Below are 230,686 nucleotides of genomic sequence, written 5' to 3' on the forward strand. Positions count from 1 at the left end.
TGACCTGCGCATATTGGTCGGCGTCGAGCAGCTGGTCGTTGGCGTTAATCGTGTAGGCCAGCTCAGGGCCGTCAAAAAATCCTTTGGGCGTGTTGACGTTCTGATTGTTGAGCGTCGTTCGCACGTCGTCGATATTGAGCCCATAGGCGGCGAGCGCGCGCGGATTGAGCTGAACCCGCACCGCGGGACGATTGCCGCCGCTGATCGCCACCTGACCCACGCCCGCCTGCTGCGAGATCTTCTGAGCGAGCCGCGTCTCGGCGAGGTCCTCGATATCGATGAGCGAAAGGGTCTTCGAGGTCAGCGCCAAGGTCAGAATCGGCGCATCGGCGGGATTGACCTTGGAATAAACGGGCGGCGTAGGCAGATCCGCCGGCAGCAGGTTATTGGCCGCATTGATCGCGGCCTGCACTTCCTGCTCGGCCACGTCGAGCGAGAGATCCAGACTGAACTGCAGCGTGATGATCGATGCCCCGGCGGAGCTCGTCGAGATCATCTGGTTGATCCCTGGCTGCTGACCGAGCTGCACCTCGAGCGGCGCGGTGACAGACGAGGTCATGACCTCGGGGCTCGCGCCAGGATAGAAGGTCTGCACCTGAATGGTCGGATAATCGACCTCGGGCAGCGTGGCGAGCGGCAAGAGGCGGTACGCCACGAGGCCCGTCAGCAGAATCGCCACCATGAGCAGGGAGGTGGCGACCGGCCGCATGATGAAGGGCTCGGAGACGTTCATCGATCCTCTGTCGGTTCGAGAGCTTTCTTACTGCGGCGCGACGACGCTCATGCCTTCGCGGAGTCGATCAGTGCCTTCGGTCACCACTCGATCCCCAGGGGAGAGGCCCGACGTCACCGCGGTAATGTCTTCTTCCGAAGGTCCTAGCACGAGCTTGCGCACGGAAACCTTGTTCTGCGCGTCGACCACCCAGGCGTAGGCGCCCGGGGCGCCCCGCTGCACGGCGGCGTTGGGAATTCTGACCACGTCGCGCAGGGTGCGAACGAGCAAGCGCGCATTGACGAATTGGCTTGGGAAGAGCTTGTTTTCCTTGTTCTCAAAGCTCGCGCGAAATTTCACCATGCCCGTCGTCGTGTCGACTTGGCTGTCGATGGCGTATAATTCGCCGACGCCGAGTTGATGAATATTGGCGCGATCGAAGGCGAAGACCGACAGCCGGCTTCCCGCATTCAATTGCGGCAGAATGTCGGGGACTTGGTCTTGGGGAAGCGGGAAGATCACAGTAATGGGCTGCAGCTGGGTGATGACCGCGAGCGTGCTGTTCGTGGTCGTCTGCACATAATTGCCTGGATCAACGAGGCGCAGGCCGACGCGTCCGTCAATGTGCGAAACGATATGGGCGTAAATCAGATTGAGCTTCTGCTGATCGATCAACGCCTGGTCGGTTTTGACCGAGCCCTCGTATTGCTTGACGAGAAAGACTTGGTCCTCCTCGGTCTGGCGGGCGATGGAGTTCTGCTTCAGGAGCGTCTGATAGCGGCCGAGATTGACCCTCGCCTGTTCGAGCAGGCCCTGGTCATGCGCGAGTTGCCCCTCATATTGCGCTAAGGCGATCTCATAAGGTCGTGGGTCGATCTGAGCCAGAAAGTCGCCCTTCTTGACGATCTGGCCCTCCTTGAACGCGACCTGCGTCAGCTGGCCGCTGATCTGGGTGACGACACTGACGGTCGCGAGCGGCGTCACTGTGCCGAGGCCAATGGCGAAAACCCTTACGTCGCCCTTGCCGATCGTGGCGACGCCCACCGATTGCGGCGGAGCGCCATGGCTTTGGTTTTTCGTCCCGCCCCAGTAACTCCACGCGAGATAGGCGAGGATCGCGAGCGCCGCTCCCGCGAGCGCGAGGCGAGCGTAAGTACGTCGCCTCTGAGCGGGTTGCTCGGTCTGGACATCGCTCGCATTTTCCGACGTCATCGTCTCCACGGGATTCCTCAGCGCTCAGACGCTTACGCTTCATCAAGTTGAGGTCGTCGCGTCAAGCGGCTCGCCCGCAAAATCTCTTACAACGCTGGAACAGATCAAGAGCGTCCGAAAAGTGTCCACGGCGCCATAATTCTGGGGAATTCTCTTGCCACGCCTTGAACCGTCAGCGCGCGGACGACAGCACTCGGCCGGCGGGCTCCAAGCCTCCTCGCCCTCGCTCGACCCGAGCCACGCGTCAATCTCCGCTCGGCTTCGGGACGTCCTTATGGGAAGACAGGGCATGGCCAAGCCAAACTCGCTACGGGGCGCCTCGGAGATTGTCGCGTGAAACACTCAGGATTCGCGCCCTTAGCGCTCGCTTTCGCGCTTTCAGGCTGCATGGTCGGCCCCGACTACGTCAAGCCTCCCGTTCTGACGCCGGAAAAATTCAAGGAGCTCAAGGGCAATCTGGTCAAGGGCTGGAAGCTCGCGGCGCCGCGCGAGAGCGTTGACGCCGGCCCTTGGTGGGCAGTCTACAAGGACCCGACGCTCGACGAGCTGGAAGAACAGGTCGCTCTCTCCAACCAAAATGTCGCCGCCGCGGTGGAGGCCTATGAGCAGGCGCGCACGCTCATTCGCGAGGCGCAGGCCACCCTCTTTCCGACTGTCACCGCCGGTTATGGCACAACGCGCCAATATACGGGCGCAGCGCTGTTCAACTCGGGATCCTCCACCACGACCGCGACTTCGGGCTCAGGCTCCACGAGCAGCACCACCACGACGACTCCGAGCACCACCGGGAACCGCGGCCGCGTAACCGCCACCTACACGGCGCAAGGCACGCTGACCTGGACCGTCGACATCTGGGGCCAGATCCGGCGGCAGATCGAGAGCAATATCGCGGGGGCGCAGGTGAGCGCGGCGAATCTCGCCAACGCCAAGCTCACTGCTCAAGCCGCCCTGGCCACGGCCTATTTCAATCTGCGGGCCGCTTATTCGCTCAGGGACATCCTTGAGCGGACCGCCGCCGAATACCAGCGGACGCTGGACATCACGCGCAATCAATACAAGGCCGGCACCGCGGCCGAGGCCGACGTGGTGGCCGCCGAGACCCAGCTGCTCGCGACGCAGGCCCAGGCGATCAACACCGGCGTCGCCATCGCACAGATGCAGCACGCCATAGCCATATTGATCGGCAAGCCGCCGGCGGATTTATCCCTGCCGCCGATGCGCCTCACGGGGTTCGTCCCCTCTTTCCCGGCGGACGTTCCCTCCGCGCTCCTGGAGCGGCGCCCAGATATCGCAGCGGCCGAGCGCACGATGCAGGAAGAAAACGCGCTGATCGGCGTGGCTGTGGCGGCCTATTATCCCAACATCACGCTCTCGGCGGATCTCGGCTTCACCGGCCATGTTCCGTTGCCGTTCAATCCCGCGCACGAGTTCTGGTCGCTGAGCGCCCTGGCGATGGAAACGGTGTTCGAAGGCGGCATACGCTCGGCGCAAGTCGATTCCGCCACCTCGACCTATCGGGAGAGCGTCGCGAATTATCGCCAGACCGTGCTGACGGCGTTCCAGCAAGTCGAGGATCAGCTCGCGGCGATTCGCATCCAAAGCAAGCAGCTCAAGGTGCAGCAGGAGGCCGTCACAGCGGCAAGAAAGGCGGTGACCTATTATTTGAACCAGTACCGCGCGGGCGTCGTCGCCTTCACCTCTGTCGTCGTCGCCGAGGCGTCGTTGCTTGCGACGGAGCAATCAGCCTTGACGACCCGGCAGGACCTCTTCCTCGCGAGCGTCGCGCTCATCGAGGCGCTGGGCGGCGGCTGGGACAAGTCGCAGTTGCCGGGAGAGTTTGGAGTGCAAACCGGCCCTTCGCTCTTCCCGCAGCGCTGACCGGCTCAAAACACCGTGTCTTACCTGACGATCTTTACGCCTTTCGCATCGTCGACGGCCGTGAGCGTCAATATGAAGCGCGCATTCCGCAGCGCAAGCTTCGTGACATTCCCCCAGTCGCCGTACGAACTCGCATCAAGATTGAAATGCTTTTGCTCGCCCGGCTGAATACCCCCCGGGACGGATAAATCGAAGTCCTGAGAGGCCAGAGGCACGGATCTTCCCGCGTCCTTCAGAACTCCGGTGAGGTAAATCTTGCTAATGGTGACGGCGCTCTTGTTTTTCACCGTAAAGGTAATGGTCGGCTGCTCCAGGCCGCCATAACTTTGAATAACGACATCACGAATCACGAATCTTGGATGTTCAACTTCGACTTGCTCAATCGTCGACGGAGAGGCCGTCTGCAGAGTATTGAACGAGGTTATATCAAAGGCGAAGGCGTCGGCAGACAAGCAAACGCACATAGCAAAAAGCGCGGCGACGCTCTTCGATCCCTTGGCAAAAAAATGAGAGCCGAATTTTCGCATGCAGCACGCTCCGATTTTTCAGAAAGGAGCGCGTTTGCTGCGTTCAGGCGATCTCGCCTGAGCGCAGCGCGATAGAGCCGCCTGTGAGAGCCGCCCGAATTTCCGAACCGCTGCAATATGGATCATGACCGCTGATGATAAGCTTCTGGCAGGCCGATTCAAGCCGTAACTTCTTTCAGCCAGGCCCGAGACCAGGCGCGCCGTCGGCCGCCTCGGCTGTCGCGTCATGCAGCGCTTATCGGGGCGTTTTGAGGAATTCCCCTCTTCAGGCCGCTTTCTACGAGGAACCCTTGCTCACGACGGTCACTTCGCGGGAAATCTTCTCCACGAAGCCCTCGGTCGGCTTGGCCAGCGCCTCGAGAAGATTGAAATAAAAATCGTTGAGCTGGCGGGCCCGGTCCCAATAGTCCCGCCGCGCTCCGTTCAGGAACTCGGTCTGCGCCTCGACCGCTTCGCCGAAGGACCTTACGCCAAGGATTTTACGGGCATAGACCTGCGCATCCTGAAAGGCCTTGCTCGAATAATTCTTTTGGCCCTCGGCCGCGACCTCGAACTCTCTGGTGAGCGCGGCGGGGACGGCGGTCGCCGCTTCAAAGCCTTCTCTGCTCAGCCTCTGCACTCTATCAACATAGTCGAACATGGCTTTTGCTCCTGGGTAGCCGCGCTTCGCCGCGGCGACGTTTCATAAAACGACGCTCGCGGCCGCGGAATGGAGGAAAGTACTTAATCGGCCGGTCTCATGGTCGGGACCGATGCGCTCAAGCGACTCATCGGCTGAAGGGTTCAGCCCCTTTGCGCCGCCGACAACCCGTCACGCTTGCCAAAGGCCCAGGTCGCCCGATTTCTTCCGCATCGAGGGCCAAGCGCCTTCCGCCGACAAGGGCGAGCATAGCGATGAAAGCCTCTTTGACGAACGCGGCGGCGATTGAGAAGGCGATGACCTCGCCGTCATCGGTCTTCGATCGGCCAGATGAGGTTGTCTCGTCCGACCTCCCCACGCCGCAAAAAATTGAAATTCTGCGTCGGTGGCAATTCGACGCGCATGCGCTCCAGCGCGCCACTGATGAAAACATGTCCGGCGGAAATCCCCCGATGCTCGACGAGATCAACGCCGCACTTACAATCGTCGATCCTTCCGGCGCGAGCGCGGGCGCCTTTCGGCGTGCGGCTCAGAAAGCCTGAGTCCAAACTTTGCGACCTTCGCGATTAGAATTCGCTCCTACGATCCGATCTTGTGCAATTTCTTGTCGCTCGAACAATTCCGTCCGAGCGGAAAAGGCGCTAGCATTTGCCGCGCCTTCTCCATCCTTATTGGCTGCCTCGGACCAGTATCTCGAGAAAGTAGCATTGTTCGCCCCGCAGCGCGAACTAGCTGTTGATGAGGGACCCCTAGCCCATGACCGTCCACGGCTTGAAGACCTCTCTCAGCGAATACGGGCCCAGCGAAACGATCACGCGGGTTCTGTCCGCCATCGAGAGGCTTGGGATGACAGTGCTCGCGCGGATTGATCACGCAGCGGCCGCGGCCGAGGTCGACTTGCCGCTACGATCGACCGAAGTCGTGCTATTCGGCAATCCAAAGACCGGCACGCCGCTAATGCAAGACGTCCAGACTATGGGCATCGATCTGCCGCTCAAGATTCTCGTCTGGCAGGACGAGCAGAATAGGACCTGGGTCGCCTACAACGATCCGTTCTGGCTGGCCAAACGGCACACGCTCGCAGAAGGGGCGGCGCCGATCCTCGAGAAGATGGCCCTGGCGCTGGCCAAGATCGTCGACGCAACGTCGCCTTCCCGATGCAATGAGCGAAAGAGCTGATATAACTCCGATCGCGCTAGCGCCAAATTGCGAAGGCAAAACCTCGATGGCGTTCCTTCCTTCGAAGCTTCCCTTGATTCAAGCGCCGATGGCAGGGGCGCAAGGATATGAGCTGACGATCGCCGTCTGCCGCGCCGGAGGGCTGGGCTCCCTGCCCGCCGCCATGCTTTCGGCGGATATGTTGCGCGAGCAAATCTCCTTCGTCAGAGCAAAGACGCAGGCCCCGTTCAATGTGAACTTTTTCTGCCACCTCGAGCCTGCGCCTGATCCCGCCGTCGAGGCGCGTTGGCGCGCTCGACTCGCCGGCTATTACGCCGAAGCCGGGCTCGATTCCTCCCGCGTTCGAGCGGGGCCGGCGCGCGCGCCTTTCGGCGAAGAGATGTGCGCCGTCGTCGAAGAGACGCGGCCTCCCGTCGTCAGCTTTCATTTTGGCTTGCCGCCTCCGGCGTTGCTCGCACGCGTGAAGGCGAGCGGCGCGCTGGTTCTTTCCACGGCCACGACGGTCGCCGAAGGACGATGGCTAGAGGAGCGCGGGGTCGACGGCGTCGTCGTGCAAGGGCGTGAGGCGGGCGGGCATCGCGGGATGTTTCTTTCCGACGACGTAGAGGCTCAACCCGCTCTCTTCTCACTCTTGCCGCAAGCGCGAGACGCGCTGCGCGTGCCGATCGTGGCGGCGGGAGGGATTGCCGATGGGCGCGGCGTTGCGGCGGCTTTTGCGCTTGGCGCCGATGCGGTCCAGATCGGAACCGCCTTTCTTCGCGCGCCGGAGGCGTCGACTTCGTCGGTTCATCGCGCGGCGCTCGCCTCGGCGACTGACTCTGCGACGCGTTTGACGAATGTCTTCACCGGACGCCCGGCGCGTGGGCTGGTCAATCGACTCATCTGCGATCTCGGGCCCATGTGCGGCGACGCGCCGCCCTTCCCTTTGGCGAGCGCCGCGCTCGCTCCTCTGCGCGAAGCGGCTGAAGGCCAGGCCAGCTGCGATTTTTCGCCGCTCTGGGCAGGCGAGGCCACGGCGCTGGCGAGAGAGGAGAAAGCGGAGGCGATCACGCGTCGAATATGGTCCGAGGCTCTTGCGGTCATGGCCAATCTTGGCGCCGCGGAAAAAGTCCCGGTGAACAGCGGTTTGGAGGAGGCTTCAGCGGCCGGCGCTTGATCCGCTCGCCGCCCGCGCTCATGGACCTTGGGCGATCGTAAGGAGGTCTCGAGGCTCGGCGCCGATCTCACATGGATAGAGAGCTGTCTTGTCGACGAGACGGAGATCGGATTGCAATCCGCGCGACGAAGCGCCTTTGGCTGCCGAACGTTTCGCAGATACTCGCTTCAGCGGGCACTGCGTGCAGGGGCAATGATGAATGGAGGCGAGGATCGTTCTGACGCCCGCGCGAATAACTGTGTTCCCTTTGTCGTTCTTCACTCGAATGAAGGTGTCCTCAGGGCGGTCGATCAAGAGCGCCAGAGCCTCGACCTGAGGCCAGCTCGCCTGTACATTGTAAAGCGTCACAACGTCCACCACAGCGGGCGTCTCGCCGCTCCGAACAATTTCCAACGTGAAAGCCGGCATCTCGCACTCCCGCTGTTTCGGAAGTCGCCACCGGCGAGATTGTGCATGGAAACGTCGATGTGTCATCGAGCGCTGCAACATGCCGTAGGCTTGAGCGGGCGGCCAAACCGGAAAACCGCTTCGCGCTTTCCGTGACATGCTTGAGGGCATAGGACGCCGCTTAAGCTCGCGGCGTCCCCACAGCGGGCGCAATTATTACCAATAGCGGCGGTAGGGGCGCCAGAAGCGATTGGGCGCGCAGCGCCCCCAACCGTTCAAGTGCCAACCCGGGCCACAACGCCAGCCGACCTGTTCAATTGGCGCGCCCTTGGCAGAGTCGGACGAAACGAGCGGCATGGCCTGAGAAGCCGTAACGCCGGCGACGGTGATCGCGGCCGCAGCGAGCAGTCTGGTCGTCAGTCTCATATGAATTTCTCCCTTGCCGCCGATTTCAAGCGGCCCGGGAGAGGTAACAATCGATTCATGAACCGATGCTGACCGCCGATGCGCCCGCGCCGGCCTCAGAGCATGTCACGGAAAAGTGCGAAGCGGTTTTCCGGTCATGACATGCTCCAACTTTTTGACTTGGCGCGATTCCTTATCGCTCGAACGATTCCGTTCGAGCGATAAGGAATCGCGCTAGCCAGGGCTAAATCGAAGCAGCCATTTCGTCTCACCCGGGAGAAAGGGAGCCGGGCGGCCCTGCGCCCAATCGCCATGCCCCGCATTGTAGTAAGGCGAGAGCGGATGCCCGCTTTGACCGGTCGGCATGTGGAAAACGCCCTTTTCCTCATGCCCTGGCGAAACGACGAAGCGCTCCGAAGCGCCAAAGCCCGGACCCGCGACGCGCGGCTGGTAAAGGTCGCCGGCGAGAGGCTCGTCGGGCGGATCGAGCCAGGCTCCCAACGCCGGGAGGGCCAAGGTCAGCGCATGCTTGATTCCCGCGCGACAAAACGAGCCCCAGGTGAAAGCGTCGAGCTTGCCGCCGGCCTCGGTCTCGATTTCCGAAAGCAGCTTTTCGAGAGCGGCGTCCATGACTTCGTCCCAACTCTTAAAGCCCGGCGGCACGAGACGCTCGGGCTTCTCGCTGATCAGTCGCCAGGCGGGCTCATCGGCCTGCGGCGTCGCGAAGCGGGCAGCGCCGGGTCTCGCCAAGGGCGTTGCGATGTCCGGCATTCCCGCCATGTAACGGGCATAGATCGACGAGATCAGTTGATGCCGAAAGCTGCGAACGAGGCGATAGCCGACGGAGTCGGGCGCAGCGCGGCCGCCCCAGTTTTCCACTTGCGGGATCAGATCGGCGTAACGGGGTTCATGTGTCCGAGCGCGCAGACGCTGCAGAAGGAGATCCCGCCAACGCTCCAGAACTCCGCCACGATCGTCGAGAGCGATTGCGAGGAGGTCCTGCTCGTCGAAACGCGGCTTGGCCAGGAGCGCGTCTCGAATCTGCCCGGCTCGAGCGCCGTGGGCATATGCGCCGCAGCCAAGCTTTTGTAGTGCTTCGCCGCCGACGACGCGGGCGTTCGCGGTCCAAACGCGCCCGCTTTCAGGGTTGAGGACGGTCGGCGTATCCTGCGTCGAAAGATAACCGCTCCAGCCCTTCTCGCCGTCCGCCCAGGATGCGGGCGTTCGTCCATCATGTCCGAAGCGGCGCGGAATGGGGCTCGTCACCGTCCAGCCGATCGCGCCATAGACGTCGCCGACGACGATATTTTGATGCGGGACGCCAAGCTCATGCGCGACGGCGAGCGCTTCACCCGCGCTTTGCGCGCGTTCCAAGGCCAGCGAGCCTTGGAGATTGACGGCGATCGGATCATGAGCGACCCAGCGATAGGCGAGCTTGCGGCCTTTGGAGTCCAATCCAATCACGGGCCCCCAGATGCTCTCCTCGACCGTCAGCTTTTCGGTCGCGGCGCACGTCGCGCAGAGGGTCTCCTCGAAGCGACGCAGCGGCTTGGGCCCGTCCGGCGTTTGATAACGGTCGGCGTCGCCATCGACCGCTTCAAGGATCACCACATCGCTCGTGTCCACCATGCTGTTCGTGAAACCCCACGCCACGCGGCCGTTGCTGCCGACGACAACGGTCGGCGCGCCGGGCAAGGTCACGCCGGTGATGTCGAGCGCCGGTTCTTCCGCCTTCAGGCGCGCGCGGTACCAGATATTGGGTTCGCGCAGACGCAGATGCATATCGTTTTCGACGATCGCCGCGCCGCTCCCGCTGAGCGCGCCGGCGACCGCGAAGCTATTGCTCCCCGGAACGGCTGGCGCTTCATCGACATCGCCGAAAGGCGCGACGTTCCTCGCGTGCTTCACTCCTTGCGAGGGAAAGGCCGGCGCCGGCAAAAAAGATCCGTCCATCGCAGCGTCGAAACTCGTGCCCCCCGGGAAAAGAAACTCCGCCATCGGCCGCCCGAGCGCTTCGATCGCGTCGCCGCGTCGGCGTTCGGTCAAGCCATCCGGCTCCTGCAGCGTCAGATACATGGCGTAGGCGACGAGGATCGAATCCTCCGTGCGCCAAGGCTGAGGGCCTTTAGCGAGCAGCAGATATTCGAAGGGCGGCGCCGCGAGATCGCCCAAACCTCGATTAACGCCTGCGACATAGGCGTCCAAGATCGCGCGCTCCTCCGGCGCTATTGTTTCCAGTCTGGCGACGGCGCGGTGGCGGAAGCGGTGGAGACGCGCGGCTCTGTCCGCCGGCAGCGCGGCCGGGCCGACGAGCTCCGCGAGTTCCCCGGCGGCGGAACGGCGCTGCAGGTCCATTTGGAAAAAGCGCTCTTGCGCGTGCAGATAGCCGAGCGCCCAGGCGAGATCGGCGCGCGACCGCCCGCTCAACGTCGGCGCGCCGCGGACGTCTCTCGCCACGCTTACGGGCGCGGAAAGACCCGGCGCTTTCACGTCGCCCTCTAAGCGCGGCAGGCTCAGCCGCAAGAGCATGGTCCCCGCCAGCGCCGCGACACAAATTAGGGCGGCGGAAATCGAGGCTAGCGCGATGAGCGCCTTTCGCGCCGCCAAAAGCCTGCGCATCGCTTCCCCTTTCCAGCTATCGCGGCCGATTTTTCGAGGCGTTTCTATGGCCGAGACGTTCGCTCAAATTGTTTTCGAATTGTCACGCACAAATGCTGTGCTGTCCATGCCCCGCTCCCGCTGAAGATGTGGATCGCAAAGAGAAGAGCGAACCGAATGACAATTGCCGCCAAGCCGCCTAAAAAAGAGGCCTCCTCGCCTGCAGACCAGCCGATCTCTCGTGACGATCCCGCGCGCTTCGTCAATCGCGAATTGTCCTGGCTCTCGTTTAATCGACGCGTCTTGGAAGAGGCGTCGAACGAGGCGCATCCGCTCCTCGAGCGCGTGAGGTTTTTGGCGATTTCCGCCTCCAATCTCGACGAGTTTTTCAACGTCCGCGTCTCGGGGGTCATCGAGCAGATCGAGCACGCTCAGACGACCCCGGGGATCGACGGGTTGACGCCTTCTGAGCTTCTCGCTCGGATACTCGAATCGACGGACGAAATGAATCGCGACCAAGAATCCGCCTGGCGAGTCCTGCGACAGAAGCTTGAACAGGTCGGAGTCAAGGTCATTGAGCGGTCTCTCTGGACAGAGGCGGATCTTGAAACGCTGGAGCCTCATTTCAGCAGCCGCATTTTTCCCGCAGTGACGCCGATCGCGATCAATCCGTCGCATCCCTTTCCCTTCATCCCGAACCTGGCTCTATCCCTGGCGACGCAGCTGCTTCGGCGCGAAGACGAACAAGCGCTCTTTGGCCTTGTTCGCATCCCGGGAAAATTTGCTCGCTACGTCCGGCTCGAGGACGGCTCCGAAGGCGTCACGCGTCTCGCGCGGGTCGAAGACGTCATCGCGCAGTTCCTCGATCGGTTGTTCCCGGGCTGCGACATTGGAGAAATCGGCCTTTTTCGTGTCGTGCGCGACCTCGACATCGAATTCGCGGACGCCGAGGTCGAGGATATTATCACCGAGTTCGAAGCCGCGCTCAAGGAACGGCGCCGAGGCAATGTCATCCGATTGGAGATCAGCGCCGCGACGCCTTCTGTTCTGCGCGGCTTCATCGCCTCTCAGGTCGAGATCTCGCCCAAAGGCGTCATCGTCGAGACGGAAAAACTGGCGCTGAGAGACCTTTCGCAGATTGTCGGAGTCGATCGGGCTGATCTGAAGTTCCAGCCTTACACGCCGCGCTCTCCCGAACGCATCAGCGAATTCGACGGAGACTGCTTCGCCGCCATCCGCGCGAAGGACATCATCATTCAGCATCCCTACGAATCGTTTGACGTGGTGCTTCACTTCCTGCGGCAGGCGGCGCGCGATCCGCGCGTGGTGTCCATCAAGCAGACGCTCTATCGGACATCGTCGGACAGCCCCATTGTTCATGCCTTGATGGAAGCGGCTGAGAATGGCAAGTCGGTGACCGCGCTTGTTGAGCTCAAGGCGCGTTTTGACGAGGAAGCCAATATTCGATGGGCTCGGGAGATGGAACGGGTTGGGATCCAGGTCGTTTTTGGATTCCCCGATCTGAAGACGCACGCCAAGCTCTGCATGGTCGTCCGGGAGGAGGAGAATGGCGCGGTTACGACCTACTGCCATATCGGCACAGGCAACTATCATCCCATCACGGCTCGCATCTACACCGATCTTTCGGCCTTCACGGTCGATCCCGCGGTTGGCCGCGATGTCGCCCGCATCTTTCACTTCATCACCGGCTCGGGCGTCTTGGCTCCCCTCGAGCGCCTATACATCTCGCCCGTGACGGCCAAACGCCGCCTGCTCGAGCATATCGAAGCGGAAGCGCAGCATGCGGCGGCAGGTCGTCCAGCGGCGATTTGGGCGAAGTGCAACTCACTTGCCGATCCAGAGATCATTGACGCCCTTTATAGCGCCAGCGCCGCGGGCGTCGCCGTCGAGCTCGTCATCAGGGGCATCTGCTGCTTGAGGCCGGGTGTGAAAGGGTTGTCCGAAAACATCAAAGTGAAGTCGATCGTCGGACGCTTCCTGGAGCATTCCCGCATCTACGCCTTCGGAGACGGCCACGGGCTGCCGCACAAGGACGCAGCGCTCTATATTTCCTCGGCCGACCTGATGCCGCGCAATCTGGACCGGCGTGTCGAAACGCTGTTTCGGATCACGAACGAGACTCTGCACGAGCAAGTCCTCGAGCAGGTGTTGCTCGCCAATCTCTTGGACAATGTCCAGAGTTGGCAAATTCTGGCGGACGGATCGGGCCGGCGGATCTCCGCCTCAACGGGCGAGGAGCCTTTCAGCGCCCAAAAATACTTCATGACAAATCCCAGTCTCTCCGGCCGCGGCGACGCCTTGCTCACATCCGCTCCGCAGCGGCTTGTCGCGCCGGAGGAGCGGAGTGAACCCCGGCCGACTTAGAAAATCTTGCATCCGGACGCTGATCGCGCGTTGAAGGGAGCCCTTCAACGCGCCGTCAATTTTCAGGCCCAACTGTTGAAAGGGCAGCGCATCAAATTCGAGTTGAAGTAGCGGGGATCGTCGGAGACTTCCTGAGCGACCCATTCCGGCAGCTCGAGGACCTCGTCTTCCGCGAGCAGTTCGACTTCCGCGACGATCAATCCGTCGTTCTCGCCGTGAAAGACATCGATCTCCCACAGCTTTTCGCCGAAGCGCCGCCGATATCTCGTTTTCTCGATAATCGCCGGTCCGCAGAGCATGTCGAGCAGGACCATCGCGTCCTCCCGAGGGATGCGATATTCGAACTCGAGCCGGGTGACGCCGCTCGTGGCGCCCTTTACCGTGAGAAACGCCTCATCGCCGGCGAGACGCACGCGCACGACGCAGGCCTCCGCTGAAGACAGATAGCCCTGACGGAACAGCGTCCCCTCGCCCTGCGGAGACCACAAGGAAGGGTCGACAAGAAATTTTCGCTCGATCTCGAGACCCATCTCTTCTCCGCACCTCACGCCCGAGGTCCTGGAGCATGTCCCGGAAAAGTGCGACGCGGTTTTCCGGTCAGGACATGCTCTGAGTTTTTGAATTTGCGCGATTCCTTATCGCTCGAACGATTCCGTGCGAGCGGGAAACGCGCCAGGCGTCGCTGTCGCGCAAGTGTCAACGTCCCGGGCTAGCCCCATTGCGGCGGCATGCCGAGAGCGCTGTAGCACCCGAGCCCGAGACGCCTCAATAATCCGCATTGTTCCGAGGTCTCACGCAGCCGTAATGAGCAAATACGACGCCATCGCGAACCTCCACGCGCCGAGCGCCTTGATCGGCGTCGAGATCATAGACGGCATCGGGATTTTGACGCTCAAGAATCGACGCAAGCTCAACGCGCTGCGCCGGGACATGATGCGGCGCCTCACCGAGAGCCTGGAAAGCTTCGCCGAGGACAAGATCCGCGTGGTCATCCTGCGCGCGGAAGCCGGCATGGACGTCTGGTCCTCAGGCCACGACATCACCGAATTGCCCCGGCCGGGGCAGGATCCCCTGCCCTACGCCGATCCGCTCGAGGAGACGCTGCGCGCGATCCGGGCTTACCCCGGCCCGGTGATCGCCATGGTGCACGGTTCGGTCTGGGGCGGCGCCTTCGACATGGTGCTGAGCTGCGACATCGTCATCGCCGACGAGTCTGCGAGCTTCGCCATCACTCCGGTCAATCTCGGCCTGCCTTACAACACCACTGGCCTGCTTCACTTCGTTGGCAGGCTGAGAGAAAATCTGGTGAAGGAGCTGTTCTTCACCGCAACGCCGATCGAAGCCAAAAAGGCGGCGGAATATGGCGTCATCAATCATCTCGTGCCCTCGGCGCAGCTCGAAACGCACACAATGGAGATCGCACGCCAGATGGCGTCGAAAGCGCCCCTGGCGATGGCCGCGATCAAGGAACAGTTGCGCGTGATCAGCGATTACCAGCCCATCGCAGCCCAGGTTTTCGAGCGCTTACAGGACTTGCGCCGCAAGGCTTATGAAAGCGCCGATTATCGCGAGGGGATCGCAGCCTTTTTGGAGAAGCGTCAGCCTGCTTTCAAAGGCGAGTGACGGCGAAGCGCTCGCCGCTGCCCTCACCGATAAAGCCAGAATCGAAGTTCACAGGCTTGTCGAACAATTCTTTCAATTCTGACTGACATGTTTCATATGCCTGTGCGTTTCTCGCCTTTCGGTCCCTCGCCAAGGATTCCTGCGGACTTCGCCGGCCCCGCCCTGCAGCCGCGCCGGAGCACGAAACCTTCGGCAATGGACTGGAATGACGGACACGGCCCGGGCGCGACGCGCAACTGACATCGCAAGCGCCGACCTTGCGCCGTCTTGCCGCATGCCGGACCAGGCCTCGAGGTCCAGGCCGAGCTTCGCCGCAACGATACCGTCACAAAACTCTTCAATAAGTGTATGACTCATCGCCGAAAACGGTTCCGGCGCGCGGCCGCAAACGCGGCGCCCGAGCGCAAGAGCTGAGGCCGCCTCGAGGCCCATACGGCCGTGAAGCACGGAAGGCGGTCCATCTTGACGCTCGAGCGCAACCCATCTCGTGAAGCCGAAGGGTTCCTGCGGCAGGTCGGCGTTTGGATCGCCGATCGTCTCATTCCAGAAAACCTGCCAAACTTCGTCGTCCCTGCGAAAGTCTTATGGGTGGGCCTGCCAACGCTCATGCTGGCGTCCTTCGTCCTCGAGCAAACCATCCAGGCCGCCACCGGCACGAACAGCGAATGGCATATCCAGACGTTTTTGTGCGCAATGGCGATCGCTCTAACTAATAACGTCGATAATCTGGGAGCCAGAATTGCGTATAGCATTCAGGGAACCCGGGTGAGCACGATTATAAATCTATGGATATCCATAATCACTTTCGTTGTTTCCTTTACGGCCGCCGCTTTTGGCGCTGAAGCAATCGGCTATCTTGGCGCAAGAGCCGCCTCGATGCTCGCCATGGGCTTTCTCGTGGCCATCGGCGTCTGGATGATCATACAGGCGCGCAAGCCAGCGTGGCGCGAGCAAAAGCCTTCAAACAGCGGATCGACGAATCTATTGGCGGTTTTGCTGAAACCGAACCGAGCCGACTTGGACAAGTCCAGACACATCGACTTCAAAGAAGGGACCGTCCTGGGGATCGCCCTTTCCATCAACAACATAGGAGGAGGCCTGAGCGGAGGGATTATCGGCGCCAATCCCTTCGTCGTGGCGCTTCTCTCTGCGCTCATCAGCTTCTCCGCCCTATGGGCGGGAAACTACATGGCTGAGGTCTTCGTCAGAAGGAACATCACCGAGAAAGCGGCGATCGTCGGGGGCGCTTTATTGATCGCGATAGGGATCAAGCAGGTGCTGTGAGTCGCCGTCCCGCGCCTCAGGACGGAGTTCGCGGCAGGCGGGGATAACGGCGTTCGAGATCGCCGACCAATCGGATGATCTGCCTCACACTGGCGCGAACCACTGGGGGCGGGTTTCGGCCGACCCAGCGGTTCAGCAGTTGCGGCCCGCCCGGCAGCAGCATCGCGCCCCCGGCGATGACGAAGGGGAAGCCGATAATACCGGGAAGGACGACGCCGAGCACGCCGACATAGACGAGCACCCATCCGGCGTCGCGCGGAAGTTCATCGATACGCAAATCAGCGGGCTGCTCCTGCTCGCCCTCGCATATAGCGGCGGAGGATCGGGCGCTCGCGGACGTCGCCGAAATCTTTGCTGTCATGCGGAAGGCTCCTTTGGGACGTCATGTCTCGCCTTGCCCCGCCGCGTCAACCTTTTCGAGCGCGATCAGAAAAAGCGGAAATCCGATTTTCGCGTCGAGAGCTCACTACTTTTTTGAAATCAATTCCGCTTTTCGCGCGGGCGCGTGTGCCTCAACGCAACGTGCTCAAGACCGGGACAAGCAGCTCACCCTTTCGATCAGGTGGCTGGCCTTTGGTCCGGCTTCAGCACGCCGCTATTCACCATTTCCTCGAGTTGCTCGAAAATCGCACGATCCTCGCCCTCCAGCACGTAGAAGATCTCGCGCAACTTCTTCTGCCGCCGATTGACCTCATAGCCGACATAGGCGACGCCGATAGCGAGCACGAGGCCCATGACCGCCTCGGTCCACCGTGTTTCGAACATTGATCGGCCTCCATAGGGTCAGGGTCGACGCCCGCGAATAGTCATTCTTCAGTCAGATGTTTATATCCCACTCCGCCGACGATCTCTATCGCCCCGGCGAGGCCCTGCCTGTGCAGATTCGCGCGCACCACTTTCTCCAGATCCTTTGCGGAACGGTTCATCTGCAAGAAGCGCGCGAACATCTGCAGCGCTCGCAACGCCTGGTCCTCTTGGCGCAGCAGGCCGAGATGGAGACGGAAGCCATGCACATGGTGGACCCGGCGCCGATGAATGGCTTGTAGGTCGTGCACGCTGATGATCGGGTCGTGGCCGATCAATCGGCTATGTCGACGCAGCAAAGCGATCGACTGGCCGCGGTCCAGAAAATAGACCTCTTCTTCGTCGTTGAATTCGCGAATGAGGTCTAGATTCTCTCGCAACGCCTTGCGCGCGACGGAGTTCCAGCCCGTGTCAATGACATAGATGCGAAACCGCGCATTCTTGACTTGGTTCCTCCGCGCGGTATCTGCCGCGGGCTGACTGGTTTGCCGAAACTGAGCTCCGTTCGCTTTGACGAACTGCAGGCCCTTCTCGGCCTTACCGAGCGCAGACTGCAGGCGCCCCGACACATCGCTGAAAATCTGCATCTCCGCTCTCCCTTTCGGCCGCGCGATCGCGAAGTCGGCTACGGATGTCGCGGGGCCTGCGCCGGCGCCGGCTTATTCGGCGGCGCGCGCAGTTTCCAATGCCTCTTCGATCGCCTCGCATTCCTTGCTGAAGAAGCCGCCCGCCTCAAGCTGCATCTCCATCAGGCGCCTTCGCTCCGCCTCGAGCGCGGCGACTTTCCGCATCGGCCGCACGCCATTCGCCAGAGCCCCCAGGGCCGCGATGTTATTGGTCAGGACGGACATCCCCACGCCGAATCCCAGGGTGAAAGCGCCGACGATGCAGAGGGCGTTCGGGACAAGGATCAGGATCCAGCTGGTCTGCACGTTGCGCTCAAGGTCTCGGGCGATGTCGAGCAGCTCACACAATTTGCCGAGCCCCGGCTCCATGAACACGACATGCGCCGTGTCGGTCGCGATCGAGGTGGCGCCGCGTAAGGAGATCGAGACATTGGCCTTCTTCAGCGCGATCGCGTCATTGACGCCATCGCCGATGAAGCAAACACTGCGGCCCTCTCGCTGAAGCTTTTCGACGTAATCGGCCTTTTCCGCCGGCAGGACCTGAGCGAAATAACGGTCCATGCCAAGTTGTTCGGCCAGCCTGCGGGTCGGCGCTTCCTGGTCGCCGGAAATGATCGCGATGTGCTTGACGCCGCGCGCCCGAAGTCCCGTGACAATCTGCGCCGCCTCCGGCCGCACCGAGGCGCGCAGCTCCAATGCGCCGCCCAGGACGTCGTCCACCGCCACCATAACCATGGTGTGCCCCTCACGATGGGCCTCGTCGAGCGCCGCCTCGACCTCCGGCGTCACCGCGACCCCTTCCGTCTCGAGGAAACGGCGGCTTCCGACGCGAATCCGGCGACCTTCGACCCCGACCGAGATCCCGAAGCCGACTTTGTATTGAGTCGCATCGGTCGAAGGTAGATCAATCCCCTCCTCCTCCGCCTTGTGCAAGAGCGCCAGCGCGATTGGATGATGGAACCGGCTCTCGGCCGCGGCCGCGAAGCGCAGAGCCTGCCGGGACGTGAAGCCATTGGCGCTGACGATGCGCCCGATTTCTGGCCGCTCCCGAGTCAACGTGCCGGTCTTGTCGAACAGCACCGTGTCCACGCCGCAGAGCAGATCTAGGGCGCGGCCGTCCTTCACGAGCACGCCGCGCTGTGCGCATAACGCTAATGTCGAGAGCATGGCCAGCGGCGCGGCCATGCGGATGCCTGTGCCCATGTCGCTATTGAGCACGGCGGTGGCGCCGTTCGGGCCGATGGTCGCCAGGGCGAGCGCGCCCGCAGCCAGCGTCGGGACGACCGCCTTGTCCGCAAGCCGCTCGCCTTCGTGTTGGGAGGCGAGCTTGTAGCCAGCGGTGTTGTTCAAAATTTGCGCGATTCTGGACGACGCCGTCTCTCCGCCGGACTTCTCGACGGCGACACGCATCGTGCCGCCGACGACGACGGTCGAGGCGAAGACCTGATCGCCAATCCCCTTCTCGGCAGGAGTCGCTTCACCGGTCAGCGCGTGCTGATCGATCATCGCCAGACCATCCACGATGACGCCGTCGACCGGCGTCACTTCTCCCGTGCGGACGATGATGACGTCGCCTTTCCGCAGCTTATCGATGGCGATCTCGATCTCTTGGTCGTTCTGCAGAAGCCAGGCGAAGCGCGGCTGCTTGCCGAAGGCGCCCAGCAGAGCTTTTTTTGAGTTGTCCTCGGTGCGGCGGACCAGATGCCGCCCGAAGCAGAGGCACCAGGACAGAATGGCGCCCGGGAGCACTTGCCCGGTCGCGAGGCACGAGCCGACGACGATAGAATCGAGCACGTCGACGCCGAGCCGGCGCTCCTCAGTCACGACTTTCCATGCGCCCTTGAAGCTCGGCAGCGCGGTGTAAGCAAACAGCGCGGCGGAAACAGGCGTCAAGGCCGGCGCCGCCAATTGCGCCAAGGCCGCGATTGGAACGGAGGCGGAGCAGATCATCAGCTCGCGGTCCAGCTTGTCGAGCTTTTTCGGGTGCGGCGTGCCGGCCAGCGCCTCATCGAGAATCTCGACGATCTGCGCGGCGCTGATCTGCCTTGGGTCGTACTCGATCTCGACGCGGCATTTCAGCGAGCAGGTTTCATAACGTTGCACGCCGAGCAAGCTCATCAGCTCGCGCTCGATCGCCTCGCACAAAACGCGCTTGCGGTACAGCACGGGATTGCTGAGACGGGCCGAACCAACGCGCGCGCGCTCCACGCGCCAGCCGGTTATGCGACCGCCGAAGCGGCGATAACGCACGATGCCCTTGCCATCGCGCGCTGTCGTCGAGGGCGACACGGCGAGGCGCTTACCCTCTTCCTGGTGTTGCGCCCGGCCGGAAAACAAGGCAGCGAGCCGAGCCAGCACGCTCTTGCGCCGATACCGCTTCTCGTTGAAGCACAAGTCGATAGAAGGCTTGTCGCCCGGGGCGATGACAGCCGCCTCGATCGCAGGAGTCAGCATCGCCGTCTGTAGAAAGCGTCTGCAGAAATCATTGTCCGGCGCGCCGAGAAATCCAGCGCTTTCGACTCGAATGACTCCAGCGCCGGGAAAGGAGACTTTCGGACCGGCCTTGCCGGCCGCTGGACCCGAATGCATCGGAACCTCTGTTCAGGCCATTATGAAACGACAGGGAGTGCCGGCCGTTTCATCCCGGCGTCGCGACGTCACGATCAGACTTCCGGCTTCAACGCCTTCTTCGCGGCGCGCCCGCCATCGCGGAAACCATGCATCACGGGGTTTTCTTTAGGCAAGGAGTGCGCCGCGAACACCGCAGCGTAAACGACTGCATAGGAGAGCACGTAGGAACTGCTATAAACGATGCGCGACGCTCCCCGAACGACCTGCGCCCCTCCTTTGACCACCGTTCGCCTGACCGTGGCGGCGTGCTCGGCGGCCTGATCAGCCGCGTCCGTCGCCGCGCCACGAAAAGCGTCGCCTACGGACTGAAGCTCATCGTTTGCGATATTCCCGGCGGTAGCGCCCATCTCTTGCTCCTCATAAAGTCAGAAGGACTCTCGTGATTCCCAGAATGGCGGCGTCTCGCGACAGTGGAATGACCTTCGACTTTTCCATTCGCCGAACGTCGCCGCCTGTGCGGCTCAACGACGCCGGAGGCGTCCGCGCGCCCAGCGGACGATTGCGATTGCCGCGCTGGAGAAGAAGGAAAATATCGCGCGCACCGTGCGCTTTACCCTAGCGGCGTGATCCGCGGCGGCAGCCGCCGCATCGCGCATGGCGTCGGATACGGGTTGCGTCTCATGGTCTGCGAAACCCTGGGCGACGGCTCCCATGTCAGCTCCTCATATGGTCTAAGAGATTGCAGAGACGACGATATGGCGGCTTTTCGCGACAGTCAAATGACCAAGCGGGCGATATGCGGCAAACTGCAGTGCTGGGCTCGAGATTCATTAAAATGACGGATCTGAATGGTAGCAGCTAACAGTGAGATGACGCGCGAGGGCGAAGCGCGCTGTTGAAAAGCCGCCGACTTACGCGCCAGCAGTTTACAGACGTTCGCCAGTGCAGACAAAGTGGGTCCTCAGCCGGCCTTGGGAGAATCGACTGTGGCGAACGCCGCTTTGATACGGATTGCGATGCCGCTCTTCTTTGTGCCGCTGTCGCTCGGTCTTCATCATTTTTCTCATGTCGCGCCCCAATGGGTGTTCCTCACCGGGCTCATAGCGATCGCGGCGCTGGCGGACTGGGTGCGCCGCGGCACCGAGGAAGTGGCGGGGCGCCTCGGCGGCGTCATCGGCAGCTTGCTCAATGTTAGCTTCGGCAACGCGGCCGAGCTCGTTTTGGCGCTGTTCGTGCTCGCGACCGCGCAGACCCGTGTCGTGCAGGCGCAGATCACAGGGTCGATCATCGGCACGACGCTGCTCTTCTTTGGAATCTCGACGCTTGTCGGCGGCTGGCGGCGCGAGCGGCAAAGCCTCGGCCAGCCGCAGGCGCATCTCCTGTCGACCCTGCTTCTCCTGGTGGCGGTGGTCCTCCTGCTTCCTGCGGCCTTCGAGATGACCCAGCGACAATCATCGTCGCGAGCGGATCTGTCGCAGCTTGATGAGCAGTTGAGCCTCTGCGTCTCGGTCGTCTTGCTGCTCCTCTACGCGGCTCATCTGGTCTATGTGCTGATCACTCACCGGGAAATCTTCGCAGACAAGCAGGCGACTGAAAATGGGGCGCAGTGGAGCCTAGCGCAGGGGCTCGCGGTCATGGCCGGCGGCGTATTCGTGATCGCCTTCGAGTCGGAGCTTGTGTCGGCGCATCTGGCGGAGACTGCCTCTGCTCTCGGTCTCTCCCCGACTTTCATTGGCGTCGTCCTGCTGGCGCTCATCGGCACCCTCTCGGATCTCCTCGCCGCCGTGAGTTTTGCCCGCCTCAACAGAATGGATATCGTGTTCGGCCTCTGCGTAGGCTCCGCAATCCAGATCACGCTTGTGGTCGCGCCCGTGCTGGTGCTGGCCTCCTGGGCGATCGGCAAACCGATGAATCTCGTGTTCGCCAGCCCGCTCGACCTGTTCTCGATCGCGAGCGCGGCGTTCATCGTTAGGGCCATCGCTTCCGACGGCGAGACCAATTGGTATGAGGGGCTGCTGCTGGTCGGGGCCTATGTGATGATCGCGCTGGCCTATTTTTTCCAGCAATAGCGGCGCGCCGAAGCAAAGAAATACGATTTCTGAAATCGAACCCCAAGCCATTCACGGAGCCAAGCTCGCGCCGACGGGGGACAGCTTGCGTCAGTCCCCCTCCGGAAATCGGAGCCGGCTGCGAGTAACTATTCTTCCGTCTTCAAATCATCGATGGCCGCACGCGCGCCGTCGCGAAAGCCATGCATCACCGGGTTCTCTTGGGGCAGAGAGTGAGCCACAAATACGATGGCGTAAACAACTCCGTATGAAAGCCAGTAGGAACCATTGTAAGCGAAGCGCGACACTCCGCGCACGGCGCGCGGAACAAGCTCGTTGGCATCGTCGTCCGCGACGGGCTGCGTATCATAGTCTGCGTAATTTTCCGAAGTGGCTCGCATCTTAGCGCCTCGCTGAGTTTGCACGACGACGAACCCTCTTCGGATAGTCCTGTTTCGCGACAACCAAATGAACGCAGGGCCAAAACCTGCCCCGACGCGACCCGCGGCCAGGCGCCCCGCAAGAAGTCGGCAACGCTCGTGATTTCTTGCGCTAACAGTCTATTTGAAGACCAGCGACAACCGACAGAAACCGCGAGAAGCCATGACCATCGTCCTCAACCACACCATCGTGCCCGCGCACAACAAGCGTGAGGCGGCGCGTTGGTTCGCGCAGACCATTGGGCTCCCTGCCCAAGAGTCGAATGGCCATTTTGCGCCGGTCCGCGTCAACGACACGCTCACGCTCTTGTTCGCGGATGAGGCCTCGTTCGACCAACGCCACTACGCCTTTCATGTGAGCGACGCCGAGTTCGATTCAATTTTGGATCGTGTCAAGGCGAAGAAGCTTCCCTTTGGGAGCGCCCCTTGGAGTTCCGACGACGGTAGGCTCAACGACTGGAACGGTGGACGCGGAGTCTATTTTCGAACTCCCGACGGCCATCTGCTCGAATTGATGACGGCGCCGCAGTGACAAATGTGACAGCGAAGGCGCCAAGCGACGCTGTCCTTACTCACCCGCGGATTAGAACGAGAACGCCCCTTCCCTCGCGCGAAGGCGGGATTCGGGCGCCGATCCTCGACCCGTGCTTGTGGTTCGTTCGGAAGCACAATTCAAATCAGCCCCCTGACGCCGACCGAAGAAAGGGTCCGCAAGATTGATCCCGGGGAGTCTAGTCGGCTTTGGACAAAAATCCGCAGAAGTTATTTTTGCACGAGAATCCCGCCCTTGCCGTTATTTCCCGGCCGCTATCGGCTTTGTCTCGGAAAAGTCCGTCTTTCGCTCCTAAAGGGCCATGTTTGGCTGGTTTTCTTACGCCCATTACCCAGCCACGTCGGTTCCTTAGGGCCTAGCCGGATTAATACATGAGACGCCTCGTCATCATTTCGAACAGAGTTGCAGATCCAGAATGCAGTCAGGCCCAGGGGGGGCTTGGGGTTTGCATCCTCGACTCTTTGCGTGAGCGCGGCGCGTTGTGGTTTGGCTGGAATGGCGAGATCGTCGCCGACGACGCGGAAATCAATGCGACGCGCACGCAATTTGACGCCCTGACGCTCGCGACCGCGCCGCTCACGGAACGGGACTACAGCGAATATTACCTTGGATTCGCCAACGCCGCTCTCTGGCCCGTTCACCACAATCGGCTCGATCTCGCCCGCTTTACTCAAGAAAGCGCCGACGGCTACCGGCGAGTCAATGATCGATTTGCTCAAATGCTGATACCGCTATTGCAGTCCGACGACCTCGTCTGGGTTCAAGACTATCATTTCATCGCGCTCGGAGCTCGGCTGCGCGCGCGCGGCGTCCTGACTCAAATTGGATTTTTCCTCCATATTCCCTTTCCGCCGCCGGACATACTGATGGCGATTCCAGAGCACGAGTGGTTACTCAAGGCGCTCTTCGAATATGACCTGGTCGGCTTTCAAACCAAAACCGATCTTGGAAACTTCTGCCGTTTCGCTTGTGATTTCATGGGCGGGGAGATGGTTTCGTCCGATGTGCTCCGCGTGGCGGACAAGGTTCTCTCGGTTGCCGTGTTCCCGGTCGGCATCGACGTCGACGCTTTTGCCGCAATGGCCAAAACTCCCGAGGCGAGCACACGCATCCTACGCTTGCACAGAGCGGGTGAGCCCCGCATCAACATCATCGGGGTGGATCGCCTGGATTACACAAAGGGCTTGCCGGATCGGTTGCGCTCATTCCGCCGCCTACTCGAGATCTACCCCCAGAACTGCAAGGCGGTGACATTGATGCAGATCGCGCCGCCGACCCGCCAAGAAGTGAGGGCCTATGCCGACATTCGCCATGAGCTCGAAGCGCTATCGGGCGAAATTAATGGAGAGTTCGGCGACTTTGACTGGACGCCCGTGCGATACATTCATCGCAGAGTCGCGCGCGAGACGCTTGCCGCGCTGTATCGCGGGAGCCATGTGGGATTGGTGACGCCCTTGCGGGACGGAATGAATCTTGTCGCCAAGGAGTATGTCGCCGCCCAGGATGAAGAGGACCCGGGGGTTTTGGTGCTGTCACGATTTGCGGGCGCCGCCGAAGACCTCGAAGAGGCCTTGATTGTCAATCCTTATGACGCCGATGAAGTGGCGCAGGCCATGCAGACGGCCATCCACATGCCGCGAGCGGAACGGATCCAGCGTCACAGCGCCCTGATGGCTCGGATTCGCGAGCGAGACGCCTGTAATTGGATGGAGCAATTCGTCGGCACGCTGGCGAACGCCGATCATTCGCTTGCGGCGCGCCAATAGAAGCCTCCGACATAGCAGCCAAGACATTGATGACTTCAATGGTCATCCGGTGAGCTGACGTCGAAGCCGCCGGGCGACTTGCCTAATGACCATATATGACAGTCATCTTCAAAGTGATCTCGCGTGGCGGCGGCTCGAAGGGCGCGCAAGCGCGAATCGTTTGCAGCGCAGTTTCGTCGAGCTTCGGAGAGCCGCTGCTCGTGACGAGCTTGAGCGAATCCGCGCGCAAGGCCCCTCCCTGGAGAATGGTGAAAGACACGATGGGCCACCCATGCAGGCCCACCCGTCTGCCGGCCTCTGGATAGGCGAGTTTGCTCTCGACCCTTTTGGTTAGAGCTTTGACGTAAGCCTTCAAGGGATCGATGAAATTTTCAATGCGCGAGCGAAGCTTATGGGCTTCCTGCTGCTGCTCGCTTCCCCGAATGTTCACAGAGCCCGGTGAATCGGGAGCGGGCTTCGCCGCCGCGGCCCTCTCCGGCTTTGCGCCGATTGCGGGACCCGCTTCTGTGGGCGTCTCATCGCTTTGACGCTTCTCGCCGGCCTGTGCGAGCTGCGTTTTTTGCGCGCTTGTCGCCGGCGAGGCGGAGGAGCCTGCGGTCTGCTCGGTCACCTTTTCTTCCGACTGATCATCGGCGATGACGCCCTTCAGATCCACGACAAGCGTCTCGTCGGAATCGTCCTCCTTCGCCGTCATCGCAATCATAAGCAGCAGGATGATGACCGCGTGGATGATGAGGGAGACGCCGAAGGCGCGCTCGATCGTGAGTTTCACGCTTCCCTCGCCTGCTCTTTGAACGCGTCGCTCATTTCGATGCGCCCTCGGTCTGAATTCCGACCTTCGATATCTTCAACCGCTTCAGCATGTCCGCGATATCGACGAAGCTCTGAAACCTTATGGAGCGATCGGCGCGAATGAGGATCGAGGTCTCGGGCGGCGAGTCCCTGAGCTTCTCCTCGAGCGCCTCCTTCGCGATGGGCCTGCCCTCAAAATAGATATCGCCGTTCGCGGGCAGCTCAATGATCTGATCCTTGCGCTTCTCGACCTCGATTTTCGCGACTTGCGGCAGCGACACCGGAATGCGTCCCGTGGAAATGAAGCTCGCCGTCGTCAGCACGATAGCAAGCAGCACAAGCATGATGTCCACGAAGGGAATGACGTTGATCGTCTCGAACGGCTTGTCATCCATGCGCGATCTCCCACGTCAGCATCAACACCTTTATCCTGCGCCATAAGAAGTTATAGGCGGTGACCGAAACGAGAGCGACGATAAGTCCGGCGGCTGTCGCCTTCAGCGCGAGCGCGAGGCTGCTCATGATGCGTCCGACGTCGGCAGTCGAGTCGACGCCCATGTTGTAGAACGCCAGCATGATGCCGAGCACGGTTCCGAGCAGCCCGATATAGGGCGCGTTGGCGGCCACCGAGGCGACCACGAACATCCGCTGCGTGAGCTCCAGCTCGAGCGCTTTCGCGCTCGCGAAGCTCTCAAGCTTCAACGAGCGAAAGAACGCCAGACGCTCGAGCAAAATGGCGACCACGACGACGCTCATGGTCGAAAGCAGACCAAGCACGCAAAAGTCGATGATCGCCGACACCCATTCCATTCTCATGGTTCAACTTTCCATCGTGACGACGCTTGCAAGCGGACTCGCTCCCCGCGTCGAGCATTCGTTTCACCGCGCCCGCGATCACGCCCGCGGCGCGCGCGCGTGTTGGATCAATCCCCGGGCCGCAACGGATCGCCAGCCCAGCGTGAGCCGCATCGGTCGCTTCCGTTAGCAAGAGGCAGGCCGGCTTCGTGATGCGCCTGTCAGCGCGCTTCCGGCGGCCCGAGCCTTCAAGCGAGCGACCAAAGCTCAGGCGTACCGCTATATACTTAATCATGCGTGCTCGATAAAGAGCCGATTTCGGCGCGAGAGATGAAAGAACACCGCTCCAATAGCCGCCAACGCAGAGCCTGTTGTAAACGTACAACACCGCATTGACAAATGCTACCCTGCTCAAGCTTTAGGCTAGACATGAAATGATACTGCGTCATATTAGTGTATAACAGCAATGGAAAGCACACATGAGTCGGCATAGCGATAAGGAGTCGGGGACCTTCCTAGGACATGGAGAGTCTCTACATAGCGCTCCCAATTTTGTCAGAAGTGCGGCAGAACCCTCTCGGGTCGGAATGATCTTGCTGAGCGGCTTATGCGCGCTTCTGCCAGGACGTCCGTCTCTTGCCGCGCCGCAGGGCGGCGTCGTCGTCTCTGGTCAGGCCAATATTTCTGCCAACGGGGCCACCACCACCATCAATCAATCTACCAATCAGGCGATCATCAACTGGCAGCTCTTTTCGATCGCGCCGAAAGAGACCGTCAATTTCAACCAGCCGGGCCCGACGTCGGTCACGCTCAATCGCGTCATCGGCAATGAGAAAAGCGTCATCGAGGGCGCGCTCAACGCCAATGGGCAGGTGTTCATCGTCAACTCGGCCGGAATCGTCTTCACCAAGAGCGCGCAGGTCAATGTCGGCGGCCTCGTGGCCTCGACGCTCGATATTTCGAACAACAACTTCATGGCCGGAAAATACCAGTTCTCCGGCAAGTCCACGGCTTCCGTCGTCAATCAGGGCAACATCCAAACGAGCCCCGGCGGCTATGTCGCACTGCTCGGCAACACGGTTTCCAATCAGGGAACGATCACGGCCACGCTGGGCACGGTCGCGATGGCCTCAGGCGAACAGGTCACGCTGAATATCGGCGGCAATGCGCTCGTCGAGGTGACGACGGACAAGGGCACGCTGAACGCGCTCGTCGAGAACAAGGGCGCGATCATCGCCGACGGCGGCAAGGTGGTCCTGACCGCGCGCGCAGCCGACGCGCTGCTCTCGGCGCAGGTCAACAACAGCGGCGTGATTCAGGCGCGGACCATGGCGGGGCTCATGGGCGAGCCGCCGCGCACCGGCTCGATCAAGCTCGTCGCCAACGGCGGCAAGGTGAAGGTCGCGGGGCGCCTCGACGCATCCGCGCCCAACGGCGGCAATGGCGGAACGATCGAGACAAGCGGCGCGAAGGTGACCGTGGCGGATAACGCGGTCGTCACGACCCAGGCGGCGAGCGGCAAGAAAGGCTTGTGGCTCATCGATCCCGACGGATTCACGATCGCCTCGAGCGGCGGCGACATCACGGGCGTGGCGCTTTCGTCGCAGCTCGACAGCACCAACGTCTCCATTCTTTCGACCTCGGGCAGCGGGACGGACGGCAACATCAACGTCAACGCGCCGGTGAGCTGGTCGGCTGACACGACGCTCGCGCTCAACGCCACCAACAACATCAACGTGAACGCGCCGATCACGGCGACAGGCGCTGGGGCGGGCCTCACGCTGAACTCGGGCATGGACGTCAATGTCAATGCCGTCGACGCGCTCAACGTCCCGACAATCGGGGGGGCGATCGGCCACGACTTCAATATCCAGCAGGCGCAGGACTGGACGACGCCACCGGACCTAACGGGGCTGACGGTGGCGAACAATTTCAATGTCAATGCCCCTGTGACATGGTCGACAGGCGCGCTGACTCTCGCAGCCGCGAATAACATCAACATCGGCGCGCCAGTCACGGCGACAGGAGCTGGAGCGGCTCTCACGCTGAACGCGGGCATGGACGTCAATGTCAATGCCGTCAACGCGCTCAACGTCCCGACAATCGGGGGGTTGGTCAACCACGACTTCAATATCGGGCAGGCGCAGGACTGGACGACGCTACCAAACCTGGCAGGGTTGACGGTGGCGAACAATTTCAATGTCAATGCCCCTGTGACATGGACGGGCGCGCTAACGCTCGCCGCCGCGAATAACGTCAACGTCAACGCTCCGTTGAGCTGGTCGGCCGGCACGCTGACGCTGAACGCCGGCAAGAGTGTCAACGTCAACGCCGTGATGACCGTAAGCGGCGCGGGGAATTTCGCCGCCAACTACGGCTATGTGCTCGATGGAAACGGCAATCCGACGACAACGCCGACCGCCGGCGCCAATGCCGACGGCTCTTCCTACGGGCTCTATACCGGTTTCGGCTGGAATGGCGGCTATGGCGGTCGGATCGATTTCTCCGGCAGCGGCGCCGTGGCGCTGAATGGCCAGAATTACACGGTCATCAGTTCCGAGGCAGGCCTCATCGCTTCGGGAAGCAATCTGTCGGGAAATTACGTGCTCGGCAGCGACGTCGCGATTTCGAGCCTAACAGAAATACCGCTGTTCACCGGTAATTTTAACGGCTTTGGACATTCGCTGCCGGTGTCGACGCAGTCGATCAACGCGCCGCTTTCGATCGCCACACTGCAGAACACCAATGTGGTGGTGAATTCTCAGGGCGACATCTCAATCAATGCGCCAGTGACCTCGGGCGCGGGCATGATCACGTTCAACGCCCGCAGCAACATCAACGTGAACGCGCCCATCACCGAGACAGGCGCCATCGCTCGTCTGATCTTCAACGCGCCCTACATGAGCGTCAACATAGGCGCGCCCATAACGATGAGCGGCAGCTCCGCGATCCTCACCCTGAACGCGGGCGTGTACGGCAACATCAACGCGGTCAACGCGCTCAACGTCCCGACGATCAACGGGACGGTCTTCGACCTCAACTTCCAGCAGGCGCAGGCCTGGACGACGCCCCCGAACCTGACGGGGCTGACGGTGAGGGGCGACGTCGCGGTCAACGCCCCTCTGGCATGGTCGACGGGCACGCTGAGGCTCGCCAGCGGAAACAACATCAATCTCGCAGCGCCGCTCAACGCGCCGAGCGCGGGCCTTATGCTGAACGCGGGCTACAGCGTCAATGTCAATGCGGCCAACGCGCTCAACGTCGCGACGATCGGCGGGTACATCCCCGTCAGCTTAACCATCCAGCAGGCGCAAGCCTGGACAACGCCACCGGATTTGACGGGGCTGACGATCAACGGCAATCTCATTGTCAACGCCCCTCTGACATGGTCGTCGGGCACGCTCGCGCTCGCCGCCGCGAAGTATATCACCCTCGCGGCGCCGCTCACCGCGACAGGCGCTGGGTCGACCCTCGCGTTGAACGCAGGCGCGGACGTCAATGTCTATTCGGCCAATGCGCTCAATGTCGCGACAATCGGCGGGACGATCGGCCACGACTTCAATATCGAGGCGGCGCAGGCCTGGACGACGGCGCCAAGCCTGACCGGGTTGACGGTGGCGAACAACGTCAATGTCGAAGCCCCCCTGACATGGTCGACAGGCGCGCTGACTCTCGCCGCCACGAATAACATCAATATTGCCGCGCCGATCACGGCGACAGGCGCTGGGACCAGCCTCGCGTTGAACGCGGGCGTGGACGTCAATGTCAATGCCGTCAACGCGCTCAACGTCGCGACGATCGGGGGATTGGTCAACCACGATTTCAATATCCAGCAGTCTCAGGCCTGGACGACGCCGCCGGTCCTGACGGGGCTGACGGTGGCGAACAATTTCAATGTCAATGCCCCTGTGACGTGGTCGACGGGGTCTCTGACGCTCGCCGCCACGAACAACGTCAACGTCAACACTCCGCTGAATTGGTCGACCGGCACGCTGACGCTGAACGCTGGCCAAAGCGTCTATGTCAACGGCGTGCTCACCGTGAGCGGCGCGGGGAATTTCGCCGCCAACTACGGCTATGTCCTCGATGGAAACGGCAACCCGACAACGACGCCGACCCCTGGCGTCAATCCGGATGGCTCGCCCTACGGGCTCTACACCGGCTTCGCCTCGACCGGCCAATACGCCGGTCGGATCGATTTCTCCGGCGCCGGCGCCGTGGCGCTGAACGGCCAGAATTACACAGTCATCAATTCCGATGCCGGCTTTAGCGCGCTGGGAAGCAATCCATCGGGAGATTACGTGCTCGGCAGCAACGTCGCGGTTGCGAGCCTGGCTCAGATACCGTTGTTCACTGGAGACTTCAACGGCTTCGGTCATAAGCTGTCGGTAGCGCCCGTGTCGACGCTGTCGATCGACGCGCCGCTTTCGATCGCCACGCTCAAGAACGCCAATGTGGTGTTGAATACCTCTGGCGACATCTCCATCAATGCGCCGGTCACCTCGGGCGCGGGCCTGCTCACCTTCAACGCCGGGGGCGCGATCAATCTCAACGCCTCGCTGCAAAGCGCGAGCGACAGCTTCGGCTCCTTCGCCTTCACCGGCAAGAGCATGGCGCTCGAGACAACGGCCAGCGTGAGCGGCGGAAACGTCTTCATCAACGCTCCCACAAGCTGGTCGTCGAACGCCGTCCTGACGCTCACGGCGACCGACAACATCAACGTGAACGCGCCAATCACGGCTACGGGCGCGACGGCCGGGCTCGTGCTGACTTCGGGGAACAACCCCAGCAGCTACATCAATATCAACGCGCCGATCGTGCTGACCGGCGCCAACGCGAGCCTCGCGCTGAACACCTATGTGCCCGTGTCCCCCGCCCCTGCCCAGCCCATCGAGAACTACAGCTTCGGGAAAGCAGGCGGGATCACGCTGAATGGCGCCAACCCGAGCCTGACGATCAACGGGAACAGCTATCAGATCATCAACACGCTGGCGCAGCTCGAAGCGATCTCTCCCAATGCGAGCTCGCCTGCGAACGGCTTCTACGCGCTCGGCAGCGACATCAACGCGGGAGGCGGCGTCGTCTTTTCCGGGCCGGTCATCAACGATCTCGAAGGAACGTTCGCTGGCTTCAACCACGTGATCCGATATCTCACGATCACCGACCCGACGTTCAGCAACTACGACGCGCTGATCGGCGTCGTCGGCCAAAACACCGGCCTTGCGGCAGTCGTTCGCGACGTCGGTCTCCAATACGTGAACGTGAGCTCCTTGAGCGCCGACACCACCATGGGTTCCTCGACCGCCGCGCTGGTCGCCGGGAATAACGGTACGATCAACAATACTTACGCCTGGGGCGGCTCGATCTCGGGTTACAGCGCGGGCGGCTTGGTGGCCACCAACACAGGAAACATCAACAATTCGTGGACCTTTCTCAACGTCACCGGCGTGTTCGATGCCGGCGGCCTCGCCGCCGTCAATAATCCAAACTTCCTCACGGCTGTGGGAGGCAACATCAACAATTCCTACGCCAACGGCCCCGTCACGGCGGTTGGCTCGACGACGGCCTCCGGAGGGCTGCAGGGCGCAGCCTACGCCGGAGGCCTGGTCGGCTACAACTCAGGCAACATCTCCAACTCGCACGCCACCGGCACCGTCACCGCCACGGACCTCATCGCCAGCATCGGCGGATTGGTGGGGGAGAACAATAATTCCTTCGGCCCGCCGGGCGAAGGGGTGATCTCGAACTCCTATGCGACGGGGAACGTCAACGTATTGGTGACCAATCAATATGCGGCCACTCAGGGCGTCGGCGGGCTCGTCGGCACGAATAACGGCGGTTACGTCACCGGGTCCCAGGCCAGCGGAAATATCACCGTGGCCGCCACGAATCCGGAAACCACCTTTGCGGCGGACGTCGGGGGGCTGGTCGGGCTCAATGAGTCCGGCTTCTTCGGCACAGGCGGCAACATCGATCATTCTTCCGCGGGGGGAAGTGTCACGGCCGTTGTCGGAAACACCTTCGGCGTCGGCGGCCTCGTCGGCGGCAACATCGATCCCTTCACGAGCATCACGACATCTTCCGCCACCGGAGCTGTGAATTCGAACTTTCCCAACTCTACCGGCGGCCTGATCGGCGGCGCCACTTCCGGAGCCAACTACGGCGGCAATAGCTGGAGCATTTCCGGCACGGGTCAAACAAGCGCCACCGGCAGCGGCCCTGGCGACGCTACGGCGGGCGCCACCGGCACCAATCCGTCGCAATCTAGCTCGTCGACGACGCAGAGCATCAGCACACCGATCAACCCATTCGTCGATCAGACTCAGGCCGCGAACGTCGTCTCAACCGTCGACACCAGCTATTCTGCGTCCACGCCGCCGCGACCCCGCGTCGCCGCCTCCGCGGGAACGGGCAAGACGTCCGCGCTTGCCGGCCCTTCCTTCTCGGACAGGGTCTCGAGCCCCACGAACCAAACCGAGGGCGAGCGGCTCCAGCGCAAGCAGGCGACCGACGCCGCGAACGCGCGCGCCAAAGCGGCTTCGCTCAGCGCGCCCCCCAGCCACTCGAAGCCGGAACCGGAGGCGAAGGAAGCGCCGCCGCCGCGCCGCCACGTCTTCACCCCGCCTCCCCCCGTCGCCAAGCCGAAAGGGGCCGGCTTCGGCGCGACGATCCACAGCATCGAGATCGAGGGCAAGCAGTACGAGCTTCATGAGAAGTCGGGAAGCAAGCCTCAGCCTCCCGAAAACAAGCCTCAAGCTCCGGAGAGCAAGCCTCAGGGCCCAGAGATCAAGACACAGGCTCCGGAAAGCAAGCCTCAGGCCCCAGAGACCAAGACCCAGGCTCCCAGCGATCACAAGTGAAGCGTAGCAAGATGAGCAACAGAATCGTCAATCTCGGCCCGGTGAGCTTGGCCGCCCTCGCCCTCGCAACGTCAGCACAGGCGCAATCGATCGGTCTTCCCTTTAACGCCGGCGACGCGCTTCGCCAATCCGAGCTGGCAAGACGGGAGGCGCCGCCCGCGCCGAAGCCTCAAGTCGTCCTTCCCCAATTCGCGGAGCCGCGCCTGTCGATCCCGGGGAATGAGAAGCTCTTCGTGCGTCGCTTCGAGGTCGACGCCCCGAGAGGACTGATCCCGCTCGACGAGACGCATGAGATTCTGGCGGGCTTTGAAAATCGCAAGCTCACGCTCAACGAGATTTACGACGCGGCCGACCAGATCACCAACCTCTACCGCAGCCACGGCTATATCGTCGCCAAGGCTTATGTTCCGCAGCAGGACGCTCGCTCCGGCACGCTGCGCATCAAGCTCCTCGTCGGCCAACGCGCGGCGGTGACCCTACAGAATAATTCGCTCGTCGACAGCGGGCTGCTGCAAGGCGTCATCGATCGCGCTATGGAGTCGTCGCCGTACCTCCATAGGGACGAGATCGAGCGCGCCATGCTGCTGATCTCCGACCTTCCCGGCGCGGGCGTTCCGCGCATCGCGGTGTCTCCAGGCAAGGAGCCGGAAACCTCGAACTTGAACTTCATCGCGCCCGAAGCGCCTCGCTACGAAGGCTACGTGCTGGGGGACAATTACGGCTATGCATACACGGGCCGCCTCAGGATGAGCGGCGCCGTGTCCGTGAACTCGCCCCTGGGCTGGGGAGATCGCCTGTCGCTCTTCGGATTGCTTACGGAAAACACCGAGCTCTCCAACTGGCGGGCCGCTTACTCCTTTCCTGTCGGGCTCGACGGGCTGCGGGCCGAAATCAGCGCTTTTCAAACGAGCTATGCGCTAGGCGGAATCTACAAGTCGTCCGAGGCGGCGGGCCTCGCCAACGGGGCTTCCGGCACTCTCACCTACGACCTAAAGCGGCAGCGCGACGACAGCATTTATCTCTTCTCGAACTTCACGCACAAATATCTCGACGACCTGATCCTCAAGACCTCGACGGCGTCACGCACCATCGACCTCGGAACCGTGGGCGTCACGCGCAACACCGTCGGCTCATTGTTCGACATGCCGCTCGTGACGCAAACGACCCTCTCCGCGACGACCGGCCATGTGAACTTCCCCGATCCGACGGAACGGGCGGCCAATGTCGCGGGCGTGAACACGGCCGGATCCTACGCCAGGCTCAATCTCAACTTCAATTCGACTCTCGCGTTCAACCCCTGGCTTTCGCTCTCGACGACTCTGCGCGCGCAAAAGTCGCTGGGCCGAAATCTCGACGCCAGCGAGAAGATCGAGGTGACCGGCTTCTATGGCGTGAAATCTTATGACGAAGGCGTCGCAGGCGACAGCGGCTACGTCTTCACGCCGGAGCTCAACTTCGCGCTGCCCAGCGTTGAAAATTACCGGCACTCGTTCGGTCTCTTCACCGACATCGGCGCGGCCTGGCTGCAAAACGGATGGTACACCACAACCCAGTATGCCTATTCGCCGGTGAGCGACGCCGGCGCCGGCTACTACGGGACCTATCAATTCGCGCCGCGGCAGTCGATCTTCCTCAAGGCGCAAGTCGCGCACACCTATGGCTCGGAAAACATCGCGCCGAGTTACGACAAGCGCACGAAGGCGTTGGTGCAGATCGGCATGAGCACCGCGTCGGCGCCGACCAGCGGTGGTCTCTTCACGGAGACTCCGTCGCCTGATTTTGGCGAGAAGCTCGCCGCATGGCTCCCGGACGGTCCGGCGGAGGAGACGCCTTCTCCTTCAAAGCTTCCGCCGCCGTCATCTCCGCTCGGCGTTTTCGGCGCCGACATGCCGGGGCGCGGCGCCTCGGTTTTCTCCATCCTCCCCTCTTTCTCCAATTTCTCGCACAACCAGATCGGGCGGCAGTACCTCTCGCCGACGCAAATCGCCGCGCAAACGGGCTGGTACTACAACCCGTGGATCAACGTGCGCACCGTTCCGATCGACATGGCCGTGCAGCAGCAATCGCTGACGCTGGCCTATGGCCTCACCGACACGCTTTCGGTCGTCATGGGCACGGGCTTCATCGAGAAGCACAGCCACATGGAGACGTTCAACGGCGCCGCCGTTCCCTTCCAACAATTCTCCAATCTCGTGCCGCGGGGCATGAGCTTTCCCTACTCTGACAGCCTCACGGATTCGTCGCTCTCAGGAATTTGGCGGTTCTACGAGGACCCGATCAATAAGCTTCAACTCAATGTCGGCATGTCCTTCCCGACAGGCAGCACCAACGAGCCCGGCACCCTTCTGCAGCCGAATGGCACCTACTCCACCACTCGAGCCTTCTACGGCATGGAGACCGGCACGGGCACTTTCGACATCATGCCGGGCATCGCCTACAAGGGCGTTCTGGACGACTGGTCGTGGGGCTTGTCCTATCGCGCGCGGCTTCCTCTCTTCCTCAATCCCGAAGGCTACGCATGGGGCGACCTGCACGAGTTCAGCGCCTGGGGCGGATATAGCTGGATCCCCGGTCTGACCACGACGCTGCGTCTCGTCGGGAGCATGCAAGGGTCGATCATCGGTCACGATCCTCAGGTCGCCGGCAAGGTGCAGACCGCCAATCCCGGTTCTTACGGCGGTCAGCGCGCTGAAATTTTCGGCGGCGCCACGATCTACGGCGCGCTGCTCGGATTGCCGGCCTATGAGATCGGGATCGAAGCCGGAGTTCCCGTCTATCAAAACCTCAACGGCCCGCAACTGGGCCGGAACTGGCAAGCGCAAATGGCCCTGCGCTACAAGGTCGGCAAGGAGGACCGCACGCGCCTGCCTTTCGGTCTCAGCGCTCTTTTCCCACCGCCCCCCGCGGACTCTCCGAGGCCGCTCTGGACGGGATTCTATGCCGGCTTTACCGGCGGCGCGAATTTCGGCGGTAACGAGACGCTCAACACCGTCCCCGGAACGACAACCGCGTACGCCACCTCTGAAGCCTATCGCTACATCGGCTACATAGCCACGGTCTCGAATTCCTCGCTCACGCTCCCGAATAACGGTTTTCTTGGGGGCGCGCAGATCGGCTATGATTGGCAGCTCGGACGATCCGCGGTCCTCGGCTTCGAGGCGGACGTCGACGGCGTCGTTGGCTCCAAGGGCATGGCGAACGAAGTCGTCAGCACAAGCAACTGGCCCTGGGCCGCCACCGGAGTAACCAACGGGTACAAGGCGCTCGATTATGTCGGCACGGTGCGGGCGCGGCTCGGCTTCCTCGCCACGCCAAAGCTGCTGCTTTACGGGACCGGCGGTCTCGCCATGGCCAATGTCCATCTGAACACGAGCGTCTATGTGCAGCCGACGATCGGGTCGATCGCCTACCCGGTGTATGGAGGCTCGCTCTATCAGGACTTGCGGGTCGGCTGGACCGGGGGCGTGGGCGCGGAGTGGATGTTCGCGCCACATTGGAGCGCCAAGGCCGAATATCTCTACTACGACACCGGGACGGCCTATCCCATCGGCGGCGTGCTGCTCCAGCAGACCAGCATTCTCGCGTTGAAGTCGGCCACAGCCCCGCAGCCATCCTATCACTTCGACGGCAACATCGCCCGCTTGGGCCTCTCCTATCACTTCAACGGCCGCCAGCCGCCGGAAGGGCTCGTGGTGAAGTCGGCCTCGGCCGAGAGCGAGGCGCCCGCTCCCCGCAAGACCCTGCATACCGCCGATTCCTGGACAAGCTTCTATGCCGGGTTGAACTTCGGCGGCGCCAAGACCTGGGGGAGCGGAGAGAACGGGTTGCTGCCTTACGCCGATCCCAACGGCGCTATCGGAACCAATCCGGCAAACTGGCCGATTCCGCAGGAGGTAAGCCTCAACCCGCCCCTGACGGTGAGCCCCAACAGCACGATGAGCAACCTCTTCTTTTTGCCGAGCGGAGCCCAGCGCGGAAGCGTCGCAGGTCTGATCGGAGGCGCTCAGATTGGATATAACTACCGTTTTGCGGGCGACTTCGTGCTTGGCGCGGAAGCCGATTTACAAGGCACGAGCGTGACGAGTGGGCAGAAAGGCGGACCCAGCTACATCTATCCCAGCCCCTACGGCATAGTCCAATATCAAGACACTCTCGGAGACCAATATGCCACGGCCGGCATCGCCGCTCCCCTGGCCAGCAGCAGCGGCGGCATTGCCCTGCCCTGGCTCGGCACGGCGCGCGGCCGGGCCGGCTATCTGCCGCTCTCCTCGCTGCTGGTTTACGGCACGGCGGGCCTCTCCTACGCCCAGGTCACCACCTACAGTTCCAGCGAAATCCGTGCGGGATGGACTGGGGGCGGCGGCCTCGAGTGGATGTTCCTCCCCGGTTGGTCGGCGAAGGCGGAGTATCTTTACGTCGATCTTGGCAAGGGAGGGGCCGCCGATCCGTGGTTTTGGGCCTCGGGCGACCGCCGCCACCCGCAGGCGAGCATCGCCCGAGCGGGCCTGAACTACCACTTCAACTTCGGCTCACCCGAGACCGTGGAAGCGAGATAGCAATGCGGCCGTCCGGCTCGGAGCGCTAGCCAGTCTGGCCTCTCCGTCAACAGGCGGCGCGCGCTCGGCGTCGCTTGCGCCGACGTCGAGCAGATCGGCTCGAGGGCAGAGAAGAATAAAATGCGCACTCATAAGCATTGACGCCAGAATAGGCGGCCACGAAAACCGCGCATGTTCCCATTTTTTCTCTTCTATAAACGTTGCATCAAAGCAACACGCTAAGCAAATAATTTTTATATCGTTGACAATATCCTTGCTTGAGCGCAGCATCAACTTGGACCGCCAAGGCTCGCGGAAGCCCTGTCCTGGCGGAACGGTCTCCCGCAGCCTGCGGTTCGGGAAGGCTTGGATCGAGCTGGGAAGGATAAAGCGATGATGGGGATACGGGTGTTTGGCGCGGCGACGTTGGCGGCGCTTTTTCTAGGCGCTCCGTCGGCGGACGCTGCGATCGTCGGCGTGACCTACACGGGGACGGTTTCCGCCGGCTTCGACCAAATTGGCCTCTTTGGCTCGCCGAACAGGGACCTCGTAGGCGATAGCTACCAGGTTACCTATACGTTCAACACAGTGATGGGGTCCTATTTCACCACCCCGACCGAGAGTTCCGCTTCGGGTGGAACCTCCGTGGGGACCTCCAGCCCTTCCCTCGGCGTGACGGTGACGATTAATGGCGTCAGCGTTTCCTCGAATCTCAATGGCTACTTCGATCAGATATACGGCTACAACGACGGATCTTCTTCCTCAGAGCAATATCATAGCACGTCTTATTCCAATGTGACGCCTGATGGCAAGAACGCTTTGAATTATGCAACAAATTACGTTTACGCCGCGAGTTTGGCGCTGCCTGCAAGCATCACGACACCTTATAACTATGATGTGCAGGCCAATGATAACCAAGCCGGAACGATCGCCTTTTCCACAAGCGACAATAGTGGCGCTCAAACATTGGATGCATGGGCCAGCGCTAATATTACGAATGTGGCGGAGACGCTCATCTCTCCCGGACCCAATCCCGGCGCCGGCCTCGCCGGTCTTGCGGCTCTCATGGTCGCCGGCTTTTATGTGAGGACCCGCCGCGCCTGAGCTCAATACGGCGCGAAGGTCCTTAGCTCACGCTGCGTTCAGGTGGAACCGCCTGAACGCAGAAAACGTGATCGACTCTAAAAGTTTAGAGCGCGATTTGCGCAAAAAACCGGTTCCCACTTTTTCGCATCGCGCTCTAGCCGCCGCCCCCGCTTTTTTCAGGCGCCGTATTTTGTGACGCGCCCAGCACGGGTGTAGCGGATCTGTCTTGCACGGTTGAGGAAGCCTCGAGAGGCGGGGCGCGCGCAGGCGCCATTTTCTTGCGCTTTCAAATGAAGTCGGTCGCGAAAAAACCGCCCTGGATCACGTTGCGCTCGGGCGGATCGCCCGAGCGCAGCAATATGATCGACGGGCGCCAGCGAGAGCGCGCGCAGAGAAAAACTCGCTCTCGATTTTCGAACCGCGCTCTAGCTCAGCGAATAGCAGTAGGATTTGATAATCGCCTGCCCCGTGGCGCTCTGCAGGAAGGTGAGGAAGTCGGCCAGCTCCGTTCCCGCGGCGGATGAGGTGATGGTGATCGCCCATTGCTTGATCGGACCGTTAACATAAGGGCCCGCAGCCGGGTAAGTATAATGGTATCCGGTGAAGGTTTTCACGCCGGAGGTGTTCGCCTTACAGATGGAGGATTGAGCGACGAATCCCGACTGATAGGCGCCGCTCTTGATCGCCGAATAGGTCAGGCTGATGTTGCTTTGCGTGTAAAGCCCTTCGGTCGGCGCTTGCACCAAGCAATTGGGGTTGCTTGTCCCGCTATTCGGGTCGGGACAGGCGGCTTTCGGGTCTCCGGAGCGAGGAAGGGACCAAGGCGAGTAGGCCAGAACCTGTTGCGCCGCGTAACCGTAAGGAGCTTTGGTCGGATCCGCGATGACGATGGACGGGCTAAAAGGAACCGTGGTGGGAAGGCCGCTCGCGACGCTTGCGAGCGTGGGCGACCACAATTCCAATACGCCGACGGCGTAAAGAAACGGCGAGCCCGAGCCGCAGCCATGAGTGGATGAAGGAACGCATGTTCCGGCCGCTCCGAGAGACGTCAGATAGGAAGAAGTGGTGAGAGCGTTCGCGCGCGTTGCGTCCGCCGACAGAAACAGGTCGTAGGCCGTTGTCTTGTTTTGGATCGCCGTCAGCAAGGTCGCAGAACTGTCCGCGGTGAAGGTGACATTGTAGCCCTTGCTCGGATAGGCCAATTTGAACTGTGCGATTAAGGCCGTCATCGCCCCGGTGAAATTTGCGGCGACAGCGACATTGATCGTAGACCCCGCCATTGCCGGACCACTCATGAAGGTCGCGGTCGCAAGCAGCGATATAGCCAATTTCTTGCATGTTTTCGTGGACATGAGCTTTTCCCTTATATCGTCCTGAAGAGCGACGGTTCATGAGCGTCGCGTCATTCTTTGCGCGAGACCTGCCGCGCAGCTCGTGCGGCCAGCGCGCGGGTCTCCGATCAGTTCGTCTTGAGGCAGCTCTGCGCCAAGTCGGTCTTGCCGCCGTTCAGCGTCAACGTCGCGCTCGTCGTCTTGTCGGTCACCGTCACGCCCGCCTGGCTCAAAAAGCTGATGAAGGCGTTCACGGCATTTTCCGCTTGCGCTGTCCGCGCGACGACCGCCCCATTCGAGAGTCGGTTGAGCTTGAGGCCGGTCCAGGCGATGGGAGTGATATAGTCGCGGCCAAGAACATATTCGTGGTGATAGCTGCCGCTCTCATAAACTTCCGCGCCCGTCACATTCGTGCAGATCTGCGACTTGCCGGTGAAGCCGTAGGCGGGGGTTCCGAAGCCGTATTCGACGGCGGACCACGATGAGAGCGCGTCGTCGGTCGTAATCGGAAGGCTTTTGGCGAGCAGGCGCGGCCAAGCCGCCTTCAGCGTCTCTACGGTCGCGAGTCCGTAAGGATCCAAGGTGACCGGATTGGGAACCGAAAATGCGCCGGGAAACCAAGGCAGGCCAGCCGACACGTCGATGCTGGCCGAATAAAGCTCAAGCGTGTCCGTGGCGATCCAGAACGGCGAGCCGCCCACCAAGCTTGCGTGCAGCCCAGCGAGCTGCGCCGGAACAAGCGGCGATTCCGCGATAAATACATCATAGGAACTGCTGGCGTTTCCACCCGCCGCCCCCGCCGCGACGACGGCGCCTTCGATAGTCGCGGCCGGCGCGCTAACCAGCGTCACCGTATAACAGTCCGCTGGACTATTTGGAGTATAATTCGCTGAATATACCAGACTGAAGTCTGAGGTGATATTCGATAGCGTATTTGTTGCGACTGGCGTTGCCGCCACCGTAATATTAGAGGTTGTCGCACAGGTCGCCGCCTGCGCTGAAGCACAAGCTTGGGCCAGCGCCCAGCCGCTGACCGCGAGTTTCAATAATGTATGCTTTGCCATCCACTTACCCCCTGCCTTATTCGTGAGTTTTATTACACACAACTGGATCAGACGCGCATTCGTCAATTTAGTTATTGCCGATCAACCGCGCCCGCCTTCAACTCTACGCCTCCATCACAGCAGACTGCTGCGATATGGAAATCGACCAACAAGGCGCTTAACACAACAGCGACTTTTGACATCACAAACATATTATTATGTAGCAACAACTGATGACCCATATAACCCATACGACATGCCCTCACGTAACTATATACTTTATGCACGTGTTTACGCATACGTCAATGCTAGTCTATGAATTATGTTTCAACATATCGCTGTGATATATGGCGCCATTGCCGTATTTTTTAGCAACCCGTTTGATTTAGCCATATTATATAACGTTTATATATATCGCACAAGGCCAGGCCAGCGCTCGCGCGGGGCGCTTCTTGCGCATCCCCTCAATCCATTGCGCGAGCGTCCCCGCCCGAACAGCGACAGATCAGGCGGTCATTGCGGAGCTTGTTTCGAGAGTCGTCGGCCAAGCGAAGCATCACATGGCCTTTGTGGCCGCGGGCGAATCGAGCGGCTTGAAACAGCTCGGTCGCGACGATCAGGCCGTCGCGCCCTCATCGGCTCAGAAAGCGAAGAAAAACCGCGCAGTCTTAGGATCAAACACTCTGGCGCATCAGCGCCCTCCGCTGGCGCGGCAAGCGACGTTTTATGCTTCAGGAACGGCAAGGGCTCTCGCGCTCTGCGCCCCTTCCCTGTGCCCCTCTGCCTCTATGGCCACCGGCGGCGACCTTGACGCGATCGCCCGCACGAGCGCGCAGACGGAATCCGGATGGAACGTTTTGTCCGCTCAAGCGTTGTCCTAAAGTAGTCGTTTGTGCAGCGGGACGTTCCATGGCCAATTCGGATAATCAGGGCGTTCGGAGTGCGGCGCAGGAAGAAATCAACTCCTTTCACGCGTGGATGAGCGAACTAGAACAATGTTTGTTCGGCCAGCCATCCCCTTTGAAGGCCAGGGGTAAGGACGCAGAAAAGCAGCATCAACGCCGTCCTTGGTCGGAGGCCAAGCTATTGCTGGCTTCATCATTGTCTCGACCATCAGGCTATCCGCGATCATCGCGGAAACGAGCGCCGATCAGAGCCAGCGCGGCGGCCGAAATCTCTCGCGCGGCGCTATCCATTCAGCCATGAGAGTGTTGAGCTGACGGCAAGGAGCATGCCCATAGTCCAGACTGCTGCGCCGGAACCCTCGCCGACATGCAGCTCATCGCTTTCGTAGCATCATGCTAAAAAACACCGTTGTCCTCAGCGCCAGTTCCTAGCACCCTCTAGGTAGAATGGGGTCTCGGCGCGCCGCCTGAAGGGCAGACGCGATATCCGTTTCTAATTTGGGGACACAGGTTACTCGCAGCGGTCCAGAGCCAGTCTCAGGGCTGCGCCGGCCATAGCGGCGTCCGCCGTCTCGGGAATGACGACCGTTCGATCCGGCGGAAGATCCGTCCAATATTCTGGCTTGTCGCGCTTATGCGGGTAGATGGAAGTCCTCCCTTCGGATCTTTTGGCCCGACACCACTCCATGCTCTTGTATGCTTCACGCTTGGTCCTATAGCCATAGCGACTCATAATATCCTGCTGCCAATCCCGATAGCATCGCATGTATCTCTCGGCCTTGAAGAATTCTGGCTCGTCTGGAGGCCAAATGAAACGGCTCCTGCCTAGGGCGTCCAGCAGCGCCCGCCCTAGCTCGGCGTCGGAGGCGTCCGGCGCGAGATAGATTACATAGCCGTCGTCTTCGCGCGCGATAAGGCTGTATCCGGACAACGGCTCGACGGAAATGAATCGTTCCGTCCGATGGATGTCGGCGCACTGCCTGGACGGCAAGATTCCTGTCCGGCTCATTCTCTGATCCTCGTGATCACAATCGAAACACCACGATCTCTGCCGTAGCGTTTCGCCCGTTGGAGATACTGCCACTGTGTTGGCGATGTATATTCGGAGATCGCGAGCTGAATTGTCTTCGAGCGGATGTCCGACGGATCTAAGTCAGCGCCCACGCGAGGCTCATAGTCCGCTGCAGCATCGACGTACCCCTTCAGTTTCTGGTAGATCCTCTCGGGCTTCTTGATGTAGCTCACGCTCAGCGTGTTCAGCGTCTTGGCGCTTATGGCTTCTTGAGTTGTCAGGTTAAAATGATCAAATGCCTTGGCGTTCGGCGCCAAATTTACAGCGTCAGGATTCTCTTTGCCGACATAGAGCTCCCAGCCCTCGCCCTGTTCCTTGACGCCTTTCCCCCAGACGATCCCAGCTTCACGATTGTTGACGACGCCGCCGATTCCTTCGATCTCTCTCGGCGCTTCGACGCGCGCGCCCGGCGTGCTTTCGAAGTTCGGCTTTGTCGACGGGCGGATGCGCGGCGGAAGATTGTCGAAAGCCCAGACCGCCCCGCCCACGTCCACCATCGACCGGGGCAACTCGCCCGCCCGGGCGATTCCGCCATTTATCGCGCCCTGGTAGAGGGTGAGGGCGGCAGAAAGAAGGTTCGCGTGCGCCGTCGCAGGCTTGTAGTCATAGTCGAGCCAGAATGACAGGCGATCCTGAAGAAAGGCGTATTCTGCAAGGGCGCGCTCCCGCTCGGCGGGCGAGAAGCTGCGACCTTCCCGCCCCAACCGATCGCCAAATTGGATAACCTCCTTCGCAAAATCGACCGGCCCCAGCTCGTCGTATTTTCTCTCGAACGCCTGCTCACGGGTGTCCGCTGCATCCCCCGACACGCCAGAGACGGCAAGCTTGGGCGGCCCACGCCGGTCCGCAGCGCTCTCCGCGGTCGCCGCACTCGCCGGCCCGGCGACTCCGCCGCTGGTCCAACGGCCATGCCAGTCCCTCGGCTCGTCAGGATCATATTTGGCCAGCTTTTTCTCCGCATTCGCGAGCCGCGCGGCCGCCTCCCGGCTCAGCTCCGGCGCCCGCGCCAGGACCGCAGCAATGTTGGCATGCGCGAAATCTCCTCGATTGAGCGCTTGAGCGATCAGCCCAAACTCGACTGCAGCCGGGTCGGATCCGCGCCGTAAGCCGCCTCGATCAACGAGGCGACCTCGGCAGCCGGCCTCGGTGCAAATCCCGCTTCTGTCTTGTAAAGCAGGGGCACGCCAGCAAGCGCCAGGCCCGCGGAAGTGCAGCTCAACCCCAATCCGCCGGGCATTCGTCAATCGGAAGGTTCTGATCATGCGAAAGTCCCAGATCCGAAATTCCTAGGCCTATATGTTCTTCTTTTGTTCCAAAGTCAAGAACAAAAGAAGAACATGTGCTCGGGCGGCTGTAGCTGGGACTCGCCCTTAAGGCTCCCGGAGCATGTGAGACGGGTCGGTGATGATCGTCGGGCACCGGCCGGAGGGGTTGACGCACGCGATCGCGAGGCGCGCATCATGGGCCACAGGAGGAGCGCCCTGCTGCGCACACTGGCCGCCTCAGAAGACGGGAAACCGGGGGGATCAACGCGCCAGTCTTGTTCAGAACTGGCGCGCCCAAGGGGATTCGAACCCCTGTTTTCGCCGTGAAAGGGCGACGTCCTAGGCCTCTAGACGATGGGCGCGGGCCGGCCGCGTTGGCGGCGAAGCGCGGCGATCTATAGAGGCGGCGCGTTCCCCTGACAAGCGTCGGCGCGCGGTCTTCGAGCGGAAGGTTTGCGCCCTGGCGTCCAAATGGCCTAAAGCCTGCTTCTCCTCTCGGGCGCGACGCGAAACAAGCAAACCGCTTTTTCGCTTAGGGCGCGCTCTTCCTTTCGATCACATTGCCTGCGTTCGAGCGGTTCCGCCTGAACGCAGCGGGATCCAGGGCCGGATCGGCTCCGAGCGCCATGATCACCATCGAAGCTCTCACCTATCGCCTCGGCGAACGGATTCTCTTCGACAAGGCTTCCGTCGCCTTGCCGCAGCGCGCGCGGGCGGGCTTCGTCGGGCGCAACGGCGCCGGCAAGACCACCCTGTTCCGAATCATCGCCGGCGAGATCGCCGCGGAAAGCGGCGTCATCTCGCTGCCGCCGCGCGCGCGTCTCGGGCGCGTCGAGCAGGAGGCGCCCGGCGGCCCCGAGCTCCTCATCGACTTCGTGCTCGCGGCCGACCGCGAGCGCGCCCGCCTCCTGGCGCGTGCGGAAGAAGCGAGCGACCCTGATGAGATCGGCGAAATCCACGCGAGGCTCTCCGATATCGAGGCCCATGCGGCCCCGGCGCGCGCCGCCGCCATCCTCGACGGGCTGGGCTTCGACGCCGAGGCGCAGCGCCGCCCGCTCGCCGAATTTTCGGGCGGCTGGCGCATGCGCGTCGCGCTCGCCGCCGTGCTGTTCTCGCGCCCGGATCTGCTGCTGCTCGACGAGCCCACAAATTATCTGGATCTCGAAGGGACCCTCTGGCTCGTCGATTATTTGTCCCGCTACCCCTCGAGCGCCATCGTCATCAGCCATGACCGCGATCTGCTCGACGCGGTGGCGACCCATATCATCCATCTCGACCGGGCGGGCCTGAGCCTCTATCGAGGCAATTATTCCGCCTTCGAGAAGCAGCGGCGAGAGGCGCAGGCCCTCGCCGCCAAAGCCGGGAAGAAAGACGAGGCGCGACGCAAGAGCCTGCAAGCCTTCGTCGATCGCTTTCGAGCCAAGGCGACAAAGGCGCGCCAAGCGCAATCTCGGCTGAAGCTTCTCGCGAAGCTGGAGCCGGCGGAGCCGATCGTCGACGCCGAGGTCCTGCCCATAGAGCTCCCCTCCCCCGAGCGGCCGCTGTCGCCGCCGATCGTCGCGCTCGAGAACGCCAGCGTCGGCTACGGCGAGCGCGTCGTATTGTCGCGCCTTACGCTCTCGCTCTCCGAGGACGACCGGATCGGACTTCTCGGCGCGAATGGCAACGGCAAGACGACCTTCGCGAAGCTCCTCGCCGGCAGGCTCGAGCCCTCCGCCGGAAAGGCGGTGCGGGCAGCCAAGCTGACTGTCGGCTTCTTCGCCCAACATCAGCTCGACGACCTCGATCTGGACGCCACGCCCTACGAAGTTTTCGCCCGCCTCATGCCGAGCGCGTCGCAAGCCAAGGCGCGCGCCGCCGCGGCGCGCTGCGGCTTTTCCGGCGCGCGCGCCGACACGAGGATCGAGCGCCTCTCGGGCGGAGAAAAGGCGCGGTTGCTCTTGGGGCTGGCCTCTTTCGAAGCGCCGCATCTCCTGATTCTCGACGAGCCGACCAACCATCTCGACATCGACAGCCGCGCGGCGCTCATCGAAGCCATCAACCAATACGAAGGCGCGGTCGTGCTGGTTTCCCACGATCGCCACCTGCTCGAAGCCTGCGCCGATCGGCTTTGGGTCGTCGGGAATGGCGGCGTTCGCGTCTTCGACGGCGATCTCGACGATTATGCGCGTCAGGCGCTCGCGCGGACGGGCGCCGACGCGCGGGAGCCGTCGAGCGCTGCGCCGCGGCGCGCCCAGGGGCAGGAGCCGCGCGCCGACCTTGGCGCCCTTCGCCGCCGTCTCGCCGCCGCGGAGGAAAAAGTCCAAAAACTTTCCGCTCTCATCGCGCGCGTCGACGCAAAGCTCGCCCATCCGGAGACCTTCGCCAAGAACCCGAAAGAGGCGGCGCAGCTTGCGGCCCAACGCTCCGAATTGGCTGACGCCTTGGCGGCGGCCGAGGAGCAGTGGCTAGAGGCCGCCGAGCGGCACGAGATCCAGCAAAAAGGTCCGCTCATCACGGGCGCATGAAGCGTCGACCGCGACGCTGCGTCCAGACGGATCTTTGGGCGTTCCCGCGGTCCTGACGGGCCATCCCGGGACCCGCTATACATCTGCTCGCGACTAAATCGACGAACGCGGCGATGAACGAAAAAACCGATCAATTTCTGTCTACTGGCTTCTCCGCGTCATTTCTTTGTCATCGAGCAAGTCCAATGATACAACGATACCTGTCCTTGAAATCCAAGGACTTATTAAAGGATCGGAGTTAGGTGCATGCACAAGCCGGCTGACGAGTCTCACGCGAACGTCGAAGATTTCGACACCGTGCCGGAGCATGATGTGGAAGAGGAACTGAGCCGCGAGGAGACCGACCTGGTCGCGACAATCGCGACTGTCGGCGTGGTCGGCGTCGGCGTTGCGGTGTTGGAAGCTGCGCTCCTGCCTGGCGTCGCGCTCGGCGTCGCCGCGATGCTCGCACCGAGATTTGTGCCCAAGATCGGCGAAGCGATTGGGCCGATGTTCAAGGAGACGGTGCGCAACGCCTACAAGCTCGGCCAGAAGACGAAGGAATTCGTCGCTGAGGCCAATGAGCACGTCCAGGACATCGTCGCCGAGGTCGACGCCGAGGCGAAGAGCAAGGCCGAAGCGCCGGCCAAGGACGCGGCTCCGATCACCTGACGCCGATGCAGGACAGGTCGGCCCAAGCCTTCCAGGCGGCGCAAGCCGTGAATCCGACGCCACTCCCGGCGGCGTCGGAAGAAGCCAAGACGCCGTCGCTGGCGGCGTCTGAAGATGCCGAGACGCAGCCGCTGGCTGCGCCTGAAAATACTGACACGCCACCCTTGGCGGCGATGCTAGAAGCCGAGACCTCAGCCGACGCGCCCTTCTCCGGATCGGTCGACGCCGAGAATGAAGGCGCCCTCGGCAAAAAGAAAAAGAAAAAGAAACTGAAGCTCGGCATGAAAATCGAGCATCAGACGGCCGGCCGGGTGCGCATGAAGATTGCCGCCGGCAAGGGCAATCCGGAGCTGTTGCAGCAGATCGGCGAGACGTTCGCGGGCATTCCCGGCATCCAGCGCGTCACCGCCAATCCGGCGACTGGCAGTCTCGTTTTGCGCTACGATCCCAGACAATATGAGAGCTTTCAGCGCCATTTGCGGGGTCGTATGGGCGAACCGTCGTCCGCGCCGCCGCCGACGCAACTCGACGAGCTCGCGAACAAGATCCAGAGAGAGGCGGAATATCTGTCCGAGCATTCGCACACGGCTCGGGTGGTCGTTCATATTTGCAAGCGCTTTGATCGCGAGATCAAGCTGCGCACGCATAACCTCCTGGACTTCAAGATTGGTCTTGCCTGCGTCGTCATGGCTCTCCCGCTCATCGAGCTTGGCGCCTCGGCGGCGACGCCGATATGGCTCACGCTCGGCGTGTTCTCGCTCAACCATTTCGTGGAGCTGCAGCGGCATCACGAGCTGGAAGAGAGAGTGGAGAACCAAGCGCCCGTGGTTATCAAGACCGCGAAGGATAAGACTCAGCCGCCCCCCGCTTGAGCGAGGAAAACCGCTTCCCATGCAGTTCGCAATTCGCCATTTCATGCCGGGGCGCGTGCGCGTCGCCATCCCGTCGCTTTGCTATGAGCGCGGGCTCGCCGAGGAGCTGCTGATGTGGCTGCGCGCGCAGAGCGCGGTCTACTCGGCGCGCATCAATTACGCCTGCGCCAGTCTCGTCGTCGAGTATGACGTGAAGCACGAGCCGATGTTCCGCATGCTGCTCGGACAGCTGCGGCTGATGTCGCTCGACGATGTCCGGGAATTGACGAAGCTCACCGCGACACACCTCGATCACGGCCAGCATCTGGCCAAGGATTTGATTGCAAAAGTCGAGCCCGCCGAGGAGCCGAAGCACCATCCGATGCTTCTGCCGACGGTGTCCCTTGGCCTCGCCTTTTTCGTCAACCCCTTTGCGACGGCGATCAACATTCCCCTGATGCTCTGGAACGGCTACCCGATCGCCGCCCGGGCCTTTCGCGTCGTCCGCGAAGAGCGTCGGCTCAACGTCGACTTCCTCGACACGCTGGCGATCCTCGCTTCTCTCGGACAGGGCAATTACGTCGCCGGCGCGCTCATCACCTGGCTCATCAAGCTCGGCGACTGGATCCGTGATCTAACCGCCTCTGGCTCGAAGCGCGCTATTGGCGATCTCCTCGAGTTCCAGTCGAAGACGGCCTGGATCCTGCGCGACGGCAGCGTCGTCTCGATCCCGGCGCGCGACGTGCAAGTCGGCGATCACGTGATCGTCTATCCGGGCGAGATGATCCCCGTCGACGGCGAGATCGTCGAGGGTCTCGCCATGATTGATCAGAAGACGATCACCGGCGAAGGCCTGCCGGTTGCGCGCAGCGTCGGCGAAGCCGCCTTTGCGGCGACGGTGACGCGCGAGGGCCAGATCACCATCAAGGCGACGCGCGTCGGCTCCGACACGACGGCGGGTCAGATCGTGCGACTCATCGACTCGGCGCCGATCGGCGACACGCGCATGCAAAACCACGCCGAAAAGCTGGCCGATCGGCTGGTCGCGCCGACGCTCGGGGTTGCGGTCGGAACCGCGGCGCTCACCGCCGATTTCAATCGCTTCCTGTCGCTCGTCATCGTCGACTATGGGACCGGCATCCGCGTCGCGGCGCCGACCGCCATGCTCTCCTCGATGACGCTCGCGGCGCGACGCGGCATCATCGTCAAGAGTGGGCGCCATATGGAGCGCTTGGCCGAGGCCGACACGATCCTTTTCGACAAAACCGGGACGCTGACGCGCGGACAACCGGAGGTGGTGGAGATCGTCTCCTACCAGCGCCGTATCGACGACCGACGACTGATCGGCCTCGCCGCGGCGGCGGAGAGCCGGCTCACGCATCCGGTCGCCGACGCGGTGCGCGCAAAAGCGGCGGATTGTCTTGCCGACGTGCCCCTTTGCCAGGAGCCGCGCTATCGTCTGGGACTCGGCGTCGAGGGCGAGGTCGACGGCCATTTCATCCATGTGGGCAGCGAGCGCTTCCTGCGCGAGAACGGAATCGCGGTTAAGAAGGCCGTGGGTGACCGCGTTCGCTTCCAGGACAAGGGCTGCTCCTGCCTCTATGTCGCGCTGGACGGCAAGCTTGCGGCGCTTCTGCCTTACGCCGACCAGATCCGTCCCGAGGCGGCGACGATCGTCGAGCGGCTTTATGCGCTCGGAATCAAGGACGCCATCATGATGACGGGCGACAACGCCGTCGTCGCGAAGGCCGTCGGCGAGCAGCTCGGCCTCACGCGCCAATACGCCGACATGATGCCTTCCGACAAGGCCGATATCGTTCGGCAGCTACAGCGCGAGGGACGCGTCGTCGCGATGGTCGGCGATGGGATCAACGACTCGCCCGCGCTGAGCTTCGCCGACGTCGGCATTGCGATGAAGCACGGCGCCGAGGTGACGCAAGAATCCGCCGATGTCGTGCTGATGGAGGATTCGCTCTGGAAGATGGTCGAGGCGGTGGAGATATCGCGCGGCTCCGTGAAGCTCATCAAGCAGAACTACGGCATCGTCGTCGCGCTCAACACGATCGCTTTGGGCCTCGCTCTTCCGAGCGGGCTGGTCAGTCCCTCCTTCACGGCGGTGCTCAGCAATGGCTCGGCGATCCTCGCCAGCGTCAACGGCATGCGGCCGTTGTTGAAAGGTCGATGAGCGCGCGCCCGCGCGAGTTCGCCCAAGAACACCTCCAACAGCTTGCGCGGGCGCAAGAGCTCCTCGCATCCTCGAGCTTTGCAGCGCGTATGTCCGATTACGCGGGCGCCCCGTTGCAGGGCGCGCTGAAGCTGGCCTCGCCCACACTCAGGAAAGGCGTGGACCAGGCGATCGAACACGCAATCCTCGCTTGCCTCAAGCTCGCGATCCGCTCCTTGAAGAACATCCCGCGGCGGCGCCCGCAGACGCGGCTGGCGTCGACCTGGGCCGGCGTCGCGGGCGGCTTCGCTGGACTGTTCGGCGCGGTGGCGCTCCCGCTCGAGCTGCCGTTGACGACAATCCTAATGCTGCGCGCGATCGCTGACATCGCCAGGCATCACGGGGAAGACCTCGAGAAGATGGAGGCGCGGCTCGCCTGTGTCGAGGTCTTCGCCTATGGCGCCGAGAAACGCTCCGACTTCGGCTACTATGCCTCGCGCGCGATGCTGGGGCGCCTCACGTCGGAGGCGGCGACGCTCCTCGCCCATCGCGGCGCAACCAATGTCTCGACGCCGGTGGTCACGGCGCTCTCTAAGGAAGTCGCCTCGCGCTTCGGCATCGTCGTCTATGAGAAGATCGCCGTCAGCGCCGTGCCGCTCGCCAGCGCCGCCAGCGCCGCGGCGATCAACGTCGCCTTCATGAATCATTTTCAAAAGATCGCGCACGGGCATTTCATGCTGCGGCGCCTCGAGCGGATTTATGGGACTGAGCGGGTGCGGGAAGAATTTGCGCTGTTGGAGGGGATGGAGGGAGGCTGAGAGCGCCTTTCTGGCAAAGCCGCCTCCCCTCCCCTTGCGTCTTCGCCCCGCCCTTTGGTATCGCTTAGCGCCCATCGCCAAAGCCAAGGCCTCGCCATGTCGGTCTTCTCGCTCTATTGGCGCGTTCTCGGCGAGCTGCGCGGCCATGCCAAGCTCGCCTATGGTCTCGTCGTCGCCAATCTCGTGCTTGCCGCGGCGCAATTCGCCGAGCCGATGCTCTTTGGCAAGATCATAGACCTGATGACGCACGAGCAGCCGAACGGCGCGCCCGTTGGCTTGCGAGAGATCTGGCCGACCGTCGCGGCCTGGGCGGGTTTCGGGCTCTTTTCGATCGTCGCCGCGATGGCGGTGGGGCTCAACGCCGACCGTCTGGCGCACCGCTGCCGGCTCGTCGTGATGGCGCGCTATTTTGATCACGTGCTGAATCTTCCCTTGAGCTTTCACGCCAACGTCCATTCCGGACGGCTGCTGCAATCGATGCTCGAAGGCGCGAGCGCGATGTTCAGCCTGTGGCTCTCCTTCTTTCGCGAGAACTGCGCTTCCTTCATAGCGCTGTTCATCCTGCTGCCGGCGACGCTCTTCTACAATTGGCGTCTGGCCAGTCTGCTCATCGTCATGGTCGGCATTTTTTATCTCGTCACCGCGCTGGTGCTGCGTCGCACCGATGCGCTGCAAGCGCTGGTTGAGCGTCACAACGCCGCGCTCGCGTCTCACGCCGGCGACGCCTTCGGCAACGTTCCCGTCGTGCAGAGCTTCACGCGCGTGCATAATGAATCGCAGGCGCTAAGGCGCATCAGCGACGATCTGCTCGCCGCGCAATTGCCGGTGCTCTCCTGGTGGGCAGTCGTGGTCGTGGCGAGCCGAGCCTCGGCAACGATGACCGTGCTCGCGATCTTCCTTTATGGCGCCCGTCTTCATTCGGAGGGCTTGGTCACTGTCGGCGAGATCGTGACCTTCATCAATTTCGCAACCATGCTGATCGGGCGGCTCGAGCAGGCGGTCGGCTTCGTCAACTTCCTGTTTGCGCAATCGGCGCGGCTGCGCGAATTCTACACGACGCTCGACACGCGCCCCATGGTGGACGATCACCCTAACGCCATCGATCCCGGCAGGCTTTTGGGCGCCGTCGCCTTCGAGGGCGTGAGCTATTCCTACGACGCCAAGCGCATGGCCGTAAGAAACGTGAGCTTTTCGGCAGAGCCCGGCGAAACGATCGCGCTGGTCGGCTCCACGGGCTCGGGAAAATCGACGACGCTCGGGCTCTTGCATCGCATCTTCGACCCGGTCGAAGGCCGCGTGACCATCGACGGGCGCGACATCCGCGACATCCAGCTCGACGCGCTTCGCCGGAACATCGGTGTCGTTTTCCAGGAACCGATGCTCTTCGCGCGCTCGATCGAGGAGAATCTGCGCATCGGCAAGACCGACGCCAGCTCGGCGGAGATCGAGGCCGCGCTGGAGCTGGCGCAGGCCAAAGATTTCGTCTCGCGTCAGAGCAACGGGCTCGAAACGGTCATCGGCGAGAGGGGACGCAGCCTCTCGGGCGGCGAGCGTCAGCGTCTTTCCATCGCGCGCGCCCTGCTCAAGGACCCGCCTATCATGGTCTTCGACGAAGCGACGAGCGCGCTCGACGCGACGACGGAGAGGCAGATTCAGAAGGCGCTCGCCGCGGCGACCAAGGGGCGCACGACATTCGTGATCGCGCATCGCCTCGCCACAGTGCGCAACGCCGACCGCATTCTCGTCTTCGACCATGGCGAGATCGTCGAGAGCGGGTCCTTCGACGATCTCGTGAAAAAGGGCGGTCGCTTCGCGACGCTGGCCGCGGCGCAGCTGCTCACGCCGGAGTCGGATCGCGCCGACAGCGGCGAAGGCGGCCGGGCGATCGCCACTCTGGGAGAGAGCCTTTAGATCACGCTGCATTCAGGCGGAATCGCCTGAATGCAGCGCGATCGGTTCTTGTCGCATACGCCGGATTTAGAGCATGTCACGGAAAAGTGCGAAGCGGTTTTCCGGTCATGCCATGCTCCAACTTTTTGACTTGGCGCGATTCCTTATCGCTCGAACGATTCCGTTCGAGCGGGAAACGCGCTAGCGCTGCACGATCACGCGCGTGCCCACACGGACGCGGTTGTAAAGATCGACGACGTCGTCATTCGTCATGCGGATGCAGCCAGAAGAAACCGCGTGACCGATCGTCTCCGGCTCGTTCGAGCCGTGAATGCGGTACTGCGTTCCGCCAAGATACATGGCGCGCGCGCCGAGCGGGTTGTTGATGCCGCCGGCCATGTGCCGCGGCAGATCGGGACGGCGCCTCAGCATCTGCGCCGGCGGAGTCCAGTCCGGCCAGGCGCGCTTCGCCGAGACGCTGCGCACGCCCGACCATTCGAAGCCCGGACGCCCGACGCCGACGCCATAACGGATCGCTTGTCCTCCGCCCAGCACATAATAGAGACGCCGCTCCGACGTGCTGATCACGATCGTGCCCGGGGCCTGTCCGCCGCCATAGCTGACCACCTCGCGTGGGACGGCGCTCGCCTGCGGGCGCCACTCCCCCGCCCCCGAAGAGGACAGGTTGCCGAAGAGGAAAGAGAAGGGATTGGAGTCCGCGACCGGCGGAGGCGGTGGCGCTCCCCGGTGGGTGCGCGCCAAGGCGTCGCCCCCGATAGCCGTCGCGCTAATGATGCAAAGCAATCCAAAGCCGAGCCGACGCATGTCCGCCCCCGTTCTTTCGAGAATAGCGAAACGCCGCGCGACGCAACAGATTCGGCGCCAACCGCGACAGCTGAGATTAATCTCTCAGCCCGATCCCGCGTGCAATAGCGTTAAGACGCAAGACGATATTTCTTCAGAGACTGTTGCAATTCCGCCACAGTCCTTGAGCCAAGAGGAAGAACGCAAATTCTGCAAGCGGCGGAAACCGGCTTGAGGCGATCGAGACGGGAGAAGCGGCCTCTGCGTTTATTGCGCCGCCTTGGCGCGCAACGCCTCGCCGATCGCAGCCAGCGCCGCATCGATCGCCGAAGCGTCGGGACCGCCTGCCTGCGCGAGATCGGGCCGCCCGCCGCCGCCTTTGCCGCCGAGCTTCTCGGCCGCGAGGCGAACGAAGTCGACGGCGCTGAAGCGGCCGGTCAGATCGTCGGTCACCCCGACGACGACGCCGACCTTGCCGTCAGGCGCGCTGTTGGCGATCGCGACGACGCCCGAGCCGATCGATTTCTTCGCTTCGTCGACGAGTCCCTTCAAGTCTTTCGACTCGACCCCGGTGACCGCGCGCGAGAAGAGCTTGATCCCGGCGACTTCGGTAATCGGCTGACTCGCCTCCCCGTCGCCGCCGCCCATGGCGAGCTTGCGCTTGGCGTCGGCGAGCTCGCGCTCCAGGCGTTTGCGATCATCGAGAAGCGCCGCGAGCCGCGCAGGCGCTTCTTCGGTCGGCGCGCGCATCAGGCTCGCGATCTCGGCGAGAGCCTTCGACTGAGCCACGAGACCGACGCGCGCGCCTTCCGCGGTGCGCGCCTCGATCCGCCGCACGCCTGAAGCGACGGCGCCTTCCGAGACGATGCTGAGAAGGCCGATGTCCCCCGTGCGCCGCACATGGGTGCCGCCGCAAAGCTCGATGGAGAACGCATGGCCGGACGTCGCCTCTTTTCGGCCCATGGCGACGACACGAACCTCGTCGCCGTATTTTTCGCCGAAGAGCGCGCGGGCGCCGGAGGCGATCGCCTCTTCCTGCGCCATCAGGCGCGTGTCGACCGACGCATTGTCCTGCACGATCTCATTAGCGAGCCGCTCGACTTCGGCAATCTCCTCGGGGGCCATTGGCTTTGGATGCGTAAAATCGAACCGCAGCCGATCCGGCGCCACGAGAGAGCCCTTCTGCTGCACGTGATCGCCGAGCACGCGCCGCAGCGCCTCATGCAGGATATGCGTCGCAGAGTGATTGGCGCGCGTCGCGCGACGCCGCTCATGGTCGACCTCGAGGACGAGAGTGACGCCCTCGGCGAGGCCCGCTTCGCCGGCTTCCTCGAGCACGCCCTCGTGGACGATCAGATCGCCGAGCTTCTTGTGCGTCGCCTCGACGCGAAACAGCAGTCCCGGCCCTTTGAGCTCGCCGGTGTCGCCGACCTGGCCGCCCGACTCGCCGTAAAATGGCGTTTGGTTGAGGATGACGGCGCCCCGTTCTCCCTTTTTCAGCGAGAAGGTCTCGACACCGTTCTTCAAGAGGGCCGTCACCGCGCCCTCGCTCTTCTCCGCATCGTAACCGAGAAATTCCGTCGCGCCGACGCGCTCCTTGAGCGCGAACCACACGGCCTCTGTCGCCGTCTCGCCGCTGCCGGCCCAGGCCTTGCGCGCCTCAGCGCGCTGGCGCGCCATGGCCGTGTCGAAGCCTTCCTTCTCGACGCCGATGCCGCGAGGCCGCAGCGCGTCCTCCGTCAGATCGAGCGGAAAGCCGTAGGTGTCGTAAAGCTTGAACGCTGTCTCGCCGGGCAGCCGATCGCCGGAAGCGAGCGACGCCGTTTCTTCGTCCAGGATCGCCAATCCGCGAGCAAGCGTCGTGCGGAAGCGCGTCTCCTCGGTCAGCAGCGTGTCGCTGATGAGCGACTCCGCCCGCTGCAGTTCGGGATAGGCGTGGCCCATTTCCTCGACGAGCGCCGGCACGAGCCGCCACATCAGCGGCTCCGCCGCCCCGAGCATTTGGGCATGACGCATGGCGCGGCGCATGATGCGACGCAAAACGTAACCGCGTCCTTCGTTCGAAGGCGTCACGCCGTCGGCGACGAGAAAGGAGGAGGTGCGGAGATGGTCGGCAATCACGCGGTGGCTCGCGGCTTGCGGACCGGTCGGCGAAACATGCGTGAGCTCTGCGACGGCCTCGATGAGCGCCACGAAGAGATCCGTCTCGAATACGGAGCCGACGCCTTGCATGAGCGCCGCCATGCGCTCGAGCCCCATGCCCGTGTCGATCGACGGGCGCGGCAAGGCGATGCGCTGCTCCGGCGTGACCTGATCATATTGCATGAAGACCAGGTTCCAGAACTCGATGAACCGGTCACCGTCCTCGTCGGGACTCCCGGGCGGGCCGCCGGCGAATTTCTCACCCTGATCGTAAAAGATCTCCGAGCACGGGCCGCAGGGGCCGGTCTCGCCCATGCTCCAAAAATTGTCGTGCGTCGGGATGCGGATGATCCGGTCTTCGGAAAAGCCCGCGATCTTTTTCCACAAATCGAAAGCTGCATCGTCATCGTGATAGACGGTCACGAGCAGACGGCTTTTGTCGAGCGCAAGCTCCTTGGAGACCAAACCCCAGGCGAGCTCGATCGCGCCCTCCTTGAAATAGTCGCCGAAGGAGAAGTTGCCGAGCATCTCGAAGAAGGTCAGATGCCGCGCGGTATAGCCGACGTTGTCGAGGTCGTTGTGCTTGCCCCCGGCCCGCACGCACTTCTGCGCGGTCGCCGCGCGCGGCCGGGCGCGCCTCTCGACGCCGGTAAAGACGCTCTTGAACTGCACCATGCCGGCGTTGGTGAACATCAAGGTCGGGTCGTTATGCGGCACCAACGGCGAGGAAGGCGCGATCTCGTGGTCGAAACGCGCGAAATAATCCAGGAAGAGCTTCCTGATGTGATTAACCGTTATGTGATTGACCAAGCTCATCGTCATCCTGGCTCGCTCGGCGCCCGCGGGCAGGCGCGGGGCCTCTCAGCCCCCTTCGGCTTGTTTGACGCCGCGATATGCCAGCTAGATGCGATTCAAGCAATGGCGAGCGAGCGGGCAAGGGCGAGCGAGCGGGTTTGACGCCGCGCTTGCGCTGGGCCCCGACCGGCGGGTGCTCGCCCGCGGAAGGTCACGCCTCGAGCCGAAGGGGCCGGCAGGAAGCCAGAGCGGCCTGGCGTTCTACGAAATCGACGATAATTGCGCCCCTCTCCCCACGCTCGTCGCCGGGTCGGCCGACGGGCGCCTCCACGGCGCAGCGGCTCTGATGGGAGCGGCGGGTGCGACGCCGCGCGCCCCACGAGCGGCCACGCCGCCGTCCCAGCATCATGCGCAGGGCGACGAGGAGATCCGCGGCCGAACGCGGCTCGGCGGCCTTCAACGCGGCCCTGATCGCCGCGACCATCGCGCGGCGCATTCTCGCCTTGCCGATGGTCGAGCTGCGATAATAGCGCGCCGCCAGGAACTCATGCTCCGGGCGCGGGCTGGCGCCGACGATCAGTTCCTTCGGAGTGAGTCCGCAGATCTGCGCACAACGCGAAAGCGGCGAAAGAGATTGCATTGTCGTCCCCATCCGGTCGTGGAAGCGAGAGTTCAGGGCCTCTCGCGTTCATGTCCCGGTTCTAGAGGAGCACCGCCTTGGCCGCTGTGCGGCCGCACACGCGTCGGATATCGAGCGCATTCCGCGAAAATGGACAGACCTTACGGGTTCTCGATCGCTGCATTCAGGCGAATCCGCCCCGACAAAGAAAAACGTGATCCGCTCTTTAGGCAAAGAAGCGACTCCTCGCGTCACGCCTTAATCCGTTCCGTCCAGCACACTTTGCACGCGTGAGCGCAAGGTCTCGGGGCGGGGCAGCACCAAGCCTCCCTTGGTCTTTTCCGCCAGCCCCTCGTCGATCATCGCCGTGAGCTCGCGGCTCACCTGCTCGCGCCTGCAGCCGATGCGCGCGGCCAGGTCCTGCTGGCGTGGCGGCGGGGATACGATCGATTGTCCGGCGGCGCCATGCCTCGGCGCGGAGAGTCGGAGCAGCTCGGCGTAAAGCCGATGGCGCAGGTCGAGCATGCTGTGCTCGACGAGGCGCATGTCGAGCTCGCGGACCCGTAGGGTGAGCAGCCGCAGCAGGCGCTGGCAGATACGCGGCTCGCTGAGCACGATCTCCATAAAAGCCGACGCGGGCAAGACGCAAAGCTCGGTGTTGGTGAGCGCCGTCACATTGGCGGAGCGCGTCAGGCCATCGATTGCCGCCATCTCGCCAAAACAACGGCCCGGTCCCAATTCGCACAGAATCATCTCGCGGCCGGCGGCGGTGCGGATCAGCACGCGGACCTCGCCATGCACAACGAAATAAACGTCACTGGTATCGTCGTCGAAGTCGAGCACGAGCTCGCCTTCTCCATAGCGTCGACGGACGCTGCTTCGCCCATAGATTTCGGCTTTTCGAAGCGGCAAGTCGTCGAAGAAAGGAATTCCCGCGAACGCCACCGTCAGCTCCTCCTCGAGCGCATCTTCGCAAAAAGTGACTGACCCCCGCGATCGGAATTCGCTCGAATATTTTGAACTGGCGCGATTTTCTGTCGCTCGAACGATTCTCCGCGCACAGCGAAGCCGGGGGACCCTACCGAAAAGCGATTCGTGGGACAAGCGGCGAGGCGTCACGGCTCAGGCTGAAACTGGCCGCCGCTCCGCTAGCTTCTGGAGCCTATGGGGGCGCGGCGTGCGGCGGCGCACGGCTTTTGGTCGAAATGTGAGCTTTAATGAGCTGGCGTGAGGCGAAGGAGGCAATCGCTCACGAAACGGGGGAGGCGGAAGATCATGTCGGCGTTATTTTTCCCAAGATTGGCGTTACGTCAGTTCACGATCGCCGGGGCGGCGAGGCTCGGTCTCCTGCTCTTCGCCGCGCAGGCTACGCTGTTTGAGGGAGTGATCCTCCAGTCGGCGGGGGACGTCGCCCACGCCAAGGCGGCGGTCTCCGCATCCGCCACGAAACAGTCGCAGGACCAGTCAGGGACGCAATGCCGCGAAGAAACGATCACGCTCGACGAAGGCTACGGCCTGCGCGGACAAGAGACGCAAGAGATTTGCGAGCGTTGAGGCCAATTCGAGACACGGACGGAAAAAGCCAAAAGCCCGCCGAAGCGGGCTTTTTGCTTTTGAGGGACAATTACGCCAGGGCTCAGCGATGCGCCTGACGGCGCAGAAAAGCTGGAATATCCAGGTGATCCTCCTCGACGTTACGGGCCGCCGGGGCAGGCCTTCTCCCTTGTAGATCGGCGTTGGCGCGCAGCGCGGCCGCGTTGGCTTGCGCGCTTACGCGCTTGGCGTATTCCGCGTGCGCCGGCGAAGGCTGCTGCGCCGGAGGCTGCTGGCTGCGAGGCGGACGCGGCGCGGCCGGCTCCGTGAGGCTGGCCTCATAGGCCTCTTCCTGACGGCTCGCGCCGAAAGCCGCGATTCTGTCGAAGAGCGAACGGCGCCGCGCCTCGGCAGGATTGGCCTCGCCGCGCGCCTGGCGGAGCTGCTCTTGCCCCGGACGCGGGAAGTCCTCGATCGTCGGCATGCGCGCGGGCCTCGGCGCGGACTCGGCCGCATAGTGATCATAGGCCTCTTCTCGCGCGGCGCGGGGCGCGGCTTCGCGAGCCGGCGCGACGAAAGCCGGAGGAGCCACCACGGCCTCCCTCTGCACTTCATAGGAGTAGTCGTCTTCCTCCTCGACGCCCGAGACCGGCTGCTCCTCAGCGAACTCGCCATAGGAATCATTGTGTGCCGGCGCGGCGGCGTAAGTCTCGGAGACAACGGGCGCGGCCACGGGCGTCACCGCCGCGCGAACCAGCGGCGACCCGGCGCGCTCCTGGGCGACTTTCTGGCTCTGCTGGGCGAGCTGCGCCCGGAGCCTCTCCACCGCCATCTCCGCCGCCCGCGCTTCGATCTCGCCGCCCTGAGCGGCATAGAACGACTCGTTGTCGATACCCGTCGCCACGACCGAGACGCGAATCACGCCCTCGAGCGAGGAGTCGAAGGTGGCCCCGAGGATGATGTTGGCGTCCTCGTCGACCTCCTGGCGAATGCGGCTCGCCGCTTCGTCGACTTCATAGAGCGTGAGGTCATGGCCGCCGGTGATCGAAATCAGGAGGCCATGCGCGCCCTTCATCGAGACTTCGTCGAGCAGCGGATTGGCGATCGCCGCCTCGGCCGAGAGAATAGCGCGGCGTTCTCCGGAGGCTTCGCCCGTGCCCATCATCGCCTTGCCCATGTTGCGCATGATCGAGCGCACGTCGGCGAAGTCGAGATTGATGAGGCCCTCCTTGACCATCAGATCGGTGACGGAGGCAACGCCCGAGAACAAAACCTGGTCGGCCATGGCGAAGGCGTCGGCGAAGGTCGTCTTCTCCGTGGCGATCCTGAAAAGGTTCTGGTTGGGGATCACGATCAATGTGTCGACGCATTTGGAGAGCTCGGAGATCCCGGTGTCGGCGATCCGCTTCCGGCGCTGGCCCTCGAAATCGAACGGTTTGGTGACGACGCCGACAGTGAGTATGCCCATCTCGCGAGCAATCATCGCGATCACGGGAGCTGCGCCGGTGCCAGTGCCGCCGCCCATACCGGCCGTGACGAAGCACATGTGCGAGCCGGCAAGATGCTCGCGAATTTCCTCACGCGCCTCTTCTGCTGCCGCCCGTCCGATCTCAGGCTGCGCCCCGGCGCCGAGGCCCTCGGTCACTTGCAAGCCCATCTGCACCACGCGGTCGGCGCGCGATGAGGTGAGCGCCTGCGCGTCCGTGTTGGCGACCAGGAAGTCGACCCCGGACAGGCCGGAGGTGATCATATTGTTGACCGCGTTGCAGCCGCCGCCGCCCACGCCGCAGACGATGATGCGCGGCTTTAGTTCGCGCAGCTCGGGAGCTTTCAGAGTGATGGTCATAACCTAGCCTTTCGATGCGCGGGAGAATTTCTCCCCTTTTACCGTGCTCGCCTTGCTTTTCTGTTGCCAACGAAGGGTCGGCGCACCCTTCGCGAAATCCTGCCGCGCTTTAGAAGCTGTCCTTGAGCCAGCGTCCGACGCGCGTGAAATATCCGTCCGTTCCCGTCGACCGAACGTCCACGCGCGGCGAGTGGAAATGTTCCCTTGCCGCCACTTGCGGATAGACGAGCAGACCGGCGGCGACGGCGAAGGCGGGGCCCGCCGCGGCCTCGGGCAGGCCCTCGAGCGCCAGCGGGTGCGCGAGGCGAACCTGGCCGCCAAGGATGCGCCGGACGGCCTCGGGAGCGCCTGCGAGCTGGCTCGCTCCGCCCGAGAGCACGATGCGCTTGCCGGCCGTCGAGCCGCGCCCGGACCGAGCCAGTCGATCCCGGAGCATTTCAAGGGTTTCCTCGAAACGGGGACGGATCACGCGCACGAGATGCGACTTCGGCGCGTGCGACGGCGTCTCGCTGCTCTCCCCCGCCTGGTCGTAGCTCAGGATCTCACGCTCGTCCGACGGCGAGGCGATCGCCGCGCCGTGGTGGCTTTTCAGGCGCTCCGCGTCCGAGAGGCGCATGTTCAACACGCGCGCGATGTCCATCGTGACGTGCCCTCCCCCGAGCGAGATCGAGTCGAGATGGACGAGCGCGCCGCCGGCGAACATGGCAAGCGAGGTCGCGCCCGCTCCCATTTCGATGAGCACCGCGCCAAGCTCAGCCTCGTCCGGCTCGAGCACGCCGAGGCCGGCCGCGTAGGGCGCGGCGACAATCGCCTCGACGCTGAGATGTCCGCGCTCGACGGCCGTGACGAGATTGCGTCCGGCCGTCCTGTCCGCGGACACCACATGCAGCTCCGCCCCCAGCTCGTCGCCGATCATGTGGCGCGGCTCACGCACGCTTACAGCTCCGTCCAGCGAGAAGGCGACGGGCAAGGAATGAACGACGAACCGTCCTGACGCCGTAGGCTGCGCCGCCGCGGCGTCGAGCGCGCTGCGCACGTCCGCCGCCTCGACCTCGCGGCCGTTCATCGGCGTCGTCGCCCAGAAGCGCTGCGAATCCAGCCGGCCGCCGGCGGCGGTGACGAGGATGCGATCCACCTGAATGCCGGCCATCCGCTCCGCCGCGTCGACGCATTGGCGGATGGCGAGCTCCGCCTCCTTCATGTCGACGATGAGGCCGGCCTTGACGCCGCGCGACCGCTGATGGCCGATGCCGAGGACCCGCGCGCGATGCGTGCGCCAGCCCTTCCCATCCCCGCGTAGCGGGTCGAGGCGCGCAATCAGGCAGACGACCTTGGAGGTGCCGACATCGAGCGCCGCCACCACCGCGCCGCGGCGCGGGGAGAGCGGCTTCAAGCTTCTTGTGAGGTCGCGGTTCATGTGTGCGCTCCCGCCTTCGGGGCCTTCCGCTTCGCAACCGCGTTCTCGCGGGTCTCGGCGCCCTGCTCCGTCAGGCGCACGGCGACGCGATCGGCGAGCCGCAGGTCGATCGAGCGCACGTCTTTGTCGAGAATGCGCGACTCGCGTTGCAAGCGAACGAGGACGCCAACGGCGGCGCCGGGATCGACTTCGGGAAGCTTGACCTCGACGCCGTTGGTCATGATCAGAGACCAGCGGCGACCCGACACCAGCGCGCCCGCCCTGACGCGCGTGGCGAGCTCGCCGAGATCGCGCAGAAGGGCCGTATATTCGGGAAGCCGCTTCTCGGCCCCGGGGCCGACCACGAAGGGAAGCCCGAGAAACCGCGGGTCGTTGAGATCGGCGATCGTCGTGCCGTCGGTGGAGATGACCTTGACTCTGCCCTCTCGCTGCCAGAGCGCCGCGGGCTGTCGCTCCTCGATGGCGATGACGAGACGGTTTGGATAGAGCTTGAGCACGCGCGCCGACTGAACGAGGGGGATCTGCAAGAGCCTGCGCCTCGTCTCGGCCGCGTCCAGAAACAAGAGAGAGCTGTGGGCGTCGAGCCCCGTCGCCGCTAGAATTTCGTTTTCGTGCAGGCGCAGCTCGCCCGAGATCGTCACCGAGTCGATCGGGAAGCCGAGAAGACGCGCCAGCGTGTCATACGGAGCGCCGTTGCGCGCGACGAATTCCCGATAGTCGCCGCTCTGAACCAGGCCCAGCGCGAGGGTCGCGCCAAAAGCAAAAATCAGTGCGAAAGAGCCCACTCCCGTCCGCGCCAGCAGATGAGTGCGGCGCTCGGTCCAGGTCGGGGCCGCGCGAGGCGTTTCGGGCGCGCGGGAGAAATTGGCGTCGGGAAAGGGCGCGTCGAGCGGGAGAGCGGACGCGAAGGCGAAGGAGCGAGAGTCATGCGGGCGGGCAAGCGAAAGCGGCGCGAAGAATCGCGCCCTTAACGATCGCAGGAAGCGTCCTCCACCATCCATTTCACCAGCTCGCCAAACGAAAGCCCCAGATACGCTGCCATTTCAGGCACGAGCGAGGTCTCGGTCATCCCAGGCTGGGTGTTGACTTCCAACACGACGAGTTCGCCCGATCCGTTGGGCCTGTCGTCGTAGCGAAAATCCGCGCGACTGACGCCGCGGCAGCCGAGCGCCCGATGAGCCTCGAGCGCCAACTCTTGAACGTTTTGGTAAACATTCGGTTTAAGATCGGCTGGAAGAATGTGTTTTGAGCCGCCCGCGGCGTATTTCGCTTCATAGTCGTACCAGCCGCCGCCTGCCGCGACGATCTCGATAACGTCCGTGGCCCTGTCGCCCATCACGGCGCAGGTCAATTCGCGCCCCGGGATGAACCGCTCCGCCAGCATCGTCTCGCCGTGGCTCCAGTCGGCCCGGGAAAGCTCTTGGGGCGGATGCTCCTGGTCCTCGCGAATGATGAAGACGCCGAAGGACGAGCCTTCCGCAACCGGCTTCAGCACATAAGGACGTGGCAGCGCGTGCTCCCGCGCGGCCTCGAGTCGGGTGAGCACGCGCCCCGCCGGCACGGGAACGCCGGCCGCCGCGAGAATGGTCTTGGCGATCTGCTTGTGCATAGCGGCGGCCGAGGCGAGCACGCCGGAATGCGTGTAGGGGATGCGCAGGAACTCAAGCACGCCCTGCATGGCCCCGTCCTCGCCGAAGCGCCCGTGCAGCGCGTTGAAGGCCGCGTCCGGCTTCAGCTCCGCCAGCCGTTGCGGCGCGTCGAGGCCGACGTCGAGGCGCGTGACCCGAAACCCCTCGCCTTCCAGCGCCCGCGCGCAGGCTTCGCCGGAGCGCAGGGAGACCTCGCGTTCGGCGGAGAGACCGCCCATCAGCACGACGACATGTTTGGTCAAGGAAGGAGCCTTTCGAGAATGGTTTTCGGCTGAGTAGAGAAGGATCAGGGGCTTGGCAATCGTCGCTTTCCTGCCGAGGCGAGCTGCCGGGCTCCGTTTTCGCTGCGCCCCATCCTGTCGAGAACGCATGTCAGGACGGCGACCGGTCACTTCCCGTTGAACACGTACGCACATCTGGAGTCGTGGCAGGATTTGCGGGATTCTTGTCATTGCCGACGGGGCTAGGCAGGCGCAAATTGCGGGAATGACGAAGTTGCTGCCTTATGCCGATTCCGATCAGGTGGAGCGCCTTATCCACTCCCCTAAAAAGGAATTGCTGCGACGACGGGTGGTTTTCCTCCTCTTCGAGGATATCGAGATCGTCGACCTCGCCGGTCCCCTCGACGTTTTCGGTTACGCCGACCGCTGGCTGCAAATCAACGGGCGGCTCAACGAACCCGGGTATGAGATAGTCCTCGTCGGACTGCGCGCCGGTCCCATCAAAACCGCTGGCGGCATGGAGATCGTTGCGCCCCAGGGCTTCGGTGACGAATTAGGCGAAATCGACACGCTGGTCGTGCCCGGGAGCCCCTGGATCGAGCGCGCCTGCGCCGAGCCGCTCCTGATCGACTGGCTGCAGAAGACGGCGCCGAGGGTACGCCGGCTTGTCTCCGTCTGCACAGGCGCTTTCCTGCTCGCTCGCGCGGGACTTCTCGAGAACCGCTTCGTCACCACCCATTGGATGTATTGCGACCGGCTGGCGACGCTCCATCCCTCGCTACGGATCGATCGCGATCGCATCTTCGTCCGCGACGGACATGTCTATACCTCCGGCGGCATCACCGCCGGCATCGATCTCGCGCTTTCGCTCGTCGAAGAGGATCTTGGCCGGGAAGCGCCCCGTTTTATCGCCGGTTTGATGGTCGTGTTCTTGCGAAGGCCCGGCGGACAGAACCAGTTCAGCATCTTTCTTCAGTCCGAGGCGCCCAACCGTCCCGACATTCGTGAGCTTCAGGCCTATATTTTGGCGAATCCTGCGGAGGATCACTCCGTGGAGCGGCTCGCGGCGCGTCTCAATATGAGTCCGCGGAACTTCGCGCGGCATTTTCAAGCAGAAGCCGGGATGACACCCGCGAAATTCGTCGAGAAAGCGCGCGTCGAGACGGCTCGCTGCAAGCTCGAACAAACCCATCTGTTGCTCGAAGCCATTGCGGCGGAGACGGGCTTTGGCACGCCCGAGCGGATGCAGCGCGCCTTCCAGCGATTGCTCAACGTCGGTCCACAAGACTACCGGGCGCGGTTTCAGTCGACCGCAATTAGAGGGAGAACCCCGCCATGAGAATCCTGTTTCTCACATCGGCGCGTAACAGCCTGAGTGAAAGGCTGCAGGCGCCAATGCGGTAGCCTTCCAGGGATTTTCAATGGCCGAGGTCCCTGTACTGAAATGATGCCGGGGATATTCGTCGAGCCGGCGCCTCGAGGCGGCGCGTAGTGAGCTCGAAAAAATCCGGCTGATACTCGACGCCATCGCGACGGAAACGGGCTCGGAGAGCGTCTGCTCATCCCGCCCGCAAGCTAACTGCGCGCGTTTTCGTCCACCGCAATCAGAGAAAGGAGAACGCCCCATGAAGATTCTGTTTCTCACGACGGCGCACAATAGCCTGAGCCAAAGGCTTCTGATCGAACTGACGGAACGAGGACACGAGGTCGCCGTGACGCTGGCCTCGAGCGACGAGGCCATGCTGAAAGGCGCGGCCGAGAACGAACCGGAGCTGATCATCGCGCCGATGCTCAAGGCGGCGATCCCGAAAGTTATCACCGACCAGCATCTCTGCCTCATCGTCCACCCCGGGATCAAAGGCGACCGCGGGCCGTCCTCGCTCGACTGGGCGATCAAGAACGGCGAGAGGGTCTGGGGCGCGACAGTATTAGAGGCCAGTGATGAATGGGACGCGGGGCCGATCTGGGCGACGCGGGAATTCAAGATGCCCACGCCCGCCGTCTCCAAGAGCCAGCTTTATCGCCAGGAGGTTACCGAAGCGGCCGTCGCGGCCGTGCTCGAAGCCGTGGAGAAGTTTCGGGCGACCGGATTTACGCCGGAGGTTCTCGATTACACGCGCCCCGATGTGCGCGGAACCTGGCGTTCCCCCATGCGCCAAGCTGATCGGGCCATCGATTGGAGCCAGGACTCGACGGAAGCGATCGTTACAAAGATCAACGCCGCCGACAGCGCGCCGGGCGTGCTCGACCGCTCTTTCGGCGCTGAGTTCTATCTCTATGACGCACACGTCGAAGATCGCTTGAAGGGCGCGCCGGGCGCGTTCCTCGCGCAGCGTAATGGCGCCATTTGCGTCGGGACAAAGGACGGCGCCGTGTGGATCACGCATATGAAGCTCAAGGACCGCGTCGATCGGAACGAGGCGGGCTGCGGCGTCCCCGATCCCGGCCCCGGCTGCGTCAATTGCGCGCTCGACATTTGCCCGGCCGCGCAAATCAAGCTCCCCGCGACGATGGCGCTCGGGCGCCGCGCGGCGAATGCGCCAAAAGCGCCCCTGCCGATCGACGCCGCGCCGGACTATCGCACCTTCCAGGAGATCCGCTACGTCGAGGACGGGAGCGTCGGCAGACTCCACTTCGAGTTTAGCAACGGCGCGATGAGCACGCGCCAGTGCTTCCGACTACGCGACGCCTTCCTCTATGCCCGCAGCCGACCGACGAAGATCATCGAGCTTGTCGGCGGCGCCGATTTCTTTTCCAATGGCATTCATCTCAACGTGATCGAGGCCTCGGATGATCCGGCGCTTGAATCCTGGCGAAACATCATTGCGATCGACGACGTCGTGCTCGAGATCCTCAATACGATGTCGCATCTCGTCGTCGCGGGCTTCTGCGGAAACGCCGGCGCGGGCGGGGCGATCCTGCCGCTTGCGGCGGATTACGTCTATGCGCGCGAAGGCGTCGTGTTCAACCCGCACTACAAAGGCATGGGCGGACTCTACGGTTCGGAATATTTGACCTATCTGCTGCCACGGCGGGTCGGCGCGGAACGCGCGCTGGAGCTCACCGAATGCCTGAAGCCGATGGGAACGCGCGACGCCAAACGCATCGGCTTCATCGACGACGCCTTTGGCGCAAGCGTCGCCGAGTTTCAAAAGCGCCTTGCCGAGAGATCGGCGGCGCTCGCGACGCGTCAGGACTTTTGGCTGATGCTGCGCGACAAGCACGAACGACGCCTCGCCGATGAGCGCGTGAAGCCGCTCGCCGCCTATCGCGCCGAGGAATTGGCCCAGATGCGCGAGAACTTCTGGGGACCCGATCCAGCCTATCATGCGGCGCGGCGGCGCTTCGTCTACAAAGGCGAGCCCCGGCGTATCGCGGTCAAGCCGTTGCAGAGCGCCGTCTCGCCCTCGCCAGGACTATTCGGCGAGTTGCGCCGGCGCGTCCGGGCCTTCGCCGGCAGGGGCGCGCTGTGAAGCGAATGCCGCAAAATTTGACAGACATTCGCGATCGGATTCGCTCCGAGCTTTTGATAAGGCGCGATTCCTTATCGCTCGAACGACGCCGCTCGAGCGGGAGGCGCACTAACCGCGTGATGCGAAAAAGCGGCAGCCCTTTGTCGCCGAGCACGCAGTCGGATGTCTTGAAAACGATCACGTTTTCCGCTTTCGCGGTCCCGCCAAACGCAACCCGGTCGCCGCGACGCGAACAGAGACCGATTGAGCGACGAACAGCGCTTTGAAGGCGACAAGAGGAGGGCCGAATCTTTACCGAGGATAAGGCTTCGGCTATAATGCGCTGAGGGAATAACCGCTGAGCTGTTTGCAATGCGTGAGATCCTTTGCATTGAGTGAGTTCGATTGAACGTTGCACAAGCGGCGCTTTTTTTCGCGCCCACAAAACAAAGCATTCTCGCCTGATTGGCTCGACCCCGTCAGAATTTTCGTCGATCAGGGGAAGCCTCTTGCAGGCCAAGCGCTCCGCGAACGGGGCGATTCTCAACAATGGGAGGCGCGAGCTTAGAAACCGCAGTAAGGAGCGTCGACATGCTCATCCGGCAGTCCCGAATCCCCTCGCCTTCGCTCGGTCTCGGAGAGAGCGCCTTTCAACTCCTCGAAGGGCGCGACGGAGTCTCGGTTAGGCTCGGTCCCTACGCGCATTTCTTCGACCGGCCCGGCCGGTCGGTCAGCAAATGGACGGGCGCGAAGACCACGCCCCGCCAAAGTCCGCATCCGCAGCCGCAGCGTTCGCGCATCATGCGCGAGCTCGCGCTTCTTGCGCGCCTGCTGTTTGGCGGAGGCGATGTCAGAATCAACATGATCGCGGCGCAAAATCAGCCGATTGAGGTCTTGCTCACGGCGGGCGACGGAAATGTTGTCGAATGCATCGACTTGCCGAGGCTCGCGCGGGAGGGCGCGCCGCCGCTGCTTTTTCTCCAGACGACCTATCTCTGCTCGTCGAGCAACGCTTTTTTTCGCTCAGTGCTGAGCGACGCTTCCACGGCGAGCTGGGCGCGCGCGCCCTATGTGTACAAGACCTATCGGCAGCAGAGCCTCGTGAAGCCCGCGATCCTCTGCCTCTCAGGCCGCACCAAAATCTTGCGCGAGCATCTTGAACCGGGTGAAAGGCGCGACTTCGCTCTCGGCAACATCATCGCCTTGACGAGCAACGTCGTTTCCGTGCTCAAGCCAAGCAATCGCTATTGGGTGGAGGAGTTCCGCTTCCCGGTCTATCGCGTCTTCGACGCAGCCGAGGAAGACTCGCGACAAATCTCATTTTCTTCCTTTTCGAGGCAGGACCGGCGACGCATGTTTAAGGAAGCGCGCGCCGCCGCGAAAACCCTGCTCGAGTCGATCCGGGCCCGCGAGGGCTTCTTCGTTTGCGAGGTCATGAACGCATCCGATAAGCCCGCCTATGTCTATGTGCAGCTCAATAGGAGCGATTTTTATGGCGGCTCGGGCCTGTTGGGCTACGCCGTCAGAATCGCTGCGATGTTCTTGCGCTCGTCGAGCTTCCTCACGGGCCGCTAGCGCGTGATCTAATTAAAGCGCGGTGCGCCGTTCGAGCGCCGCGGCGAGCGTGCCTTCATCGAGATAGTCGAGCTCGCCGCCGACCGGGACGCCATGGGCGAGACGCGTCGTCTTGACGCCCGTAGGGACTAACAGATCGGCGATGTAATGGGCGGTCGTCTGGCCGTCGACGGTCGCATTCACGGCGAGGATCACCTCGCGGATGTCGCCGCTCTGGGCCCGCTCGATCAGCTTGGGAAGATTGAGATCGTCGGGGCCGACGCCATCGAGCGGGGACAGCACGCCGCCGAGCACGTGATAAAGCGCGCGGAAAGGCTGCGCCCGCTCGAGCGCCCAGAGATCGGCCACGGTCTCGACGACAATGAGCGTCGAGGCGTCGCGTCGCGTATCGACACAAATCGCGCAAGGATCGCTCGTATCGATATTGCCGCAGCGCGAGCAGGTCACGATGCGCTCATAGGCGACGCGCATGGCCTCGCTCAGGGGACCGAGCAACTCCTCGCGTTTTCGCATGAGATGCAGCGCCACGCGGCGCGCGGAACGCGGACCCAATCCCGGCAGGCGCGCCAAAAGCTGGATCAGCCTTTCGATCTCGGGACCCGCGATGCGCTCAGCCATGGGTTCAGAACGGCAGCTTCATGCCGGGCGGCAACTGCAGACCACCGGTAATGGCCTTCATCTTCTCGGTCATCGCGGCTTCCGCCTTGGCCCGCGCCTGCGCATGCGCCGAGACGATCAGATCCTCGAGGATCTCGCCTTCCTCAGGCTTCAAGAGGCCTTTATCGATCGAGACCTTCTGCAACGCGCCCTTGGCCGTTAGCGTCACCTTCACGACGCCGCCGCCAGCCTCGCCTTCGACGAATGTCGTCTCGAGCTCAGCCTGCGCTTCCTGCATCTTCGCCTGCATGGCCTGCGCTTGCTTGATCATTCCCATGAAATCCATCGTCTTCTCCCCGTTATGCGCGTGCTCCCCAAACGGATCGTCCGGAAAGTCTCGCCTGAATGCGGTGCGATCTAGTCCTCGTCCGGCTCTGCCCCGTCTGCGTAAACGACCTCGGCTTCGGGCGCCGCCGGCATCGCCTCGTCAGCCCTGCCGCGCACGGCGACGATCTGCGCGCCGGGAAAGCAGGCGAGCGCCGCGGCGACGACCGGGTCCCGCTCGACGTCGCTGCGCCGCTCGTTCTCGCGCGCCTCGCGCTCTTCGTCGAGCGTGGGCTTTCCGCCTGACGCGACCGTCGAAACGACCCAGCGCTCGCCCGTCCAGGCCTGCAGCCGCTGCGTGAGGGTCTGCGGCAACTGCGGCGGCGCGCCAGGCGCGAGCGCGAATTCGAGCCGCAGCGGCTCGAAGCGGACGAGACGCACATATTGCTCGAGCTGCAATTTGAGCAGCATATCCCGCTTCTCGCCGGCGAGCGCGACAAGCGCGGGAAAGTCGCGCAAGACCGGCCCTCCGCTTGGCGCCGGCGCGGATTGCGGGACCGCGGCCACGCCCGCTCGTCTCGGCGGATTCGGCGCGATGGAGGGCGCGCCGCTCGCCGCAAAAGAAACGGGCGCGCCCCGTGACCCGGCGGGCGGTTGCGAGGCCTGCGGGGGCGGGCTGCCGCCTTGACCAAAGCCGAGCTTGCGCAAGGCTTCGTCCGGCGTCGGCAATTCCGCCGCATGGGCGAGCCGCACCAGAACCATGTCGGCCGCAGCATAGGGCGTCTGCGAAACGCGCAGCTCCTCGATCCCCTTGGCGAGGATCTGCCAGGCGCGCGAGAGCGCTGGCAAGGACAGCTCGCCCGCAAGCGCCGTCCCGCGGCGGCTCTCCTCCGGCGTCAGCGCGCTCGATTGCGCGGTCTGCGGCGCGACCTTGATGCGCGTTACGAGATGCGTGAACTCGGCGAGTTCGGTGAGCATTTGCGCGGGATCGGCGCCCGCGTTGTACTGATCCTCGAAGAGCTTCAGCGCGTCGGCGATGCTGCCGGCCATGACCGCCTCGAAAAGCTCGATCACGCAGGCGCGGTCAGCGACGCCCAGCATGGCGCGCAAATCGTCAGCCAGGATTTCGGCGCCCTCGCCCGCTGCGCCATGCGCCATCGCTTGATCGAGCAGCGAGAGCGCGTCGCGCACCGAGCCCTCGGCGGCGCGCGCGATGACCGCGAGCGCCGCCGGCTCGATCGTAACCTTTTCGAGCGCGCAGATCTTGCGCAGATGCTCGGCGAGAAGGGCCGCGTCGACGCGGCGCAGATCAAATCGCTGGCAGCGCGAGCGCACCGTCACCGGAACTTTCTCGATCTCGGTCGTCGCAAAGACGAATTTCACATGCTCGGGCGGCTCCTCCAGCGTCTTCAGCAGCCCGTTGAAGGCGGACTTCGAGAGCATGTGCACTTCGTCGATGATATAGACCTTCATGCGCGCCATGACGGGGCGATAGCGCGCATTGTCGATGATCTCGCGCACATCGTCGATGCTCGTGTGCGAGGCCGCGTCCATCTCGAGCACGTCCGGGTGGCGCGACTCTATGATCGCCTGACAATGGACGCCGATCTCGTCCATTTCGATCGTCGGACGGCTGACGGCGGGCCGGCCGTCTCGGGCTGGGAGCTCGTAGTTGAAGGCGCGCGCCAGGATGCGCGCGGTCGTCGTCTTGCCGACGCCGCGCACCCCGGTGAGGAGATAAGCCTGATGGATGCGCTCGAGCCTGAAGGCGTTCTCGAGCGTGCGCACCATCGGCTCCTGGCCGATGAGATCGGCGAAGCTCGACGGCCGATATTTGCGCGCGAGCACGCGATAGGCCGACGGCGCGGAAGGGGTTGGGAAGAGCCCGTCGTCCATCCGCTGCGCTTGAAGCCCGCTGGAGAAATGGCGCGCGCGGAGGCTGCTCAAGCCGGGAGATCGCGCGAAACGTGGGAGGTTGGACGAAGACCCGCCCGTTCTCGTTAGGGCTGCTTCCTTCCGGACCTGACCCGGTTGGCGAGTGGAACGTCCACCGCCAACCTCCCGAGGGCTATTTGGCAAATGCCGGCGGGCGGCGCAAGAGGCGAGAGGCCTGCCGAGCTGCGGCTTCGCCTCGCGGGTCTCCCTTCGCCAAGCGGGCGCCGTCCATGCGCCGCCAGCGCCGTCGCCATTCTCCTCGACAATTCGCCCTTGTCAGAGACGGCAAAGTGCGGGAAAGGTGCACCCGCACGGGAGGCCATTGCGACGAAGCCGCTTGCGCGGACCGTTCGACGCTCAAAAGCCCTTGCGCCTGTAGGAGGAATCTCCCGCTCGTCACCTTCGCGGCGCCGCCGCGAGCCATCGAGGCTCAACGCCAATTTTCTGATTTGGCTCAGGGATCGAGATGAAACTGCTTCTCTTCGCGAATACGGATTGGTATCTCTTCAATTTTCGCCGCTCGCTTGCGTCTAAGCTTCGCGAGGCGGGACATGAGGTGTTGCTGCTTTCGCCGCCCGGTCCTTATGTCGAGCAGCTTCGCGCGCTCGGCTTCGATTGGCGCGAAGCGCCCATGGAGCGGCGCAGCCTGAACCCGATGCGTGAAGCCGCGCTGCTGTTTTGGCTTTATCGTCTGCTCCGGGCAGAACGCCCCGATGTGATCCATTCCTTCACGATTAAATGCGTCGTTTACGGCGCGCTGGCCGGGCGGCTAGCGGGCGTCTCCCGCGTCAACGCGGTCGCCGGCATGGGCCATGTCTTCACCACCGACTCGCTCAAGACGCGTCTACTGCGCCCGCTCGTGCGCTCTTTGATGCGCGCGGCCCTAGGCGGCGATCGCGCCCGGCTGATCCTGCAAAATCCCGACGACATCAATCTCTTTCTCGGCGCCGGATTGGCCTCGCAAGAGCGCATACGGTTGATTCCGGGCTCCGGCGTGGATACCGAGCGCTTCAAGCCCCCGACGCAGCCACGCGCTCCTGACGAGCCGCCCTACGTATTGCTCGCATCGCGCATGCTCTGGGACAAAGGCATCAGGGAATTCGTCGAAGCGGCGCGCGCGCTCAAGGCTGAGGGTCGCAATATCCGCTTTGCTCTTGCGGGCACGCCGGACCCGGGCAATCCGACGGCGGTTCCCGAAGAGACCCTGATCGCATGGCGAGAGTCGGGCGTCGTGGAGTGGCTCGGGCATGTAAGCGACATGCCCGCCTTGTTCGCGAGGATCGACATCCTGGTTCTGCCGAGCTACCGCGAAGGCTTGCCCAAGGGCCTGATCGAGGCCGCCGCCTGCGCCCGAGCGCTCGTCGCGACCGATGTTCCCGGCTGCCGCGAAGTGATTAGTCACGGCGTCGACGGGTTGTTGGTGCCGGCCGGAGAATCGGAGCCACTGGCCCAGGCCATTGCGCAACTTCTTGACGATCCCGCGCTCGCCCGGCGCCTTGCCGAAGCGGCCAGAGCGAAAGCGCTCGCCGAGTTCGACGAGCGGAAGATCATCAACGCGACCGTTGCGGTCTACCACGAGGTTGCGACGCCGGCGCGGCTATAGAGGTCGACGCGAGATTCCGTTTCGAGCGCGATGCCCAACGCAACGCGATCTCGACACGGGTGGCGGCGCGTTCCGCTATAGGCCCAAAAAACAGGCTGAGGCGACCATCCGCCGCCTAACTTCCACCACAAGGAGCCGGCAAACGATCTTTCGTTGAGGTCATGCTGGCCGCAGGTTGGATTAGCACCGGCATATTCCGGGAAAAACCCGAGTTTTTCGGGGGATCATAGCTTAACATCGTTCGTCAAGGAGAAAGCGGCTATGCAGGTCGGCGTCGTCGGCTGCGGGAACTGGGGCGCCAAGCATGTTCGCGTGCTGAGCTCACTCCCCCAGGTCCGCCAAGTCGTGGCGATTGAACCGAACCCCCGGCGATTAGACGGCGTCATCTCCAGCTTTCCGCACGCGCAGGCGTTTCAGGACCTCGAGTCCGCTCTGCCGCACGTCAGCGCCCTCGTCATAGCAACGCCGCCGCCAACGCATTACGAGCTCGCGTCGACCGCGCTTCGACACGGCAAACATGTTCTTGTCGAAAAACCCATGACACAGTCGACGCACGAAGCCGTGCGGCTTCTCAACGAGGCGCGTCGGTTCAATTGCGTCTTGATGACGGGACACACGCTTCTCTTCAATCCAGCCGTCGATAAGCTCAGAAGCCACTTGTCAGACGGCAATCTCGGACAGATACGCAGCGTGCATGCGGCACAGTTCAGTCTGGAGCGGTTCTCAGCGCATGGCGCCGATGCGGTCTGGGATTTTGCGCCACACAGCATCTCCGTATTTAATCACCTGATCGGCTGTCTTCCGACGTCCGTTAGCGCATCGAACGCACACAGCAGCGAGCAGACCGAATCCGTTCAGGTAGAGCTTCGCTATGGAGAGATTGGGGCCTCCGGCTTCATTCACATTTCTCGCGGAGGGACTAAGAAAATTAGAACATTTACCGTGATCGGAAGCGAGAAATCGGTAGTTTATGATGACCTCGCCGCAAATCCTCTACAGATGTATCGTCAGGCCTCTATTCATGATCTTGAAATGGGAATTAAGCACGAACCCGAATTTGCTTTTTCAAAATTAGAATACGCAGAACCGCTTGTCGAAGAATTACGACACTTTCTCGCCACGATCAAGGATCGATCTGCGCCAAGGAGCTCAGGACGAGATGGTATGATTACCGTGGCGATTATTGAAGCCATAGATCGATCCCGGAAGGACAAAAGAGAGAGAGATATTTTCTATCCATTAGACCTTCATTCTGAAATATTTCCTATTGTCGATATCAAAGATTGCACCGTTCCCAGGAAGCAACAGTAATGCAAATTCCCTTTATAGACCTGAATAAGATTTACTCAGAATTGTCCGGAGAGCTTAACGAAGTCTGGAAATCGATATGCGCGTCCTCGAGCTTCATCGGGGGAAAGCATGTAGAAGACTTCGAAGCGGAATGGGCGGCGTTTTGTGGCGTGGATTATTGCGTGGGCGTGGATAGTGGAACGTCCGCTTTGGAACTCGCCCTGCGAGGCTTAGGAGTAGGCCGCGGCGACGAGGTCATTGTGCCGGCGTTCACTTTTGTCGGCACAGCCGAAGCGGTGGCTGCCGTCGGCGCCAAAGTCGTCTTCGCAGACGTGAATGCCGCGACGTTATTGATGGGCGCCGACGAAATCAGACAAGTCTTGTCCGAACGGACTGCGGCAGTGATTGTGGTTCATCTTTATGGCCAGCCAGCGGATATGGATGCGATCTCGGGCCTCGCGCAAGCGGCCGGCATCGCCGTCATTGAGGACGCGGCGCAGGCGCATGGGGCAAAATGGCGGGACAAGCCGGTGGGCAGTTGCTCCCACGCGGCTTGCTTCAGCTTCTACCCGACCAAGAATCTCGGAGCCTTCGGCGACGCCGGCGCCGTCGTGACAAGCGATTCTGCCTTGGCCGAAAGGATTCGCCTGTTCAGCAACCATGGCCGCCCCCGACAAAGCAATGATCTCCATGAGGTCATCGGCGGCACCCACCGGCTCGACGCCCTCCAAGCGGCGGTGCTATCTGTCAAGTTGAAGCGGTTGGACGCCTGGAATGCGGCGCGCGCGCAGGCCGCGGATCAATATAGGGAGCTGCTGTCCGGCCTACCCCTTCGCCCGGTTGGACTCGCTGACGGCGCTTGCAGCAGTCATCATTGCTTCGTAATCGAGAGCAGCTGCCGAGACGCCATACATCAGCATCTGGGTAGGGCGGGCATCGCCTCCAAGGTTTATTACCCAGTTCCTTGCCACCGACAAAAGGCGTTCCTTACAGAAGACGCTCCATCCCTGCCCTTTTCCGAGAACGCCGCGAAAAGAGTTCTTGCCTTGCCGCTTTTCCCGCATATTACGCAAAAGCAAGTCGAGAAGGTTGTGGGCGAAATCCACAGCGCGCTGGCCCACTCAGCGTCTATCTAACTAATGGATAAGATATAAATTTCGATAGGAGAGAAGGTTATGCCGGCAGAAGACACAAAATATCGAGAATTTGAGCCACAAACACCCGCAATAGCGTTTGAGGATAAACTATTTGGAATGGCGGCTGCGGTAAAGCGCCTCATGGATCTGACAATCGGATTAGCGTTATGCGTCATCGCTCTTCCAATTGTTGCTTTGATTGCGGCCGCGATCAAACTGGACTCGCCTGGCCCCGTATTCTTTCGTCAGGCGAGAATAGGTCTGCATTTTGAACCATTCATCATGGTCAAGTTTCGTTCATTGCATCACAATATGCCGGACCCGCATACTCACTACGAGATGCAGGAAGACGATCCAAGGATCACTCGGGTCGGCGCGCTCCTGCGGAACTCCAGTCTGGATGAGCTGCCCCAGCTTTGCAATGTGATCGCAGGCTCGATGAGCCTCGTGGGCCCTCGGCCGCTCGTCGAGTGGGAAAGCCGGGAGACGCTTCGCAGGCACGCGGCTCGATTCGAGGTCAAGCCCGGGATAACCGGTCTCTCTCAGATCACCGTGCGAAATTCAGTCGACCTCGATGCCCGATCGGACGTCGACGTTGAATATGTTCGCCGTTGGAGCCCCTTGCTCGACCTGGAGGTGCTTCTCAGAACGCCCGCCTATGTGTTTTCCCGAAAGGCGATCTATCCCGACGCATAACCAGGCGGCGTCCTCCCCCTACTTCACCTGCACGGAACCGAGATAAGCGACGATCGCCTCGACCTGCGAGGGGGTGAACTGGAAGGACGGCATCTGCTCGTTCTCATGGCCGACGATGATGCCTTCGGCCAGCGCCTCCTCGAGATTTTGCACGGGATATTTTTTGGAGAGCGTCCGAAACGGCGGCGATTTCGGATTGGGGCTCTCGCCTGTCGGACCGATCGCATGGCAGCGGCTGCAATTCGCCTTGACGATGGCCTCCCCTTCATCGAGGAGCGCATCCGCCGCGACGGCGGGGCCGGCGATGAGCAGCGGAAGAAGAAAGAAAAGTTGTGAAGCGCGCATCAGACGACCCTCGTCGGCTCAGCCCACCTGGCGGCCCGGAGCACGGGCTGAGCGAATCGAATGGAGGACTTTCGACGCGTCACCCTGCCCCAGCCTCGCGCCTTCGGCAATCCCCGCGCGCGGCGGCGGCTCACGCCAAAGCTGCCGCGTCCTTGATCGCCCGTCCGGAATCGGGCAGAACCTTTGCGGCCCGGCGCTCAGAGCGTATTCCGCAAAAGTTGATGGACTTTTGCGATCAGAATTCGCTCCAACGTTTGATCTGGCGCGATTTCTCATCGCTCGAACGATTCCGTTCGAGCGGAAAGCGCGCTAGCGGCCGTCCTGTTTTGACCTGCGAAAGAACGACATGAGCGAAATCCTGCGCGTCGGCGTCGCGGGCGTCGGCACAGTCGGCGCCGCCGTGGCGCGGTTGTTGAAGCGGCAAGCCAAGGCGCTCGCCTCGCGCACCGGACGCAAGATCGTCGTCACCGCCATTTCCGCCCGCGATGCGGGCAAGAAGCGCGACGCCGATCTTTCCGACGTCGAGTTCTTCGCGGACCCGGTCGCGCTCGCTTCCTCGAATAAGATCGACCTCTTCGTCGAGCTGATCGGCGGCGCGGAAGGCGCCGCGCGAAAAAGCGTCGAAGTGGCGCTTGCCGCCGGCAAGCCGGTCGTGACCGCGAACAAGGCGCTGCTCGCCGCACATGGGCTCGAGCTCGCCGCGCTCGCCGAAAAGAAACATGTCGCGCTCGCTTTCGAAGCCTCGGTCGCCGGCGGGATTCCCATCGTGAAGACGCTGCGCGAAGGACTGGCGGGCAATTCGATCGATCGCGTCTATGGCGTGTTGAACGGCACCTGCAACTATATCCTCTCGCGCATGGAGCTCGAGCGGCTCTCCTTCGAGGAATGTCTCAAGGAAGCGCAGCGCCTCGGTTATGCCGAGGCCGATCCCACTTTCGACATCGGCGGCTTCGACACCGCCCATAAGCTCGCGATCCTGACCTCGCTGGCGTTCGGCGTGACCATCGCCTCGGAAGCCATCGACATAGAGGGGATCGAGCGCGTGACGCTCGCCGACATCGAGGCGGCCGAGGAGCTCGGCTTTCGCATCAAGCTGCTGGGAGTGGCCCAACGCACCGCCGACGGCGTCGAGCAGCGCGTGCACCCGACGATGGTGCGCAAGACCACGTCGATCGCCCAGGCCATGGGCGTGCTGAACGCGGTGACGATCGACGCCGACGCGGTGCGCGAGCTGACGCTGGTCGGTCCCGGCGCCGGCGGCGAAGCCACGGCCTCGGCCGTCGTCGCCGACATCGCCGACATCGCGAAGGGCGTGCGCTCTGCGCCCTTCGGCCTGCCGACCGCGACGCTGGAAAAGCTCAAGCGCGCCCCGCTGCGGCAGCATGAGGGCGGCTATTACATCCGCCTCTCCGTCCCCGACGTCCCGGGCGCCTTCGCGAAAATCGCAACGCGCATGGCCGAGCGCGGCATTTCGCTCGAGAGCATCATGCAGCATAGCCCCCCCGACCAGGACGGGCCTCCTCTCGGCCGCCCAAAGGCCGCGCGCCGCGTCGAGAAGAAGGCGAAGCCGGGAGCTGCGGCAGTGGGCGTGATCCTCATCACCCATGCGACGAGCGAACATCTCGTGCGGGAGGCGCTCGACGACATCCTCGCAGACGGCACGATCGACGCGCCCGCGCAGGTCATCCGCATCGAGAGGGAGTGAGCGGCGCGAGATCAGGCTGCGTTTGAGCGGATCGCTCAGATAAGGTGATCTCGTGGCGACTTCCTTCGATCACCCCGCACAGGAAATGCAACGGGTCGCGGTGGGCAGCGCCTTCAGGCGCTTGGGGTCGATGGGTTCGCCGCACTTGACGCAGACGCCGTAGCTACCTTGCGAGATGCGCCGCAAGGCCTCGCGAATCTGCCCGACTTCCTGCAGCTTGGACTTTTCGATGCCCTCGAGGGCGTCCTGACCTTCTAGCTGGGTCGCCTGGTCCTCCCAGTCGGCCGGCAACAGGCCGTGCAGCTCGTTGTCGATTTCCGCAATCTGCCCGGTCAGCTCGATGAGTCGGCGTTCGAGCGTTTTCGCAATGTCGTCTTGAGTCGCCATTTGAGGTCGCATCCAGTGCCTGAGGCCTTGGGCGCCCGCCGCGCAGCGCGCCAGGCCTCCCGCTGATGCGGCGCGTCGCGCCGTTGCAGAGATATCACAATAAGGCCCTTGGAGGCGCATGCAAGTCGGCTTTGCTCGGCGCCCCCTGGACGGCGGCGCGACTTCCGCGTTCGGATCACGCTGCCTCGCCTGAAGGCGGCCGCTTCAAAAGCCGAGGTCGCGCATGCCGCGATTTCTCGCTTCGCGCTCTACCCCTTCTTATCCTCAAATCCGGGCGGCGCATGGCGCCAGGAATATCCCTTGGAAGCCTTGGCAAAGGCGTAGTCATACAGCGCCCGCATATAGGCCGTGTCGAACTCATAGGGGTGCGGGGCACGGAAATCCTCGCCGATATAGGCGAGGTTGAACGCTGCCTTGGAGCGCTGCGTCTGGAGATAAATCCGATAGAGGTCGCCGACGCCGTTATAGTTGATCATCGTCGAGACGGCCTTTTCGGCGATGGACAGCGTCAGCTTTTCAACGTCCGTCCATTCGGTGACGAGCCGCCCATTGCGAATGACATAGGCTACGACGTTGCGACGGTAGCCTTCCTTCCTGAGGACCGTGATCGTATTCAAGGACGGCGGCACGAGGAACGCCTGGCTCACCGCGCCGCCGTCGACGTGCATTTCCTGATAGGGCTTCCCCGCCGCCTCGACGTCGAACATGACGGGAGGGAACGCAGCGGGAATGGAGGCTGAGGCGAGAAGAATGTGGCGAACGAGGTCGATCGCCTCGGGCCGCCCGCTGGCTGCGATCGCGCCGATGTTCCAAATCACGGGCCGTCCGGCGTCCAAGTCCGTCGTCTGGATCAGCAGCAGGCGACCTTTCTCATATTCCGCGGCGATTCTCGCGAGCAACGGCTCATCGACGTAATGCGAGATGAGCTCATAGAGCGGGTGCGTGCTGGAGAGCGCGTCCTGCGCGAGCGCCGCCACGGGCAAGAAGCGCTTCTCGAAGACCTTTTCTGGGTCGATCGTCGTGTAGACCTCCGTGAGGGGGCCGTCATATTCGGGTCCGAGGAAGGCGAAGGGCGCGATCAGCGCGCCCGTGCTGACCCCCGTCACGAGCTTGAACTTCGGCCGGTCGCCGTGCGCCGTCCATCCGACGAGGAGACCCGCGCCGAAAGCGCCATTGTCGCCGCCGCCGGACAAGGACAGCAGATAGGCGGTTGGCAGCTCTCCGCCTTTTCGGGCGCCGGCTTGTCGCGCTTCGCGAAGCAGCGCGCGCTGCTGCTCCGCAGCCATGGCCTTGGGCTCGTCCATAAAAAATCGAGCGTTCGGCAGACCGAGAACGAGCGCTTCCGCGCGCTCGGCCGGCGGCACTGCATTGCGCCCATCGAGGCTCGAGCAGGCGATCAAAAGCGACGCCACAGCCAGGACCAAACCCCAGCCAAGGGACCTGCGCAGCGGCCGCGCCAACGCTATCGAACCCAACCCCATAACGCGCCCTTCACTCTACTCTTGCAATCCACTGTCGGCGCCGCGAATTTTGTCGCGCCGAAGCCTCAGAGCGACCGTCGACACATTTACCGCATCAGGGGCTTGAGCGCGAGCGCGGTCGACGCATGAGGCTGCGGCGCGATCCGCGCTGCGCAGGCTCAAACTACAAATAATCCCGGCCTTTCTGTGTTCCGCCGAGCTGCCCGGATGGCGGGCCGAATTCGACCCGAATTTTCGTTATTGTGAACAGAAGTTGAATTAAAGTTTCCCGGCTTCGGGCGATCCGGCCCTCCGGACAGTCAGACGCCGGGGAAAGCCGGCGCGGCGCAGCGCCGAGAATACCTGCGGCTCACTTCAGCCAACAGCCAGTGTCCCAAAGCGATGATTCAAACTCTATCGCCGCCCCTACGCGCGACGCTCTACGCGCTTCGCGGCGGATTCCTCGTCCGCCCCCTGGCGATCGTGCTGACGCTTGGCCTGGCCGGCGCCATGGTCTCGGACGTCGAAGAACGCCTCCCCGCCATCCGCACGCTCGTTCCCGGGATACTGTTTCCCTCGCGGGCGGACCCTCAGGTCGCGCAGGCCATTTTGACGGTCATCGCCACCTCCACCATGACCGTCGTGTCGATCGTCTTCGCCATCCTCTTGATGACGCTGACCTTGGCGTCGACGCAATTTTCCCCGCGCATTCTTGTGAGCTTCGTGCGGGACCGCGTGACGCAATGGACGCTGGGCGTCTTCCTCGGAACCTTTTCCTACTGTATCGCCGCCCTTCCCGCCGCAAGGAGCCTACCTACGCCGTTCGCGCCGGTCCTGACGGTGCTCGGCGCAATGCTGCTTGCCCCGGTTTGCGTGGGCATGCTGGTGTTTTTCATCTTCCACATCTCCAACGCCATCAGCGTCAATAACATCGTCGACCGACTCCGCCGTGAGACGGAGCTTGTCATCGACGAATTGATGCCAGAACGACGCCGGCCAGGGCAGCCTCGTGAATCGATTGGCATGTTTTCGGGAGAGCTCCACGAGGCGATCGCCAGTCGGGAATCGGGCTATATTCGTTTTGTCGACATCCCTAGGTTACGCACGCTCGCCAAAGAATACCGCATTTGTTTGCGCCTGGAGCGCCGTGTCGGACATTTTATTCCCGAAGGCGTCGCACTGATCCGCTTCACTCGCGGCGACCGGATCACCGATGAGCGCGCCCTCCAGCTTCTTTCCGCAATCGAGATCGGACCGACCCGCACGATGCAGCAGGACGTTGAGTTCGGCGTCGTGCAGATCGTCGACATTGCATTGCGCGCGATCTCACCTGCCGTGAATGATCCGACCACAGCGATCAGCTGCGTCGATCAGCTGAGCTCCATCCTAATCCGCTGGATCGAGCGAGAGCCGCCCCGCGGCTATTATTACGACCCGCCGCACATCTTGCGCATTGCCGTGCCCTGGATCGATGTGAACGGCCTGCTCGATCTCGCCTTCGAACAAATCCGTCACTACGCCGTCGCGGACGCGGGCGTCAGCTTGCGGCTCATGCGCGCGCTGGGCGATATCGCCGGCACAGTCATCGACCCCGCAATAAGAAGAATTCTTATCGAACGCGGGCGCCAATTGCTTTCCGGCTGCACGGGCAAGCTGCATGCAGGCGATCTAGAGCGATTGAGCCGGCGCCTTTCGCTGCTCGAATCCGGCCATGCGGTCGCGAATGAGCCAGGGGATTGAGGAACGCCTGCTTCGCGCGGGAAGCGAGGAATTCAAGGCGCTGCGAGATTGTTGTTAGAAAGGGCGCTTACTCTCGGGGAGTCCCACGAGATTGCGTCTCCAAGCGCCTCGGGCGCCGCCGATCAATCGCCGGATAGCAAGCTCGTTTTGCGCGTCGCCGATGAAAAGGAAGACGATGAGCCGAAGGAGGCCGACCAGCGTCATCGAGATGACCAGCAATTTTATCACGGCCACGGCGAGCATTTGCATTTCTCCGTCTTTCCCAACCGCTCTGCGCAGTCGCGCCGCTTTTGCGCTCGATGCGCGTAAAGATTCAATTCGGAACTTCGCCGCGAGCGAAGGCGTGACCATTCTGGAATGCGCGCAGCTCGATCACGCGGAGCCGCGTTCGCGAGGCCGAGAGCATGTCACGGAAAAGTGCGAAGCGGTTTTCCGGTCAGGACATGCTCTAAAGTTTTTGAGTGGGAGCGAGTCCTTTTCGATCGCGCGATTCCGCGCGATCGGGACGCGCTCTAGGCGCGCTTTTGATCTGGCTTGCGTGCGGCAGGCTCCCCTGGCGTGTTCTCGCGTTTCGATCGAACTCTCTGGGCTCCGCTCTGGATCGGGGCTCGAAGTCCGAAAAATCTGCGTCGCGCGAGGGTCTTTCTTCATTCCAGGTGGAGTCTTTGAAAATCGACCACGCGAACACGCAATATCCGGCGCTGAACATAAGGCAAGCGAAAGCTGCGACGGACGCGTGGCGCCCAAACAACCACAGCGCCACGCCAAGGATCACGAGTCCCCAAAGAACCGATATGAGCGAAAGGATCACTCTCGCCAGCCTATGGCCGTGCGTCTCGGAAGGGCTTTTCATCCCGGAAAACTCCTCTTCATCGCGCTCGGCCGCGCGCGCCGCGCAGCGCTCGCCCACGCTCGAGCTCACGCACGCAGTCCCAGATCGATCCGCTCCAAGACAGGCATCGACAATTGAGCGTGCGTTACGGGAATTCGACGCCGGGTCGTTCATCGGTCTTCTGTCGCTTGAACGGGAAGCCGCTAAAGCATCTAGCCAAACCGCGTAAGGATTCCATTCGTAACTGCGCTGCGGCGACGCGCGCGGCAAAATGCGTTCCGATATGAACGACGCTTCGGTCTTCCTCCTTGCCCGCCTTGTAAGAAGGCGCTTGCAATGTCTCGGACGCTCCGACTTTTGGCGCATGCCGCGGTTGCGGCGGCCTCGTCGCTCATTTACATTCATTGGTGGCTCCGCCCCCGCTGGCGGGTCGGAAGCCCTTCCTGCGCGAGCCTGTTGCGACAATGCCGATCTTGCCAATTCCCGTCGCGCTCGCGGCGTCCCTGCTTCTGGGCTATCTCTGCGGCTCCATTCCTTTCGGCCTGCTGCTGACGCGCGCGGCCGGAACCTCCGACCTGCGGACGATCGGCTCGGGCAATATCGGCGCGACCAATGTGTTGCGCACCGGCCGCAAGGACCTGGCGGCGGCGACTCTTCTGCTCGACGCCGCGAAGGGCGCGGCGGCCGTTCTGATCGGCGCCGCCCTCGCCCCAGGGGGCGGAGTCATTGCGGCGGCCGGCGCTTTCCTGGGCCACATCTTTCCGGTGTGGCTCAAGTTCAAAGGCGGCAAGGGCGTCGCGACCTTTCTCGGAGCGCTCTTCGCGCTGCACTGGCCGACCGGCCTCATCTTCTGCGCGATCTGGCTGACGGTCGCGGGGATTTGGCGCTATTCCTCGCTTTCGGCGCTGATTGCCTCGCTCCTTTCGCCGCTCGTGCTGTTCGGCTTCGGCCATGGCCAGGATGCGCTCATCCTCGCGCTGATGACGGCGCTCCTGTGGTGGAAGCATCGCGAGAACATCTCGCGTCTTCTCGCCGGCGCCGAGACGCGCATCGGGCAGAAAACGTGAGCGGACATCGAAGCCAAACGAGCCGCTTAACCGAGGCGCAGCTCGTCGACTGGCTTCGCCTCATTCGCAGCGAGAATATAGGGCCTCGCACGTTTCGCGAGCTCGTCAGCCGCTACGGCGGCGCGAGCGCGGCCTTAGAAGCGCTCCCCGAGCTCCTCGCGAGAAAGCTCAGAGGCCGGGAGATCAAGATCGCCTCGCGCGACGACGCGCTTCGCGAGATCGAGGCTTCGCGGGCGCAAGGCGTGCGCTTCATCGCCATATCCGATCTCGATTATCCCGCAACTCTTCGCGAGATCGACAGCGCGCCGCCGCTTCTCGCGCTGCGCGGCGACGCCACCGCATTGAGCCGACCGCTCGTCGCGATCGTCGGCGCGCGCAACGCCTCGGCTTCGGGTCTCTCCTTCGCCGAGCAGCTGGCGCGCGATCTCACGCGTGAGGATTACGGGATCGTGTCGGGCCTCGCGCGCGGCATCGACACGGCCGCGCATCGCGCAAGCCTGAAAGGCGGGGCCGTCACCGTTCTGGCCGGCGGCCACGCCCGGCCCTACCCGACCGAAAACCTCGGTCTTCTCGACGAAATCGTCGGGGCCGGCGGCGCCGCGGTCTCGGAAATGCCGCTTCAATGGGAGCCGCGCGGGCGGGATTTTCCTCGTCGCAACAGAATTGTCTCCGGCCTCGCGCAAGGCGTCGTCGTCGTCGAGGCGGCGCGCCGCTCGGGCTCGTTGATCACGGCGCGCTTCGCGGCCGAGCAGGGTCGCGAGGTATTCGCTGTGCCGGGCTCGCCGCAGGATCCGCGCGCCGAGGGGACGAACGATCTCTTGCGAGAAGGCGCGACATTGTGCGCTGAGGTTGAGGATGTGACGCGCGTGCTTGCCGCGCGAGTCGCCCGGTCGCCAGCGCACGCCGATCTCTTCAGCGAGAGCGCGCCGAGCGACGAGGCGGAGCCGCTGATCGACGAGCTGGATCTCTTTCCCTTTTCTATCCGGGATGCTTCGCCTGAGCCCGAGCCTTCCGCGCCCGCGCCGCAACCGGCCCGGGTCGAGCCCACGTTCATCGCGCCGGCGCCGAAAGCGCCAAAGGCGGAGGCTATCGATATCGAGGACGCCAAGGCGCGCGTGCTGGCGCTGCTCTCACCGGCGCCAGTGTCCCTCGATCAGCTCATCCGCGCTGTGGGCCTGCCTGCGCGCGACGTGCAAGGAGCGCTCGTCGATCTCGACCTCGAAGGCCGCATCGAGCGTCATGGCGCTGCGCTCGTGTCGCTGATCGCTCGGAAATGAGGCGCCGATCCGTTTGACCGGGCGCTCGTCGAAACCGTCGCCTTGCCCACGATATGCGCAGCAACTATCCGGCAAAGGCGAAAGCAGGATGATTCGCCGCCCACTGAAGCCCGCCCGGTTCGAAAGTCCACGCGCCAGCATCAGATGCTCAAGCTCCACAGTTAGTGACTGGCTCGCAACCGCGGCGTGGTTGATCGCCTGCAGCAGATCGATGCGTTCCTTTCGCAGCTCGATCATTCCGCGGCCGATAGAGAAAGTCTATAAAACCATCCGTCAACAGACTCGAATGATCCGTTCAACCCGTCGTAATACATGGCGCATCACCTATCGGCGCCGCCGGATAAAAGTAAGGTCCGATGAGGCTTTATGCGTCCGAGCTATTGCTTAACTCGAGCGATCTCGCTATGCGTAATTATACTTAACCCTGCACGGTCCTGAATGGACGCGCGCGACTGAAGCGGGGCAACTGTGACTGCGCCGTATTTCGATATCTTCCTTGAAAACGCGCCTGTGGCGGCGGCAATGTTCGACCGCGAAATGCGCTATATCGCGGCAAGCCGTCGCTGGCTGAACAGCTATGGCCTTCCAGGCGACGTTATTGGCAAGAGCCATTCTGAAGTCACGCCAGAGAACCCCGCGCGATGGAAAAAAGTCCACGAGCGCGTCCTCCGTGGCGAGACTGTAAGCGCGAAAGAAGATCGTTTCGATCGCAGTGATGGTTCCGTCATATGGGTGCGATGGGAAGCGAGGCCGTGGCGTTCCTCCGGAGATGATATCGGCGGCGTAATTGTTTTTGCGGAAGATATAACGAAATACGTGCAAGTGCGCGCTGACTTGATTGTGACGCAGCAGCGCCTCGTCGCGATCATGGAAGCAGCGCCGATCGGCATCGCCTTCTCGACGGACATCGGTTGTCAGCAGGTGACAAGAAACGCGGCGCTGCTTTCACAACTCGCAACGGCGCCGCGAGACAACGGGTCCGCTCCGACTCCGAGGGCCGCAGCCAGGCAATTGCGCTTCTTTCAAAATGGGAAGGAATTGAGCGCCAAGGAGCTTCCTCTTCAACGCGCCGTTTCCGAAAGAGCTCACATCGCGCCGATGGAGCTGGATGTTTTGCTCCCCACTGGCGGACGCAGCGTGCTGGAAGCGTCCGGCGCGCCGATCTTGGGAGAGGATGGCGAAGTCATCGGCGGCGTCGAGATCACCGTCGATGTTACCGATCGAAAGCGCGCGGAGACGGCCCTGCAAGACGTCGACCGCAGGAGAGACGAATTCCTTGCCACTCTGGCCCATGAGCTGCGCAATCCGCTCGCGCCGATCTGCAATGGCCTCGCCGCGATGAAGCGAGGGACAAAGACCGAGGAGGACGCAGTGCGCGTGATCGCCATGATGGAGCGTCAGAGCGAGCATCTCTTGCGCTTCGTCGACGACCTGCTCGAGGTTTCTCGAATCAAGCGCGGCAAGATCAAGCTGGTGAAGGACCGCGTGGACCTGGCGGGCGTCATCGGCGACGCTTATGACATGAACCGCGACCTGATCGGCGCAGCGGAACTGGAGCTTCGAATCGTCCTGCCCGACGAACCATTGTTGCTCGACGCCGATGCGGTCCGCCTCACTCAAGTTTTCGCCAATCTGCTCAATAACGCAGCCAGACATACCGACCGGGGAGGACGCATCGAAATCGTGGCGACGCGCGTGGACGAACATGCGGTGGTGAATGTCACCGACACCGGCGTCGGCATCGCCAAGGAGATGTTGCCCCACCTCTTTAGTCTTTACTCGCAGGCCAGCGACCTGCAAGGGCGGCCGGAGTTTGGCCTGGGAATCGGCTTGGCGCTCGCGCGCGGTCTCGTCGAGCTGCATCGAGGAAGTCTCGAGGCGCACAGCGAAGGCGAAGGGCGAGGCGCTCGCTTCATCGTGCGCTTACCCTGCCTGGCGAGAGTCAAGCCAAGCATTGCGCCGTTAAATGCCGCAGCTATCGGGGCGCAGACGTCGCGCCGCGTGCTCATCGTGGACGACGAGCCGGACGTGGCCGACAGTCTCGCCCTCCTGCTCTCGACATTCGGCGCAGATGTTCGTGTGGCTCGCGGAGGCGCTGAAGCGCTCATAACATGCGCCGAGTTTGCGCCTGAGCTCGTGTTCCTCGACATCGGCATGCCCGGCATGGACGGCTTCGAAACCGCGCGGCGCATGCGCGAGTCGCCGACGGGAATCCACGCGATGCTCGTCGCCTTGACCGGATGGGACGGAGAGGAAACACGCCGACGCGCGGTCGAAGTGGGCTTCGACCGGCATTTGAGGAAGCCCGCAGGCTCGCAGGAGCTCGAGGCTTTGCTTCACTGCGCTGCTCAGCCGCAGCAATAGTCAGTTCGTCGACCGATCGTCGCCGGCCGAAAAGCGCAGGCCGGCGACCTGGTTTCGATCGCCGAACAGCTTTCTCACTGACGACAAGCCGCACGCCCTCCCCCTCGCGGCGCACGGCGTGTAGACTGCGCCCAACGATTCGCGCAAGGAGCGAGCCCCGATGCGTCAGAAGCTTCTCATCAGCGCCTTATTGGTCTCTCTTCCAGGACTTGCGACGAGCGGCGCGGCATTCGCCGGGAATTACGAATTTCTGGCCGCTCCCCAGACGGATCTCAACCGTGTCTTCCGCCTCGACAAGACGACGGGAGAGGTCGGCGCCTGTCAATATGGCTTGAAAGAAGGATCGCCGATCGGCGTGACGCTCTGCTATCCCCCCGGGGATGGCGCCAAGGCCGGATCACCCGGGGAATTTGCCCTGGTCTCCTCGCACCATACGCAGGAAGGCGGCGTCTTCCGGGTCGATCTCAGGACCGGTCAGATGTCGATCTGTTACGTTTACAACGAGAGTTCGGTCGCCTGCACGGCGCCCGCCAAATAAGGCGAAGCTCAGGCGCTCGCGCCCACGGCCCGTTTGGCGTCCAGCGCCGTCAAGCCCGCAACCGCCATGGCGCCGAGGTCGGCAGCGAGTTGATCAACGAAAAGCGCGTCGACCTCGAGGCGTAGCGGCTGCTTCGACAAGGATTCGCAGTGCCGGATGAAAGGCGCAGCCTGTTGCGAGAGCCAGATCGCGGCGATCAGAATTTCCGCACGCGAGGCGTCAGCGGAGCGGAAGCGCCGAACGATGCGCTCGGCCTGAGCGAGGATCGGCAGCTTTTCCTCTGCGAGAAAGGTCGAGTAGATGCTCGTCGGCGACAGCGCCTCCCTCGCAAAAATGCGTAGGTAACGGCTCAGCTCGGCGTATCGCAGGAGCGGCGCCACTTGGTGGCGGATGAACAAACGAACGGCCTCCTCGCGCGGCGCGCGATCGATGACCTCGTCGTCGAGAAGCGAGGCTTCGCTCAAGGCCGCCAGCGCGAGAGACAACACCTCTCGATAGAGAGCCTCCTTGCCGCCGAAATGGTAGTGGATCGCGGCGAGATTGGCGCCGGCGCGACTCGTGATGTCGCGCACGCTCGCGAGTTCATAGCCGTTCTCGGCGAAGACGTCCGTCGCGTGGTGCAGCAACGCTTGGCGCGTGACGTTCGCCTGCGTCACGAAGGCTCTCTCTTGACGAAGGAGGTGATCCTGCTCGTCACTGCGGAGAAGCCGTTGGTCACGCCTTTGGAAACGCCGCTCACGACCGAAGCGCCGGGATTCCAGACATAGTCCTTGAACCTGTCAACGATGTGCGACGTGTAGGACGGCGAATGACCGGCCTCAGCCTGCTCAGGCGACGTTTCGCGATTCGGCAGGGCCGGCGAGGTCGCATGGACAGCAGCCGAAGCGGTCGCATCGACTGGTGGAGACGCTGGCTTCGCGGGCGCGGCGGCGGTCGCGTCGACCGGCGGCGATACTGGCTTCGCAGCGACAGGCTTGGCGGCGCCCCCAGAAGCCGGCCGCCCAGCGCCGCTGCCCGGCTGGCGCGGCCAAACGGGATCAGAATCTGTGGAAGGCTGAGCCGCAGCCCGCGCCTCCACGATGGGCGAGCGGGGCGAGGATTTGCCGACATGCCCCGAGGCGACGCGCTGCATGAATTGCGCGAGGTCCTCAGGAGGTTGATCGTTCTCAGCGAGCGGAGGCGGCGCGGCGGCGGGCGGCGCGCTTATCCCTGCGAGGTCGGAGCCATGCGAATAGACAACTGTCACCAACGCCGTCGCGAGCGACGAAACGACGATTTCCCGCAAAAACTTTACCGCCATGGATCAGCCCCTTGCCAGGAGAGCAACCGCTTCTGAGCGCGCTTCCGCAGGCGTTCGGAATCGCTTCAGCTTACCTTCGGATCGGCGCGATGTCCTATCGCCCCAATGATGCCGCTCGAGCGAAGGCGCGCGTGCACCGAGGCAGTCAAACGGTCGTTTGAACTTCCACGGATGTTGGGGCGAATTTATGGCTGCCGGCTTGCGTGCGGCTTTTCTTCCGGATCGCGTCGTTCCGGAGCCTGTGCGGTCTTCAGGCGGATTATCAGCGCGCCATGCACGAGAGCCAGGTCGAAGGCCGAAAAACGCGTCGGCTGGGGCCTAAAATTGCAGTCGCAGAGGGCCCACCGGCTGAGCGCGCGTTCGAGCCGATCGACCCGTTCTCTTTCCCCGTCGAGCAGACGGATGCGCTGACCGACGTCGGAGACTCGGGCAAGATGCGCATCGAGGCGCCGAAGATAGCTTCGGACGACGTAGCTCATGGACCTCGCGCCGGCCGGAAGAGAAGAGAGGCGATTCGATCCATGGCGGCCCGTGAGTGAGGGCGCGAAGTCTACGATGTTTTTTTACTACGTCAAGAAAAAAGATGTTTTAAAACATCATTCGGCCGATAATGCAGTTTACAAACACCCCAGGCAGCTGATTCTACCGCGGTTGCGGCGGCGAGCAACCCTTACGAGCCGCGCAGCGAGAAAGCCCCAATCGCTCGCCACGCGCGCGACGACGACGACCTCTCTCCCGCAGAAGCTAGCGACGCTGCGGTCCAGGCGCCCGCTCTAAAGATCAAGCATCACTTTTCGCACGCGGCCGATCACTGTCGGCGGTCCTTCAAGAAAGATCGTCTCATAGGCGGGATTGGTGGAGTAAGGCTCCAAGCGGTCGGGCCGCGTCATCCAGCGCTTGAATGTCGCCTCGTCCTCGTTGGGCGTCGTGAACACATAGAAGGCCCTGGGATGAAGGATCTTATCCGCGCGATCGACGATGATGATCGATCTGTCCGGCGCGATCATGTTCATCGAATCGCCGACGACTTCGAGCGCGATATAATCCCCGCGCGGCAAACCCGGCGCCAAGACCCGCCGCATCTCGGAGAAATTCTCGACGGCGCCCGCCTCCGCAAAACCCGTCGCCGCGACCGACGAGACGAGTGGAACATGCCAAGACACCATCGGCACGTTAGCGACGTCGGCGGCGAAGTCCTTTTCCTCGATGAGCCGCGGCCCAAGCCCCGTCGTGACCCAATACATGCGCAGGCCCAGCGCGTCACAGACGCGCTGTAAATTATCGACGCGCGGCCAGCGATGCGGGTTGCGCCGCAGTTGGCTCAAGAAGGTGCGCTCGAGCCCGGCCCGCCCGGACGCCTCGTTCTCGGTGATGTTCAACTCGGCAAGCCGTTCGGCAAGCCGGCGGACGATTTGATCGCGAGAAATATCCATGGCGCGATTTTAAAATTTTTCTCGCCGCATCAACAGTGGTTATAAAACCATTGACACGATGTTTATAAACATCATAATGGCCTCGCTCGTCTCCTCTTGGGGGCTTGCCCGCGCGAGCCCCCTCCTCGCTCGCGCGGCGACTGCGGCCGGTCGCGACTCCTCCACGACCGGCCGCTCTTTAGCTCTCGGGCAGCCGCGTCGGCTTGTCTTGCTTTGCAAAAACGAAAGGTCCGATATGGCGTTGACCTCGAAAGCCGCGCTCGGCCGTTATTCTCCCGCTCAAGGCCTCTCCGGTCCCGAGCTGCCCCGCGAGGGTCGACGCGCCGGCGGCAAGATCGAAATCGTCCACGGTCAGGAGATCGACCCCTTTTTCGCGGAAGGTCTGGATCTACCCTCTCGCGGACGAATGTCAGGCCCCCGTCGGCAGCGCGTCGCAATCAACACGCGCACCGACACTCTCGAATATGAGCACGGTCGCGGACGACTGACGCCTGCGGCCTACGCCACGGGTCGTTATATCGACGCCGTGCTCGAGGCCGCCAATGGCCGGCGCAGCTCAAGGGACTTTGGCGAACGCCATGACCAACAGCTTTCTCCGCTCGCGCTCCAGCACGCCATGGCTGCGCGCATCGACGCCGGCCGCGCCGCGGGAACGCTCAAGGAAGCCATGACGCGCGAGCTCGGCGCCGAGACAGCGCGCCTCGTCGTGCTGATCATCGGCGAGAGCTTGAGTTTCCGCGAGATCGCGCGAATGGACGCGCGCGTCGAGGGGAAGAACCGGGAAGCCGCTCCGAACGGCAAAGGCCGCGACTGTGAGCGCGCGGCGCGAAGGATCGGCGGCCTCTTTCGAACGGGGCTCGAGGATCTGGCCGTAGCCTGGGAGAAGAAAGGCTCGCCGGTTTGAAGGGCGGGGGCTCAACTGCAGGATTCCGCGACGCCAGAGGCTCGCATGAGAAGCATGGCGCTTCCCGAGAGAGACTCTCACTCCCGATGGTAGGGATGCCCCGCCAACATCGTCATCGCGCGATAGATTTGCTCTGCGGCAAGAATGCGCACGAGCTGATGCGGCAGCGTCATCTTTCCGAAGCTGTAGGCGACCGTCGCCCTCTCGCGCAGCGCCGCATCCAGCCCCTCGGAACCGCCGACCGCAAACCACAAATTCGTGCGGCCACGATCGCGCTCTCTCTGTATGAAGCCTGCAAAGCCCGCGCTGCTCGCGGCCTCGCCCCTTTCGTCGAAAACGGCGAAGGTGGCCCCTTCCGGCAGCGCCGTCAGCAGCGCCGCTCCCTCCTCGGCGATCCGCTGGGCTGCGGCGCGAGCGCGGCTTTCGGAAATCTCCTTTACCTCGAGCCCCTGTAGGCCGAGATTTCGAAGGTCCGCGATCCTCTGGGCGTAACGCTGGAAGAGCTCGCGCTCGGGGCCCGCTTTCAGCCGGCCGACGCAGAGGAGGCCGAGGCGCATCTAAAGAATTAAACCGAGCGCATTTCGCGCGGCCGGTCCCCGCCCCACATTTTCTCGAGATTGTAGAACTGGCGCACTTCCGGCCGGAAAATATGAACGATGAGGTCACCCGCATCGACCAGCACCCAATCGCATTGCGGCAGGCCCTCGACGCGCGGCGCCGAGTGACCCACAGCTTTGCAAGCTTTGATCACACGATCGGCAATCGCGCCGACATGAACGGTTGAGCGGCCAGTCGCGACAATCATCGCATCGGCGAGCGCAGTCTTGCCTTTGAGATCTATGAAGGCGCTGTCTTCGGCCTTGGAGTCCTCAAGACTGCGATGAATCGCGGCAAGCAATTCGTTGAAGGACGGCGTCGCCGACGCGCCTCGCGCTTCGGCTTCGCTCAAGGTCGAAACGGCAGGTTTGGTCAGCGTCGCAGCTCCCTCCGCAGGGCCCGCCCATGGCCAAGAAGATGGGGCGATTCTCTCACGATTGCAACTCCTGCGCCTTTTGCGCCGTAAAAGCGAAGCGGGGCAGCGAGGCGCTCAAGAAACGCCGCGCCGTGCCGGTGTGCGCCTCGGTCACGCGCGAGAAGCTGTATGAGGCGACAAGAACGATCGCCAACACAGCGAAGAGAATAACCCAGTTGGCGGGCGTTGCGGGCTGTAGCGCATAGGCCGGCCCCAGCGTCGAGTCGACGAGGGCTCGGCAGAGCACGAGGATCGGCATGTGAATGCTGTAAATTGAGAAGGAGAAATTCGCGAAAGCGTGATGGAACGGGCGCCGCAGCCAGTTCCACCCTTCCACCGGGCTGTGACGCGTGGTGAGCAAGAGATTCGAGAGCAGCAGAGTGGCGATGAGATCCGCGATATCCTGAAGCCAGGGATGCGCCTCGAGCACGGGCCCGCGCACGAGAAAGCGGAAAACGACGAGCGCCGCGACGTAGAGCGCAAGCGACGCCCAGCGCGAGGCGATCAACGGGCGGGCGGGCAAGCTCGCCAGCGCCCCGATGACCCAAAGCAGAAAGCCGAAGCGGAACCAGGGGGAGGCCATGGCGAGGTAAAGAAAGATCGCCAAGCCCAGCGCGAAACCGCCGTAACGCAAAGGCTTCGAATAGTTTACCGCCAGCGGCAGAGCCAAGAGCGGAAAGCAGATATAGTACCAGAACTCGCAGGCGAGCGACCACAAGGGGGAGTTCGTGCCGAACGCCGGCACCAAGATCTCTTGAAAATTCAATATATTGCCGAGGAAAATTGCCTCCGTCCAATGGCCCTGAAATACCGGAAGCTCGTAGAAGCGCGCGTCGGGAAGGTTGCGGCCGACGCCGTCGAGGACGAGCGTCAAGAAGAGCGTCGGAACAGTGACGATATAGATGCGCGCGAATCGGTGGATGAAATATTCGCGCAGGAAATCCTTGCGCTTGCGCATGCTCGCGAGCACCGCGCCGCCGACGAGATAGCCGGAGAGCACGAAGAAACCGAGCACCATCTCATGTCCGAGCGCGAAATTGGCGACGAACCACCATGCGTAGACCTGCGGCGCGTGCGGCGCCGTCATGATGTCGCCGAGGTTCAGGAAGGTGTTGGTCGCATGGACGGAAATAACGATCAGCGCGCCGATCCAACGGTAGGCTTCGATCAGCTGCGACAAGAGAAAGGGCATGCGGTCTCCGCTGGTCCTATAGCGAATGGACGGAAGATCTGACAGAACTTTGCGGCCAGAATTCGCCCGCTTTCCCGGCGTGGCAACGATTTCTTCTCGCTCTTTCGCATTCGAGCGGAACCATGCAGGGCGCTTCGGCCTTATAACCTCGAGGTCTCGTCCGGCCAATCGCACAATAGCCGCTGCTATGCCGCTTCCCGGCCTTTTGGCGTGGACAGACGCGTAAGACTCTGTTATTCCCGACGCCACGGATGAGGCGCTCCGTCAGCGCCCGATTCGCTGTTCCCTAAACCCGCCCATCCCGCGCGACTGGAGGGCTCAAAGCAAGGACCGCTACGTGCAAGTTCTCGTTCGCGACAACAACGTCGACCAAGCTCTTAAAGCGCTGAAAAAGAAGATGCAGCGCGAAGGCATTTTTCGTGAAATGAAATTGCGCGGGCACTATGAGAAGCCCTCCGAGAAGCGCGCAAGAGAAAAGGCCGAGGCGGTTCGCCGGGCTCGCAAGCTCGCCCGCAAGAAATTGCAGCGCGAGGGTCTGCTTCCGGTCAAGCCGAGGACTGCCCCGGGCGGGCGTTAAGCTTGCGTTAATGCTGGCGCAGCCAATATCGCCACAACGATCCCTTTTGAGCGAGTTCTCGCGAGGCTGACGGGCTTGGCGATTAGGATTCGCTCCAACTATCTGATCCCGCGCGATTTTTAATCCTCGAGCAGGCATCGAGGGAGAAGCGCGCTAGCCGATGGTTTCGGCTCCGTCGGTGGCGGAGCGCCGAGACCGCCTTTGGGAGGATCCGGGCGAATGCGCGAGAGTCGGGCGACAGCGCCACGCCGCGGATTGGCTGCGCCGGTCGCAGCGGCGATCGTGCTGACGACGCTCGGAGGCTGCGCGACCAGCGACGGCGTCATTCGTCCAGCCGGACGCGGCATCGCCGAGACGGCCGAGACCGACTCCCGCGCCGCGGACACGAACATCGCGTCGCTCACCGACGTGATCAAGCGCAATCCGTCGAGCGGAGACGCGTACAACACGCGCGGCGTCGCCTATGCGCGCATCGGCCGCTTCCAGGAGGCGATCGAGGACTTCACCGCGGCGATCCGCCTCGATCCCGGTAATTTCGCGGCCTACACCAATCGCGCGCTGGCCTATCGCCAGGCGAATCGCAATGACTTGGCGCAGATCGACTTCGATCGGGCGCTGTCCGCCAATCCCAATCACGCGCCGGCGCTCATCGGCCGCGCCAATCTCCTGCGCGCGCAAGGCAATCTCGAGCAGGCCAAGGCCGATCTCGACAACGCCATCCGGCTCAACCCTGAAAATGCGCAAGCGTTTCACGCACGCGGCCTCATTCACCAGAAGCTCGGCGACAATCAACGCGCGGTCAGCGATTTCGACAATGCGATCGACCGCGATCCTTTCGCGGCGGCGCCCTATCAGGCGCGCGGCGAGAGCCTCGTCAACCTCGGCAAATATGACAAGGCGATCGAGGACTTCAACGCGGCGCTGAACGTCGACTCCAAGAACGCCGCGTCCTGGGCCTGGCTCGGCCTCGCCTATGAGCGCTCCGGCAATCGCGCCAAGGCGCGTGAAGCTTTCCAGCGCGCGCTCGTTCTCGACCCTGACCAGCCGATCGCCAAGCAAGGCATGCGCGGTTAGAGCCTAGCCCAGACATGCGCGAAGCGGTTTTCCGATCAGAACATGCTCTAAGTTTTTGATTGCTCGCCCTACGCCCTTGAACGCGATGCGCGCCCTCATCCCAAAAGCGCGATGAGCGGATCAATCAGCGGCGCATCGGCCGGCGGCATGGGATATTTGCGCAATTCTCGCGCAAAGGCCCAGGCGAGCGTCTGGCCCTCGCGCGGTGTCACGATCCCGTCCCAGCGCCGGCAAACGAACAGCGGCATCAACAAGTGGAAGTCCTCGTAAGCGTGGCTCGCGAAAGCAAGCGGCTGCATGCAGCTGACACAGGCGTCGATGCCGAGTTCCTCCGCGAGTTCGCGCGCAAGGCCCTGCTCGGGGCGCTCGCCCGGATGGAGCTTGCCCCCGGGAAATTCCCATAAGCCAGCAAGCGCCTTTCCTTCGGGACGGCGGGCCAGCAGGATGCGCCGATCGGCGTCGACGAGCGCCGCCGCGACGACGAGCAGCAAGCGGGACCCCTGCCCTGTCCGAGGCTGGCTCGAGTCCATCAGCGCGCCTCCCCGCCCGCTGCGCCCCGCGCCGCATGAAGAAAGGCCGCGATGCGGCTTGGGTCCTTCTGCCCCGGGGCGCTCTCGACGCCCGAGGAAACGTCGACGCCCGGCGCGCCGGTGATACGGACCGCCTCAGCGACGGTCTCGGGCGAGAGGCCCCCCGAGAGCAGCCACGGCTTCTCCCGCGGCGCCTCGTTCAACAGCCCCCAATCGAAGGCGCGGCCCATGCCTCCCGGCCGCGCGGCGCCGGGCGAGGGCTTGGCGTCATAAAGGATCATGTCCGCCTCGGCATAGGCCTTCGCCGCGACGAGATCCTCCCTGCCGCCGACGCCGATCGCCTTGATCACGGGAAGCTTAAAGCGCGCCTTCGCTTCGCGCACCCGCTCAGGGGCCTCATGCCCATGGAATTGCAGGAAATCGGGTTGGATCGCCGCGATGATCGCCGCAAGCCGCTCATCATCCGCGTCCACCGTGAGCGCGACCATCCCTATGCGCCCTGCCGCCCGCGCAACGAGCGCTCTCGCTGCGTCGAGCGTTAGGTGGCGCGGGCTCTTTTCGAAGAAGACGAAGCCCGCGAGATCGGCGCCCGCCTCGATCGACGCCTCCAGAGCGTCGATCGTCCTCAACCCGCAGATCTTGACGATTGTCCCACGCGCCGGTCGTCTTCCCCAAATCTCGCCCAGCACGCGTCAGCCCAACCGACCCGACGCGTGAGCCAGCATGGTGTAGACCTTCCCCGCCTCTCCCGTCAGAAGATCGAGCGACTGCTCGCCGTCACGATCGTTACGGCCGGTCTCGGCGAGCAGCTCCTCGAAGTTGCGGACATAGGTGTCGATCGTCGCGCGGAACTCCGGCTCGCCGCGATAACGACGCCGCATCTCCTCAAACGCCGGGCGGCCCGCCGGCGTGTAGAGCTGGCGTGTGAAGAGTCCGTCGCGTTCTCCACGCTGGAATCGCCGCCAGCTCTCCGCCAGCGCGATGTTGTCGACCATTCGCGCGATTTCGACCGAGAGATTGCCGAGAGCGCCGCCTGTCGGCGCCGAACGTCGCGCGCCGCGCTCGACGGCCGCGGGCGCCGCCCCGTCTTCGTCTTGAGAGGCGCGCGCCAACACGCCGGAGAGCCAGCCCTGACCGCCGTTGGCCTGCGCCGTCGCCGCAGGCCCGCGTGGAAGCGGCGGAGGCGGCGGGGTTTGCCTCGCGCGCGGCGCCGGCTCGGCGGCGGCTGCCTCGAGCTCAGGAGCTTGCGGGCGCGGAGGGATTTCCCCGACGCGCTGCGGGGGGCTCTTCTCGGCGATGTCGTAGCTGCGGCCCGAACGCGCGACGATGTCGGTCAATTCGTTCAGCGCCTTGACCTGGTCGCCGATGACGCGGCGCAGGGCCGACGCTTGCTCGGCCGTTTCGCGCGGAAGCTCCTCGGCGCCGCGGCGCAGCTCCGCCCGGGTCGCTTCGAGATCGCGCGAGACTTCCTGGGAGAGACCGCGAATCTCGGCCGCCGCCGCGTTGAAACGCTCGGTCGCCTGGTTCAACACCTCGGAAAGCTCCTGCGTCGCCTGCTCATAGGCGGCCTGCATCGTCGCGGCCGTATGATCGCGCTCCCTTTCGGTCGCAGCGCGGATCGCGGCGAAGCGCTCGTCGACGACGCTCGCCGTATCCTGCGTTGCTTGCGTCAGCAGTTGGCCGACGTCCTGCGCGCGAGACTCCACGTGACGGAAGCTTTCCTCCATCGTCCCCGAGAAGGACTCCAACGTGCCCAGGAAGTCGCGGCGCTTCTCCTCGACCAGCGAGACGAGAGAAGTGAGCGAGTCGCGACGCGCTTCAACCGTTGCGTCGAGGTCGTGCTGGCTTCTGGAGAGCTCGGCGACGCTGCGAACGAGGGCCGACTGCGTTTCCTGGATGCGCTTGGCGACGGACTCGGCGCCGCCGAGCGCGCCGCCGGCCAGGTTCTCGAGCGAGGAGAGCTGATCGAAAACGCTCGTCATGGCGCCCTGGAATTCTTGCAGCCTCGCGCCCAGTCTCTCGTCGACCGCCGAAAGATCGGCGCCCGCCTGCTCGATGACGCTCTGAAGAGCGCTGTTGGTGTGGCCAAGATGGTCGACGACTTGTGGAAGCTCGGCTCTAAGCTTGTCGCTTGTCGCGACGAGCGTCGCAATCGAGCTGTTGCCCGCCGAATCGAGCGCCTGCGAGAGCGCCTGCGTCGATTGATCGATCGCCCCCAGGAGCTGTTCGCGCTGCTCGCCGAGACGCTGCAAAATCGAGCGCCCGCGATCCTCGATAGCTTGAGCGACGAGCTCGCCGACATTCGTCAGCTCGCGCGTCACCCCGCCGCCGCGTTCGACGATCTCCGCATTGACTCGATCCAGCTTGTCGACATTGGCCGACAATTCTTCGATCCGCTCGCTCAGCGCGCCTGTGAGGTCGCCGGCCTTCGCAGCGACGACGGCGTCGAACTCCCTGAGCTTCTCGTCGAGCGCGATCGTCGCCTGCTCCGAGCCGGAGGCGAAGGCGCGCAACACTTCCAGCCCGTGTCGGGTGAGGATCTGCTGCAGCTTCTCGCCGCCAAGCGAGAGTCCCGCGTCGATGCGCGCCGCGAGATCGTCGAGGCGATCGCCGGTTGCCTTGCTGCGGCTGAACGCCGTCTCCGCAATGGTCTCGATCTTCTGGTCGAGCGCGGTCGCCATCGACTCGGCGCGTTCGTCGAGCTTGTCGAGAAGCTGCCGATTGCGTCCTTCGAGAAAGCCGTCGAGCTCCTCGAAGCGTTGATGAACTTCTGTCGACAGCTTGTCGACCGCCGTGTCGAGCCGCTCGGTCAGCGCGCCGCCGCGCGTTGAGAGCACGCCGTCCACGGCTTCGAGGCTTTGACCGAGTTCGGCGACAAGAGCCTGAGAAGATTCGGAGAGGCGCTGCGACTCCGCCGTGATCTGCTCGAGGAGCGCGCCGCCTTCGTCGCGCAGAGTCGAGCCGATCGCGCCGAAACGCTCCCGGAAAGCCTCTGTGACGATTTGGGTCTGCTCTGCGAGCGACGCCGTCGCAAGCTGAACGTGTTCGTCGAGCGCTTGCGCATGCGCTTCGAGCGCCTGCGAATGCTCGACAATGCGATCGGCGACACGGTCGCCGCCCAAGGAAAGCGACTGCTCCAGAAATTCGAGATGCGACCCGAGATTCTTGGCGATGGCGTCGCCGCGCTGCGTCAGCGCGTTAGAGATCTCCTTGCTGTGGGCCTCGACGGTCGTCTCGAACAGCGTGAGCCGCTCGAGCAGGTTCTCGGTAACGCGCTCGCCCTGGACGGCGATCGCCACGACGGCTTCTCCCGCCGTCGTCGCGAAGCGATCCTGCAGCGCCGCGGAATGAGCCGAAAGCGCAGACGCCGTATCCTCGATCGCGCCCTGGAGGGATGCGCGCAGCGCTTCCGCTTGGCCTGCAATCTCGGCTTCCGTTTGTCCGCGTTGCGCATCGAGAAGCGAGACGAGGCGTTCATGGGCGGCGCCGAGAGCGCCTCCATGTGTCGACAAAGTCTGCTCCAGGGTGGAGGCGATCGCCGAATGACGCGACTCGAACTCCTCGATCAGCGCCGAGCCCGCCTCTCGCAGCTTGCCGTCGACATCGGCTGCGCCGCTCGCAAGACGTTCGCCCAGCTCGCGGGTCGTCCCATCGATCGTATGCGCCAGACGCGTCCCGATCTGGTCGATCTGCTCGACGATGCCCTCATGCCGCGAGCCGAAAGTCTCGATCAGCGCCGAGCCCGCAACTTCCAATTTGCTGTCGACGTCCGCGACGCCGGTCGCGAAGCGTTCGCTCGCCTCGTCGATCGTTTGCGCCAGACGCGTCCCGATCTGGTTGATCTGCTCGACGATGCCCTCGTGCCGCGAGCCGAAAGTCTCGATCAGCGCCGAGCCCGCAGACTCCAATTTGCTGTCGACATCCGCGACGCCGGTCGCGAAGCGCTCGCTCGCCTCGTCGATCGTCTGCGCCAGGCGCGCGCCGATTTGGTCGATCTGCTCGACGATGCCCTCGTGCCGCGAGCCGAAAGTCTCGATCAGCGCCGAGCCCGCAGACTCCAATTTGCTGTCGACGTCTGCGATGCTCGTCGCGAAGCGCCCGCTCGCCTCGTCGATCGTCTGCGCCACACGCGTCCCGATCTGGTCGATCTGCTCGACGATGCCCTCATGCCGCGAGCCGAAAGTCTCGATCAGCGCCGAGCCCGCAGCCTCCAATTTGCTGTCGACATCCGCGATGCTCGTCGCGAAGCGCCCGCTCGCCTCGTCGATCGTCTGCGCCACACGCGTCCCGATCTGGTCGATCTGCTCGACGATGCCCTCGTGCCGCGAGCCGAATGTCTCGATCAGCGCCGAGCCCGCAGCCTCCAATTTGCCGTCGGCGTCCGCGATGGTCGTCGCGAAGCGCCCGCTCGCCTCGTCGATCGTCTGCGTGAGGCGCACGCCGATCTGGTCGATTTCCTCGATGAGTCCGCCATGGCGAGAACCGAGCTCCTCGATCAAGGCCGAGCCCGTCGCCTGAAGCTTTTCATCAACGTCGGCTATGCCGCTTGCAAAGCGCTCGCCCACCTCGCGGGCCGCCTCGTCCAAAGATTGCGTCAGGCGCGCGCCGATCTGATCGATCTGCCCGACAAGGCCCTCATGACGCGAGCCGAACTCTTCGATCAAGGCCGAACCCGTCGCCTGAAGCTTCTCGTCGACGTCGGCTATGCCGCTTGCAAAACGTTCGCCCACCCCGCGGGTCGCCTCGTCCAAGGATTGCGTCAGGCGCGCGCCGATCTGGTCGATCTGTTCGACGAGGCCTCCGTGATGCGAGCCGAACTCTTCGATCAAGGCCGAGCCCGTCGCCTGCAGACGGCTGTCGACGTCGGCTATGCCGGTCGCGAAGCGCTCCGCCACGTCGCGGCTCGCTTCGTCCAGGGACTGCGTCAGTCGCGCGCCGACCTGGTCGATCTGCTCGATGAGCCCCTCGTGACGCGCGCCGAAATTCTCGATGAGCGCGGAACCGGTCGCCTGCAGCCTGCTGTCGACGTCCGTCACGCCATTCGCGAAGCGCTCGCTCGCCTCATCGATAGACTGCGTCAGGCGCGCCCCGACCTGGTCGATCTGTTCGGCGAAGCTCTCGTGACCCGAGCCGAATTTGTCGATCAACGCCGCGCCCGTCGCCTGCAGCCTGCTGTCGGCGTCAACCACGCCGCTCGTGAAGCGCTCGCTCGCCTCGTCGATAGACTGCGTCAGGCGCGCGCCGATCTGATCGATCTGCTCGACGAGGCCCTCGTGACGCGATCCGAAGCTCTCGATCAGCGCCGAGCCCGTGGCCTGCAGCCTGCTGTCGACGTTGGCGATTCCCGTCTCGAAGCGTTCGCTGACCTCGCGGGTCGCCTCGTCCAGGGACTGCGTCAGGCGCGTCCCGACGTGGTCGATCTGCTCGATGAGCCCCTCGTGGCGTGACCCGAAATCCTGGATCAGCCCCGCGCCCGTCGCCTGCAGCCTGCCATCCACATCGGCCACGCCGCTGGCGAAGCGCTCACCCGCCTCGTCCAAAGACTGCGCCAGACGGGCGCCGATCTGGTCAATCCGCTCGACGATCCCGCCGTGACGCGATTCGAAATCCTCAATCAGCGCCGAGCCCGTCGCCTGCAGCCTGCCGTCGACGTCGGCCACGCCGCTTTCGAAGCGTTCGCCCACTCGGCGCGTCGCCTGGTCGAGGGATTGATCCAAGCGCACGCTCAGCTGATCGATCTGCTCGACGAGGCTGGCGTGGCGACTGCCGAAGCTCTCGACTATAGAGGCCCCTGCCGAGCTCAGACGATCGTCGACGTCAGCCAGGCCAGTGGAGAAGCGCTCGGCGACGATGCGCGCAGCCTCGTCGAGGCTATTGCGCAAATTCTCGTTTATGCTAGCGATCTGCTCGACGATTACCGCGTTGCGCGCACCGAAGTCGTCGATCAAAGCCACGCCCTGCGAGCCGAGCCTCTCGTCTATTTCGTTGACGCCGCTCGACAATTGCGTGGCGACGAGATCGGTCGTGGAGCTGATGTGGCGCACCGCGTCATCGCCAGCGCGAGCCATAGAAATCTTCAGCTCCTCGCCCTTCGCGCCGAGCGCCGCGACCACGCGGTTCCCAGCCTCGCTGACTTGCTCGGCAAGCGTGGCCGAGGCCGAGGAAAACTCCTGAGCGAGTTGATCGCGAGCGCCGTAGAGCGCGGTTCGGGCGCTATCGGCGTTGACGACGATCGCCTCGCGCTCGCGCGCCAGCTCGTCGATGAGCGCCCGAATGCGCCGCTCGTTTTCGGAATAGGACCGTTCGAGATTGGTGATTTCCGTGCGCACGATCACCTCGAGCTCGCCCGCGCGTGCGAGCGCGCGCTCGATCCCGTCGCTCATCGAGGCGGATTCGCGGCGGATCGCTTGCGACAAGGTGGTGACTTGCTCAGCTGCGACCGATTCCGGCTCGATGAGCCGGATCGCGACTTCGGTCATCGACTTGGCGATCTGGCGCATCTCATAGGCGCGGCGGGCCAAGAGGCCGGTGACGAAAAAGAACAGAATCGGCGCAAAGAGACTAATCAGCGCGAGCACCGGCTTCGGCGCGATGAGGCTGCCGGACTCCTCCACAATCGAGTCGCGGTTGAAATAAACGAAGGCGACCCACAGCACCGCCCAGGCCATGATCGAGAGCGAGGTCACGAGCGGGATCGTGCGGTTCGGCTGTATGTTCAAGGATTGGCGCAATTCGCCGATCGTGCGCCTGTCATCGTTGGCGGGCGGCGATTTCGGCGCCGGAACGCTCCGCCCGCCCTGCTGCTGAGCGGCAGGCGAGGGAACGGCCGCGCGCGCCTTGTCCGACTCGGGCTTTTCCGAACCCTTGACCCGCGAAGGCATCGGCAGGTTGAACTTGGGCGGCGCGGCCGGCTTATCCGACGTGTCGCCCGCGGAAGCGGCGCTCGCCGCGCCTTCGGTCTTGACGGCGTTATCCGCAGGCGGAGCCGCGTCTTTCGGCGCGGCGTCCAATATGGCGGAGACGCTCGTCGCTTCTTCGGTCGCGGAGCGAGCCGCGGTCGCCGATTCCTGGGCTTTCCCCGTCATTGTCACTCCACTCCCTACGCCACTCCACCTCCGGCGGCGCTCGCCGCCGCCGCCACGACGCGCTGCTCAACTCCAGGGCGCAAGGGCGCGCTTGATTAACCAAATGTTACATCCCTTTCATCTGCAAGGAAACCTGGGGACTAGCGCGAATGACAAACGTCGTTAACGCGACCTTAACCATCCCCGGCGAGGCTCTACAGGCGGGAAACGTCGCCCGCGACTGTGCGGCGCCACATAGCGGCCAGGATTGCGCGCAACGATCGCTCTTCCCATTTGAATGGCAGGAGAAAACGGATGCTCATGGACTCCGCAGCCTACTTGGAGGAGGAGATCGGCCCCATTGCGGAAGCAGCGGATCCGATCATCGATCTCGTGCATCTTTCGCGTCAGACGCTCGGCGACGGCGCGCTGGAAAACGAGCTTTTGCGCCTCTTCGTCGTACAGGCGCAACAATATGCGGCGTGGCTCGAGGAGCCCTTCGCACCGGGCGACGCCCTGAAGCGGGCGGACCTGATCCATCGGCTCAAGGGCTCCGCGCGAGCAATCGGCGCCTTCCCGCTCGCCCAGGCAGCAGAAGCCTTCGAGAAAGCGCTGCGCGTCGGTGCGAAGGACACGACGTCGGAGGCGCGCCGTCTCATCGCGGCGCTCCACGAGGCGAAGCGCGCCGCCGCGCAATTGCTTTAGGCCATGTCACGGATGACCGCGAAGCGGTTTTGCGGCGACGACCTGCTCTAAGTTTTCGCTTTCGAGCGAATTCCGCAAAAGTTGACAGACTTCTGCGATAAGGAAGCGCGCGGGGCGCGCGCCGCCCTTCTATCAAAACGGCCCGATCGGGAACCACTTGAGATAGAGCTCGCTATAGACGCCCTTTTTGGCGAGGCGGGCGAGAGCATAATCCAGGGCTCGACGCAGCGGATCCGCGCCTTTCTTGACGGCGACGCCGACGCCCTCGCCGAAGAAACGCGAGTCCAGATAGGGGCCGCTTTTGAAAACGCAGCAGCCGTCTGCGTCCGCCCCGTTGAGCCAAAAAGCCAGGGAAATCGCGTCTCCAAAGAGCGCGTTGACGCGACCGGTCTTTAGCGCCGCCCGCGCAGCCTCGACAGTCTCGAAAGGGACGATCTGCGCCTTCGGAAAGAAGGTCTTCAAATAGGCCTCATGGGTCGAGCCGGCCACGACCGCGACTTTTCGATCGTCCAGCCCCTCCGGCGTCGCCTCGGGCAGGACCGCGCTCTTGAGCGCCACAAAGCGGCCCGGCGTGAGGTAATAGGGCTCGGTAAAGTCGACCTGCTCGCGGTTCTCAGGGGTGGAGGCCATAGAGGCGACGACCGCGTCGGCGGCATTTTCATTGAGAGCCGGGATCAACAGCTCCCATTTCCGGCGCTGGATCGTGCAGGCGAGCTCGAGCTCCTCGCAGATCGCCCGCGCAAGCTCGACATTGAAGCCGGTCAGCTCTCCGTCGGGAAGAACGAAATTGAAGGGTGGATAGTCGTCCTCGGTCACGAAGCGCAGCTGCTTCAAGCCCCCGAGATCCGGCCTCGGCAGGCTTCGCCCAGGGTCCGAGAAGGAAGGAGGAACGCTCGCTTCCGTGTGGACAGGCTCCGCGGCGGCGACGGCTTCGAGCCGCCCAATCGCGAGGAGCGCGAGGCTCGAGAAGAGCGCGAGGAGTCGAAGCTTGCGTCGCATGCCGGCTACTCTGGCGACCCCTCGGACTTTGTCAAGGCGACGCACTTTTCCGGGACATGCGCTAAGCGCGCGGCGAAGAGCGTCGCGACGGTCAGATCGGCGCTTGTCCCGGGGTTCAGGCCACGTACTTTCAGCGTCGCGTCGAAGGCGAGCGCTTCGGCCCGAACCCTCTCAGGGTCCCGCCAGTCTCCCTGTTTCAAGACGAAGTCGCAAGCCTCCCCGCGGGCCCGCAAAGCCGCCTCCGCGCCGTGCTTGCGCAAAATATGGCTGTCCGGGAAGGCGGAGAAAAAGCGGAGATAGACGCGTAGCGTCGCGAGCCAAGCCTCCGCGCCAGCCGCGCGCGCCGCGGCGAGCTCCGAGAGCCCCTGGCCAAAAATATCGCAAAAGCCGTTGGCGTATTGAAACGCGATCCGATCGCGCGACGCTGCGGCCCGCATCGCCTCCAGAAGCGTGACGCGCGCGGGGGCGTTCACGTCGTGCTCGGCGGCGGAGCCGAGCCCCGCGGGACTGGCGAGCGCGATCGCGCGAAAGGCGAGCCGCGCGTCCTCCAGCGTCAGGCCAGAGAGCGTCCGCTCCAGCGCCTCGCGCAGCGGCAGCCCTGAAAAGCGTAGCGCCGCATGAGCCAACGGCGCGCAGAGCAGGAGGATGCCGAGATTGGTGTTCTGGCCGACGCGCGCCTGCGTCGCCTCGACCGCGCCGAGGATGCGCGCGCCGACGCCCGCGTCCTCGGCGGCGATGGCCGGCGCCGCCGCCTCGGCGCTGTCGAGGAAATCCTGCGCCTCCATGCGGTGCCCAGGCGCGAAGAGATGCACATTTCCGGGCTTGGGAGATTCGAGCTCGTCCCGGCAGGCCGCGCGAAAGGCCGCCGCGACGCTTTCCGCGCCGCTCACGATAGGACGCTCCCCGCGGGTGTGATCGCGGCCAGCGCGTCGCGCGCGAGGCGCTCGGCGATCGAGAAATTCGTGACGCGTTGCAAACCGCTCCAACCGGCCATGCTATTGACCTCGAGCACCAGCGGCGCGCCCGTCTCGTTCAAGATCAGATCGACGCCGGCGCAGTCCGCGCCGAGCGCCCGCGCCGCGGCGAGCGCGATCCGCTTCTCCTCCAGCGAGGGCGTCGCCGCAACGGGCTTCGCGCCTTGCCGCACATTGGTGATCCAGCTCGTGGCGCGTCGTCGCATCGCGCCGACGACCTGGCCGCGAGAGACGAGCACGCGCATGTCCTCGAACCCCGACGCCCCCGCAGGCGGCGCGACGAAACGCTGCAGATAATAGACGAAGCGCGCTTCGTAAGGCTCGGGCAGCTCGGACGCATCGCGAATGAGCCGAAGCCCCCAGCCCTGCGCGCCAAAAAGGGGTTTCAACACCAGCGGCCCTTTGGCGCATTCGCGCGCCGCGATGGCGCGCGCCTCGCGCAAGCTCTGCACGACGAAGGTGGCGGGGGTTTCGAGTCCTGCGCGCGCGAGAAGAAAGCTCGCCATGGACTTGTCTGTACAGCGCTCGATCGCGCGCGCGTCATTAACGACCGGAAGGCCCGAGGCTTGCAGCGCATGCAGCACGCCGAGCCGCATGGTGATCTCTTCCAGCGAGCCGTCGCCGATCGCGCGCACGACCGCAAGATCCGGCAGGCTTTTGTGAAAGCCGGGGATCGCCAGGCCCTGCGGGCGCGTCGTGTCGATCTTGCAAGACGAGAGCCGCACCGGAACGGCCGTCGCTCCAAACCGCCGCAGCGCGCGCGCGAAGGCTTCGACATGCCAGTCGATCTTGTCGGTGAAGAGCGCGACGCGGGGCGACGGCGCGCGCTCCGTCGCCTCTCTTTGCGCGGCGCCCGCGTTCAAGCTTGCGCTCTCGTCTTGCAGTCTGTGCAGCTCTTCTGTCACGCCTGCTCGAGTTCGATCAGCGCGCCGCAAAAATCCTTGGGATGCAGAAACAGCACCGGCTTGCCATGGGCGCCGATCTTCGGCTCGCCGTCTCCGAGCACGCGCGCGCCTTCCGCTTTCAGCCTGTCGCGCGCCGCGAAGATGTCCTCGACCTCGTAGCAAAGATGGTGAATGCCGCCCGCGGGATTCTTCTCGACGAAGCCCGCGATGGGGGAGCTGTCGCCATAAGGCTCGAGCAGCTCGATCTTGGTGTTCGGCAATTCGACGAAGACGACCGTGACCCCATGCTCCGCAACGATATGCGGTTTCGAGACCTTGGCGCCGAGCGTCCCGGCGTATGTCTGCGTCGCTTTGCCGAGATCGGCGACGGCGATGGCGACGTGATTGAGACGTCCGATCATTGTTTCAGGAGCTCCGTGAAAGATTGTTGAGGCGGGTATTTAGGGGAAGCCGGCGGGTTGCGAAAGAGCGGAAGGCCCCCTCCCTGTCCTCCCCCGCTATCGCGGGAGAGGGGACCCTAACGATCGGCATTACGCGGAACTTGGGTCATGACCCATGTCTGCTCCCTCTCCCGCGGAAGCGGGGGAGGGATGGGGAGGGGGCGCAGTATCCTGCCCTTACCGCCCTCTCCCATTGGTCTCCCGCATCGCTTTCATCAGCGCGTCGCCAAGCGCGCCTCCTGACGGCTGCGCGGCGCGCGCGGGTCCGTCGCGGCGCTGCAGCGGCGCGCTCTTCTGCTCGCGCTGAGAACGCGGCGCCGCCTCATCGTCGAGGCGCATCGACAGGGAAATGCGCTTCCTCGGCGCGTCGACCTCCAGCACCTTCACGCGCACGACGTCGCCGGGCTTGGCGACGCTCCTCGGGTCCTTCACGAAGCTCTTCGACATTGCCGAAATATGCACGAGCCCGTCCTGATGAACGCCGATGTCGACGAAGGCGCCGAAGGCCGCGACATTGGTCACGACGCCCTCGAGCACCATGCCGGGCTGAAGGTCGGTGATCTTTTCCACCCCCTCCGCGAAGCTCGCGGTCTTGAAGGCGGGACGCGGATCGCGCCCCGGCTTCTCGAGCTCGCCGATAACGTCGATGACGGTCGGGAGGCCATGCGCGTCGTCGACGAAGCCCTGCGGTTTGAGGCCCCGCAGCGTCGTCGCGTCGCCGATCAGCGTCCGGATGTCCTTGCCCGTCGTAGCGAGAATCTTGCGCACCAGCGGATAGGATTCCGGGTGCACGCCCGAGCGGTCGAGCGGATCGTCGCCGTCGACGATGCGCAAGAAGCCCGCGCTCTGCTCGAAGGCCTTCGGCCCGAGTCTTGGCACAGCCTTCAGCGCCGCGCGCGTCTTGAACGGGCCGTTCGCGTCGCGATGCGCCACGATGTTTTGGGCGAGCAGATCGCCGACGCCGGAGACGCGCGCGAGCAGCGGCGCCGAGGCCGTGTTCACATCGACGCCGACCGCATTGACGCAATCCTCGACGACCGTGTCGAGCGAGCGCGAGAGCTTCGTTTCGGAGACGTCGTGCTGATACTGGCCGACCCCGATCGACTTCGGATCAATCTTCACGAGCTCGGCGAGCGGGTCCTGCAATCGCCGCGCGATCGAGACCGCGCCGCGCAGCGACACGTCGAGATCGGGCAGCTCCTTCGAGGCATATTCGGAAGCCGAGTAGACCGAAGCGCCGGCCTCCGAGACGACGATCTTCGTGAGCTTCAGCTCCGGATTCTTGGCGATCAATTCGCCCGCGAGCTTGTCGGTCTCGCGCGAGGCCGTGCCATTGCCAATCGCGATCAGCTCGACCTTATGCACACGCGCGAGCTTTGCGAGCGTATCCAGCGCATCGTCCCAGCGCCGCTGCGGCTCATGCGGATAGATCGTCGCCGTCGCGGTGATCTTGCCGGTCGCGTCGATCACCGCGACCTTCACGCCGGTGCGAAAGCCAGGATCGAGCCCCAGCGTCGCGCGCGCGCCGGCGGGCGCGGCGAGCAGCAAATCGCGCAGATTGCCGGCGAAGACCTTGATCGCCTCCTCCTCGGCCTGCCGAAAAAGACGCGCGCGCGCATCGACCGAAAGATGCAGTTCGATCTTGGTGCGCCAGGCCCAGCGCACAAGGTCGAGAAGCCAGCGGTCGCCGGGTCTCCCCTTGTCCTCGATCATGAAGCGGCGCGCGATGCGGCTTTCAAAGCCCGCGATCCCTGGCTCTTTTTCCGCGACGAGCTCGAGGTCGAGCGCCTCCTCCTTCTCGCCGCGAAACATCGCGAGGATGCGATGCGACGGGAGCTTCGTCAGCGGCTCGGAAAAATCGAAATAGTCGGAGAATTTCGCGCCCGCCGTCTCCTTGCCCTCGCGCAGCTTCGACTTCAGCGCGCCCTGCGCCCAATAGATCTCGCGAAGCCCGCCGATGAGATCGGCGTCCTCAGCGAAGCGCTCGGTGAGAATGGCGCGCGCGCCTTCGAGCGCGGCGTCGATCGTCGCAACGCCCTTCTCTGCGTTGACGAAGGGCTCAGCGGCCTTTTTGGGGTCGTTGCGCGGGTCCGCCAGCAACATGTCGGCCAGCGGCAGCAGCCCGGCTTCGATGGCGATCTGCGCCTTGGTGCGGCGCTTCGGCTTATAGGGAAGATAAATGTCCTCGAGCCGCGCCTTATTGTCGGCGGAAACAATCGAGGTGCGCAAGGCGTCGGTGAGCTTGCCTTGGGATGCGATCGACTCGAGGATGGCCTTCTTGCGCTCTTCCAGCTCGCGCAGATAGGCGAGCCGCTCCTCGAGCTTGCGCAATTGTATGTCGTCGAGCTGGCCGGTCGCCTCCTTGCGGTAGCGTGCGATGAAGGGCACGGTCGAGCCGCCGTCGAGCAATCCCACCGCCGCCTCGACCTGCCAGGGCTTTGCGGAAAGCTCTGCGGCGATTGTGTCGATGATGGCGGTCATGGCGGATTCCGATTCTGTGACTTGAGGGGCGGGCGTTTTAGCGGATGGTCGTTTTCAGGGGAAGGGAGACGAAAAAATGACGATTTGCTGGAGGCCGGAGCCCTTTCCGCGCTTCGCGCCGAGCGGAGAAGGTGGCGGCGAAAAGACGGGACGAGGCGAAGGCCGCGAGCGTTTCGCGACCCTCGCTATCCCCTCCCCTGCATTTGCAGCGTCACGAGCCGGCCGATCAAGATCGCCGGGTAGAGCTGCCCGAAGAACGCCTCAAGATTGGCGAGGCTGCGCGCGAAGGGATTTAGCGGCACGATATCGCCATAGCCGAGCGTCGTGAGCGTCGAGCAGCTGTAATAGATGAGCGTGCTCGTGAGCTCCGGCGCATCCTCAAACACCACGTTTTTGAACGCGTCGGGCCAGATTAGGCCCACGATCAAATAAAGGGCGACGAAAGCCAACGCGACGAGGATGTAGAGCAAAATCGCGCCCACGATGCGGTGATAGGAGACGTCTCCGCTGGCGAAGACCGCGCGCGCCACGACGGCCCCGAGCGTCATCGACAGCACGAGCCAGCCCGCCGCCATAATGTGGAGATCAAAGGCGCCGTGCCCGGTGTGAATCCTGTTGATCACCACGAAGAGGTTCAGCGCGAAGGCCGTCGCCATCAGCGCCATGACGACCATGCTGCCGGAAAGGATCAGCGCGCCGGCGATCATCAGCAGCGCCACTCCCGCCGCAAAATAGGAGAAGCCTCCGTCGAACACGGCCTGCGCCGGCGCGATCACGAACAGCATGATGAGGAGCAGTATCGTCAGCACGGTCAGGAGCGAGTCGCCCCAGCGGTCCCGCAATCCGTGAATAGTCCGACGCGCCGCCCTCCTGCGGTTGGAGCGCCGTTCTACCGCCGTCAGGCCGCCGACGCGCATCTTAACGCCCCTCCTTTGCGACAATCGCTATGACCCGCGCCGGGCCGCCCGATCCCATTGTGATCTTCATCGGCAGCGCGATGACGATCGCGCCGGTCGCCGGCAGTTGATCGAGATGGGTCAGGTTTTCGATCCCGCTCACATTGGCCGCGGCGACGATGCGATGCACGAAGAAATCCTTCGAGGTCCCGCCGTCGACGCTGGCGGTATCGACGCCGATGAGCCGCACGCGCCGTTCGTTGACCAGCAATGCGGCGGCTTCTGGGCCGAAGGATGGAAAATGCAGATGCGACGCGTCGTTCGGCGTATCGTCCCCGAGATAGGCTTTCTTATTGGGCCAGCGCGCGCTCCAGCCGGTGCGCAACAGCACGATCGTCCCCTCCTTGATCTGTCCATGCGCGGCCTCGAAGGCCAGAATGTCGGCGGGGCTGAGCAGATAGTCGGGATTGGCCTCGGCCTTTGCGGCGATGTCGATCACGACGGCCGGGCCGACGAAGCGATCGGCGGGAATATCGGCGCTCGTCCATTTCCCTTCCCCAAAATGCAAGGGCGCGTCGAGATGTGTGCCGCCGTGCTCGGGCGAGCAGAAGGCGTTCGCGGCGTAAAAGAAGCCGCGCTCGTTCAGGCCCCGATGCAAGGGCTTCAGCTCGAAGCCCGAGGGCGAGGTCGGCCAGTAGATCGTGTCGGCGTCGAAGGCGTGGGTGAGATCGATGACGTTCGAGGAGGCGAGGTCGAGGGTCTGCGCGGGCGCGGCGGCGGCGCAGGCTGTGGCGAAAACTGTGATGAAGGCGAAGCGAAGCAAGCAAAGCATGGCGCCATCCTCTCGGGTCGACGGGCGCATGTGAAAGCCGCGCGGGCGACCTCGTCAAGCGCCAAAACGACCAAAAAATCCGTCATCAAGCCCCAAGCAGGACTTTGGGGGGGAACGAATAAGCTCTAGGTGGATTGGCGAAGGCCACTCCTGTCTCCTCCCGGAAACGAGCTCCTCCCGATGATTGGGCCCATTCACTCCCGCCTCATATCCACCATAGTGGCGATCGCCTTCTTGGGCTTCGCTTCGGCGCCGTTCGCGGCCCAAAGCGGAGCGTCAAAGGGCGATGCGTCCAAAAGCAATGCGCAGCAGAACGACGCGCCAAAGAGCGAGACGCCGCGAAGCGACACGCAGAACGACACGCAGCCGCCCCGGGCGCCGGAGCAGGAGGACGCCAGCGCGCCCGACTTCGGGCCGCAGACGGCGCAGGCCACCGCCGAGGCGGCTCGTCGCTACGCCGAGATCGCGGCTTCTGGCGGATGGCCGCGCATCGCCAGGCCCGTCGGCCCAAAAGCCAAAGGAAAGCCGGTCATCGACCTACGCCAGAGACTGGCCGCCGAGAATTATCTCGCGCGCGAGGATGCGAGTGGGCCGGTCTGGGACGAGAAGCTCACCGACGCCTTGAAACGGTTCCAGTCACACATGGGACTGAAGGAGACGGGAACCGTGTCTCCTGCGACACTGCGTGAATTGAACGTTTCAGCGGCCGAACGCGCGCACGCGCTCGCGGCTACTGCGGCGCGGCTCTCGAAGATGAAGTTCAACTTTGGCGAGCGCTATGTCGACGTGAATCTCCCGGCGGCCGAAGTGGAGACGGTGGAGGATGGCCGAAGGCGCGAAAGCTTCACCGCCATTGTCGGCGACCCGAAGAACGCCTCGCCGCAAATCACGGCAAATATCCAATCCGTCCTCGTCAACCCGGCCTGGACGGTTCCAGCCTCGATCGTCAAGCGGGAGCTGGCGCCGGCGCTCCGCCGCAATCCGAGCTATCTGGCCAGCCGGCAGATCCGCGTCTTCGACGGCCGCGGGCGCGAGGTCGACCTGCGACGCCTGCGCGGGCTCTCCTCCGAGCGCGCCGCCATGTTCACCTTCCGCCAGGACCCTGGCCCCAAGAATTCCCTCGGCTCCCTTCATCTGGACATGCCCAATGGAGACGCGGTTTACATGCATGATACGCCCAACAAAGAGCTCTTCGAGCGAGATTACCGCTTTCTTTCCCATGGCTGCGTGCGCGTCGAAGGCATTTACGACCTCGCGACCTGGCTGTTGCAGGAGCCGGGGCAACCTGGGGAATGGGATCGGGCCGCGCTGCGGGGCAAGGTCGACGAGGGAAAGACCGAGACGATCAAGCTGCGCCGCCCGACGCCCGTCGCCTGGGTCTATATGACCGGCTGGGCCTCGCCGGACGGGGCCACGCATTTCCGCCACGACATCTATAACCTCGACAAGGGCGCCGCCGCGGCTCCCCCTGCGGGAACGGCGCCGCGCGCGCGTCGGCGCCGATGAATTGGGCGCAGCTAGATCAAAAGGTTGGAGTGAATTCGGATCGCAAACTCTGTCAGCTTTTGCGGAGCAACCGAACGGAATGGCTTTCGAGCCGCTTTTCGGTCGTTAACTAGAATTTTCGACGCCGTTTTAACGGGTCGGTGGGAATGCTCGCGCCATGGCGCGTCGCGTAACCCCCTTCGTGACCTTTTGCCTGCTCGCCCTTGGGGTCTTCGGGCTCTCGGGCTGCGGGGGGCCGGAGCGTCCGGCCTGGCGCACGCAGCGCGAGCACGCCTGCCTTGCGCAGCAGCGCGTCCACGCCTCCGCTTATGTGCAGATGGCGAATGAGATGGACGGACCCGGCATTTGCGGCATGACGCGGCCGTTCAAGGTCGCGGCGCTGCAAGACGGGACCGTCGCCTTCAACTCGACCGCGACGCTCGATTGCTCCATGGTCGCCGAGCTCGAGGACTGGCTCGCCGACGTCGTCCAGCCCGCCGCACAAATGCGGTTCGGCCAGGCGGTCGCGCAGATCAACTCGATGGGATCCTACAGCTGCCGCGGCATGAACGGAGCGTGGGGCGCGCCGCTCTCCGAGCACGCCTTCGGCAATGCGATCGACATCGGCGGCTTCGTGCTCGCCGACGGTCGCGAGATCGCCATTGTGCGCGACTGGACGCGCGGCGACGAGCAGACGCGCGCCTTTCTGCGAGATGTGCACGCAGGCTCCTGCCGCCACTTCTCCACCGTGCTCTCGCCGGGCTCGAACCCCTTCCATTACAACCACATTCACGTCGACCTGGCGATGCATGGGCGCAGTGGCGGGATCATCTGCAAGCCGACGCCGGTGGAGACCGTCGCGCCCGCCTTCCCCGCGGCGGTCGCCGGCGCCGGGAAGGCGTCGCCGCCGCCGAACTTCCAGACCGGCTCGATCGCGAGCGCCGGCCGCTCGCAGGTGGAGGATGAAGACCAGGATTCGGGCGGCGCCCCGCCGAGCGCCGCCTTTGAGAGCGACCGTCGAGGCCCGGACCTCAGCGCCTATGACGCCCCACTGCCGCCGCGACGGCCTTTCTGACGAAGCCGCCGCATTCCGCGCGAATGACGCGCGCTAATTCAGCGCGGGGCGGCGCTTCCTTGCGGCTCGTCGTTTAGCCACTCTTTCCAGATGGTGAGGAGGATCGCGAGAATGAGCGGTCCCAAGAATAGCCCTATCAGGCCGAAAGCAAGCAAGCCGCCCATCACGCCGACCAGGACGACCGCCAAGGGAACGTCCGTGGCGCCGCTGATCAAGAGCGGCTTCAGGATGTTGTCCGTGGGGTTGACGATGAAGGTCCCCCAAGCCAGCAAGGCTAAGCCCGTGCTGACCTTGCCGGCGACGAGCAGGCCTATGCCGATGGGCGCCCAAACGACCACCGTGCCGAGAAAGGGCACTAACGCCGTCACGGCCGTCAGCGAGCCGAGGAGGATCGGGGTTCCGACGCCGATGATCTGATAACCGACGCCAGCGATGAACCCCTGAGCGAGGGCGCTGACGATCAAGCCGAACACGACGGCGCGGGTGGTCTCGCCGACAGCCTGAAAATATTTGTCGGCCTTCTCGCCCACGATCTTATGAAGCGCCTCGCGAAGCTGCCGCACCGCTGCGTCTCCGTCGCGGTAGAGGAAGAACAGCACGATGATGGCGACGGCGAGCTGCGCGAAGCTGCGGCCGAGTCGGCCGGCCATGGAGGCGAGCTCTCGGCTCCACGGCTCCAACCAATCCTTTACATGCTGTTTCCGTATCTCGGGATCGTTCCAGAAGTTGGTGAGCGTCTCATCGAGAATGGGACCTAGAACGGGAATTCGCGTTAGCGCCTGGGGCAAGACAAGCGGTTCGTCGAAAGCTCGCGACAGCTCCTCATAGCTATCCGCGAGCTCCCGAGGCAAACGTGACAGCAGGAACGAAGCGGGCGCCAGCAGGACGATGATCATGAACGTGGTCATGACGCCCGCCGCCAGCGACCGCCGGCCATTCAGCAGCTGCAAAATTCGCCGATAGATCGGCGTCGTCACATAGGCGAGAATCGCAGCCCAGGCGATCGGCGCCCAAAAGGGCGCGACGACCTGAATTCCAAGGCCAATCATGACCGCGAGGAGGATCAAGCCGAGAAGGGGGCGATCTTGCATCGACTCATTCTCCCTATGCGCTCCCTATGCGCGAGATGTTGAGAGGCTTCCACGCGATTGTCATCTTCGTCAACGGCCGTCTTCGAGGATGAGACTCTCCTCCGCCTTCAGATCGCCGCCAAGAATCTCGGTGCGCTTGCCGTCGCTTGAACCCAGCTCGACGGGGACCACGACCGGATTGCCTTCCCGTAAAACCCAAAGCTGCGAAACACAGTGGCGCTCATGCGTTCGCTTGCATTTCTCTTGAGCATAGCGCACGGCCTCATTGGGCGCGAAAAGCCGCTCCTTGCCTGGCTCGACCTCAATTCGAACAGCCGTCAATCCCGGCGATAAGCGGGCCTCGGCGCCGCTGTCCAAACCAATCACCGCACGTTTTTGCGCCTCGTCGACGGACTTCACATGCGCGGGCAACATTTCGTCCGCCACCACGACGAAAACGCGATCGCCGACTTTTATCCCCTCGATGTCGCGAGTGGCGATCGCAAACGTGTTCCCGAGGCGGTCGTCGGCGTTCACGACAAAAAGCAAATCGTCTTTCCTGACAATCGCTCCTTGGGCGGCTCTTTCCGACACGACTCCCGCTGCAGGCGCTCTGACTTCCCTGCGAGCGCCCTCTCGCTCGACTCTGGCGAACGCCGCCTCATAGCGTACCGCCAGGGTGTTGAGCTGAAGCAACGCTCTCCTGATCTCCTCGTAGCGCCTCTGCGCCGCGAGGATGCGCCTGCGCGCTTTTGCAGCGCGGGCCTGTGCGAGAGCCTTTCGCGCGCCCAAAAGGCGGATCTCTTGCTTCGCCGCGACCGCGCGCGTCTTTGCAGCCGCCGCCTGCAGCCGCGCCGTCTCGGCGCGAGAGGCCCCGTCCTCGATGGCGGCGCACAGCTGATTTTCGACGACCAGGCTTCCGACCTCGCAATCGTGGAAGCGGACGACGCCAGGCATGGGGGAAAGAACCTGCGTCTTTCTGGGCTCGATCGTTGCGTCGATCGTGCGGCGCACGGGCCTGCGCTCGACACCGCCCGTTACGTATGATGCTGACGTCCCTTCTCTTGCCGGCCATTGCAGCCACGCGCCCGCGGCCCCCGCCAGGATGACGCCTGCTGTGATCCAGTTCATCCACGGCCTGCGAGGCTCCGCGGCTCCAGCTTCCTGGGAAGCGACGAAATGCGACGCCGATTTGACGAGCTCCAAGAGCAGCATCGGCGTGGCTGAAGCGGCGAGAAGCAAAATTTCCTCATGAAGAGAGAGCTCCGCCACTTGGAGGAGATGCGCGAAAGAAGCGCTCTGGTGGCTGCTCAATTGGATGAAGATCAACGCGCCTGTCACGACAATCAAATAAGGGTTCGACAGCGGGTTGCGGCGCCAAAAGGGCGTCATGCCGTTGCGCGCGCTGAGCGCCACGAACAATTGAGAGAAGACCATCGATGTGAAGGCGTAGGAGCGCCCGAGAGTCAGTCCCCCGGTTTGCAATCCATAGAGAAAGACCAGAAAGGTAAGGGCGGCGACAGGCGCTGCGGTGAGCAGCATCGTTTCGAGAAAGCTCCTGTCCGTCAGCGGCTGGTCGCGATCACGCGGGAGATGGCTCATAACTTCGGGATTGGCGCGATCCGCGGCGAGGCAAAGGGCCGGCGGGCCGTCCGTCACGAGATTGATCCACAGCAGGTGAATGGGAAGCAGCGGCGACGGAAAGCCACTCACGATGCAGACCGTCATCAGCAGCAGCTCGGCGGCGTTGCAGGAAAGCAGATATTGCAGCGTGTTCTTGATGTTTTCGAATATGCCCCGTCCTTCTTCAACGGCGTCGACGATGGTCGCGAAATTGTCGTCCGTGATGATCATGTCCGAAGCTTGCTTTGTGACCTCGCTGCCGCTCAAACCCATGGCCACGCCGATGTCGGCGCCCTTGATAGCCGGCGCGTCGTTGACGCCGTCTCCGGTCATGGACACGACGGCGCCGTTCGCCTGCCAGGCGCGGACGATGCGCAATTTGTGCGCCGCGCTCACGCGCGCATAGACCGAGATGCGAGGGACCCGCGCCGCCAGCGCATTGTCGTCGAGCGCGTCCAACATGACGCCCGTGACCGTTTCGCCATCCCCCTCGAAACCAAGGTCCAGAGCGATGGCCTTGGCGGTGCGCGGATGATCGCCAGTGATCATCACAACCCGTATGCCTGCGCTCCGGCATTTCGCGATGGCCTCTCTCGCCTCCCGCCTCGGGGGGTCGCGGAGTCCGCAGAGACCCAGGAAAATGAGGTCGCGTTCGACCTCTACAGGATCGACCGGGGAAGGCGCCGCGTCGAAATCGCGAAAGGCGCAGCCAAGGACGCGGAACCCTTGGCTCGCTAGAGAGGCGTTGTGATGGAGCAGCGCTGCACGCTCTTCCTCCGTGACGGCGTGAACGCCCTCTCGCCCCAGAACCTGAGAGGCCCGCGCGAGCAAGGCTTCGGGCGCGCCATTCGTGAGCAGGCGGACGCGCCCCTCGGCGAGCCATCGAAGCGTCGAGTGCAGCTTGCGATCGGAGTCGAAAGGGATCTCGTAGAGCTGGGGACAGGCTCGCTCTAACGCGACGGGATCGCCGCCAGATTTGAGTCCTGCGCAGAGCAAGGCGCCCTCCGTCGGATCTCCGATGACTGTCCAGGAATCTCCCACGCTTTCGAGACGCGCGTTGTTGCAGCCGACGAGGTTGTCCGCCATCTTCCTCAAGGGGCTGTCCCCCTCCGGACTGATCGTGACGCCGCCTGAGCGGATCGCCCCGCGGGGCTCGTAGCCTTCTCCCTCGATCTCGTATCTTCGCTCCGCCACGAACATCGTCTGCGCCGACATCCTCCCTTCAGTCAGCGTCCCAGTCTTGTCCGAGCAGATCACATTGGTGGAGCCGAGCGTTTCCACCGAGGCCAGCCGGCGGACGAGCGCGCGCCGCCTCGACATGCGCATCACCCCGAGCGAGAGCGCCGCGGTTGCGACGGCCGGCAGGCTTTCCGGCAAGGCCGCCACGGCGAGACTGACTGACGTCATGAAGAGATCGACGATCGGCTCCTTGCGCAGCAGTCCCAGTCCGAAGAGCAGCGCCACAATACCGAGCGTGGCCCAAAGAAGTGTCCGGCCGAATCGATCCAGCTTCTGTTGGAGCGGCGTCTCCCGGCCTTCGCCAGCTTCCCGGATCAATGCGGCGATGCGGCCGATTTCCGTCTGCATCCCCGTGGCGACGACGACGCCCCGGCCCACGCCCGCCGCGACGCTCGTGCCCAAGAAGACCATATTGACCCGGTCGCCGACCGGAAGATTGCGCTCCTGCAAAGCTCCCGGCTGCTTGACGACGGCTTCCGGCTCGCCCGTCAGAGCGGACTCCACGCAGGAAAGCGCTGACGCCGAGATCAACCTTGCGTCGGCCGCGATCAGATCGCCCGCTTCGAATTCGATGATGTCGCCCGGCACAATCCGGGAGGCCGGGATGGTCCGAGCTTCCCCGTCTCGTATGACTCTGGCCCTGGGCGCGGCCATCTGTTTGAGCGCTGCGATGGATTTTTCGGCGCTATATTCCTGATAAAAGCCGACCAACGCGTTCAAGACCACGATAGCGAGAATGGCGATTGAATCTTCAGATTCGCCAAGCGCGCCTGACACGATGCTGGCGGCGACGAGGATCCAGATCAGAGCGCTCTTGAATTGAGACAGGAAAATCGTCCAAGGGCTGAACGCCTCGGAAACCGTAATCGTGTTTGGCCCGTGTCGCGCGAGCGCTTCGTCAGCCTGCGACCGCGTAAGACCGTGCGAGGACGAAGCAAGTCGCTGCAGACTTTCAGTCGTCGACAAGCAGTGCCACGGGGCGTCGTTCGATCCTTCCGAGACGCCTGGGTCCATCACTGCTCCTTGGCTCCCCCGAACCGGGACGCCCGCGTCAGCCTTCATGCGCCGCTTGGATCACGCCGCCACCGCTTCGCACATTTCCGTGACATGCTTGAGGGTGCTTGAGGCGTCTCCCAAATGGCCGTTCAGTAGGACATGAACACAGGGATTGGTGGCTCGAGGATCATGGAGCGCGTCACGCCCCCGAGTAGGAGCTCGCTGATCTTTGCACGCCCGTAGGCGCCCATGACCATGAGATCAGCGCCTGTCAGCCTCGCATGGGCCGCAAGCGAGGCGGGGATGTCGCCGCCCTCGCTCGAGGAGAGCGGGGTGACCGTCACAGAGCGGCAATGACGCGCAAGATGGGGGGCGATCTCTGCTCCGTCCAGGCGCTTCGTCGGATTGACGTCTCCAGAGACAGAAACAATCTCGACTTCCTGCGCCGCCTCCAAGAGCGAAAGGGCGTCACCGATCGCCCGCGCCGATTTCGCGCCGCCGTCCCAGGCGACAAGGATCCGCCGGGCGCCCGCTCTCCTGCTCCAGTTTTTTGGAACGAGGATCACAGGACGGCCGGATTCGCAGAGAACCTCTTCCAAGAGCCCCTCGCGAAGCGAGAAGGCCTGATTGTTCGGCTCCAATATCGCGACATCTGCGAGCCGCGCCAATTGAACGAAGCGCGGCGCGACGCTCGCGTACGGCCCCAGCGCCACCTCAATGTCGCTGACGACCCCTGAAGCGTTGAGACGAGACGTCAGCTGGTCGGCGAAGGATTGCGCTTTCTCGCGCTGCTCCCGATTGAAGCTTTCGACGAGCTGCTGCAAGCCGGCGGTAAACGCCGAACGGACAACAATATCGAGAACGCCCAGGGCCACGGAAAGATGCGCTTCCTGCGAGGCGGCCAGTCCCGCGGCGTAATCGATGAGCGATTCCGGAGGGCCCTCACCCTCCAATCCCGAGCCGAAGCAAGCGCCAACGAAGACTGTTCTCAGTGACATGACCACAGCCCCGGCGGATTGTGGCATCGGGCGGCCTAGGATCTTTCGGCCTGCCCCGCCTAAAAACTTAACCTCGCAATTCTATTCCCGCGGCGCTTCCGCCGCGAGCGAAATTAGCGACTGCGCGGCGCGCGCGCTTCTCAAGCCAGCCGCACCTTGGCCGGTTCTCCACGTCCAAGCGCCTGTGTCGAGAGCGCCTGCGTTGCGAGCGCTGCGATCGAAGCTGCGTCGAGCTTCGCCTTCGCGATCATCTTATCGTAGCCGTCATGGTCGATGTAGCTGTCGGGCAGCGTCATCTGGCGGAAGCGGAAAGCGCCGCGCGTCCCGTCGAGCAGGCCTTCGTCCGAGAGGAACTGCGCCACCTGCGCGCCGAAGCCGCCGACCGAGCCTTCCTCGATCGTGATCAGCGCCTTGTGGCTCAAGGCGAGCGCGCGCACGAGGTCGCGGTCGATGGGCTTGGCGAAGCGTGCGTCTGCGACAGTCGCGGAAATGCCCTGCCGCTCGAGCTCCTCGGCCGCCTTCAGGGCTTCGGAGAGCCGTGTGCCAAGCGAGAGCAATGCGACATCGCGCCCCTGCCGGACGATGCGGCCCTTACCGACCTCCAGGATTTCGCCGCGCTCCGGCATCTCGACGCCGACGCCCTCGCCGCGCGGATAGCGGAAGGCGATAGGGCCGGAATCATGCGCGACGGCGGTTGCGACCATATGAACGAGCTCCGCCTCGTCGGAAGGCGCCATCACGACCATTCCGGGTAGACAGCAGAGATAGGAGAGATCGAAAGCGCCGGCGTGGGTCGGCCCGTCCGCGCCCACGAGCCCGGCCCGGTCGATCGCGAAGCGCACCGGCAGATGCTGCACGGCCACGTCATGCACGACCTGATCGTAGCCGCGCTGCAGGAAGGTCGAATAGAGCGCGCAGAAAGGCTTGTAGCCTTCGGCGGCGAGGCCCGCCGCGAAGGTGACAGCGTGCTGCTCGGCGATCGCCACATCGAAGGTGCGCTCGGGAAAAGCCTTGCCGAAAATGTCGAGCCCCGTGCCTCCGGGCATGGCCGCGGTGATCGCGACGATCTTCTCGTCGCGCTCGGCCTCGGCGACGAGCGAACGCGCAAAGACGCCCGTGTAGGAGGGCGCATTGGCCTTGGGCTTCACCTGCGCGCCGGTGGCGACGTCGAACTTGTTGACGCCGTGATAGCGGTCGTCGGAATCCTCGGCGGGCTTGTAGCCCTTGCCTTTCTTCGTGATGACATGGACGAGGACCGGCCCTTCGTCCTTGTCGCGCAGGTTGATGAGCACGGGCAGCAGGTGGTCGAGATTATGCCCGTCGATCGGCCCGACATAATAGAAGCCGAGCTCCTCGAACATGGTGCCGCCGGTGAGGAAGCTCCTCGAGAACTCCTCGGCCTTGCGCGCCTTGTCGTAGAAGACGCGCGGCAGCCGGCTCGCGATCTCCCGCGCGGCGACGCGCATCGAGCGATAGGCGCTGCCCGAGACGAGGCGGGCCAGATAGGCCGAGAGCGCGCCGGTCGGCGGCGCGATCGACATGTCGTTGTCGTTCAAGATCACGATGAGGCGCGAGTCGAGCGCGCCGGCGTTGTTCAAGGCCTCATAGGCCATGCCCGCAGACATGGCGCTGTCGCCGATCACCGCGATGACGTGGTTCTCGCCGCCCGAGAGGTCGCGGGCGATGGCCATGCCGAGCCCCGCCGAGATCGAGGTCGAGGAATGGCCGGCGCCGAAAGCGTCATATTCGCTCTCTCCGCGCTTGGTGAAGCCCGAGAGGCCGCCGCCCTGGCGCAGGGTGCGGATCCGGTCGCGCCGGCCGGTCAGAATCTTGTGAGGATAGGTCTGATGGCCCACGTCCCAGATGATTCGGTCGCGCGGGGTGTCGAACACATAATGCAGCGCGACCGTGAGCTCGACGACGCCCAGTCCCGCTCCAAGATGCCCGCCCGTCACCGAGACCGCTTCGATCGTTTCGCGACGCAATTCATCCGCTAACTGCGGCAATTGAGAGGGGCTGAGCTTCCTCAAATCCTGAGGGGTCGCGACCTGATCCAAAAGGGGCTTGGGCGACGCCGTCAAAGCTTCATCTCCATTAGGGCGCCGATTTTCGCGCCGTCGACCGCAAACGGAACCGTATCCCTACCCCGGAACCGCAGATGAGCGCAAATCCGGAGTTTGCATAGAGTTATCGGTTGCCGCCGCGTCGACCAGTGCTGGAAAAAAAAAGCTTGAAAACTATTTTAGTCCGACGCCGAGCGCCTCCAGCGCTTCTCGGAGGCGAGCGCGGCCGCTCATGGCGTCGGGTCCGCGCACGCGCGAGAGCACCTGGCGGACCCAGCCCTGCTCCGGCAAACCCTGCTCCTTCTGGAAATCGCGGAATTTCGCGTCGAGCGTCGCGACCGCCTCGAGCTGCGCTTCGCCCCATTGATATTGCTCGCGATGCAGCACGGCGGCCTGGCCGAGCCGCGGCTTCACCCCCGTCGGCACGGTGGGATCGGGCGCCCCCACCGCCATGCCGAAGACGGCGAAGACGTTGGGCGGCAGGTTCAGCTCCTTGGCCACCTCCTCCGGGTGGTTGCGCATCGCGCCGATGTAGACCGAGCCGAGCCCAAGCGATTCAAGCGCGACGACGGCGTTCTGCGCGGCGAGCGCGGCGTCCACCGCGCCGGTGAGGAAAAGCTCGAGATAGGGCAGCGCCAAGGCCTCGCGCTTATTGATCTCGGCCAGGCGCTCGAGCCGGGAGAGGTCGGAGAGCCAGATCAGGAACACCGCGCAGTCGCGCACATGCTGCTGGCCGCCGGCAAGCTCGGCCAGGCGGTTCTTGCGTTCCTGGTCCTCGACGGCGACGACGCTCCACACTTGCAGATTTGAAGAGGTCGAGGCCGATTGCGCCGCCGCGATGATGGTCTCCAGCGCGCCCGACGGGAGCTTTTGAGGCAGAAAATTGCGGTAGGACCGGTGCGCGAGGATGAGCTCGAGCGTCTCGTTCCATTCGGGCGGCATCGGCAGGTCCTCGCGGCGATAGCGCGCGTAGATCGCCGCCGCGCCGTCGCGGGCTCCAATAGGCTTGTTCATGGTTAGTTCCCGTGAAGGCGTGCGCCGCACACTGCGGCTCGTTGGGCGCGTTTTGCCTCGGGCCGGCCACGGGGGCAAGGACTTTTGGCGGCGGGCGAGCAACGGCCGGGCGGCCGGACGGGGCGCCGGCAACAAATAATTAACATATGGCAATGCAATTGGATGAGAGTGCGCTGCAGCAATGGCTGAGAATTCAAGCAGCAAAGAAAGGGTCACAAAACTTGCGGCTGACTGTGCTAGATGTAATTCAAGGAGGATACAGCATGATGAGCGAAGCAGAATGCGCACAATACGTTGGTATTGCACTAGCAGAGCTACCATCACCCACTGTTTTCTGCAGCAAACACAGGTCATTGCTTGAAAGCTACCGTCTTAACCTGAAATGGGGCGAGAGGACGGTTTGCAAGATGATCCTCTCCGATTTTTGGAGCTTCATGGAGCTGGGAGCGAAGAGCCGCGCGGCCGATCAGTTCCTTGTGCTGCGGCTGTTCCTGTCGGGGTGCGTCTCGCGAGAACGCCTGCGGTAGGAACGCGGCCATGGCTCCACCGGAGCGCCGGGACTCGAAGGTCGATTTCGCAAAATTCGCGTCCCGCCCCTGCATCAGGACGACATCGACCCCGGCGGCCACGCCGAAATGCGCCATCCAATAGCCAGCAGCGAAGATCATCTTGGCCTGAACGATAGGCGCTTGTCTTATCAATAGTGGAGCACAACTAATCGCTCGAGCTTCTCCTCTGGTGAAAGGACGCCAGCCATGAGCGACAATTTTCCGATCCTGCGAAGCGTCATGTATGTGCCGGGGACCGACCCCGAGAAAATCGCCAAGGCGCTTTCCAGTCAGGCGGACGGGATCATTCTCGATCTCGAGGATTCGACCGCGCCCAACAGCAAGGCGGCGGCGCGCGATCACGTTCTGGACGCCGTCAAGCGCGGCAATTTTGGACACCGCACCGTCATCATACGCTGCAACGCTCTGGACACAGAATGGGGGCCTGAGGATTGGAGAGCCGCGGTGAAGGCGGGCCCGCACGCGATCCTGGCGCCGAAGGTGAATTCGGAGCGGGATGTGCGGACCTATCTCGCCGCGATGAAAGCCGCTCCCCCGCACACCGAGCTCTGGGTCATGGCGGAGACGGTCGCCTGCTTCAACGGCGCCCTCCCCAGAATCGCCGCCATCGGAAGGGAGCCGTGTTCGCGCCTCACGACCCTGGTCTTCGGCGCCAATGACATCCGAAAGGAAATGCGGGCTCTCGACGCGCCGCGGCGGGAGCCGCTTCAATATGCGCTCGCCCAGCTCGTGATCGCCGCGCGCGATAATGACTTGCACGTTCTGGACGGCGTCTTCAACAAATTCATCGGCAAAGACAAAAGCGAGGATGAGAATAAGGCGATCGCCGCCGAGTTCGAAGCGGAGTGCCGGCAAGGGCAACAATTCGGATTTGATGGTAAAACGCTGATCCATCCGACTCAGATCAACATCGCCAACGACATATTCCGTCCGACCGCCAACGAGGTCGCGCGCGATCAAAGAATAATCGACATCTTTGGCCTGCCAGGAAACATCGGCAAAGGCGTCGTCGCCGCCCCCTGGGGCGGAATGCTGGAAGCGCCCATACACTTGGCGCAGGCAAAAAGGACGGTCGCCATCAATCGCCGGATTCAGGAAATCGAAACCCCTATGCACTGAGTACGCAAAAGAGGTAGATAGTCAGCTGGCTTTGCTGCGCCTTCGATACGGGCTTGACGGTAAAAAGCTGGGCGAAGGCGTGTCAGCGCCGCCGCGGCGTCGCGTCGCGGGACAGGCTATTCCTCTTGCATTCGGCGGCCCGCTTCCCGACTTGATTTGAGAGCGCTTAGAACTGCTCGCCGGGTTGTCGCGCGCTCGACGAGGCGCTGGAGCTATAGACTCGGCCGACGCGGCGAGCGTCGTAAGAGAGCGTCCCGGTCGCAGGGAATCACGCGATCGAAAAGGACTAAGCGCCAAATCAAAAACTGAGAGCATGTCCTGCTCGGAAAACCGCTTCGCATTTTTCGAGGGCCTGCTCAAGCGCAATTGGGGGTTTTACGTGTTATCCGCATTGAGCGAGTGGCTTTCGGGCGCGTCCGGACTGGAGCCCCATGGATTTTGCCTGCTTTGGGAGCCGGGCCTGATATGGCTCTATGCGGTCTCGGACACGATGATCGCTCTCGCCTATTTTTCCATCCCTCTCACGCTCGTCGTCGTCGGAAGACAACGCGGCGATCTCGTTCTTCGGCCCATGCTGTGGCTCTTCGCCGCCTTCATCCTGCTGTGCGGAGCCACGCATTGGCTCGACGTGATCACCCTCTGGGCGCCGCTCTACAGATTGCAGGGCCTCGTCAAGGCGGCGACGGCCGTCGCTTCAATATTCACGGCGATGGCCCTCTGGTGGGGGCTGCCCGGCTTCCTGGCGCTGCCGTCGGTCGACGCGCTGCGTCGCGCCAATGCGGCGCTGCGCGCGAGCCAGGAACAGCTCGCCCATGCGCAGAAAATGGAGGCGCTGGGGCAGCTGACGGGCGGGATCGCCCACGACTTCAACAATCTTCTGCAGGTGATCACGGCCTCGCACAATTCGATCGAGCGTCTGATAGCGCAAGGAGAAGGCCAGGACATCAAGCCTGCGCTCGCGGCCATCGCAAAAGCGTCGAGGACAGCGTCGAGCCTCATCAACCGCATGCTGGCGTTCTCGCTACGGCAGACGTTGCTGCCTCGCCAGCTCGATCCCAATCAGCTCGTCGCCGGGCTCGAGGAGTTGCTCCGGCGCACGCTGGGTCCTGAGATCGATCTCGAGCTGCGCCTGGGAAAAGGCGTTCGGGGCGTCATTTGCGACCCCTCGCAACTGGAAAGCGCTCTTCTCAATCTTTCGATCAATGCGCGCGACGCCATGCCGCAAGGCGGAGCGCTCTCTATCACGACCGCGAACCGGGCCTTTTCGACCGATGAGCTGGAACCGGGCCTCGACGCTGGCGACTATGTCGAGATCGAAGTGCGCGACACCGGAACCGGCATGAGCGAAAACATTCTCAGCCACGCCTTCGAGCCCTTCTTCACGACGAAGCGCTTCGGCCGCGGAACGGGACTGGGGCTTTCGCAGGTTTACGGCTTCATCAAGCAGTCCGGGGGATTTGTGCGCATCGAGAGCGCTCCCAGCGAAGGAACGCGGGTACGCGTCTATCTGCCGAGAAATGATGCGCCCGCCGGTTACGCCGACACACGGCGGGAGGCCACCGAGAGCTGCGTCGCGGTCCCGCTCGGCCATCGTCGCCGAATTCTGATCGTCGAGGATCAGGAGGAGGTGCGCGCTCAAATCGTCGACGCGCTCAAGGAGATCGGCTGCGAAGCGCTCGAGGCGGCCGATGGCGTCGCCGGCTTGCGGACGGCGGAAGAGCGCGCGCCGCTGGACTTGCTGATCACCGATGTGGGACTGCCCGGCTTGAACGGACGCCAAGTCGCCGAGGGCGCCCGCGCTAAACAGCCGGATCTGCCAGTTCTGTTCATCACCGGATATGCCGACAAATCGCTGGAGACTCTGTGGATGGCGCTGAATATCGAGGTCCTGCGCAAGCCGTTTACGCTGGACGACCTGATCGCGCGCGTTCGCGCTCTGCTGAAACCGGAAATGCGAACTGAGCAATGATGCTTTCAGCGATCGGCGAGAGCGGATCGCCGGTCCTCATGCCGAAAGCTCTCCGCGGCGTAGGTTGCAGCAGGAAGAAGCTGGCTCGCCGCCTCCTGCGCCAGGACTGTCGCGAGCCGCAACTCGCCGTCGTTGGCGACGAAAGAGAGAACCAGCCGCTTGCCGTCGGGATGCGCGCAGAGCCCTGTGACGCGCTCCCTGCCCCGGCTTTCAAGATAGAACGGCCGGCTCACGCCTTGAAGCACGAACATGGCGTTGAGCCAGACGAAGCGATGGTAATGCGTCGACTCTTCGTTGGGCCCTGCCTCGATCGCTTCGCATACGAGCCCGAGCCAGCCGCCATTCAATGGCGTGAATTGCGACGCCGCGCGAAAGCCGTCCGAGGCGAGCGGCGCACCAATCGACGCGATTTCGCGCCCAGTGGAGTCGGCGACGATTATCGGATCGTAGCTCACAACGAAACGCAGCAGCTCACCCTGCGCGACCGGCGCCCATTCGCATTGTCGCGCGTCTCGTCCCGAGTTCGAGAGTCCGCGCAAATCGGCGAAACCGCAAGTCTCGCCCTCCACGATGCGCGCGAGCGTCGCCGCGGGCGAGAACGCCACCCGCCAAAGCGCGCCGCCCCAGGCAAAAAACGCTAAGTGGGCTTCGCGAACGGATTGCTTGTTCATCGCCGGATCGAGCGCGCCTCTGATTTCCTTGCAGCCAATGACCTCAAGCGCCTCATCGAACTCCAGCAGGAAGTCGCTCTCCCCGTCGGTCCAGAGCCCCACGACCTTCTCGCCGTGACGCGCGACGCAAACGCGCGCGCCGCGCTCTTGTTGTCGCGGCGGAGCTTGGAGCCGCCGCCAAGAGAAGGACGGCATGGAGGCGACCGCGGGCTCGGCGTAAAATTGCAGGTTTCGCCGCGCGAGGCTGCGCGAGCTCTCAGGCGCCTGGCGATTGAGCGCGAGCCAGTCGCAGGCGGAGAAGCCACGCTCCTTGCGCTGCGGATCTTGCGCATAATTGGCGGCGATCGAATATTCCTCAGCGAGTCCGAATCGATAGACGAAATCCTCGATGAAAAGGACGTCCTGCGCTGGGCGCTTCACCCTCAGCCCCGCCTCGGCGAAGAGCATGCTCGCTTCGTTCATGCCGCGCTGGCGGTAAAAGCGAGCAAGGTCGTAGAGCGGCTCGGCGCGACGCGGCCGCTGATCGAAGGCGGCGACCGCCTCGCGCAAGAAACCTGCTTCTTCCCCCATGCGCCAAAAGCAGCGGGCGCGCTGCAATCTCGAATACCAGACTTCCTCCGCCCATCCGCCCATGGCGATGCGTTTCGCATAGGTCTCGGCGGCTTCGGCGGGGCGATCGGAATTTAAAAAGGACTCGGCAAGATAGAACTGGTAGCGCGCATTATCCGGCTCGGCCTCGAGCCCCTTCCGCAGCAGACGGATGTCGCGCTCGAATTTCTCGACGCGGTTCGAGCCGGTCGCGTGATCGAGCATCCAGACGCCGTCGAGCCGCCCGGTTCCGCCAGGCACGTCGAGATACTCATGCGTGACGCCGTGGTAACGCGCGCCGGAATCGCGGCGCGCAAGGCGCGTGACCCAATAGCTGACGCCGCCTCTGGTCTGAAGCATATAGCCGGGCGAATCGAGCTTGGCGCGGAAGTCCATGTCCTCGACGACGACTTCCATGTCGGCGTCGTCGAACAGCAGATAATCGAACTCCAGCGGCGAGGCGTAGGCGTGGTCGAGCGCCTGATTGCGGGCCTGTTCGAAATCCACGAAGGGAAAGCAATGCAATTCGCCGGGGATTCCGCGCGCCGCGAAAAACGACCTGATGAAATCCTGCGTGCCGTCGGTGGAGCCCGTGTCGCCGATGACCCAGCACGAGATGAAGGGCGCGACCGCGCGCAGACTACGATCGAGGCTCCGGATCTCATTCTTGACGATCATATTGAGGCAGATACGCTTTGCCGCCGCCATCGTCTCTCTCTCACGGCCTTACACGCGCAGTGTCATGCCGAATGATACGGTTTCCGCCTGATTGGTTCGTGGCGCGCCTCCCCTCCCCCCTTGCGGGGAGAGAGTTGGGGTGGGGGGCGCGGGATGACTCAAAGTTGGCGCGCTCCCACATCCCCTCCCCCGCCAAGGCCGTCTCCTGACGCCCGTCACACGCGACGGGCCTTGGGGGACAAGAGAGGCGGCGCGAACCGAAGCAATCACCCGAATCCCGTATGAGAATATCAACTCCGCCATTGCGCGCGAAGCGAAACGGCGACGCTCCCATTTCGTCGGTGCAAGATTGAACGTGAGGGAATGAATTGTTCACCCTAGAGCGCGATGCGAAAAAGTCGAAACCGGTTTTTCGCACAAATCGCGCTCTAAACTTTCGGAATCGATCACGTTTTCTGCGTTCAGGCGATTCCGCCTGAACGCAGCATGATCTAGCTTGCCGCCGAGCCGATCGCGCCGCGTCAGGCGCGGCGCCAGTCTAGCTCAGGTCGTCCGTTTCGATATCGGGCCCTAGGCGCAAAGGCCCGCGGGAAGAAGCGGTTTCGCGCATCGCCGTTGATCGGGTCGCTCGTCAACTGTGTGCGGGGTAGATGCCTGTCAGCGAGATGATGTAGTTCATGGCCAACACCGGCTGGATGTTCGTATGTGGCAAGTTGCCGCCGGCAGGGGTGACGGCGTTCGAGTTCAGTGTCGTCGGCGATGTCAACGCCGCGGAGTAGTTTTCGACCGGCTTACCGTTGGCGGAGCCGGCGGCGAGGTAATTGTTGGTTGGCTTGGCCACCGCTGCAGCAGGAGCGTTATCGGCGTTGATGAGGTGGTTATGCTGGGGCATCTGGTTCACCAGAAGAGTCACGCTTTCCACGCCCGTCATTTCGCCGATCGTGTAAGGCGACAGGCCATTGCCCTGGCCCATGCCGAGAGGCGCGCGGCTACGCAGGTCGGGCAGCCCGAAAGTGGACACTCCGTCGCCGCCATAATAGGTGCCGAGCAGCGCGAATAGGGCCTGGTACTGAGAGATCTGTAGAAGCGTCCCGTCGCACAAATGCCAGCCGACCGGGGCGAAATTGAATCCTACGAGAAGGATTTGACCGACAAACGGCTCTGCCATGGTTTTTCACTCCCTCAAAATGCGCATGGATCATACGCTTTAATTCCCGCAGAATGCGGGAAAACCAAATTGTCGTTACTTTCTAGACACTATCACGAACAAATGACTCGGGCTAGCGATCAGGTGTTCCAGCGGCTGAAGAAACTGGCCGTGCGGTCGTCCCACTCGCACGAGAGCTCAGCCGCTCGAGATGTCGCTCCGCTGGACGCGCGCCGCGCCGCCGAGGCACGAAAAAACTAAGGAACTCCGGTGCCTTGAGGCCCGATGTTTCCGACCCACACCCAAGCCCCGCTCGAGCTTGCTTCATACAGGGCTGTCCCCGCCAGGGCGGAACCGGCGCCGCCATTAGCACCGGGATTGGTGCCGACCACCTGATATTGGGTCCCTGTCGCCGAGGTCGGGAAACCACCCGGCGAGAGGGAGTAGAGGGAGCTATTCACAACGTTGGCGAAGTAAAAACTGCCGGGGTTCGCGGTGGCGATTTCCGTCCATCCGGAGCTTGTATTCTCATACAGCCCCAAGTTGCCGTAATTGTAGTACAGGCTTCCAAACGGCAAGCTCGTGCTCGTCGGCGCCCCGTTGCCTTCATAGACCGCCACCGTGCTGCCGCCCGCCCCGGTTGGGCCCGTGGCGCCGGTCGGACCCGTGGGGCCTGTCGGTCCCCCTGCGCCTGTCGGACCCGTTGGGCCGGTCGGCCCCCCTAAGCCTGTCGGACCCGTTGGGCCTGTCGGTCCCCCTGCGCCTGTCGGACCCGTTGGGCCGGTCGGCCCCCCTACGCCTGTCGGACCCGTTGGGCCGGTCGGCCCCCCTGCGCCTGCCGGACCCGTTGGGCCGGTCGGACCCCCTAAGCCTGTCGGACCCGTTGGGCCGGTCGGACCCCCTACGCCTGTCGGACCCGTTGGGCCGGTCGGCCCCCCCGCGCCTGTCGGACCCGTTGGGCCGGTCGGACCCCCTGCGCCCGTCGGACCCGTAGGGCCTGTCGGGCCGGTCGGACCCGTGGCGCCCGTAGCCCCTGCCCTTGAACTCGAACTTTGCAGCACCTGCGCGACCACGAAATTCTGCACGTTGCGCTGCAGATTTGGCCGCGGGACAAACGACGCCGCCTGATGTTCTTCACCCAGGAAGATCGGCGGATCGTCCTCGCGGTGACGATGGATCAGCGTCTTGTCGTCGCCGAAATAGACCTTCAGGCCGGCCATGACCGAGCGGAAGTTGTGCTGGCCGACGTTGCCTTCGACGAAAACAGCGAGATTATGGTAAGCGGCATAGGGCAATTGGAATTCGGTCTTCGCAGTGGCGATATGAATGCCCTGCGTGTAGCGATGGCCCGCGCTCACGCGCCAGTCCTCGGTCGGGTAGAGCGCGAGGTCGATCTGATCGAAGGGACGATTCTTGCGCCCGGCGGCGCCGAAGTCCCAAAGCCAATTGTTACGCGGCCCGCCGGTCTCCCAGCCCCCGACGCCTTCGATCGAGACCGGGCCGAGATAGGCCTCCATCGTGCCGCCGGCCTTGACGTAAGCCCGACTAGCCGGAATGAACGGGCTGCTGGCGGAGGTGTTTTCCGCGAAGCTGCCATAGAGGCCTATGAGGCCGATCGCCGGATTGCGCCAGAAGGCGTGACCGGCGGCGCCATAGAAAGCCGTCGATCCCACCCCGCCGGTGATGGCGTCGAGCTGCGCGCCAAAGGAGCGGCCGAGAGGCACGGTGAAGGCCCCGGCGGCGTAGCCAGCGCCATGCCCTGTGTCGTAGCCCGCGGCGCCTTCCAACTTGCCGTTCGGCCGCGACACCGCCGGAAGATCCCATGCCGGCACGACCAGCGCGACGGGAGCTGCGAGCGGAGGCGACGTAAGGGCCATCCCCGTGACCGGAACAGCAGCGACCGGCGCCGGCGCGGGGCTTGCGATCACGACGGGCGGCGGCTCGACCGGCCGCGCGCCGCGCTGCTGCTGCGCAAGCTTGCGGCGCGCTTCCGCAAGCTCGGCGCGCATGCGTTCGTTCTCGGTCTTGGTCCGAGCGTTCTCCTCACGCAGCTTTTGTTGATTGGCCTTGAGCTCCAGCAGCATCTGATAGAGCTCGGCGTTGCTCGGCGCCTGCTGGGCGTGGACGGGAGCCACAGCCGCAAGCAGCGCGACAGACGCCACACTCGCGTTAAGTCTCTTGCGCATGAAACAGGCTCCGCGAGATTCGAACGATTAGACCGCTTGACACTACTGGAGCTCGCTCTGCTGTTAAATGCTAGAAAGCGCAAAATGCGATGTCCGACTCGCTTTTCCCGGCGCCTGTGGCGCCTCAGCAACAGAAGGGCCGCTTAAATCCCTTTGGCCGCTCGACCCGGCGCCCTCGCTGTGTGGCGAGCGACGCGTCACCTCGGATGCTCGTCTCGCCACTTGCGCACCGTCGCCAGCGTGTCGACGCTGTGGCTATGCGAATTCTCGTCCAAATAGACGTAAAGGATCCCGCCGTCCGGCGCGATGACATATGAGAGGCGTTCCGCGAAGACCGCGCCTTTCAAAGGAACATTGAACGCAGCGTCATAGGCCCAATCACCTTGAAATCGGGATCGGCGCGGACCTGGTTCGGCGCTCTTCGCTAACGAACGCCGCAAGACTGAGTACAATTCCTAATTGCCTTTCCTGGGTAGCTTCCTGAAGGTGCCGCGTTGGCCAGGATCCTCGTTCATAAAGAATCTTCTTTTCGAGACCATGCTGATCGATGGCGATCGGCATGACGCGGGCGAAGGGCGCAGACGCTTTGCCCGCGGCAGGAGAGGTCGGCGCTGCAGTCATATCGGCGCCAGAGTTCTCGATGAGAGAGGCGTCCGGGGCTGGCTCGATCCGAGGTTCAAGGCGTCATCAGACCATGACCATGTTCCCCAACGAACCGTCCTTCTTCAAAGCCTTGGCGGACGGCAGCCCGTTGTTCATCCTCATGTGCGACCTGAGCTTCCGGCCCTTCTACGTGAACGCGGCCGGACGTCGTCTCGTGGGGCTCGACGACCACCGGCGTTTCGTCGAAACGCCGGTGCAGGCGTTGTTTTTTCCCGAGGATCAGGATTTCATCCTGAATGAGTTTTTGCCGCGCGTCCTCAGGGAAGGCCGAGCCGAAACCGAAACGCGCTTCCGGCGCCTCGATACCGGCGAAGCGATCTGGATGATCCACGACGCCTTTCTCCTTTTCGACTCTGAGGGAGAGCCTGTCGGCCTTGCAACGCAGAGCCGCGACATCACTGAGCGCAAGCGCAGTCAGCAGGCGTTGCAGCAAAAAACCATGCTCTTGCAGGGGATCATCGAATCGATGCCGGATCCGATATTCGCCAAGGATGTCGAATGTCGAATGCTCATGGCCAATTCTGCGACGCTGGAGACGATCGGCAAATCGGCCGCTGAGGTGCTGGGGCGCAGCGAGGCGGAATGGCGCCACGATCCGCAAGAGGTCGCGCGCATACAGGCCAATGATCGGCGGATCATGAATGGAGGCCAGGCGGAGACGTTCGAGGAAGCCTTCACGACACCGGGCAAGCCGGCTCGCATCTTTCGCGCGACAAAAAGTCCCTTGCGCGACGCGGCGGGCGCCGTGGTCGGCGTCGTCGGCGTCGCGCGCGACGTCACGGCGCTGAAGGAGGCGGAGGCGGCTTTGCGCGCCAGCGAGGAACGTCTTCGCGCTCTCCTGACCGCGAGCTCCGAAACCATCTACAGCATGAGTCCGGACTGGAAAAAGATCCGCCTTCAGGGGCGCGACCTTCTCGAGGAAGCCGAGACCGAAGAATGGCTGGAGAAATACATTCCGGACGAGGATCGGGCCATGGTTCTCGGAGTCATAGCGGAAGCGATCCGGACCAAAAGCATCTTCCAGCTGGAGCATCGCGTCCGGCTGGCGGACGGAGAGATCGGATGGACATCCTCGCGCGCCGTGCCGATTCTAAACGAGCAGGGCGAGATCTCCGAGTGGTTCGGCGCCGCCAGCGACATCACCATTCGCAAGCGCTCGGAGACGGCACTGCGCGATGCCGACATGCGCAAGAACGAATTCATCGCAACGCTCGCCCACGAGCTACGCAATCCACTCGCGCCGATCCACAACGCCGCGCTCGTCTTGCAGAGGAGGCGTGCTCCCGACGATCCCGACTCCGTGCTCGTGGATATGATCCAACGTCAGACCGACCATCTCGTCCGGCTTGTCGACGACCTGCTCGTGATCAGCCGCATTCGATACGGCAAGATCGAGCTGCGAAAAGAGAAGACCGACATGGTGGCGATCGTGCGCGACGCCTTGATGTCCTGTCGGCCGCTGATCGAAAAAAAGACCCATCGCGTGAAAACGAAGGTAGCGAGCGCGCCGCTGTGGGTGTTCGGCGACGCGGTGCGCCTGACGCAGATCGCGGTAAATCTGATCGACAACGCAGTGAAATACACGCCGCCCGACGGGTTGATCGAGATCGAAGCGGCGCTCGAAGCCGACGAGATCGTCTTTCGCGTGCGTGACAATGGCGTCGGTCTCGCCGCCGAGACGCTGTCACAGGTGTTCGAACTCTTTATGCAAGTTCGGGACGGCGCGGACTCGCCGCAAGGCGGTCTTGGCATCGGCCTCGCTTTGGCGCGCAAGCTTGTCGAGCTGCACGGGGGGCGCATTGAGGCGCATAGCCCAGGGCCCCGATGCGGGAGCGAATTCGTCGTTCGATTGCCGCAGTGGGACGGCCCGACGACCCAATCTTCTGAAAATATGAGGGCGGCGGCGCCAAAGCGCAGCGACGCCGATCGGTGGGCGCGCGTTCTCGTCATCGACGACGATCGCGAGACTTGCGGAAGCTTCTCCTTTCTGCTGGAGAGCTTAGGAACGATCGTTCGTGTCGCTCGCGACGGCCATTCCGGAATCGCCGCTATCGACGACTTCAGGCCTGACGCGATCTTCTGCGACATCGGCATGTCCGGGCTCGACGGCTACGAGACGGCGCGTCGCATTCGAGCCGCGCATGGTCATGAGCTTCTTCTCATTGCGCTGACAGGTTGGGGACGGACGGAAGATCGACGCCGCGCGCGGCAAGCCGGCTTCGACGCGCATCTGACGAAGCCGGCGTCGATCGACGCCGTCGAGGCGGTCCTCTCACGGATCAGCCCCGTTCCTCCGCCCAAGCTCATCGCCGACGGGCTCCTGCGCGCGCCCTATTCAGGTTAGGGCGATGTCGCTCGTTCGAGGCTCATCACATCCTCGACATGCTGCGGCAAGCGTCCCGGCGCGACGAAGATCGCGTCGGCGCGCAGCGTATAGCGCGCCGCCCAAGGATTGAGGCTGAGCCAGCGCGCGACGGCCACGCGCAGACGACGCTGTTTTTGCGGCGTGATCGCGATGAGCGCCGCATCCATCTCGGCGCGCGCCTTCACCTCCACGAAGGCGACGACGTCGCCCCGCCGCGCGACGATGTCGATCTCGCCGCCCTTGACGCGATAGCGACGCGCCAGAATCTTGTAGAGCTTCAGCCGCAGCCAGACCCTTGCGAGCGTCTCGGCGCGCGCGCCGAAGTCGAGCCCGTTGCCCCCCGTCACGGGATGCGCTCGAGATCGGCAAGCCAGGCGGTGGCGTCAGAGTCGCTCGGCGCGCGCCAATCCCCGCGCGGCGAGAGCGACCCGCCGGAGGAGACCTTCGGGCCGTTGGGCAAGGCGCTACGCTTGAATTGGCTCGTCTGGAAAAAACGGCGCAGAAACACGCCGAGCCAGCGCTTGATGTCCGGCAGATCATAGGCGACGCGCTTATCGGCGGCGATGCCGGCGGGCCAGCGCCCCGCGCCGGCGTCGCGCCAAGCGTGATAGGCGAGGAAAGCAATCTTGGCGGGCGAGAAGCCGTAACGCGTCGCATAGAACAGATTGAAATCCTGCAGCGCATAGGGCCCGACGAAATCCTCGGTGCGCTGCGGCGCGCCCGCTCCCGACGGCACCAGCTCAGGGGAGATCTCGGTTTCCAATATGTCGTGCAGCGCCGCGACGGTCCCCGCGCCATAGCGCGCCTCGCGCGCGCACCAGCGAATGAGATGCTGAATCAGCGTCTTGGGGACGGAGGCGTTGACGTTGTAATGCGACATCTGATCGCCGACGCCATAGGTGCACCAGCCGAGCGCGAGCTCGGAAAGGTCGCCCGTGCCGAGAACGAGCGCCTCATGACGATTGGCGAGACGAAAGAGCAGCGAGGTGCGCGCGCCCGCCTGCACGTTCTCATATGTCAGATCGTAGACGGCCTCGCCCTTCGCCGCCGGATGGCCGATGTCCTCAAGCATGCGCTGACAGGCAGGCGTGACGTCGATCTCCTGCGCCGAGACGCCGAGCGCCCGCATCAGCGCCCAGGCGTTGGCGCGCGTGCGTGCGCTCGTCGCGTATGCAGGTAGCGTGTAGGCGAGCACATTCTCGCGCGGCCAGCCGAGTCGGTCCGTCGCGGTCGCCGCGACGAGCAGCGCCTGCGTCGAGTCGAGTCCGCCCGAAACGCCCATGACGAGCTTTTTCAAGCCGGTCGCGCGCAATCTCTGGACGAGCCCATGCGCCTGGATGTTGAAGGCCTCGAAGCAGAGCTCCGAGAGGCGCGCCTCGTCGTCCGGCACGAAGGGGAAGCGCGGGATTTCGCGAACGAACCCCCAATCCTTCGTTTCCGCGACCAAAGCGAAGCGGATCTCGCGAAAGCGTTTCGTTTTCGCTTCGGCGTCGGCGCAGTCGCCGAAGCTCGTCTGCCGCAACCGCTCGGCGGCGATGCGCCCGAGATCGACGTCGGCGAGGACGAGCGGCGGCTCCTTTGCGAAGCGTTCGGCCTTGGCGAGCTGTACGCCGAGCTCGTAGATCAGCGCCTCGCCGTCCCAGGCGAGATCGGTCGTCGACTCTCCCTCTCCCGCCGCCGAATAAAGATAGGCGGAGAGACAGCGCGCCGATTGGGAGGCGCATAGAGTCTGGCGGACGTCCGACTTGCCGATGATGGCGTTGCTCGCGGAGAGATTGAGCAGCACGCTCGCCCCGGCCATGGCCGCGCGCGCCGAGGGCGGGATCGGCGTCCACAGATCTTCGCAAATCTCCGCGTGGATTGCGAGGTTTGGGAAGTCCTCCGCGACGAAGACGAGGTCCGCCCCGAAGGGCGCGCGGACGCCTGCGACGTCGATCTCCTCGCCCGCGACGTGAACGCCCGGCGCGAAATGCCGCTTCTCGTAGAACTCGCGATAGCCCGGCAAATAGCTTTTTGGCGCGACGCCGAGGATCGTCCCGCGCAGCATCAGCACCGCGCAATTATAGAGCCGCGCCTTGTGACGCAGCGGCGCGCCGACGGCGAGGATGAGGTTGAGGTTCTTGGAGGCCTCAAGCAGATCGGCGAGGGCCGTCTCGACAGCCTCGAGCAGCGCGTCCTGCTGCAAGAGATCGTCGATGGCGTAAGCCGAGAGGCCCAGCTCCGGGAACAGCGCGAGCGAGGCGCCCTGCTCCGCCGCCCGCTTCGCCATCGCGAGCGTTTCCGCCGCATTGGCGCGCGGGTTGGCGATGGCGACGCGCGGCGCGCAGACGGCTGCGCGCAGGAACCCATGCGTGTGTAAACTGAAGAAGGGGTGCGACATGGGGTAGATATAGGCGCTTGCGGAAGATTGCTTAAGCGGCGGCAATCGGGGCGGCCCAGCGCCTCACCCCGGCCCTCGCCCCGTAGGCGGCGCCTCAGGCGACCGGATGTGCTCCGGGCGGACGCCGAGACCGATGAGCCGCGCGGGAAGTCGGCGCAAAAGCGGAAAGTCCCGCAAGAACCGCAGCGGAAGCGGAAGGGTCCCGATCTCCGCGCCTCCCAGGACCGTGCCGATAATCCGGTTCTGGATGAAGCGCTGCACGGACTGCGTTACGCCCACAGGCCATTCGCGTCGCCGCTGCACGGCGGCAAGCAGATCGGGCCCGACCGGACCGCGCCGTAGCGGCTCCGCCAGAAGATTGGCGGCGGCGACCGCGTCCTGGATCGCGAGATTAACGCCCACGCCGCCGACGGGCGACATGGCGTGCGCCGCGTCGCCGATGAACAAAAGCCCCGGCCGGCTCCAGCAGCGGAGCCGATCCAGCGCGACGGACAGCAGCTTGACGTCGTCCCAGCTTTTGATCGTGTCCACGCGATCGGCAAGGAATGGCGCGGCCCGCGCGATTTCATGGCGCAAAGCCTCTAAGCCCTGACCCTCGAGCGCCTCGCGCCCGCCCTTGGGGATGACGAAGCCGCATTGCCAGTACTCGTTCCGGTCGATGAGAGCCAAGATGTGGCCTTTCGCAAAACGGCCCAAGGGCTCGTGCGGATCATCCTCGCGGCGCGCCAGGCGGAACCAGAGCACGTCCATCGGCGCGCCGAAGTCGATGCGCTCCAGCCCTGCGCTCTCGCGCAGAGTCGAGTGGCGCCCATCGGCGGCGATCGTCAGATCGGCGCGTATGTCGAGCGTCTTTCCGCCTTGCGTCGCGCGCACGCCGACGACGCGGTCGTCTTCGAGAATGAGGTCCTCGGCCGCGGCGCCCATGAGCAGCCGCAAGGAGGGATAGCGCTTCCCCTTCTCCGCCAGGAAATTCAGGAAGTCCCATTGCGGCATGAGCGCGATGAACTTGCAGTGAGTCGGCAGATGCGTGAAATCCGCGACCGGAATCTTTTCCTCGCCGACAAAACCCGTGATCTCGCGCGCCTTGCTGTGCGGAAGCGTCAAGAATTCATCCAGCAGTCCAAGCTCGTAGAAAAGCTCGAGCGTTGAAGGGTGGATGGTGTCGCCGCGAAAGTCGCGGAAAAAATCCGCGTGCTTTTCGAGCAGGACGACATCGACGCCGGCGCGGGCCAGAAGAAAGGCCGCCATCATGCCGGCCGGCCCGCCGCCGACGACGCAGCAGCGAGCGCTGAGAGATTCGTTCGTGCTCAAGTGGCGACCTCCATATCGGACCTAACCTAGCACGTAGCGACAGCGAGAGAGGAGCCCCCTCCCCTGCCCTCGCCCGCCATAGCCCGTCGAATGACGGGCGTCTTTGGACGCCCTATGGCGGGAGAGGGAGTCAGATTCGGGGCGTCATCAACATCTTGCGCAATGCTTACCGCCCCTCTCCCGCGAAGCGGGGGAGGGTACGGGAGGGGGCCGGCGAAGAGACTTAATCCATGCTCTCAGACCAGCGCTCCGACGCGAAGGCGTTTGCGATCGCCTTGGCGCGCAGGGCTGTCGCCTCGGCCCCGGCCGGCTCTGCCACTTGGCGGCAAGCGTCGAGCGCCGCGGCAAGGATCGCCGCTTTCGGATAGGCCTGGCCGGCCCGGCCTTGGTAAGCGCGAAAATCGCAAGCGCACACCGTCATCAAGGCGTCGAAAAGAGAGCGCTCGTCGAAGGCGCCCAATCGCTCAAGCATGGCGGCGACGGGTCCGGCGCGCACGCGTGAGACGCGATGCACGCGCTCGCCTTCGGCGAGCGCCAGCAAGGCGAGGTCCAGGCAGTCTTCGGGCGCCTCAAATCGCGCGCAGATCGCCTCGATGCGCGGGCGCCCGCGCTCGATATGCCCGTAATGCACGGGAAGATGCTCTCGCGGCGAATCCGACTTGCCGACATTCATGACCATGAGCGCGAAACGCACGGGGAGCGGGGCGCCGCAGAGCGCCGCCTCCGACAGCGCGTTCATGAGGAGCTCGCCGAGATCCGCGTTCACGTCGCCTTCCGCGATCTGCGGCACGCCAAACAGCGCCTCAACCTCGGGAAGCAGACGGCGGAGAGCCCCGCAGTCGCGCAGCAATTGCATCGATCGCGCAGGCGCGCGCGCCATCAGACATTCGGCGATTTCGGGCCAGGCTCGCGAGGGGGACAGCGCTTCCAGGGCGCCGGCTTCAACGCGCTCCCGCCAGAACTCGAGTTCGACGAAATCGGCTTCCGACGGCGCGCGGCCGACGCGCGCCGCGGCTCGAAGCAGCGCAAGCCCCGTGTGATCGCGATCGGAGAAAGAGGTCATTGCGGCATCGGCAAGCAATACGGGGACCACTAGCGGAAACGCCCGCCGGCGATCAATTTGGGAGAAACGCAGCGCGGGTGTGACTAAGTCCGGTGGACGAACGCCAAAGCGACGCTAAATCCTCCCCGGCCCAAAAAGCTGCGGCGCGAAGGCTGCGGGAGGGGGAGGTCAAAATGTCAGTATTGAACGAAGTGCTGGGCGCCAACGCCAAATATGTCGCCGAATTCGGCAAGAAGGGCGAGCTCGCCCTGCCCCCGGCGCGTCGATTCGCGATCCTCACCTGCATGGACGCGCGGCTCGATCCGGCGAAATACGCCGGGCTTGCGGAGGGCGACGCGCATGTGATCCGCAATGCGGGCGGACGCGCCACCGACGACGCAATCCGCTCGCTCGTGATTTCGCATAAGCTGCTCGGCACCGTGGAATGGTTCGTGATCCATCACACCGATTGCGGCATGGAGCTCTTCTGCGACGAGGTGATGGGCGAGCTTCTCGCCGACAGTCTCGCGACTGCTTCCTTCGACGGCAAGACCTGGTCGAATCCTCAGCACGGCGGCGGCTGCGTGGCCGGCCGTTTCATCAAATGGCACACGATCAAGAAACAAGAAGAAAGCGTCGAGGATGACGTGCGACGCATCCGCCAGCACCCGCTCGCGCCCCGCAATATTCCGATCTACGGCTACATCTATGACGTGAAGAGCGGCCGGCTCGTGGAAGTCCCCGGCGCGACAAACGCCGGCAAGGCGAGCTGAGACGGCCGCGACAGATCTTCTTCGGGAATAGAGACGAAAAGGCCCGCGACAGCGCCGTCGCGGGCCTCTTTTATGTCTGCGCAGATTTAATGGTCGAGCTTGCGCTTAGCTTATAGGCAAAATTCTTCTTGGGCAAAATTCTTCTCGCCGGCGCCTCGGTTGAAGCTCCCTCGCCCTACGATATTTACCTATGCAGAAAAAAGGGAGACGCTCCCATGCAGATCTTTACCGACAACCTCATGGCCACCGCAGGGCTGGACGCCTCTATCGCGAGGGCTGCGATCGGCCATGTGCTGCTGTTTCTGCGCGATCAGGCGCCGCAAGGGCGAGTCGCGAAATATGTCGAGGACACGCCGGAAGCTCAGGAGGCCGTGGCGGCCGCAGAGGCGGCCGAAGACGGCCGTCTCACTCAAGTCATCGAGGGCGTGACGCGCTTTACGGGTCAGGGCCGCGCCGACGTCAATGTCCTCGTCGGCAGGCTTTTGCGGCTCGGGCTCGACGGGAAACAGATCAGAATTCTTATCGACGAAACCCTGTCTCGCGCCGAGGACCTGTTGGGCGTCGAGGGCGTGCGTGAAATTCGAAAAATCCTGCCTGCGCCGCCGCAGCCGCCGAGAATCGTGTCGATCACCGACGCGCCGCAAGCGAAGCGCGCCGAGGGTTCCGACAGGGGTGGGCAGAAATATTGGGTGCGCGAAACCGTGGGCGTCTTCGACGACGAAGAGACGCTCGAGACGGCGGTGGACGAGCTCGATCTCGCCGGCTTCAATGGGGCCGCGATATCCGTGCTTGCAACCGGCGCCAAAACGAAAGGCGGCCTCGGTCGCATCTTCCGCAGCGTCTCGGAGATCGAGGACAGCGGCGACGCGCCGCAAACGGAATTCGTCTCCAGCGACTCGCGTGTGGAAGGAACGGCCGCACTGATTGGCGTTCCCCTCTACATTGGCGGAGCCGCCGGGGTTTGGGCCGTATCCGCCACGGGAGGCTCGCTCGCCTTCGCGCTCGCCTCGGCCGTCGCGCTCGGGGGCATAGGCGCGGGCCTAGGCGCCATTCTCGCGCTCGCTATTCACAGCCGGCATGCCCGGCGTGTCCGGGAACAGCTGAGGCTGGGCGGGCTCGTTCTGTGGGTAAAGACCCCGACCGCCGAGAGCGAAGGGCGGGCTACGCAGATCTTGAGAAATCTCGGAGCGCGCGACGTCCACGTGCATGAGGTTCAGCGCGAGTGGAGCTTCGGCTCCATGCCTCTGACCCACGGACCGTACGACCCCTTCGTCGATCTCCTTCCCGACTCGCAGGCGCACCAGCGTAGCGCTTAAATCCACGCTGCGTTCAGGCGGAGTCGCCTGAACGCATGCGCGTTTGCAGGAAGGCGAGCGTCGCGCCGATCCGTCAGCGGAAGTGCGACTTCAGCGCGTCGACGAGGTCGGTCTTCTCCCAGGAGAAGCCGCCGTCGCCATCAGGCTTGCGGCCGAAATGGCCGTAAGACGAGGTGCGCGCGTAGATGGGCTGATTGAGCTTGAGGTGCTCGCGGATGCCGCGCGGCGTGAGCCGCATGATCTGCGGCAGCACCGCCTCGATCTTGTCCTCCGCGACCTGCCCCGTGCCGTGCAGATCCACATAGATCGACAAAGGCTCGGCGACGCCGATTGCGTAAGCGAGTTGGATCGTCGCGCGGTCGGAGAGACCGGCGGCGACGATGTTCTTGGCGAGATAGCGCGCGGCATAGGCCGCGGAGCGATCGACCTTGGTCGGGTCCTTGCCCGAGAAGGCGCCGCCGCCATGCGGCGCGGCGCCGCCATAGGTGTCGACGATGATCTTGCGGCCCGTGAGGCCGGCGTCGCCGTCGGGACCGCCAATGAAGAACTTGCCGGTCGGATTGACGTGCCAGACTGTCTTGGAGGTCACGAAATCCGCCGGCAGCACGGCTCTGATATAGGGCTCGACGAGCTGGCGCACGTCCTGCGGCGAGAGGTTCTCGTCGGTGTGCTGATGTGAGAGCACGATCTGCGTCGCCTCGACCGGCTTGCCGTTCTCATAGCGCAGCGTCACTTGGCTCTTGGCGTCAGGACCGAGGCCCTTCTCCTTGCCGCTGTGGCGGGCTTTGGCCAGGTCTTCCAGAATCTTATGGGCGTAATAGAGCGGCGCCGGCATCAGCTCCGGGGTCTCGCGCACGGCGTAGCCGAACATGATGCCCTGGTCGCCTGCGCCTTCGTCCTTATTGCCCGCAGCGTCGACGCCCTGCGCGATGTCGGCGGACTGCTCGTGCAGCAGCACCTCGACTTTGGCGTTCTTCCAATGGAAGCCGTCCTGCTCGTAACCGATCGCCTTGATCGCGTCGCGGGCGATGTCCTCCACATGCTCGAAGGCCATGTGCGGCCCGCGCACCTCGCCGGCGATCACGACGCGATTCGTGGTGCAAAGCGTCTCGGCGGCGACGCGGATCGCGTAAGGATCGATTCCGGCCTTCGCGCCCTCACGGAAGAAGGCGTCGACGATCTCGTCGGAAATGCGGTCGCAGACCTTGTCCGGATGGCCCTCGGAAACGGATTCGCTCGTAAAGAGATAGTTCTTGCGCGTCACGTAATTCCTCCGTCCGCGTCGAATTTCTTCCACCCGGCCGGCTTGCCGGAGCAAATGTCCTTTGCCAGCGTGAAAGGACAGCGTCAAGCGCTTCGCCTATGCCGGCCGCGCGCCCCGCGCGCCCTCGATCAATAGTTCCAAACCATGCCGATGCTGGTTCCCGTCGGCGTGGGCGGGAAAGGCTGGGCCCGATGCAGCGCCGCGAGGGCTTCCTGGTCGCGCGACGAGGAGCCGCTGGATTTGCGCAGCGCCTGATGCATCAGATTGCCGTTGGGGTCCACGAAGAAGACGATGCTTCCCGTCTCCTGACGCCCGCCGCCGGGATGGAACTTGCGCAGGATGTAGCCCAAAACGACCGAAAAATAAGTCGGCGCCGCCGTGCCGCCGGAGATCGGCGCGACCTTGGCCGCGCCGCCCAGCCGATAATGCGGAGTCGGCTCGAGCGAGGCGAGGAGCTGCGCCACGGATTTCTGCTTGGGTCCGATCGCCGCCTTCGGGTCCGGCTTGCCGAACATCGACTCGCGCGTCTCCGTCGGCCGGGGAGCCGCCTGCTTGGTGATCTCCGCCTCGCGCTTGTCCTCTTCGGCGGCGTCCGTCGCGCCCTGCTGCTCGCCCGGATCCTGCTGCATCTCCTGCTGAGGCTTCTGCGGCTGCTCCTCCGGCTTCTCGGCCGTGTGCTCGTCGGGCCGCGCCTGCCTTTGGGCCCGCGTTTCCTCGTCGGGGGCCTCGCGTTCGACTTTCTCTTTGTTCTCGGCCCGCGGCGCGTCATAGGCGGGCTTTTCGTCGAGCGTGAGCTTCTGCTTGATCTTCTCCTGCTGCTGCTGCTCGGGGGGCTTTGGCTCCTCCTGGGCCTGTTGCGCGGGGGGCTGCTGCGCCTCGGGCTCGGGCGGCGGCTCCGTGACGACCTCGACCGGGATTTCCTCCTCGACCAGCGCCAGGGGTCGAGAGACCCAATCGACGGCCACGAGCGCGGACAGGAGAAACACGTGAATAAACAGAACGATAGCGAATAATCTCGCCTGCCGCTTGCGCGACGACGGCAGGCGATCGCGCTTCGGACCCTCTTCCGGCGCGGCCGTAAGCCTCTTTAATGTTAGGCTTTGGCTCATGACTGACATGCTAAGATCCCGGTCGCGAGCCTATCCAGAAAATCCCCTCCGGCGCTAGAGCGAATATTCGCAAAAGATGACGGGCCTTTGTGACAAAGCGCCCGGGTTTGGGGAGCGTGCCCGCTCTGCTTATTGGTCTGGGCGCCCCAATAGGGCTTCGCGCTTATTGGAGTGGGCTCGCGGTGGCTTCGCACGGCGAAGCTTGCTAGCGTGAGCATATGGATCGGCCCGCAAAATGTCCGCAGGATGGCGAGGCCGGCGCAAGCCGCGACGGCGCGTCGGTCAAAACGGCGACGCCGATGATCTCGCAATACGTCGAGATCAAGGCCGCGAACCCGGACTCCCTGCTCTTCTACCGCATGGGCGACTTTTACGAGCTGTTCTTCGAGGACGCCGCCGTCGCCGCGCGCGCGCTCGGCATCATGCTGACGAAACGCGGCAAGCACCTCGGCGAGGATATCCCCATGTGCGGCGTGCCGGTCGAGCGCGCCAACGATTATCTGCAAAAGCTCATCGCGCTCGGTCACCGGGTCGCCGTCTGCGAGCAGCTCGAAGACCCCGCCGAAGCCAAGAAACGCGGGGCCAAGTCGGTCGTGCGCCGCGACGTCGTGCGTTTGGTCACGCCCGGCACGATCACCGAGGACGCCCTGCTCGATCCGGGAAGGCCCAACGCCTTCGCCGCGCTGTCCCGCCTTCGCGCCAAGGACGGCGGCTGGCGCTGGGGCTTTGCGAGCGTGGACATCTCCACGGGCGCCTTCACGGTGGGCGAACGCGCCGAAGCGGAGCTCGTCTCCGCGCTCTGCCGCCAGGAGCCGCGGGAGATCGTCCTGGCGGAAGAGCTATCGCGCGAGCCCGGCCTGCGCGCGCTCCTTCAAGGCTGCGCAGCGCCGTTAAGTCCAGTCGGCCGGGAGGCGCTGGCGGGGGCGGCGGCCGAGCGGCGCCTCATGGATTTCTTCCGCGTCTCGACGCTGGAAGGCTTCGGGGCGCTCTCCGCGGCGGAGATCGCCGCGGCCGCGCTCGCCATCCATTACGTCGAGCGCACGCAGCGCGGCGAGCGCCCCGCCTTGTCGCCGCCGACGAGCCTCCGCGACAGCCCGATCCTCGAGATCGACGCGGCGACGCGCGCCAATCTCGAAATTGCGCAAACGCTCTCCGGAAGCCGCGAAGGCTCGCTCATCGAGGCTATCGATCTGACCGTGACGCCCGCAGGCGCGCGGGCTTTCGCCGAGCGGCTCGGCGCCCCGTCGACCGAGCCGGCCGAGATCGGTGCGCGCCTCGACGCGGTGGCATTCTTTCTCGAAGCGGCGCGGGCGCGCGAAGGGCTGCGGGAGCGGCTCGCGCGCGCGCCGGACCTCGTGCGCGCGCTGGCGCGGCTCTCCTTGCAACGCGGCGGCCCCCGCGATCTCGCGGGCCTGGCCGCCGGCCTTTGCGTCGCCCGAGAAATCGCGGCGTTCCTCTCGAGCGCCGACGCGACGCTCCCGCCGCCGCCGCATGTGGCCCGCGAGCTTGCGGCGCTCGCCGCCGCCGACGCCGCGCTCGAGCGTCGATTGAAGGAGAGCCTCGTTCCCGAACCGCCCGCCGATCGACGCGCTGGCGGCTTCATCGCTCAGGGCGTCGACGCCGAGCTCGACGAGGCGCGCGGCCTGCGCGACGAAAGCCGCCGCGTCGTCGCGGGATTTCAATCCCAATATGCGGAAGCCGCGGGTGTGCGGCAGCTCAAGGTCAAGCACAATAATTTCCTCGGTTTCTTCGTCGAGGTTCCGCAGGCCCAGGGCGAGCGCCTGTTGAAGGCGCCGCTCGACCAGCTGTTCACGCATCGCCAGACAATGGCGGACGCGATGCGCTTTACGACGCGCGAGCTCGTCGAGCTCGACCAGAAAATCGCGCAGGCGAGCGATCGCGCTCAGGCCCGCGAGGAGGCGCTGTTTGCGGCCCTGAGCGAGGAGGTCCTCGCGCAGACGGCGGAAATTCGCCGCATCGCGCAAGCCTTCGCGACGCTCGACGGGATCGCCGCGCTGGCCGAGATCGCCGCGCGGCGCGACTGGGTCCGGCCCACGGTCGACGCTTCGCTCGACTTCGAGATCGAGGGGGGCCGCCATCCGGTGGTGGAGGCGGCGCTGAAGGCGAACGGCAAGCTCTTCGCCCCCAACGACTGCGCGCTTTCGGGCGGCAAGATCGCCGTGGTCACCGGCCCCAACATGGCCGGTAAATCCACTTTCCTGCGCCAGAATGCGCTCATCGCGCTGCTCGCCCAGGCGGGCTCCTATGTGCCCGCCGAGAAAGCCCGCATCGGGGTCGTCGACCGGCTCTTCTCCCGCGTCGGGGCCTCCGACGATCTTGCGCGCGGCCGCTCGACCTTCATGGTCGAGATGGTCGAGACGGCGGCGATTCTCAATAGCGCCGGGCCGCGCGCGCTCGTCATCCTCGACGAGATCGGGCGCGGCACGGCGACTTTCGACGGCTTGTCGATCGCCTGGGCGACGATCGAGCATCTTTGCGCGACGAACCGCTCGCGGGCGCTGTTCGCCACACATTTCCACGAGCTGACGAGGCTCGCCAAACGCCTGCCGAGCCTCGTCAATCTGACGATGAAGGTCTCCGAGCGCTCGGGCGAGATCGTCTTCCTGCACGAGGTCGTCCCCGGCGCGGCGGATCGCTCCTATGGCGTGCATGTCGCGGAGCTCGCCGGTCTGCCAAAGAGCGTCGTTTCGCGCGCGCATGAGATCCTGAGCGAGCTCGAAGCGCAGGATCGGCGCGCGCCGATTGAAAAGATGATCGACGATCTGCCCTTGTTCTCGCACCGGCCGCCGACGCCCGAGCGCAAGGACCCGCTGCGCCTGGCGCTTGCGGCGATCGAGCCCGACACGCTGACGCCCCGGGAGGCGCTCACCCTTCTTTATGAATTGAAAGATAAGGCAAAGCTCTAGAACTGATTTTCCGAGGATCTGCATTTCTCGCCCGAAGCATTCCATATCTCTACGCTCAGGCCAACACCAACAACAACTGGAACAACAACGGCTGGGGCTGGGGTTGGGGCGGCAACTGGAATAACCCCAATGTGCAGCTCAATCTCGTCCGCGCCGGCGTGAACTACCACTTCAACTGGGCGGCTCCCGCCCCCGTGCTCGCCAAGTTCTAAAGCGCGCGATCACAGCGTGATCTGAGTCGCGGGCGAACCTGCCGCTCCCCGCCCGTTCAAGAGCCTGGCCTCGTTTCGAGGCGAGGTTTTTTGGACGGCACACACAATCCAGACAAAAACTGTTGCAGAAATAGCACACCTCTAGAGAAAACAACGGCCATCGTGTTTCCCCCATTGAAGATGGCAGTCATTCCTGCGCATGGTTTCCCCGAAGCGTCGTGGGGGAAAGACCCAAGGCGCCGGAGATTTTAACCGCCCTTTCCGTAGAGGAGGCGAACATGAAAAAGGTTGCTGCTATTTCCGCCATCGCCCTGGCGATGGGCATGGGCTCGGCGCTCGCCGCCGATCTCCCCTCCCGCAAGGCCCCGGTCTATGTGCCGCCGCCGCCCCCGCTGACCTGGAACGGCTTCTACGCCGGTCTGAACATTGGCGGCGCCTGGAACTCCAACAGCCCCAACAACGAGGTCTCGGCCTATTGGGATCCGCGGCTTCCCTTCGGGTCCAGCTTCACGGCTCCTGGCTTTGGCACCACCCCGAACTTGTTCTTCCTGCCCAATAGCGGCAACAACAACGGCGGCAATGCCGGCGTCGTCGGCGGCCTGCAGGTTGGCTACAACTTCCAGTTCAACCCGTCGATCGTGGTCGGCGTCGAGACCGACTTCCAGGGCTCGAGCCTCAGCAGCAACGGCGGCAACAACTACCAGCTCTTCCCGTCGCCCTACGTTGCGGGGTTGGGCACCGTCCCGGCTGGCATTGGCAGCCCCGGCGTCCTGGTTCCGGTCGCGGCGATCAACGGCAGCAACCTGGCCCTGAACTACCTCGGCACGGTGCGCGGCCGCGCCGGCTGGCTGTTCACGCCCACCCTGCTTGTCTACGGCACGGCGGGCTTCGCTTATGGCGGCGTCCAGGCCTGGGGCCAGAACAACCTCCGCACCGGCTGGACCGCCGGCGGCGGTCTCGAGTGGATGTTCGCGCCGAACTGGTCGGCCAAGATCGAGTATCTCTACGCCGACCTCAGCAGCGGCGGACAGAACGGCGGCTCCGGCTGGAACTGGGGCTATCACTTCCACCCCCAGCTCAACATCGTCCGCGCCGGCGTGAACTATCACTTCAACTGGGCGGCCCCCGCTCCGGTTCTCGCCAAATACTGAGCGGCTTCAACAGCCTCAAAGCAGAAAGCCCGGCCTCGCGCCGGGCTTTCTCGATTCTTGGAAACCATCAAAGGAGATGATCGGCGCCTCGACCCACGAGTGAGTGGTTAACGAGTTCCTACATGCCGTGCATAATTTCAGAGCAAGCACTGTTGCAAAAATAGCACACCCTTTAGGAAAGTAGCTCAACATGTATCTTTGTATTGGAATTGATAACAACTCATGGATAAGGTGCCTCATCGAATTCGTCGCGGGATCGTCCGGTTCCTATCGAAGATTTGCGTCACTCCTGACGTATTCCGCAACGTGCTACAGGAGGCGAATATGAAAAAGCTTGCCGCTATTTCCGCCATCGCTCTGGCGATGGGCATGGGCTCGGCGCTCGCCGCCGATCTCCCCTCTCGCAAGGCTCCGCCGGTCTATGTGCCGCCGCCGCCCATGCTGACCTGGAACGGGTTCTACGCCGGTCTGAACATCGGCGGCGGATGGAACGCCAACAACCCGCGCAACGAGGGCTCGGCCTATTGGGATCCGAACTACACCTTCGGCGGCCCCGGCGTCCTGCCGAACGCAGCCACCTCCTCGAACCTGTTCTTCCTGCCTAACGGCAATCAGACGGGCAATGCGGGCGGCGTCATCGGCGGCCTGCAGGTCGGCTATAACTTCCAGTTCAACCCGTCGATCGTGGTCGGCGTCGAGACCGACTTCCAGGGCTCGAGCCTCGGCGGCAACGGCCCGGGTAACTACTCGATCTACCCGTCGCCTTTCGTCAACCCCACCAGCGGCGCGCTCAACGACGTTCTGGTCCCGGTCGCGGCGATCAACGGCGGCCGCCTCGGCCTCGACTACATCGGCACGGTGCGCGGCCGCGCCGGCTGGCTGTTCACGCCCACTCTGCTCGTCTATGGCACGGCGGGCTTCGCTTATGGCGGCGTGAGCGCCTGGGGCCAGAGCAACATCCGCACCGGCTGGACCGCCGGCGGCGGCCTCGAGTGGATGTTCGCGCCGAACTGGTCGGCCAAGGTCGAGTATCTCTATGCCGACCTCAGCAGCGGCGGACAGAACGGCGGCTTTGGCTGGAACTGGGGCTATCGCTTCCACCCGCAGGTCAACATCGTCCGCGCCGGTGTGAACTATCACTTCAACTGGGCGGCCCCCGCTCCGGTTCTCGCCAAATACTGAGCGGCTTCAACAGCCTCAAAGTAGAAAGCCCGGCCTCACGCCGGGCTTTCTCGATTCTCGACGTCCCCGCTCCTTTTCCGGCTTGGGTGGCGCGGCCGCGCCGAAGTTGATAAAACCCGCCGGCCTCTCACCTCTAGAGCGCGGCGCGAAATAGTTGGAACCGGCTTCTCGCCGAAAGCGCGCTCTAAATTTTTGGAATCGACCACGTTTTCCGCCTGAGAGCGACACCGCTCGAGACGCAGCGTGATCCAACCGGGAACCCCGCCCATGCGCGCCAGCGCGATCGAGCGCAACACCTCCGAGACGAAAATCTCCGTCTCGCTCGACCTGGACGGATTGGGCGCGGCGCGGATTTCCACGGGCGTCGGCTTTTTCGACCACATGCTCGACCAGATCGCCCGGCATGCGCCTCTCGATCTCGAAGTCGCCGCCAGGGGCGATCTCCATATCGACGCACATCACACAGTCGAGGACGTGGGCATCACTTTCGGCCAGGCGGCCGACAAGGCGCTCGGCGAACGCAAGGGCATCGCGCGTTACGGGGACGCCCATGTGCCGCTCGACGAGGCGTTGACGCGCGTCGTCGTGGACGTTTCGGGCCGGCCCTATCTCGTTTACGGCCTGAAATTCCCCAGTCAGAAGATCGGCGAATTCGACACCGAGCTCGTGCGCGAGTTCTTTCAGGCGGTTGCGGTCCACGCGGGCATAGGCTTGCACATCGAAAGCCTCGCCGGCGCTAACAGCCATCACGTCGCCGAGAGCGCCTTCAAGGGATTCGCGCGCGCCTTCGGCAAGGCCGTGGCGCTCGACCCTCGCCGCTTGGGCGTTCCTTCAACGAAGGGCGCCCTGACGAAGTGAGGAAGGCGTGATGGCGACCTATGTTGTGATGACGCCCGCGGGCGAGCGCGAAGCCTCGGAGGCAGTTGTGTTTCTTCGCGACGGCTTCTCCATCGCCGCCTTTATCTTCGGGCCCTTCTGGCTGTTTTGGAATCGCGCCTATCTTGCGGGGGGGCTTTGGCTCGCCTTGGTTTCGTCGCTCGCCCTCGGCGGAACCCGCCTTGGCCTGCGGCCCGAGGCGACGGCGCTGATAAATTTTGCGCTTTCGCTCGCGCTTGGCTTCGAGGGCGTCCGCCTTCTGATCTGGACGCTCGAGCGGCGAGGCTTTCGCGAAAACGGACTCGTAGCATGCGACAACGCGCAGGAGGCGGAGGAAGTGTACTTCCACACCGGGCGCGCCGCCTATACCGCCTCGCCGTCTTGCGGTAGGGAAGAACCTTGACGACAGCAATCATCGACTATGGCTCGGGCAATCTGCACTCCGCGGTGAAGGCCTTCGAGCGGGCCGCGCGCGAGGCGGGGCTCGACGAGACGATTCGCATCACGGACGATCCCGAGATCGTGCGCCAAGCGGATCGCCTCGTGCTGCCGGGCGTCGGCGCCTTCGCCGATTGCCGCGCCGGATTGGCGCGCATCCCTGGACTGATCGACGCGCTGAGCGAATCGGCGCGCGCGCGCGGCCGCCCTTTCCTCGGCATTTGCGTCGGCATGCAGCTTTTGGCGACGCGCGGCCTCGAGCACGGCGAGACTCAGGGATTCAATTGGATCGAGGGCGAGGTCGACGCGATCCGGCCCGACGGCCCTGCGCTCAAAATCCCGCACATGGGGTGGAACACGCTCGAGCTGACGCGCGCTCATCCACTCTTTTCAGGGACGGAGACGGGGGAAAGAGGCCTTCACGCCTATTTCGTCCACTCCTACTACTTTCGCGCCGCGCGCGCGGAGGACGTGCTGGCGACGGCTTCCTATGGAGGACCGGTCACAGCCGCGGTGGCCAGAGACAATCTGGTCGGCGTCCAGTTCCATCCCGAGAAGAGCCAGAGGCTCGGACTCGCAATCATCGCCAATTTTCTGAGGTGGCGCCCGTGATCCTTTATCCCGCGATCGACTTGAAGCAGGGCCAATGCGTGCGGCTCGCCCAGGGCGACATGGCGCGCGCGACCGTGTTCAACAACGATCCGGGCGAGCAGGCGCGCATCTTCGAGGCGAAGGGCTTCGAATGTGTGCACATCGTCGATCTCGACGGGGCCTTCGCCGGCCATGCGCGCAATAGCGAGGCCGTGGAGCTTATCTTGTCCTCGATCCAGATCCCGGCGCAGCTGGGCGGCGGGATTCGCGACATGAACGCCGTCGCCTACTGGCTCGATCGCGGCGTGACTCGAGTCATATTGGGAACCGCGGCCGTCAAGAATCCGAGCTTCGTGCGCGAGGCGGCGCGTCATTATCCGGGGCGAGTCGCCGTCGGCATCGACGCCCGAGACGGCATGGTCGCGGTGGAAGGCTGGGCCAAGACGACGACGATGTCGGCGCTCGACCTCGGCAAGAGCTTCGAGGACGCGGGCGTGGCGGCGATCGTTTACACCGACATCGCGCGCGACGGTCTGCTGCAGGGCCTGAATATGGAAGCGACGCTGGCGCTCGCCGAAAAAGTGGCGATCCCGGTCATCGCGTCAGGCGGCCTGGCCTCGCTCGACGATGTGCGGCGGCTGCTGCAACCCGATTGCGCCAACCTCGCCGGCGCGATCGCCGGCCGCGCGCTTTACGACGGACGGCTCGACGCCGCGGCCGCGCTGCAGATGATTCGCGCAGCCCGCGGCGCAAATCCGGCGGACGCCTGATGCTCAAGACCCGTGTCATCCCCTGTCTCGACGTGAAGGACGGCCGCGTCGTGAAGGGCGTCAATTTCGTCAATCTGCGCGATGCGGGCGATCCCGTCGAATGCGCCAAGGCTTATGACGCGGCCGGGGCCGATGAGCTGTGCTTTCTCGACATCACCGCCAGCCACGAAGATCGCGGCATATTGCTCGACGTGGTTCAACGCACGGCGGAAGCTTGTTTCATGCCGCTCACGGTCGGCGGCGGCGTGCGCACGCTCGACGACATTCGCACGCTGCTCCTCGCCGGCGCCGACAAGGTCTCGATCAATTCGGCCGCCGTGGCCAACCGACAATTCGTGCGTGAGGCGGCCGAAAAATTCGGATCTCAGTGCATCGTCGTCGCGATAGACGCGAAGCGCGTCGGCGAAGGCCGATGGGAGATCTTCACCCATGGGGGCCGGCGCCCGACCGGAATCGACGCCGTCGAATACGCAAAAGAAGTCGCGGCGCTCGGCGCCGGCGAAATCCTTTTGACCTCGATGGACCGCGACGGCGCGAAAAGCGGCTTCGACCTCGCCTTGACGCGAGCGGTCGCCGACGCGGTGACGATCCCGGTGATCGCCTCGGGCGGCGTGGGCGCCCTCGACCATCTCGTCGAGGGCGTGCGGCAGGGCCACGCCAGCGCCGTGCTCGCAGCCTCGATCTTTCACTTTGGCGAATTCACCATCGGCCAGGCGAAGCGCCACATGGCGCAGGCTGGGCTCGCTATGCGTCTCGACGGAGTGGACGCGCCATGAGCTTCTCGCTGGACGATCTCGCAAGAATCATCCGCACGCGCCGGGAAGCCACGGAGGAGGCCTCCTACACGAAAAGCTTGTTTGTGGCGGGGACTCCGCGCATCGCCAAGAAGTTCGGCGAAGAGGCGGTCGAGACCGTCATCGCCGCGCTCGGTGAGGACAAGCAGGCGCTGGCTGGCGAGATCGCCGACGTCCTCTATCATTTGCTCGTGCTGATGGAGGCGCGCGAGATCGCGCTGACCGACGTGCTCGCGGAGTTGGAGCGGCGCACCGGACAATCGGGCCTTGCCGAGAAAGCGGCGCGGGGGAAACCGTCATGAGCCTCGACGAAGACGTCGTCCGCCCAAGCGGAGAAAAGGAGATCGCCTCTCCCTATCGCCGTTTCTCGCGCGCCGAGTGGGCGCGGCTGCGCGCCGACACGCCGCTCACCTTGACGGCGGACGATCTCGCGCGGCTCAAATCCTTGAACGACCCGATCTCGCTCGAGGAAGTGATCGAGATTTATCTGCCGCTCTCGCGCTTGCTTGCGCTCTATGTTGCGGCCACGCAAGGCCTGTTCAAGGCGACACAACGGTTTTTGGACGCCGAGGACGGCAAGGTTCCCTACATCATCGGCGTCGCGGGCTCGGTCGCCGTGGGAAAATCGACGACGGCGCGCGTGCTCAAGGCGCTGCTGTCACGCTGGCCGAACACGCCGAAGGTCGAGCTCGTGACGACGGACGGCTTTCTTCTCAAGAACCGCGAGCTCGAAGCCGCGGGGCTGATGGAGAGAAAAGGATTTCCGGAAAGCTACGACAATCGTGCGCTCCTTCGCTTCCTCTCCGATGTGAAGGCGGGGCGCTCCCATGTCAAAGCGCCGGTCTACTCGCATCTCATCTATGATGTCGTGGAAGGAGAGCGCCTCGTCTTCGACAGGCCCGACATTCTGATTGTCGAAGGCGTCAATGTGCTGCTGGCGCCGCGTCCGACGCGCGACGGGCGCGAACGGCAATTCGTCTCCGACTTCTTCGATTTCTCCGTCTATCTGCACGCCGACGAGGATTTGCTCGAAGAATGGTACGTCGAGCGTTTTCAACGCCTGCGCCACACGGCTTTTCGCGATCCGCGCTCCTATTTCCGCGCCTATGCCGCGCTCGACGAGAAACAAGCCGACGCCGTCGCAAGAGATATCTGGCGCCGCATCAATCTCGAGAATCTTCGCCAGAACATCGCGCCGACACGCCCACGCGCAAGCCTGATCTTGACCAAGGGCCCGGACCATCGCGTCGCCGAGGTGGCGCTGAGAAAGCTCTGACGCGCGCTACGCAAAAGTCTTTCGCAATCGAAACTTGCTCCAACGTCTTGTAACGACCCGATTCATTTTTGGATCAACGAAACCATTCGAGCGACGCGTTCAACATACCGGATTCCGAGGGGGTTCTGCTCTGCCGGCGCCGCGGAAATTCGGGCTCGCGATTGTCAGCTGGCGGCTTCTCGGCTAAAGAAGCTCAATTACAAGCCGCTGAAGCTTAGGTTCAATCCTCTCAAGACGAGATAGACATGCCAAGCGAATCCGACGTCAACGCCTCTTCGCTGCGCGGCTTTCCGGCTTGGATGGAACGCGTCTTCGCGCATGGCGGCTATCCCTTCCTCCTCGGTTGCGCCTGCCTCATGGATCTGCGGCGCGTCCTCGCGGTCGCCGTGGCGAAGAGCCAAGAAGGCGGGCTCTTCCAAATTCTCGATGATGTCAATTTTCTCGTTTTCGCCCAGTGGTTCTGCCTGATCGAAATTGCAAGGCGCATCGATTGGTCGGAGGTTCGCGCGACGAGGCTCGAGCGCTTCGCGGGCTTGGCGCTCGCCCTCTATGCTGGCCTCCTCGTGACGCCGCAATCGCACATCTTCACCGCGATTTTGGGTGTCTGGATCGCAGTCAAGGTCGGCCTGAGCGCGCGGCAGGCATGGGCGCTCTCGATCCCCCTCGCCCTCGTCAGCATCCAGGACGTGCCGAGCAAGGAGTTTGCGGGCTATTCGCTCTCGGCCTTGGTCGTGCCGATCGATGTGCTTGGCGCACGCAGTCTGTTGAGCTTGGCGGGCTACGCGCTGCAGCCCATGAGCGGCTCCGTAATTCGGATCGTAAACGAGGTCCATGGCGTCAGAGTGATCCCGTCCTGCGCGACGGCCGGGCCGGCCTTCGAAGCGCTCGCCGCCTATAGCGTCTTCGCTTCCTGGCTGCGCGCCGCCATGGGCAGACGGGTCGTGATCTGCGGCCTCGTGCTGCTGCTGGGCATCACGCTCATCAATTGGGCGCGGCTCGCCCTCACGACGCTCTCTCACGACAGCTACGTCTTTTGGCACGACGGCAACGGCAGAGCGATGATCGGCTTGTGCTATCTGGCGCTCGCCTTCCTGATGGCCGAGGTGGCGGCGAGAGTGAAGGCGGGCCCCCCGCCCGCTTCGAAACATGCGACAGCAGCCCGGTAAAGCAGTCCGCCTTCCTAAAGCGCAAACGCGTCTTACTTTATCCCCCTGACGGAGTTGAGCGCCGCCCCCGTCAGCGAAGAGACGGAATGAATTTTTCCGCGATCATCTGATGTACGGGCAAGGGCCTTTCCAGCGGGTTGCTGCCGAAAGGGGCCAGAAGAAAAAAAGCGATCATCGCATAAGCCGCCGGATTGGGGATCTGCATCTGCAGACGCCGCGCAAGAGCAAGAATGGCGAGAAGAGCGGCGTTGCAGGCCATGCATTCCCAACGCAAGAAATCCGCCCCGACCACCGAGATCGCCAGCGGGGCAAGCGATGCGCCGACCACCATCAGCAGCAGAAGGATGTCGCGGTTGCGCAGCCATTGATAGATCACCGACAGAAGCAATAGCAGGTAAAGGGATGGAGCAAGGATATACTTTATCGCGCTCAACGAGAGGAGCCTGGAGAGGGGCTCGGCCGAAAATTCGATATTCTCCTGCAACGTCGAAAATATCTCGAAATAGCCGCTCCAGAAGGCGTTCTTGCCCATCGCGATCGGCGTCTTGCCAGCCATGAGCGCTTCAAATTCGGCTTGATCGACGCCCTTAGCGCCAAATATTTTCAAAGAAGCGTAAGCCACGGCGCAGGTGACGAGAATGGCGAATGCGCTTACGAGATTCTTTCGATAATTGCCCGTCTCGCCGCCTTCGGCGTCTTTTTCGCTTGTTCTGTTCTCAAGAAACAGCACCGCAAGCAGAATTGGCACATAGAACATAAAAATCTCATGCATAAGAATACCGACCGCAATACCGACAACCAAAACCGGAATATTCGTTATATTTAGAATAAGAATGGACGCGATCACAAAAGCTAAGGCGTCAAAGTTGTCGGCGGCATATCCGAAATGCGGCAGCAATGCCGGCGAGAGCGCGACGGCCAGCGCAGACACCCGATTGAAGTTAGATTTGCAGAGAAAGATATAGAGAAGATAGGCAATGACACAACCAACAATGGAAACAAACACTATCGCGAAAATATATTCATTGGTAATAATGGCGTTAATTCGTGTTTTTGATAGGATTGTGCCTAAAAGCCCCCGGCGAAGGAAGCCAAAATCTGAATAGCTTATATAAAACTGCCAAAGACGGCCAAAGGAGGCGAGCCCTTTTGGCGTAATGATCCATCGATTCAATATCAGTAGAAAATACACATAAGGGATTATAACGAAAATCTTATACACAGCCTGATTCTGGTGCTCTGAAATCGTTTCCCGCGCCTTCAACATCGATTTTCTCTCCAGCTGTCATTTTATAGCCAAAAGCGCCCATCGCGTTTTGTGTCTATACTTGTGCGAACGTGTAGAATCGGTGGCCAAAATAGCTGGTGACCGCGGGCGCGGCGACCCCGATAAAGTGGGCGACGTCCTCGGAACGCCAAGTGAAATGGATCGCCGGAAACAGGTAGCGCGCGAGCCCCACCGATATCACCCAAACCAAGACCAAGGCGAAAAGGTTGATGATCGCGAAGCGTTGAAATTCGCTCGCGACGGAGCGCCCAGAACTTTGAAAGACCAGGAGACGAGCCAGGACATAGGCCGTCGTCATTCCGAAGAGATAGGCGATCACGACCGCCATCTCGAAGGACATGACATTGCTGAGCAAATAACGGGTCCCCAAATTGACGGCGGCCGCGACCCCTCCGGTTCCAAGAAAGCGGACGAATTGGGTGGACATCATGGTTTTGCGCCCCCTAAAGCCGGACCGCCGACGGCCTCCGCCATCTCTTTTCCGATGCGGACGCTCTCGGAAATCCCGCGATCTTCCGGGTAGTAAAAACAGGTGTCGGCGACCTGCAAGCCGACGATCGGCGTCTCAATCTTCGGGATCCTCGCGCCGAAGCCAGGCGGGCAGACCGGCTGCGCGTGCAGCAGACGACCCGCGGTCGCGGCGATCCGGTCCGCGTCGCTCAGCGACGGGTTGATCTTCTTCAAGTAGCCGAAAGCCTCGTCCAGCAGCTCCTGATTGCTTTTGCTCCAGACGGGCGTGTCGATCGGCGTGTAGTAGGGAACATAGACGATGACATTCTCGAGCGCTCGCAAATTGGAGAATTCGACGAAGCCAGGGATTTTTATCGAAGGGTCGGACACGTTGACCCAGAAGTTGGGTGTGACGGACCTCGCGAGCTTGAAGATCAGGCAGACGACGCCGATGTTTTTGATGGCCTGGTAGGAGTCCTTCAGCTCTTGCGGCAGAGCCGGGATCAATTTCGAGACGAGCGGAGTCGGGACCGTCGAGATCACCGCGTCGCAAGACGAGAGGTCGCCGCCCAGGCGCACGCCGATCACGCGTCCATTTTCTACGACGACCTCGTCAACGCGCGCGCCGAGACGAAGCGCGCCGCCCCGCGCTTGGATCGCCTCCACCAGGGCGCGCACCAGCGTCTCCGAGCCGCCGTCAATGTAGCCCAGCTCCTCCTGCAGCAGCGAGCGACGCGACGTGCCGACCCGCTTGAGCCGGGTCCATAACCATGCGGCGGAGATATTTTCCGCGAGCCCGTAGAACTTCAAATCGAACAAGGGTCGCCACAAGGCGTCGTAAACCCGCGGTCCGCACCACGCTTGGATCCACTCTTTCGTGGAGATGTTCTCGAGCGAGCCTGCCGCCCTCCGCTTGGTGGCCAGGAACATCATCAAACCGTAGCGCAGCTTCTCGGCGAAGCTCATGTGCGGGAAGGCCAAAAGCGCGAAGGGGTTTCCCCAATCGTAGAGTCGTCCGCGAAAATGGAAGCCCATCTTCGTCGCCACCCAGCGCATCTTGTCGCCGATGCCAAGCTCATCCATGAGCTCCGCGGTCGCGTGGTCCGATTTGCAAACGAAATGATAGTAGCGTTCGATCGAAAGGCCGTCGAAATCGAAATGCGCCGCCATCCCTCCGGCGACCTTGTCAGCCTCATAGACCGTCACACAATGCCCCGCCTTCGCGGCGTGATACGCGGCGGCAAGCCCCATCGCGCCGGCGCCGATCACTGCGACCTTGGCCATTTCAAAACTCCAGAACGATCGACGAATAGACCGGATCTTGAAAGGTTTCGGTCAAGGCCTCGAGCAATGGCGTCGTCCGCACGCCGAAGGTGGTCGGCCAAGGCGTGATCTCGAAGACGTCTGGCGTGACCAAGGCCTTAAGCTGCTTCGTCGTGAAGGGCGGATTGCGATCGAAGACCGCATAGCCCTCCAAGAGCAGCCAGAACAGGAAATAGGGAATCTGCACGATCGGCGTTTTGGCGCCCGTGGCCTTTTTGATTTCGCGAATGAGATCAATGTAGGTGATCTTTTCCTGGCCGCTGATGTTGAAGAACTGGCCGGTGCGGGGCGTCTCCACGCAGGAGACGATCACGTCGCAGAAATCGCCGACGTAGAGCGGCTGGCGCAGATAGCGTCCGTCGCCCGGGATGGGAAAGACCGGCGCCCGTTGCATAAAGCGGGCGAGCCAACCCAGATGCTTGCGATCGAACCAGCCGAACATGAGCGTCGGGCGCAGCACCGTCGCCGGCAGGCCGCTTTCGACCACCAGCTTCTCCTGCGCCTTCTTCGTCTCCGTGTAGAAGTCGCAGGCCATCGAATTGACGACCGACGAGCTGATATGGACGATGTTGCGAACGCCGCCCCGCCGTGCAGCGTCAAGCACGTTCTGCGTCGCAGTCACGTTATTGTCGATGAACGGCTTCTCGTCGAGGCCGCCGATCTGCGCGTGATTGAGAATGAGCGTATCGACGCCGGCGAAAGCATCCTCCCAGCCTCCGGGTCTCGCGAGATCGGCTTCGACGACGTCGATATCGGGATGCAGCTGGATGAGCGTCTGGACGTTCGCCTTGTGCTTATCGACGCCGACGATCGAGCCAATTCTTTTCGCTTTCAATCGAGGGATCAGATTTTGTCCGACGAGGCCGGCGGCGCCCGTGACGACGATCTTTTTGCCGTTGTTCATTTGAACTCCCTGCGCCTCTCGCAAAAGTCCGCCGATAAAGGCGCGTCCGCTCCATAGGGATGGGTCAGATATTGAGCTTGTTGAAGATAATGACCGGCAGATGACGGATTGCCAGCATGATCAAGCGCCAGAAGGCGGGCGCATAGACGACCGGGCCGCCGGTTTCCGACGCTTTGACGATCGCGACGGCGACGGCTTCCGGCTTCGCCCAGAGCAGGCCCTTCTTCTCGAAGGCCGCCGTCATCGGCGTATCGACAAAGCCGGGCTTGATGACGACCGCGCGCGCGCCGAGCGGCGCGAGCTTGTGGGCGATCCCCTCGACGAGCCGCGCAAGGCCCCCCTTGCAGGCGCCATAGATGAAATTGGAGCGGCGCCCTCGGTCGCCCGCGACCGAGCCGATCACGAGCAGCACGCCCGAGCGCTGACGCTCCAGCAGCGCCGCGATCTCGAGGCACCACGCGACGGCGCTCGAGAAATTCGTCGCGATGAGATCGGCGACGGCCTTGGGATCGGTTTCGAGCGCCTTCTGCTCGCCGAGCGTTCCATAAGCGAGCAGCGCGACGTCGAGGCCGCCGAGCGCGGCGACCATCTGCTCGAACTGCTTGCGCGCGTCGACGGCGGCGCAATCGCAAACAAAGATATGCGTCTCCGCAGCGCCAAGCGCTTTTAGATTGGCGGCGATCGCCTCGAGCCGCTCGGCATCGCGCGCGACGAGCGCGAAGCGCGCGCCCTGCCCCGCCCAGAGTCTGGCGGCGGCTTCGGCGATGGCCGAGGCCGCGCCGAGGATGAGAATCCGCTGCGGCGTGTCGTTCATTGCGCGACTCGTCTCCAAAAATCGGAATTCATGGCTTCGTCCTTATGACGCAGGAATGTCTCCCACTTGGGGAAGGAGGCGCGAAACAAGCGCGGTGAGATGCGGCCGTCCTTTGCCGGATAGAGCGCGCCCTTGGCCTCGATCACGATTTGATCGAGCCGCGCCATGAGCTTTAGCGTCTTTGCTCCGCGATTGGGGAAATCGAGAGCGAGAGTCGCGCCCGGTCGCGGGAAGGACAAAATCCCTGGCGACGAGCGGTCGCCGAAAGTCTTGAGCACGGCAAGGAAGGAGGCCTGGCCCGAGCGCGCGATCTCGGCGAGCAAGGCCTCTATCGCCTGCGGCGCGCTCTCCGGCGGCACGACGCATTGATATTGATACATGCCGGGTCGGCCATAGAGCCGGTTCCACTGGCGGATCGCATCGAGGGGATAAAAGAAGGGCGCGTAATGCTGGCGCATGACCCCGGCCTTGCGCTGGCCTGAACGGAAATAGGCCTCGTTGAAGAGCCCGATCGAAAGCGGATTGAGCAGAAGGGTCGGCGCATCGGCCGGAATGCTCTTTCCGCCGCCGTCGCGATGCGCATCCCTTTCGTCGTCGTCGCGCCAATTGGCGCGCGAGAACAGGCCTCGCCCGAATTTCGCGCCCTTCGAGCTCGCGTCGATCCAGGCGACCGTGTGCTCGTAACGCTCAGCGCTTTCCTTGGCGAGCGCGAAGAAGTCGGAAAGGCAGCCATAGGCGATCGTCTCTGAGTCGAGATAGCTGCTCGGCCTCTTCTCGAGCTGCAGTTCGACCCATTCGATGACGCCCGTGAGCCCCAATCCGCCGATCGTCGCATTGAAGAGCCCGAGATCGCTCGAGGGCGAGACCTCGCCGCGAAAGCCATCGCTGCGCAAGAGCCCGAATGACCGGACGTTGCACCCAAAGGATCCCGCGCGATGGTGGTTCTTGCCATGCACGTCATTGGCGAGCGCGCCGCCCAGCGTGACGAAGCGCGTCCCAGGCGTCGTGTGCAAGAACCAGCCCTGCGGGACGGCGAGAGCGAGTATTTGCGACAAGGAGACGCCCGCCTCGGCGCGCAGCACCCCCGTATCGGCGTCGAAGGCGATAAAGCGGTCGAGGCCGCGCATGTCGATCGCTGCGCCATCTGTGTTGAGGCAGGAATCTCCGTAGGAGCGGCGTAGGCCCGCCGCCAGCACGCCCTGCGCCGGCGCAAGGGCGAGGAGGCTCGGCAACTCGCCGCGAAAGCGCGGACGGGCCACCTGCTGCGCGCGGCGGACGACACGGCCCCAGGACAGGAAATCGTCGCGTGCGGCGAAGGGTGCAGGCTCGCAAACCATCATGTTGTTACGTCAGAACACGGCAGCGGTGAAAATCGCGCCCATCAACGCGGCGTAAAACAAGCTCACTTTGTCCTTTAGCGCGAAAGCGACTGGATCGTCATGCAATTCGCCACGGTGACACAAGAGCCAGATGCGGCCGAGCCATAGGAAGATGACGACTGCAAATCCCCACAGGAAATACGGATGCTTGTAGAAGCCTTTGGGGAAGGCGTCCTCGATGAGGTAAATGGCCATGATGAACACTGTCGCCATCATCGAGGCGACTCCGGTCGCGAGCACGAAGGGCGCGTCGCTGGCCTTATAACCGCGCCCCGGCGCGCTTTCCTTGCCGTGCTTGACGAGCCGGGTGATCTCGGTCTGCCGCTTCGCCAGCGACAGGGACAGGAAGATGAACATCGAGAAGACCATCAGCCAAGGCGAGAAAACGGCGTTGCTCACCAAGATCCCGAGCGCCAGCCGCATCGTGAACAGCGCCGCGAGCACGAAGACGTCGACGATCGGCTCGCGCTTCAAGCGGAAAGAATAGGCGAGACTCAGCACCAGATAGAGCGCGAGCATGCCGGCGCAGTCGGTTCCGGCTGCGAGCGCCAACGCAAAGGCGCTGAAACCGAATAGGGCGATCAGCGCGACGCCGAGGCCGATCGAGAGCTCTCCGCTCGCAAGCGGACGATGGCGCTTCGACCAGTGCTGGCGATCCTCTGGAAGATCCCACAGGTCGTTCAAGAGATAGGTCGCCGAGGCGAGCAGGCTGATCGCCAAGAAGGCTTGCGTCGCCGCGAGCCAAGCCTGCGGATCCAGGAGCTTGCCGGCAAGCGCGAGCGGCACGAAGACGAGCGCGTTCTTGGCCCATTGATGCAGGCGCAGCGCGCGCCGCAAGCCGTTGAAGCCGAGCGCCCGACGCGGAAAAGTCGCGAGCACTTCGGTTGCTTCCCGCGCTCTCTCGAGGAGACGCGTCGAGGACGAAGCGACGATCGCCCCTTTGGCGCGTCGCCACACATGCATGTCGGGAAAGGAATCGCCCGCATAGACGAAGCCTTGCGGATAGAGCTCGACTAGCGCTTCCGCCTTGGCCGCCCCACGCAAATTCTTGCGTCCGTCGGAAGAAACGATGCGCGCGATGAAAGGAAAGCGCTTCGCGACCTTTTCGGCCACCGACCGGTCGGCGGCGGTTGCGAGCACGATTTCGCGGCCACGCTCGGCTTCGCGCCGGCTGAAGGCCAGGAGCCCCGCATTCACAGGAAAGGCCTCGACGTCCGCCTCGGTGACCTCGGTTGCGAGTCTTTCCTTGACGACGGCGCGGCCCTCGAGAGTCCAGATCGGCGTGCGCCACGCGGCGCGCCAATTGCGTTTGAGGAAAAGGAAAAAGGCCTCGTGCAGCGTATCGACAGCGACGAGCGTGCCGTCGAGATCGAGAACAAGCGGAAGCGCCAGATCGAGATCGAGCCCCTCGGGGCCTTCCGAGCCTTCCGCAATCGCCATCGTCATCGTCATCGTCATTCGCGTCGCCCCTCTTCTTAAGGGAGCAGACAAGAACGGGTCGCGTGGGAAGCGGTGGTCACGCAACACCGCACCGGCTTCGGATAGCGCCGTCTGTCCAACCCACCCATGAAATTTCCACGCGTTCGACTGTTTGAGCGTTCGCTATTTTGCCGCCCTCGTTTGACGACAGCTTGTGGAGAAATTGGGGCGGGCGATCTCGATGAGGATATTTCTCCGCCGCGGTGGGATTCCGGCAGCGCGCGATTTCCCTTGCTGACGCGTCTGGATCCGCTGCTTTTTCCGATTCCGCTGAACATGGACGAGGCGCAGTGGACCGTTCCCCTTATGCAAAGTCCAACTTTCTTGGCTTGCGTCGCTCATCCTGGCGTTGGCGACGAACTCGTCGTCGCTTTTCGCTCCGAAAGCAGCGAGAGCGGACGTCGCTCGAAACGCGCCGCTCAAAGGCTACCCGGCAACCCACTCGGCGCCATTACAGAAGGCGGGAGAAACCGCCGACCCGCCGCCGACGAGCGGCGCGAGAAAGCTTGGCGCCTTCGCGTCGGTCACCTGAGCGCGCGCGCCTTGCAGATGCAGTCCCGGCTTCGGCAGAGTCGCCACGGTGTATGCTTTGCCCGAAACCTCGAAGACGGGCTCCCAGTCTCCCGGCGTTCCCGAAGCCACGCAACGCCAATGGCTGACGCCTCCCGGCCGGAAATTTTGATTGAAGCAGATGTCGCCCGCCACGTGGGCGCCGCGTCTCGGAGCGCCATCGTCGCTGGTCAATTTCAGTTGGCGCGACCCGAGGAAAAATCCGACCTCGAAGCCGACCCCGCCCACGCCTTGATTCGAGAGATCACGGCTGAAGCCATTCGCGGGCTGAGCGTTCTTCGTGTAAAAATTCAGACCATAGTATCCGATCGAGGCGCCTGCGTAGTTCCAGCCGAATTGTCCCAACCTCACCCATCTAAAACCCCACCCGGTATTATCCCCCTCCTCGCGGAAGCCCATTAACGAATGCGCGTCGCGCGAGCCGGGGGGGCCTCCGAAGGTGATGGACGCCGTGCGGCGTTTTTTCGGTGGGTTTTCGACGGTGTGCTTGCCGTCGAAAAAGGCGCCAGGGGAATCCGAGGCGAAATATCTCAGACCATTGGTGATATTGGTTCCGTCAAAAAATAGCGCTGAGCCAAGCGGTATGTCTTGATTGCCGATGGCTGACAGCTCACCGCCGATCACGACCGATGGCTCCGCGATATAGCAAGGGTTTCCCCCTTCGACGTAGCAGCCGACGAAGGTGCAGGTGTTGCCGTGGTTCGTCGCATCGCCACTGGCGTAAATGCCGCCATAGGAGCACATAACGGCAACGTAAGTGTTGCCGAGGAAGGAATCGTCGTGGATCGCGCGGCCGCTGGCGCAGCGCGTCACGAAGCAATTCAGCATCGTGCCGACATTGCTGTTGTGGCCGGTGACGTAAAAACCCGTTCCTGCGCAGGAGCCGATGCCGCTGTTGGAGATGCGCCATCCGTCGGGGCCTTGACCCTGCGAATCCGTGAAGAAATGCACGCAGTACTCATACCATTGCGCTATCTCGCAATTATCGATGGTGATCTTGACCGACGCCTTGATTCCGGTGCCCGGCCCGTTGGGCGAAAGCACGCTCCCCATTCCCAATATGCTCAGGTTCGTCAGGCTCGAATAAACCGCATCGAGCCCCTTGTCGGCATTTATGAAATGAAAACCGTCAATGTGGGGAGGAAATTGCAGGACGGCTTTCAGGCCCACGCCCAGGAAATGGATCTGCCGCCGCACGACGATCGTCGATTTGACCTTATAGGCCTCGAGATTGTGCTTATTGGCAAAGATGATCGTTCCCCCGGGCAGGTGCTTGTCATTTCCGGGGAATGACTCCATCGCGCGATAGATCGCCGAGGACCAGTCGTAGTCGGGTCCATGAAAATCGGGCGCGAAGTCCTCGATGTAGACGACTGGGCCATAGGCCGGAGAGCCGCGCTCCGCCGGGGGCTTGGCCTGTGCGAGACCCGCTGGAAGTCCCAAACCCGAGGCGGCGCCCGCTGCGACGCCGCGCAATAAGCCGCGTCGATGCGGCGCGTCGCCGTTCCTTGGGTCCTTTTTGCGATCTTCCATGCTCATCTCTCCTTGAGCGCTGAACGGCGTTGAGCGCCGACTGCTCGATCCTGTTATGCTTTCACCCAGTCGAGCATGGTGCAAACCTGCTCAAGATCAGCAAGCCCGTTGACAGTTGATAACGAATTTTCTATGACCGAACCTAGCGGCGCGTTTATAAATGCAGCCACTTTACTGAAACCTGCGTTCTGTCGGTAGCGCCGACGCGATTACCAGCAGGAGTAGATCTTGGCCCAGCATTCAAAGGTAACATTTACTGGATTAGATGTGCTTCGGGGCGTAGCCGCCATCTCAGTAGTTATATTTCATGCCAGACGAACTGACATCTCGTGGTTGATGCCGAACGGTTGGATGGCTGTCGATCTTTTTTTCGTAATGAGTGGCTTTGTGATCGCACATGCTTACGAATATCGCATATCGGATTTGGGATTATTTGGATTCATGCGTCTAAGATTGATACGCTTTTATCCCCTCTACGCTCTCGGTTTGTGTATTGGCTTGCTACGGCAGTTCATTCTGTTTTTTGCAGGCTCGCATGAGCTTTCTTCTACGGAAATTGCAATATCTTCGTTCGCAGCACTTCTCTTTCTTCCCGCTCTTCCCTCCGCAACATCCGATGCCATTGCTCCACTAAACGGTCCATCCTGGTCATTAATACTTGAGTTCTGGGTAAATGCACTGTATGCGCTATTTTTTAGATTCATGACCACGCGAATATTGTGCACGATCGTTATCCTTGCAGGCGCCTCGCTGGTTTTCTCGACAATATCTGGAGCAGGCTTGTTGGGTGGCCCACATTGGCGAGACCTCGCGATTGGCCTTGGACGAGTTTTATACTCTTTTCCACTAGGAGTATTGATATATAGGAACAGAACTCGTTTTGTCAACTCCCAACTATTTGGAATGATAGCGATCGCGGCAACGGTTATGTGCTTCATGCTTCCCTTTGGAGACACATATAACTGCATATTTATATTATTTATGTCACCAGTAATAGTCATTTTCGCATCAGGCTGTGTTATTTTTGCTACAGTTTCTGATTATTGCGCAACAATGTCCTATTATATTTACGCAGTACATCTTCCCGCGCTCATGATTGTCGTAGGAATTGCGAACAGGGCTGGCATTAGCTCAGCTGCGGCCTCCTTCGTGCTGATAATTGGCCTTCTCGTTACCGCAACCTCTGTCGATAAGTATTTCGACCGCCCGTTGAGGAGAAGGATGCTTGGGCTTCGCTTTCCGCGGTCGCCACGCTTGATCTTCTACGGCGTTGGACGGCGAGATAAGCCTGAACACCAAGCCGGCAGCGATGTTTTACGAAACCAAGGCGCCGCCAAGGAAAAAATTGATCTCGTCGGGGTTTTGCAAGATGGGCCGCCTGCGGTCGTCGCCCAAGGCGACATGCGTCAGGAAACGCATGCGGCGCCGCCTCGCGCATAGGATTCAAGCTTCGCCCATACATCGGCGCTTCGCGCCAATCGACGCTCAACGCACGAGGCTTCTCGCCGTAGGGATCGGGAGGCGAGAGCAGCAGCAGGTCATGTTCGCCTTGCGAAGCGCAGATGCGAGCGAGGGCGGAAGTCGAAAAGACACCAAACCGTATTTGCGCAGGGCGGCAGCTTCATTTCCGCCTGAACGCAGCGTGATCTAACCTCTTCATCCGAGAGTCCGCTACATAGACAACCCAAAAAGTCTGTCAGGACTGAACACGCTATAGGGCACCCAAGAGTTTGCATTCTCGGCGAAAATCAGCCAGACGAGCATGATAACGAAAGAATAGATGATAACGCCAAGAACGAGTCCTTGATAGGAACCTTTTCCAAAGGCGCCCGGCAGACGCCCGAGAACGAACATTTGGAGCGGGATGACATAAAGCGCCATCCGATCCACAGCCGTCGAGGATGGAGAGGCGATCAGCGCGACGACGAAGGCCATGGCGAGGAGCGACAGGCCGATGCCGAAGACCTTATCTCCTTCGGACATCACGAAACGCTTTCTGAAGAGAAGAAATATTATCGCTGGTATAGCGTTCATCGCGATCCGTATTCCGGCGCCGCTGGAAGAATATCCTGTTTGTATATAGCCGGAGACTGACGTATCGGCCTTTTGCTGCAGGAGGTAGTAATAGCCAACGGCGAAGATCGGTCCACCAATGACGATCAGCCACAGTTTCTTGATCTTTGAGCCTATCGCAAAAACAGGCATCAGGGAGAGCGATGTCACGTGCATCGAGGTCGCCAACACCATGGAGATCACGAACCGACGTAGATTCAATTCCCGCATGCCGATCATCGCGAGCATCACGAAGCCGATTGCGACCGCCTGCCGATCATACCCCATCGACACCACGATGATCAGATAAGGGACAGCGACCGTCATCGCGAGCCACGGATGGGGCTCCCTGAGGCAAAAGGCCCCCAAGCCATAGGCGAAGATGGATCCACCGATGAGATGCAGGAACCAGATGTTGAAACCTGAGATCGAGGTGAGCCACATGAGCGCGCCATAGCCCGGGTCAACGGAGGACATGAACTGGGATAGGCTTCCCCCCTCCAGGGCCAAGATCCGGCGCGTGTCCCAAGTCCAGTCGCCTCCGACCTGCCAGCGGAAGCCGATCATCATGGCGACCATCACGCCGAAGAAAACGAAGGGTCCCCGCCCCTGCCTTTTGGGCGCGCTCGGCGGCTGTCCGACCGCCGCGATCGCCGGGATGATGAACAGAATGATGTAGGGGATCATCTCGTCGCGCTCGCCGGCCGGAACTTAAGGAAATCAGCGCCCCACGACAGCCAGGCCATCGACGCCGCGAGCGCGGCGACTGCCGGGGGCCTATAGACATATTCCGTTCCGAGAGAGAGGAGCTTTCCTCCAAATCCCTTCTTGAATTGATAGATTCCGTTGCTTTCGTCGAGCGTCGGCACGCCGCCGAAGTCATACCAGCACACGCCTCTGGCCCTCAGCGCGCGCATGATCTCGAAGTGAAGCAGCTGCCCGGAGCCGTCGTTCCTCTTCTCGGCGCGGACGCCGGTCATGAAGATGGCCTTGTCGCCCGCCTGATAGACCGTCGCCGCGGTGCGCACGCCATCCCCGGCCCGCACGCGGAACAGAGAGAGGTCGCCTGCGGCGAACATGCGTTGCGCCACGGAGTATGGAAACGCGCCGAGACCGCGTTCTCTCGCCATGGCTTCGAATCTTCCCATGAACTCTCCGAACACTTCGGGAGGCGGCGCCTGATCTTCGACGACCTCCAGCCCCGCATCGTTCGCCCTGCGCAATTTGCGTCGATAATCGGGGCTCATCGCGGCCCGGAGCGCGTCGTCGTCCTGATGGAGATCGAACACGAAGGTCGCGATGTTGAGCAGACGCAGACCGGCGCCCGCCGGCCGCCACAGCCTCCCCCCGATCTCGCGAGTCTCCCGACCCTGATCCTGATAGTCGTGAAGAAAGAGATCGGTTCTTGGATCGAGAAGCTTTTCCTCCAAGACGAGCTTGCCGATCTCCGCATCAGTGAGGCCGGCGACGAGGAGAAGGCATCGTCGGATCGGTCCGCGTCGCAGCATGATCAGCTTGAGGCGCGGCTCTTCACGCAACACGCGCCAGCCAAAATATTTCTCATGCGGCGCGCCGGGCTCGAGAGCGATATGCCTGTAGACGGTCGACATCACTCATGAACCTACTGATTGTAATACAGTTGCCTTGCCGTTGGCGGGCCGGGCGAGGCGGACGAGCGGCCCTGCGCCTCGAGCCAGGCTTGAAACATCAACAGATTCCAAAGCCGCATGGTCCAGTTGCGCTGGCCGGAACGATGCTCCAGCCAAAGCCGGCGCACGGCTTCGACCTGTAGATGCCCGCCCGCCCGCAAAGCCGGCTCCGAGAGCAGCTCGTCGGCCCAGTCGCGCAGCGGCCCACGAAGCCAGGCGCCGATGGGAATGGCGAAACCCGCCTTTGGCCGCTCGACTAGCTCGCGCGGCACATGCTTGTAGAGGATCTGTCGCAAGGCCCATTTGCCCACGCCATCGCGTATCTTCATCGAGAGCGGGAGACGCCAAGCGAGCTCGGCGATCCGATGGTCGAGGAGCGGGACCCGCGTCTCGAGGCTCACCGACATTGCGGCTCGGTCCACCTTGGTCAATATGTCGTCAGGGAGATAGGTGAGCGCGTCGAAAGCCATCATGCGCTCGGCCGGAGCGCGAATTCTCGGATCGAGGCTCGGATTTTCAAAGCGCGTCGCCATGTCGCTCGCGCCGAGCGCCGGCGCGTCCTGCTCCCGCCATTCGGTCGCGAGCGCGCGATACATATCGTCGGCGCTGCGCATCGACCCCAGCACAGGGGCGAGCTTATAGGCCTTGTCCCTGAACGGCGCCAGCTTCCCGCCGAGCCCCGGCATGCGCATCGCAACGTCCCAGGCGGCCGAGGGCAACTGCGCCATCACGCCGCCCAAGACCGCTCGAAGCGGCGCCGGCGCAAAAGCGAGCCGTCTCCAAAGGCTGGGCCCGAGCACATAACGATTATAGCCGCCGAGCAGCTCGTCCCCCGCGTCGCCGGAGAGCGCTACGGTGACCGACCGGCGCGCCACCGCGCAGACGATGCTCGTCGGAATTTGCGAGCTGTCGGCGAAGGGCTCATCATAGGTTTCGGGAAGCCGCGGCACGATCGCCCGGGTCTCCTCAGGCGTGACCCGAATCTCATGATGGTCGGTCTGGAGATGGCGCGCGACTTCTCGCGCATGCGGGGACTCGTCGAAGCCGGCTTCGTCGAAGCCGATCGTGAAAGTCTGCGTGGGCCTCGACGATCGCGCCTGCATGAGGGCGACAATGGTCGAAGAATCGATTCCGCCCGATAGAAAGGCCCCGACGGGAACATCCGCGACGAGCTGCAAGGCGACCGCGTCGCTGAGCGCCGCCTCGAGCCTCTCCAAGGCTTCGCGTTCATCGAGAAGGGGCGCAGCAAGCCCCGCGAGGATCACCGCCTGGTAATCCCAGTAGCGCTCGACGCGGCGGCGCCCAGTCGAGACGTCTTCGGCGTTGAGGGTGAGCGTCGTCCCCGGCTCGAGCTTGAAGATGTCCTCATAGATCGAGCGCGGCGCCGGCACATAGCAATATTGGAGGAAGAGATTGACAGCGACGCTGTCGATCGGATTGGAGAAGGCCGGATGCGCGCGAAGCGCCTTCAATTCGGAGCCGAAGACGAAGGCCTTTTCCTTTCCACGACCGATGAAGCCGTAATAGAGCGGCTTCTCTCCAAAACGATCGCGCGCCAAGATGAGCCGTCGATCCCGCCGGTCCCAAAGGCCGAGCGCGAACATGCCGACCGATTTCTTCAGCGTCTCCGCAATTCCGAACTCGACGAAGCATTCGAGCAGCGTTTCGGTGTCGGATGTCCCTCGCCACATGACCTCACGGCGAGCGCCGAGCTCCCGCCGAAGGTCGAGATGATTGTAGATCTCACCGTTGAAAACGATCACATAGCGACCGCAGGCGGAGCGCATGGGCTGCGCGCCGCGCTCCGACAGATCGAGGATCGCCAGCCTGCGGTGGCCGAGCGCCACGCCCGCCTCCGGCTCGACGAAAGTCGCGCCGGCGTCGGGCCCGCGTAGATAGAGCGCCTTGGTCATGGCGCCGATGGGCGCTTCGAGCCGCGCCCCCGACGAGTAAAGATCAGATAAGATACCGGCGATGCCGCACATGATCGAAACTCAGATTGGTCGAGAAGGGCGCTCCGGCGCGGAGCGCAAGCTTCTTTCGCTGACCCCGCGGTCGGAGTCGATCTCGATCACGCGGCCCGTTCTTTCGCGGGATCTCGCGGCGCGCGAAACACGCCGCGAAAACGATTGCCGAAGGTCACGCCGAAGAAGCTTTTGCCGCCGATCGCAATCGCGAGGGCGGCGATTGCGCTCTTCACCGCGCCGCCTCCCTGATAAGGCCAGCCGGTTTCATATACGCTCCAGTGCGCCGCCTGGAGCTCGGGCCAGAACCGATTGAAAAAGGCCAGCTGCTGCGTCGCGTCGACGCGCAGGAGATGGGTCGGTGCTCCCGAGCCGGCGAAGCCCGGCTTCAACAAGCGCTTCGCCTCGCCGAAGAGACGCGCCGCCCAGAACACGGGACTGGGATTGCTTTCCAGAGGCCCCTCGACGAAAAGCAATCCCCCGGGCTTCAAGAAACCCATAAGCTCGCCGAGCGTTGCCGCGGGATCTTCGAGATGCTCGAGCACGTCGCCGAGATGCAACGCGTCGAAGCTCGCCGGCTCGCTCTTTTGCGCAAAATCCCCAATGGCGTAGGCTGGACAGCCCGACGCGGTCGCAGCCGCTTCGGCGGCCTCTCGGTCGAATTCAACTCCCGTCGCCAAAAACGACTGCTCCTTCAGCGCGCGCAAGAACAATCCGAGCCCGCAGCCATAGTCCAGCACATGCGCGCCGGCCGGGAGGAATTCTTTCAGGAGCATCGCGGAATCACGATAGTGTCGGCTTTCGCATTCGGCGTAATGAGCGTCGTGATAGGCGCTCTTCGCATACATTTTTGCGAAGGTCTCAGCGTTCGGGACGGGATCGACGAAAACGCTGTGACAGGAGCGGCAGGCGAAACGATTGAACGTGAAGCCGTTGAAACGCGTCGCATAGGGGAAGGCGGCGCCGCCCGCCTCGCCGCCGCATACGGGACAAGGACGCCTAGTCTCTTGCTTCGCGGCAGCGTCATTCAGTCCGTCTGCAATCATGGAGTCACATTAGCCGAGGCTTCTAGATGCATCAATCGCAGAAACCGGTCGGCAATATGTTCGGGCGAAAAGTCGAGCGCCCGCCGCTTCAGCGCTTCCTTGTCATGCGTCTCGTCGAGAGACGAGAGCATGGCCTGAGCGAGCGCGGCGGAGTCGCCGACGGGAACGAGGCGACCATAACGGCCATGTTCCAAAATCTCCGCTGGCCCGCTTCGGCAGTCGGTCGAAACCACCGGCAGGCCGGAAGCCAACGCTTCCACGATGACATTGCCGAAGCCTTCGAAATCCGAAGACAGCACGAAGAGGTCAGCCGATTCGTAATAGGCCGCAGGATTCACGCGAGCGCCCGGCAGCATCACTTTGTCCGCGATGCCGAGAGAGCGCGCCAGCGCGGCGGTGCTCTCGAACAGCACTCCCGTTCCGAGAATCAGGAGCCTTGCGTCTCGGCTCGCAAGCAGACTCTTGAAAGCTTTTAGAAGCAAGGCGTGATTCTTTTGCGGCTTGAAGCGCCCAACGGAGATGATCCTTGGGCCACGCCATCCCCGCCAGAGCTCTTCAGCTTCACGCGCGTCTTCGCGATCGGCGACGGGAGCAAGATAGATCGGATTGTAGATGACCTCGAAGCTGTCCTTTGGCAAATCCGCCAAGACCGCGAGATCCTCCGCAACGCCGTTCGACACGGCGACGCGCGCGTCGGCGAGCGGATAGAGAAAACGCAGGCTGGACTTGAGGAAGAGATGATGAGCCCTGCCGCGACCGCCATACTGGATCGACAACGTATTATGGTCCCATAGGATCAGGGACGCCTTCACAAGCGAAGTAACTTTGGCGGCCGCTGCGATGACTGTTAGCGGCCACATCGAGGCCACGATGACGTCCGGCCTTTCCGTGCGAAGATAGCGACGATACGGGATGAAGAGCTCCCGGATGCTTTTGCACAGGATCGGAAAATGGCGCGCGCCCTCCGGCAACGACTGCTGGGCTTCCGAAATCTCGAAGATGGTGACGATGTCGACCCGGTAGCCTCGCCTCAGAAATTCCCTGGCGAGCGTTGTGCTGACGATCTCCGCGCCACTCAGCCCGAGATCGGGAATGACGAAGCAGACCAAGGGTCCGCCGTTCTTCTGCGCGAACGGCTTTTCCAAGCTGCAGGCCCCTGCTCCCGAGAGCGTCTTGGCGATCTCCATGACCCTAGCTGCTCTTGGCTATTTCCATCTCACTGCTGGCATGCGCGCGCAGAGCGCGTCTGCAGGCGGCGGCGAGACAATCGAATTCCAGCGCGACGGCCGCACGGATCAGCTCCGCGCTGTCGCGATTTGAAGATCAAGCCCTCGTTCGGAGTCGGGGTAGACGCTCCGGAGGAACTGGTCGACCATCCGCTCCGGCGAAAATTCCGACGCCCGCCGCTTCAACGCTTCCTTGTCATGCGTATCGTCGAGAGAGTCCAGCATGGCCTGAGCGAGCGCAACGGAGTCGCCGACGGGAACGAGGCGGCCATAGCGGCCATCTTCTAAAATCTCCGCCGGTCCGCTCCGGCAATCCGTTGAAACGACTGGCAGGCCGCATGACAAGGCTTCCACGATCACATTGCCGAAGCCTTCGAAATTCGACGACAGAACGAAAAGATCAGCTGACTTGTAATAGGCTGCGGGATTTGCGCGGAGGCCGGGAAGCAGCACTTTGTCCACTATGCCGAGGGAGGACGCCAGCGCGCGGGTGCTCTCGAACAGAACGCCGGTTCCGAGAATGAGCAGCCTCGCCTCTCTGGTCGCAAGCAATTGCCTGAAGGCCTCGAGAAGCATCGCGTGATTCTTTTGCGCCTTGAAGTTTCCGACGCTGATGATTCTCGGGCCGCGCCAACCGCCCCAAAGGCTCTCAGCCTCATGCTCCACCGCGGGACTGGTGACCGGCGCAAGACAGATGGGATTGTAAATGACCTCGAATTTCTCCCTCGGCAAATCCGACAAGGCAGCGAGGTCGTCCGCCACTCCGCCGGACACCGCAATCCGCACGTCGGCCCTGGCGAGAGCGAAGGTCAAACTGTTTTTAAGCAGGAAACGATGCGCCCAACCACGGCCCCCATATTGGACGGAGAGGGTAGAATGTTCCCAAATGCAGAGCTTCGCGCGCGAGCCAGCCAGAAAATGCGCCATCGCAACCGTCGTCGTCAGAGACCACATCGAGCCGACAAGGATGTCCGGCCTCCGCTTGAGAAGGTAGCTGACGAGCGGGGATATAAATCCCCGATGGTTCTTCGACTCCATAACAATATAGCTCGCGCCCGACGGCAAGAGCTTGCTTGCCTCGCTGTCGTCACGCCCCACGACGAATTCCACGCGAAAGCCACGCTTCATCAACTCCCGCGCGAGAAGGGCGTTCACGACTTCGGCGCCGCCGACGCCAAGGCTCGGCAGCACAAGCGTGACGAGCGGACGCGCCCCCTTGCTCGAAGCGCTGACGGCGTTCTGGTCTGACATGAAAAGATAAGCCTTGTTCTTCTTGACGAGATCAAGCGCCCCGCTCAATGCGGCGTGGAGATGCGGCACGGTCATCGCCTCGTTTCTATGCATTATGTGGTCAACGACAGAGTTGAAACCATGATTGGTGGTAAAAACACGCCGGTAGATCCTTGAGATCGCGGCCGGTTGGCCCATCCTATAACGCCCCCACGGAAATGCAAACAGCGTGGGCGGCGCGCCGATGAGCTCACAGAGAGCCCTGCCGGAGTTGCTGGCCTCCTCGACGCTTTCCTCGACGCTCAACTGCGATAGATCGGCGTGATCGAAGGTGTGCGAGCCGAAGGTCATGCCGGCGGCCCGCATTTCGCGAATTTCTGCGGGAGACAGTGTCCCATAGGACTTGGCGCAGGGCTCGACTCCCGGCGAGGTGTAGCGGTCGGCGATGCGTGGCACGGCGCCGTCTTTGACGCAGGAGACGATCAAGAAGAAGGTCGCCTTCAGTCCGTGCTTCACGAGGAGCGGGAACGCATATTCGTAATTGTTGATGAAACCATCGTCGAAGGTGAGCAGCACGTTGATGCGATCGCGCCTCGCTCCGATGATCTCCCCATCATCGTTCAGCCAAACCGGGTTGTAATATTTTTTGACGGCCTCCAAGTGTCGCTCGAATTCGTCGGGATGAAGCCCGAACGGAACCGCGTCGTTCTCCGGCAACACATTATGGTAGATTAAGGTTTTGACGCGCCCCCTGTTCCAGTGGCGGCAGACGGCGTTGAACCCCGAATAGCGCGCAATTTGGTAAGCCAGCGCTTTCAGTTGCATTGCTCGTCTCTTCACCAGGCCGGGAGACGCAAGGCCCCCGATTCTTGATTACCCGTCGGGCGGACGGCTTCACCAGCGTGCGCCGGCGCGGCCAATCCGTCGCAACCCGCCGGCTGAGCGGCAATCTACGTGAATCCGTTCAAATCCTGAAGGCTATTCAGCGAGACAAGCTCGATCTCTTTTGCGATTGGCAAGGCGGCGATCTTTCGCCCAGCGTGAACCAAATGCTCGATGACATAGAGAAACCCATGCTCGCCCGTCGAACGGCCGCGGCGGCCAGGCAAGTCCTGCGCCAGCGTTTCCATCACAGGGCGCTTCCGGAAGACGAACAGGCCGATATCGCGCTCCCCTTCCGACGGCGGCGCGCCGCCAGCCTCCCGCGTCTCGATCACGCCCGCTACGCCTCCCCCCGCGTCGCGGGAAACGACGGTGTAAGGGCGCGCAACCCTGCGGGTGACGAAGGTGAAGTCGTTGTCCTCGCGCAGATGCGCCGCAACCATCTCAGAGACCGTCTCGGGCTGAACGAAGGGAACGTCGCCCCAGATCAGCAGCACATGCTCGGCCGACGCATAGGCAGGCGATTGCGCGTATTTCAATACGGCGTCGCCCATTCCCCTCGGCTCGGGCTGAATCACGAAATGCGCAGGCATCTGCGCCATTTCGAGACTTTGAGCGATCGGATCGGCGCCGCTAGGACTCACGATCACCGTCGGCTGCGCGTCGTAGGATCGCAGCATCTCGAATATGCGCAGAAGGATCGGCTTGCCTTGGATCGGGTAAAGGGTCTTCGGGAAAGGCAGGCCGGCGCGACTCCCTCGCCCGGCCGCCGCGATGAGGGCGCCGATCTCAGCCAACGAAGTCTTTCCCGATTTCTCCGCGCAGACCACGATAGATCGCCAGGTAAAATACGGACGCCTTGGACCCACAGAGATAGGCAAGGGCCTCCCCGGGGCCGTTTCGACTAAGCGTTCGCGCCAGCACGACGCCGATCGTAAGGATGTGCCGAAGCATAACCGACTTAAAATACAGAGAATTCAGAATAAGCTGGTTCTTAAGGTAATAGTAAAATTTGACCGGAGTGAAAGGACGCCGGCTCACATCTGGATGATATTGTATGGCGTCGAGAACCGAAATGACACGACCTGCCGCATGCAGGCGGCAGCTATAGTCGACCTCGTCCCCGGAAAGATAGTAGTTTGAATTGACGTTGCCAATCCTGCGCGCGGTGGCCACACTGACAAGCGCCCCGTTGAACAACTGAGCATAAGGGTAAGTTCCACCCGGGGTCGCGGCCTTGAGCTCAGCCCAGGTATAAATCTTGCGCGGGAATGCGAAGATCGCCGGCTGACCCCATTTGTCTAAAATTGGCATCGGAAAAACAAAATGCGTGGGCTTGTCCTCCCGCAGGACGATCGACGACGCGCAGACGATCCCCTCGTCCCAGGCCTCTTCTAATTTGGCGAGCGCGTTCGAGTGCGGGTAGCCATCGTCATCCATGAGCCATACCGCATCGTAATTCTCATCCATCGCGTATTGGATGCTTCGACGCCAGCCCCCGGCGGAACCCAGATTGTCCTGGGTGATGAAGGAGACGCCGCGTTCCTTCAGCATCTCCTCGGTCCCATCGGTGCTCGCGTTATTGATGATAAGAATGAGGTCGGGGAGGCGAGATTGCGCTTGCAGATGGTCGATGCAGCGCGCCAGCAATTCCTTTCGGTTGTATGTCACGACGGCGGCGAGGATTTTCATTCCTGTTGCTCCTGCAAGTCCAATGTCGAACGAAAGATCACGCGTCGCGTCAACCCTGCTTTCTCCCGACGGCGCACCAATAGGGCTCCGACTCGCTGAATCTGAGGTCGACAAGTCCGGCCGCGGTCATCATCGCCGCGATCTCCTCGCGCGTGAATCGCTTCTCGAGCCTAGTGCCGAATCGATCGAGGGCGTCTGTGCGCATCGTGTAAAAGGATTTGTCGCGATAATGAGAGAGCGGCAACGAGGCTGGCGAAATCCCCAGTTTTTCCAAAACGAGGGCCAAACGCGCCAGCGGCCAATAGGCCACGCCCGCGATGATTTGCGAAATGACGTATCGAAGCGGGTGGGGGAGGTTGGACACGACCAGCCGCAGCGCGTCGGAAGCCTGCCAAATCAGCTTGAACCACAGCGGACGGTTATCGAAGCGATAGTATAGATACAGGAGAAACGGCGCGCCGGGCTTCAACTTTTCGACACAGGCGCGCAGGCCCGCCAGCGTGTCGGGAACGTGATGCAGCACGCCGAGCGAATAGCCGAAATCTTGAGAAGCGAGAGGAAGAAAGGGATCAGATACGATCGCCTGCGTGAAAGTCGCATTGGTCGCGCGGGCGAGCTTGCGCCTGGCGACGCTCAACGCCTTGCCGCTCGGATCGACGAGATTGAGCCGTCCGACGCGCGGCGCGACGAACTGCGCCCAACGCCCGCTCCCGCAACCCAAGTCGAAACCCTCGGCGTTGGGCGGCAGCTCGTCCCAGGGAAATATGTGAAAATAATAGGAGAAGAGCGTGCGCAGCTCCTCTTCTGGAACCTCCGACTGATCGAAGCGCTCCCATTCGTCGCCAAATCCTTCGACGACGGAAGCGTCGGCGTTGATCGGCGCATCTGGCGAATTGGACGAAATTGGCATGCAGCCTCCCAATAGCTAGCGATCTCACCTGACGCCTGCGGCAAGGATCCTTATGCGCGGCGCTCGCCCAGGACTCGCTCTACCTCCAGAGCCTCGACGCATCGACGCCTCAGCGAATACGGATGGACGCCAAGAGCCAATCCACCGAGGACAAAAATGTCACGTAACGTGTTTCGCCATCGCGAACCCTTCGGCGCGACCTGCGAGACCCAACGCTTCATCGTCGCCATGCGCGGCGTCTCGCTCCGCGCCAGCTTTCCCTTTCCCTCTTCCCAGGCCATGGCGTAGAACGGCTGCGTGACCTGAATTTGATCCACTTTGGCGACCTTGCGCGCGACGCTCAAAAGGATGATCGGCTCCACGGAGAGGATCTCGATTCGCGCGCCTGGGCGAGCCGGCGGCATCTTGTACCAACGCGCGGGATCGAGATTAGAGGCGTAGTAGACCTCTGTCTCCGCAAAGCCGTTCTGCTCGGAATAAATCGCAAACATGAGGTCCGAGCAAAATTGATAGAAGCCGTGGCCGCTCAGGTCGTTGACAGGAAGAGAGTGGATGATGCGTCCGCCCACCTCGCACAGCTCGATCAGATTGCGGAAGGCTGTCGCGACGTCAAAGACGTGCTCGAGCGAGCCGGCGTCCACGATTGTGTCGAACCGCTCGCTCATCGTGATCGGACGGCCCAGATCGGCGACGAAGCTCGCCTGCTCGTAATCCGAATAATCGAGCGAGGCGACGCTCGTCGCGCCGAGCGCGAGCAGCGCCGGTTCGCAGTAGAGGCTCTGCCGAGCGACCGCGGCAACCTCTTCCCCAAGCAGGCGAGCGCCGACGCTGAGCTCCTGACGTCCGATGGTCAGCACCCGCCCAAGGGGGCCGCGCTGCGACTGAAACTTGATAAAGTTGAAGGGGTGCGCGTCGATCCCCACCGTCACTCTCCATCCTTGAGTCCTGAACGCGCCAATTGACGCTCGAACGTCTCCGTTCGAGGGACAGGCGCGCCATGCTCGTCAAGCTCGCTCCAGCTGCGTCGCGAACCAGTCGAATTTGTTGACGTCGATAAACTCGATCCCGGCCGCGCGCGCCGATGCGAAACCGCTTTCCGAGTCCTCGAAGATCAGCGCCGCCGCGGCTTCGCATTGGGCGAGACGCAGCGCTTTGAGAAAACCATCCGGCGCAGGCTTGGCGCGCTCGACGTCGTCGGCGCAGATCAGCGGATCGAACCAGTTCTCGTACCGCAGCTTTCGCAGGGCCAGATCGATCGTTCCGCGAGAGCCGGACGTTACCATCGCAAGGCGAAAGCGCGTCTGCGCCCAGCGTAAAAAGGCGTCGATGCGCGGGCTGGGCTCCAGCTCCTGCTCAATCAAGAGCCGCGCACGGCGCTGCTTTTCTGCGACAAGAGCGCCGACGTCAACGTCTTCAGACGCGCGTTTTGCGCTTCGAAACGCCTTTTCGATGGCGTCTCGCGTCCTCAGTCCTGCAAGCGTGGGATAATCGACCGGCACGCCCAACGGCGTCAGCGTTTCGACGAAGGCCCGCGCATGCAAGGGTGAAGTTTCGGCCAGCGTGCCGTCGAAATCGAAAATGAGCAGTTGCTTGCCGTCAAGCCGCTGCAAAGGATTCTCGTGAGCGGTCATGCGCACATCGCCACGCGGGTCGGCTGCTCGTAAAGATCGAGGATCGTCTCGACGATCTTCGCGCCGTCGTGCTTGCCTGGCGCCGACGTTGACTCGAAAGCCTCGACAATGCGGGGAACGGGAACGTCCACATAGCCCTCCTCGTCGTAGTCCACATAGGTCTCGCTGCTCTTGAGCTGGCTTTTGTTGACAAGAACAGCGTCGAAAAGGTCCTGCATCGGGATCTGCCGCGGCTCGGGGCTGTTCAGGTAGCGATAGGCGCCACGCAAATAGTCAGAGGCCTTGTAATTCGGAGTCTCATAATCCGCGCCGATGTTGGTCACGAACACCTTCAGCGCCGTCCGATTGTAAGAGATCGTTCGCGCGAGCCCACTCGCGAGATAAGTCGGATAGAGCGAAGAATGCTGCGTTCCCGCAGAATAGATGATGATGTCAGCGCGTCGAAGCGCGAGCTCAACGCCGGCTGACACGCGCACCGGACAATGGTGACGCTCGAGAAAGCAACGTTTCTCGTCGGTGCTCAAAGGCTCGAAGCGCGCGCGATCGACGTAATTGTCTATCAGATAGATGCGTTCGATTCGCACGTTCGAGCGCAGCTCGACGATTTCAGCCTCGCTGTAGAGCATCTGCCCATTCTCGCGTAGCGCGACGAGCTTCTTGTCCTCGATGCTCGTCGGCAGCACGACGCCACGCAGCTTGAACAAGCGGTCGATGAAAAGCGTCGCCTGCTCCATGTCGCGCCCGAACATCAGAAACGCGCCGGCGTAGACGATGTTCATGATCGCGCAATCGGAGAACGAGAACGGCGTTCCCCGCACGCGCTCGATCGGGCGCAGCCCGACGAGGAACTCCCCGATCATCGCGCGCAACGCTTCGGCGACTCGCCCACTCTCAAAGCGCGTATCGGCGAGCTCTGCGCTTTCCCCTTTGGCGAAGGCGGACAGCTTGGCGATGGTCTCCTCATGGCCGGCGTTGAGCGCATAACGGTGACGGAAGAGCTGCAGATTCGCTGCATGGTCAGGATCGTCCTGCGGCAGCATCAGCTCCTGCACCTTGCGGATGTCGGAAGGGCCGAGCATGCCGAAGAAGCGCCTGATCTCACCCGTGGACTTGCCGTCGTCATAGGCGTTGACGACGGAGGTAACGTGAAGACCCTGCCGCGCCAACAGCGCGGGGATCAGGGTTGCGGCTCCGCGGCCGCCATTCAGCACGACAACATTCAGCATCGGCGCACTCGTCGTTTATCGCTGCAGGAGTTCGGCATATACCTTGGCGTATCGCTCGACTCCCGCTTTGAGGTCGAACTCTCGGCTGTTTTCCCGAATATTCGTCGCGACGCCCGGCTTGAGCGCCTCGTCGACCGCAGCGCGCAACGTCGGCTCGCTGAAGTCGGCGACGATCGCCGAGCCATTTCGCTCGTGATCGATGATGCGGTCCATGTCCCCTACCCCCGTATTGGCGATGACTGGCACGTTGCAGGCGAAGAGCTCGGCGAGCTTCGTCGGCGAGCAGCCTGCTTTGGAAAGGTCGGCGCGGATGAAGATTACCGAGAGATCGGCAATGCACAGGAAGGCGGGCACCTCGTCTCGGTCGGCCGAGACGAAGGCGATGCGGTCGCGCGGAATGTGTTGGGCCGTGCAAGCCTTACCGACGAGCTCCTCGCCATTATTGGCGAGAAACAAGAACTTTGCATTGGGCCGCGCCGCCAAGACCTGCGCAAAAAGCGCCATCATCTGAGGGAGGAGATAATCCGGCCCGAGACTGCCGAGGTAGATGAGGACGAAATCGTTCTCGGTGAGGCCGGCTCTCTTACGAACGCGGCGCTTGTCCGCCTCGCTGACCGCCGCCGGATCGAAATGCCGGAAGTCGGCGCAACAGGGCACAACCTGAAAGTGCGAGGCGGGATCGGGTCGATCCCAGAGGTAGAACTCCGCGAGAAGCGAGGCGGCGCGCTCGGTGAGACAAACGATCTTGTCGGCGGCGCGGATCATTGGCCCCTCGACACGTTTCATCCCGTGGCTCAGCAGCTTCTGCAAGCCGGACGCTTTGGCGATCCCGCCGTCCGCGTAAAAATCGCGAAAGTCGAAGATGAACTTGACGCCAAAGTCGCGCTTGAGCTCCCAGCCGATTAACGCAGGCGGAAAGCTGCGGCAATGGACGAGCTCGACGCGATCCATGCGCGCGATCCGGCGCGCCGCCGCGCGCAACTCCCATTGCGTGCGCGCCTGGCCCAAATATCTCGGCTTGTTTTGATAGGGAACGCGTGTCCAGGCGACGCCCGAGGCATCGAACTCCTGCGCATAGCGTGAGACGAGGTCCTCGCGATCCGGCTTTTCCGCGCTCAACACGTGGATGTCGTAGCCCAGCCGCGCGAGGCCCATGACATAAGGGGCGACCTGCGAGCGTCCGATGTGATCGGTGACGCCATTTTGCGAGATGTAAAGGATCGTCATGGGGATTGGACCGCCGGAGCGATCTCCTCGAGCCAGCGATTGCAGGCGGCTTCGGAACTGAAGCGCTTGGCGCGCTCCAGCGCGCCGCGGCCCCAGCGCTCGAGCGCGCCGGGGTCGTTTAGCGCGATGTCGAGCGCCTCCCGCCAGAGGGCGAGGCTCTGCGGCCGATCGGCGCGAGGCGCCGGCAACAGCGCGCCGCAAAGCGCGGGCTCGATCGCCGAGCGATCGAGGTCACAGACGCCGGCGCCGAGCAGCGCGGCGCGCACGCCGCCTGCCGGGCAGTCGGCGGCAAGAACGGGCGTTCCGAGCGCCAAAGCCTCGAGGATTACCATCGGCAACCCCTCATGCAGCGACGAGAGTAGGAGCGCGCGGGCGCCCGCCATATAGCGCGCCGGCTCGGAAACGAAGCCGAGAAAGACGATCTGCGTCAAAGGGTCTTCGATTGGACCAGAACGCAGGCCCAGTGATCTCGCGAGGGATTCGAGCTCGCCGCGCAAAGGGCCGTCGCCGGCGAGCAGCAGCTGCACGCCCCGCAGAGGCGCCCCAAACTCCTTCCAGGCGGCGAGAAGTCCGGCGGCGTTTTTCTCGGGATTCATGCGCCCGCACCAAACGAAGCGAACGACGCCGTCCCGCGGCAGAGCCGAGGCGACCTGCGGTCGCGCGACGAAGTTCTCGATGAACCCCACCCGATCCGCCGAAAGCTTGTAGAGCCCCGCGACTTCTTCGGCGAGCAGCGCATTGACGCCGAGAACCCGATCGAAGCGCCGATACACGAGGGCGACGAAGGGCCGAAATCTCAGCATCTGGCGATTGCTTGGATTGCCGATGATGTTGATGTGGCAGAGGGCGATCTTGCGGTCACGGCCGCCGGAGATCGCGCTGATCAAATCCGCGCGCCATAGATTGCTGATTGTGACGTCGATTCTGAGCCGGCGCTTCAGCCGACGCAGCCGCCGGGCCGCGATGAAATATTCGAGCGCGCGTAGGGGCAAAGGCAGGCGCGGAACCGGTCCAAGCGGATGGAACGCCGCCGCAGTCTCGAAGCGCCGGCGCGCCCCCGGCGGATCGAAAGAGGCCTCGTGAACCTCGAGCCCTGCCGAGGCGAGGAGTTGCGATACGGACGAGACCATGCGCTCGGCGCCGCCGGTCTCGACCATCGACGGCAAGAGGAGAAGGATGCGGCTCATCTGGCGAGACAACGGGGGTTTAGCTCGCCCCGCCCCGCCTCGCTTGGGCCAGCCGGCACGGCAGCGGCGCCTGAAGCGCGGTGAATGGTCATGGAGTAGTTCTTCGACATGTCAGGAGAAGCGGGCAGGCAGCGCGGCGTTCGACCGCAAGTAATTATAAGAGGAGCGAAGCTTCGTCAAAAGCTGCACCAATTTTGGCGTATAAACCCATTCGGAACCGAGGTCGTATAAATCGCCACCGAAAGATTTCTTGAACGCCAGAATACCGGGTTGCGCGCTATTGATACCACCTAGATCGTATTTCTTAAAGCCTTTTGACTTCAAATACCCAATAGTCTCAAGCTGCATTAATTGCCCCACACCCTGTTCCTTGCTGTTGCTACTGGCTCCCAACATGTAATATCCATACGGCTGAGCCAAATATATTATGTTAATAGCTGAAATTCCTTCCGAATCATGCCCGACAACCGCCACCGCGTTTTTTCCTGCAAATATTTGCTCAAGCATGTCACGATCTGGGATGGGTAAGCCAAACTCGGCCTGCAATCTTTTGAACAATCTATAGAAATCCTTAGTCCACTCTCCCGTTGTCTCTTCAAACGTAACGACCGCTCCTCTCTTCTGGGCGCGCCGAAACTTGTTCCTAACCGTTGCCTCCATGTCGGCGACAATCTCATCGATATCTTTCTCGAGATCTACAACAAAGGTCGCCCAGTGGATGAGCTTGTTGCTGTCTGACGCCTTCTTATACCAGCGCAGACCCACGCGGATTTGCGCCGGATCGACGTTTTGGGACGACAGAGGAGAGCCCGTCGATGCTGTATTGGTCAGGTCACGCCAATGAATGGTGGTGAGATAGCTATTGTGAGGCACGCTTTCGAGTAGCCTGTTCACGCTATCCGTATCCAAATTGAATGTCAGAACCAGCATTTTCGAAACGAATAAAACGCGCTTGACAAGAACGAGCGCATTCTCCTCTTTCAACTCTGACGACCAGCCGAGATATTTAGGAAGAACCCAATCATCGCTGAAATATATCGTATCTAGATTTCCAGCGAGCATTCCGTTTCTCCTCCTGACGGGCGAGCTATCCCCGCGATCAACTGGCGTCTTTTGGCTCTACCAGTTTGCAGGTTATTTGTGCGCGAGATTGGACCCCTCGAGAGACGTCATTCCACCCGCAGATCCTGCCGCTGCATCCTGATCATTCTCGCCGGCACGCCGCCGACGACCGCTTCGGCGGGAACGTCGTGCGTCACGACGGCGTTCGCGCCCACGACAGCGTTGTCCCCAATGGAGACTCCCCGCGTGATCGTCGCCTTGGCGCCGATCCAAACATTGCGGCCGATCTTTATCGCGCCCACCCGCATGCCGCTGCTCGCAATCGAGCCTTGCCGCTCGAATTCATGATCCTGGTCGCGAATGGTCACATATTCGGCGATCAGCGTATCCTCGCCAATCTCAATTGACGCAATGGAAACAATGATATTTCCCGGGCCGATGGAGCTGCGCGCGCCAATTCTGAGGCTACCGCCTTTGCTGTGCAGAATCGTACCAGGATCAATCGAGACATCGTCGCCAATCTCGATCACGCCGCCGCCCGTCGCGCGCAATTGGCTTGTCCATGGGATGCGCACATTTGCGCCAAGGCGCACCTCGGGATAGGCGACCGCGAGAAAAACCCGCTTGATCCGCCAGCTCACCCGCTCTTCCAACACGGGGAGGGCTCGAAACAAGCGGCGAATGCTCACCCTCGACATATAGACAGCCTCTCCTTCCGCCAGACGGGAAACGCTTCCGGCTGCGTCCCAAACCCGCGCGTCCAGGCGGGAAAGACATGCTGTCCAGACAGCTCGAACTGCACTGCGCGAACGACCGGCGCGATACATGGCGTATAACGGTTTATCTCAAGTTACGCGATGGCGCCGCTCTTTCGCGCGAGCGCGCGCAGCTGTCGCTAAGACGACGTCTTCATAAGATCTGGCGTAAGCTTGGATGGCGGCATGTCTGTTTTTGCAGGCCATCGCATACTGATCCTGATCTATTTCTTGTGTATAATCTCGATAAGCCCGGAGCAATTTTTCAGCAAATTCCTTTGGATTATCCAGATCGAAGAAATATCCACGTTCTGGCGCTTGCTCCCTAAATACCGGGATATCCGAGAGCACTATCGCCTTCCCCATGAATTTTGCCTCAGCTATGCTGAGAGCGAATCCCTCAAATTTGGATGAACTCACTACAGCAATACATTGGCGCATAAGGGCCATTGCATGGCCATACGGAACGACCCCGAGCATTTGAAACAGATGATCCACACCAGAAGTTTTCAGGAACGAATGAAACTGCGGATAATAATTTAGATTCCTCGGCTCATCCTGCAGTCCCGTCGAGACAAAACGCAGCTCATGTCCATCTTGTTTGAGAATTTGTAGCGCCTCAATGATGCATCTATGATTTTTATGCTGTCCGAATCCATTCGGTACGTAGAAAAACTTGCTTGGTATAGCGTAAAGTCGCAGCACGCTTTCGATAGATTCGCTGTCATGCGTTAGCAAATCCATTTTTGCAGGGACAAAGGGCCCAACCTCCGGCTTGGCTTTTGCACGGCAATCGCCGACTCCATCAGTTGGCCGCTTGCGATCTGGCCAACCGCCTGGCGCAGCCACCGACCTAAAATGAGCTTGACGAGCGCTTTCCCTCGGGATCCACTAGCGGAAGCTTCACTCTTCAACTCCTTCGCATAAGTTCTCCATAATTAATAGCCTTAAGATATGCCGGTCCGCCAAGAGCCTATATCGCTGGAATATATATTTCATCCTTGTCGGGATTGCAGGGAGCGTCGAGAGTCTCAATCACACAGCTTCGCAGCACAACATATCCGCCGTCTTGTCTGCTACCCAATCGAATGAGATCTGGCACGTCGATTACACGGAGATATTCCAAGGTCGCAGGTGTATGAAAAGTGATCATATTCTCTACTCCATCGTAAGTTCTTTACTCCGAAATTTTGCACAACATATAAAGCGAGCCATTTTTTTGGCGCCTGTATCAGTCGGCGGCGAGATGAGGATGCCGAAGCTCGAATGACGTCTGACCTCGACGGCGCCGGACAGGCGCAAAGTGCTAGTCGAGTTTATCCCTAAGTTAGAGCTTCCCGCCATCCGCGGAACTTTGGGAAGCGCCGATGCCCTGCGCCGCTATAGCTGGAGCCTGCGAGGGGAACAGAAGCCGGGCGCCCGGAAGCTTGTGCAGCAAGCGGATCAGCCGATGCTCGTCACCCAGCCGATAGGCGAGCCCGCGCAAGCTGATGACGGCGCCGAGCAGACAAAGAGCCCCACCGCCCAGATTTGCGACGATCTCGCTCGCATAAAGGCGCAGCGCGCCGGCTCCGCCGATCAAGGCCGCGCCGAGGAGAACGAGCGCCGCTGTCTCGCCTTCCCAACTCGCGCCGATCAGCTTGCGCCCTGCGAGGAGCACGAGGACGGTCTGGATCATATAAGCGCAAACATAGGCGTAGGCCGCGCCCACCACCCCGAAACGCTCGAGCAAGATCAGCGTCAGCGCCGCCTGCACGCCCACGGAGATGGTCTGCGTTGCCGCAAACCAATAGGATGCGGCCTTGGCGAGCTGCACATACCACATCGGCCAGCACACCAGGCGAAAGAATACGCCGAAGGCCATCCAGGTCAGCAGCTCGCTCGCCGCGTCGAATTTCGAGGAATAAAGAATCTTGACGACGTAGGGCGCAAAGCTCGCGGCGAAGAGCAGGCTCGGCAGCGAGAGCAGGACGCCGATCTCGGTCTGCTGATTAATGACTCGGGTGGCGCGCGGCCTGTCGCCGATCATTCCCACGAGACGCGGGTAGAAATCCGACGCCATGCCAGCGAGGACAACATTGGCGAAGACGCCGGTGAGGGTCCACGCCGCCTGATAATTGCCCGCTGCGTCCGCGCCAAACTGGCGCAAAATCAGCGAGCGAACGGTCATGTCGAGGCCAGCCCACAGGATGCCGTTCCACATCATCGCAAGGCTCAGTCCGAGAATCTTGCGAAAGCAAGCCCAGGTCTCGGCCATAGTGACCTTGACGGAAGCGAGCGCGACACGTCGTGAGAAATAAGCGGAGCAGGACAACGCCACGACCGAAGCCGCGATCATCGAGGGGACAATCCCTGATTCCCCCATCAGTAGAAAAATCGCGATCGTAGCGACGCAGCTCAGCGCGGCGCCGATAAGATTTGAGCGCGCATAGTCGCCGATGCGCCGAACGCCCTGCAAGAGACTCGCCTGCACGCCATTCGACGAGTTGATGAGGAGCGTCGAGCCGGCGATGGCGATCGGCCACGCGTGCTCCCGCGACCCTGTCATCCATTCGCTCAAGGGGGAGCAAAAGAGGATGGCGAGCGCCCATCCGATGGCGCCCGTGGCCAGCAAGATGCGCCGCAGCATCGCAAAGGTCCGGGCAAGCTCCTCGGCGTTTCGGCCGCTGTGCGCGGTGGCGATCTCGCGGATCGCGCTGGGGCTGGCGCCGAAATCGGAGACGGCGCCGACGAGGGCGATCGCTGATGTGTAAGCGCCGAGGAAGCCGACGCCTGCAGGGCCGATCAGCAGCGCGACGACCTTAACCCGGACGAGGCCGATGGCGTAGTTGATCGCCTGGGCGCCCCCGACGATGGAAGAGGAGCGCAATATCTGTCCATAAGAGTGCTTGTGCTCGCTCATCCCGCCCGGCTCGATTGGCTGTCTTCGGCCACTCGGAAATCGAGCGGCGGTTCTGTTAGCGCGTTTCCCGCTCCAACGGAATCGTTCGAGCGATAAGGAATCGCGCCAAGTCAAAAACTCAGAGCATGTCCTGACCGGAAAACCGCTTCGCACTTTTCCGGGACATACTCTAGCGGCCGGGCGTCGAGCGCAATCATAACGCCGGCTGGAGCCGCGCGGCTCTTCAACGGCGGGCGCACGCGCAGATCATTTGGGAGGATTATGCTCTCGGCCCTGCTCCACGATTGGCTCGCTCGAGTATTTGTCGGGAGACGGCCAAGAGCGCCTCATTGCTCAACCGACACTCCGCCGGCATGCGAAACGTGAAATAGGTGCTCTCTGCGGCGTCCAATCGCGAGAGGGAAAGCTGCGCTTTGAGCCGCCCCCAGAAGAAGTCGAGGAGCGCGTCAAATCTCGAAAAATGTCCGAGCGCCCTTCCCTGATAGACATAGACCGTTCGCCACGGGGGCTCGGGAAAGCGAAAGGCCATGAGCCTTTCCGGCGCCGAGCCGAAAACGCTTCCGGAAGTGACGTAGACAGGAGCTCGGCAGAGCGGCGAGCGCAGGCTCAACGAAAGGCGCGTCTGATCCCGCGCATGCTCCACGACGAAATTGCCCAGCCGCTCGCCCTGCGGGTGGATTTGAGCCGTCGGTCGATGAAGCTCCTCCCGATCTGGCGCTAATCTATGAGGTCCGAATCGAAGAAGAACGCCAACCACGAAGGCGAGCAGAATCGTCGCGAGGACCGCCTGACGCATCCTCATTGCGGGCGCGAGCGATATTCATCATCGAGGCCGAAATAGAAGAGCGCCAGCAGGCCGCCGAGCAGCAACCATTCCAAAATCGCGACGCCCGCGCCTTCGTGCCAGAACATGTAGCTTTCCATCGACCAAGCGCACAAATTCAGGCGCGCCGTGTTGACCAGCACGATCCAGCTCACCCCAAGGAGCAAGACGACCCACTGGCGCCGGCTTGCGGCCTGCCCCTGAATCTTCAAGAAGGACAGCCAGAGCAGGGCCGCCGCGACGACATTGAGGAAGGCCGAGCAGGACGCTTCGACGACGATCGTGTGCCCTCCGGCGCCCGAGATCGCATTGCCGATGAGCTCAAACGCGCCAAGATGGGATAGCGTCAGGAAGGCGAAGGAAGTCTCGACGGGCAGCAGGAATTCCTCAACCGCCGATTGGACGACCGGCCCCCATAATTCCAAACAGGCAAGCCCCAAGCTCAGTTGCCCGATCGCCGCCAGCCGCGCATCGCGCCGCATGCAGAACCATAGGCCCAAGAGCGTCAAAACCAAGCCGCCCATGTGGCGCCAAGGATGCGCCAGCGCCAATCCCGCCAGCGCAAGCAGCATGTAGTCGGGCCACGACAAGACCGCGTCGGCGCCCAATCGGCGCAGCATGCAGGCGATGGCGTACAAGGCGATGAGCGGGATCGTCGGAAACGCCTGGCCTTCAATCAAGATCGGCAGATAATCGAGACAAAACAGCGAGAAGAAAAAGACCATCAGCACAAGGCGATCGCTCGGCGCGCGCAAGGCCGAGAGCAGCCGGAAAACGGCTCCGTTCGCGATGCTTTCACTCGTGGTGGCGAAGCTACCCTTCATTCAGGTTTTCACCACGTCTATCGGCCCATCTCAAAGGCGTAGGCGGCGCCTTTCGGCCCTGCCCCACCCGGCTCAGATCCGGCCCCGCCGATGAAAGGCGCGATGCCTCACGCCGCGGGGCGACCCTGCTCCTGCCGCAGTTGAGCGACGTGCCAGGCGACGGTGGCCTCCAGTCCCTCGGCGAACCGATGTGTCGGCTCATAGCCCAACAACCGTTTCGCTTTGGAGATATCGGCTTGGCTGTGCCGCACGTCTCCCGGTCGGAAGTCGCGGTGCTCGACCTTTGCCGAGGCTGCCGCGGGGGCAGCGTCGACGAGCAGCTTGCGCGTGCGGGAATGAAGCTCGTTGAGCGTCGTTCGGTCGCCGACCGCGACATTATACACCTGGTTGATCGCGGCCGGCTCTTCGACGAGAGCGGCCAGCAAGTTGGTCTGCACGGCGTTGTCTACGTAGCAGAAGTCGCGGCTCGTCTCGCCATCGCCGTTGACGATAACGGTCTCGCCCTTCATCAGGGCCGCGATCCATTTCGGTATGACGGCCGCATAGGCGCCATTGGGATCCTGTCTCGGACCGAAAACGTTGAAATAGCGCAGCCCGATTGACGGCACGCCGTAGCAACGCCCGAACACATCGGCATAGATCTCATTGACGAGCTTCGTCACTGCGTAGGGGCTCAAAGGGCGTCCAATGACGTCCTCGACTTTCGGCAAGCCGGGATGATCGCCGTAAGTCGAGCTGCTAGCGGCGTAGACGAAGCGCTTCACTTTGGCGTCGCGCGCCGCAACCAGCATGTTGACGAAGCCGGTCACATTCGCGGCGTTTGTCGCGATCGGGTCGGCGAGACTGCGTGGAACCGAGCCGAGCGCCGCTTGGTGCAGAACGAAGTCGACGCCCTCGCAAACGCGACGGCAATCTTCCAGGTTGCGTATGTCGCCTTCGACGAACTCGTGCCTCGCCCACTGCTCCGGCGTCACCAGGCGCTTGACATCCTCGAGATTCGACCGGCGCCCTGTGGCGAAATTATCGAGGCTCACAACCCGCTGATCGAGTCTCAGCAGGGTCTCGAGCAGATTCGAGCCGATGAAGCCCGCCGCGCCCGTGACGAGCCACTTTCGTGGGGCTCCACGCAGCTCTCCGGTCAGGCGCTTGTATGCCGTCATCATCGTCTCCTCACAGCCGCAAATCGACATCGGACGCCGGAAGGACGTATTTCAGATCATAGAGCACGTGATCGCTCTTTCCGAGAGCGCGGATCGCCTTTGCGCCCATCTCCCGGAATTGATGGTGGGCGACGGCGACGATGATCCCGTCGTAGCCGCCCGCGGCTGGAGCGTCGATGAGCGACAGTCCGTATTCGTGCTCCGCCTCTGCGCCATCGGCCCAGGGATCAAATATATCGACGACGACGCGATAATCCGCGAGCTCACGCACGATGTCGACGACGCGCGTGTTGCGCAGATCCGGACAATTTTCCTTGAAGGTCAGCCCCATGATCAGGATGCGCGCGCCGTCGACATGAATGCGCCGCTTGAGCATCGCCTTGACCAGTTGGGAAGCGACGTAGGGCCCCATCCCGTCGTTGAGCCGGCGCCCGGCGAGGATGATCTCGGGATGGTAGCCGATCGCCATCGCCTTGTGCGTGAGGTAGTAGGGGTCGACGCTAATGCAGTGGCCGCCGACGAGTCCGGGGCGAAAGGGAAGAAAATTCCACTTCGTCCCTGCGGCGAGCAGCACCTCCTCCGTGTCGATCCCCAAGCGATTGAAGATGATCGCCAGCTCGTTGATGAGCGCGATGTTGAGATCGCGTTGCGTGTTCTCGATCACCTTGGCGGCTTCGGCGACCTTGATGCTCGAAGCCTTATGCGTGCCCGCGATGATGATCTCGCCGTAGAGATTGTCGACGAGTTCAGCAACCTCGGGCGTCGAGCCGGCGGTGACCTTCTTGATGGTTGGAACTCGGTGTTGCTTGTCGCCCGGATTGACGCGCTCCGGACTGTAGCCGAGGAAGAAATCCTGATTGAACTTGAGGTTCGAGAAGCGCTCGAGCACCGGCGCGCAGTCTTCCTCGGTGGCTCCGGGATAGACCGTGGACTCAAATATCACGATGTCTCCCTTTTTGAGAACCTTCCCGATGGTTTCGGAGGCTCGGATCAAGGGCGTGAGGTCCGGCTGCTTATGCTCGTCGATCGGCGTGGGCACCGTCACGATAAAGACGTTGCGCGTGGCGAGATCGGCGGGGTTGGTCGTGTAGACGAGTCCTTTTGCTTCGCTGAGCTCCTCTTCGGAAACCTCGAGCGTCAGGTCCTTGCCTTGCTTCAGCGCCTCCACGCGCGCTGCGTTGATGTCGAACCCGATCACCTCGCGATGCTTCGCGAATTCGGCCGCGAGCGGCAGCCCCACGTACCCCAGTCCGATGATTGCGAGCTTGACATCAGACAGCTTCGTCACAGGCGTCGGTTGCGGCATGCAATTCCTCTGAGGCTCTTGGTGAATTTAAGGGTGAACGCGCTCCGAAGCGCGTGCGCGTCGAAGCTTCGAGGATGCGTCGACGCATCGCTTGGCCGCTCTGCGGCGGCGCGAGTCGGCGCAAGATGGGGATAGGCGCCGCGCGTCCTTAAGGGGTCGCCTCGGAAGCCGGCAAGTTCAACTCACGCAGAGGCCTGTCGCCTCTCCTGCCCGCTGCCCGAAAGTCGGCGGCGATCCGCTTGCGGGCGTCTGCGGGAAGGTTCGCCACAGCCGCGCGGATATACGCGATCTGCTCTTTCGAGAAGTTGGCGAAGTCCCAAAGGAGATCGGAGACGAAAACCGATCGAGCCTCCGCCGGCGCGGAGTTCCAAATCTGTAGAGTAAAGACCGCTCTCCCGGTCATGACTCGCGACTCGCTGGGCGCCGTGACGCTCGACATCGCCAACGCCCTTACAACCTGATCGGCGGGCATGCCGGCGGAGGCCTCCGCCTGAGCCAAGGCCAACCACGCGGCCCCATCGGCCGGCGTAAGGGAGAGGAGCGAGCTGAAAGGCTCGATCATCTGCGCCGGCGATCCTCCCTGTGACGCCCATTGCGCAAGCCTCTGACGAGCGAGATGGCCCACAGGGAAGACATTGGCGTAACTCGCAAGAGCGCTCACGCCGGCAGCGTCATTCGCGACATTGTTCGTGGACGAATAGCGCAGAAGCGTGACCGCGCCGGAGATGGCGTAAACGCAAGCGCCAATGATGACGAGCGAGGTGAGGGTGCGGAGGCGAGACTTTCTCGTCATTCGCTATAATACCGGCGGTAGTAACGATGGCCATAATGATCGGCGCTCGCGTATTTCCCGTATTTCTGGGCCTGCGAGTCGACGACATAATTGAAGACGATCCCAGCGACTTTCCGCTCGCCCACCAATCGTTTCAATGTGCTCGCCACGAGCTCTCGAGGAGTGGAAGCCCAGCGAACGACGAAGAGAACCTTATCGACAGTGGAGGAGATGATTGCGGCGTCGATGACGGGTCCCAGCGGCGGAGAATCTATGATGACCAGATCGAACTTCTCGCGCAGGGCCAAGATGAGCGCCTTGAACCGCGCCGAGCCCAGAAGATCCATGGGATTTTGCGTTTTTCCGCCTGCGGGCAGGACCCAAATCCCGAGCTTCTCGTCGATCAACATGACATTTTGCAGCTCGGCCTCGCCCACGAGATATTCGACGAGCCCGATATTCTTCTCCGCTTTGAAATAACGAGAAGCGGAGGGATGGCGAAGGTCGGAGTCGATGACGAGCACTCTGTGGCCGGACTGCGTCGCCGACGAGGCGATGGACAGCGCCACAGTCGTTTTTCCCTCGCTCGGCATCGCGGAGGTCAACAGCAAGACTTTTGGAGGATGGTCCACGTCGCTCATCTGAATGGCGCTACGCAGGGACCGGAAACTCTCGCTCAATCGCGAAAGGGGCTTGGCGAGCGGGAACTCAGGAACCGTCCGCGGCGCCCCATCCAACATGAGCTCGCGCGTTTCAACCTTTGAAATCGAGCCGAGAACAGGAAGCTCTAAAGTCTCTTCCACTTGCCGAGGCGTCGTGAAGCCGGCGTTGAGCGCCTCCACGGCGAAAGCCGCGCCGAGACCCGCCGCCAGCCCGAGCGCCAAAGCCATAGCGAAGAACATCGTCTTCTTAGGATAGGACGGCACCTCAGGCGGCAGCGCCGGCGTGATGATCCGCGAGTCGCGCGCCTCGAAGGTCGATTGCTCCTGAGTGATTTTCGCGCGCTGCAAAAAATCCTGAAACAAGGTGTTGTTCACGGTCATGTTGCGCTCGAGCTCGCGCAAGGTCACAGTCTTGGCGCTGTCGAGGTCGGTCTCTCCGGAGACCTGACGAAGGGTCTTGTCGATCGCGGTCTCCGCGGCCTTGGCCAGCTCATATTCGGAGCGCACCGTCACGAGCATTCGCTGCAACTCAGAGCGGATGGCGCGATTGATATCCGATATTTGCGCCCGCAGATTGATGACAGACGGGTGACTCGCATTGTAGCGAGAAAGCAAATCCGCCTCTTGGCGCGATAAATCCGTAAGCTGTTTGCGCAAATCTGCAAGCAATCCAGCGTTCATCGTATCCGGAAGCGAAGAGAGGCTGGCTCCATTTGACTGGATCCTTTCAATAACCTCGAGCTTCGACTTCACCTCTGCTGTGGTTGTGCGCGCGGTGACGAGCCGAGTGTTCAACGCCCCCAATTGTTCCTGGCTGAGCGTGCCGCGGCCTGTTCCCGACGCCGGAAGGTTGTTCTCGGCGCGAAAGCGATTGACGGCCTCCTCGGACTCGCGCACCTGCTGGCGCAATTCGACCAGTCGGTCGCTGAGCCAAGCGGAAGCGCGTTTGGCCGCCTCCAGGCGCGCATCGAGCTTGTCGACGACATAGGCGTCCGCCACGGCGTTCGTTAATCGCGCCGCCTTGATGGGATCCACCGATGTCACCGAGAGCGTGATGACGAGTCCTTGCCCCACGCCGCGGGCGACGACCATTGCGCTCCTCAGATTCTCGATCGTGCTGATTGTTTCAGAGGAAATATTCCCAAAATTCTCGCCATTCTGATCCTTGGCGGAGATCTCTTCCTGCGAGGGCGCGGGAGCAGGTCTCGAAAAGAAGGCGCGGATGGGCGCCAAAATGCTCACCGAGCCCGCGCCGCTCAAAGCGCCGCCTCCGAACTCCGGATCGCGCGTGAGCTGCAACTTGTCCACGACGCGACGCAAGAGCGTCGTGGATCTGATGATCATCATCTGGTTCTCGACCATCTGCTGATCGAGCATCGCGTCGGACATAAAGACGTCCGCCCCAGCGGCGCGCTCCTTGCGTTGATCGAGCAGCAGCTGCGCGGTCGCCGTGTAAAGCGGCGTCACCCTCGCAAGATATAGGGCCGCAAGAAAGACGAAGAGCGCGACCATGCCGCCAATGAGCTTCCACTGCCGCCAAAGAAAGTTGACGACATCCCGAAGGTCGAAGCCGGCGCCTTCAGCATTAGAAGCCGGCGTTTCTTTCACGACGTCGAGACGATTGAGCATGATCGTCCTTTCCCTCTCTGAGTTGATCAGCGAGAGCGCTAATCCGAAGTGGACACCCGCGAACTTTGGGATTGTGAGACGCCGGCTCCGAGCAGCGCCATGAAGGTGATCGCCACCCCCTCGATTTGAACGCTGAAATCGACGAGAGCGTGAACGCCGACCACCACCGAAACGACGGTCGCGACAATCGCAGCGGTTGCGTCACGCTCCCGCTTCATCGCGCCTTGAAAGCATAGGGCGACGAGCCAGAGCAAGCACCCGATGAGCATCGTTCCAAACAGGAGCCCCAGTCCAAGCCAGACCTCAAGGTAGGTGTTATGGGCCTTATCCCATAATTCCCAAGTGCCGAAGGCAGGATCGCGGTACATCGGGAACACGTCCTGAAATGTTCCATAGCCGAATCCGAGCAAAGGGGCGTCGAAAATCGCATGGACGGTGAGAGCGTAAAGAGCGACCCGGCTGGGGTCCGTGAGCCCCTCAGTCGAAATCCGGCCTACGATGAGGTCGCCGAAGAACGCGAAACAACCGACGATCGCGACCGTCACGAGCGCCACGGTCTCGAGTCGTTCCTTGCCGGCGCGGCGGCGGCGCGAGAAAATCATCGAGTATAAGAGGAAAATCCCCAGCCCTGTCGCGAGAATGCCCCCTCGGGAAACGCTGCCGAGCAACGCGACGAGGATCGCGATCGCGCTCCCCAGGAGAAACAGCCCTCGCTCGCCGGTCAGCTCCAAGAACCGGCTCAACCGGTAGGCTGTGAGGGTTCCATCGTTCTCGGGCATCGCATCCCTGTACACCCGGAAAAGGAGCGCGATGTTTACGATCAAGCCCATTCCCGCATAAGTCGCGAAATGATTGCGTCCGACGAAAGCCGAGCGAACGACGGTCGACCCAGCAACATCCGAGAAGAACGGCATCCGGCCGGAAAAGACAGCGACGGACACCAACCCGTATACCGAATAAGCCGCGACGATAGCGACGATCCACCAAAGGAGCAAGAATACGCGCTCGCGTTTGCGACAGAGCTCGAGAGACAGCCAGAAGACCGAGGCCGCGGTTAGCAACCGAACTAATGCGATTCCGGTTTCGCCCCGGTTGAGGGAGATGCTGGCCGTCACCGGCTCTTGGAGCACTTCAGCAGTCATGCCCCAAAGCGGATGCGAGAAGAGCGAGCTGATCTCGCCAGCCGTCTGCGCCATGATCCAGAGCACGACTCCGAAGAAAAGCGCGAAGGGACCCAGGATGCCGTTTAGCGCAAAGGGGTGTCGGCGGCCTCTCAGGGCCAAGCTGATTTCATAACAAATAACCAGGCTTGGAAACAGGACTCCGTTTACGCCCCAAGCAAACATCCTGTCCCCGCCGTACCAGAACGGCGCCCAGGCGAGACAGGCGATCAACGCGCCGAAAAAGGCGGTCTCTAATGGCTCTTCGGCCCACAGCCGCGCCCATTGGCCGCGCTCTCCTGCCTGGATGCCGTTCGACGCTTCATAACGGGAAGGTTCGGAGCGATAATGTCTGTCCATGCATCTCACCAAGCCCATGCTACCGCAGTCCGGGTGAAGCGATTCAAGCTCCACTCGATTTGCGCAGCCAGGCACGCGCCTCAGCGCGAATGTCGTCTAGAGCGCGTTCACCATGCTCGGATTTGAACGCGCTCCGCATCTCATTGGCCGAGCCAGTCCCTTTTCAAAAACTGATTTGTTCTTTTCGGGAACATGCTCTAGCAGGCCGCCACGAGGTCCGAACTCCGAACAATCGCCGGAATTCTGCCGCCCATGATTTCCAGCAGTACTCGCACGCGTCCGGCCCCGTCAAGGCGAACAAGCTCGCCAAGCTGCTCGGCAAAAGGGCCTCGGATCACGCGGACGCGCTGGCCAGTCAAAAGCCCCTGATCGAAGCGACACACGCCCGTTTCGTCGACAGTGTCCAAGATCGCCTCCACGACGCCGCGCGGGACCGGCAAGGGTCGTTCGTCGGCTCCAACGAGGCGGGCCACACCGAAGGTCCCGTTGACGGAGCGCCAGCGATCGCGGTCTAGATCGAGCGCGACGAATAAATAGGCCGGAAATGCAGGCGTGCGCACATGCCGCATTTTGCGCGCATGGCGCACCGTGCGGGCAATTTTCGGAAGGAAAACGCGAAAACCCTGCGCCCCGAGCTGCATGGCCGCGCCAACCTCTCGGTTCGGCAATGTTCGCGCGACATACCATCTCTCGCCAATAGAAAGCTCGTCGTTCGAAGTCACTCGCCCGAAGTCCTTCAATCTGCTCGCCGCGGAGCTGAGATAATTTGCACGAAAGTCCTTACGGCGTGAGAGAACGCCACGGGACAGCGAGCGCTTTCCGACGAGGTGCAGGGGATGCGACCCCAGGGAAGGGCCAGACCAGATAGGACGCGCAATCGAAGACATTATGACAGACAAGCAAATGCGGCTCCAGGAATTCACAGCCGGATCCTCGCGATTCAAGAACCGCTCGGAAAGTGTACTAACAGGAGCCCAGGGTCGAGGTCAAATGATCCGCATCATTTCTCGATCGTTGCTCAATTGTGTTTTAATTGTGCTTGCTCGAACGATGCTCGTCGGGACGACAGCCTATCTCACCGAAAACCAGTACGCCACAGCAAGAATTGTGGCCATACCGACGAGCAACGCCCGATCCGAGGAGCGCCGCGCATGCGCGAGCGCCGCCAGCGAGCGAGGGGAAAGCACTACACCGGTGACGCTTTGCTCGCTGATGCGCGAGAGCGTCGTCTCCGCTTCTTCCAGCACGGCGGGAAGGCGCCCGGCCATTTTCGCAAGCTCCACCAATCCGCGCCCCGTATCCTCGATCTTGGCCTTGGGTCCGAGATTCCCCTCGATCCAGTCCCGCACGACCGGCTCGGAGGTTTTCCAGATGTTGAGCTTTGGATCGAGCGAGCGCGCGACGCCCTCCGCGACGACCATCGTCTTTTGCAAAAGGACGAGCTCGGTGCGCGTGCGCATGTCGAAGAGCGCGGTGACCTCGAAGAGCAGAGTGAGCAGGCGCGCCATCGAAATATCCGCGGCGTTGACCGTATGCAGCGGCTCGCCGATCGCCCGCAGGGCCTGCGAAAACTCCTCGACCGAATGCGCGGGCGGCACATAGCCCGCCTCGAAATGCACCTCGGCGACGCGTCGATAGTCGCGCGTGATGAAGCCGTGCAGAATCTCGGCGAGGAAGCGCCGCTCCTTATGCCCGAGGCGCCCCATGATGCCGAAATCGATGGCGACGACCCGCCCGCTGGCGTCGACGAAGAGATTCCCCTGATGCATATCGGCATGAAAGAAGCCGTCGCGCATGGCGTGACGCAAAAATCCCTGCAGCACGCAGCGCCCGATTTCCTTGAGGTTGTGACCGGCAGCCGCGACCCGGGGAAGATCGGAGAGCGGAACGCCCTCGATCCACTCCAGCGTCAGAACCTCCTTGGCGGTGCGGTCCCAATCGACCTCTGGCGCGTGGAAATCGGGGTCATTGGCGACATTATCGCGAAATTCCGAGGCGGCGGCCGCCTCCAGGCGGAAATCAGTCTCGAGCTTGACCGTGCGTGCGAGCGTGTCGACGACCTCGATCGCGCGCAGTCTTCGCCCCTCGGCCCAGTAGCGCTCTGCGAGGCGCGCGACGAGATACATGTCCGCAAGGTCCCTGGCGAATTGGCGCTCGACCCCCGGCCGAAGCACCTTGACCGCCACCTTGCGCTCGCCATCAGCATAGAGCGCCCGGGCGATGTGCACCTGGGCGATGGAAGCCGCCGCGATGGGCTCGCCAAAGCTCACGAACAACTCGTCGATCGGCTTGCCAAGCGACCTTTCGACGATTGTGACCGCCGGCTCGCGTCCGAACGGCTCCACCCTGTCTTGGAGCGCTGTCAGCTCATTGGCGATCTCGCCGCCGACCACATCGGGCCTCGTCGCGAGAAACTGTCCGAGCTTGACATAGGAGGGCCCAAGCTGCGCCAGCGCGCGCGCCAACGCCTTCGCGCCGCCTTCCCGATCGCGGCGCGCGAAGAGATTAGCGAAGCGCACCAGCGCCCCCGCCGGCGGCGGCAACAGCACAGGGTCCAATTTCGCGAACACGCCCTCGTGGGCGAGAACATACGCCGCGCGCGCGAGCCGCCAAAAATGTCCGAAGCCCAAGATCACGCGAGCACCGCCATTATCGTTTTGCGTTGCGGGAGCCTAAGCCGAGGCGCGGGCAAAAAGTCAATGCGCGCGCCCGAGCTCCCCCTGGCGCTGCGGCTGGGCGAAACTTTTCCTTGTTGTCGGTCTGACGTTCCGCCGACTTCAGGGCTTCCAGCCGGAGTGGATCGCCACCACGCCGCCCGTCAGGCGTTCGTAGGCCGTGCGGCGGAAGCCCGCCTTGCGAATCATCGCCTCGAATTCGTCAGCCTTCGGAAAGCGACGGATCGACTCGACAAGATAGCGGTAAGGCTCGCCGTCGCCCGCGACGACCTTGCCGACGAGCGGGATGACATTGAAGGAATAAGCGTCATAAATCTTGTCCAACCCCGGCAGTGTGACCTGGGAGAACTCCAAGCACAGAAACCGCCCGCCGGGTTTCAGCACGCGGAAGGCCTCGGCCAGCGCGAGTTCGATGCGCGGCACGTTGCGGATGCCGAAAGCGATTGTGTAGGCGTCGAAATCAGCGTCCGGTAAGGGAAGGCTTTCGGCGTTGGCCTGAACGAATTCGAGCTTCTCTTCCAGCCCGCGCTTATGCGCGCGGTCGCGCCCGACCTCGAGCATGTCCCCGTTGATGTCGAGCACAACGATCTTCGCATCGGCCCTCGCCTTCGCCGCGATGCGGAAGGCGACGTCGCCTGTGCCGCCAGCGACGTCCAGATGACGAAAGCCCGGCCTCGCGCTGGCGTTGACCTTGGCCGCGAGCTGGTCCTTCCAAAGCCGGTGGAGTCCGCCCGACATCAGGTCATTCATCACGTCATAGCGATGCGCGACCTTGTGAAAGACATCGTCGACGCGCTCCTGCTTCTCGGCGAGGCGCACCTCCTCGAAGCCGAAATGGGTGGATTCTTCCGGATCGGCAGGGGCCGTGGTCATCGCATGCTCGCTGAATGGGGAGAGACGGGGAAGCTATAGCCGCTCAGCGCGCGCGAAGCTACCGGGCGCCGAAGGGAAAAGGAAAACGACCAAAATCGCCGAAAATTTGCAGCGCGCGCCCCAGTTCTGGCCATGTGAGCTCAGTGACTTCAGCCATCGTCAGCGTCCGGTCAGCGACCACATGCTAGCCTCTCGCCGGTTCGGGGAACATTGAAACCGCAAAGGTCCCGCAGCCGCTCTTACCGGAGCGCGCGGCGGACCGCCTGGAGGGAACTTTATGCTTTCATTGTCGTCCAACTTGGCGGCTCAGCGGACGGTTGCGCGCCGCCGCTCCCTCCCCCTCCCGCCACCCCATTGGACCGAAAGGCAAAACGGACTATCGCTTAATTTGCGGACCTTGATCGGTCTCGCGCCAATGCTCGGACATCGGCTCGACGACCGGCAATCGGTCGCCAAGGGTCAGGCCGCCGCGCTCGCCATGCGGTTCGCGCGGGAATCCGAGCGGCCGCTGCCTGCGGGAACCGGGATTTGCGACTTCTTCGTCGCGCCGCTCGACATTCTCCCCTACAGGCGGGAAGGACGGCTGCAATTTCAGCTTCTCGAGCTCAACGGAACGGGAATCGGCGGCATCACCAACATGCCCGGGCCGCTCGTCGAAGATATTCTGGATTCTATCGCTGAGATCGGCATTTTGTGCGACGGCCCGGCGCCGCTCGTTGTGGTGGCGTCCTCGGGACGGGAGGTTGCGACGGACATCAAGCCAAGCCGCCTTCTCCACGAAAAGCTTCTTTTCGTCGACCGCATCGCCGGGATGTTGGACCGCCGCTTCGGCGACTGCAATGTCCTCACTCTCGATCAGCTCACCGCAAATGGGGGCTGGCTAGACCGCTGCCGGCCCACTGTCCTGCTCGGATATTCGCGCGAGCTCGTCGAACGCTCCGATGTCGTAGGCGGGGTCCCGCGTCTCTATGGACGCGACATTGCGGCGGTGGTCAACGACCGCTTCCTTTACAATCTTCAGACCGCCTGCGGCGCCCTGAGCCCTGGAGCGTTTCTCGCCGCGAACAGCTGCTATGCCGCGGGCGCGGACAAAGCCGAGGCCTATCGTCACGTCAATTCTTTTGACGCGCGAAACGGTTTCGACGGGATAAGCGAGCCGATTCGCTTCGACGTCTGCCGCGACGCAGAAAGCCTGCTCGACACCGTTTGCGCGCGACTTTCTCGCGGCGAGCAATTGGTAATTAAGCCGAGCGGCACGGGGCACGGCGACGGAATAGAATTCTTTTTTGGCTGCGAGGGCAAAGACCTCGTCGCCAGCCAAATAAGCCGCTCGCTCGCCGTCGTCGGCGAACGCTACGGCCGGGGCGCTGGCTACCCCTACACCGTGACTGAATATCTCGACGCCGAAGTGATCCGCAAACCCGATCATCCGCTGCAGGGCAGCAAGTTCGAACTGCGCGTCGTCGTCTATCGCAAAGGACGCATGCTGCATGCGACTCCTTCCATAGCCAAGGTGGCGCCGGAGAGATGGGATCCCATGCATCCCACACGCGGCGCGTTGATCAACAATGTCTCCGCTTCGATCCGCGGCGGCAAGACCAGCGGCGCCGACCATGTGCTGCCGCTGTGTCGGCGGGAAACGCTCGAGACGCTTGGACTTGATGACGATATGCTCATGAAGTTGTGCCGCTGGGCGACCGCCTATGTCGCGCATGTGCTCGCCGAGACGCGCTCTGAATTGGAAATGCGTTGATGCAGGGCTGGATTCTCTCGCACCTCGAAACATCGCCGAGCCTACCGCTCCTGCTGGATGCTTGTCGCAAGGCGGGCCATCGAGCGGAATTAGTCCATCCCAGGGATTGTCTCTTGGAGCCTTGCTCAAATCGGCCCCCTCGCGCCGCGACGACCGAGATCGTTCCCCAGTTCGTTATCACGAAGCTCGGCAGCACCGCGCCCGGATATGCTTTGGGAGTTGTCCGCGCTCTCGAGGCGGCGGGAGTGACCTGCATTAACGATTCCGCGAGTCTTGAACGGTCGCGGGACAAAATCCGGGCGACGCAGGAACTCGCCGCGGTGGGAACGCCGATGCCGACCAGCTTGATCCCTCACTGGAAAATGCGGGCGGCCGAAGCGCTCGATCTGTTGGGCGGAGCGCCGGTCATCGTCAAATTGGCGCGCGGCACGAAAGGCGTCGGGGTCATGCTCTGCGAGAGCAAAGAGTCGTTGCAAAGCGTGATGGACATGCTGTGGGGGCTCGGAGAGGATTTCCTTCTGCAGCGAGCTGTGGCGGATAGTTTTGGCGTCGATATCCGCGTTTTGGTTGTCGACGGGCGAGTTGTCGCAGCGATGCGCCGATCGGCGACGAACGGCGATTTTCGGGCGAATCTAGCCGGGGGCGGCGTGGCGACCGCGTTGACGCCCACCCCAGAACAATGCCGCATCGCGGAGACAGCGGCTGCGCGCCTCGGCCTGGCCATGGCGGGTGTCGATCTGCTGGACTCGGCGCGCGAGGGCTCGCTCCTCATCGAGGTCAACAGCGCGCCGGGGTTGGGGGGCATCACCTCCGCTAGCGGCCGCGACGTGGCCGGCGAAATCGTCCGCCTCGCGGAGAGAGCCGTTTCATCCGCTGTCGCCAACGCCGCATGAGCGAGTCTCAGCCGCCATTGCCACGGGCGTGGCGCGACTATGCGATTGGCAATTTCATCAGTCAGCTTGGCTCCTGCATGCAGTCGACGGCGCTGGCGTGGCTTGTTCTGGATGAGACACGATCTTCGTCCATGCTGGGCTTGCTGATCGCCATCCAGTTCCTCCCGTCAATTCTCTTGGCCGTCCCGGCCGGGAAAGCCGCGGATCGCTGGGGTCGTCGAAACTTGCTGCTCGGCGCGCAAGCGGCGACGGCCGTGCTCGTGGGCGCCCTCGCGGCGTCCATTGCGCTCAAGGCGACGTCTTACGCCGTTCTCGCGGGCTTCGCTTTGTTGCTCGGAATAGGCAACGGCCTTTCGCAGGCGACACGCCTGTCTCTGGCAGCCAGCTTGGCCGGGAGCCAGGGTCGCGCCCGCGCCGCGGGATTGGCGACGCTCTCCTTCAATCTTGCGCGAATCTTGGGGCCGGCCTTGGCTGGCTTCGCCATCGCATTGTGGGGACCGGCAGTCGCCATAGCTGCAAACGCAGCGTCGTTCCTCCCTCTCATTGTGTTTCTCGGGAGCCTCAGCTCGGAGGACGCCCCCTCGCGGCCGCGATCCCACTCCACCTCTGCGGCGCTCCTCTTCTTATGGAGAAATGTTTCGACGCGGGCGCCGCTGTTGACTGTAGCCGCGGCAGGAACCTTCGCCGTGAATATGCAAACCCTCGTGCCCGCATATGCGCGTTTCGGACTGGGTCTCGACGCCGGGGGCTTCGGGCTGCTTATGAGCGCGGTCGGCGCCGGGGCTTGTGTCGGGGGCCTGCTGCAATGGCGGCGGCCTGCTGCCTCCATCTGGCGCCCGCTGGCCGCGACAGCTGGACTTGGCCTTTGCCTCGTCATGCTTTCGGCGGTTCGCCAGTTCGCGCCAGCCGCCCTGCTGCTCGCCGCCTTTGGCGTTTGCTCCGCGACTGTGTTTTCCTCCGCCTCCGCCGCGGTTCAGAGCCTCGTTCCCGATCCCATGCGCAACGCCGCCACCAGCTTGCAGGTGACGATCGTGCAGGGCACCAATCCGATCGGAAGCGCCTTGGCGGGATCGGCGATGGACCTCCTCGGCGCGACTGGCGGCATCGGCGCGCTTGGGGTGACGACTCTTGCCGCCGCGATAAGCTTGGCGTTCGCGCACCGCGGAGAGCGGAGTCGGACGCAGGTCGTTCCAGAATCGCCGCCGCCCGTTGGAGCGCGGTGCGGAACTCGCGCCTAAGCGCAGCGCCATCTGAGCGACTGTGCGGGACAGTGAATTAGAGCTTGTCACAGAACAGCGCGAAGCGGTTTTTCGGTCAGGACATGCTCTATTGGCAGCGAGCCTTTTCCAACGATCAGGACGCGTTCCGATGATCGCCCTCAGAAGCTCGCGATCGTCGCATCCCCTCGCCGCAACAGGCACGCGCGGAAGATTCCGACAACACGGATCTGCTGTACAAAATTCGACGCCCAACTTTTCCATTCGAGATTCCGCTTCTCGCCTGCGGGCCTCAAGATTCGGGACGCCGTCAGCGTCGCGTCAGCGACACATGCTACCCCCACGCGGGCTTCTGGGGGACGTCGAAACTCAGAAGGATTCTGCAAGCTGGTCTCACGAGCGCCTTGAGCGGGCCGCCTGGAGGAAACCAAATGCATTCTTTGTCGTCCGATTTTACGGCTGGCCGGAAAGCGCCGGGGTTTCTGTCGAGAAGAGAGCGGGCGCCGCTTTGCATGAAAGCCGCCAAACATGTGCTCAACGCGTTGTTAATATCGCTCGCCGCAATGTCCTGCCCGTCCGTGGCAGTCGCACAGACGGCGCCCTCATTGAATTCGACGAGCGTGAGCCGCGCGGCGGGCCCTTACACGCCCGTTCCGCAACAAAGCCTCGCCGGCGACGCCTCGCATCGCGTTATCGTCTCGAATGATCTCGGCATGCATTGCGCCGACCTCGACACCCGCATCGCCTCCATCCTGCCTCCTTTCAACGTGCTGCATGCGCAAGTCATCGCCAGGGGCGCGCGGCCTGCCTTGCTGGACAGCAGCTCTGTCAGCGTCTTCTATTCGGCTTCGTCAAACCCGAACGATCCGGCCCAGGGCGCGTCCCCGATCGTCGCGACGGACGGGAGCGTTTACAAGACAAACTTCTGGATCGACACGGGCGCCTACGCGGCCTTCTACCCGCCGGCCGTTCTTTCGCAGTTTTTCCCGTCGCCGCCGATCCGAACGGACATTGGACTTCCCGTCCCCGATCTCGTTCGACTCTACCTCGGAGACGGCAAGCTCACGCTACGCCAGCAGACAATGCCGGACGTAACCTCCTTGACGCTCAACTCCAATAACATCCCCCTTGCGGAGACCACGAAACCCTACGTGGCTAACGCGCCGCAGCCCTTCGCCTCTTTTGAGGGCGGCTGGCCTCTCTTCAAGAATTTTCCGTTCGGCTATGTCGCCAATAACGTCAAATGGTTTGCGGCGGAGGGAATTCCCCTCACGCCCTTCGATGACGTCGGGCGCGAGAATCCTTTTTCGCTCATGCGCGTCCAAGCCAAGAGCAAGAGCAACAATGCGATTCTTGCCTCGGTCGACACCGTGGTCCCGGTCTCTGGCGACATCAACTGCAAAGGATGCCATCTGCCTGCCCCTTATGGCAACGGCCTTGGCACCAAGCGGCTCTCGAACCCTTTGATCCCTTCGGACGACCCGATGTATGGCCACACCATCAACTGGGTCAGCGAGGAGTGGGCTGCCGACGTGAACACGCTCAGGGCGCATGACCTGATGCACGGCACCAGCCTATACTCTGGCTATGATCATAATACGGGCGCGGCCACGCATCCCGTTGTCTGCCAGAGCTGTCACTACACGCCGGCACTGGACCTCGCGCAGGCGGGTCCACAGCAGGCGGGCGGACTGACGCAGACAATGCATCAGTCCATGTCCCGGGTTATGCATAATGGTCACGGGAATCTGAAAGACAAAGCAAGCGGCTTGCCGCTGTTCCCGACCATGCCGGCGCCGAACAGCTCGCTACGAGCCAATAGCGGACCTAATCCGATCAACGCCTTCACCCAAGCGACGCTCGGAGCCAGTTGCTATCAATGCCACCCGGGCGAGCGCTCGCAATGTCTGCGCGGCGCAATGTTCAGCGAGGCGGGCGCCGTCTGCCAGGACTGTCACGGGCAGATGAAGCAAATCGGGGACGACTTCTCGCGCAATCTGCCAACCGGCAGCTTCATATTGGCTTCCGACTACTTCAAGAATCCCGCCACGCCGCGGGTGCCCTGGGCGCATGAACCGACCTGCGGTTCTTGCCACACCGGCGATGCGGTTTCGAACATGGCCTCTTCGGCCGGGGCGATCCCCGCGAGCGATCACATTCGCCTGCTGCAGGCCTATCTGTCATCGGATCCGAAGGCGACGCCAATTCTGCCAACGAACATGCGTTTCGCCGAGCCGCGCGTCTCGAGCGGGCCAGCGGCCGGCAGTCCTCAACTGTTCCGCCTCAGCGTCGACACGCATGGCGGCGTTTTCTGCGAGGGCTGCCACGGGGCGACCCATGCGGAGTGGCCCGTGCACAACGCCGCCGCCAACGACAACGTAGAGGCAGTTCAATTGCAGGGTCACGCCGGGAAGATCGTCGAGTGCGGCGTTTGCCACACCGGCACGCTCGGCGCGACCCTGTCTGGCCCGCATGGCATGCATCCCGTTGGCAATGACGGCAATTCCGCGCGTTGGGCCGATGGTCACGGCGATTTTGCAGAAGGGAGCGGCGGCGTTGCCGCCTGCAAATCCTGCCATGGCGCTAAGGGAGAAGGAACGCCACTCGCAAAGGTCGCTGTCGATCGTCCCAACCTGCCCTGCGAAGGCGGTTCATCCTGCCGCGGGGAGCGCATCACGCTCACGGCTGGCACGCTCGTCAGTTGTGGATTGTGCCACCGCAACCCCGTGCACTGAGGGCGGGAGGACGACCGAGGCTAAGCCACGCCGTTCCGAATATGACGTTGTACGGCGAAGTCACGCGCATGAGCGGAGGCGAGAGAGAGCGTGACGCAGGCGCCGCCGCTTTCGCGATCCTCGATCCGCATGGCGCCGCCGTGCAGATCCATAATTCGATTTACGAGCGCGAGCCCAATCCCTGCCCCCTTTCCATGCCGGCGGGGACGCGTCCAGTAGCGTTGAAACACCAGTGGTTTTTCTGAATCGGGGATACCAGGACCGCGGTCCGACACGGAGATTTGCGCCGGTTCGCGGACCTCGATCGACACCATCGAGCCAACCGGCGTCACACGGAGCGCGTTTTCAATCAGGTTACGAACGGCGATTTGGATGAATTCGGCGCTGCAGGAGGCGAGGACCGGCGTCGACGGCTCGTCGAACTCGAGCAGGCGACCTTGTTGTGCGGCCAAGAAGGCCATCTCCTCGCATGCGGCGCGGGCGATTTCTCGAAGATCTTGCTCGAGAAAACCCGCCTTCGCCAATTGCTCCGCCTGGGCCAGACGCAACAACTGATCGACCAAACGCCCCATCACAGCGACGTCGGATCTTAGCCTCTCGACCGGCTCGGACGGAGGCAAACGCGAGATCTGCAATGAAAGCGCGGCAAGCGGCGTGCGCAGCTCATGTGCGGCGTTATCCGTAAATTGCTTTTGTTGAACGAGCATCGACTTGAACTTTTGGAGTAAGATATTAATCGCCGCGACCAGATCGAGGGCTTCCCGCGGCAACTCCTCCGATGGCAACTCCTGCAGCGGCGCGCCGGAATCCACCTCTATCGCGAGGTCCCGCGCGGATTCGGCGATGCGGCTCAAGGGGCGAAGAGCGGAGCGCAAAGCGAGGAAGATGGCGAAACCAAGGGGGGGAATGATCAAGAGGCTCGGGATGACCACGTGGTCGATGACTTCCTCGACGATAACCTCGCGCCAGAGCGCCGCCGGATCGCCGATTAGAGTCGCCTGGATCCATAGATGTGTACTGCTTATTTCTTTTCCCCAGGTTACGAGCCATTGCTCCTTTCCTGCTTCGCCGCCGCCCCTGCGCCTATAAGCGAGATATGGTGGGCCGATGTTGAGGTAACGCGGCATGCCCGTGAACAACGCTTCATTGACCTCGGTTAATATTTCATTCTTATCGTTGACTACGCGGTAGCCATAGGCCTCTGGATATCTTTTACAGTATTGAAGGAAATTCGAATTTCTTCCAAAGCGCAATCCGTCGAAAAGATGCTTGGCCTGATGCTCAAGTGTTTCTCGGCGTAGCTTTCCAATGTCGCTTGTGTATTCCATCACAGTGACGAGCGTTAAGACGCTGATCACTCCCATCGCGACCATGGTCAATCGGACGCCAATCGTGTGGAGCAGAGGTTGCACGAGCGTCGACGAGCGCATTACATGCGTTCCGACAATATGTATCCGATCCCGCGCATAGCGGTGATCGACACGCGGGCGCCCGCCTGATCGAGGCGTTTGCGCAGCCTCGACACCACGGCCTCCAATGCGTTGGGCGTCACGTCTTCGTCCGTCGCGTAGAGCGCTTGCTCAAAACTGCTTCGCGAGACGAGCGCGGCGCCGCTGCGCAACAAGATCGCGAGGGCGTTCAATTCCCGACGGGACAGATCTACGTTGAAGTCATCGACCCTGACGATTTGCCGTCCCAGGTCGAGCTCGAGATTGGCGAGGCTCAGCGTCGCCTGCGCCATATGCCTCGGGCGCCGCAATATCGCGCGCACGCGCGCGATGAGCTCATTCATATGGAATGGTTTGGCGAGGTAGTCGTCGGCGCCGTCGTCGAGGGTCGCTATCCTGTGCGGCGTGTCGGTTATTGCCGTTGCGACGAGGACAGGGGTGCAGCGTCCTTGACGGCGAACGCAGCGGAGCAAGTCTCGCCCGCACCCATCAGGAAGTCCGATGTCGAGTATCATCAAATCGAAGTCAAAATCGCTCAGATGCGCATGGGCGTCCGAAAACGTGCCTGCGACGTCGGTCACGAAACCGGCTGATGAGAGGCCCTCAGCGATCAATTCGGCCAAGCGCGGGTTGTCCTCGACCAACAATATGCGCATGCGGGAACTCTTGCGGTGCTCAAACTCTGCCGGCGGCTACATGGACGCCTTCCAAATGAGCCGAGGCGGCCACATTGCAGACCAAAAGTGGCAACATTGCACCGTCGAGCGCCGGCGCCTCGGAAAAGGAAACTGGATTCTGAAACCGCTCGCGCCCCACCCTACCGCAAAAGCATGAGGTTTCCGGAGAAGCAGTCGCTTGCAGCGGCGCTCAAGGAAGATGCGGCTGGCGGATCCTCCGACATCGGAAGCGCTTCGCTGAAGCTGGCCAGGCGCGCCGAGCGACGAGAATGCTGGCGCCGTCCAAGGGGGCGCGCAAGAAAACCGGCCTCCTTTCGGAGACCGGTTTGTCCGTGTCGGCGCGGAGAGCCGTCAAGCGCGATATTGCTGGAGCCGCGTCGTGCGCAGGCCGGCAAGGCCATGTTGATCGATCGAGGCCTGCCAGCTCAGGAATTCGTCGACAGTGAGCGTGTAGCGGCTGCAGGCGTCGTCGAGCGAGAGCAAACCGCCGCGCACCGCCGCGACGACTTCCGCCTTGCGTCGGATGACCCAGCGCCGCGTCGTCGGCGGCGGCAGATCCGCGATCGTCAGCGGACTCCCGTCGGGGCCGATGACATATTTGACGCGGGGACGATATGTCTCTGTCATGCTGTTACTCGCTTACTGGAAACCGACACACGCAAATCTTCTATATGCGTTCAGCTTTAAAATTTACCTAAGCGCGTCAGGGGCTTACGCCCGCATTTTCGGCAACAAAATCTTAAATTCATGTATCGGATTGGCTCGCCCGCGCGGCTCGACGTAAAGAATTGCTAACGCCTGCGGTCATTCTTGAATAAATCGTACAGAATTGCGGTTACCGATTTGCAAAGGCCGCGGTCCCCGTCGGGGGCCTACGACCTACTCCGAGAGCGGGTAGGTCTCGTCGTAGATTTCTCTGAGGAGCCGCCCGTTGAACGTCCAATGCGGGCCCGGTGCGACGCTGTAAGGCAGACCAAGCAGCTTCTTCGTTGCTGCGGTCAATGACATTTCATCCGTACCCAGGCGCACTTTCTTTGACGTTGAAACCATCACGGTAGTCGTTCCATCCTCAAAGAAGAGTGTGGAGCCGATCGGTATGCCCATTTCTAGAAAGTTCAGATTTGGTCGCCGAGAAGCATACTCCTCGCCGGCTCTCACCTCCTCGGTGTCAATAGGCGTCGGCGCCTGCCCGACGTCGGCTGTAGCATCTTCGACATGAAGCAATCTGAGGATTGCTATTGCCTGGTCGGGCTCTATCGAGAAGAATTCACGTCGAGGGTTTACCCGGTTGGGGGCAAAGGCGCGGTGCAGTGCTTGCTCGACCTCCTCGGCGTTGGGCACTCTGCAAGCGAATTCTAACTTGAAGGGGAACGGCACGCCGCTCGTGTAAAGCTGCGAGATACGAAATCCGGCATCATCCCCCGCCGTGCGCCCGATCTTAACGAGACCGGGCATAGCAGGGTTGGTGACGACGTATACAATCGATAGCGAAGTCATTCCATTGTCCAAGCCACGTAATGCGCTCGTGACAGATCAACAGTATGCGCCAAGTTTAATACGGGCGGCAACAAGTCTACTCGCTGCTCTTCACTAGGCCTTGCTCACGCCACCACCGCCGCCGCCTTGCTCTTCCCGAACTTCTTGCGATCGTTGGGGTCGAGATACACCTTGCGCAGCCGGATCGACTTCGGCGTCACCTCGACGCGCTCGTCGTCCTCGATATAGGCCAGCGCCTTCTCCAGCGTCATTTGGATCGGGGGCGTCAGGCGCACGGCCTCGTCCTTGGACTGGGTGCGGATATTGGTGAGCTGCTTGCCCTTCAACACGTTGATTTCGAGGTCGTTGTCGCGCGTGTGCTCGCCGACGATCATGCCGCGATAGACCTTCCAGCCCGGCTCGATCATCATGGGGCCGCGATCCTCGAGCTTCCACATGGCGTAGGCCACCGCCTCGCCCTGATCGTTGGAGATCAAGACGCCGTTGCGTCGGCCCTGGATGTCGCCCCGATGCGGCGCGTATTCGTGGAACAGCCGGTTCATGATCGCCGTTCCGCGCGTGTCGGTCAGGAGCTCGCCCTGATAGCCGATGAGCCCGCGCGTCGGCGCGTAGAACACGAGGCGCAGGCGGCCGCCGCCGGAGGGCTTCATCTCCACCATCTCGGCCTTGCGCTCGGCCATCTTCTGCACGACGACGCCGGAATGCTCCTCGTCGACGTCGATGACGACCTCCTCGATGGGCTCCAGAAGCTCGCCGTTTTCGTCCTTCTTAAAGACGACCTGCGGACGCGAGACGCCGAGCTCGAAGCCCTCGCGGCGCATGGTCTCGATCAATATGCCAAGCTGCAACTCGCCGCGCCCCGAGACGATATAGGCGTCGCCCTGGGCTGAGTCCTCGACGCGCAGCGCGACATTGCCCTCGGCCTCCTTATAGAGGCGCGCGCGGATCATGCGGCTCGTGACCTTGTCGCCTTCCGTGCCGGCGAGCGGCGAATCATTGACGAGAAAGGTCATGGACAGAGTCGGCGGGTCGATGGGCTGCGCCTGCAGCGGCTCATTGACCTCCAGCGCGCAAAGCGTGTCGGCGACGTTGAATTTCTCGAGGCCCGCAATGGCGACGATGTCGCCCGCCTCCGCCTCGTCGATCGGCTGGCGCTCGATCCCGCGGAAGGCGAGAATTTTCGAAACGCGCCCCTGCTCGACGAGCGAGCCGTCGCGCGCCAGCACCCTCACCGGCTGGTTCGGCTTGACGGAGCCTGCGAAGACGCGGCCAGTGATGATGCGGCCAAGATAGGGATTGGCCTCGAGCAACGTGCCGAGCATGCGGAATCCACCCTCTTCCACCTTCGGCTCGGGCGTATGCTTGACGATGAGATCGAAGAGCGGCGCCATGCCGTCCTTGGGACCGTCCGGCTCCTCGGCCATCCAGCCTTGCTTCGCCGAGCCGTAGATGATCGGAAAGTCGAGCTGCTCGTCGCTGGCGTCAAGCGCGGCGAAGAGGTCGAAGACCTCGTTGATGACCTCGCTCGCGCGCGCATCGGGCTTATCCACCTTGTTGATGCAGACGATCGGCTTCAGGCCAATCTTGAGCGCCTTGCCGACGACGAATTTCGTCTGGGGCATGGGGCCTTCAGCCGCGTCGACGAGCACAATGGCGCTGTCCACCATCGAGAGAATGCGCTCGACCTCGCCGCCGAAATCGGCGTGGCCGGGCGTATCGACGATGTTGATGCGCGTATCCTTCCAAACGACCGAGGTGGCCTTGGCCATGATCGTGATGCCGCGCTCTTTTTCGAGATCGTTCGAGTCCATCACGCGCTCGGCGACGCGCTGATTCTCGCGAAAGGCGCCAGATTGCTGCAGGAGCCGGTCGACCAGCGTGGTCTTGCCGTGGTCGACGTGAGCGATGATGGCGATGTTACGCAGCTTCATGGGGAAGGCGGCCTTGAGAACGACCGGCGCCGTCTCCGGGGCCTGCAACGCGGCGGACGGAGGGACGCAAGGGTCGATAATGTTGCGATGCGGCGCCGTATACAGGATCGGCCGGCAAAAGGGAACCCTTCAGCCCTTGGCCAGCCGGGTCGTTCGGTAGACGGCTTCGATCGGGAATTGGACGCCGATGCTTCTGAAGGCCAATTCGCCGGCCTCGACCACTTCCGCAGCCGCCGGCCAGTTCCCGTCTTCCCCACGCCGTAGCATCTCGGCCCCGATGGCCTCGGTCCGGAAGATCGCGATCTCCTTCACGCTCGGGATCGTCGTATAGGTCCACACGTTCGAGCGCGTTCTGGACTCGTTGCCCGGCGACAGAACCTCGATCAAGAGGGTCGGCTCCGACACGCACAGCTCTTCTTTTTCGTAACCCCGGCAAACGACGCCGAGATCAGGGACGCGAAAATTTGCGTCGGAGCGGACGCGCGGCACGATCCCCGGATTGATGAGCACCGAGCAGGGGCTGGCTTTTTCAACCAAAGCATTCGCGATCAACCGCCCGAGCTCCGCCTGAATCGCGGCATGCGTCCGGGTCGCCGGCGCCATGGCCATAGGCTGGCCCTCGACAAGCTCCCAGCGCGCCTCATAAGGCTCCTCCCAGGAGAGGAAGTCCCGCAGGGTCATCGAAGCCGCGGCGTTGGCGAGAGCGCTCATGCTGGCAATATAGCGCAACCGCGGGTCGATCCGAACCAGAAATCCCCCGCGCCGACCCGTTGCGGCTCACCCGGCCCCGTTGCCCTTCGCAGCGGCGCGCGCCGCCGCCACGTCGCGCGCGAGCCTTCCGGTCAGCTCGGCCAGATGGTCGAAGCGGGCTTCGTAAAAGCCCGCGCCAGAGGTCGCCGAACGCAATTCGACGATGAGATTGTCCATTTCGGCCTCGGGCATCAGCGCCTCCATCTTGTCCCAACCCTCCCAGCCTTCACGCGGCCCGAAACCCAGGATCTGTCCGCGCCGGCCCGAGACGATCGCGGAAGCGCGCGAGATGTCCTCGCTCGGCGCATAGACCGTCACGGCGAGCACAGGCTCGAGCAGCACGGACTCCGCCTGCGCCAAGGCCTCGCTCATGCCGACGCGACCGGCGGCGCGGAAGGCCATGTCGGAGGAATCGACCGTATGAAAGGAGCCGTCCATCAGCACCGCCTCGACGTCGACGACCGGGAAACCGAGAGGCCCCTGTCCCATTGCATCGACGCAGCCCGCTTCAACGGAGGAGAAATACTGCTTTGGCACGGCGCCGCCGTGAATCTGCTCGGAGAAATGGAAGCCTTCGCCGCGCTCCCGTGGGCCGACGGCCAAGAGCACGTCGCCGAACTGGCCATGGCCGCCGGATTGCTTCTTGTGGCGACCGCGAGACTGCACGCGCTTGCGGATGGTCTCCTTATAGGCGACCGTCGGTTTTCGCGTCTCAACCGTGACGCCGAAACGCGACGCCAACCGTTCCAGCGTCACGCGCAGGTGCATCTCGCCCTGCCCGAGCAGCCGCGTTTCTGAGAGGCTCTGATCGTTAACGCATTGGAGCGCCGGATCCTCGTCGATCAATTTCGCCAAGGCGCCGGCGAGCTTCATCTCGTCTTTGCGGTCCTTCGCCTTGAGCGCCAGCGCATGCACGGGCGGTGGAGGGATCAGCTCGCTTTTCGTCGCCTCCTTCGCCCCGAGACGCGGATCGCCGGAGAGACGATCGCCCGTCTTGGCGTGCTCCAAGCGTCCGAATGCGAGCGTGTCGCCCTCCCTCGCCTCCCCTTGCTTCGACAGCGCCCCCCCGAGCAGGCGCGAGAGGCCCGAGATCTTTTCCTCGCCCTCCGGCGAAAGGACTGGCTGGCCATCGACAAAATTCCCGCGCAAGACGCGCGACAGCGAGAGCTTGCCGCCATGCGAGGTGTGGATCGTTCGAAGCACCTGGGCGAGCGCCGGTCCCTCCGGGGCCACGCCCAACCTCTCGCGAGTGGTCGCGACGCCCGGCGCCTCATGGCGCAGGGCCTTCAGCAGGCGCGTCACGCCGGCGCCGCGTTCGGCCGAGCCAAAAAACAGCGGCACGACAAGGCCGGCGCGCAACTCCTTGGAAAGGTCGTCGAAGATCTGGTCGCGAGGCGGCTCGATGTCGGCAATGAGCTCCTCCATCAGTTCGTCGTCGTAATCGGCGAGACGCTCGAGCATCGAGTAGCGCTCTTCCTTCTCATGCGCGGTCTCGCCGGCCGGAATCTCGATGATTTCCGAGGTGGAGTGCTCGCGATAGACATAGGCGCGCTCGAGCGCCAAATCGATGAAACCGATCGCGACGCCATTCTTCCACAGCGGCATTTGTCTTGCGATCAAAGGCGTGCGCGAGGCCGGCTGCAGCATGGCGAGCGCCTCGCGCACGCTGGTGACCGCCGTGTCGATCTTGTTGAGAAAGAGAAAGTGCGGGAGCCCAAGCTCCTCGAGCTCGCGCAGAACGAGTTGGAGCGGAAAAATCTTGCGCGGATCCGCCTCGCAGACAACGATCGCGGCGTCGACGAGCGGCAGCGTCTGGCGCGCTTCGTGTGAGAACTCGAGGGAGCCCGGTATGTCGATGAAGGTGAATTGATCGCCGAGATAATCGGCGGAGCCGATATTCGCCTCGACGCTCATCTGGTGCGCGCGCGCCTCCGGGGAGAGATCGCCCAGCGCGGCGCCTTCTCTCGCCGCCCCGGCGCGCACGAGGAGCGCCTCGAAAAGCTTGGTCTTGCCGGTCTGGAAAGGCCCGAGGATCGCGATGAGGCGCGGGCCTCCGATCCTTGCGCCGAGAGTGTGATCCGTCCCGCTCATCGCCTGCTCCTTTCATCGAAGCTTGTTGGAGTTTTTTTGGCTTTGATGTCGGATCGTCCCACCAAGCGACGCGGAGCGCAAGGCGGGAGCAACGCCCGACATGACGCAGCAAATCTATTTCCGCCGACGGTCTCAAACTAAGACGCCTGCCGGCAAGGACCGCCGGCGCGATGTCGAATGTCTGCGAAGCCCGCGATCAATAACGCGATCAAAAAGGACTAGGCTCCAAATCAAGATCTTAGAACATGTCCTAACCGGAGAAACCGCTTGCCATGTTTCCGTCACAAGCTCTAGCGTCTCCCTCTCCCCTGCCCGAACCGAATCGGCGACTAGGCGGAGCCGGCAGGCCCGCCGCCCCAGGAGCACGACCATGGCCACCCCCGCTGCGCAGACGCGCGCGCCCATCCATCCTCACTTCGATCCGCAGGAAATGCGCGAAGCGCACGCCGCCCTGTCCAACGCGGACGGGATGATCACCGCCATCGCCATCGGGCCGGAGAAAATTTCGCCGGCGGAATGGCTCCCCAAGATCGGTTTCGGCATTGCAGGACCAAATAATCTGGACCGGCAGCTCAACCTGCTCGCGGAACATTTCATGGACCGCCACGACGAGATCCTCAGGCTCGTCCGGCAAGCCGGCAACGCTTACGAGCCGCGCTTGTGGCGCGACAAGGACGGGCGCATCGTCGCCGATGACTGGGTTGACGGATTCATGGACGGCGTTCGGCTGCGCTCGGAGCCCTGGCAAGAACTCTTCCAGCAGCCCGACTGCGCCCTTCTCTCGCCCATCCTTGCCCATCTGCGCGACAAGGATGGCAAATATGTCCTCTTCGATCCGATGACCGGAGAAGGCGAGAAACAGTTGCGCCTTGCGGTTGAGGCGCTGCCGGAAGCGGTGGTGGCGTTGTCGCGCTATTGGCGGCGGCGGCGGGCTTTCGCCAATGGCGACATGGAGGCGGTCTCGCTCTTCGGCAAAGTCGGCCGCAACGAACCTTGTCCCTGCGGATCGGGCAAGAAATTCAAGCGCTGCCACGGCGAAGCCGCGTGAGCCCGAACCTGCGGGGGCCTTCGCGCGCGCGTCAGGCGAATTGGGCGAAGGGAGCGAGGGCGACGGATGGATGAAAGCATCGGACATTTCGTCGCCCTGCTCGCCGTCGCCATGCTGGTGGCCATCGCCGCGCGGCGGCTGAAGCTCCCCTACACGGTCGGCCTCGTCGTGGTCGGCGCGGCGCTGAAGTTCAGTCGCCTCGATCTCGGCGAGCATCTGACGCATGATCTCGTCTTCGATCTCATTTTGCCGCCGCTGCTGTTCGAGGCGGCGCTGGCGCTCTCCTGGCGCGATCTGAAGCGCGATCTCGTCCCGATCCTCGTCTTCTCGACGGTCGGGGCGCTCGCCGCGACTTTCTTCGTCGCGGAAGGCATGACGTTGCTGCTGGGTTGGCCGTTCGCCTCGGCTCTCGTGTTCGGCGCCTTGATCGCCGCAACCGACCCCGTCGCGACGATCGCCATGTTCAAGGACAACGCCCTTCATGGCCGCCTGCGCCTCCTCGTCGAGAGCGAAAGCCTCATGAATGACGGGGCGGCGGCGGTCATCTTCGTCGCGAGCCTCGCCTGGGCCGGCGCGGGCGCGGCGGCTTCGGCCGATGGGAGCTCGGTATTGAGCCTTGCCGGCGTCGCGGTTGGCGGCCTCGCGATCGGTTGTCTCTGCGGCGGCCTGGCCATCCTCGTTGCGGGGAGAACCTCCGAGCATCTGGTCGAAGCGGCGCTGACAACGATCACCGCCTTCGGCGCCTTTCTCTCCGCGGAATATTTTCACGCGTCCGGCGTGCTGGCCACCGTCGCCGCCGGTCTCGTGATGGGCAATCTCGGCGTGCTCGCCGACGACGAGAAATCCTATCTCACGAACAGAGGCCGGGAGTTCGCCGTCCCTTTGTGGGAGTTTATCGCTTTCCTCGCCAATTCGGTGGTGTTCTTGCTCATCGGCGTCGATCTGGCGTCCATGCCCTTCGGCGCCGGCGAGGCATTTGCGATCTTCGTCGCAATCGGCGTCGTGCTGCTCGGGCGCGCAGTGACGATTTATCCCTTGAGCCTGCTTCTCGCCCCGACGCGCTGGGCCATCCCTCTTCGTGAGCAGCATATTCTGTGGTGGGGAGGCCTGCGCGGCGCGCTGGCGCTCGCCCTGGCGCTGTCGCTGCCCGAGAACCTGCCGCTGCGCGACGAGCTCAGGATCGCGGCCTTCGGGGTCGTCGGCTTCTCGATCGTCGTGCAGGGCTTGACGATGCCGCCGCTGCTGCGCCGGCTGGGATTGGTGACGTCGAGATGACAGGCGATTATCTCATCTCGATCCCAGCGGCGGCTGCGGCGAAGCGCTCGCCGCCTTTCCGGAGGCGTTCGCCACGGTGACGGTCGCGGTTTGTCCAGCAATGAATTTCTGCTACTCTCGACAGGTTTGTTGGCATTTGCTGGGGATCAAAAATGAAGCGCCTATTGGTTGTCGCAACGATCTCTTTCTCGGCGCTCCTCGCCGGCTCCGCCCAGGCGGAGGTTCCCATGACCGGCTCTTTCACCGCGCAGCAAGCCTGCCCGGCGACGCCCTCGATCCACAGCGGCGACAACGCCGTCAGCTTGGAAGCCAATCACTCCTATAAGCTCCTGGCCAAGAACAAGGACGCCGCGACGCATTATCTCCTCGAAGTGCCGGGCGCCGAGCCCACGCGCCGCTGGGTCGCCATCGACTGCGGCGATCTTTCGACGGGCGCCGCATCCGCTCAGACCCAAGGAGGAAGCCAAACCAATGGCGGCAAGCAAAGCTTCTACCTGCTCGCGGTCAGTTGGGAGCCCGCCTTCTGCGCCACGGAGCCGAGCAAGCCCGAATGTCAGAGCGAGACGCCGGGCGGCGCCGACACGAGGCAGCTTTCTCTGCATGGTCTGTGGCCCGATCCCGATGAATATTGCAATGTCCCGGGCGACGTCGTCGCGATCGACAAGCAGAAGCGCTTCGGCGATCTGCCGGCCGTCAACCTGTCCGAGGACGTTCGAGACGCTTTGGAGCAGGTCATGCCTGGCACGAAGTCGTCGCTGGAGCGTCACGAATGGGTTAAACACGGCACCTGCGCCCCTGTCGCGACGCCGGACGCCTACTTCACCGCGGCGACCGCATTGATGGGGCAATTGAACGCCTCGGAAGTCGGCGCTTTATTCGCGAAGAACGTCGGCGCCCAGATTACGACGGCGCAAATCAAGAAGGCGATGAACGACAGCTTCGGCGCCGGAGCGGGCGACCGCATCAAGGTGAGCTGCAAAGGCTCCCACGGAGACCGCATGATCATGGAGGTCACGATCGGCCTCCAAGGGCAGCTCGATGGAAAATCCGACCTGTCGCAGCTCGTCGCCGCCGCGCCGGCGGTCGCAGATTCGGGTTGTCCGAGCGGGCTCGTCACGGCCGTCCGACAGTGAGCGCCCGCCCGTGGGGGCCGCGCCGCGACGGCGCGTTCCTGCGGGGACGCCCTCGACGGGCCTATAAATTTAGCGCATTCATGGCCGGCTCGATGTAACGCGTTCCGGCGGCTGCGCCAGCAGGCAGCGCTTCGCCGATCCGCGCGATCTCGTCGGCGGAGAGCGCTATCGACAACGCCCCGACATTCTCGTCGAAATATTTGCGCCGCTTCGTGCCGGGAATAGGCACGATGTCCTCTCCCTGCGCCAGCACCCAGGCCAGCGCGAGCTGCGCCGGCGTGCAGCGCTTCTCGCGCGCGAAGGCTTCGAGCTCGCGGAGAAGCGCGAGGTTCTTGTCGAAATTCTCTCCCTGGAAGCGCGGGGTGTGACGGCGGTAGTCGTCTTGCGGCACATCGTCGGTGGATTTGAAGCGCCCGGTCAGGAAGCCCCGCCCCAGCGGGCTGTAAGCGACAAAGCCGACGCCGAGCTCTCGGCAGGCGGCGAGAATTTCGCCCTCGGGCTCGCGGCTCCAAAGCGAATATTCGGTCTGCAGCGCGGCGATCGGATGCACGGCGCAGGCCTTGCGCAACGTCGCTGGCGCGGCCTCGGAGAGGCCGAGATAGCGGACCTTGCCGGCCTTCACGAGCGAGGTCATCGCGCCGACGGTCTCCTCTATCGGCGTTTTGGGATCGACGCGGTGCTGGTAATAGAGATCGATCGTTTCAACGCCGAGGCGCTTCAGGCTCGCCTCGCAGCAGCGCCGCACATAGTCGGGGCGCCCATCGACGCCGAGAAACGCGCCGTCCGGCGCGCGCACATTTCCGAATTTCGTGGCGAGAAAAACCTCGTCGCGCCGCTTCGCGATCGCCAGGCCAACGAGCTTCTCATTCTCGCCGAGCCCATACATGTCGGCGGTGTCGAGAAAGGTGACGCCGCAATCGAGCGCGTGACGGATCGTCGCGATCGACTCGGCCTCGTCGCCGCCGGCATAGAAGTCCGACATGCCCATGCAGCCGAGCCCGATCGCGGAGACCTCCGGGCCGTTGCGTCCAAGCCTGCGTTTTTGCATGGGCTTCCTCGATAAAATCGCGACGAAGGATCGCGCGAACGCTCGTCTATCTAGCGCGCTTTCCGCGCCAGCAGGATGGCTAGTCCCTCGCTCCCCTCACGCGCCGGCTCCGCGTGCGAAGACCAGGGCGCGCGCAACGAGCTTCTGCACGGGCTCGTCGCGCTGATTGTAGGTCGTGAGCTTGATCGTCGCGATTCCTCTATTGGGACGCGAACGCGAGCGCTTAATTTCCGTCACCTCGCCTTCGATGCGGATCGAGTCGCCCGGTCGCACGGGCTGCGGCCAGCTGAGCTCGGCGCCCATACCGATGAGGCCTCCCGCGAAGGGAGCGGGTCCTTCGACAAGGAGGCGCATCGACAGCGCCGCCGTCTGCCAGCCGCTCGCGACGAGCCCGCCGAACAGGCTCGCCTTCGCGGCCTCCGCGTCGAGGTGGAAATATTGCGGATCATTGTCGCGCGCGAAGCGAATGATCTCCTCGGGCGTCAGGACGCGGGGCTCGGAACGAAACAGCTGACCGACGGACAAATCTTCGAGATAGAGCGTCATGCTTTGCTCTGCTCCTGATGGGGAGCCAGCCTCTTGATTGCCGTCACCTCACCCGCCCCGGCGGCGACGTTGCGCGCGCGGACTTCATCCAAAGGTTCGGACGCGACCAGCATATGCGTCGCGTTGGCGTGCAGCAGCGTCGAGGCGTCGCGCATGATCCCGACATGACCTTTCCAAAAGACGAGATCGCCGCGCTGCAGAGGCTCCTCCGCCGCAACGACCCGCCCAAGCCCCGCCTGCTGCAGATCGCTGTCGCGCGGCGCGGCGATCCCTGCGCGCGCCAAGGCGCATTGCACGAGGCCCGAGCAATCGATCCCCAGCGGGCTCTTGCCGCCCCAAAGATAGGGGACGCCGATCAACGTCTCGGCGACGGCGACGAAATCATCGGCATGGGCGTCGATCGGGGCCAAATGCTTCGCATAGATGAAGCCACCCTCCCCCGTCGCCAGAAAGTCGTCCCGCTGCTCCACGATGCGCGCTGCCGCGCCGAGCGGCAGCGCCAGGATCGTCGGCGCCTTCATATTGGCGGCGGGATAGACGAAGCTGCGCGCCACGCGAACCACATGGGTCGGCGGTTCGACGCGGCTCCAGAGCGCATTGGCCGCGATCCAGCCGACATAGCCGTCGCTTGCGAGCTGACCCCAGCACCAGCCCTCCTCCTCGTCATAGACGGTCACGCAGTCGCCATAGAGCGCCTGGGTGTCGAGCGGCGCGTCGGGGCGCGGCTCGCGCTTCACGTCCACGACGCCCTCCTTGATCTGCATGGCGACGCCATCGACGAAGCGCGCGGCCGCAACGCGGCCTTCGAGATGCTTGGCGGCGATTTCGGGTCGCGCGGGCGTCAGCCTTCTGTCGAAACTCCCGCTCATCGCGTCGCGCTCCTTGTCGCGACACGCGCCTCGATGAGGTCGTAAAGCAGGCGGGCAGCCTGGATCTCGCCGCCTTCGGGGCGGCCGGGCTTCGTTGAGGGGTTCCAGCAATAGACGTCGAAATGCGCCCAGCGCTGCGGATCGGCGACGAAGCGGCTGAGGAAGAGAGCCGCCGTGATCGAACCCGCGAAGCCGTGGCTCGTCGTGCTCGACACATCCGCAATCTTGCTGTCCAGCCCGCTCTGATAGGCTTCCCAGAGCGGCAGCCGCCAGACGGGATCGTTCGCGCTGGCGCCAAAGCGCGCGATCTCCTCGGCGAGCGCGTCGGAACGCGTGTAGAAAGGCGGCAGCTCGGGACCGAGCGCCACGCGCGCCGCGCCCGTCAGCGTCGCAAAATCGAAGAGCAGATCGGGCTCGTCCTCGCTGGCGAGCGCCAAGGCGTCGGCCAGGATGAGCCGTCCTTCGGCGTCCGTGTTGCCGATCTCGACGCTCAGTCCCTTGCGGCTCTTGTAGACGTCGCCGGTGCGGAAAGAAGCGGCGGAGACCGAATTCTCGACGATGGGCAGGATCACCCGCAGACGCAGGGGCAGATCAACCGAGAGCAGCATTTCGGCAAGCGACAACGCGACCGCGGAGCCGCCCATGTCTTTCTTCATCAGCGCCATCGCGCTCGAGGGTTTTATGTCGAGCCCGCCGGTGTCGTAGCACACGCCTTTGCCGACAAGCGTGACCTTGAGACCGTCCGCGGGGCCGCAGGAAAACTCCACGAGTCTCGGCGCCTCGGCGGCGGCGCGGCCGACCGCGTGGATCAGGGGCAAGTTCTCGCGCAAGAGATCGTCGCCGATGACGACGCGCGGCGCGACGCCCTGGCGCTCGGCGATAGCGAGCGCTGCATCGGTCAGAGCCTGCGGCCCCATGTCGTTGGCCGGCGTGTTGATCAGATCGCGCCCCATCGCAACCGCCGCGGCGATTCGCTCGAGGCGCAGCGCGTCGACGCCCTTGGGCGCGCGAAGCCGTGGCGCTGCGGCGGGTTTAGCCCGGTAGCGGAGGAATTGGTAGGAGGACAGGAGAAAGGCCAGCGCCGCCGCGTCCGGATCGCGCGGCGCGCGCTCGAAGGCGTAGACGCCGGGAGGCAGAGCCGTCAGCTTGCCGGCAAGAAAGGGATCGAGTCTCCGGGCGCCCGGAGACTCGACGCCAAACAGCACGCGCGCCAGCGCTCCCTCTGGCGATGGCGGGAGAAGCAAAGCGCCAGGCTTGGGCTCGAACCCTGCGGCGCCGACATAGGCGCGCATCGGCGGCGGCAGCCCCTCCAGATATTGGGCGAAGCTTTCCTTGTCGACGCAATCGATCGGAATCGCCGACTCTTCATTTTCCGCAAAATGCGCCGCGTCCGCCATTTCGACTCCTTCGCTCGCGCGCCGCCAGACGCACCTTCAGCATTTGTTAGGGGCAAGGCTCCATCACGGCAAGTTTTGGGGCTCAAAGCGCTGGAATGTCAAACTGATCAGGACATTCCGTCGTATCGCATCCGACAGGCGCCGCAGCAGCCTCAGTGCTGCGATTGCTGCACGGCGGCGCCGATCATTAGGGAGATTTCGTGATGAAGCACCGAAGATTTTCCTGCGCGCTGTCGCCACGATTGCCGCGCGATGAGAAAACCTTGAAGGAAGCCGCGTTTCAGAATGGTCCGTCGCCGATCTGCCCAACGGCCGACGTCAAACCCAACGTTTGACTTTCCGGCGATAGAAAAGCCGCGCCCAAAGGCGCGGCCCCGGATTGAGCAAGCGAGCTTGCTCAGATCACGCTGCGTTCAGGCGGAATCGCCTGAACGCAGAAAACGTGATCGATTCTAAAAGTTTGGAGCGCGATTTGCGCGAAAAACCGGCTTCCACTTTTTCGCATCGCGCTCTAGTCCCTATCGTCCCAGTCCTCGAAGGCGAACAACTTCATCAAGTCGCCGATTGCCGGGCTGTTCGTCGGCACATAGGGACTGTCGTCGTTGTGCCGTGGATTCGGCAGATTGTCACGGCTCAGCTTCGAGATCTTGGGCAGGCCCCAGTTCCTCTCGATGAACTTCAGCAGCGAGACGTGATCGTAGTATGTGTGATCGACGTAACCCTTCTTGGCGTAGGGCGACACGACGATGAGCGGAATGCGCGTGCCGTCGCCGAAGAAATCGACAGGCTGGATGTAGCCCGAGTCATAGTAGCCGCCGCCTTCATCGACCGTGATGAAGATCGCGGTCGATTCCCAAGCCTTCGAGCCCTTCACGCGCTTGATGAGCGTATCGAGGAACGCCTCGTAGAGCGCCGGGGACGAATTCGCCGGATGCGCGGCGAAGGCCTCGAACGGGCGAACGAAGGAAACAGCCGGCAGCTTGTCATTCGCCAGATCGTCGACAAAATCGCCATAGCTCTGCAGCTTCGCCGCCTCGGAAGCGTTTGTCTCGATATTGCTGTAGCCCGTCAGCGGGTCACAGATGTTGCAGTAGGAGTGATAGCGGACGGACGGCCCGGTGTCGTTCGCCGCGACCAAGGGGAAGAAGACGCCGTCCACCTGGTCGTGGAACCGGGTCTGATCGTTGCCGCTATCCGCGCTGTAGTATTTCCAGGACACATTCGCCTTCGTCATCACTTCGGCGATGGTCGGCGCGCTCTGCGGCGGCAGCGTGAAGTTGTTGGCTGCGCCAACTGGGTTGGTGACGCCCGTGAATCGGTTCCAATAAAGGTTGTAGTTGTTCACGAGATAGTAGTGTCCCGGCGCGCATTTCCTGTCCTTCACGCCGCGATCATTGAGCTCGTCCGCAACCGCCTTGACGCCAGGCTGGCCATTGTCGGAGCATTCGACGTAAGAGCCGCCGCCGTAGCCATCCTGAGTGTAGTAGTTGTTCGTTCCCGAGAGCGGATTGGGATTCTCGATCTGGTTGCCGAGAGGCGTGCCGACCGAACCGTCGAGCTTCGTCCAATCGGTGAAATAGGCGGCGTGGCCGGTGACGAGCGCCTGGAAGTTAGCGCCCGTGCCGCCCATGACCGCCTGATGATAATTGTCGCTGATCGCATATTGCTGGGCGAGCGACATGAAGACAGGCGCGTCGCCGGCGCTCATGTTGTAGAACCCCATGGAGATCCCGCCCTCTTTGGGGTTGAACCCTCCGGAGGGCGGCGGATTGCCGTTCGAACCCGTGCCGATGGTCTCCTCGACCCAGACGAACTTGTCGTGCTTACGGCCGTCCGCCTCCTGCCACATCTGGAAGAAGCGGTGAACCGGGTCGCCCGTGTATGCGCCGTAGGGCGCATATTTGCTGATCTGGAACGGCCCGTTCGGCAAATTCGCAGGAAAGCGGCTGTCTGGAATGCTCGACGGCGCGGAGACGAAAGCGCCATCGCTCGAGCGCGGCTGGAATTCGTGTCCCGTGTAAGGCTGCGGCAGCGTGACATAGGAGCCGGTGGTCGCGGTCTCCACATGGTAGTTCGGCCCGGGCTCGTATGCTGTCCGCTGCTTGGCCGTGGCGAAATTCGGACCCGGATCGCCACTTGCCAGGATGATGCCCTTGCTCAGCAAATTGTCGACAAGCTGGCCATTTGTCGGCTGATAGGCGCCGAAGAGATTGTCGAAGGTGCGATTCTCGCCGACGACGATAATGACGTGTTTGATTGGAGTCCGGGTTGAATCCGCCTGTGCCGGCGCGAGCGACGCCGCCGTCAGCGCGGTCGTCGCAAGACAGAGGGATTTGAGAAGATTACGACTCATATTTGTCCCCAATTCTGAGTTCGAAAATACATGGACGGCGCGCCAGCCGAGTGGAACGGGCGTTGGGCCGCAACGGGGCTATCGGCGAGGAACGTCTCAGGGGGATGTCGACAGGATCAAGAATTCATGACGAAGCCAGTGACTGTAGTGGCGAGTCACTCCGCCGCCGACAGCGCTTGCGCCAGATCGTCGATGAGATCCTGCGCCGTTTCGAGCCCGACCGACAGCCGCACGACTTCCGGTCCCGCGCCCGCGGCGAGCCGCTGCTCGTCTGTCAATTGACGATGCGTCGTTGACGCCGGATGCAGTATAAGGCTGCGCGTGTCGCCGACATTGGCGAGATGCGAGAAGAGCCGCACGCTTTCGACGAGCTTGATCCCCGCCGCATAGCCGCCGTTGAGCCCGAAGGTGAAGACGGCCCCTGCTCCGCGCGGCAGATATTTTTGCGCCGCCGCGCGATAAGGGCTCGAGTCGAGACCGGCGTAGGAGACCCAGGCGACCTTGGGCTGGCTCTCGAGGAAGCGCGCGACAGCCAGCGCATTGGCGACATGCCGCTCCATGCGCAGCGGAAGCGTCTCTATGCCCGTGAGCGTGAGAAAGGCGTTCATCGGCGCCAATGCGGGACCGAAATCGCGCAACGCCACGGCGCGCGCCTTCGTCGTGAAGGCGAAATCGCCGAAGTTCTCAAAGAAATCCAAACCGTGATAGGCGGGCTCGGGACCGGCAAGCGCGGGGAACTTGCCGTTCGCCCAATTGAAGCGGCCCGATTCGACAACGACGCCGCCGAGCGAATTGCCGTGGCCCGCGAGAAATTTCGTCGTCGAATGGCAGATGATGTCGGCGCCCCATTCCATCGGCCGACAGAGAAAAGGCGTGGCGAGCGTGTTGTCGACGACGAGCGGAATGCCGGCGTCCTGCGCGATCTTTGCGATCGCCTCCAAATCCCCGACGATACCGCCCGGATTTGCGAGGCTCTCGATGAAGATCGCCTTGCAGCGCTCGGTCAGCGCGCGCCTGAAATTTTCGGGATCGCTTTGATCCACGAAGCGACAGGTCCAGCCGAGCTTTTTAAAGCTCAGGCCGAATTGGGTGAGCGTCCCGCCATAGAGATTGCGGGAAGCGAGAAATACATCGCCGGGCTCGAGCAGCGTGAAGAATGCGAGAAATTGCGCGGCGTGGCCGGAGGCCGCGGCGACGGCGGCGCGACCGCCTTCGAGCGCGGCGATCCGCTCCTCGAGCACCGCGACTGTCGGATTGGAAAGGCGCGAATAGATGTGGCCGAAGTTGTGCAGGTTGAAGAGCGAGGCGGCGGCCTCCGCATCGTCGAACACATAGGAGCTTGTCTGGAAGATCGGCGTGACGCGCGCGCCGGTGACGGCCTCCGGCCGCGCGCCGGCGTGGATCGCCTTCGTCTCGAAGCCGAAATCGGCTTTCAGTGTCCCCGCGCTCTTGCGCAAAGGGGCGCGCGTCGGAGGCGAAGGCGCGCGATTCGAGATGACGCCGCTGTTGACGCCGCCCCAGGACAATTCGCCGGCAAGGCGGCCGTATTCGATCTTCGGGCAGCGGTTCATTACGACCTTGAGCCCCGCGGCCTTCGCCCGCTCGGCGGCGGCGTCGTCACGCACGCCGAGCTGCATCCAGACGACCTTGGCGCCGATCGCGACGGCTTCGTCGGCAGCGGCGCCGGCGAATTCCGAGCGGCGGAAAATCTGAACGAAGTCGACCGGCTCCGGAATCGATTTCAGATCGGGATAGACGCGTTCGCCTAAAATCTCCTCTCCGGCAAAGGCCGGATTGACGGGGATGACGCGATAGCCCTTGCTTTGCAGATATTTCATCACGAAGAAGGCGGGCCGGTTCCACTTCTTCGTCGCGCCGACCTGCGCGATGGTGCGCGTCGTCGAGAGGATCTCGCGAAGATAGTCTTCGGAATAAGAGAGGTCGTCGGTCATGGCGGAGTCCAATGGCGGCGTCGCCAATCAGCAGGCGGATTGCAGAGCGAAGTCAAGTAGAGATCGAAGGACTGAAGTCTCGCATATTGCCAGAGCGGCCGCCCTCGCGCAGCGCGCGAAGCTTTTTTTGTCCAAGGTCGACGCACGTCATACATTCGTCACGAAATACGCATAGCGCTTGACGTTCATCAATCAAGATCCGATTTGCCCGTCTGCCCGACGGCGTCGCATCTTCGGCGAAGGAGCAAGCCATGATTAGCTATGTCGTGCGCTGCAAAGCCCCGGCCGACGCGCTGGCCTCGCGCGAAGAGATGCGTTTTTCCCGCGTGATGACGCGACTTATCTAGCGGAAACCGCTTCCCCTTTCCCGCACGCATCTGGCCGTCTCAGTCCTGCTTCCGCCCGCAGCGCGCTGCGGAAGCGGCTCATCGACGGCTCCGATCCCTCCGCTTGCCTGACGAGCTCCGTCATGTCCTTTTCGCTGCATCTGGCGACTCTTCGCTTCGCCCTGCGCTATTGGCTGCTTTCGCCGCGGCTCTTCGCGTTGATCCTCCTGGCTCGCCTCCTTTCGCACGCCGCGGAGCTCGCACTTCCCTTCGCCTCGGGACGACTTGTGGACTCGCTCGTCGACGCCAATCGCGACGTCGGCGCGCCCTTACGGGCGCTGGCCCTCTTGATCGGGCTTATCATCGCCTTCCACGTCTTGCGCAAATGCTTCGGGCTTGCGCTCGTGCCTCTGGTGACGACAGGCATGGAAGGCCTTACGCGCGACGCCTTCGCACGCGTGCAACGCTTCTCGGCCGACTGGCACGCCAACGCCTTCGCCGGCGCCACGGTGCGCAAGATCACGCGCGGCATGTGGGCCTTCGATCTCTTGAGCGACACGCTGATCTTCGGCTTGCTTCCCTCGAGCCTGATCGTCCTCGGCGTGACGGCGACGCTCGCCTGGCTCTGGCCACCGCTCGCCCTCGTCGTCGCGGTCGGCGTCGCGATCTTCCTCGCCGTCGCCGTGTCGCTTACACTGGGCTGGGTCGCGCCGTCCGGACAGGCGCAGCAAGCGCTCGATTCCCGCGTCGCCGCCCGTTTGGCCGATGCGATCACCGGCAATCCCGTGGTGAAGGACTTCGCCGCCGAGTCGCGCGAAGACTCAGCCTTTGCGTCGCTGATGCGACTGTGGCGCAACGCCGCGCGAACCAACTGGTATCGCGACTCGATCGCCGAGGGCGCGCAGACGGTGGTGATGATCGCTGTGCAGGCGGCCTTGCTCGGATCGGGCCTTTACCTCTGGGGTCAAGGGCGACTCTCGAGCGGCGATATCGTGAGCCTCGTCGGCATGCAGTCGCTCCTGAACAATTATCTGCGCGATTTCGGCAATCACGTGCGCAACTTTCAGAAATGCGTGAACGACATGGAGGAGGTCGTGGGCTTTTCCGAGGCTGCCCCGGATGTGCTCGACGCGCCGAAAGCCAAGCCGCTCGACGTGATGACTGGTGGGATCGTCTTCGATCACGTGCGCTTCCGCTATCCCCATGCGGCGCGAGCGATATATGACGGACTCGATCTCGTCATCGCGCCCGGCGAACGCGTCGGCCTCGTCGGCGCCTCAGGCGCGGGCAAGTCCACGCTCGTCAAGCTGCTGCAGCGCGCCTACGACCTCGAAGGCGGCGCCATCCGTATCGATGGGCAGGACATTGCGCATGTCACGCTCGCGTCGCTTCGACGCGCGATCGGCGTCGTCGCGCAGGATCCGATCCTGTTTCATCGCTCGCTTGCGGAAAACATCGCGTTCGGTCGACCCGACGCGACGCGCGAGGAGATTCGCGCCGCCGCCCGACGCGCGCATGCCGACATCTTCATCAACCGGCTCTCCGACGGCTATGACACGCTCGTCGGCGAACGCGGGGTGAAGCTTTCGGGCGGCGAGCGCCAGCGTGTCGCGATCGCCCGCGCGATTCTCGCGGATAATCCGATTCTGGTGCTCGACGAGGCCACGTCCTCGCTCGACTCGGTGTCGGAATATCACATTCGGGCTGCGATCGAGGAGCTTTCGCGCGGCCGCACGACGCTCGTCGTCGCGCACCGGCTTTCGACGGTGCAGCGTCTTGATCGCATCCTCGTGTTCGAGAACGGTCGCATCGTCGAGGACGGCCCGCACGCCGAGCTGCTGCGCCGCCAAGGCGGCGTTTATCGGCGGCTGTTCGAGACGCAGTCGAGCGGGATGGCGATCGACGCGCCGCTTGGGAAAATCGCGTAAGAAAGCGAGCGAAGGAAGGCTGATGCCTCCCTTCGCCGCAGCAATCGAAGCTGCCTGACGGCGCCGCGATCGCGACGAAGGGCGTCGTCCCCGAGGATCATTACCGCTGAGCGCCGATCATCCGCCGCCCGCGACGGCGAGGCACGCAATCGTTGACATCAATGCAATCATTGACTACATCGTGGGAACGAGAGACAAGGATCTTCATGGCCAGCCTCACGATCCGAAACCTGGAACCGGCGCTCAAGGAGCGACTGCGTATTCGCGCGGCCGTCGGTGGACGCTCCATGGAAGCCGAAGCGCGCCGCATTCTCCAAATTGCACTGCAAGACGCCGAGTCCGTGCAAGAGATCAATCTCGCCGAAGCTATCCATCGGCGCTTCGCGCGCCTGGGCGGAGCCAACGATCTCGAGACTCACCCCGCTGTGGCGACGGGCGAGCCGCCCGGCTTCGACTCGTGATCGTGCTCGACACCAATGTCATTTCGGAACTGATGCGTTCGGCGCCGAACGCAGCGGTGCGCGATTGGATCGCAGCGCAACCGCGCGCCTCGCTCTACACCACGAGCATCAACTGCGCGGAGATTTTCTTCGGCATTCGCGCTCTGCCAGCGGGCAAGCGCCGCGCGGCGCTGGCGGGGGCCGCGCTGTCGATGTTCGAACAGGATTTCCGGGGACGCATATTGCCGGTGGATGCTCGTGTGGCGGCTCGCTACAGCGAAATCGTTGTCACGCGACGCGATGCTGGCGCGCCCATCGAAGCCTTCGACGCCTTGATCGCCGCCACGGCCGCCGAGGCGGGCGCTGCGGTTGCGACGAGGGATGTTCGAGGATTCCAGGGTTGCGGGGTCGCCCTCATCGATCCCTGGCAAACCTGATCCTCACCCCCCCGTGAACGCCAGCACCGCCTCCTTGATCTTGGCGCGCGCAAATTGTCCGAGCGTCTCGAGGTCGAGGTGCGGCACATTCGGAATCTCGCTGCCGACGACCGTTGCATCGACGATGGCCGGTCCCTCACACGCCAGCGCGTCGGCGATCGCTTGCTTCAGCTCGTCGGGCTTCTTCGCGGCGAA

Annotated in this window: 186 protein-coding genes, 1 tRNA gene, 1 other RNA gene and 2 pseudogenes (2 of these 190 running past the window's edge); 68 read left to right on the top strand and 122 right to left on the bottom strand. The window is 62.9% G+C overall.

All coding sequences use genetic code 11. The features are described from left to right. Together QMG80_RS14770 and QMG80_RS14775 are read right to left on the bottom strand one after the other, a co-directional pair. A protein-coding gene (locus QMG80_RS14770) for a multidrug efflux RND transporter permease subunit (protein ID WP_085769866.1) crosses the window boundary here: on the bottom strand, nt 1-733 show its beginning. The gene continues 2,372 nt to the left of window position 1, outside the view; 733 of the gene's 3,105 nt are visible here — the first part of the coding sequence; its start codon is at nt 731-733; its stop codon lies off the left edge, out of view. A 27-nt stretch (nt 734-760) separates the two neighbouring features. Continuing rightward, nucleotides 761-1,924 (bottom strand): efflux RND transporter periplasmic adaptor subunit, encoded by a 1,164-nt coding sequence (locus tag QMG80_RS14775; protein ID WP_085769867.1) that lies wholly within the window; start codon nt 1,922-1,924, stop codon nt 761-763. A gap of 333 nt (nt 1,925-2,257) precedes the next feature. On the opposite strand from QMG80_RS14775, the gene QMG80_RS14780 reads away from it, so the two are divergent. After that, entirely contained in the window at nt 2,258-3,802 is a 1,545-nt protein-coding gene (locus tag QMG80_RS14780) for an efflux transporter outer membrane subunit (protein WP_102938036.1), read from the top strand. Between the two features lie 20 nt (nt 3,803-3,822). Here QMG80_RS14780 and QMG80_RS14785 read toward each other — a convergent pair whose 3' ends face one another. Together QMG80_RS14785 and QMG80_RS14790 are read right to left on the bottom strand one after the other, a co-directional pair. Then, entirely contained in the window at nt 3,823-4,329 is a 507-nt protein-coding gene (locus QMG80_RS14785) for a hypothetical protein (protein WP_085769868.1), read from the bottom strand. Nucleotides 4,330-4,606: 277 nt separating this feature from the next. Beyond that, on the bottom strand, nt 4,607-4,969 hold the full coding sequence (locus QMG80_RS14790) for a phasin family protein (RefSeq protein ID WP_085769869.1): 363 nt from the start codon (nt 4,967-4,969) through the stop codon (nt 4,607-4,609). Nucleotides 4,970-5,223: 254 nt separating this feature from the next. On the opposite strand from QMG80_RS14790, the gene QMG80_RS14795 reads away from it, so the two are divergent. The 3 genes from QMG80_RS14795 (at nt 5,224) to QMG80_RS14805 (ending at nt 7,304) form a co-directional block, all read left to right on the top strand. Next, nucleotides 5,224-5,511: a hypothetical protein gene (locus QMG80_RS14795; protein WP_085769870.1), complete on the top strand. Its 288-nt coding sequence runs from the start codon at nt 5,224-5,226 to the stop codon at nt 5,509-5,511. Nucleotides 5,512-5,725: 214 nt separating this feature from the next. Further along, nucleotides 5,726-6,148 carry a DUF302 domain-containing protein gene (locus QMG80_RS14800; RefSeq protein WP_085769871.1) on the top strand — a complete coding sequence of 141 codons (423 nt, stop codon included), beginning with the start codon at nt 5,726-5,728 and terminating at the stop codon, nt 6,146-6,148. Nucleotides 6,149-6,194: 46 nt separating this feature from the next. Then, nucleotides 6,195-7,304, top strand: a complete 1,110-nt coding sequence (locus QMG80_RS14805) for an NAD(P)H-dependent flavin oxidoreductase (RefSeq protein WP_085769872.1) — start codon at nt 6,195-6,197, stop codon at nt 7,302-7,304. 18 nt (nt 7,305-7,322) lie between these two features. On the opposite strand, the gene QMG80_RS14810 is transcribed toward QMG80_RS14805, so the two are convergent. From QMG80_RS14810 to QMG80_RS14820, 3 genes are all read right to left on the bottom strand, one after another. Next, complete coding sequence (locus tag QMG80_RS14810) at nt 7,323-7,712, bottom strand: hypothetical protein (protein WP_085769873.1); 390 nt, start codon at nt 7,710-7,712, stop codon at nt 7,323-7,325. Nucleotides 7,713-7,907: 195 nt separating this feature from the next. Further along, nucleotides 7,908-8,117, bottom strand: a complete 210-nt coding sequence (locus QMG80_RS14815; protein WP_085769874.1) for a GCG_CRPN prefix-to-repeats domain-containing protein — start codon at nt 8,115-8,117, stop codon at nt 7,908-7,910. 213 nt (nt 8,118-8,330) lie between these two features. After that, on the bottom strand, nt 8,331-10,715 hold the full coding sequence (locus tag QMG80_RS14820; RefSeq protein WP_085769875.1) for a penicillin acylase family protein: 2,385 nt from the start codon (nt 10,713-10,715) through the stop codon (nt 8,331-8,333). A gap of 156 nt (nt 10,716-10,871) precedes the next feature. Here QMG80_RS14820 and QMG80_RS14825 point away from each other — a divergent pair, with 156 nt between their 5' ends. After that, nucleotides 10,872-13,079: an RNA degradosome polyphosphate kinase gene (locus QMG80_RS14825; protein ID WP_245300016.1), complete on the top strand. Its 2,208-nt coding sequence runs from the start codon at nt 10,872-10,874 to the stop codon at nt 13,077-13,079. Nucleotides 13,080-13,141: 62 nt separating this feature from the next. On the opposite strand, the gene QMG80_RS14830 is transcribed toward QMG80_RS14825, so the two are convergent. Then, nucleotides 13,142-13,609 (bottom strand): CYTH domain-containing protein, encoded by a 468-nt coding sequence (locus QMG80_RS14830; protein ID WP_085769877.1) that lies wholly within the window; start codon nt 13,607-13,609, stop codon nt 13,142-13,144. A 274-nt stretch (nt 13,610-13,883) separates the two neighbouring features. Here QMG80_RS14830 and scpB point away from each other — a divergent pair, with 274 nt between their 5' ends. Together scpB and QMG80_RS14840 are read left to right on the top strand one after the other, a co-directional pair. Beyond that, the gene (gene scpB, locus QMG80_RS14835; RefSeq protein WP_085769878.1) at nt 13,884-14,702 is read left to right on the top strand and encodes a methylmalonyl-CoA decarboxylase; all 819 of its coding nucleotides are present in this window, start codon (nt 13,884-13,886) and stop codon (nt 14,700-14,702) included. A gap of 462 nt (nt 14,703-15,164) precedes the next feature. Beyond that, on the top strand, nt 15,165-15,986 hold the full coding sequence (locus QMG80_RS14840) for a manganese efflux pump (RefSeq protein ID WP_199769011.1): 822 nt from the start codon (nt 15,165-15,167) through the stop codon (nt 15,984-15,986). Nucleotides 15,987-16,002: 16 nt separating this feature from the next. Here the strand turns inward: QMG80_RS14840 and QMG80_RS14845 are convergent, their stop codons facing one another. The 6 genes from QMG80_RS14845 to QMG80_RS14870 all read right to left on the bottom strand — a co-directional run bounded on the left by QMG80_RS14845 (nt 16,003) and on the right by QMG80_RS14870 (nt 20,700). Then, nucleotides 16,003-16,347 carry a hypothetical protein gene (locus tag QMG80_RS14845; RefSeq protein ID WP_085769879.1) on the bottom strand — a complete coding sequence of 115 codons (345 nt, stop codon included), beginning with the start codon at nt 16,345-16,347 and terminating at the stop codon, nt 16,003-16,005. A 197-nt stretch (nt 16,348-16,544) separates the two neighbouring features. Beyond that, nucleotides 16,545-16,751: a hypothetical protein gene (locus QMG80_RS14850; RefSeq protein WP_085769880.1), complete on the bottom strand. Its 207-nt coding sequence runs from the start codon at nt 16,749-16,751 to the stop codon at nt 16,545-16,547. Nucleotides 16,752-16,792: 41 nt separating this feature from the next. Further along, nucleotides 16,793-17,377, bottom strand: a complete 585-nt coding sequence (locus tag QMG80_RS14855; protein WP_085769881.1) for a hypothetical protein — start codon at nt 17,375-17,377, stop codon at nt 16,793-16,795. A gap of 72 nt (nt 17,378-17,449) precedes the next feature. Continuing rightward, complete coding sequence (locus QMG80_RS14860) at nt 17,450-20,005, bottom strand: heavy metal translocating P-type ATPase (protein ID WP_199769012.1); 2,556 nt, start codon at nt 20,003-20,005, stop codon at nt 17,450-17,452. Between the two features lie 74 nt (nt 20,006-20,079). Beyond that, the gene (locus tag QMG80_RS14865; protein WP_085769882.1) at nt 20,080-20,394 is read right to left on the bottom strand and encodes a hypothetical protein; all 315 of its coding nucleotides are present in this window, start codon (nt 20,392-20,394) and stop codon (nt 20,080-20,082) included. 114 nt (nt 20,395-20,508) lie between these two features. Next, nucleotides 20,509-20,700 carry a hypothetical protein gene (locus tag QMG80_RS14870; RefSeq protein WP_085769883.1) on the bottom strand — a complete coding sequence of 64 codons (192 nt, stop codon included), beginning with the start codon at nt 20,698-20,700 and terminating at the stop codon, nt 20,509-20,511. A gap of 303 nt (nt 20,701-21,003) precedes the next feature. Between QMG80_RS14870 and cax the strand changes: the two genes are divergently transcribed. After that, the gene (gene cax, locus QMG80_RS14875) at nt 21,004-22,056 is read left to right on the top strand and encodes a calcium/proton exchanger (protein WP_085773414.1); all 1,053 of its coding nucleotides are present in this window, start codon (nt 21,004-21,006) and stop codon (nt 22,054-22,056) included. 128 nt (nt 22,057-22,184) lie between these two features. Here the strand turns inward: cax and QMG80_RS14880 are convergent, their stop codons facing one another. Further along, nucleotides 22,185-22,436: a hypothetical protein gene (locus QMG80_RS14880; protein ID WP_085769884.1), complete on the bottom strand. Its 252-nt coding sequence runs from the start codon at nt 22,434-22,436 to the stop codon at nt 22,185-22,187. 202 nt (nt 22,437-22,638) lie between these two features. On the opposite strand from QMG80_RS14880, the gene QMG80_RS14885 reads away from it, so the two are divergent. Together QMG80_RS14885 and QMG80_RS14890 are read left to right on the top strand one after the other, a co-directional pair. Continuing rightward, nucleotides 22,639-23,007 (top strand): VOC family protein, encoded by a 369-nt coding sequence (locus tag QMG80_RS14885; RefSeq protein WP_085769885.1) that lies wholly within the window; start codon nt 22,639-22,641, stop codon nt 23,005-23,007. 392 nt (nt 23,008-23,399) lie between these two features. After that, nucleotides 23,400-24,794, top strand: a complete 1,395-nt coding sequence (locus QMG80_RS14890) for an alpha,alpha-trehalose-phosphate synthase (UDP-forming) (RefSeq protein ID WP_085769886.1) — start codon at nt 23,400-23,402, stop codon at nt 24,792-24,794. Between the two features lie 82 nt (nt 24,795-24,876). Here the strand turns inward: QMG80_RS14890 and QMG80_RS14895 are convergent, their stop codons facing one another. From QMG80_RS14895 to QMG80_RS14905, 3 genes are read right to left on the bottom strand one after another with little or no spacing between them, the layout of a single operon-like run. After that, nucleotides 24,877-25,566, bottom strand: coding sequence for an energy transducer TonB (locus QMG80_RS14895; RefSeq protein WP_085769887.1), 690 nt, complete (start codon nt 25,564-25,566; stop codon nt 24,877-24,879). 31 nt (nt 25,567-25,597) lie between these two features. Then, a complete protein-coding gene (locus QMG80_RS14900; RefSeq protein ID WP_085769888.1) occupies nt 25,598-25,981 on the bottom strand; it encodes an ExbD/TolR family protein in 384 nt (127 codons plus the stop codon). After that, complete coding sequence (locus QMG80_RS14905) at nt 25,974-26,402, bottom strand: MotA/TolQ/ExbB proton channel family protein (RefSeq protein ID WP_085769889.1); 429 nt, start codon at nt 26,400-26,402, stop codon at nt 25,974-25,976. Before QMG80_RS14905 ends, QMG80_RS14900 begins: the two co-directional genes overlap by 8 nt. A gap of 566 nt (nt 26,403-26,968) precedes the next feature. Between QMG80_RS14905 and QMG80_RS14910 the strand changes: the two genes are divergently transcribed. From QMG80_RS14910 to QMG80_RS14920, 3 genes are all read left to right on the top strand, one after another. Further along, the gene (locus QMG80_RS14910) at nt 26,969-33,241 is read left to right on the top strand and encodes a two-partner secretion domain-containing protein (protein WP_158658520.1); all 6,273 of its coding nucleotides are present in this window, start codon (nt 26,969-26,971) and stop codon (nt 33,239-33,241) included. Between the two features lie 11 nt (nt 33,242-33,252). Continuing rightward, nucleotides 33,253-37,797, top strand: coding sequence for an outer membrane beta-barrel protein (locus QMG80_RS14915; RefSeq protein WP_085769891.1), 4,545 nt, complete (start codon nt 33,253-33,255; stop codon nt 37,795-37,797). Nucleotides 37,798-38,169: 372 nt separating this feature from the next. Beyond that, entirely contained in the window at nt 38,170-38,880 is a 711-nt protein-coding gene (locus QMG80_RS14920) for a hypothetical protein (protein ID WP_158658521.1), read from the top strand. Nucleotides 38,881-39,287: 407 nt separating this feature from the next. On the opposite strand, the gene QMG80_RS14925 is transcribed toward QMG80_RS14920, so the two are convergent. The 5 genes from QMG80_RS14925 to QMG80_RS14945 all read right to left on the bottom strand — a co-directional run bounded on the left by QMG80_RS14925 (nt 39,288) and on the right by QMG80_RS14945 (nt 44,840). Next, the gene (locus QMG80_RS14925) at nt 39,288-40,214 is read right to left on the bottom strand and encodes a substrate-binding domain-containing protein (RefSeq protein WP_085769893.1); all 927 of its coding nucleotides are present in this window, start codon (nt 40,212-40,214) and stop codon (nt 39,288-39,290) included. 107 nt (nt 40,215-40,321) lie between these two features. Continuing rightward, nucleotides 40,322-41,044, bottom strand: a complete 723-nt coding sequence (locus tag QMG80_RS14930; RefSeq protein WP_085769894.1) for a hypothetical protein — start codon at nt 41,042-41,044, stop codon at nt 40,322-40,324. A 1,608-nt stretch (nt 41,045-42,652) separates the two neighbouring features. Further along, nucleotides 42,653-43,150 (bottom strand): contact-dependent growth inhibition system immunity protein, encoded by a 498-nt coding sequence (locus QMG80_RS14935; RefSeq protein WP_085769896.1) that lies wholly within the window; start codon nt 43,148-43,150, stop codon nt 42,653-42,655. Further along, the gene (locus tag QMG80_RS14940) at nt 43,147-44,475 is read right to left on the bottom strand and encodes an endonuclease toxin domain-containing protein (protein ID WP_085769897.1); all 1,329 of its coding nucleotides are present in this window, start codon (nt 44,473-44,475) and stop codon (nt 43,147-43,149) included. The genes QMG80_RS14935 and QMG80_RS14940 overlap by 4 nt, the downstream gene beginning before the upstream one ends. A gap of 289 nt (nt 44,476-44,764) precedes the next feature. Then, a tRNA-Glu gene (locus QMG80_RS14945) sits at nt 44,765-44,840 on the bottom strand. Nucleotides 44,841-45,104: 264 nt separating this feature from the next. On the opposite strand from QMG80_RS14945, the gene QMG80_RS14950 reads away from it, so the two are divergent. The 6 genes from QMG80_RS14950 to QMG80_RS14975 all read left to right on the top strand — a co-directional run bounded on the left by QMG80_RS14950 (nt 45,105) and on the right by QMG80_RS14975 (nt 53,380). Next, a complete protein-coding gene (locus QMG80_RS14950) occupies nt 45,105-46,985 on the top strand; it encodes an ABC-F family ATP-binding cassette domain-containing protein (protein WP_085769898.1) in 1,881 nt (626 codons plus the stop codon). Between the two features lie 246 nt (nt 46,986-47,231). After that, nucleotides 47,232-47,636 (top strand): DUF5132 domain-containing protein, encoded by a 405-nt coding sequence (locus QMG80_RS14955; protein ID WP_085769899.1) that lies wholly within the window; start codon nt 47,232-47,234, stop codon nt 47,634-47,636. A gap of 5 nt (nt 47,637-47,641) precedes the next feature. Continuing rightward, a complete protein-coding gene (locus QMG80_RS14960; protein ID WP_085769900.1) occupies nt 47,642-48,508 on the top strand; it encodes an HMA2 domain-containing protein in 867 nt (288 codons plus the stop codon). A gap of 19 nt (nt 48,509-48,527) precedes the next feature. After that, a complete protein-coding gene (locus QMG80_RS14965) occupies nt 48,528-50,672 on the top strand; it encodes a heavy metal translocating P-type ATPase (protein WP_085769901.1) in 2,145 nt (714 codons plus the stop codon). Beyond that, entirely contained in the window at nt 50,669-51,469 is an 801-nt protein-coding gene (locus QMG80_RS14970; RefSeq protein WP_085769902.1) for an EcsC family protein, read from the top strand. The genes QMG80_RS14965 and QMG80_RS14970 overlap by 4 nt, the downstream gene beginning before the upstream one ends. A gap of 96 nt (nt 51,470-51,565) precedes the next feature. Further along, complete coding sequence (locus tag QMG80_RS14975; RefSeq protein WP_085769903.1) at nt 51,566-53,380, top strand: glucan ABC transporter ATP-binding protein/ permease; 1,815 nt, start codon at nt 51,566-51,568, stop codon at nt 53,378-53,380. 180 nt (nt 53,381-53,560) lie between these two features. On the opposite strand, the gene QMG80_RS14980 is transcribed toward QMG80_RS14975, so the two are convergent. The 4 genes from QMG80_RS14980 to QMG80_RS14995 form a co-directional block, all read right to left on the bottom strand. Beyond that, nucleotides 53,561-54,184 (bottom strand): L,D-transpeptidase, encoded by a 624-nt coding sequence (locus tag QMG80_RS14980; RefSeq protein WP_085769904.1) that lies wholly within the window; start codon nt 54,182-54,184, stop codon nt 53,561-53,563. Between the two features lie 246 nt (nt 54,185-54,430). Next, nucleotides 54,431-57,127 carry an alanine--tRNA ligase gene (gene alaS / locus QMG80_RS14985; RefSeq protein WP_245300017.1) on the bottom strand — a complete coding sequence of 899 codons (2,697 nt, stop codon included), beginning with the start codon at nt 57,125-57,127 and terminating at the stop codon, nt 54,431-54,433. 184 nt (nt 57,128-57,311) lie between these two features. Next, on the bottom strand, nt 57,312-57,740 hold the full coding sequence (locus QMG80_RS14990) for a hypothetical protein (protein WP_158658522.1): 429 nt from the start codon (nt 57,738-57,740) through the stop codon (nt 57,312-57,314). Between the two features lie 237 nt (nt 57,741-57,977). Continuing rightward, complete coding sequence (locus QMG80_RS14995; protein WP_085769906.1) at nt 57,978-58,664, bottom strand: Crp/Fnr family transcriptional regulator; 687 nt, start codon at nt 58,662-58,664, stop codon at nt 57,978-57,980. 330 nt (nt 58,665-58,994) lie between these two features. On the opposite strand from QMG80_RS14995, the gene QMG80_RS15000 reads away from it, so the two are divergent. Then, a complete protein-coding gene (locus QMG80_RS15000) occupies nt 58,995-59,273 on the top strand; it encodes a hypothetical protein (RefSeq protein ID WP_085769907.1) in 279 nt (92 codons plus the stop codon). A gap of 82 nt (nt 59,274-59,355) precedes the next feature. On the opposite strand, the gene ftsZ is transcribed toward QMG80_RS15000, so the two are convergent. The 4 genes from ftsZ to QMG80_RS15020 all read right to left on the bottom strand — a co-directional run bounded on the left by ftsZ (nt 59,356) and on the right by QMG80_RS15020 (nt 64,406). After that, complete coding sequence (gene ftsZ / locus QMG80_RS15005) at nt 59,356-61,098, bottom strand: cell division protein FtsZ (RefSeq protein ID WP_085769908.1); 1,743 nt, start codon at nt 61,096-61,098, stop codon at nt 59,356-59,358. 109 nt (nt 61,099-61,207) lie between these two features. Continuing rightward, a complete protein-coding gene (ftsA, locus tag QMG80_RS15010; RefSeq protein ID WP_085769909.1) occupies nt 61,208-62,515 on the bottom strand; it encodes a cell division protein FtsA in 1,308 nt (435 codons plus the stop codon). Next, nucleotides 62,512-63,516: a cell division protein FtsQ/DivIB gene (locus QMG80_RS15015; protein ID WP_085769910.1), complete on the bottom strand. Its 1,005-nt coding sequence runs from the start codon at nt 63,514-63,516 to the stop codon at nt 62,512-62,514. The genes ftsA and QMG80_RS15015 overlap by 4 nt, the downstream gene beginning before the upstream one ends. Beyond that, nucleotides 63,483-64,406: a D-alanine--D-alanine ligase gene (locus tag QMG80_RS15020; protein WP_085769911.1), complete on the bottom strand. Its 924-nt coding sequence runs from the start codon at nt 64,404-64,406 to the stop codon at nt 63,483-63,485. Before QMG80_RS15020 ends, QMG80_RS15015 begins: the two co-directional genes overlap by 34 nt. Before the next feature lie 244 nt (nt 64,407-64,650). On the opposite strand from QMG80_RS15020, the gene QMG80_RS15025 reads away from it, so the two are divergent. The 3 genes from QMG80_RS15025 (at nt 64,651) to QMG80_RS15035 (ending at nt 69,412) form a co-directional block, all read left to right on the top strand. Beyond that, nucleotides 64,651-65,724: a GlxA family transcriptional regulator gene (locus tag QMG80_RS15025; protein WP_085769912.1), complete on the top strand. Its 1,074-nt coding sequence runs from the start codon at nt 64,651-64,653 to the stop codon at nt 65,722-65,724. Nucleotides 65,725-66,010: 286 nt separating this feature from the next. Then, nucleotides 66,011-67,858, top strand: a complete 1,848-nt coding sequence (locus tag QMG80_RS15030) for a hydrogenase maturation protein (RefSeq protein ID WP_085769913.1) — start codon at nt 66,011-66,013, stop codon at nt 67,856-67,858. 570 nt (nt 67,859-68,428) lie between these two features. Then, entirely contained in the window at nt 68,429-69,412 is a 984-nt protein-coding gene (locus QMG80_RS15035; protein WP_102938038.1) for a hypothetical protein, read from the top strand. Nucleotides 69,413-69,424: 12 nt separating this feature from the next. On the opposite strand, the gene recR is transcribed toward QMG80_RS15035, so the two are convergent. From recR to ffs, 4 genes are all read right to left on the bottom strand, one after another. Next, nucleotides 69,425-70,030, bottom strand: coding sequence for a recombination mediator RecR (gene recR, locus QMG80_RS15040; protein ID WP_085769916.1), 606 nt, complete (start codon nt 70,028-70,030; stop codon nt 69,425-69,427). A 4-nt stretch (nt 70,031-70,034) separates the two neighbouring features. Further along, nucleotides 70,035-70,355, bottom strand: a complete 321-nt coding sequence (locus QMG80_RS15045; RefSeq protein WP_085769917.1) for a YbaB/EbfC family nucleoid-associated protein — start codon at nt 70,353-70,355, stop codon at nt 70,035-70,037. Between the two features lie 71 nt (nt 70,356-70,426). After that, nucleotides 70,427-72,229 carry a DNA polymerase III subunit gamma/tau gene (locus tag QMG80_RS15050; RefSeq protein WP_085773416.1) on the bottom strand — a complete coding sequence of 601 codons (1,803 nt, stop codon included), beginning with the start codon at nt 72,227-72,229 and terminating at the stop codon, nt 70,427-70,429. Between the two features lie 70 nt (nt 72,230-72,299). Beyond that, nucleotides 72,300-72,396, bottom strand: an RNA gene (gene ffs, locus QMG80_RS15055) — signal recognition particle sRNA small type. Between the two features lie 338 nt (nt 72,397-72,734). Here ffs and QMG80_RS15060 point away from each other — a divergent pair. The 4 genes from QMG80_RS15060 (at nt 72,735) to QMG80_RS15075 (ending at nt 76,993) form a co-directional block, all read left to right on the top strand. Beyond that, nucleotides 72,735-73,871 carry a glycosyltransferase family 4 protein gene (locus tag QMG80_RS15060; RefSeq protein WP_085769918.1) on the top strand — a complete coding sequence of 379 codons (1,137 nt, stop codon included), beginning with the start codon at nt 72,735-72,737 and terminating at the stop codon, nt 73,869-73,871. Nucleotides 73,872-74,132: 261 nt separating this feature from the next. Next, on the top strand, nt 74,133-75,182 hold the full coding sequence (locus QMG80_RS15065; RefSeq protein WP_085769919.1) for a Gfo/Idh/MocA family protein: 1,050 nt from the start codon (nt 74,133-74,135) through the stop codon (nt 75,180-75,182). Further along, the gene (locus QMG80_RS15070) at nt 75,182-76,297 is read left to right on the top strand and encodes a DegT/DnrJ/EryC1/StrS family aminotransferase (protein WP_085769920.1); all 1,116 of its coding nucleotides are present in this window, start codon (nt 75,182-75,184) and stop codon (nt 76,295-76,297) included. Before QMG80_RS15065 ends, QMG80_RS15070 begins: the two co-directional genes overlap by 1 nt. A 39-nt stretch (nt 76,298-76,336) precedes the next feature. After that, a complete protein-coding gene (locus QMG80_RS15075; protein ID WP_085769921.1) occupies nt 76,337-76,993 on the top strand; it encodes a sugar transferase in 657 nt (218 codons plus the stop codon). Between the two features lie 18 nt (nt 76,994-77,011). On the opposite strand, the gene QMG80_RS15080 is transcribed toward QMG80_RS15075, so the two are convergent. Beyond that, nucleotides 77,012-77,338, bottom strand: a complete 327-nt coding sequence (locus QMG80_RS15080; protein ID WP_085769922.1) for a c-type cytochrome — start codon at nt 77,336-77,338, stop codon at nt 77,012-77,014. Nucleotides 77,339-77,684: 346 nt separating this feature from the next. Between QMG80_RS15080 and QMG80_RS15085 the strand changes: the two genes are divergently transcribed. Continuing rightward, on the top strand, nt 77,685-79,043 hold the full coding sequence (locus QMG80_RS15085) for a homoserine dehydrogenase (RefSeq protein ID WP_085769923.1): 1,359 nt from the start codon (nt 77,685-77,687) through the stop codon (nt 79,041-79,043). A 69-nt stretch (nt 79,044-79,112) separates the two neighbouring features. Here QMG80_RS15085 and QMG80_RS15090 read toward each other — a convergent pair whose 3' ends face one another. Both QMG80_RS15090 and QMG80_RS15095 read right to left on the bottom strand, forming a co-directional pair. Continuing rightward, a complete protein-coding gene (locus QMG80_RS15090; protein WP_158658523.1) occupies nt 79,113-79,430 on the bottom strand; it encodes a TraR/DksA family transcriptional regulator in 318 nt (105 codons plus the stop codon). 248 nt (nt 79,431-79,678) lie between these two features. Continuing rightward, nucleotides 79,679-80,905, bottom strand: coding sequence for a patatin-like phospholipase family protein (locus tag QMG80_RS15095; protein ID WP_245300018.1), 1,227 nt, complete (start codon nt 80,903-80,905; stop codon nt 79,679-79,681). 387 nt (nt 80,906-81,292) lie between these two features. Here QMG80_RS15095 and QMG80_RS15100 point away from each other — a divergent pair, with 387 nt between their 5' ends. Beyond that, nucleotides 81,293-82,630: a DUF2254 domain-containing protein gene (locus tag QMG80_RS15100; protein ID WP_085769926.1), complete on the top strand. Its 1,338-nt coding sequence runs from the start codon at nt 81,293-81,295 to the stop codon at nt 82,628-82,630. A 54-nt stretch (nt 82,631-82,684) separates the two neighbouring features. Here the strand turns inward: QMG80_RS15100 and QMG80_RS15105 are convergent, their stop codons facing one another. Further along, complete coding sequence (locus QMG80_RS15105; RefSeq protein ID WP_158658524.1) at nt 82,685-82,873, bottom strand: hypothetical protein; 189 nt, start codon at nt 82,871-82,873, stop codon at nt 82,685-82,687. 1,053 nt (nt 82,874-83,926) lie between these two features. Here QMG80_RS15105 and plsY point away from each other — a divergent pair. From plsY to QMG80_RS15125, 5 genes and pseudogenes are all read left to right on the top strand, one after another. Then, entirely contained in the window at nt 83,927-84,529 is a 603-nt protein-coding gene (plsY, locus tag QMG80_RS15110) for a glycerol-3-phosphate 1-O-acyltransferase PlsY (RefSeq protein WP_085769930.1), read from the top strand. Next, nucleotides 84,526-85,806 (top strand): DNA-processing protein DprA, encoded by a 1,281-nt coding sequence (gene dprA, locus QMG80_RS15115; RefSeq protein ID WP_085769931.1) that lies wholly within the window; start codon nt 84,526-84,528, stop codon nt 85,804-85,806. Before plsY ends, dprA begins: the two co-directional genes overlap by 4 nt. A 468-nt stretch (nt 85,807-86,274) precedes the next feature. Then, nucleotides 86,275-86,628: pseudogene (locus tag QMG80_RS21750) on the top strand (PAS domain S-box protein); the annotation flags it as partial. After that, nucleotides 86,629-88,170: a hybrid sensor histidine kinase/response regulator gene (locus QMG80_RS15120; protein ID WP_245300019.1), complete on the top strand. Its 1,542-nt coding sequence runs from the start codon at nt 86,629-86,631 to the stop codon at nt 88,168-88,170. A 160-nt stretch (nt 88,171-88,330) separates the two neighbouring features. After that, nucleotides 88,331-88,708 carry a hypothetical protein gene (locus QMG80_RS15125; protein WP_085769933.1) on the top strand — a complete coding sequence of 126 codons (378 nt, stop codon included), beginning with the start codon at nt 88,331-88,333 and terminating at the stop codon, nt 88,706-88,708. Between the two features lie 8 nt (nt 88,709-88,716). Here QMG80_RS15125 and QMG80_RS15130 read toward each other — a convergent pair whose 3' ends face one another. The 4 genes from QMG80_RS15130 to QMG80_RS15145 all read right to left on the bottom strand — a co-directional run bounded on the left by QMG80_RS15130 (nt 88,717) and on the right by QMG80_RS15145 (nt 91,441). Next, nucleotides 88,717-89,364, bottom strand: a complete 648-nt coding sequence (locus QMG80_RS15130) for a CerR family C-terminal domain-containing protein (RefSeq protein WP_085769934.1) — start codon at nt 89,362-89,364, stop codon at nt 88,717-88,719. Then, nucleotides 89,361-90,008 carry a hypothetical protein gene (locus QMG80_RS15135; RefSeq protein WP_085769935.1) on the bottom strand — a complete coding sequence of 216 codons (648 nt, stop codon included), beginning with the start codon at nt 90,006-90,008 and terminating at the stop codon, nt 89,361-89,363. Before QMG80_RS15135 ends, QMG80_RS15130 begins: the two co-directional genes overlap by 4 nt. A gap of 185 nt (nt 90,009-90,193) precedes the next feature. Then, nucleotides 90,194-90,487, bottom strand: a complete 294-nt coding sequence (locus tag QMG80_RS15140) for a hypothetical protein (RefSeq protein WP_085769936.1) — start codon at nt 90,485-90,487, stop codon at nt 90,194-90,196. Nucleotides 90,488-90,781: 294 nt separating this feature from the next. Then, nucleotides 90,782-91,441: an XRE family transcriptional regulator gene (locus QMG80_RS15145; RefSeq protein ID WP_085769937.1), complete on the bottom strand. Its 660-nt coding sequence runs from the start codon at nt 91,439-91,441 to the stop codon at nt 90,782-90,784. 235 nt (nt 91,442-91,676) lie between these two features. Here QMG80_RS15145 and QMG80_RS15150 point away from each other — a divergent pair, with 235 nt between their 5' ends. Beyond that, the gene (locus QMG80_RS15150; protein ID WP_158658525.1) at nt 91,677-92,345 is read left to right on the top strand and encodes a hypothetical protein; all 669 of its coding nucleotides are present in this window, start codon (nt 91,677-91,679) and stop codon (nt 92,343-92,345) included. A gap of 77 nt (nt 92,346-92,422) precedes the next feature. Here the strand turns inward: QMG80_RS15150 and rlmH are convergent, their stop codons facing one another. The 3 genes from rlmH to QMG80_RS15165 all read right to left on the bottom strand — a co-directional run bounded on the left by rlmH (nt 92,423) and on the right by QMG80_RS15165 (nt 94,549). Next, entirely contained in the window at nt 92,423-92,902 is a 480-nt protein-coding gene (rlmH, locus tag QMG80_RS15155) for a 23S rRNA (pseudouridine(1915)-N(3))-methyltransferase RlmH (protein ID WP_085769939.1), read from the bottom strand. 8 nt (nt 92,903-92,910) lie between these two features. Beyond that, the gene (gene rsfS, locus QMG80_RS15160) at nt 92,911-93,243 is read right to left on the bottom strand and encodes a ribosome silencing factor (RefSeq protein ID WP_245300202.1); all 333 of its coding nucleotides are present in this window, start codon (nt 93,241-93,243) and stop codon (nt 92,911-92,913) included. A 130-nt stretch (nt 93,244-93,373) separates the two neighbouring features. Then, entirely contained in the window at nt 93,374-94,549 is a 1,176-nt protein-coding gene (locus tag QMG80_RS15165) for an acyltransferase family protein (protein WP_085769941.1), read from the bottom strand. A gap of 337 nt (nt 94,550-94,886) precedes the next feature. Between QMG80_RS15165 and rpsU the strand changes: the two genes are divergently transcribed. Then, nucleotides 94,887-95,126: a 30S ribosomal protein S21 gene (gene rpsU / locus QMG80_RS15170; protein WP_085769942.1), complete on the top strand. Its 240-nt coding sequence runs from the start codon at nt 94,887-94,889 to the stop codon at nt 95,124-95,126. 219 nt (nt 95,127-95,345) lie between these two features. After that, nucleotides 95,346-96,200: a tetratricopeptide repeat protein gene (locus QMG80_RS15175; protein WP_085769943.1), complete on the top strand. Its 855-nt coding sequence runs from the start codon at nt 95,346-95,348 to the stop codon at nt 96,198-96,200. A 95-nt stretch (nt 96,201-96,295) separates the two neighbouring features. Here QMG80_RS15175 and QMG80_RS15180 read toward each other — a convergent pair whose 3' ends face one another. From QMG80_RS15180 to QMG80_RS15190, 3 genes are read right to left on the bottom strand one after another with little or no spacing between them, the layout of a single operon-like run. Then, nucleotides 96,296-96,730 (bottom strand): (deoxy)nucleoside triphosphate pyrophosphohydrolase, encoded by a 435-nt coding sequence (locus QMG80_RS15180; RefSeq protein ID WP_199769013.1) that lies wholly within the window; start codon nt 96,728-96,730, stop codon nt 96,296-96,298. Then, nucleotides 96,730-97,419, bottom strand: a complete 690-nt coding sequence (locus QMG80_RS15185; protein ID WP_245300020.1) for a phosphoribosylanthranilate isomerase — start codon at nt 97,417-97,419, stop codon at nt 96,730-96,732. The genes QMG80_RS15180 and QMG80_RS15185 overlap by 1 nt, the downstream gene beginning before the upstream one ends. 3 nt (nt 97,420-97,422) lie before the next feature. Then, on the bottom strand, nt 97,423-103,815 hold the full coding sequence (locus tag QMG80_RS15190; protein WP_085769944.1) for an apolipoprotein A-IV repeat region-like domain-containing protein: 6,393 nt from the start codon (nt 103,813-103,815) through the stop codon (nt 97,423-97,425). A gap of 294 nt (nt 103,816-104,109) precedes the next feature. On the opposite strand from QMG80_RS15190, the gene QMG80_RS15195 reads away from it, so the two are divergent. Next, entirely contained in the window at nt 104,110-104,499 is a 390-nt protein-coding gene (locus QMG80_RS15195) for an Hpt domain-containing protein (protein ID WP_085769945.1), read from the top strand. Nucleotides 104,500-104,631: 132 nt separating this feature from the next. Here the strand turns inward: QMG80_RS15195 and QMG80_RS15200 are convergent, their stop codons facing one another. From QMG80_RS15200 to QMG80_RS15230, 7 genes are all read right to left on the bottom strand, one after another. Further along, nucleotides 104,632-105,498, bottom strand: coding sequence for an ABC transporter substrate-binding protein (locus tag QMG80_RS15200; RefSeq protein WP_085769946.1), 867 nt, complete (start codon nt 105,496-105,498; stop codon nt 104,632-104,634). 5 nt (nt 105,499-105,503) lie between these two features. Beyond that, complete coding sequence (locus QMG80_RS15205; RefSeq protein ID WP_085769947.1) at nt 105,504-106,388, bottom strand: triphosphoribosyl-dephospho-CoA synthase; 885 nt, start codon at nt 106,386-106,388, stop codon at nt 105,504-105,506. Further along, on the bottom strand, nt 106,385-107,377 hold the full coding sequence (locus tag QMG80_RS15210; protein WP_245300021.1) for a RimK family alpha-L-glutamate ligase: 993 nt from the start codon (nt 107,375-107,377) through the stop codon (nt 106,385-106,387). Before QMG80_RS15210 ends, QMG80_RS15205 begins: the two co-directional genes overlap by 4 nt. Next, on the bottom strand, nt 107,374-107,778 hold the full coding sequence (gene mce, locus QMG80_RS15215; RefSeq protein WP_085769948.1) for a methylmalonyl-CoA epimerase: 405 nt from the start codon (nt 107,776-107,778) through the stop codon (nt 107,374-107,376). Before mce ends, QMG80_RS15210 begins: the two co-directional genes overlap by 4 nt. Nucleotides 107,779-107,994: 216 nt before the next feature. Then, nucleotides 107,995-110,298: a Tex family protein gene (locus QMG80_RS15220; RefSeq protein ID WP_085769949.1), complete on the bottom strand. Its 2,304-nt coding sequence runs from the start codon at nt 110,296-110,298 to the stop codon at nt 107,995-107,997. A 185-nt stretch (nt 110,299-110,483) separates the two neighbouring features. Continuing rightward, entirely contained in the window at nt 110,484-111,215 is a 732-nt protein-coding gene (locus tag QMG80_RS15225) for a potassium channel family protein (protein WP_085769950.1), read from the bottom strand. Between the two features lies 1 nt (nt 111,216). Next, nucleotides 111,217-112,026 carry a cyclase family protein gene (locus QMG80_RS15230; protein WP_085769951.1) on the bottom strand — a complete coding sequence of 270 codons (810 nt, stop codon included), beginning with the start codon at nt 112,024-112,026 and terminating at the stop codon, nt 111,217-111,219. Between the two features lie 180 nt (nt 112,027-112,206). On the opposite strand from QMG80_RS15230, the gene QMG80_RS15235 reads away from it, so the two are divergent. Both QMG80_RS15235 and QMG80_RS15240 read left to right on the top strand, forming a co-directional pair. Continuing rightward, on the top strand, nt 112,207-113,532 hold the full coding sequence (locus tag QMG80_RS15235) for a L,D-transpeptidase family protein (protein ID WP_085769952.1): 1,326 nt from the start codon (nt 112,207-112,209) through the stop codon (nt 113,530-113,532). A 157-nt stretch (nt 113,533-113,689) separates the two neighbouring features. After that, nucleotides 113,690-114,586 (top strand): extensin-like domain-containing protein, encoded by an 897-nt coding sequence (locus tag QMG80_RS15240; RefSeq protein ID WP_085769953.1) that lies wholly within the window; start codon nt 113,690-113,692, stop codon nt 114,584-114,586. A 38-nt stretch (nt 114,587-114,624) separates the two neighbouring features. Here the strand turns inward: QMG80_RS15240 and QMG80_RS15245 are convergent, their stop codons facing one another. From QMG80_RS15245 to QMG80_RS15265, 5 genes are all read right to left on the bottom strand, one after another. Further along, nucleotides 114,625-115,677, bottom strand: coding sequence for an AI-2E family transporter (locus QMG80_RS15245; RefSeq protein ID WP_085769954.1), 1,053 nt, complete (start codon nt 115,675-115,677; stop codon nt 114,625-114,627). 69 nt (nt 115,678-115,746) lie between these two features. Beyond that, entirely contained in the window at nt 115,747-119,532 is a 3,786-nt protein-coding gene (locus QMG80_RS15250; RefSeq protein ID WP_102938039.1) for an HAD-IC family P-type ATPase, read from the bottom strand. A 131-nt stretch (nt 119,533-119,663) separates the two neighbouring features. Next, nucleotides 119,664-120,512 (bottom strand): universal stress protein, encoded by an 849-nt coding sequence (locus QMG80_RS15255; RefSeq protein ID WP_158658526.1) that lies wholly within the window; start codon nt 120,510-120,512, stop codon nt 119,664-119,666. 140 nt (nt 120,513-120,652) lie between these two features. Then, entirely contained in the window at nt 120,653-122,593 is a 1,941-nt protein-coding gene (dxs, locus tag QMG80_RS15260) for a 1-deoxy-D-xylulose-5-phosphate synthase (protein WP_085769957.1), read from the bottom strand. Between the two features lie 156 nt (nt 122,594-122,749). Further along, nucleotides 122,750-123,589, bottom strand: coding sequence for an NADPH-dependent oxidoreductase (locus QMG80_RS15265; RefSeq protein ID WP_085769958.1), 840 nt, complete (start codon nt 123,587-123,589; stop codon nt 122,750-122,752). Between the two features lie 263 nt (nt 123,590-123,852). Here QMG80_RS15265 and QMG80_RS15270 point away from each other — a divergent pair, with 263 nt between their 5' ends. From QMG80_RS15270 to QMG80_RS15280, 3 genes are all read left to right on the top strand, one after another. Next, a complete protein-coding gene (locus QMG80_RS15270; RefSeq protein ID WP_158658527.1) occupies nt 123,853-124,116 on the top strand; it encodes a hypothetical protein in 264 nt (87 codons plus the stop codon). 228 nt (nt 124,117-124,344) lie between these two features. Next, a complete protein-coding gene (locus QMG80_RS15275; protein WP_085769960.1) occupies nt 124,345-125,277 on the top strand; it encodes an HpcH/HpaI aldolase/citrate lyase family protein in 933 nt (310 codons plus the stop codon). A gap of 313 nt (nt 125,278-125,590) precedes the next feature. Next, the gene (locus QMG80_RS15280) at nt 125,591-127,246 is read left to right on the top strand and encodes an ATP-binding protein (RefSeq protein ID WP_085769961.1); all 1,656 of its coding nucleotides are present in this window, start codon (nt 125,591-125,593) and stop codon (nt 127,244-127,246) included. A gap of 5 nt (nt 127,247-127,251) precedes the next feature. Here QMG80_RS15280 and QMG80_RS15285 read toward each other — a convergent pair whose 3' ends face one another. The 4 genes from QMG80_RS15285 to QMG80_RS15300 all read right to left on the bottom strand — a co-directional run bounded on the left by QMG80_RS15285 (nt 127,252) and on the right by QMG80_RS15300 (nt 132,956). After that, on the bottom strand, nt 127,252-129,213 hold the full coding sequence (locus QMG80_RS15285; protein WP_085769962.1) for a glycosyltransferase family protein: 1,962 nt from the start codon (nt 129,211-129,213) through the stop codon (nt 127,252-127,254). 601 nt (nt 129,214-129,814) lie between these two features. After that, the gene (locus QMG80_RS15290; protein WP_085769963.1) at nt 129,815-130,351 is read right to left on the bottom strand and encodes a phage tail protein; all 537 of its coding nucleotides are present in this window, start codon (nt 130,349-130,351) and stop codon (nt 129,815-129,817) included. A gap of 236 nt (nt 130,352-130,587) precedes the next feature. Continuing rightward, nucleotides 130,588-132,516: a hypothetical protein gene (locus QMG80_RS15295; protein WP_199769014.1), complete on the bottom strand. Its 1,929-nt coding sequence runs from the start codon at nt 132,514-132,516 to the stop codon at nt 130,588-130,590. A 197-nt stretch (nt 132,517-132,713) separates the two neighbouring features. Then, entirely contained in the window at nt 132,714-132,956 is a 243-nt protein-coding gene (locus tag QMG80_RS15300; protein ID WP_085769964.1) for a hypothetical protein, read from the bottom strand. A 254-nt stretch (nt 132,957-133,210) separates the two neighbouring features. On the opposite strand from QMG80_RS15300, the gene QMG80_RS15305 reads away from it, so the two are divergent. Continuing rightward, on the top strand, nt 133,211-135,523 hold the full coding sequence (locus QMG80_RS15305) for a hybrid sensor histidine kinase/response regulator (RefSeq protein WP_158658528.1): 2,313 nt from the start codon (nt 133,211-133,213) through the stop codon (nt 135,521-135,523). Here QMG80_RS15305 and QMG80_RS15310 read toward each other — a convergent pair. From QMG80_RS15310 to QMG80_RS15325, 4 genes are all read right to left on the bottom strand, one after another. Next, a complete protein-coding gene (locus QMG80_RS15310; protein ID WP_085769966.1) occupies nt 135,520-135,891 on the bottom strand; it encodes a YraN family protein in 372 nt (123 codons plus the stop codon). The genes QMG80_RS15305 and QMG80_RS15310 overlap by 4 nt on opposite strands. Then, the gene (locus QMG80_RS15315; RefSeq protein ID WP_085769967.1) at nt 135,888-137,924 is read right to left on the bottom strand and encodes an NAD(+) synthase; all 2,037 of its coding nucleotides are present in this window, start codon (nt 137,922-137,924) and stop codon (nt 135,888-135,890) included. The genes QMG80_RS15310 and QMG80_RS15315 overlap by 4 nt, the downstream gene beginning before the upstream one ends. 63 nt (nt 137,925-137,987) lie before the next feature. Further along, on the bottom strand, nt 137,988-139,235 hold the full coding sequence (locus tag QMG80_RS15320; RefSeq protein WP_085769968.1) for an FAD-dependent oxidoreductase: 1,248 nt from the start codon (nt 139,233-139,235) through the stop codon (nt 137,988-137,990). A gap of 223 nt (nt 139,236-139,458) precedes the next feature. Next, nucleotides 139,459-140,298: a tRNA nucleotidyltransferase/poly(A) polymerase-related protein gene (locus QMG80_RS15325; RefSeq protein WP_085769969.1), complete on the bottom strand. Its 840-nt coding sequence runs from the start codon at nt 140,296-140,298 to the stop codon at nt 139,459-139,461. A 173-nt stretch (nt 140,299-140,471) separates the two neighbouring features. Between QMG80_RS15325 and QMG80_RS15330 the strand changes: the two genes are divergently transcribed. Then, nucleotides 140,472-141,050 carry a carbonic anhydrase gene (locus QMG80_RS15330; protein WP_085769970.1) on the top strand — a complete coding sequence of 193 codons (579 nt, stop codon included), beginning with the start codon at nt 140,472-140,474 and terminating at the stop codon, nt 141,048-141,050. A gap of 215 nt (nt 141,051-141,265) precedes the next feature. Beyond that, the gene (locus QMG80_RS15335) at nt 141,266-142,366 is read left to right on the top strand and encodes a hypothetical protein (protein WP_158658529.1); all 1,101 of its coding nucleotides are present in this window, start codon (nt 141,266-141,268) and stop codon (nt 142,364-142,366) included. A gap of 73 nt (nt 142,367-142,439) precedes the next feature. On the opposite strand, the gene metK is transcribed toward QMG80_RS15335, so the two are convergent. Both metK and QMG80_RS15345 read right to left on the bottom strand, forming a co-directional pair. Further along, nucleotides 142,440-143,630 carry a methionine adenosyltransferase gene (gene metK, locus QMG80_RS15340; RefSeq protein WP_085773420.1) on the bottom strand — a complete coding sequence of 397 codons (1,191 nt, stop codon included), beginning with the start codon at nt 143,628-143,630 and terminating at the stop codon, nt 142,440-142,442. Between the two features lie 128 nt (nt 143,631-143,758). Then, nucleotides 143,759-144,748 (bottom strand): TonB family protein, encoded by a 990-nt coding sequence (locus QMG80_RS15345; RefSeq protein WP_085769972.1) that lies wholly within the window; start codon nt 144,746-144,748, stop codon nt 143,759-143,761. Nucleotides 144,749-144,957: 209 nt separating this feature from the next. On the opposite strand from QMG80_RS15345, the gene mutS reads away from it, so the two are divergent. The 11 genes from mutS (at nt 144,958) to QMG80_RS15400 (ending at nt 156,122) form a co-directional block, all read left to right on the top strand. Then, nucleotides 144,958-147,666, top strand: a complete 2,709-nt coding sequence (mutS, locus tag QMG80_RS15350; RefSeq protein ID WP_425351450.1) for a DNA mismatch repair protein MutS — start codon at nt 144,958-144,960, stop codon at nt 147,664-147,666. Between the two features lie 490 nt (nt 147,667-148,156). Further along, nucleotides 148,157-149,029, top strand: a complete 873-nt coding sequence (locus QMG80_RS15355) for an outer membrane protein (RefSeq protein WP_085769973.1) — start codon at nt 148,157-148,159, stop codon at nt 149,027-149,029. Between the two features lie 324 nt (nt 149,030-149,353). Next, the gene (locus QMG80_RS15360; protein WP_085769974.1) at nt 149,354-150,211 is read left to right on the top strand and encodes an outer membrane protein; all 858 of its coding nucleotides are present in this window, start codon (nt 149,354-149,356) and stop codon (nt 150,209-150,211) included. A 267-nt stretch (nt 150,212-150,478) separates the two neighbouring features. Beyond that, on the top strand, nt 150,479-151,069 hold the full coding sequence (gene hisB / locus QMG80_RS15365) for an imidazoleglycerol-phosphate dehydratase HisB (protein ID WP_085769975.1): 591 nt from the start codon (nt 150,479-150,481) through the stop codon (nt 151,067-151,069). Between the two features lie 10 nt (nt 151,070-151,079). Further along, a complete protein-coding gene (locus QMG80_RS15370) occupies nt 151,080-151,490 on the top strand; it encodes a DUF2628 domain-containing protein (RefSeq protein ID WP_085769976.1) in 411 nt (136 codons plus the stop codon). Further along, complete coding sequence (gene hisH, locus QMG80_RS15375) at nt 151,487-152,137, top strand: imidazole glycerol phosphate synthase subunit HisH (RefSeq protein WP_085769977.1); 651 nt, start codon at nt 151,487-151,489, stop codon at nt 152,135-152,137. Before QMG80_RS15370 ends, hisH begins: the two co-directional genes overlap by 4 nt. Then, nucleotides 152,125-152,886, top strand: coding sequence for a 1-(5-phosphoribosyl)-5-[(5-phosphoribosylamino)methylideneamino]imidazole-4-carboxamide isomerase (gene hisA / locus QMG80_RS15380; protein ID WP_102938040.1), 762 nt, complete (start codon nt 152,125-152,127; stop codon nt 152,884-152,886). The genes hisH and hisA overlap by 13 nt, the downstream gene beginning before the upstream one ends. Next, the gene (gene hisF / locus QMG80_RS15385) at nt 152,886-153,662 is read left to right on the top strand and encodes an imidazole glycerol phosphate synthase subunit HisF (protein WP_085769978.1); all 777 of its coding nucleotides are present in this window, start codon (nt 152,886-152,888) and stop codon (nt 153,660-153,662) included. The genes hisA and hisF overlap by 1 nt, the downstream gene beginning before the upstream one ends. Further along, nucleotides 153,659-153,982, top strand: a complete 324-nt coding sequence (locus QMG80_RS15390; RefSeq protein WP_085769979.1) for a phosphoribosyl-ATP diphosphatase — start codon at nt 153,659-153,661, stop codon at nt 153,980-153,982. The genes hisF and QMG80_RS15390 overlap by 4 nt, the downstream gene beginning before the upstream one ends. After that, entirely contained in the window at nt 153,979-154,956 is a 978-nt protein-coding gene (coaA, locus tag QMG80_RS15395) for a type I pantothenate kinase (RefSeq protein ID WP_085769980.1), read from the top strand. The genes QMG80_RS15390 and coaA overlap by 4 nt, the downstream gene beginning before the upstream one ends. Before the next feature lie 245 nt (nt 154,957-155,201). Then, nucleotides 155,202-156,122, top strand: coding sequence for an exosortase/archaeosortase family protein (locus QMG80_RS15400; protein ID WP_085769981.1), 921 nt, complete (start codon nt 155,202-155,204; stop codon nt 156,120-156,122). Nucleotides 156,123-156,192: 70 nt separating this feature from the next. On the opposite strand, the gene QMG80_RS15405 is transcribed toward QMG80_RS15400, so the two are convergent. From QMG80_RS15405 to QMG80_RS15440, 8 genes are all read right to left on the bottom strand, one after another. Further along, complete coding sequence (locus tag QMG80_RS15405; protein ID WP_085769982.1) at nt 156,193-157,389, bottom strand: hypothetical protein; 1,197 nt, start codon at nt 157,387-157,389, stop codon at nt 156,193-156,195. A gap of 55 nt (nt 157,390-157,444) precedes the next feature. Continuing rightward, nucleotides 157,445-157,840 carry a GtrA family protein gene (locus QMG80_RS15410; protein ID WP_199769015.1) on the bottom strand — a complete coding sequence of 132 codons (396 nt, stop codon included), beginning with the start codon at nt 157,838-157,840 and terminating at the stop codon, nt 157,445-157,447. Next, nucleotides 157,837-159,144 (bottom strand): NAD(P)/FAD-dependent oxidoreductase, encoded by a 1,308-nt coding sequence (locus tag QMG80_RS15415; RefSeq protein ID WP_085769984.1) that lies wholly within the window; start codon nt 159,142-159,144, stop codon nt 157,837-157,839. Before QMG80_RS15415 ends, QMG80_RS15410 begins: the two co-directional genes overlap by 4 nt. 1 nt (nt 159,145) lies before the next feature. Continuing rightward, nucleotides 159,146-160,087: an NAD-dependent epimerase/dehydratase family protein gene (locus QMG80_RS15420; RefSeq protein WP_085769985.1), complete on the bottom strand. Its 942-nt coding sequence runs from the start codon at nt 160,085-160,087 to the stop codon at nt 159,146-159,148. 64 nt (nt 160,088-160,151) lie between these two features. Continuing rightward, on the bottom strand, nt 160,152-160,901 hold the full coding sequence (locus tag QMG80_RS15425) for an SDR family NAD(P)-dependent oxidoreductase (protein WP_085769986.1): 750 nt from the start codon (nt 160,899-160,901) through the stop codon (nt 160,152-160,154). Then, nucleotides 160,898-162,241: an FAD-binding oxidoreductase gene (locus QMG80_RS15430; RefSeq protein WP_199769016.1), complete on the bottom strand. Its 1,344-nt coding sequence runs from the start codon at nt 162,239-162,241 to the stop codon at nt 160,898-160,900. Before QMG80_RS15430 ends, QMG80_RS15425 begins: the two co-directional genes overlap by 4 nt. A 9-nt stretch (nt 162,242-162,250) precedes the next feature. Continuing rightward, entirely contained in the window at nt 162,251-163,738 is a 1,488-nt protein-coding gene (locus QMG80_RS15435) for a UbiA family prenyltransferase (RefSeq protein WP_085769987.1), read from the bottom strand. A 447-nt stretch (nt 163,739-164,185) separates the two neighbouring features. Then, nucleotides 164,186-165,862: a right-handed parallel beta-helix repeat-containing protein gene (locus QMG80_RS15440; protein WP_085769988.1), complete on the bottom strand. Its 1,677-nt coding sequence runs from the start codon at nt 165,860-165,862 to the stop codon at nt 164,186-164,188. Between the two features lie 228 nt (nt 165,863-166,090). On the opposite strand from QMG80_RS15440, the gene QMG80_RS15445 reads away from it, so the two are divergent. Continuing rightward, complete coding sequence (locus tag QMG80_RS15445) at nt 166,091-167,302, top strand: acyltransferase family protein (protein ID WP_158658530.1); 1,212 nt, start codon at nt 166,091-166,093, stop codon at nt 167,300-167,302. 231 nt (nt 167,303-167,533) lie between these two features. Here QMG80_RS15445 and QMG80_RS15450 read toward each other — a convergent pair whose 3' ends face one another. The 28 genes from QMG80_RS15450 to ubiE form a co-directional block, all read right to left on the bottom strand. Next, a complete protein-coding gene (locus QMG80_RS15450) occupies nt 167,534-168,601 on the bottom strand; it encodes an EpsG family protein (protein ID WP_085769991.1) in 1,068 nt (355 codons plus the stop codon). Beyond that, complete coding sequence (locus QMG80_RS15455) at nt 168,598-169,524, bottom strand: GNAT family N-acetyltransferase (protein WP_085769992.1); 927 nt, start codon at nt 169,522-169,524, stop codon at nt 168,598-168,600. Before QMG80_RS15455 ends, QMG80_RS15450 begins: the two co-directional genes overlap by 4 nt. Before the next feature lie 11 nt (nt 169,525-169,535). Continuing rightward, nucleotides 169,536-171,548, bottom strand: coding sequence for an asparagine synthase (glutamine-hydrolyzing) (gene asnB / locus QMG80_RS15460; protein WP_085769993.1), 2,013 nt, complete (start codon nt 171,546-171,548; stop codon nt 169,536-169,538). An 86-nt stretch (nt 171,549-171,634) separates the two neighbouring features. Beyond that, a complete protein-coding gene (locus QMG80_RS15465; protein WP_085769994.1) occupies nt 171,635-172,573 on the bottom strand; it encodes a class I SAM-dependent methyltransferase in 939 nt (312 codons plus the stop codon). Then, entirely contained in the window at nt 172,570-173,760 is a 1,191-nt protein-coding gene (locus QMG80_RS15470) for a glycosyltransferase (protein WP_085769995.1), read from the bottom strand. Before QMG80_RS15470 ends, QMG80_RS15465 begins: the two co-directional genes overlap by 4 nt. A gap of 108 nt (nt 173,761-173,868) precedes the next feature. Then, nucleotides 173,869-175,854 carry a glycosyltransferase gene (locus QMG80_RS15475; protein ID WP_085769996.1) on the bottom strand — a complete coding sequence of 662 codons (1,986 nt, stop codon included), beginning with the start codon at nt 175,852-175,854 and terminating at the stop codon, nt 173,869-173,871. Nucleotides 175,855-175,979: 125 nt separating this feature from the next. Then, nucleotides 175,980-176,708, bottom strand: a complete 729-nt coding sequence (locus tag QMG80_RS15480) for an NTP transferase domain-containing protein (RefSeq protein WP_158658533.1) — start codon at nt 176,706-176,708, stop codon at nt 175,980-175,982. Beyond that, nucleotides 176,701-177,603, bottom strand: coding sequence for a glycosyltransferase (locus QMG80_RS15485; RefSeq protein ID WP_085769998.1), 903 nt, complete (start codon nt 177,601-177,603; stop codon nt 176,701-176,703). The genes QMG80_RS15480 and QMG80_RS15485 overlap by 8 nt, the downstream gene beginning before the upstream one ends. A gap of 49 nt (nt 177,604-177,652) precedes the next feature. Next, nucleotides 177,653-178,513 (bottom strand): class I SAM-dependent methyltransferase, encoded by an 861-nt coding sequence (locus tag QMG80_RS15490; RefSeq protein ID WP_085769999.1) that lies wholly within the window; start codon nt 178,511-178,513, stop codon nt 177,653-177,655. A gap of 50 nt (nt 178,514-178,563) precedes the next feature. After that, entirely contained in the window at nt 178,564-179,442 is an 879-nt protein-coding gene (locus QMG80_RS15495) for a class I SAM-dependent methyltransferase (protein ID WP_158658534.1), read from the bottom strand. A 75-nt stretch (nt 179,443-179,517) separates the two neighbouring features. Next, nucleotides 179,518-180,144, bottom strand: coding sequence for an HAD family hydrolase (locus QMG80_RS15500; RefSeq protein ID WP_085770001.1), 627 nt, complete (start codon nt 180,142-180,144; stop codon nt 179,518-179,520). Next, nucleotides 180,141-181,370 (bottom strand): 2-phospho-L-lactate transferase CofD family protein, encoded by a 1,230-nt coding sequence (locus tag QMG80_RS15505; RefSeq protein ID WP_085770002.1) that lies wholly within the window; start codon nt 181,368-181,370, stop codon nt 180,141-180,143. Before QMG80_RS15505 ends, QMG80_RS15500 begins: the two co-directional genes overlap by 4 nt. A gap of 15 nt (nt 181,371-181,385) precedes the next feature. Continuing rightward, nucleotides 181,386-182,597: a glycosyltransferase gene (locus QMG80_RS15510; RefSeq protein ID WP_085770003.1), complete on the bottom strand. Its 1,212-nt coding sequence runs from the start codon at nt 182,595-182,597 to the stop codon at nt 181,386-181,388. Further along, entirely contained in the window at nt 182,594-183,784 is a 1,191-nt protein-coding gene (locus QMG80_RS15515) for a glycosyltransferase (protein WP_085770004.1), read from the bottom strand. Before QMG80_RS15515 ends, QMG80_RS15510 begins: the two co-directional genes overlap by 4 nt. Before the next feature lie 111 nt (nt 183,785-183,895). Beyond that, nucleotides 183,896-184,846 carry a GNAT family N-acetyltransferase gene (locus QMG80_RS15520; RefSeq protein WP_085770005.1) on the bottom strand — a complete coding sequence of 317 codons (951 nt, stop codon included), beginning with the start codon at nt 184,844-184,846 and terminating at the stop codon, nt 183,896-183,898. Nucleotides 184,847-184,953: 107 nt separating this feature from the next. Next, nucleotides 184,954-185,544 (bottom strand): acyltransferase, encoded by a 591-nt coding sequence (locus tag QMG80_RS15525; RefSeq protein WP_158658535.1) that lies wholly within the window; start codon nt 185,542-185,544, stop codon nt 184,954-184,956. Between the two features lie 147 nt (nt 185,545-185,691). Further along, a complete protein-coding gene (locus QMG80_RS15530; RefSeq protein ID WP_158658536.1) occupies nt 185,692-186,450 on the bottom strand; it encodes a glycosyltransferase in 759 nt (252 codons plus the stop codon). 478 nt (nt 186,451-186,928) lie between these two features. Next, complete coding sequence (locus QMG80_RS15535) at nt 186,929-188,503, bottom strand: oligosaccharide flippase family protein (RefSeq protein ID WP_085770008.1); 1,575 nt, start codon at nt 188,501-188,503, stop codon at nt 186,929-186,931. Nucleotides 188,504-188,762: 259 nt separating this feature from the next. Then, nucleotides 188,763-189,305, bottom strand: a complete 543-nt coding sequence (locus QMG80_RS15540) for a hypothetical protein (protein WP_158658537.1) — start codon at nt 189,303-189,305, stop codon at nt 188,763-188,765. Continuing rightward, nucleotides 189,302-190,150: a hypothetical protein gene (locus QMG80_RS15545; protein ID WP_085770010.1), complete on the bottom strand. Its 849-nt coding sequence runs from the start codon at nt 190,148-190,150 to the stop codon at nt 189,302-189,304. Before QMG80_RS15545 ends, QMG80_RS15540 begins: the two co-directional genes overlap by 4 nt. A 107-nt stretch (nt 190,151-190,257) precedes the next feature. Beyond that, nucleotides 190,258-191,310 carry an SDR family oxidoreductase gene (locus tag QMG80_RS15550; RefSeq protein ID WP_085770011.1) on the bottom strand — a complete coding sequence of 351 codons (1,053 nt, stop codon included), beginning with the start codon at nt 191,308-191,310 and terminating at the stop codon, nt 190,258-190,260. Between the two features lie 10 nt (nt 191,311-191,320). Next, on the bottom strand, nt 191,321-192,616 hold the full coding sequence (gene tviB / locus QMG80_RS15555; protein ID WP_085770012.1) for a Vi polysaccharide biosynthesis UDP-N-acetylglucosamine C-6 dehydrogenase TviB: 1,296 nt from the start codon (nt 192,614-192,616) through the stop codon (nt 191,321-191,323). A gap of 148 nt (nt 192,617-192,764) precedes the next feature. Further along, the gene (locus tag QMG80_RS15560) at nt 192,765-193,409 is read right to left on the bottom strand and encodes a hypothetical protein (protein WP_085770013.1); all 645 of its coding nucleotides are present in this window, start codon (nt 193,407-193,409) and stop codon (nt 192,765-192,767) included. After that, the gene (locus QMG80_RS15565) at nt 193,406-195,679 is read right to left on the bottom strand and encodes a polysaccharide biosynthesis tyrosine autokinase (RefSeq protein ID WP_085770014.1); all 2,274 of its coding nucleotides are present in this window, start codon (nt 195,677-195,679) and stop codon (nt 193,406-193,408) included. Before QMG80_RS15565 ends, QMG80_RS15560 begins: the two co-directional genes overlap by 4 nt. A gap of 38 nt (nt 195,680-195,717) precedes the next feature. Further along, nucleotides 195,718-197,199: an O-antigen ligase family protein gene (locus QMG80_RS15570; protein WP_158658538.1), complete on the bottom strand. Its 1,482-nt coding sequence runs from the start codon at nt 197,197-197,199 to the stop codon at nt 195,718-195,720. Between the two features lie 197 nt (nt 197,200-197,396). Beyond that, entirely contained in the window at nt 197,397-197,921 is a 525-nt protein-coding gene (nusG, locus tag QMG80_RS15575; RefSeq protein WP_158658539.1) for a transcription termination/antitermination protein NusG, read from the bottom strand. 348 nt (nt 197,922-198,269) lie between these two features. Then, nucleotides 198,270-199,835 (bottom strand): 2-polyprenylphenol 6-hydroxylase, encoded by a 1,566-nt coding sequence (gene ubiB, locus QMG80_RS15580; RefSeq protein ID WP_085770017.1) that lies wholly within the window; start codon nt 199,833-199,835, stop codon nt 198,270-198,272. Between the two features lie 141 nt (nt 199,836-199,976). Next, a complete protein-coding gene (ubiE, locus tag QMG80_RS15585; protein WP_085770018.1) occupies nt 199,977-200,747 on the bottom strand; it encodes a bifunctional demethylmenaquinone methyltransferase/2-methoxy-6-polyprenyl-1,4-benzoquinol methylase UbiE in 771 nt (256 codons plus the stop codon). A gap of 388 nt (nt 200,748-201,135) precedes the next feature. On the opposite strand from ubiE, the gene QMG80_RS15590 reads away from it, so the two are divergent. The 4 genes from QMG80_RS15590 (at nt 201,136) to QMG80_RS15605 (ending at nt 207,345) form a co-directional block, all read left to right on the top strand. Next, on the top strand, nt 201,136-202,500 hold the full coding sequence (locus QMG80_RS15590; RefSeq protein ID WP_158658540.1) for a hypothetical protein: 1,365 nt from the start codon (nt 201,136-201,138) through the stop codon (nt 202,498-202,500). Further along, nucleotides 202,500-203,393 carry an ATP-grasp domain-containing protein gene (locus tag QMG80_RS15595; protein WP_085770020.1) on the top strand — a complete coding sequence of 298 codons (894 nt, stop codon included), beginning with the start codon at nt 202,500-202,502 and terminating at the stop codon, nt 203,391-203,393. Before QMG80_RS15590 ends, QMG80_RS15595 begins: the two co-directional genes overlap by 1 nt. Further along, entirely contained in the window at nt 203,390-204,631 is a 1,242-nt protein-coding gene (locus QMG80_RS15600) for an MFS transporter (RefSeq protein WP_085770021.1), read from the top strand. Before QMG80_RS15595 ends, QMG80_RS15600 begins: the two co-directional genes overlap by 4 nt. 491 nt (nt 204,632-205,122) lie before the next feature. Further along, nucleotides 205,123-207,345 (top strand): cytochrome C, encoded by a 2,223-nt coding sequence (locus QMG80_RS15605; protein WP_158658541.1) that lies wholly within the window; start codon nt 205,123-205,125, stop codon nt 207,343-207,345. A 20-nt stretch (nt 207,346-207,365) separates the two neighbouring features. Here QMG80_RS15605 and QMG80_RS15610 read toward each other — a convergent pair whose 3' ends face one another. The 7 genes from QMG80_RS15610 to QMG80_RS15640 form a co-directional block, all read right to left on the bottom strand. Continuing rightward, complete coding sequence (locus tag QMG80_RS15610) at nt 207,366-208,775, bottom strand: sensor histidine kinase (protein WP_085770023.1); 1,410 nt, start codon at nt 208,773-208,775, stop codon at nt 207,366-207,368. Continuing rightward, the gene (locus QMG80_RS15615; RefSeq protein ID WP_085770024.1) at nt 208,775-209,449 is read right to left on the bottom strand and encodes a response regulator transcription factor; all 675 of its coding nucleotides are present in this window, start codon (nt 209,447-209,449) and stop codon (nt 208,775-208,777) included. Before QMG80_RS15615 ends, QMG80_RS15610 begins: the two co-directional genes overlap by 1 nt. A gap of 372 nt (nt 209,450-209,821) precedes the next feature. Continuing rightward, nucleotides 209,822-210,097 (bottom strand): CtrA inhibitor SciP, encoded by a 276-nt coding sequence (sciP, locus tag QMG80_RS15620; RefSeq protein ID WP_085770025.1) that lies wholly within the window; start codon nt 210,095-210,097, stop codon nt 209,822-209,824. A 252-nt stretch (nt 210,098-210,349) separates the two neighbouring features. Next, complete coding sequence (locus QMG80_RS15625; RefSeq protein WP_085770026.1) at nt 210,350-210,967, bottom strand: GIY-YIG nuclease family protein; 618 nt, start codon at nt 210,965-210,967, stop codon at nt 210,350-210,352. A gap of 104 nt (nt 210,968-211,071) precedes the next feature. Beyond that, the gene (gene typA / locus QMG80_RS15630; protein WP_085773424.1) at nt 211,072-212,898 is read right to left on the bottom strand and encodes a translational GTPase TypA; all 1,827 of its coding nucleotides are present in this window, start codon (nt 212,896-212,898) and stop codon (nt 211,072-211,074) included. A gap of 129 nt (nt 212,899-213,027) precedes the next feature. Then, nucleotides 213,028-213,609 carry a Uma2 family endonuclease gene (locus tag QMG80_RS15635; protein ID WP_085770027.1) on the bottom strand — a complete coding sequence of 194 codons (582 nt, stop codon included), beginning with the start codon at nt 213,607-213,609 and terminating at the stop codon, nt 213,028-213,030. A gap of 66 nt (nt 213,610-213,675) precedes the next feature. Further along, nucleotides 213,676-215,739: an elongation factor G gene (locus QMG80_RS15640; RefSeq protein ID WP_085770028.1), complete on the bottom strand. Its 2,064-nt coding sequence runs from the start codon at nt 215,737-215,739 to the stop codon at nt 213,676-213,678. A gap of 370 nt (nt 215,740-216,109) precedes the next feature. Here QMG80_RS15640 and QMG80_RS15645 point away from each other — a divergent pair, with 370 nt between their 5' ends. The 3 genes from QMG80_RS15645 to QMG80_RS15655 all read left to right on the top strand — a co-directional run bounded on the left by QMG80_RS15645 (nt 216,110) and on the right by QMG80_RS15655 (nt 219,195). Next, a complete protein-coding gene (locus tag QMG80_RS15645; RefSeq protein ID WP_158658542.1) occupies nt 216,110-216,787 on the top strand; it encodes a UPF0149 family protein in 678 nt (225 codons plus the stop codon). Nucleotides 216,788-216,853: 66 nt separating this feature from the next. Beyond that, on the top strand, nt 216,854-218,062 hold the full coding sequence (locus QMG80_RS15650; protein WP_085770030.1) for a cation:proton antiporter: 1,209 nt from the start codon (nt 216,854-216,856) through the stop codon (nt 218,060-218,062). Between the two features lie 152 nt (nt 218,063-218,214). After that, nucleotides 218,215-219,195: a ribonuclease T2 family protein gene (locus tag QMG80_RS15655; protein ID WP_085770031.1), complete on the top strand. Its 981-nt coding sequence runs from the start codon at nt 218,215-218,217 to the stop codon at nt 219,193-219,195. A 61-nt stretch (nt 219,196-219,256) separates the two neighbouring features. Here QMG80_RS15655 and QMG80_RS15660 read toward each other — a convergent pair whose 3' ends face one another. The 7 genes and pseudogenes from QMG80_RS15660 to QMG80_RS15690 form a co-directional block, all read right to left on the bottom strand. Further along, nucleotides 219,257-220,243 (bottom strand): aldo/keto reductase, encoded by a 987-nt coding sequence (locus tag QMG80_RS15660; protein ID WP_085770032.1) that lies wholly within the window; start codon nt 220,241-220,243, stop codon nt 219,257-219,259. 96 nt (nt 220,244-220,339) lie between these two features. Then, on the bottom strand, nt 220,340-220,789 hold the full coding sequence (locus tag QMG80_RS15665; protein ID WP_085770033.1) for a MaoC family dehydratase: 450 nt from the start codon (nt 220,787-220,789) through the stop codon (nt 220,340-220,342). Beyond that, nucleotides 220,786-221,658: a C40 family peptidase gene (locus QMG80_RS15670; RefSeq protein WP_085770034.1), complete on the bottom strand. Its 873-nt coding sequence runs from the start codon at nt 221,656-221,658 to the stop codon at nt 220,786-220,788. Before QMG80_RS15670 ends, QMG80_RS15665 begins: the two co-directional genes overlap by 4 nt. Further along, a complete protein-coding gene (locus tag QMG80_RS15675) occupies nt 221,655-223,055 on the bottom strand; it encodes a leucyl aminopeptidase family protein (RefSeq protein WP_085770035.1) in 1,401 nt (466 codons plus the stop codon). The genes QMG80_RS15670 and QMG80_RS15675 overlap by 4 nt, the downstream gene beginning before the upstream one ends. 511 nt (nt 223,056-223,566) lie before the next feature. Then, nucleotides 223,567-225,408 (bottom strand): alkaline phosphatase family protein, encoded by a 1,842-nt coding sequence (locus tag QMG80_RS15680; protein ID WP_085770036.1) that lies wholly within the window; start codon nt 225,406-225,408, stop codon nt 223,567-223,569. Between the two features lie 155 nt (nt 225,409-225,563). Next, nucleotides 225,564-226,844: an O-acetylhomoserine aminocarboxypropyltransferase gene (locus QMG80_RS15685; protein ID WP_245300206.1), complete on the bottom strand. Its 1,281-nt coding sequence runs from the start codon at nt 226,842-226,844 to the stop codon at nt 225,564-225,566. A gap of 120 nt (nt 226,845-226,964) precedes the next feature. Then, nucleotides 226,965-227,360: pseudogene (locus QMG80_RS15690) on the bottom strand (CoA-binding protein); the annotation flags it as partial. 469 nt (nt 227,361-227,829) lie between these two features. Between QMG80_RS15690 and QMG80_RS15695 the strand changes: the two are divergent. From QMG80_RS15695 to QMG80_RS15705, 3 genes are all read left to right on the top strand, one after another. Further along, complete coding sequence (locus QMG80_RS15695; RefSeq protein WP_085770038.1) at nt 227,830-229,614, top strand: ABC transporter ATP-binding protein; 1,785 nt, start codon at nt 227,830-227,832, stop codon at nt 229,612-229,614. 206 nt (nt 229,615-229,820) lie between these two features. Continuing rightward, on the top strand, nt 229,821-230,075 hold the full coding sequence (locus tag QMG80_RS15700) for a FitA-like ribbon-helix-helix domain-containing protein (protein WP_085770039.1): 255 nt from the start codon (nt 229,821-229,823) through the stop codon (nt 230,073-230,075). Next, nucleotides 230,072-230,491 (top strand): PIN domain-containing protein, encoded by a 420-nt coding sequence (locus QMG80_RS15705; protein WP_085770040.1) that lies wholly within the window; start codon nt 230,072-230,074, stop codon nt 230,489-230,491. Before QMG80_RS15700 ends, QMG80_RS15705 begins: the two co-directional genes overlap by 4 nt. 3 nt (nt 230,492-230,494) lie before the next feature. On the opposite strand, the gene QMG80_RS15710 is transcribed toward QMG80_RS15705, so the two are convergent. Then, nucleotides 230,495-230,686: the final stretch of a thiamine pyrophosphate-dependent enzyme gene (locus QMG80_RS15710; RefSeq protein ID WP_085770041.1), read on the bottom strand. The gene runs 1,503 nt beyond the window's last position; only the last 192 of its 1,695 coding nucleotides appear in the window; its start codon lies beyond the right edge, outside the window; its stop codon occupies nt 230,495-230,497.

The organism is Methylocystis bryophila (assembly GCF_027925445.1).
Lineage (GTDB): Bacteria > Pseudomonadota > Alphaproteobacteria > Rhizobiales > Beijerinckiaceae > Methylocystis > Methylocystis bryophila.

Bases quoted from the DNA above. Each gene is read 5' to 3' on its own strand.
- QMG80_RS14775 (WP_085769867.1), bottom strand. From the start codon at position 1,924: ATGACGTCGGAAAATGCGAGCGATGTCCAGACCGAGCAACCCGCTCAG.
- QMG80_RS14785 (WP_085769868.1), bottom strand. From the start codon at position 4,329: ATGCGAAAATTCGGCTCTCATTTTTTTGCCAAGGGATCGAAGAGCGTC.
- QMG80_RS14790 (WP_085769869.1), bottom strand. From the start codon at position 4,969: ATGTTCGACTATGTTGATAGAGTGCAGAGGCTGAGCAGAGAAGGCTTT.
- QMG80_RS14795 (WP_085769870.1), top strand. From the start codon at position 5,224: ATGAAAGCCTCTTTGACGAACGCGGCGGCGATTGAGAAGGCGATGACC.
- QMG80_RS14800 (WP_085769871.1), top strand. From the start codon at position 5,726: ATGACCGTCCACGGCTTGAAGACCTCTCTCAGCGAATACGGGCCCAGC.
- QMG80_RS14805 (WP_085769872.1), top strand. From the start codon at position 6,195: ATGGCGTTCCTTCCTTCGAAGCTTCCCTTGATTCAAGCGCCGATGGCA.
- QMG80_RS14810 (WP_085769873.1), bottom strand. From the start codon at position 7,712: ATGCCGGCTTTCACGTTGGAAATTGTTCGGAGCGGCGAGACGCCCGCT.
- QMG80_RS14815 (WP_085769874.1), bottom strand. From the start codon at position 8,117: ATGAGACTGACGACCAGACTGCTCGCTGCGGCCGCGATCACCGTCGCC.
- QMG80_RS14820 (WP_085769875.1), bottom strand. From the start codon at position 10,715: ATGCGCAGGCTTTTGGCGGCGCGAAAGGCGCTCATCGCGCTAGCCTCG.
- QMG80_RS14825 (WP_245300016.1), top strand. From the start codon at position 10,872: ATGACAATTGCCGCCAAGCCGCCTAAAAAAGAGGCCTCCTCGCCTGCA.
- QMG80_RS14830 (WP_085769877.1), bottom strand. From the start codon at position 13,609: ATGGGTCTCGAGATCGAGCGAAAATTTCTTGTCGACCCTTCCTTGTGG.
- scpB (WP_085769878.1), top strand. From the start codon at position 13,884: ATGAGCAAATACGACGCCATCGCGAACCTCCACGCGCCGAGCGCCTTG.
- QMG80_RS14845 (WP_085769879.1), bottom strand. From the start codon at position 16,347: ATGACAGCAAAGATTTCGGCGACGTCCGCGAGCGCCCGATCCTCCGCC.
- QMG80_RS14850 (WP_085769880.1), bottom strand. From the start codon at position 16,751: ATGTTCGAAACACGGTGGACCGAGGCGGTCATGGGCCTCGTGCTCGCT.
- QMG80_RS14855 (WP_085769881.1), bottom strand. From the start codon at position 17,377: ATGCAGATTTTCAGCGATGTGTCGGGGCGCCTGCAGTCTGCGCTCGGT.
- QMG80_RS14860 (WP_199769012.1), bottom strand. From the start codon at position 20,005: ATGCATTCGGGTCCAGCGGCCGGCAAGGCCGGTCCGAAAGTCTCCTTT.
- QMG80_RS14865 (WP_085769882.1), bottom strand. From the start codon at position 20,394: ATGGGCGCTACCGCCGGGAATATCGCAAACGATGAGCTTCAGTCCGTA.
- QMG80_RS14870 (WP_085769883.1), bottom strand. From the start codon at position 20,700: ATGGGAGCCGTCGCCCAGGGTTTCGCAGACCATGAGACGCAACCCGTA.
- cax (WP_085773414.1), top strand. From the start codon at position 21,004: ATGCCGCTCTTCTTTGTGCCGCTGTCGCTCGGTCTTCATCATTTTTCT.
- QMG80_RS14880 (WP_085769884.1), bottom strand. From the start codon at position 22,436: ATGCGAGCCACTTCGGAAAATTACGCAGACTATGATACGCAGCCCGTC.
- QMG80_RS14885 (WP_085769885.1), top strand. From the start codon at position 22,639: ATGACCATCGTCCTCAACCACACCATCGTGCCCGCGCACAACAAGCGT.
- QMG80_RS14890 (WP_085769886.1), top strand. From the start codon at position 23,400: ATGAGACGCCTCGTCATCATTTCGAACAGAGTTGCAGATCCAGAATGC.
- QMG80_RS14900 (WP_085769888.1), bottom strand. From the start codon at position 25,981: ATGGATGACAAGCCGTTCGAGACGATCAACGTCATTCCCTTCGTGGAC.
- QMG80_RS14905 (WP_085769889.1), bottom strand. From the start codon at position 26,402: ATGAGAATGGAATGGGTGTCGGCGATCATCGACTTTTGCGTGCTTGGT.
- QMG80_RS14910 (WP_158658520.1), top strand. From the start codon at position 26,969: ATGATCTTGCTGAGCGGCTTATGCGCGCTTCTGCCAGGACGTCCGTCT.
- QMG80_RS14915 (WP_085769891.1), top strand. From the start codon at position 33,253: ATGAGCAACAGAATCGTCAATCTCGGCCCGGTGAGCTTGGCCGCCCTC.
- QMG80_RS14920 (WP_158658521.1), top strand. From the start codon at position 38,170: ATGATGGGGATACGGGTGTTTGGCGCGGCGACGTTGGCGGCGCTTTTT.
- QMG80_RS14925 (WP_085769893.1), bottom strand. From the start codon at position 40,214: ATGTCCACGAAAACATGCAAGAAATTGGCTATATCGCTGCTTGCGACC.
- QMG80_RS14935 (WP_085769896.1), bottom strand. From the start codon at position 43,150: ATGAGCCGGACAGGAATCTTGCCGTCCAGGCAGTGCGCCGACATCCAT.
- QMG80_RS14940 (WP_085769897.1), bottom strand. From the start codon at position 44,475: ATGATCAGAACCTTCCGATTGACGAATGCCCGGCGGATTGGGGTTGAG.
- QMG80_RS14950 (WP_085769898.1), top strand. From the start codon at position 45,105: ATGATCACCATCGAAGCTCTCACCTATCGCCTCGGCGAACGGATTCTC.
- QMG80_RS14955 (WP_085769899.1), top strand. From the start codon at position 47,232: ATGCACAAGCCGGCTGACGAGTCTCACGCGAACGTCGAAGATTTCGAC.
- QMG80_RS14960 (WP_085769900.1), top strand. From the start codon at position 47,642: ATGCAGGACAGGTCGGCCCAAGCCTTCCAGGCGGCGCAAGCCGTGAAT.
- QMG80_RS14965 (WP_085769901.1), top strand. From the start codon at position 48,528: ATGCAGTTCGCAATTCGCCATTTCATGCCGGGGCGCGTGCGCGTCGCC.
- QMG80_RS14970 (WP_085769902.1), top strand. From the start codon at position 50,669: ATGAGCGCGCGCCCGCGCGAGTTCGCCCAAGAACACCTCCAACAGCTT.
- QMG80_RS14975 (WP_085769903.1), top strand. From the start codon at position 51,566: ATGTCGGTCTTCTCGCTCTATTGGCGCGTTCTCGGCGAGCTGCGCGGC.
- QMG80_RS14980 (WP_085769904.1), bottom strand. From the start codon at position 54,184: ATGCGTCGGCTCGGCTTTGGATTGCTTTGCATCATTAGCGCGACGGCT.
- alaS (WP_245300017.1), bottom strand. From the start codon at position 57,127: ATGACGATGAGCTTGGTCAATCACATAACGGTTAATCACATCAGGAAG.
- QMG80_RS14990 (WP_158658522.1), bottom strand. From the start codon at position 57,740: ATGCAATCTCTTTCGCCGCTTTCGCGTTGTGCGCAGATCTGCGGACTC.
- QMG80_RS15000 (WP_085769907.1), top strand. From the start codon at position 58,995: ATGTCGGCGTTATTTTTCCCAAGATTGGCGTTACGTCAGTTCACGATC.
- ftsZ (WP_085769908.1), bottom strand. From the start codon at position 61,098: ATGACCATCACTCTGAAAGCTCCCGAGCTGCGCGAACTAAAGCCGCGC.
- ftsA (WP_085769909.1), bottom strand. From the start codon at position 62,515: ATGAACCGCGACCTCACAAGAAGCTTGAAGCCGCTCTCCCCGCGCCGC.
- QMG80_RS15015 (WP_085769910.1), bottom strand. From the start codon at position 63,516: ATGGATGGTGGAGGACGCTTCCTGCGATCGTTAAGGGCGCGATTCTTC.
- QMG80_RS15025 (WP_085769912.1), top strand. From the start codon at position 64,651: ATGACGAAGTTGCTGCCTTATGCCGATTCCGATCAGGTGGAGCGCCTT.
- QMG80_RS15030 (WP_085769913.1), top strand. From the start codon at position 66,011: ATGAAGATTCTGTTTCTCACGACGGCGCACAATAGCCTGAGCCAAAGG.
- QMG80_RS15035 (WP_102938038.1), top strand. From the start codon at position 68,429: ATGCTCATCCGGCAGTCCCGAATCCCCTCGCCTTCGCTCGGTCTCGGA.
- recR (WP_085769916.1), bottom strand. From the start codon at position 70,030: ATGGCTGAGCGCATCGCGGGTCCCGAGATCGAAAGGCTGATCCAGCTT.
- QMG80_RS15045 (WP_085769917.1), bottom strand. From the start codon at position 70,355: ATGGATTTCATGGGAATGATCAAGCAAGCGCAGGCCATGCAGGCGAAG.
- QMG80_RS15050 (WP_085773416.1), bottom strand. From the start codon at position 72,229: ATGGACGACGGGCTCTTCCCAACCCCTTCCGCGCCGTCGGCCTATCGC.
- QMG80_RS15060 (WP_085769918.1), top strand. From the start codon at position 72,735: ATGAAACTGCTTCTCTTCGCGAATACGGATTGGTATCTCTTCAATTTT.
- QMG80_RS15065 (WP_085769919.1), top strand. From the start codon at position 74,133: ATGCAGGTCGGCGTCGTCGGCTGCGGGAACTGGGGCGCCAAGCATGTT.
- QMG80_RS15070 (WP_085769920.1), top strand. From the start codon at position 75,182: ATGCAAATTCCCTTTATAGACCTGAATAAGATTTACTCAGAATTGTCC.
- QMG80_RS15075 (WP_085769921.1), top strand. From the start codon at position 76,337: ATGCCGGCAGAAGACACAAAATATCGAGAATTTGAGCCACAAACACCC.
- QMG80_RS15080 (WP_085769922.1), bottom strand. From the start codon at position 77,338: ATGCGCGCTTCACAACTTTTCTTTCTTCTTCCGCTGCTCATCGCCGGC.
- QMG80_RS15085 (WP_085769923.1), top strand. From the start codon at position 77,685: ATGAGCGAAATCCTGCGCGTCGGCGTCGCGGGCGTCGGCACAGTCGGC.
- QMG80_RS15090 (WP_158658523.1), bottom strand. From the start codon at position 79,430: ATGGCGACTCAAGACGACATTGCGAAAACGCTCGAACGCCGACTCATC.
- QMG80_RS15100 (WP_085769926.1), top strand. From the start codon at position 81,293: ATGATTCAAACTCTATCGCCGCCCCTACGCGCGACGCTCTACGCGCTT.
- QMG80_RS15105 (WP_158658524.1), bottom strand. From the start codon at position 82,873: ATGCTCGCCGTGGCCGTGATAAAATTGCTGGTCATCTCGATGACGCTG.
- plsY (WP_085769930.1), top strand. From the start codon at position 83,927: ATGCCGATCTTGCCAATTCCCGTCGCGCTCGCGGCGTCCCTGCTTCTG.
- QMG80_RS15125 (WP_085769933.1), top strand. From the start codon at position 88,331: ATGCGTCAGAAGCTTCTCATCAGCGCCTTATTGGTCTCTCTTCCAGGA.
- QMG80_RS15135 (WP_085769935.1), bottom strand. From the start codon at position 90,008: ATGGCGGTAAAGTTTTTGCGGGAAATCGTCGTTTCGTCGCTCGCGACG.
- QMG80_RS15140 (WP_085769936.1), bottom strand. From the start codon at position 90,487: ATGAGCTACGTCGTCCGAAGCTATCTTCGGCGCCTCGATGCGCATCTT.
- QMG80_RS15145 (WP_085769937.1), bottom strand. From the start codon at position 91,441: ATGGATATTTCTCGCGATCAAATCGTCCGCCGGCTTGCCGAACGGCTT.
- QMG80_RS15150 (WP_158658525.1), top strand. From the start codon at position 91,677: ATGGCGTTGACCTCGAAAGCCGCGCTCGGCCGTTATTCTCCCGCTCAA.
- rlmH (WP_085769939.1), bottom strand. From the start codon at position 92,902: ATGCGCCTCGGCCTCCTCTGCGTCGGCCGGCTGAAAGCGGGCCCCGAG.
- QMG80_RS15165 (WP_085769941.1), bottom strand. From the start codon at position 94,549: ATGCCCTTTCTCTTGTCGCAGCTGATCGAAGCCTACCGTTGGATCGGC.
- QMG80_RS15175 (WP_085769943.1), top strand. From the start codon at position 95,346: ATGCGCGAGAGTCGGGCGACAGCGCCACGCCGCGGATTGGCTGCGCCG.
- QMG80_RS15180 (WP_199769013.1), bottom strand. From the start codon at position 96,730: ATGGACTCGAGCCAGCCTCGGACAGGGCAGGGGTCCCGCTTGCTGCTC.
- QMG80_RS15190 (WP_085769944.1), bottom strand. From the start codon at position 103,815: ATGACGGGGAAAGCCCAGGAATCGGCGACCGCGGCTCGCTCCGCGACC.
- QMG80_RS15195 (WP_085769945.1), top strand. From the start codon at position 104,110: ATGCTCATGGACTCCGCAGCCTACTTGGAGGAGGAGATCGGCCCCATT.
- QMG80_RS15200 (WP_085769946.1), bottom strand. From the start codon at position 105,498: ATGCGACGCAAGCTTCGACTCCTCGCGCTCTTCTCGAGCCTCGCGCTC.
- mce (WP_085769948.1), bottom strand. From the start codon at position 107,778: ATGATCGGACGTCTCAATCACGTCGCCATCGCCGTCGCCGATCTCGGC.
- QMG80_RS15220 (WP_085769949.1), bottom strand. From the start codon at position 110,298: ATGACCGCCATCATCGACACAATCGCCGCAGAGCTTTCCGCAAAGCCC.
- QMG80_RS15225 (WP_085769950.1), bottom strand. From the start codon at position 111,215: ATGCGCGTCGGCGGCCTGACGGCGGTAGAACGGCGCTCCAACCGCAGG.
- QMG80_RS15230 (WP_085769951.1), bottom strand. From the start codon at position 112,026: ATGCTTTGCTTGCTTCGCTTCGCCTTCATCACAGTTTTCGCCACAGCC.
- QMG80_RS15235 (WP_085769952.1), top strand. From the start codon at position 112,207: ATGATTGGGCCCATTCACTCCCGCCTCATATCCACCATAGTGGCGATC.
- QMG80_RS15240 (WP_085769953.1), top strand. From the start codon at position 113,690: ATGGCGCGTCGCGTAACCCCCTTCGTGACCTTTTGCCTGCTCGCCCTT.
- QMG80_RS15245 (WP_085769954.1), bottom strand. From the start codon at position 115,677: ATGCAAGATCGCCCCCTTCTCGGCTTGATCCTCCTCGCGGTCATGATT.
- QMG80_RS15250 (WP_102938039.1), bottom strand. From the start codon at position 119,532: ATGGACCCAGGCGTCTCGGAAGGATCGAACGACGCCCCGTGGCACTGC.
- QMG80_RS15255 (WP_158658526.1), bottom strand. From the start codon at position 120,512: ATGTCACTGAGAACAGTCTTCGTTGGCGCTTGCTTCGGCTCGGGATTG.
- QMG80_RS15265 (WP_085769958.1), bottom strand. From the start codon at position 123,589: ATGAACAAGCCTATTGGAGCCCGCGACGGCGCGGCGGCGATCTACGCG.
- QMG80_RS15270 (WP_158658527.1), top strand. From the start codon at position 123,853: ATGATGAGCGAAGCAGAATGCGCACAATACGTTGGTATTGCACTAGCA.
- QMG80_RS15275 (WP_085769960.1), top strand. From the start codon at position 124,345: ATGAGCGACAATTTTCCGATCCTGCGAAGCGTCATGTATGTGCCGGGG.
- QMG80_RS15280 (WP_085769961.1), top strand. From the start codon at position 125,591: ATGTCCTGCTCGGAAAACCGCTTCGCATTTTTCGAGGGCCTGCTCAAG.
- QMG80_RS15285 (WP_085769962.1), bottom strand. From the start codon at position 129,213: ATGGCGGCGGCAAAGCGTATCTGCCTCAATATGATCGTCAAGAATGAG.
- QMG80_RS15290 (WP_085769963.1), bottom strand. From the start codon at position 130,351: ATGGCAGAGCCGTTTGTCGGTCAAATCCTTCTCGTAGGATTCAATTTC.
- QMG80_RS15295 (WP_199769014.1), bottom strand. From the start codon at position 132,516: ATGCGCAAGAGACTTAACGCGAGTGTGGCGTCTGTCGCGCTGCTTGCG.
- QMG80_RS15305 (WP_158658528.1), top strand. From the start codon at position 133,211: ATGACCATGTTCCCCAACGAACCGTCCTTCTTCAAAGCCTTGGCGGAC.
- QMG80_RS15315 (WP_085769967.1), bottom strand. From the start codon at position 137,924: ATGTCGCACCCCTTCTTCAGTTTACACACGCATGGGTTCCTGCGCGCA.
- QMG80_RS15325 (WP_085769969.1), bottom strand. From the start codon at position 140,298: ATGACCTCTTTCTCCGATCGCGATCACACGGGGCTTGCGCTGCTTCGA.
- QMG80_RS15330 (WP_085769970.1), top strand. From the start codon at position 140,472: ATGTCAGTATTGAACGAAGTGCTGGGCGCCAACGCCAAATATGTCGCC.
- QMG80_RS15335 (WP_158658529.1), top strand. From the start codon at position 141,266: ATGCAGATCTTTACCGACAACCTCATGGCCACCGCAGGGCTGGACGCC.
- QMG80_RS15345 (WP_085769972.1), bottom strand. From the start codon at position 144,748: ATGTCAGTCATGAGCCAAAGCCTAACATTAAAGAGGCTTACGGCCGCG.
- mutS (WP_425351450.1), top strand. From the start codon at position 144,958: ATGGATCGGCCCGCAAAATGTCCGCAGGATGGCGAGGCCGGCGCAAGC.
- QMG80_RS15355 (WP_085769973.1), top strand. From the start codon at position 148,157: ATGAAAAAGGTTGCTGCTATTTCCGCCATCGCCCTGGCGATGGGCATG.
- QMG80_RS15360 (WP_085769974.1), top strand. From the start codon at position 149,354: ATGAAAAAGCTTGCCGCTATTTCCGCCATCGCTCTGGCGATGGGCATG.
- hisB (WP_085769975.1), top strand. From the start codon at position 150,479: ATGCGCGCCAGCGCGATCGAGCGCAACACCTCCGAGACGAAAATCTCC.
- QMG80_RS15370 (WP_085769976.1), top strand. From the start codon at position 151,080: ATGGCGACCTATGTTGTGATGACGCCCGCGGGCGAGCGCGAAGCCTCG.
- hisF (WP_085769978.1), top strand. From the start codon at position 152,886: ATGCTCAAGACCCGTGTCATCCCCTGTCTCGACGTGAAGGACGGCCGC.
- QMG80_RS15390 (WP_085769979.1), top strand. From the start codon at position 153,659: ATGAGCTTCTCGCTGGACGATCTCGCAAGAATCATCCGCACGCGCCGG.
- coaA (WP_085769980.1), top strand. From the start codon at position 153,979: ATGAGCCTCGACGAAGACGTCGTCCGCCCAAGCGGAGAAAAGGAGATC.
- QMG80_RS15400 (WP_085769981.1), top strand. From the start codon at position 155,202: ATGCCAAGCGAATCCGACGTCAACGCCTCTTCGCTGCGCGGCTTTCCG.
- QMG80_RS15405 (WP_085769982.1), bottom strand. From the start codon at position 157,389: ATGTTGAAGGCGCGGGAAACGATTTCAGAGCACCAGAATCAGGCTGTG.
- QMG80_RS15410 (WP_199769015.1), bottom strand. From the start codon at position 157,840: ATGATGTCCACCCAATTCGTCCGCTTTCTTGGAACCGGAGGGGTCGCG.
- QMG80_RS15415 (WP_085769984.1), bottom strand. From the start codon at position 159,144: ATGGCCAAGGTCGCAGTGATCGGCGCCGGCGCGATGGGGCTTGCCGCC.
- QMG80_RS15420 (WP_085769985.1), bottom strand. From the start codon at position 160,087: ATGAACAACGGCAAAAAGATCGTCGTCACGGGCGCCGCCGGCCTCGTC.
- QMG80_RS15425 (WP_085769986.1), bottom strand. From the start codon at position 160,901: ATGAACGACACGCCGCAGCGGATTCTCATCCTCGGCGCGGCCTCGGCC.
- QMG80_RS15430 (WP_199769016.1), bottom strand. From the start codon at position 162,241: ATGATGGTTTGCGAGCCTGCACCCTTCGCCGCACGCGACGATTTCCTG.
- QMG80_RS15435 (WP_085769987.1), bottom strand. From the start codon at position 163,738: ATGACGATGACGATGACGATGGCGATTGCGGAAGGCTCGGAAGGCCCC.
- QMG80_RS15440 (WP_085769988.1), bottom strand. From the start codon at position 165,862: ATGGAAGATCGCAAAAAGGACCCAAGGAACGGCGACGCGCCGCATCGA.
- QMG80_RS15450 (WP_085769991.1), bottom strand. From the start codon at position 168,601: ATGATCCCCTACATCATTCTGTTCATCATCCCGGCGATCGCGGCGGTC.
- QMG80_RS15455 (WP_085769992.1), bottom strand. From the start codon at position 169,524: ATGTCGACCGTCTACAGGCATATCGCTCTCGAGCCCGGCGCGCCGCAT.
- asnB (WP_085769993.1), bottom strand. From the start codon at position 171,548: ATGTGCGGCATCGCCGGTATCTTATCTGATCTTTACTCGTCGGGGGCG.
- QMG80_RS15465 (WP_085769994.1), bottom strand. From the start codon at position 172,573: ATGATTGCAGACGGACTGAATGACGCTGCCGCGAAGCAAGAGACTAGG.
- QMG80_RS15470 (WP_085769995.1), bottom strand. From the start codon at position 173,760: ATGGAGATCGCCAAGACGCTCTCGGGAGCAGGGGCCTGCAGCTTGGAA.
- QMG80_RS15475 (WP_085769996.1), bottom strand. From the start codon at position 175,854: ATGCAACTGAAAGCGCTGGCTTACCAAATTGCGCGCTATTCGGGGTTC.
- QMG80_RS15485 (WP_085769998.1), bottom strand. From the start codon at position 177,603: ATGAAAATCCTCGCCGCCGTCGTGACATACAACCGAAAGGAATTGCTG.
- QMG80_RS15490 (WP_085769999.1), bottom strand. From the start codon at position 178,513: ATGCCAATTTCGTCCAATTCGCCAGATGCGCCGATCAACGCCGACGCT.
- QMG80_RS15500 (WP_085770001.1), bottom strand. From the start codon at position 180,144: ATGACCGCTCACGAGAATCCTTTGCAGCGGCTTGACGGCAAGCAACTG.
- QMG80_RS15505 (WP_085770002.1), bottom strand. From the start codon at position 181,370: ATGCTGAATGTTGTCGTGCTGAATGGCGGCCGCGGAGCCGCAACCCTG.
- QMG80_RS15510 (WP_085770003.1), bottom strand. From the start codon at position 182,597: ATGACGATCCTTTACATCTCGCAAAATGGCGTCACCGATCACATCGGA.
- QMG80_RS15515 (WP_085770004.1), bottom strand. From the start codon at position 183,784: ATGAGCCGCATCCTTCTCCTCTTGCCGTCGATGGTCGAGACCGGCGGC.
- QMG80_RS15520 (WP_085770005.1), bottom strand. From the start codon at position 184,846: ATGCTCGCTGGAAATCTAGATACGATATATTTCAGCGATGATTGGGTT.
- QMG80_RS15525 (WP_158658535.1), bottom strand. From the start codon at position 185,544: ATGTCGAGGGTGAGCATTCGCCGCTTGTTTCGAGCCCTCCCCGTGTTG.
- QMG80_RS15535 (WP_085770008.1), bottom strand. From the start codon at position 188,503: ATGAGCGAGCACAAGCACTCTTATGGACAGATATTGCGCTCCTCTTCC.
- QMG80_RS15540 (WP_158658537.1), bottom strand. From the start codon at position 189,305: ATGAGGATGCGTCAGGCGGTCCTCGCGACGATTCTGCTCGCCTTCGTG.
- QMG80_RS15545 (WP_085770010.1), bottom strand. From the start codon at position 190,150: ATGAAGGGTAGCTTCGCCACCACGAGTGAAAGCATCGCGAACGGAGCC.
- QMG80_RS15550 (WP_085770011.1), bottom strand. From the start codon at position 191,310: ATGACGGCATACAAGCGCCTGACCGGAGAGCTGCGTGGAGCCCCACGA.
- tviB (WP_085770012.1), bottom strand. From the start codon at position 192,616: ATGCCGCAACCGACGCCTGTGACGAAGCTGTCTGATGTCAAGCTCGCA.
- QMG80_RS15560 (WP_085770013.1), bottom strand. From the start codon at position 193,409: ATGACGAGAAAGTCTCGCCTCCGCACCCTCACCTCGCTCGTCATCATT.
- QMG80_RS15565 (WP_085770014.1), bottom strand. From the start codon at position 195,679: ATGCTCAATCGTCTCGACGTCGTGAAAGAAACGCCGGCTTCTAATGCT.
- QMG80_RS15570 (WP_158658538.1), bottom strand. From the start codon at position 197,199: ATGGACAGACATTATCGCTCCGAACCTTCCCGTTATGAAGCGTCGAAC.
- ubiE (WP_085770018.1), bottom strand. From the start codon at position 200,747: ATGACCACGGCCCCTGCCGATCCGGAAGAATCCACCCATTTCGGCTTC.
- QMG80_RS15595 (WP_085770020.1), top strand. From the start codon at position 202,500: ATGCAGGGCTGGATTCTCTCGCACCTCGAAACATCGCCGAGCCTACCG.
- QMG80_RS15600 (WP_085770021.1), top strand. From the start codon at position 203,390: ATGAGCGAGTCTCAGCCGCCATTGCCACGGGCGTGGCGCGACTATGCG.
- QMG80_RS15605 (WP_158658541.1), top strand. From the start codon at position 205,123: ATGAAAGCCGCCAAACATGTGCTCAACGCGTTGTTAATATCGCTCGCC.
- QMG80_RS15610 (WP_085770023.1), bottom strand. From the start codon at position 208,775: ATGCGCTCGTCGACGCTCGTGCAACCTCTGCTCCACACGATTGGCGTC.
- QMG80_RS15615 (WP_085770024.1), bottom strand. From the start codon at position 209,449: ATGCGCATATTGTTGGTCGAGGACAACCCGCGCTTGGCCGAATTGATC.
- sciP (WP_085770025.1), bottom strand. From the start codon at position 210,097: ATGACAGAGACATATCGTCCCCGCGTCAAATATGTCATCGGCCCCGAC.
- QMG80_RS15625 (WP_085770026.1), bottom strand. From the start codon at position 210,967: ATGACTTCGCTATCGATTGTATACGTCGTCACCAACCCTGCTATGCCC.
- typA (WP_085773424.1), bottom strand. From the start codon at position 212,898: ATGAAGCTGCGTAACATCGCCATCATCGCTCACGTCGACCACGGCAAG.
- QMG80_RS15635 (WP_085770027.1), bottom strand. From the start codon at position 213,609: ATGAGCGCTCTCGCCAACGCCGCGGCTTCGATGACCCTGCGGGACTTC.
- QMG80_RS15640 (WP_085770028.1), bottom strand. From the start codon at position 215,739: ATGAGCGGGACGGATCACACTCTCGGCGCAAGGATCGGAGGCCCGCGC.
- QMG80_RS15645 (WP_158658542.1), top strand. From the start codon at position 216,110: ATGGCCACCCCCGCTGCGCAGACGCGCGCGCCCATCCATCCTCACTTC.
- QMG80_RS15650 (WP_085770030.1), top strand. From the start codon at position 216,854: ATGGATGAAAGCATCGGACATTTCGTCGCCCTGCTCGCCGTCGCCATG.
- QMG80_RS15655 (WP_085770031.1), top strand. From the start codon at position 218,215: ATGAAGCGCCTATTGGTTGTCGCAACGATCTCTTTCTCGGCGCTCCTC.
- QMG80_RS15660 (WP_085770032.1), bottom strand. From the start codon at position 220,243: ATGCAAAAACGCAGGCTTGGACGCAACGGCCCGGAGGTCTCCGCGATC.
- QMG80_RS15665 (WP_085770033.1), bottom strand. From the start codon at position 220,789: ATGACGCTCTATCTCGAAGATTTGTCCGTCGGTCAGCTGTTTCGTTCC.
- QMG80_RS15670 (WP_085770034.1), bottom strand. From the start codon at position 221,658: ATGAGCGGGAGTTTCGACAGAAGGCTGACGCCCGCGCGACCCGAAATC.
- QMG80_RS15675 (WP_085770035.1), bottom strand. From the start codon at position 223,055: ATGGCGGACGCGGCGCATTTTGCGGAAAATGAAGAGTCGGCGATTCCG.
- QMG80_RS15680 (WP_085770036.1), bottom strand. From the start codon at position 225,408: ATGAGTCGTAATCTTCTCAAATCCCTCTGTCTTGCGACGACCGCGCTG.
- QMG80_RS15695 (WP_085770038.1), top strand. From the start codon at position 227,830: ATGTCCTTTTCGCTGCATCTGGCGACTCTTCGCTTCGCCCTGCGCTAT.
- QMG80_RS15700 (WP_085770039.1), top strand. From the start codon at position 229,821: ATGGCCAGCCTCACGATCCGAAACCTGGAACCGGCGCTCAAGGAGCGA.